Genomic DNA, 230,686 nt, shown 5'->3' with positions numbered 1-230,686 from the left:
TCGCCTACCGGTTCAGCGCCCGTGATCTGCACCTCGTCCTCGGCCCGGACGCGTCGGGAAAGCCCGTCCGCTTCCAGGTGACGATCGACGGCAAGGCGCCGGGCATCGACCACGGCGCGGACACCGACGCCGATGGCAACGGCACGGTCACGTCAACCAGACTCTATCAACTTGTCCGCCAGGCCGGCGACGTCGAGGCGCGCAACTTTCAGATCCGCTTTCTCGATCCCGGCGTCGAAGCCTACGCCTTCACCTTCGGCTGACCTCTACCCAACCTCACCATCAATCCAAAGGAGACACTCCCATGAACCGTCGCATCATCGCCACCCTCGCCCTTGCATTCGCCACCAGTGTCGTCGCCTACGCGGCAGAGGCCGCCGAGGTGAAGAACATCGTCATCGTCCACGGCGCGCTCGCCGATGGTTCCGGATGGCGCAAGGCAACCGAAATCCTGGAGAAGCGCGGCTTCAACGTCACGATCGTGCAGGAGCCGATCACCTCGCTTGCCGATGACGTCGCCGCCACCAACCGCGTGCTCGACCTTCAGGACGGCCCGACCTTGCTCGTCGGCCACAGCTATGGCGGCATGGTCATCACCGAAGCCGGTCGCAACGCACATGTCGCGGGCCTCGTCTATGTGGCGGCCTTCCAGCCGGACAAGGGCGAAAGCCTGCTGTCGCTGGCAAGCTCCAAGCCGGCCGGTGGCATGAACATCCGCGAGACGAAGGACGGACAATATCTCTACCTCGACCCCGCTGCCTTCGCCAACGACTTCGCCGCCGACTTGCCAAAGGACGAAGCTGCCTTTCTCGCCAAGTCTCAGGTCTTCGCGGCAAAGCAGGCCTTCGCCGCCAAGATTGGCGATGATCCCGCCTGGAAATCGAAAAAGAGCTGGGCCGTGGTTGCAACAGACGACCGGTCGATCAACCCCGAGCTCGAGCGCGACATGGCAAAGCGTGCGGGAAGCCCGGTAACGGAGATCAAGGCAAGCCACGCGGTCTTCGCCTCGTAGCCTGACAAGGTCGCGGCCGTGATTGAAGCCGCCGCCCATGAGGCTGGGAAATAGAGACAGGGCCTAGGCTATTATCTGGACACAGAGACAGGAGGGGAGCGCGAGGACAACGCGCTCCACTCGCTCGTTGATATGTCACTCACGACAAGTTCACGGCCAAATGCTCTTGACGCGGCGGCTGCGAGGAATAGTAAGGGCACTACCCAATAACCGTCGACGCTCACTCATCGTCTACGCCGACGTTTGCCTCGAAAGCCTCCTATGACACAAAGAACTTCGCATCGAGGACTGGTCGTTGTCGCGATCATGGCAAGCATGGCGATGATCGCCATCGAAGCGACGATCGTCTCGACGGCAATGCCGCAGATCGCCGCCCAGCTCGGCCAGATCAATCTCTATTCTTGGGTCTTTTCGTCCTTCCTTCTGACGCAGACCGCGACAACCGTGATCTTCGGCAAGCTCGCCGATATCTATGGCCGCAAGCCCATGCTGCTGGTGGGCATCGCGCTGTTTCTGCTGGCCTCGATCCTCGCCGGTTTCGCATGGTCCATGCCTTCCATGATCGCGTTTCGCTTGCTGCAGGGGATCGGCGCCGGCGCCCTTCAACCTGTTGCTATGACCGTGGTCGCCGATCTGTTCCCGGGCAACCAGCGTGGCAAGGTGCAGGGCTACCTCGCAAGCGTATGGGCGCTGTCTGCCGTTGTCGGGCCACTTCTCGGCAGTATCATCATTCACAACCTGCCATGGGCCTGGATCTTCTGGATCAACATACCCGTGGGTCTTCTGGCGGCGCTGTGCTTCATCTTGTTCCTGCATGAGGAAAAGCGCCCTCGTGTCGTCTCCATCGACGTGCTTGGCGCCGCACTCTTCGCGGTCTCGATTTCCGCGCTGATGATCGCGCTCACCGAGGTAGAAAACGGCCTCTCCAGCTACACCATCGCGGCCTTCGTCATCTTCCTCTTCACGCTTGTGGCCTTCATCTGGCAGGAGCGTCGCGCCGAAGCGCCGATGGTCGCGCCCGACCTGTGGCTGAGGCGCCCGATCGCCTTCGCCAACCTGGCAGTCTTCTTCGCCAGCATGTCGATCATGGGCCTCACGACCTTCCTGCCGATGTATGTGCAGACCGTTCTCGATCGCTCGCCGCTTGTCGCCGGCTTCGCCTTGACCATGCTATTGCTCGGCTGGCCCTGTGGCGCGACGATCGCGTCGCGGCAGTTTACCCGCTTCGGGCTGCGCCCGATCATGATCGTCGGGAGCCTCTTCATACCGCTTGGAACCTGCCTGCTCGTGCTGCTGGCGCCATCAAGTTCACCTGTGCTGGCGGCTGCCGGCTCGCTCATAATGGGCTTCGGTATGGGCTTGCTGAATATCGGTGCCCTCATCCTGACCCAGGAGAGCGTGACTGCTTCCGACCGGGGCAGCGCCACCGCCTCCAACGTGTTCTCCCGCAACCTCGGCAGCACGCTGGGCGCCGCGGTGCTGGGTGCCGTTCTGACCTATGGTCTGGCGCATGCCAACAATGGGCAGGCGATCACGCCTGAGCAATTGCGGGCTCTGCTGAACGGTACTGGCGCTGCGCTTGGCGGCGGCGACGAGATCCGTTTGGCGCTGCAACAGGCGCTTCACGCGACCTTCATGGTGATGATGCTGATCGCCGTCCTGATCGTCCCAGCGTGCCTGCTGGTGCCGCAGCAGCAAGCGCCGCAGGCGGCACCGAAAAGCGCCTGATCCGAAACGCGTTTGATACGAGCCGGTTGACCAGGGCTGCGGCAACCGCTGGCGGCACAGCCGTTCAGCCCGCCATCTTGGTCAGCCGGTGAAGCGCGAAATCGGCGAAGTAATCGCCGACGCCGAGCGCTTGGAAGCGCCGCATGGCGGCGCCCTCCATGTGGGCGCGCCATTTGGCTTCGCTTTCCCAGGTCTCCACGAAAATGCGAACGCGACCGTCATCGAGCGACTGGTGCAGTTCGTAGCGGAGGCAACCATCCTCGACCAATGTCTCGGCAACCAGCTTTTCCTGCGCTTCTCCGAGAAGCGTCTCCTTGCCGGCCTTGGCGGTGGTGATGGCGATGATGGTGAGCGGTTCGTTCGACATGGGCGTTCGTCCTCAGGCGATCGTGTTGACGAGGCCGCCCTCGGCGCGCAGTGCCGCACCGTTCGTGGCCGATGAGCGGGGGCTGGCGAGGTACGCGACGAGGTTCGCCACTTCTTCGGCTTCGACCATGCGCTGCAGGATCGAGGCGGAACGCGCCGTGGCGAAGAACTCGCTCTCGATCTGCTTGATCGGCGCGGACGGATCGCTCGCCTGGCTGCGCAGGAAGGTCTCGATCCCCTCCGAGCGGGTCGGCCCGGGAAGCACGGAATTGACCGTTACATTGGTGCCGCGCGTCAGCTGCGCCAGACCGCGCGAAATCGACAGCTGCGCTGTCTTCGTGGTCGCGTAGTGGATCATGTCCTGCGGAATGGCGAGGCCGGATTCGCTGGAAATGAAGATGATGCGGCCCCAGTTGCGGTTCAGCATGCCCTGCAGATAGGTCCGCGACAGGCGGACGCCGCTCATGACGTTGACGTCGAACAGGTGGCTCCAATCGGCGTCGGTGATGTCGCCGAAGGCCTTGCTCTCGTAGATGCCGAGATTGTTGACGAGGATGTCGACGGTGGGTGCTGCTTTGGCGATGATGTCGGCGCCTTCGGCGCTGCTTGCATCGGCAAGCAATCCAACGACATCCGAACCGGTGGATGCCTTGATATCGGCAGCCGCAGCGTCAAGCTTGGCGCGATCGCGCCCAGTGATAACGACACGCGCGCCTTCGGCAGCGAGCGTACGGGCGATTTCGAGGCCGATGCCGGCGGTAGCGCCGGTAACAAGGGCGGTCTTTGCGGTGAGTTGCAGATCCATGACGTGTCTCCATGTTGTTGCTGGAGCTAATCTATGATCTAGCAATCGGCCAGACTATTGCTGAAAAAGAAAATTCACCTGTGAATGAGGGTCATCAATGCCACGTATCCTGATGGAGCGCTCCGGCGAGATGGAGGTGTTTGCGCGGGTGGTTCAGGACGGCGGTTTTTCCGCTGCGGCGCGCAACCTTGACCTGACACCCTCGGCAGTCAGCAAGCTGATCGCGCGCCTGGAAGCACGGCTCGGCACGCGGCTTCTGGTCCGAACGACCCGGGCCCTGACGCTGACCGAAGAAGGCGAGGCCTATTATCACGCCGCGCTGCGGATTTTACAGGAGTTGAACGACGCGGACGAGGAAGCGAGCGGCGGCGCGGTGCGGGGTCGGCTGCGGATCAACACGACGATCCCGTTCGGAACGATGTTCGTGGCGCCCGCCATGCCCGATTTCGTCGCGCGCAACCCGGGCCTGATCGTCGACCTCAGTTTCACCGATGGCATCGTCGATTTGATCGCGGAGCAGACGGATGTGGCGATCCGCATGGGTAATTTGCCCGACAGCGGCCTGATCGCCCGCAAGCTTGGTCAGAGCAGGCGCGTCGTTTGCGCCGCGCCGAGCTATCTGGAGCGTCTCGGCTACCCAATGGTGCCGGCGGATCTCGGGCAGCATGACTGCCTGACATTCAATTTCCGGCGCGCGACCCCGTCCTGGCCGTTTCGTGTCGAGGGTCGGGAGATTGCTCAGCCGGTCAAGGGCAGCATCGTCGTCAACAACGGCGAGACGATGAAGCAGATGGTGCTGGCGGGTGCCGGTGTCGCGCGGATCGGGCTCTTTCATGTGGCCGAGGAGATCGCCGCTGGACGGCTCGTGGCTTTGCTCGAGGAGCACAATGCTGGTGATCTGGAGCTCGTTCACGCCGTCTATGTCGGCGGCGGCCCGCTACCGCACCGCGTGCGCGCATTCATCGAACATATGGCTGTGACGCTGAGCGCCTCGCCGCTTCTTCAAGGGATTTCGCGCGGCGAGTGACGTTGGTCGTGGCAGCGACAGGACACGAGTGTCGAGGGGCCCTCAGGAGCCATGTCACCAGGATGCGGGCACCGCCCAATAATCATCGGGCGGTGGCAAATGCGATCAGAAGTCTTCCCATGCCTTATCGACGGCGGCAGCTGCACCACCAAAGGCGGTGGCGAGGCGACGGCCGAGCGTGCGTGCCGGCGAAGATGCCGCACGGTTGGCGGGAGACACCTCGCGCGGAGCACTCGCGCCGGTGGCGGGCCGCTGAACGTCATCACCGAGATTGAAGCGCGAGAGCAGTTCGTTGAGCGAGGCGGCTTCCCGTGCAAGGCTGTGGCTTGCGGCCGTCGACTGCTCGACCATCGCCGCATTCTGTTGCGTGCCCTGGTCCATGGCATTGACCGCCGTGTTGATCTCCTGCAGCCCGATCGACTGTTCGCGCGCCGATTTCACGATCGCGTCCACATGCCGATTGATCTCCTGCACCTCCGACACGATCACCTCGAGCGCCGTTCCGGTATTGCCGACAAGTTCCACGCCGGAGCGCACGTGATCGCTCGACATGATGATGAGCGCCTTGATCTCCTTGGCGGCCTGCGCGGAGCGCTGCGCGAGTTCCCGCACCTCCTGGGCGACGACGGCAAAGCCCTTGCCCGCCTCGCCAGCGCGCGCGGCCTCGACGCCGGCATTGAGCGCGAGCAGGTTCGTCTGAAAGGCGATCTCGTCGATGACGCTGATGATGTTGGTGATCTCGCCCGACGAGCGCTCGATCTCCTTCATCGCAGTCACCGCGTCACGAACGACCAGGCCGGATCGTTCAGCGCCGGTGCGTGCCTGCGCCACGAGATTGCCCGCGTCCTCGGCGCGCTTGGTGGAATCCTTGACCGTGGTGGTGATTTCCTCAAGTGCGGCTGCGGTCTCCTCGACCGAAGCGGCCTGCTGTTCCGTGCGCTTCGACAGGTCGTCCGCCGCCGAGCGGATCTCGTTTGCGCCGGCATCGATACCGCGCGCATTGCGGCCGACGGCGCGCAGCGCGTCGCTGAGGTTTGAGACGGAATCGTTGTAATTCGACCGCAGGGTATCGAGATGCGGCACGAATGGTGTGTCGATGCGATGCGCTACGTTGCCTTCCGCAAGCCGGCCGAGGGCGTCGCCGAGCTTTTCGACCGCGAAGCGCGTGTCGGCCTCATCTTTTGCCTTTTGTGCGTCGCGTTCGGTCCGCTCCTGCTCGGAAAGGCTGCGGTTTGCCGCTGCCTCGCTTTCGAGCCGATGGCGATCAAGCGCATTGTCGCGGAACACGGACACCGCCTTGGCCATCTGGCCGACCTCGTCGCGGCGGTCCTGGCCGTCCACCGGCTCGGCGGTCTCGCCATTTGCAAGCGAGGTCATCCGTTCGCGCAGCCTGGCGATCGGCATGGTGATGCCGCGCGCGGATACAAGCAGGGCCGCCGCGATGCTCGCCGCGAAGACGATGGTCAGAGCGGCAAGCGATATCAGGATGGTCGACCGTGTCTGCTGTGTCAGTTCGCCCGCGCGCGCATTGATGTTTTTCTTCATCAACGTCGTCAGATCCCTCATGTCCGAGAGAAGCGGCTTGATGAGAATATCGGCGTCGGCCAGGGCGGCCTTCGCCTCTGCCTCGTGGTCGGCTCCCAGTTTGACGGCGGCGTCGGTCTTGGCGATCACATCCTTGGATCTGGCGATGAAGGCATCGATCGCATCGCCATCCTCGGGACGTCCGCCCTTGGACTGCTCGAGCCGGCCGATCAGGCTAGTCGCATTCTCCTTGTAGAAGTCGTTCGCTGCCTTGAAAGCCGGATCCTGCGCATTGTGGGCCAGCGTCTGGTAGGCGGCGTAACCGATGGAAACGAGGCTTCGCGTCGAGGCGACGAGGTCCACCTCCGCCTGATAGTCCTGCGCGATGAACTCCGAATAGGTGGCATCGACCGTCTTGAACTTATCGGACATAAAAAGCGTGGCGCCGATGCCGACGATGCAGATCGGGAGGATGAGGGAGAGAATTTTCGTGCGAATACGTGCGTTTTTCAGAAATGACATGTGACCTCTGCTTGACGGGATCGGACGACCGGCTTCAATCGACTGATGACGTGCGCAGGCGCTACGCGTGGCGGTCAGCCTCGCGCGCTAACGGCGGCCTCTTGTGACGCAGTCGACGATCGATCGGATGGGTATCGACATGGCAGAGATCGGGGCCGTCATGGCTGCTTGAGCAAATTCTACCGACTACATACTCGGCTCAAGGCTGTGGATTTTTGCATGCCACTGGAAAGCAGATCAGACAGCGGCAAGAAGGCGGAGGCACCCGCCCAACCAGAAGCTAACCAATTGCAACCTAGGGCTATTGTTAGCTGCGTGAGAGGCACCGAACAATCATTCTTTCCTGCAATCAGGTTTCATAAAAGTTGAAACAATGTAGAACGATCGTCGCCTAGCAGCGGCACCATCCTTAGGCGCGTATGCACCCTGTCGCCACAAGTGACTGCGCGCCCATTGCGTGACAAAGTCACCGCTGCTGGGAATCGGCATGGCCCTCTCCGGCCACGAAATCTGAACGAGGAATGATCTTGACCCGTACCGTATATCTGAACGGCAGCTGGCTCGCCGAAGCTGACGCCAAAGTCTCCATCTTCGACCGCGGCTTCCTGTTCGCCGATGCGATCTACGAAGTCACCGGTGTTGTCGGCGGCAAGCTGCTCGAATATGTCGGTCACGCGGCCCGCCTTAAACGCTCCACGGCCGAACTTGGGATTGCCTGCCCGCTGACGGACGAGGAGCTGCTTGCCGTTCATCGCGAGATCGTCCGCAGGAACGATCTCGATGAGGGGCTGATCTATCTGCAGATTTCCCGTGGCGCGGCTTACCGCGACTTCGCCTTCCCAACGGACGCAACACCGACGCTGGTTCTGTTCACCCAGGCCAAGGCCGTGCTTGACAATCCGAAGGTCAAGACCGGGATTTCCGTGGCGCTCGTTCCCGATCAGCGTTGGGCTCGCCGCGACATCAAGACGGTTCAGCTGCTCTTTCCCTCTATGGCGAAGATGCAGGCGGCCTCGGTTGGCGCCGATGATGCCTGGCTGGTCGAGGGCGGCTTCGTCACGGAGGCGAGTTCGGCCACATCGCACATCATCAGCAAGGACGGGACACTGATCACACGCGGCCTGTCGAACGCGATCCTGCACGGCATCACCCGCCTCAGCGTTCTCGACATCGCCCGCAGCGCCGGCCTTGCCGTCGAGGAGCGCGCCTTCACGCCTGATGAAGCAAAAAATGCCGCCGAGGCCTTCATCACCTCGGCGACCAGCTTCGTTTTGCCGGTGACCTCGATCGACGGCCAGCCGGTCGGCGACGGCAAGCCGGGCCCTCTGACGTTGAAGCTTCGCGAGCTCTATATCGAAAGCAGGCTGGCGGCTGCGATCTGACGGGATCGCCTCGGCGTTCCGGTCTCAAGCCCGGGCGCCGACGGATAGCTCACGGTTACGAAGTCGGCCCCTGCAGGCGCATCGACCAATCCTCCACCTTCCCGCTTTCCAGCCGTCGCAGCGCGTAGTTGCGCCATGTCGCCGCCAACCGATCGAGATCGGCTATGCCTCGCAACTCCGACTTGTCGAGCGTATCGACGTAGAAGGCGCGCCAGATACGCCGGATCGTCCAATCGGGCGTGGATCGCTCAAGAAGCGTCAGGCGGTCAGTCGGGCCGACAGTGCCAGTCTGAATGACGCGGCAATACCAACCGGTTCGCCCGGTTTCCTGAACCTCGCGCGCCATCGTCTTGCGGCTGAAACGCTCGTTGAGCCGCCAGCAAGGCTGTCGTCCCTGACTGACTTCGACGATCGACGTGCCGAGCTGAAACCTGTCGCCGATGGCGACGCTATCTTCCGTCAGCCCGTCGGTTGCGATGTTCTCTCCAAATGCGCCGGGAGATCTGAGGCGCGGATGCTCGCCGAGGTCGTTCGACCAGGCCGCATAATGCTCGAACGGATAGGGGTGCACCGCCTTTTCCGGGCCGCCATGTTTTGCCGTGTCGCCCTGCATATCGCCGACAAAGCCGCTCTCGCCAAGCCATATGGGTGCGGCGACCTCCAGCTTGTTGATACCGCTCGGAACAGCTCGGGGACCGAGCGGCGCCAGCGATCCTATTCGTAGGCTGAGGACAGGAAGATCGATCATTCCTTCACGTCCAAGCCGCCGAGCCAATCCCGAAGCATCGCTTGAGCGGCCTCGCGAAGTGCTGGACCATACTGTTCGGCAGCGTCGCGTAGCGACGGCACATCGATTCCGGCCGAGGCAAGTTCGGCGGCGTGCCCGACCAGCCATCGCTCGAATCTCTGATCGGGCTCGACCTCCGGATGGAACTGCAGGCCAAGCACGTTGCGGCCGATCGAAAACGCCTGCTGTTCGACGAGTTCCGAAGAGGCGAGGTTCGCAGCATCCTGTGGCAGAGAATAAGTGTCTCCATGCCAGTGCAGCACGGGGAGACCTTCGAGAAACCTCAGCGGGCCTTTGCTGCCGACTGCCGTAAGCGTGAGCTTGGAGAAGCCGATTTCCTTCAAGCCTGTCGGATAGACCCTTTCGCCGAGAGCGGCCGCGATGAGTTGCGCGCCGAGACATATGCCAAGCGTCGGGAGGCCGGCGGCGAGACGCGTGCGGATGAAGACGCGTTCGGCATCGAGAAACGGATAGGCGTCATCGTAAACGCCGATCGGACCGCCGAGAATGACGAGAAGATCGGCCGAACAGGGATCGCCGCCGCAGAAGTCGGGATCACCGACGTCGCTGTAGCGTATCTCGTAGCCCAGTTCTTCCAGTACGCCAGCGAACGATCCGAGATCTTCGAAGTGTACGTGCCGAAGCGCGAGAACGGTTTTTCTCATGATTATCTCCCTGCCGCCATTGTACCCGCCGGTACATCGCATCGGCCATCCGCGCATCCGTCGCCTGTTCCGGACTTTTCCTGCGTCACAGGGGGCGCCGCGTTCAATGCCATCGCAATTCGTGCCCCCAGTACGAGATCATCCTCGACGCCGAAGACGTGACTGAGGATGGCGCCGTCGCGGCCGATCAGGATCGAGGACGGCGTGCCGCGCATGCCGAAGCGTTGCATCGTTACCGGGATGTCCGAGGTCTCGTCAGTCATGTCGACGGCGACAGGTGACGATATCCGATATTCATGCAGAAAGGCGCGCAAGGTCACAGGCGTCATTGCGGCATGGTGTTCGAAGACGGTGTGTATGCCGATCACCTGAAGTTCGGTATTCCCGAATGCACGCTCGATGCGCTTGACCTGCGGCAGAGCCTCGGAGACGCAGCCGGGACACAGGAGCTGGAAGCTGTGGAGGAAGATAGGACGCCCGCGCAGGCCCGATAGCATCAGCGCCGTCGGCGTGTTGAACCATTCGCTGACGGCCAGTTCCGGCGCTAGGATCGGCTTCTGCGCATTGCCGGTTGCTGTTGCGTTTTCCGTATCAAAGGGGCTAATCCTGCCCATGTTCTTTCTCTCTATTAGCCTGGAGGGGAGAATGTGCCGGTTCGCCGATGGCAGTCGACGAACCGGCACCGCTGGTTACTTCGCCGGATCGACTTTGCCCGGCAGGCTGAGATCGCCGGACGCGACCTTGAAGACATCGCTGACGCACAGAAGCGGCGCATGCAGGTTGCCGTTGACCTTCAGGCCGGCGGTGACGCCGTCAAACGACGCGCCCTTGATGCCGTTGATCAAGGACAGTGGGATGGTCACGTCGACGGTGTCGCCTTTGAACGTTGTCGGATAGTCCGGGCTGTCGATCAGAAGGGGTACGCCGGGCCATGTGCTGGGAACCTTCGGCTTGGCATCCTTGGGAATGTCGACAACCTTGAGGCCGGCGCCGCAGGCCTTGTCCTTGGCGAGCACCACCCAATGCGGATGCCATTTCTGGCTATTCTTGCCGCCATTCGCCGCGTCGTCGAAATCCGGGTGGAAAGTGACGGTAAGCGCGACGATGCCCTGTTTTTTCTCGAAGCCGATATCGCCGCTGTCGAGGCTGGTCGGCCAGACATAGGCATAGACGCTGGAGCCTTCGAACTTACCGGTCGCATCCGGCCTGTCTTTGCCCGCTTCGCCGCGCACACGCGTGCTGAAAACGGCGCTGTCGCCCTTGGTCGTGATTGTCGTCTCGACGATATCGAAAGAGGCCTGTACCGCCTTGTCGGGGTGCGCTTTCACGCCGTGGGCGCTGGCGGCGGTGTGGCACAGCAATGCCGTTCCGGCGGCGACGAGCGCGCCGGTTAGAAGTTTGGAGGACATGTGAATGTTCCTTTCTCTATTTGCCTGGAGGGTTGGGGTTATCCCGCTTGAAACCGTGCCCAGGTGGCAGCCCGGGACGTGGGATCGGCTTGTTCGTGATCGCGGCAATCGATGCGGAGCTCCGGCTGGCCGAAGGCTGCGTTCACGAAATGACAGTGATGGGGGCGCTCCGCATCCGAATGGGCGAAAGGCGCGAAATATCGACAGGTTACGCACATGCGCTGAACCGGAATGGCATCCTTTTCCTGCAGGTTGCGGATCATCTTTATGAACATGGCAAGCAGCGCCTGCTGCTCGGAGGCATCAAGGCAATCGATCGCCTGCTCTGTGAGATCGATCGTCGCGTCTTGCCGCAGGACTGCGCTTCCCTCAGGGCTCAGGTACACGCCGACGGATCGTCCATCCACCGCGCTGGCCCGCTTCTCGATATGCCCCTTCTTCTCCAGAGCATTGATGGAATCGGTCGCCGAGGGCTGCGACACGCCGAGATGGGCGGCGATCATTTTGACGGAGAGGCCATCGGGTCTTGCCTCAAGCAGGTCGAGGATCGCCAACTGGGTCGGATTGAGGCCCGCGGCTTTGGCCCTCGTCCACTCATCGGCGCGCAGGACGGTGGCGAGGCGGTTAAGACCCTCGCGAATGCGATAACGGGGGGAGTGCGGGTTCTTTGGCGTTTCCATGAGGTCTGTATATAGGAATCCTATGTACCGTGCAAGGGAGTCGTTGCGTGTCCGGAAACCCCCGCGAAATGCATTGACAGTTTGAACCGAAGTTTACGGATTAACTGTGCTCATATGATTTTCGCAACTCTAAATAGATTTGATGTAGAAGGTCGCACATTATACCAGCGCCTGGGGGAAATTGCGTGCTGATGAAGACCAATACGGCACGCAATGGTGCCGGACACGGTATATCCTACCGTCCCGAGATCGATGGACTGCGAGCGATCGCCATTCTGCCGGTCGTTCTGTTTCACGCAGGCGTGCCGTTCTTCGGCGGCGGCTTCATTGGCGTCGACATTTTCTTCGTGATCAGCGGGTTCCTGATCACCTCGATCATCATCCGCGACATCGACGATAACAGGTTTTCGATCGTCGGATTTTATGAGAGACGCGCCCGGCGCATCCTGCCGCCGCTCTTCCTGATGATCCTTGTATGCCTGCCCTTCGCATGGCTTTGGCTACTTCCGAATGCCTACAAGGATTTCTCGCAAAGTCTTGTCGCGACAGTGACTTATGCGTCGAACATCCTGTTTTACATCGAGACGGGCTATTTCGACGTCACGTCCGCGCAAAAGCCGCTGCTGCACACTTGGAGCCTTTCCGTCGAAGAACAGTTCTATCTCTTCTTCCCCCTCGCCGTGCTGCTCCTGTCGAAACTTCGTCGGCAACTGATCATGCCCGCGCTCGCCTTGATGGCGCTGGCTAGCCTGGGTTGCGCAATCTGGCTGCAATCGGTGAGCCCGGACGCGAATTTCTATCTTATCGTTTCGCGCGCTTGGGAGCTTCTGCTCGGGGCGCTCGGCGCACTCTTCCTGCTCAGCGGTCGCGGCGAGGCGCTGTCCGGCCATGCCGATCGGCTGGCGGCGGTCGGGTTGGCGTTGATCCTCGGATCGCTCGCTTTCTTCCCATCGACCGCGACTACGCCTGGCCTGCTTGTTCTGCCCTGCGTGGTGGGAACCGCGCTGGTGCTGGTGTTCGCCCGCTCGGGCTCGTTCGTCGGCAGACTGCTCAGCCTTAAGCCGGTGGTGGGGTTGGGGCTGATCAGCTACAGCGTCTACATCTGGCACCAGCCGCTGCTTGCGTTTCTGCGTGTGAGAATGTTGGACGAGCCGTCGCTCTGGGTGAGCCTTGCGGTCGCCATGTTGTCGCTTCCCCTGGGATGGCTGAGCTGGCGCTATGTCGAGCGGCCGTTCCGCAATCCGACCAAGGTGAGCAGGCGCACCATTTTCGCGGGCGCGGTCGGCGTGAGCGCGCTCATCTTCGCCATCGGTGCCGCCGGCCAGTTGCGCCAAAACTTCCCCGAGCGGTTGACCGAGCAGGCGAGGAATGTCGCGGGTATATTCAACGACGAGGTTGCGATTTTCCAGCCCTGCCTCAGCACCGAGCAGCGCTACATGCAGGCCGGCGACACCTGCATGCGAAATGAAGGCCTGCCGGAAACCGTCATGCTCTACGGCGACAGCCACGCGGCCGCGATCGCACCTGAAGTGGCGAAGGTATTTGCGGGCCGTGGTGTTGGCATCAGGCAGTTCACCCATTCCGGTTGCATGCCGGTAGCTGGCATCCGCAGTTCGGTGCCGGGAGAAAGCTGCGAGCGCTTCAATGTCGATGCTATGCAGTATCTGGATGCGCACCCCTCGATCGACACCATCGTGCTGGCGTCCCGATGGACAGCCTTGCTCGATGGTACGCTCTTCAACAACCGCGAGGGTGGCAACGAAGGCGATATCATCCGCTATATGGAGCCTGTGGCTGACGCGTCGGCGGGTGATGGATCGCCAGACGGGCGCACGCAGGCGGTATCGGCGCTTGTTCGCGCGCATATTCAGTCGTTGCTCGATCGCGGCAAGAAAGTCGTGCTGATCTATCCTATCCCGGAGGCCGGGTGGGATGTCCCTGCCTATCTCACGAAAGAGATGATGTTCGGCATAGCACGCAACGTCGATCTGACGACCTCGGCCGAGGTGAACGCTGAGCGCAACGCAGCTTCGACCATCATGCTCGATGCCATCGGCGGTGGTCCAAACCTCGTCAGGGTCAGGCCGGCGGCGCTGTTTTGCAACACGCTGCAGGAGGGGCGTTGCCTGCTGCAGCTCAACGGACAGCCGCTCTATATCGATGACGACCATGTGAGCCAGCTGGGCGCGCGCCTGATCGCGGCCAAGCTCCGATAGGCAGCGGGTGAGACGCCTGAGGACAGGGAGAAGCATGCGCGGACGTTGGCGCTCGCCTTCGTTCGCGTGCAGGCTATTCCCTATCGCGCGTTTTGTCCCCGTGCAGCGTTTCGAGTTCCATTATCCGCCGTGCTTGCCGCAGATGCGGCGCATCGATCATCCGGCCGTCGAGCTGAAGAGCGCCCTTTTCTGGCTCTGCCTCAAACGCGGCGATCGTGGCCCTGGCATTGGCGATTTCCGCTTCTGTCGGCGTAAAGGCCGCGTTGATGACGGGAACCTGCAAGGGGTGAATGGCCATCATGCCGGTAAAGCCGTCGCGGCGCCCGCGCTGGGCATAACTTCGCAGCCCTTCCAGGTCGCGGAATTCAGGGTAGACGGTCTCGATCGCCGAGACACCGGCAGCATGGGCGGCGAACAAGGTCAGCGATCGCGCCAGTTCGTAAGGTTGAGTGTAGCTGCCGTCCTCGTTGCGGGCGCTCGTCGCGCCGATCGCCGCCGGCAAATCCTCGGCACCCCAGGTCAGGCCAAGCAGCGATTGGCGAACGGCTGCGTAACTCCCCAGTTGGAAGATTGCCGCCGGTGTTTCGGTGGCGATGGGCAATATCGGAATGTCCGGCGCCATCGCCACCAAGGCTGTCACGCTCGCGCTGCCCGCCGCTTTCGGCAGCACGAGGGCGTCCGGCTTGGCGTCTAGGATGGCGCGGACATCGTCCTCGGCCAGGCCGCTATCCAGTGCGCTGATGCGAACGAACAACCGGGCCTTTCGCTCCGCCGATTGCAGGAATGACGCGACTGCCGTTCTGGCGGCGGGTTTTGCCTGCGGGGCGACGGAATCCTCGAGATCGAGGATCAGGGCGTCTGCGGACGATTCGAGCGCCTTCTGCATGCGGTCCGGTCGATCCCCCGGCACGAAGAGCAGCGAGCGCAGCCTCATGCCGGTCTCCTCTGCACCAATGCATTACGCAGGCACCTGCAAACCACTTCGCCGCGCTGATTGATCAATTCGTGCTGGAAGGTCACGATGCCTGCCGTGGGCCTCGATCGGCTCTCTCTCAGCTCGGCGACCTCGGTTTCGGCACGCATCGTATCGCCGATGAAAACAGGTTTCGGCATCACCAGCTTGTCGTAGCCCAAATTCGCAACCAGCGTGCCCATAGTCGTGTCACCGACCGAGAGCCCGACCATCAGCGCGAAGGTGAAGGTGCCGTTGACGAGTATCTGGCCGAATTCGCTGGCCTTCGCCGCTTCCGCATCGATGTGCAGTGGCTGCGGATTGTGGGTCATGGTGGAAAAGAGGAGATTGTCTGTTTCGGTGACCGTACGGCGGATCTCGTGCGAAATCCTCTGGCCGATGGTCCAGTCTTCGAAATGACGCCCAGCCATCATTGGTCTCCTTCCAGCTGCATGAGAACGCTGCCTTCAACGACCTGCGCCTCGGCAAGCACTTTCATCTCCGAAACGACGCCATCAAACGGTGCGCTCAGCGTCTGCTCCATCTTCATCGCCTCGATGACCACAAGAGGCTGCCCTCGGGTCACCCGATCTCCCTTGGCGACCATCAGCGCGATCACCCTGCCCGGCATCGGCGCGACGATCGCGCCATCGGAATGACCGGCACTCCCTCCCGCATGACCGGCGCGCGGCGGCCCATATGCCCAGGCTTCGCCATCCAGAAAGAGCACGCCGGCATCGGTCACGGCCGGCTCGCCACCATCGCGCAGTTCCACGCGATAGGCTGCACCGCCGACCTCGATGCCGATCTCCCGCGACGGCGGTGCGTTCATACGAAAGCCGCTTCCTGTCGTCCATATGCCGCCGCCCGGCTTCGGCAGGATCGCCCGCGCTGCCGCTTGCAGCACGCGCTCGCTGGGCTCGGTCGGCGGAATCAGATCGGTCGCGTGCCTTTCGATGAAGCCGGTGTCGACCGCACCAGTGCGAAAATCGGGGTGATCGAGCGTGCGTGCGAGGAAGGCGGCGTTGGTGCGCACGGGCCAGACCTCGACATTCGCTGCCGCACGGGCCAATCGCCGCGCCGCGTCCTGGTGCGTTGCGCCGTGGCTGATCAGCTTGGCGATCATCGGATCGTAATAGGCGCTGATCTCATTGCCCTCTTCGACACCGCTATCGACCCTGATGCCATCGGGAAACCTCAGATGGATCAGCCGCCCGACCGACGGCAGAAAACCGGTCGATGGGTTTTCGGCGTAAAGGCGCGCCTCCATTGCCCATCCGTTGATCGATAACTGCTCCTGGCGCATAGGCAGCGGCTCGCCGGATGCGACCAGGATTTGCCATTCGACCAGATCCTGACCGGTGATGGCCTCGGTCACAGGATGTTCGACCTGCAGCCTGGTGTTCATCTCCATGAACCAGATGCGATCGGCGCGAAGCCCGTCTGACGCATCCGCGATGAACTCGATCGTCCCCGCCCCGACATAATCGACCGCGCGCGCTGCCTGAACCGCGGCCTGGCAGACGGCCTCTCGCGTCGATGCATCCATGCCCGGCGCCGGCGCTTCCTCGATGACCTTCTGGTGGCGTCGCTGGAGCGAGCAATCCCGTTCGAACAGGTGAACGACATTTCCGTGTGTGTCGCCGAACACCTGGACCTCGATGTGCCGAGGCGAGAGGATGTATTTCTCGATCAGCACCCGGTCATCGCCGAACGCGGAAGCGGCTTCACGCCGGCAGCTGGCGAGCGCCGCCGGAAATTCCGCGGCGCTATCGACCCGACGCATCCCTTTACCGCCGCCACCGGCGACGGCCTTGATGAGAACAGGGTAGCCGATCGCATCCGCCTCCCGCTGCAACCGCTCGTCCGCCTGGTCCTCGCCGAGATAGCCCGGCGTGACCGGGACGCCCGCCGCGATCATCCGCTTTTTGGCCGCATCCTTGAGGCCCATGGCCCGGATCGAAGCCGCAGGCGCCCCGACCCAGATCAGGCCGGAGGCCGTGACCCGTTCTGCGAACTCGGCATTTTCCGACAGAAAGCCGTAGCCCGGATGGATCGCCTTCGCGCCGGTCCGCATCGCGGCGTCGATGATCCTGTCTGCGTTGAGATAGCTCTCCTTGGCCGATGCCGGCCCGATGCACACCGCCTCGTCCGCCTCGCGAACGAAGGGCATATCGCCATCGATCTCGGAGTGCACGGCGATGGTGCGGATCCCCACCCGCTTTGCCGTTCTTATGATCCTCCTCGCGATCTCGCCGCGATTGGCGATCAGCAGGCTGTCTATCACGGTCTCTCCTCTCCCTGCCCTTACGGCTACATGCGAAACAACCCGAACTGGGCGCGCTCCGGTATCGACGCATTCAGCGTCGCCGCGAAGGCGAGGCCGAGCACGTCGCGTGTCTGAGCGGGGTCGATGATGCCGTCGTCCCATAGCCGCGCCGTGGCATAATAGGGGTTGCCCTCGTCCTCGTATTTCTGCCGGATCGGTGCCTTGAAAGCTTCGGCCTCATCGGCGCTCCAGCTCTCGGCATCGCGATGCACGGTCGCCAGGACGGAGGCGGCCTGCTCGCCGCCCATCACGGAGATGCGCGCATTCGGCCATGTGAACAGAAAGCGCGGCTGGTAGGCGCGGCCGCACATGCCGTAGTTGCCAGCGCCGAAGCTGCCGCCGATCAGCACCGTTATCTTCGGCACCGATGCCGTTGCCACCGCCGTCACCAGCTTCGCGCCGTTCTTGGCGATCCCCTCCGCTTCATATTTCCCGCCGACCATGAAGCCCGAGATGTTCTGCAGGAAGAGCAACGGTATGCGCCGCTGACAGGCAAGCTCGATGAAATGAGCGCCCTTCAGCGCGCTCTCCGAGAAGAGCACGCCATTATTGGCGAGAATAGCTACCGGGATGCCCCAGATCCGCGCAAAGCCGCAGACCAATGTGGTGCCATAGAGCGCCTTGAACTCCTGCAGTTCAGAGCCATCGACGATACGGGCGATAACCTCGCGGACGTCATAAGGCGTACGGACGTCTCGCGGAACGATGCCGTAGAGCTCCTGCGGATCGAGCTTCGGCGGTTGCGCCTCAGCCACCTCGATATCCACCCGCTTCGGCCTATTGAGCGTCGCGACGATGTCGCGGACGATCAGCAGCGCATGTTCGTCGTTTTCGGCGACATGGTCGACGACGCCGGATTTCCGGCCATGAGTCTCCGCTCCGCCGAGTTCTTCGGCGGAGATGATCTCGCCCGTCGCCGCCTTCACCAGCGGCGGGCCGGCGAGGAAGATCGTTCCCTGATTGCGCACGATGACGGTTTCGTCAGACATCGCGGGCACGTAAGCCCCACCCGCGGTGCAGCTGCCCATAACGCAGGCGATCTGGGCGATGCCCGCCGCCGACATCTGCGCCTGGTTGTAGAAGATGCGCCCGAAATGATCGCGATCGGGAAAGACCTCGGCCTGATGTGGCAGGTTGGCGCCGCCTGAGTCGACGAGATAGATGCAGGGCAGCCGGTTTTCCCAGGCGATCTCCTGCGCTCGCAGGTGCTTCTTCACCGTCATCGGAAAATAGGCGCCGCCCTTCACGGTCGGGTCGTGCGCCAGGATCATGCATTCGACGCCCGAGACCCGGCCGATGCCTGTAATCATGCCCGCGCCGGGCGCCTCGTCATCATACATGCCATTGGCGGCAAGCTGTCCGATCTCGAGAAACGGCGAGCCGGGATCAAGCAGGCGCTGGACGCGGTCACGCGGGAGAAGTTTGCCGCGTTCGACATGCCGCTCGCGATGTTTTTCGGAACCGCCCAAAGCTGCCTGCGCCACCTTGGAGCGGAGCATCTCCACGAGAGCTAGATTGTGCGCTTGATTGGCGGCGAAGGTTTGCGAGCTGGGATCGAGCATCGTCTGCAGCTCCGGCATCAGCCCCTCCCCTCAGCGCCGATGACTTCGCGCCCGATCAGCATGCGGCGCACTTCGTTGGTGCCGGCGCCGATGTCGAGCAGCTTGGAATCCCGCCAGTACCGCTCCACCGGCCAGTCTTTGGTATATCCGGCGCCGCCGAGTGCCTGGATCGCCTGCTCGGCCACTTTGACCGCACTCTCAGACGCGTAGAGAATGGCCCCGGCTGCATCATGCCGCGTCGTCTTGCCGGCATCGCAGGCTCTCGCCACCGCATAGACGTAGGCGCGAGCCGAATTCAGCGCCACGACCATGTCCGCCACCTTTGCCTGGATCAGCTGGAAACTGCCGATGGGCGTTCCGAACTGCTTGCGCTCCCTGATATAGGGAAGCACCACATCCAGGCAGGCCTGCATGATACCGAGCTGGATGCCGGAAAGCACCACGCGCTCATAGTCGAGCCCGGACATCAGCACTTTAACGCCGCCATTCAGCGGGCCCATGATGTTCTCTTCCGGAACGAAGCAGTCGTTGAAGACCAGTTCCGCCGTCGGCGAGCCCCTCATGCCGACCTTGTTGATCTTCTGGCCGATCAAAAAACCCTCAAAACCCTTCTCAACCAGAAAGGCGGTAATGCCTTTGGAGCCACCATCGGGAACGGTCTTGGCATAGACGACCAGCGTGTCTGCATAGGGCGCGTTGGTGATCCAGAATTTGGTGCCGTTGAGGCGGTAACCGCCGTCAACCCTATCGGCGCGCAGCCGCATCGAGACGACGTCCGAGCCGGCGCCTGCTTCCGACATGGCAAGGCTGCCGACATGCGCGCCGGATATCAGAGATGGGAGATATCGCTGTTTCTGTTCGTCCGATCCCCAGCGCGAAATCTGGTTGATGCAGAGATTGGAGTGCGCGCCGTAGGACAGGCCGACCGATGCCGAGGCGCGGCTGATCTCCTCGCAGGCAATAACGTGTTCGAGATAGCCGAGCCCAAGGCCGCCATGCTCTTCGGGCACTGTAATGCCGTGAAGGCCAAGTGCGCCCATCTCGGGCCAGATCTCGACCGGGAACCAGTCTTCCTCGTCTATCCTCGCGGCAAGCGGGGCAATACGATTGGTCGCAAACCGATGCGTCGTCTCACGGATTGCCTCCGCCATTTCGGATAACCCGAAATCCAACTCCAGCATGTCGCCAGTCCTCCCAGACTGCGATCATGCTAGCGCGCTTGATCCTATTAGTAAAATCGATGTTTGGCGTGCCGCCCAGAGATCGGCGCATCGGTATGCCCGCGTTAGGATCTGGCGCGCTGCAGGGCGGCGAGGACAGAGCGTTCGGAGCGCAGGAGATAGTCGTCGAGCTGCTTCGTGGCAGTGTCTGTGTCGCCGCGCTCAAGGGACGCAAGCAGGGCTTTGTTCAGCGCGATATAGGGTTCATGAAGGTGAGCCGTATCGTCGAACTGCGCGAAGACCAGCCGCAATTCCGCCAGGACGAGTTCGAAACCGGCGTTCAATCGGGGACTGTCGCAGAGGTCCACCATCGAGCGGTGAAACTCCATGTTGATGGTCCCGACCTTTAGCCAGTCCCCATTCGCCTGCGCCGCGCCCGTTCGCGCCAGCTGGTCTTTCATACGGCTGAGGGCCGGATGCGTGGGGCTCGCAGCCTGCACGGCGCCTTTTTGAATGACGCGCCGGACGCGGTAGATATCCACGACGCTGGCCTCGCCCGGCGTTGCGACGAACACCCCCCTGTTGGGGATATAGGTCAGCAGGTTCTGGCTTGTCAGCAGTCGAAACACCTCGCGCAGTGTGTTGCGCGATATGCTAAAATGCGCTGCCATATGCTGCTCCGAGAGCTTCGCGCCCGGCGACAGTTCGCCCGAGATCAGCATGTCTCGGATGCGGCCTGCGACATGGGCGGTCAGCGGCTGGTCCTCGGCCGGGACATGCGACGCGTCAATCATGAAGAACCCTTATCCTCTCATGCATCAGGTTGGCGGGAGCAGTGTGTGTCACGACCACGACCGGACGTCCGTCACAGCGGCGCATCACATTCTCGAACCAATTTGCACGAATCTATATTGTTGAACAATTTATATTGCGTTATTGAACAATAACCCGTGACACCAGTACGTTCAATGGAGATGGAACATGGCAGCAGTCGATCTGAACAGCGATCTCGGCGAAGGTTTCGGCCCATGGCCGATGGGCGACGACGCCGCCATGCTGGCGACGGTGACCAGCGCCAATATCGCCTGCGGCTTTCACGCCGGCGACCCGGCCGGCATCTTGACGGTTCTCAAGGAAGCGACGCGGCGCGGTGTCGCCGTTGGCGCCCATATCGGCTACCGCGATCTGGTCGGCTTTGGTCGGCGCAACATGGATCCGTCGAGCGCTGAGCTGGTCGGCGACACGATCTACCAGATTGGCGCCTTGCAGGGTCTGGCGCAGGCGGCCGGAACTAGGGTGCGCTACGTGAAGCCGCACGGCGCGCTCTACAACACCATCGCCCAAGACGCGCGCCAGGCCGCCGATGTCATCGAAGGTATCAAAGCCGTCGATCCAAGCCTCGTGCTGATGGCGCTGGCCGGCGCGCCGATCGTAGAGCAAGCCCGTGAGGCCGGGCTGACCGTCGTCTGCGAAGCCTTCGCCGACCGCGCCTATAACGTCGACGGCAGCCTCGTCAGCCGCCGCCTAGCCGGTTCCGTGATCCATGATCCGCAAGCCGTCGCCGAGCGCATGTTGCGCATGGTCACGGAAAGCCGCGTTGTGGCGATCGACGGAACCGAAATCGCGCTCGACGCGCAGTCGATCTGCATTCACGGCGACACGCCGGCTGCCGTCGCGATCGCCCGCACGCTGCGGCAGACGCTGGAAGCACGCGGCGTAGACCTCAAATCCTTCGTCGATATGTCGTCATGAGCGAGCGCCTGCGTTTCCTGCCATCCGGCAGCGACAGTTTCCTCGTCGAGCTCGACGATCTCGCCGCCACCCTGACCCTGCTCGACGCCCTCCTGGCGGCGGGGCTCGAAGGCGTGCGCGAAGTGATCCCAGGCGCGCGCACCGTCATGGTGCGCTTCGATCCGTGGCTGACGAACGCCGCGGGGCTTTACGACAAGATCGCCGCGCTCGACCTTTCCACACGCTCCTCTCGTGGCGGAGAACTCTTCGAGATCCCGGTCTCCTACGATGGCGAAGACCTTGGCGATGTCGCCGAGATGCTCGGCTGTACGATCGAAGAGGTCATCCAGCGCCACACCGAGGCGACATACACCGTCGCCTTCACCGGTTTTGCCCCTGGCTTCGCTTATATGACCTGCGACGATCCACGTTTCGACGTGCCTCGCCGCAAGAGCCCCCGAGTAAAAATCCCCGCCGGCTCGGTCGCCATCGCCGGCAAGTTCGGCGGTATCTACCCATCAGACAGCCCCGGCGGCTGGCAGCTGCTTGGCAAGACGCCGCTCGCGATGTGGGATACGACACGGGAACGGGCGGCGCTGCTGGCCCCCGGCGACCGCGTCCGCTTTCGCGACATCGCCAAGGGCGCTGTCGTCCCGGTCTCCTCACCCAAGCCGTCAGCCAATGAGGCTCCAGAACAGCAAGCCGGATTGCTGGTCACCCGCGCGGACCGTCCCGCGCTGTTCCAGGATCTCGGCCGACCGGGCCTTGCCAGCCAGGGCGTCTCGGAATCCGGCGCGCTCGACCGCATGGCGATGATCGAGGCCAATCGCTGCCTCGGAAACCCGCGCGATGCCGCCGTGATCGAAGTGCTCTTCGGCGGCTTCGCGTTCACGGCCGATCGGCCGGTCACCGTCGCGGTAACCGGCGCCCCCTGCCCGCTGACGATCCGCGCGGCGGCTGGTGGCGAGAGCACCGCCAATTTCGCAAGCCCGATCGCCCTTGATGCCGGCGACGAGCTGGTGCTGGGCATTCCGCCCGAGGGCATGATGAGCTACCTCGCCCTGCGCGGCGGGTTCGAGGTTCAGCCGGTGCTCGGCTCGGCGGCGACCGATACGCTGGCCAAAGTCGGCCCGGCGCCGATCGCGTCCGGCGACATTCTGGTTGCGGCCGAGCGTCGATCACTTGCTGTTTTGCAGACCCACGCCGCGCAGCGGCGCCTGCCGCGCGCCGGCGAAGTCGTGACGCTCGACATTGTGCTCGGCCCGCGTACTGACTGGTTCACCGAGCAGGGCGTCGCGACGCTGACATCGCAGGAATGGGACGTGACGCCTCAATCCAGCCGCGTCGGCATGCGCCTTGACGGCAAGGTGGCGATCGAGCGTTCCGACAATGCGGAACTGCCCTCGGAAGGCACCGCACTCGGCGCGATCCAGGTGCCGCATAGCGGCCAGCCCGTGCTCTTCCTTGCCGATCATCCGCTGACAGGCGGCTATCCGGTCATCGGCGTCGTCGCCAGCCACCATCTTGACCTCGCCGGCCAGATCCCGATCGGCGCCTGTATCCGTTTCAATCCGATCTCCGTCTTCGAGCCGCGCGAGATCATCGCCGGCACCGAGCCGAACAGGACACTGATTTCATGAAAAAGCTGCTTATTGCCAATCGCGGCGAAATCGCCATCCGCATCATCCGCGCCGCCCGCGACTATGGCGTCGCCTCGATCGCGATCTATTCGGATGCCGACGCCAGTTCGCTGCATGCCGAACTTGCAGACGAAGCCTATGGCCTCGGCGCCGGTCGCCCTGTCGACACCTATCTGAACATCGAGAAAATCCTCGAAATCGCCAAGCGCGCCGGCGCCGACGCCGTACACCCCGGCTATGGCTTCCTTTCGGAACGCGCGGAGTTCGCCCAAGCCGTCATCGATGCCGGCCTGATCTGGGTCGGTCCGGCGCCTGATGTCATCACAGCGCTTGGCGACAAGGTCGAAGCGCGGCGGATTGCCGAAAGCGTCGGCGCGCCGCTGGTGAAGGGCTCCGCCGGACCGCTGGCCTCTGCCGCCGAGGCAGTCGCCTTCGCCCGCGAAGCCGGATTGCCTCTGGCGATCAAGGCCGCATTCGGCGGCGGCGGGCGCGGCATGAAAGTGGCGCACCATATCGACGAAGTCGGTGAGCTCTTCGATTCCGCTGTTCGCGAAGCCGTGGAAGCCTTCGGCCGCGGCGAGTGCTACGCCGAGCAATTTCTCGAAAAACCGCGCCACATCGAGGCGCAGGTGATCGCCGACAGCCATGGCAACACCGTCGTTCTTGGCACCCGCGACTGCTCGCTGCAGCGCCGCAACCAGAAACTCGTCGAAGAGGCGCCGGCTCCCTTCATCACCGAGGAGCAGCGCCAGCGCATTCATGACGCCGCCCGCGCGATCTGCGCCAAGGCCGGCTATACCGGCGCCGGCACGGTCGAGTTCCTGCTTTCGCAGAACGGCACAATCTCCTTCCTCGAGGTCAACACGCGCCTGCAGGTCGAGCATCCCGTGACCGAGGAGACCACCGGCATCGATATCGTCATCGAGCAGCTGCGGATTGCCGATGGCGAGCCGCTCTCGGTGACGGAGACACCCAAGCCGCGGGGCCACGCCTTCGAGTTCCGCATCAACGCCGAAGATCCGGGCCGCGGCTTCCTGCCGACGCCGGGCCTCATCACCCGCTTCCGCGCGCCGTCCGGTCCCGGGATTCGCCTCGACACCGGCGTTGAAAGCGGCTCGGAAATCCCCGGCCTCTATGATTCCATGATGGCGAAGCTGATCGTGACAGGCGCAACCCGCGAGGAAGCGCTGGTCCGCGCGCGCCGCGCGCTGGCCGAATTCCGGATTGAAGGCGTGGCATCCGTGCTGCCCTTCCACCGCGCCGTTCTCGAGGAGAAGGACTTTACCGGCGAGGACGGCTTCAAGGTCTTCACCAACTGGATCGAGACAGAATTCCGTGGCGTCGCCTCCTCGCCGAGGATCGAGCCCGCCGACGGCAACCTCATCCGCAGCTTCATCGAGATCGATGGCAAGCGCCACGAGATCGGCTTGCCGGCGGCGCTGTTTTCCGGCCTCGCGGTCGCCCCGCAGACTTCCGCTCCACAAGCATCCCAACAGCGCGAGGGCGCCGTTACCGCTCCCATTCCGGGCACGTTCCGGCAGTGGCTGGTCGAGGACAATGCGACGGTTGCCGAGGGCGAGATCGTTGCCGTGATCGAGGCCATGAAGATGGAGACACGCGTTGCCGCGCCGAAGGCCGGCACGATCAAGTTCAGTGCCAAGGTGGGCGACAGCGTCGCTCTCGGCGCGGAGCTGGCGATCATCGCTTAAGAGGAAGAGTAGAGCTCAGAACAGGAAAGCCGGCGGGTCTTGCTATCCGCCGGCTTTCTTTTGCTCAGATCATAAAAGAGCGGTCAGCTCTGCCGCATGAACTGCTGTATGCGGCTGTCGGCCGGGGAACTCTCCAGCTCGTCAGCGGTCATGTTGACGACGACGTGGCCGTTTTCCATCATCACGACGCGGTCGCTGACGCGGCTGACGAAGCGCATTTCGTGGGTGACGATGACCATGGTCATGCCTTCGCGGGCAAGGCCCTCGATGACCTGCAGCACTTCGCCGACCAACTCCGGATCGAGCGCCGAGGTCGGCTCATCGAACAGCATGATCTCGGGGTCCATGGCAAGCGCGCGGGCAATCGCCACACGCTGCTTCTGGCCGCCCGAGAGCTGGTGCGGATACTTGTTGGCATGCGCCGCCAGGCCGACGCGGGCCAGGTGGTTCATCGCCGCTGCGCGCACCGCCTGCTTGTCGCGATTGCCGTGGTAGCGCGGACCAAACGTCACGTTCTCCAGCGCCGTCATGTGCGGGAAGAGGTTGAACGATTGGAACACCATGCCGAGACAGGTGACCCGGTGATGGAAGTCGGGAACCATGCGGTACCCCTTGGCGTCGGCCGTGATCCACTCGTTTCCGTCGAGCATGATACGGCCGTTGTCGATATCCTGCAGCGCATTGATCGTGCGGATGAGCGTCGTCTTGCCCGAGCCAGAGGGACCGATGATGCTGAGCACCTCGCCCTTGCGCACCTGAAGCGACACGTCAGACAGCGCCCGCTTGTCGCCGAAGCTCTTGCTGATGCCATCGATGCCGACCACGACCTCCTCGCCGACGCGGCGTTCGCTGCCCGCTACGCTTGCCTGCGCGACAGCTGCCGGCACCGCGATCTCGGCGCCGGTCATCCTGGAGATGTCGAGACGGCCCTCGAGGCGCGCCAGGAAGAAGCTGAAGATCGAGACGACGAGCACGTAATAGAACGAAACCGCGACCAGCGTTTCGATGACCATGAAGTTGCGGGTATAGAGCCGCTGGCCGACGAGCAGGATTTCCGCGAGCGAGATGACCGAGACGAGCGAGGTCAGCTTTACAATGGTAATGAACTCGTTGCCGAGCGAAGGCAACGCCACGCGGATCGCCTGCGGCAGAATGATATGCCTGTACTTGCCGACAGGGCGGACGCCGAGCGCGTGGGCCGCTTCATGCTGCCCCGGATCGACGGCGATGAGGCCGGCACGATGGATTTCCGCGAGATAGGCGGTTTCGGATATCACGAGCGCGATCAGCCCGGCCCAAAAGGGTACCGACAGCACCGGCCCGAGCGCCGGCATGAACTGCGGCATATTGTAGACGAAGATCAGCAGCACCAGCAGCGGCAGGCTGCGGAACAGCCAGATATAGGTCTTCGCGAACCAGCGCACCGCGCGCAGGCTGGATTGCCGGGCGAGTGCGAGCAGGAAGCCGAGCACGGTCCCGATGACCCAGGTCAGCACGCCGAGCCAGGCGACGAGCGCCGTCGCGCGCCAAAAGTCCGGGTAGAGCACGAGGCTGAAGAGGTAATTCCAGTCGAAGTTCATGGGCGGGTATCCCCAAAAGAGCAGCGGCGCCGAAGCGCCGCGCATTCCTATGTTGATCAGTCAGGCGAGCGCCTCACCGGCACCCGCCTTGAACGCTTACTGCCCGACAGCGGCCTTGAACTCGGCTTCCGTCGACTTGGCCACGCCATACTTGGCAAACAGCGCCTCGTAGTCGGCATCGCCATCGAGCTTCGCCAGCGTATCGCGCAGGAAGGATGCAACCTCGGTGTTGCCCTTCTTCACGCCGAAGCCGACGATGACGGGATAGAGCTGTTCGGTGGAGGTGACCTTCAGGCGGCCGTTCAGCTTCTTGGCAGCATCGGCGAGCACCGCCGAGTTTTCCAGCTGGGCATCCACGCCGCCGGACATGACAGCCTGGGTGGCCTCAGGCGAGGTTGGGAATTCGCGGGAATCGATCGGGCTGGCCGAGCATACCGACGTGTTCAGCTTCTCAAGCTCGGGGATCCAGGCAGCGCCCTTGATCGAGCCGACGCGCTTGCCGCAAAGCTCTTCCGGCTTGGTGAAATTCTGGCCGCCGGCGGCCGAGACCGCGATCGAGACGCCCGTCTTCATGTAGGGGATGTAGTCGATCTGCTTGGCGCGCGGGGCAGTTACGTAGAGCGTGGAGGCGATGACGTTGAACTGGTCGCTGGAGACGCCGAGGATCAGGTTTTCGAAACGGGTGTCATGAAAGGAGACATCGCTGCCGGTCTTCTTGCCGATCAGCTTCATCAGCTCGACGTCGAAGCCGGCGGGCTGGTTGGCATCGTCGAAGTAGTTGTAGGGCGGATAGGTGAGATCGACACCGATCTTCAGCGTTTCCGCATGGGCCGCCGTCAGGGGCGCCGCCAACATGATGATACCAGCAAGGAGTTTTTTCATGGACTGTTCCTCTCGATTGATGGCTCATTTTTGTTGAACAATTATGAGATTGCAATCCCCCTCAATGCATAAAGTTTCATCAAGGGGCGGATTTCGAGCAGATCGGCCATCCGCATCCCGACGAAGGCGCTTGACGGAATGCTGACAAGCGACTGAAATGACGAGATAAAGCCAGAGTCATCAACGGCGGCATCCCAGTACGCCGAAAAATACGCCGCAACAGCATATCCGGTTCCAAAGCAGGAGGTGCATGGATCTGGCAATCATGGAAAGCGAGACCTCCAGCGCGTGGCGCCTTGGAACGTTCCTCGCCTCATCGCCGACATCCTGACATGCGGACTTCATCTCACTTGACATGCGTAAGTTGTTCAACAAAAATAAATCACCAAGGAGACCCTATTGACCAACCAGAATCCCCCCGACCGACCTCTTGTGCTGACGCAGACCGCCGCCGGGCTGCTGCGCGACAAGATTCTACGTGGCGAGCTTGCGCCCGGCGCGCCGCTGCGTGAGGTCGTGTGGGCGGAAGCGCTGAACGTTTCGCGCAATACGTTGCGCGAGGCACTGCGGGATCTGGTTGCCGAAGGCCTGATCGAGCATCGTGCGCATTACGGCGCGACGGTGCGGGCGCTGAATTCCACCGAGATCAGCGAGATCTACGCGATCCGCATGACGCTCGAACTGCGCGGCGTCACCTGCAGCGCCTATGCCTCGCAGGAAGCCATGTCGGAACTCGTCGCCCGCGTCGAGGCGGTGCAGCGCGCCGCGCTTGCCAAGGACTGGCAACAGTGCGGCACCGCATCGCTGGAGTTCCACCAGCAAATCGTCGATTTCATCGGTAGCCCCCGGCTGAACGACGTGTTCGCAACCGTCGCCGCCCAAGCCCGCCTCGCCTTCTCGATGGCGCCCGATGCCCGCCGGTTCCAGGAGCCGTGGGTGGCGCGCGACGTCGAGATTTGCGGCCTGCTCTGCGACGGCGACCGCACGGCAGCAACCCGCGCACTCGAACTTTATCTGCAGGAATCCGAACGCGTGGTGCTGGAAGCCGCCCGCGCGCAGAGCCTGCCCCGCCCCAAGAAGACATTGGCGACGCCTGCCGATTGACGGCAGTCCGCCCGGCATATCAGGAGAAAATGAGGGATGAAGCCCCAGCCGATTACCAGTTCACCGGAAGACGCAGCAAGCCGCAAGGCAATCAAGCCGGTCATCTGTTATCCCGTCGAGACGCTACCGCGCCCGGACCTCGCGGCATATCGCGCCTTGCGCGACGACCTTGAGTTCGTCGAGCGGGTGGTCGTGCCGCCGCGTGAAGCGGCCTGCTGGACGGTGCCGGCCGGCCATTTTTGCCGCATCCTCTCCAGCGAGGGCTCGCAGGTGGGCGATTTGAACCTCTTCAATGCCAACAACCTCGAGGAACGCCTCTTCACTGGCAAGACCCGGGCGCTGAACGGCACGCATGTCGGTCTCGGCGACCAGCTCTTCTCCAACATGCCCTATCTGCGCCCGATCGCGACGATCACCCACGACACGCTCGACTGGTACCGCTTCGACGAATTCGGCGGCTCGGTACACGACGTCATCGGCACGCGCTGCGATCCCTATACGCACAATCTCTTGAGCAATGGCGGCCAGTATCATCACTGCTGCCATTCCAACCTGACGCGCGCCTTCGCCGCGAAGACCGGCAAGTCGCTGCAGGAAGCCGGCACCTACATTCACGATGTGCTCAACGTCTTCATGTGCACCGGCTTCACGCGCGATACCGGCCAGTATTTCATGAAGGCAAGCCCGGTGCGCCCCGGCGACTATCTTGAGTTCTTCGCCGAGATCGATCTCCTCGGCTGCATGTCGGCCTGCCCCGGCGGCGATTGCTCCTCCGAGCATTCCTCGGACGCGGTTGCCTGCTATCCGCTGGTGGTCGAGATCTACAAGCCGGCCCGCAACCCGGAAGGCTGGAGCGCGCCCGAGGTCAATGGCTACGACGGCACGCACGGGCTCTGAGCCAAGGACATAGTGTTAGACGTTGAGGCTCCCGCGGCATGTTCGCGGGAGCTTTGCTTTTAGCCCTTGCCCCTGTGTTTCAGCGGTAGACTTCTGCGTTGAATCCGGGCAATAGCCGAAACGGGAGGAGGATTGGCAGGCGACGCTTGGTGGCCGCTTTTCCCATTGATTGTCAGGCTGTAGGTGCATAGCCTTGCAGCCATTGATTGTCACGGATTGGGCAAGGGGAGATACTTTAACGTGATATACACCGCCGACGAGATGGCGAATACGCATGGGATTTTGCTTCGGCGCTGCCAGCAGGTGGCGCTTGCGCTCTTTACCGAAGAAGCAACCAAGTTCGACTTCTCGCCGACACAATACAGCGCCTTGTCCTTCATCCATAACGAGCCCGGCATTCAACAGAACGCGCTCGGCGAACGGATAGCGCTCGACCGCTCGTCCGTGACAAAATGCGTCGAGGGTCTTGAACGCCGAGGGCTCATCCGGCGCGAAGTGGACAAAAAGGACAAGCGAGCACGCCGGCTCTTCGTGACCCCAAAAGGGAAGGCAATGCTGGAGAATGTCAGCGAGGCAGCGACGCGGGCGCGGCAGCGCATCAAGCAGGCGCTCGGCGATGCGGGTTTTGCCAGCTTCTTGGAAAGCCTGAAGGCGTTCAGCGGCATTCTCCGCGACGAAAAGCGGTCCCAGTCGGAAACGGATCGCTCTTAAGTTCCAATTGGTTGCCATCGCGACAGCGCGACGCAGGTCGCAAAAAAGGATCGGCCATCCGTCGATGGCCGATCCGGGCGCGAGAATGGGATCAGAAGTCTTCCCAGCCGGCGGGAGCAACCGCGACCGCGGCGTTTCCACCCTTCAGGCTGGACGCCAGACGTTGCGTCAGCGCGCGCGCCTTGGAGGCCACGGGCCGTGACGCTTCGGTGGCGACTGCTATAGGCGCCTGGGCGGACGGCCGGCTGTTCCGGTCGAGCGTGAACTGGCCGAGAAGCGCGTCGAGCGCGCTGGCTTCCTTCGCCAGGCTGTGGCTTGCTGCGTTGGTTTCCTCGACCATGGCCGCGTTCTGCTGCGTGCCCTGATCCATGCTGTTGACCGCCGTGTTGATCTCCTGGATGCCGGTCGACTGCTCGCGAGCGGCCGTGACGATCGCGTTCACATGCGCCGTGATCTCGGTCACCTCCGCCTCGATCTGAACCAGTGCCGCGCCGGTTTCGCCAACAAGGGCGACGCCGGTGTTGACCTGGTTCTCGGAGGTGGTGATCAGGAATTTGATCTCCTTGGCAGCCTGCGCGGATCGCTGCGCAAGCTCGCGCACCTCCTGGGCGACGACGGCGAAACCCTTGCCGGCTTCACCGGCGCGGGCGGCTTCGACGCCGGCGTTCAATGCCAAAAGATTGGTCTGGAAAGCGATATCGTCAATGACGCCGATGATATTGCTGATTTCGCCCGACGATTTGGCGATCTCGTTCATCGCCGAAACCGCATTGCGCACGACGCCGCCCGACTTCTCGGCGCCGGAACGGGTACGCTCGACCAGCATGCTGGCTTCCTCGGCGCGCTTCGTCGAATCGCGCACCGTCATGGTGATCTGCTCCAGGGCCGCCGCTGTCTCCTCGAGCGAGGCTGCCTGCTGCTCTGTGCGGCGTGCGAGATCGTCGGCAGCAGACCGAATTTCGGCCGCGCCGGAGTTGATGACGCCAGCATTTTTGCCGACCGCCAGGAGAGCGGCCTGTAGTTTGTCGAGGGACATGTTGTAGCTGTTGCGGAGTGCGTCGAGATGCGCCACGAACGGCTTGGAAATGCGATGCGAGACGTCTCCGTCGGCCAGGCGGTCGAGGCCAAGTGCAAGCGCCTCGACGGCCTCCCTGGTGTCGGCTGCGTCCTGCTCCTTGGCGAGTTCGCGCGCCCGGCGCTCCTGCTCGAACAGGGAGCGGCCCTCATCGGCCTCGCGCTCCAGACGTGTACGCTCAAGCGCGTTGTCGCGGAATACGGCGACGGCTGCCGCCATTTGGCCCACCTCGTCCTTGCGGTCTAGCCCGGGCGTTTCGCTTGCCGTGTCGCCGGCGGCCAGGGCGCCCATGCGCTGGCGCAGGCGATCGATCGGCGCGGTGATGCCGCGCGAGGCGACGAAGAGGCCAAGCAGGATGATCGCGACGAGCGCAACACCAAGAGCCACAAGGCCGGTGACAATCGTATTGTCGGTGGTGGCCTGGAGATCGGTCGTGCCGTCCTGCATCATCTTGATCAGCTGATCGTTGCCGCCCGCGAACAACGGGAGGATCGCCGTCAGCTCTTTGCCAGCTTGGCGCATCACGACGACGGCCTCGTCGCGCTTGCCTTCCCTTACCAGCGTGATCATCTGCTGTGCGAGCGCATCGAAGCCGTTGACCGCGGTCAGCATCGCCTTCGCCGGCTCGGCTCTCGAGTCGACGAGCTGGCCGACGGTGGCAATCCGCTCCTTCATCAGGGCGAAGTTATCGTTGTAGATCTTGATCGATGCGGCGAACTCGGGAGACGAGGGATCGTTTATCATCATCAGGCCAAGCTGGAAGCCAAGCTGCAGCAGCCCGCCAGTCGCTCTGGCATTGAGGGTCGCCGCCATGCTTTCGTGAGCCAGGAAGCTCGCGTAGCGGCTGTCGGCGCTCTTGAACTGCATGCTCACATAGGCGAGCCCGGCGATCGACGTGATACCCATCAGGGCAATCACGGCGATGATTTTCGTGCGAATTCGAGTGTTTTGGAGAAAACCCATTTTGAGACCTGACGGGTGGTCGGCAGACCGCATGCTGTCGACGCGCACCAACCCACGGCCTTGCGGGGTTATCGCAGCAACATGCAGACATTTGCCGATGTATGAAGGGTCATTGGCAGCAGACTCCCACCCTCATGGCGATCAACTCCTCCCAGAACTGCCGTCGCGATTTGTCATACTATTAACTTACGGAAGCATTAAAATTTTACGCGTTTTCTCGTAACCGACGGATTTGTCTTCGTAAATTGGATTTCTTATGTAGCATAAAAGCACATAGCGAAATTCCTACCTAAGGAAGTGGTCGACAAGTTCGGGGATGCGAGTCGTGTCTGCCTATATTTTGCGCAGTTCAATATTTGCTTGATTTTGCGGCCGATCTCCCGCATTTCAGACATGCAAGATTGACGCCCTCGTGAACGGAATGCTGACTGCCAGTGGCAACGTCTCAACCTGCCAAGTCCAGCCTGAATGTGCTGGTTATCGATGAGAACAGCATTCGGGCCTCCATCATCGAACTGGGGCTGCGCGAAGCCGGATATCAGCGGGTGACCGTCGTCGACGACATGAACGGGCTGGCGCGGCGCATCGAGGAGATCAATCCCGATGTCATTGTCATCGATATCGAAAATCCCAATCGCGACATGCTCGAGAGCATCTTTCAGATTTCGCGCGCCGTTGCGCGGCCGATCGCGATGTTTGTCGACAAATCCGATGAAGACTCGATCATCGCCGCCGTCGATGCCGGCGTATCGGCCTATATCGTCGATGGCCTGAAAAAGGAGCGGGTGAAGCCGATCCTGGAGATGGCCGTCAGCCGGTTCAATGCCTTCAACCGCCTGCAGCGTGAGCTGGCTGACGCCAAGTCCGCGCTGGAAGAGCGCAAGATCATCGATCGCGCCAAGGGCATCCTGATGAAGATGCGCGGGCTCTCGGAAGACGAGGCCTTCGCGCTTCTGCGCCAGACAGCCATGAACGAGAAGAAGAAGATTGCCGATATCGCCCAGAGCGTCATCACGGCCGCGGGGCTATTGATGTGAGTGTCGGCGCCTATCATATGCTTGATGTCCGGAGGAAACCGGGATGGACAAGATCATGACCGACAATGCCAGCGGCAGCCTTGCCGCACCGACAAGCACGGCGACCGAAGGCTCGCGAACGCTGCGCGCCGGCTTCATCCCGCTTGTCGATGCCTCGGTCCTGATCGCAGCCGCGGAATTCGGCTTCGCCGCAAAGGAAGGGCTGACGCTCGACCTCGTCAAGGATGTCTCCTGGGCCAATGTCCGCGACCGCCTGGCGTTTCGCCAGTTCGACATCGCCCATATGCTGTCGCCCATGCCGGTTGCCTCGGCGCTCGCGCTCGGCTCCAACCCGTCGCCGACGATCACGCCCTTTTCGCTTGGGCGCGGCGGCAATGCGATCACCCTGTCGACGGCGCTGTTCGAGCGGATGCAGCAGGCGGCAGAACTTTCCGAAACGCCGACCGCGCTCGAAAGCGCACAGGCGCTGGCTATGGTCGTGCGCGAGATGAAGGCGCGTGGCGAGCCCATGCCAACGCTGGGCATGACCTATCCCTTCTCCTCTCACAACTACGAGTTCCGCTATTGGCTCGCCGCCGGCGGCATTGATCCCGATAATGACGTGCGCCTGGTCGTGGTGCCGCCACCTCTGACTTCGGACGCGCTTGCCGCCGGTGCCATCGATGGCTTCTGCGTCGGTGCGCCATGGAACATGATCGCCTCCGAGCGCGGCGTCGGCCGCATCGTCGCTGCAAAGCAGGATATCTGGCCGTCAGCGCCTGAAAAGGTGATCGGCATGCGGCCGGACTGGGCGGATGCGAACCGTGACACCGTTTCCAGGCTGATCGTTGCGCTTGATGCCGCAGCCCGCTGGTGCGACCGCGTCGAAAACCACGACGCACTCGCCCAAGCGCTCGCCGACCCGCGCTACATAGCCGCCCCGGTCGAGATCATCCGCCATGTGCTGGCGGGCGAGTTCAGCCTCGATGCCAAGGGCAACCGCCGCGTGATCGACGACTACTTCCTCTTCCACGGCCACTTTGCCAACTATCCGCGCCCCAGCCAGGCGCTCTGGATCTACAGCCAGATGGTCCGCTGGGGGCAGGCCGAGATGTCGCTGAACAATGCCAGGGCAGCAGCCTCCGCCTATCGTCCCGATCTTTACCGGGCGGCACTCGGCTCTGATAGCGCCCCTGCGGATGCCGACATTCGCATCGAGGGAGACACGAACGGAGACCGGTTCATGGACGGTCACGTCTTCGATCCGTCGCGGTTCGCGGACTACGTCTCGGGCTTCGCGGTTCGCAGCGTACAATCGCCACAAAAGGCCTCCGACGACCACTGATTGTTTGCTGCTATGCACAAATAGCTTGCACACCGGAATGCCGTCGCGATGGCATTCGCACAAAACATTGCCATCGACAAATCGCGGTGAAAAATTGAGCAGATAAGCATCTGCCGATTTTACGGTTTAATTTCAATCACATAAAATCGCACCCTAGAACTGGCACACCGTTTGCTTCGTTAAAACCGCACCGGTCAACGGCGATCGGGGCAAGATGAGCGCGCGATAAGCGCTCGCAAAAGACATCGACGTCGCAAGGCCTTTGCAGTCCGGGACCCTCCCTCCCGATGACGCATCTGCCGAGCGGCGTTTTTTTATTCCCAAAATTCCGGCCAGCACCAAGCAGAGGGAACCTGCGCAATGAGCAAGATAATCACGACCGGCATCACACGTCGCAGCATGTTGAAGACGACGGCAACCGCAGCACTGATCACGGCGGTGCGCAGCGCCTTCCCGTCAGGCGCCTTCGCCGCCGGCGCCGGCCCTGAGGTGACGGGCGCCAAGCTCGGCTTCATCGCGCTGACAGACGCCGCGCCGCTCGTTGTCGCGCAGGAGAAGGGCCTGTTCGCCAAGCATGGCATGCCCGATGTCGAAGTCGCCAAGCAGGCCTCTTGGGGTGCAACGCGTGACAACCTCGTTCTCGGCGGTGCTGCCAACGGCATCGACGGCGCCCACATCCTCTCGCCGCTCCCCTATCTCATGCACACCGGCAAGGTGACGCAGAACAACCTGCCGGTACCGATGACCATTCTCGCCAGGCTGAACTACGACAGCCAGGGCATCTCTGTCGCCAAGGAATATGCCGATACCGGCGTGCAGCTCGACGCCTCCAAGCTCAAGGCCGCATTCGAGAAGAAGAAGGCAGAGGGCAAGGAGATCAAGGCCGCCATGACCTTCCCCGGCGGCACGCACGACCTCTGGATCCGCTACTGGCTCGCCGCCGGCGGCATCGATCCGGATAAGGATGTCTCCACGATCGTTGTCCCGCCGCCGCAGATGGTGGCGAACATGAAGGTCGGCAACATGGACGTCTTCTGTGTCGGCGAACCCTGGAACGAACAGTTGGTGAACCAGGGCATCGGCTTCACGGCGGCAACGACCGGCGAACTCTGGAAGGGCCATCCCGAGAAGGCGCTCGGCATGCGCTCGGATTGGGTCGAGAAGAACCCGAATGCCGCCAAGGCACTGCTGATGGCCGTGATGGAAGCCCAGCAATGGTGCGACAGCATGGGCAACAAGGAAGAGATGTCGACACTGCTCGGCAAGCGCCAATGGTTTAATGTGCCGCCCAAGGACGTGCTCGGCCGCCTCAAGGGCGACATCAACTACGGCAACGGCCGAGTCACCAAGGGTACCGACCTCTACATGAAGTTCTGGGCCGGCGGCGTCTCCTATCCCTTCAAGAGCCATGACAGCTGGTTCCTCGCCGAGAATATCCGTTGGGGCAAGTTCGCGCCTGATACCGACATCAAGAAGCTGGTCGACGAGGTCAACCGCGAGGACATCTGGCGCGCCGCCGCCAAGGACCTCGGCGTTGCCGCCGCCGACATCCCGGCATCGTCCTCGCGCGGCAAAGAAACCTTCTTCGACGGCAAGGTCTTCGATCCCGAAAACCCCTCCGCCTATCTCGATAGCCTGACGATCAAGGTCGCGTCCTGATCCGTGCCGCCGGCGCCGACCGCGCCGGCTCTCCCATCCCGCAAGAGGAGCGTAGAATGCCCGCTTTGGCCAAGAAACAAACGATCGCGACATCGGCAACCGCAACGAACACCGCCACCATCCTGCCGCTCGCAAGGCGCCCGGCCGCCAAGATCAACATCGCGAAGATCGCGGCAACGCTTGCCCGCAACGTCGTTCCGCCGCTCGTCGTGCTCGCCATCCTGCTTGGCGTCTGGCAGGTGCTCTGTTCGTCGCCGACGGCCTCGCTGCCCTCCCCGCATCAGGTGTGGCAGGAGAGCTTCGACCTCATCGCTTACCCCTTCTTCAACTACGGCTCGCAGGACATCGGGCTCGGCTGGCGCGTGCTGATTTCGCTGCAGCGCGTGGCTTACGGTTTTGGCCTGGCGGCCGTCGTCGGCGTCATCGTCGGCGCCATCATCGGCCAGTCGGTCTGGGCGATGCGCGGCCTCGACCCGATCTTCCAGGTGCTGCGCACGGTGCCGCCGCTTGCCTGGCTGCCGCTCTCGCTTGCCGCCTTCCAGAACGCCAACCCTTCGGCGATCTTCGTGATCTTCATCACCTCGATCTGGCCGGTCATCATCAACACCGCCGTCGGCGTGCGCAACATTCCGCAGGATTACCGCAACGTCGCCCAGGTCCTGCGGCTGAACCAGATCGAGTTCTTCTTCAAGATCATGCTGCCGTCGGCCGCCCCCTACATCTTCACGGGTCTTCGCATCGGCGTCGGCCTCTCCTGGCTGGCGATCGTCGCCGCTGAAATGCTCACGGGCGGCGTCGGCATCGGCTTCTTCATCTGGGATGCGTGGAACTCGTCCCGCCTGCCCGACATCATCGTCGCGCTTGCCTACATCGGCGTCGTCGGCTTCGCGCTCGACAAGCTGGTGGCGGCGGTCGGCAAGCTGATCACCCGCGGCGCTTCGGCCAATTGAAGGGAATGACCATGACCGCCTATCTCAAGCTCGACCATATCGACAAGCATTTCGACCGGGCCGGCGTGCGGGCCGAGGTGTTGAAAGGCATCAACCTGACAATCTCCAAGGGCGAGTTCGTCTCGATCATCGGCCATTCCGGCTGCGGCAAGTCCACCCTGCTGAACCTCATCGCCGGCCTGACACCGGTCTCCTCCGGCGCCGTGCTGCTCGAAAACCGCGAGGTCAACGCCCCCGGCCCGGAGCGGGCCGTCGTCTTCCAGAACCACAGCCTGCTTCCCTGGCTCACCGTCTACGAAAACGTCAATCTCGCCGTCTCCAAGGTGTTCAGCAATTCCAAGAGCAAGGCGGAGCGCCATGACTGGGTGATGGCGAACCTCGATCTCGTGCAGATGGCCCACGCCAAAGACAAGCGCCCCTCCGAGATATCGGGCGGCATGAAGCAGCGCGTCGGCATCGCTCGGGCGCTCTCCATGGAGCCCAAAATCCTGCTGCTCGACGAGCCGTTCGGCGCGCTCGACGCGCTGACGCGCGCCCATCTGCAGGATGCGGTCATGGAAATTCACTCGCGGCTTGGCAACACCATGGTGATGATCACCCATGACGTCGATGAGGCCGTGCTGCTCTCCGACCGCATCGTGATGATGACCAACGGGCCGGCTGCGAAGATCGGCGAAGTCCTCGACGTTCCGATCGCCCGCCCGCGCAACCGCATCGAGCTCGCCTCCGACCGAACCTACCTCAAATGCCGCGAAGCCGTGCTGAAGTTCCTCTACGAACGCCACCGCTTCGTCGAAGCCGCGGAGTAATCCCATGTCAGAAACCCGCATCGAAAAACTCGTGATCATCGGCAACGGCATGGCGCCCGGGCGCATGCTCGAGCACTTGTTCGAGAAGGCTCCGGGCCAGTATCAGGTCACGATCTTCAACGCCGAGCCACGCGTCAATTACGACCGCATCATGCTGTCGCCGGTTCTATCCGGCGAGAAGAGCTACGAGCAGATCGTCATCCATGGCGACGGCTGGTACATCGACCACGGCATCACGCTCTACAAGGGCCACAAGATCGTCGCCATCGATCGCGCTGCCAAGACGGTGACCTCGGACCACGGCGTGACCGAGAGCTACGACAAGCTGGTGATCGCTACCGGCTCCGTGCCCTTCATCATCCCCGTCCCCGGCAAGGACCTGCCAGGAGTTATCACCTATCGCGATCTCGACGACGTGCAGGCCATGCTTCTGGCGGCGCAATCACGCGAGAAAGCGATCGTCATCGGCGGCGGCCTGCTTGGTCTGGAAGCCGCGGCCGGCCTCGCGCAGCGCGGTATGGACGTGACCGTGCTGCATGTCATGCCGACGCTGATGGAGCGCCAGCTCGACCCCGCCGCCGGCTATCTGCTGCAGAAGGCCGTCGAAGAACGCGGCATCAAGGTCATCACCAAGGCCAACACTAAGGCGATTATCGGCAATGGCAAGGTCGAGGGCATCGAGCTCGACGACGGTCGTGTCATTCCGGCAAGCCTGGTCGTCATGGCCGTCGGTATCCGGCCGAATGTCGGCCTGGCGAAGGAGGCCGGCCTTGCGGTCAATCGCGGCATCGTCGTCGATGACGGTATGCGCACCTCGGATGGCGATATCCTCTCGCTCGGCGAATGCGCCGAAGTCGGCGGCATGGTCTATGGCCTCGTTGCGCCACTCTACGAAATGGCCCGCATCGCCGCCTCGCATCTTGCAGGCGACACCTCGCCGGCCTTCGTCCATTCGGACACGCCCACAAAACTGAAAGTAACCGGCATCGATCTCTACTCGCTCGGTGACTTCGCCGATGGCGATGACCGCGAGGAGATCGTGCTGCGCGACGCCACCGCCGGCGTCTACAAGCGCCTGGTGCTGAAGGACAACCGTATCATCGGCACCGTGCTCTACGGCGAGACGGCCGATGGTGCGTGGTTCAACGATCTGAAGAAGAAGCAGACCGACATCACCGAGATGCGCGATACGCTGATCTTCGGACAGGCTTACCAGGGAGGGTCGCCGCTGGACCCTATGGCGGCCGTTGCAGCCTTGCCGGATGATGCGGAAATCTGCGGCTGCAACGGCGTATGCAAGGGCAAGATCACCTCGACGATATCGGCCAAGGGACTGACGTCGCTCGACGACGTCCGCGCCCACACCAAGGCATCCGCCTCCTGCGGCTCCTGCACCGGTCTGGTCGAACAACTGATGTCGCTGACGCTCGGCGACAGCTATAACCCGGCTGCCGTGACCCCGATGTGCACCTGCACCGAACTCGGCCATGACGACGTTCGCCGCCTGATCAAGGCCAAGGGTCTGAAGACGATCCCGGCCGTCATGCAGGAGCTCGAGTGGAAGACCTCTTGCGGCTGTGCCAAGTGTCGGCCGGCGCTTAATTACTACCTCGTCTGCGATTGGCCGGACGAATATGCCGACGACTACCAGTCGCGCTACATCAACGAGCGCGTCCACGCCAATATCCAGAAGGACGGCACTTACTCCGTCGTCCCCCGCATGTGGGGCGGCGTGACGAACGCAAACGAACTGCGCGCCATCGCCGATGTCGTCGACAAGTTCGAGATCCCGATGGTGAAGGTCACCGGCGGCCAGCGCATCGACCTGTTGGGGATCGAGAAGGAAGACTTGCCGGCCGTCTGGGCCGATCTCGGCAAGGCTGGCTTCGTCTCCGGACAGGCCTACGCCAAAGGGCTGCGTACCGTGAAGACTTGCGTCGGATCCGACTGGTGCCGCTTCGGCACGCAGGATTCCACCGGCCTCGGCATCCGCATCGAGAAGTTCATGTGGGGCTCCTGGACGCCGGCCAAGCTGAAGCTCGCCGTCTCTGGCTGCCCGCGCAACTGCGCGGAAGCGACCTGCAAGGATATCGGCGTCATCTGCGTGGATAGTGGTTTCGAAATCCACTTCGCGGGCGCTGCCGGTCTCGACATCAAGGGCACCGAGGTTCTCGGCCTCGTGAAGACCGAGGACGAGGCGCTGGAGCACATCGTGGCGCTGACGCAGATGTACCGCGAGCAGGCCCGCTATCTCGAGCGCATCTACAAATGGGCGAAGCGCGTCGGGCTGGAGGAAATCCGCCGCCAGATCATCGGCGATGCCGACAAGCGCAAGGCCTATTACGACCGCTTCGTCTTCTCGCAGACATTCGCCCAGGTCGACCCCTGGTCGGAGCGCGTCTCCGGCAAGGACAAGCACGAATTCAAGCCGATGGCGACGATCGGCTTTCCCCAGGCAGCGGAGTGAGGAGATGGACATGAACTGGATCTCGATCGGCGACATCTCCGACATCCCGCTGCGCGGCGCGCGTTGCGTGAAAACCCCTCAGGGCAAGATCGCCGTTTTCCGCACGGCGGAGAACGAGGTATTCGCCATCGAAGACCACTGCCCGCACAAGGGCGGGCCGCTGTCGCAGGGGATCGTCCATGCCAAGGCGGTCACCTGCCCGCTGCATAATTGGGTGATCTCGCTGGAAACCGGCAAGGCACTGGGGGCGGATGAGGGCGAGGTCAAGACCATTCCCGTGAGGAACGAGGATGGGGCGCTGTTTATTGCGTTCGAGAGTTTGATGATGGCGGCGGAGTAGTTGAGCTATGGTGGAGCAGATACCCCCCTCTGTCCTGCCGGACATCTCCCCCACAAGGGGGGAGATCGACTCGTTGTGGCGACATCGCCAAACAGTAGATGTTGGAGCGAGCGGGTCCGCCCAGCCAATCTCCCCACCTGTGGGGGAGATGTCCGGCAGGACAGAGGGGGGTGACCACGCTCTCGGTAGCTTGAGAGGGCACCCCCATGCCCACTGAAACCAAGACCACCTGTCCGTATTGCGGCGTCGGCTGTGGTGTGATCGCAACGGTCACCGATGATGGCGCCGTCTCCGTCAAAGGCGATCCCGACCATCCGGCGAACTTCGGCCGCCTGTGCTCCAAGGGCTCCGCGCTCGCCGAAACCATCGATCTCGACGGACGCCTGCTCTATCCCGAAATCGCCGGCCAACGGACGGATTGGGAAGCAGCCCTTGATCTCGTCGCCGACCGCTTCTCGAAGGTGATCGCCGAACACGGCCCGGACTCCGTGGCCTTCTACGTCTCCGGCCAGCTGCTCACCGAGGATTATTACGTCGCCAACAAGCTGATGAAGGGCTTCATCGGCTCAGGCAATATCGATACCAACTCCCGGCTTTGCATGTCGTCCTCCGTCGCCGGCCATCGACGCGCCTTCGGCGCCGACACGGTTCCCGGCGTCTACGAAGACCTCGAACTGGCCGATCTTGTCATCCTCACCGGCTCCAATCTCGCCTGGTGCCATCCGGTCATCTACCAGCGTCTTGCCGCCGCCAAGGCAGCCCGCCCGGGCATGAAGGTCGTGGTCATCGACCCGCGCCGAACGATGACATCTGACATCGCCGACCTGCATCTGGCCATTCGTCCCGACAGCGACGTCGCGCTGTTCATGGGCCTCTTCGCGCATCTCATTTCGGCCGGCGCGATCGATCAGAATTACGTGGCGGGGCACACCAGCGGCTTCAACGAGGCTTTCGCCACGGCCGCGCTGCTTTCCTCCAACGACATCCTTGAGCAAACCGGCCTGCCGGCCATGCAGCTGCGCGAATTCTACCGCCTGTTCACGGCGACCGAGAAAGTCGTCACCTGCTATAGCCAGGGCGTCAACCAATCCTCATCGGGCACCGACAAGGTCAATGCCATCATCAACTGTCACCTTGCCACCGGCCGCATCGGCCGGCCCGGCATGGGGCCCTTCTCGCTCACCGGCCAGCCGAACGCCATGGGCGGCCGCGAGGTCGGCGGCCTCGCCAATATGCTCGCCGCCCATATGGCGATCGAAAATGCAGATGACCGCGATCGGGTTCAGCGCTTCTGGGGCTCTCCGACGATCGCATCGAAGCCGGGCCTGAAGGCGGTCGATATGTTCAAGGCTGTCGCGGACGGCCGCATCAAGGCGCTCTGGATCATGGCGACCAACCCGGTCGTCTCCATGCCCGACGCTGATGCCGTCGAAGCCGCGATCAAGGCGTGTCCCTTCGTCGTCGTCTCCGATGTCTTGCGAGACACCGGCACCACCCGCCATGCCGATGTCTTGTTGCCCTCGCTCGGCTGGGGCGAGAAGAACGGCACGGTCACCAACTCGGAGCGCCGCATCTCGCGCCAGCGTGATTTCCTCGACGTGCCTGGCGACGCCCGCGCCGACTGGTGGCAGCTGGCCGAGGTCGGACGTCGCATGGGCTTTGACGGCTTCGACTACACCTCGCCGGCTGATATCTTTGCCGAACATGCCGCCCTATCCGCCTTCGAGAACGATGGTAGCCGCGACTTCGACATTGGAGCCTGCGGAGCCATCGACGAGGAAAGCTACCGCCTCATGTCGCCATTCCAATGGCCAGCCACACGGGGGCCAGCCCCCATCAGCGATAGCGGCAAGCGCTTCTTCGCTGATGGCCGCTTCTACCATCCGGATGGACGCGCACGCTTCGTCGCCGTCGAGGCCGCCATCTGCGATCGCACTAATTCCGAGTATCCCTTCACGCTCAACACCGGCCGCATTCGCGACCAGTGGCACACGATGACGCGCACGGGCAAAAGCGCCCGCCTCTCCTCGCATATCGCCGAGCCCTTTGCCGAGTTGCATCCGCGTGACGCCATCGAGATCGGCGTCGGCAATGCGACGCTGGTCGAAATCGAAAGCCCGCATGGCAAGGCTGTCGTGCGCGCCTTGATTACCGAGCGGCAGGCGCGCGGCAGCATTTTCGTGCCCATGCACTGGAACGACCAGTTCGCCGCCAGGGCCCGGATCGACGCCGTCGTCGCACCGATCACCGATCCAGTGTCAGGCCAGCCGGCCTCCAAGAACGTCGCGGTGGCGGCAAGGCCGTTCGCCGTTGCGTCCTACGGCTTCGCCGTTTCGGCCATCAGGCCCGACGGACTTGGTACGGCCTATTGGGCGCTGGCCAAGGCCGACGGCGGCTGGCGGTTAGAATTGGCTGTCGATCAACCGGTAGACGATTGGTCACTCTGGTGTCGCCGCACGTTCGCCATTCCCGAGGAGATCGAGCCGCTCGGTTACGTGGATCGGCAATCAGGAGACGTCAGGGTTGCCTTCTTCGAAGGCGACCGGCTTCTCGCCGCCCTCTTCATTGCCCGGCAGCCGGTGGCGGTCGCGCGCAATTGGGCGATCGCGCAGCTTGTCGCGTCGCACGACCAACCGCGCAAGCGCTTCGCTTTGGTCGCCGGGCGCCCTGGCGCCGACATGCCGGATCCTGGTGCCACCGTGTGCTCCTGCCTCGGGGTCGGCGTCAATCAGATCATTGCTGCCGTGCGCGGCGGTTGCCACAGCGTCGAGGCGATCGGCGCGCAAACCAAGGCCGGAACCAATTGCGGCTCCTGCCGCGCGGAAATCAGGGGGATCATCGATGGATGTCTTGCAGCAGCAGCGGAATGACAGCCCGGCCCGGATGGAGCCGCTCTCCAAGCTCCCGGTCTTCTGGGCGCTGGAAGGTAAGCGCGTCGTTATCGCGGGCGGCACGGATGCGGCAGCGTGGAAGGCCGAGTTGCTCGCAGCCTGCGGCGCTCATGTCGAGATATTCGCCGAAGACCTCAGCGAGAGCTGCGCTGCGCTTGTCGCCCGTAAGCCGGAGCATCCGTCCGCAGACATTCGCCACCATCCGCGGGAATGGCGAGCAGCGGACCTCGAACATGCCGCGCTGGCGATCGGCGATTGCGAAAATAGCGACGAAGCCAAGCGCTTCTTTAACGCCGCCCGCGCGGTGGGTGTCTCCGTCAACGTCATCGACAAGCCTGACTATTGCCAGTTTCAGTTCGGTTCGATCGTCAACCGCTCGCCCGTCGTCGTCGCCATTTCGACCGATGGCGCCGCCCCCATCCTCGCCCAGGCGATCCGCCGGCGGATCGAAACCCTCCTGCCGCAGGCGCTGAAGGGGTGGGCGGGATTGGCGCAGGCTTTGCGAGACAAGGTCAACGAACGGTTGGCGCCGGGCCCCTTGCGCCGCGCCTTCTGGGAGACATTCGTCGATCGCGCCCTTTCGAGTTCGGATACGCCGGAGGAGGGCGTTGGCGGGCTGCTTATCGAGGAAGCCGAGAGGCTTCGCGGAGCGCCCGCCCACACATCTCAAGGCCGGGTAACGCTTGTCGGCGCCGGCCCCGGCGACGCGGAGCTGTTGACGCTGAAGGCCGTGCGCGCTTTGCAGGCAGCCGACGTGATCTTGTTCGATGATCTGGTCTCCACTGAGGTGCTCGAGCTTGCCCGCCGGGAAGCCAAGCGGATGCTCGTCGGTAAGCGCGGCGGTCGCACAAGCTGCCGCCAGGAAGATATCAACGACATGATGGTCAAACTCGCCAAGGCGGGTAAGCGCGTCGTTCGGCTGAAATCCGGCGATCCGATGATCTTCGGCCGCGCCGGCGAGGAAATCGCGCATCTGGACCGCAAGGGTATCCCCGTCGATGTCGTCCCCGGCATCACGGCGGCGAGCGCGATGGCGTCCCGTCTCGGCATTTCGCTCACCCATCGCGACCACGCGCAATCGGTGCGCTTCATCACCGGCCACTCCCGCCACGGCGGCCTGCCCGAGGATGTGAACTGGGCAAGCGCCGCCGATCCGCGTACCACCACCGTCTTTTACATGGGCGGCAGGATGGCGGCGCTGATTGCCGAGCAGTTGATCGCCGAAGGGCTTACGCCGTCGACGCCCGTCATCGTCATGAGCGACGTCACCCGGGCCACGCAGCGTGACTGGCGCGGTTCGCTCGATGAGCTCCACGAGGGCATTGCCATCATCGGTTACGATCAGCCGGTGCTGATCGCCGTCGGATCGGCACTCGCCGCGCGCGAGATGGCGGCAACGCATCCCGCCGAACTTGAGCGGGTTGCCGGCTAAATCAGCGATCGCGAGTGCGCCGACGCGAGCCTTCGTCCAAGTGCGTGTATCCGGTCTCTCGTTCGCGCCACCATGAGCCGGGCTACCGGCCGCCTCACCAAGTTCAGGCCACCGTCAGCTTTTCATGGTTCGCATGCCGATGTGCACGGGCGGCATCGGCAATCCGGGAGCATCGACAAATGAGATGCAGCTTGCGGGGGCTCAAGCGCATTTAGCAGGAGCCCGGACCGTTGTACGACATGGATGCAGCTCTGACGCAGGCGATCAACAGCCTGGCAGGCCGAAGCGCGACCCTCGATATGATCATGCTTGCGCTGACCTCTTTCGGCGTGCCGCTGATGGTGGCCGCCGTCGCCCTGCAATGGTGGCGACATAAGGATCGGATGCGAACGCGGCATGTGCTCGTCTCCGCCGGCTGCGCCTTTCTCCTCGGCCTTGGCATCAACCAGATCATCCTGCTTTTCATCCAGCGCGCCCGTCCCTATGAAGCCGGAGTCACGCACCTGCTGATCGCGCCGACCGTCGATTTCTCCTTCCCCTCCGACCACTCCACCGCCGCATTCGCGATCGCCGCGACCTTCCTGCTGCACAAATCACTCCGCTCGGGATTGGCGTTCCTCGTGGTCGCGGTTCTGGTCTGCTTCTCGCGCATCTATGTCGGCACGCATTACTTCAGCGATACGATCGGCGGCGCGGTGGTCGGGATTGCGGCGAGCCTGCTGGTCGCAGCGGTCTACCGCGAGGGCTCGCGCGCCGACCGTCTCATCACCGGCATTCTGTAGACCGGCGGATACAAGATGGCATCGTTTGTCGCATCATTCGTGCAGTTTCTCAGCGCGCAACCGCACCTCGCTTACGGAGCGGTCTTCCTCCTCGCTCTTTCCGAATCCGTCCCGGTCATTGGCGCCGTCATTCCGGGCACGGCGATCATCGTTGCCTTGAGCGCCCTGGTGCCCAGCGGCGTGCTTGCGCTATGGCCACTATTGGCCGCGGCAATAGCCGGCGCGATCGCAGGCGATGGCATCGCCTTCTGGCTTGGCCATCGATATCACCGTCATATCCTTTCGCTGTGGCCGATCAGCCGGTATCCGGCGGTGATCGCGCGTAGCGAGGCGTTCTTCGAACGACATGGCGACAAGAGTGTCTTCATCGCGCGCTTTGCGCCGGGCATCCGCGCCTTCGTTCCGCTGCTCGCCGGCATGCTCGCAATGCCGGTTCGGCGCTTCTATCTCGTGAATATCCTCTCCGCCGTCGTCTGGGCTCCGTCGCATATCCTGCCGGGCGTCCTGGTCGGCGCATCGTTTGGCGCGCTTGGATCGTCCGCCAAGCCGGTGGCGATCGTAGCGGTTCTGCTGATCGTCCTTGGCTGGCTTCTCTTGACGGGCACGCGGTTTTTCGTGCGCTTCGCGGCCCCTCGCCTCGCCGCCCGCATCGAGCGTCTGCGCATGTGGGCGGATAGTGATAACTCGCGCATGGCACGTCTGCTCAGCCGCTTTCTCGACCCCGATCGCCCGCAGCTTCGCATCCGCGCCCTGGTTGCCGCGTTGCTTGTCGGTGCGCTCTGGCTGTTTGCGGGCATCCTGGAAGATGTGGCGACCCAGGACCCAATCGTCGTCATGGACCAGGCGATCTTCCAGGCGTTTCAGGAGCTGAGGACGCCGATCGGCGACGCCATCATGATCGCCGTCACCGAACTCGGCGACACCCGTGTCGTGGTGGCCGTCACGGCTGTCGTCTTCGCGTGGCTCGCCTGGTCACGCGCCTGGCGCGCCGCGGCCTTCTGGTTGCTTGCCGTTGCCGGTGGGTCGGCGCTCAATACCGCGATCAAGGTTGCCCTGCATCGCGCACGTCCAAACGAGCTTCTCTATTCCGGCTGGAGCGCCTTCTCGTTTCCGAGCGGGCACAGCACGGTCAACATGGTGCTCTATGGCTTCTTGGCATTCCTGATCGCGCGCGGACTACAGCCTGCATGGCGCGTCACGGTCGTCGCGGCGGCAGCTTTGTTGGTGTTCGTCATTGCGTTCTCACGCGTCTATCTTGGCGCGCACTGGTTGTCCGACGTCGTCGGCGGCGTGCTTTTCGGGTTCGCGTGGCTGGCGCTGGTCGGCCTGTTTTTCCTCGGGCGCCCCGGCGACAAGATCCGGCCAGCGCCATTGCTGCTGGCCGCCCTTCTGGCGGTCGCCGTGGCCGGCGGCGGAAACATCTATGCAAATCATTCCGTCGATATCGGGCGATATGCACGTCAGATATGAGAGGTGATCATCCACCAGGATGTATCTCATGGAGCGGTCGAATTTCGACCGCTCCATGTCTCGTCATAGAGGTCTTACTGCTTGTTTGCGAACTTGCGGCGCGCCGCGCGCGATACGCTCTCGGCAAGGATCAGCAGGCAGCCGACAAACAGCAGGACAGCGCCCAACGTGCCGCCGATAATGCCAGCCTTCGCGGCGAAGCCCACGGCAATGATCAGAAGCAGCGACAAGAGCGCAAGCGCGCCGTCATCGATGAACATGCCGATCAGTTCATCGAAGGCAATCTTCAGAATTTTCATCGTGCAAGCTCCGCGTGCGAATTGTGATACTGGCGCAGCATCTTGACTGCAATGAAGGAGAAGACGGCCAATACGCCGAAGATCGGCAGCAGCGAGAGGTCAGCGCCGGGCCATTCCGTGCCGATGCCTTCGCCGACCCAGAAGATGCCGAAGGCGCTGAGCAGCAAGCCGACCACGAACTTCAGGCTGTTTTCCGGAACGGTCGACAGCGGCTTGTGAACGAAGAGGCCGATGATCAGCACGAGGATGCAGGCAGCGGCGGCACCGAGGCTTGCATAGCCGATCATGCCCTGGCCCGCGCCAGTGGCGATGACGATAAACACGACTTCCACGCCTTCCAGAAGAACGGCCTTGAAGGCTGCGAGACCAGCGAGCCAATTGGCGCGCTTGTCCATGGCCTGTCGGCGCAGGCTGTCGGTTTCCGCCGCGAACGCCTTTTCCTCGTCGTGAAGCGCGATGAAGCCTGAGGCGCGAAGGATGGCCTTGCGAAGCCAGCGCAGGCCGAAAAGGATGAGCAGCGTGCCGATCACGAACTGCATCACATCGATCGGAATAAGGCCGAGTAGCGGTCCGAACACCAGAACGAGCAGGGCAAGAACGGCGAGCGCAAGGCCGGTGCCGATGAAGGCCGGGCGCCAGCTTTGCGTGACGCCGACGGCGAGAATGATGGTGAAGGCTTCGACGACCTCGACGAAGGAGCCTAGGAAGGCGGCTGTTATCGTCGAGCCGATACTTGTTATTGTTGTCATAGCAGTGATCCGTAGTGTTTCATGGTAGGATTTTCAGTTCGTTTCAGGCCGGAAGCACGGTGCAGCACTCCGGCGGAAGGGAGAAGGCAAGGGCTGAACCGGGGCGTTCGCTCCTTGGCCAGTCGATGCGAATGAGATCGCTGCCGACCCTGACGTGCACGCGCCAGCAGCGTCCGTGGAAGGCGCTGTCCACGACTTCGCCGGTCAGGTTATTGCCGGGATACTCCGATGCCGGCCGGCCGTCCTCTGGCCGGACGACCAGCATCGCCTGGCCGCTCAGGCGGCCGGAGCTGTGGTTGAGGGTTGCACCATTGGCGGCAACGCTGAAGCGGTCATCGCTCGCCGTGCCGCTGATCAGCGAGAAGCCGCCGAGGAAGCGGGCGACGAAGGCGTTGGCCGGGGCCGCGTAGATCGATTGCGGTGCTGCGAACTGGACGATCGATCCATGATCCATCACCGCCAGCCGGTCGGAGACCGCCATGGCCTCGACCTGGTCATGGGTCACGTATACCGCCGTCATGCCCTCAGCGCGGATGAGACGCATCATTTCGGAGCGCAGGTCGTCGCGCAGCGCTGCATCCAGGTTGCTCAAGGGTTCATCCAGCAACAGAAGGCGCGGCCGCATGGCGAGACAGCGGGCGATCGCCACACGCTGCTGCTGGCCGCCCGACAATTCACTTGGGCGGCGGTTTGCCAGGGCACCGAGTTGGGTGATCTCAAGCGCATGGTCGACGCGCTTGCGGATCTCCGCCTTCTGCAGGCCCCGGACTTCCAGGCCGAAGCTGAGGTTCTGGCGCACCGACATGTGCGGCCAGAGCGCATAGTCCTGGAAGACGAGCCCGACATTGCGCTCTTCGGCGGGAACGGTCGCCTTCTTAGACCACACGGTTTCCCCCTGGATGCGGATTTCACCGGCATCCGGCAGGATGAGCCCCGCTATCGAGCGCAGCAGCGTCGACTTGCCGGAGCCGCTGGCGCCGACCAGCGCCACGACCTCGCCGGGCGCGACCGAGACGTCGAGCGTGTTAAGGACGATCTTGCCGCCGAGCGACTTTGTGAGGGATGTGCATTCTAGCGCGGCGTGGGTCATGCTCCGGCCTCCAGGGAAAGGTTGCTGGTTTTCTTGAAGATCACGCCGATGGCGGCGATAATCGCGACAAGGCAAAGCGCGACCAGGGCGAGCGCGCAGGCGACGGCGTCGCGGTCCTGCAGGAAGTCGTTGACGATCAGCGCCGGTAGCGCCGGTCCGGCATTCGGCATGAGGAATTGCGACATCGGCAGCTCGAAGATCGACCGGATCATCGTCACGCCGAAGGCGACGACGATCGCCCGGCGGATCAGCGGAATGACAACGCGACGCAGGTGCTGCATCGGCGACGCGCCCGACAGCCGAGAGGCTTCGCCAAGCGACGGGCCGAGACGATCCAGCGCTGCCCACAGGAAGATCAGGCAATAGGGCAGCGCCGCCGCCACATAGCCGATGACGAGCAGGAAGCGAGAGCCGTAGAGGCCGGTATCGCGAAAGCCCGTCAGGCGGTTGTAGACGAGGATGTAGCCGAATGCGAGGATGATGCCGGGGATGGCCACGGTCGTCATGGCCAGGCCGGAAGAGACGATGCGCGTCGTCGCCGAGGCGATCGAGATGCGATAGGCGAAAAGCGTCGCGAAGACCACCGCGATGACGGCCGCGAGGAAGCCGTAGCCGAAGCTCCAGAGCAGGGCTTGGCCGGCCTCGCTCGACGGATCGAAGACTGCGCGCATCGCATTGAGCGAAAAATTGTCGGGCGACAGCGCTGCGGTGAGCGACACGGTAAACGCCCTGACGACGATGGCAAACAGTGGTAGGCCCGCGGCGCCGATGGACAGGACCAGCATGGCGATCACGGCAAGCGGTTGCCAGGCGCCGAGGCGGTATTTCACGAGTTGACGGTTGCGGCCCGAGACGAAACGGGTATCGCGGTTGCCGCCGGTGAGTGCGGTTGCGGCGACCGAGCCGGAGACCAGCACGACCAGGAGCAGTGCCTGTGCCCCGGCACCGGCGAAGTCGATCGGGAAGCTCGCCGTCGCCGCGTAGATGTTGTAGGCGAGAAGGCCGAAATTCATCGACCGGGCAATGGTATTGGCGATGCCGAAATCGCCGACGATCTCCGCGAAAACTGTAAGCACCGACAGCGCGATGGCAGGTAGGAGCATCGGCACGATCACGCGCCGCACCGTCGGCCACGCACCGGCCGAGGCCATGCGGGCGGCATCGATGAACTCGCCGCCGAGGCCTTGCAGGCGCGAGCGGATGACGAAATAGGGCACCGGGAAAAGCGACAGCGCCAGCACCACGAGCAGTCCGGGCGGGCCGAAGAAGCCGGAGGCGCTTTCGGGTGTCAGGATGCCGAGCTTGACGAGATAGCCGCCGGGCGACATCAGCAAGACCCAGGCCAGCCCTTTGAGATAGCCCGGCGTTGCGAAAACGACCCAGGGCAGAGCCAGCCACAAACGGCGGAACTTGATGTCGGTCAGAGCGAGCAGCAGCGCCAGTGCGGCCCCGGTCGCGGTCGACACTATGGAGCCGACCAGCGCCAGCAGAACCGTGTTGACGATGCCCCGGAACAGGCGGGGAGAGCTGAACAGCCGCGAAATGGCATCAAACGTCAGCTCGAAACTCGGCGCGACGGGATCAAACAGCTTGGGCAGCACGGATTGTGCGAGGACCAGCAGCAGCGGCAGCCCGATCAGCACGAAGGCGACAAACCACAGGAGGGGCGCACCGCCCGTCCAATTGCGTCTGCCTATCTTCAAAGAACCAGTCATGAATAGCGATCTCTTGGGTAAACGAGAGAGGAGACGCGGCGGTAAACCGCGTCCCTTCGAAGGATCGGATCAGGGAACGAACTGATCGCGGAACCACTGCTTCCACTCGGTTTCGCCGGCGGCGGCCTGCTTGTCGTCGAGAATGTGCCAGGACGCGGTGTTGTCGGTACGATTGCCCTTGGCCTGGACGCCATTGATCAGCGGCGCGAAGTAGCTGTCACCACCGGTGTTGGTGTACATGGCCGCAACGGCTTCCTTGGTCAGCAGGAACTGGATGAAGGTCTTGGCCATGTCCTCGTGCTTGGAAACCTTGGCAACGCCGATGCTCGACGGAATGGCAACGACGCCATCGGTCGGATAGACGACCCTGATCGGCTCTTTCTGCTCGATGAGGCCGTAGATGGCGGTATCCTGCTGGATGGCGATAGCCGTATCGCCCGTGATCAGCGACTTGTTGAGCGCGCCGCCGCTTGGAATGCCGGCGATGGCCTTGTTGGTCAGGATCTTCTGCAGTTCGGCCTTGCCTGCCTCGACGCCCTTGTCGGCAAAATAGCCGGACAGCCACTGGAAGGCGGGACCCGACAGGTTCGGGTCCTTGGCGCCAACCTCGCCCGCGAACTTTTCCAGGTCGGTCCAGGTCTTCGGCAGTTCGGCATTGCCGATCTTGTCGGTATTGACGGCGATCGCCGTGGTAGAAACCGTGATCGGGAAATAGGCCTGGTTCTGCGGCAGGAGGCGACGGCCGAGATCGGTGTAATCGACCTTGTCGGCAAGACCCTGCTCGGACTTCAGGATGCCCTGCTCGGCCAGACGGCTCATGACGGCCGAACCCTCGACCCAAAGCACGTCGAATTTCGGATTGTTGCCCTCCGCGGCGACCTTGCCGAGAAGTTCGCCGGTCGACAGGCGAACCAGATCGACTTCGATGCCGGTCTTCTCCGTGAAGGCCTTTGTCGCAGGCACGACTGTGTCGAGCGCCGAATAGACGACCAGGTGTTCGGCGGCCATCGCGGTGCTGGCGACGGTGATCGCTGCGGATGCAAGCAGTGCTGCGGCTATATATTTGCTCATATCTCTATATCCTCGAGACTGATTTGATGGGGGCAAAGAATGCTCGCGCAGGATATCAGATTATTGTTTCAATCATTTGACAAACAATAATAAATCGACATTAAGTCGATCACCTTTTGACGCCCCTTTTTAGCCATGCCTTGTCGATGGCGCCGCGCAATTCGCCGAGTTTTTTCAGCGAGGCGAAGGCGGCGTCGCGATCCTGGGCTGCCAATGCCACGATCATCGCTTCGATCAGGACGATGGTCGCGCCGTGCATGGAGAGATGATCCGCCCGACCGCGCGGCACCGGCAGCACTTCGGCAACGCGCTTGCGGACGAAAGGCGCAAGGCTGTCGCCAATCAGTACGACGGTGAGTTCGTGCTCTTCCGCATAATCGAGAACGACGGAAATTTCCCGGTAGACCGGGGCATAGGCGATCATCACGATGACATCGCCCTTTCGCGCCGTAAGCAGGCCATCGGCCAGCGCGACGCCGCTATCGGACAGAGCCGTTGTCGGCAGGCCCAGCCTGTTGAACTGAAGGCAGACATAGTCGGCGACGCTGCCTGATGGGCCGATGCCGAAGACGAAGCGGCGCGGAGCGGCGAACACCAGCTGAACGGCATGCCGGAAGGCGTCTGCGAACTCGGCGCTCTCCATCACCTGCAGGCTTTCGCGATGCTCCTCCAATACGTGACTGAGGATGCCATCCGGGTTTTCGTTCAGATCTTCCAGCGTCTGCTTGAGGCGCGCTTCGGGGCCGCCCGTAGTGAGATCCGCGAGAATGGCGGCGCGAAGGCTCGACAGACCATCAAAGCCAAGCGAGCGGGCGGTGCGAACGACCGTGGCGTCGCTGGTACCGGCCTGCTGCGCGATATCGGCGGCCGAACCCAAGAGGACGGCGGCTTTCTGGCTGCGGAAGAACGAGGCCATTTTCTGCTCGGCCGGCGACATGGAGGGCAACGCCTCTTCGACCCGCTGATCGAGCGTGATGTCCGCCTCTGGCAATCCGGTATTCATCGAAACACTCGCTTGTCGATTTCACTACATTTCGATCTTATCCGAAATGTTTATTTCATGAACATGACAATCGCGAGGCTTGTGAAAAAGAATCCGCGAGTGTCGTTTCATGCCCGCGACGGAACTCTGCACAGCGCGCGAGATATAACTTGACTATTAAACTCATAAAATAATAGACGGAGGTCAATTCCAAGGGAGTGACCACCAATGCGCCTCACCGGCAAGATCCAAGCACTAGCAGCCGCCCTCTTCCTCTCGACCGCCTTGCCGGCTCTGGCCGATACGGTCACCATCAAGGATGTGACGGGCCGAAGCGTCGAAGTGAATACGCCCGTGAAGCATATGATTCTCGGCGAAGGCCGGCAGATCTACTTCCTCGCCGCTCTCGACAAGGAAAACCCCTTCGAACACGTGGTCGGCTGGCGTGATGATCTCCCCAAGGCGGATCCGGAATCCTATGACGCCTATCTCGCCAAGTATCCCGATATTGCCAAGCTGCCGACATTCGGCGGCATGAAGGACGGCACCTTCGATATCGAGCAGGCGGTGGCGCTGAAGCCCGACGTCATCCTGATGAACATCGACGCCAAGACCGCGACTGAAGAAGCAGGCTATATCGAAAAGCTCGGCAAGGTCGGCATTCCCCTCGTCTACGTGGATTTTCGCGAGAAGCCGATGGAAAACACCGAGCCGAGCATGCGCGTCATGGGCCAGCTGATGGGCAAGGAAGCGGTCGCCGAGGATTTCATCAAGTTCCGCGCCGACAGCATTAAGCGCGTGACCGACGTGCTCGATAAGAACAACCCGAAGAAGCCGGTGGTCTTCGTCGAACGCGCCGGCGGCTATTCGGATGATTGCTGCATGTCTTTCGGCAACGAGAATTTCGGCAAGATGGTCGAAATCGCCGGCGGCATCAACATGGCCAAGGACATCATTCCCGGCACGTTCGGAACGGTCAATCCGGAGCAGGTCATCGCTTCCAACCCGGATCAGATCATCGTGACCGGCGGCAATTGGGACAAGTACGTCCCCGGCGGTGCATGGGTGGGCGTCGGTTACGGCGCGGACCTGAAGGAAGCCCAACGCAAGCTCGAGGCACTGACCAAGCGCCCGGCCTTCACCGGCGTCAAGGCTGTATCGGATGGCAATGTGCACGCCATCTGGCACCAGTTCTACAACAATCCCTACCAGTTCGTCGCGATCCAGGAGATGGCGAAGTGGCTGCATCCGGATCTCTTCGCTGATCTCGATCCTGAAGCGACATTCAAGGAGCTGCACGCCCGCTTCCTGCCGCTGGACTACAAGCAGGGCTATTTCGTCTCTCTGAAGGACATGTGAGCATGGCTGTCAGCGCCATCGAGACTTCGGCAGCGGGGCGCGTGCAATATCGCGCCCTTGCCTTGCGCCGCATCGTGATCCTGCTCGCGCTCACCATCGCGTTGTGCTTCAGCATTGCGCTCGATATGGCGCTCGGACCGGCCAACTATTCGCTATCGGACGTGCTTTCCGCACTTGCCAACCCGAGTGCGGTGGCCGCGCAGCTGCGGGTGATCATCTGGGATATCCGCATGCCGATCGCCCTGATGGCGGTCACGGTCGGCGCGTCGCTGTCGGTTGCCGGCGCGCAGATGCAGACCATCCTTTCCAACCCGCTCGCCAGCCCCTTTACGCTGGGGATCTCGGCGGCGGCGAGTTTCGGCGCAGCACTGGCTTTGGTGGGCGGCGTTTCGCTGTTTCCCGGCGCCATCCAGTACATGGTGCCGCTCAACGCCTTCCTGATGGCGATGGCCGCGGCCCTTTTCATCCATTTCGCCTCGACGATGCGCGGCGTGAGTGTCGAGACCATCGTGCTGCTCGGCATCGCGTTGGTCTTCACCTTCAATGCAGCCCTGTCGCTGCTCGAATATCTGGCCTCCGAGCAGGCGCTTGCAGCCGTGGTGTTCTGGACCATGGGCAGCCTGACCAAGGCGACATGGCCGAAGGTCTGGTTCACGGCCGCCGTTCTCGTCGTGACCGTTCCCCTGTTCATGAAGGATGCCTGGGCGCTGACCGCACTGCGGCTCGGCGACGACAAGGCGGCCAGCATGGGCGTCAACGTGCGTCGCCTGCGGCTGCAGACGATGATGATCGTCAGCCTGCTCGCCGCCATACCGGTCTCCTTCGTGGGCACAATCGGCTTCGTCGGCTTGGTCGGCCCGCATATCGCGCGCATGGTCGTCGGCGAGGATCAGCGCTTCTTCTTGCCGGGAGCCGTCATCTGCGGCGCGCTTCTTTTGTCCGTGACATCGGTGGTGAGCAAGATGCTCATTCCCGGCGCCATCCTGCCGATCGGCGTGATCACGGCGCTGGTGGGCGTGCCGTTCTTCTTCGTCCTCATTTTCAGCAACAGGAGACGCGCATGGTAGCGCTCGCGCTCAAAGACGTTGGCGCGACCTATGGTCGGGTCAAGGTGCTCCAGGATGTCGGGATCGACGATCTTCGCGGCGGCAGCGTCACCGCGATCATCGGGCCCAACGCGGCCGGCAAGTCCACGCTCTTCAAGCGCATCGCCTCGCTGATCAAGGGACCGGGGCTGGTCGAGCTTTCCGATACCGAGGCCGGTCCGCGAACGATCTGTTACATGCCGCAGGACACCGGCGCCAATGCGGTTCTGACAGTCTACGAGTCGGTCTTGCTGTCCGCAAAGCAGGGCAGCGGTTGGAGGGTTGCCGACGAGGAGCTGGCGGCAATCGACCGGCTATTGAAGGCGCTGCGCATCGACGAACTCGCGTTTCGTGGGCTTGGCGAACTTTCCGGCGGCCAGCGCCAGCTGGTCTCGCTTGCGCAGGCGCTCATTCGCAATCCGGAAGTCCTGCTGATGGACGAGCCGACCTCGGCGCTCGATCTGCACCGGCAGGTGGAAGTTCTGGACTTCATCTCCGCCACCGCCAAACGCGACGGCATGATCGTCCTCATCGCGCTTCATGATCTCAATCACGCTCTGCGCTATTGCGAGAACACCGTCGTCATCAGCAACGGCAAGATGGCGGCGAGCGGCAAGACCGGCGACGTGATCACCAAGACCATGCTGCGCGATATCTACAAGATCGACGCGCGTATCGAGCACTGCTCGCGGGGAACGCCGCTCGTCATCGTCGACGGCGCGATCTGATCGCTTAGACTGCAGCTTGCGCTGCGCCAAACACCTTGGCGCGGCGTACCGTGACGAAGCCGCGATCTCCGGCCCGAACAGCACGCTCGGGCTCGACATCGAATTCCAGCTGCACGCCGCTTTCGGTGCTCGCGAGAATACGTCGGCCATCCGGCCTGTCGAGAACACGGTCGACGCTGGCGCCGATGCCGGGGCCGTCGCCAGACCAATCGAGATCGGCCGGGCGGGCGTAGATCTCGCCGGTGCCATCGGCAATACCGGGTGCCGCGACCGTAGCGCCACCGGCATAGGCAACACCGGAGCGAATTTCGGCAGGCAACACGTTGGCATCACCCAGGAACTTCATCACGAAGGCCGATTGCGGATCGCGGCAGACCTGTTCGGGCGTGCCTTCCTGAACGATCTTGCCGTCCTTCAGGATCACGACACGGTCAGCGAGATCCAGCGCCTCTTCCTGGTCGTGGGTCACGAAAATGGTGGTGATGCCGAGCTCGTGGTGAATCTCGCGCAGCCAGCGGCGCAGGTCGTGACGCACATTGGCGTCGAGCGCGCCGAACGGCTCGTCCAGAAGCAGCACCTTCGGATCGACGGAGAGCGCGCGGGCAAGCGCCACACGCTGGCGCTGGCCGCCTGAGATCTGCGCCGGAAACCGGTCGCCCAGTCCCTCCAGCCGCACGAGGCGCAGAAGCTCGGTGACGCGCGCTTCGATCGCGGCCTTGTCGCGCTTGACCTTCGACACCTTCATGCCGAAGGCGATGTTTTCGCCGACCGTCATGTGCGGGAAGAGCGCGTAATGCTGAAATACGAAGCCGACGCCGCGATCGCGAACCGGAATGTCGGTCGCATCCTGATCGCCGAAAAAGATCTGGCCGCCATCCGAATACTCAAGACCGGCGACCATGCGCAGGATGGTGGTCTTGCCGGAACCCGATGGCCCCAGCAGCGCGAGAAGTTCGCCGCTGCGGATATCCAGCGAGACGTCGCGCACGGCGCGAAACGTGTCGAAGGTTTTGACGACGTGGTCGAGGCGGATCTTCATGAGTTTTTCTCTGCTGGCTGGGCAACGAGGACAGGACGCGCCGCGGGCTTGGCGCTGCTGGAGCGGCGGCCGGCTCCCTGGCGCTCGAGCGCCACCTTGGCGATGATGGTGAAGATGGCGATGACCGCCAGGATCGAGGCGGCGGCGAAGGCGCCGGTTGCCTGATAATCGTGATAGAGCAGCTCGATGTGGAGCGGCAGCGTATTCGTCTGGCCACGGATATTGCCCGAGACCACCGAGACCGCGCCGAATTCGCCCATCACGCGCGCATTGCAAAGCACCACGCCGTAGAGCATCGCCCATTTGATATTCGGCAGCGTGACCGAGAAGAAGGTGCGCCAACCGGACGCGCCAAGCGACGTTGCCGCCTCTTCGAGATCGCGCCCTTGCGCCTGCATCAACGGGATAAGTTCGCGCGCGACGAAGGGCGCGGTCACGAACATCGAGGCGAGAACGATACCAGGAATCGCAAACAGGATCTTGATGTCGTAGGCCTCGAGCGTCGGCCCAAAGATGCCCTGGAGCCCGTAGACGAAGAGATAGGCAACGCCGGCGACGATGGGCGATACGGAGAACGGGACCTCGATCAGCACCAGCAGGAAGCGTTTGCCCCAGAAATCGAACTTGGTGATCGACCACGCGGCCGCGACGCCGAAGGCGGTGTTGATGGGCACGGCGATCAGCGCGGTCAGCACCGTCAGCATGATCGCATGCAGCGTATCAGGATGACTGATTGTGGCGCTGTAGACCTGCCAGCCCTTGGCGAAGGCTTCGACGCCGATGATAACGAGCGGCGCCAGAATGAGGAAAGCGCCGATGATCAGCACAAGGCTGATCAAGGTGCGCCTGACGATCGGCTGATCGCCGACGCGCGGCGGTCTGCTGCGGGTGGGAATGCTACTCATGATCAGTTCCTCACCGTGTAGCGGAGCGCCCGCGCCTGCATCCAGTTGGTCAGCGCCAGCATGAGGAAGGCTGTCAGCAGCAGGACGGAGGCGATCGCGGCGGCCGCCTGGTAGTCGTATTCCTCGAGGCGGATGAAGACGAGAAGCGCTGTGATCTCCGTCGACATCGGCTGGTTGCCGGCGATGAAGATGATGGCGCCGAACTCGCCGAGCGAGCGGGCGAAGGACAAGGACACACCGGCAAGCAGCGCCGGCGTCAGCAGCGGCAGCATGACCTTGCGAAAGATCGTCCAGTCCGAGCCACCCAGCGACTGCGCCGCCTCTTCGTAAGCCGGATCGAGATCTTCCAGAACCGGCTGCACGGTGCGGACGATGAAGGGAAGGCTGGTGAAGCACATGGCGACCATGATGCCAACAGGCGTATAGGCGACCTTGATGCCGATACCTTCAAGCACCGAGCCGAACCAGCCATTCGCCGCAAACAGCGTCGTCAGCGCAATACCGGCCACGGCTGTCGGCAGCGCGAATGGCAGATCGACCATCGCATCGACAAGGCGCCAGCCGGGGAAGCGATAGCGCGTCAGCACCCAGGCGAGCGCGAAGCCGAAAAACAGGTTGAAGATCGTGGCGCCGAGCGCGGACAGCACGGTGACCCGATAGCTTGCCAGCGCGCGCGAGGATGACACGATGCGCCAGTAGTCCTCTGGCCCAAGGCTTGCAGCCTTGAACACCAGGGCAGCCAAAGGCAGGACGACGATGAGGCCGACATAGAGAAGGGTCACACCCAGCGACAGGCGTAATCCGGGCAGGACATTGCGTCTCAAACGGTCATTCCCTGTTTCATAAGTCCTGCTCTGCAAGCACGATGACGAAAGCGGCCCGGCAGGCAAATGCCAGCCGGGCCAAGCGATGTGATATCTGGTTAGGGCTTACCGGCTGCCATAAAGCTTGTCGAGAATGCCGCCGGAAGCGAAGTGTTCCTTCTGGATCTTTTCCCAACCGCCGAAGGTATCATCGACATTGACGAGGCGGATCGCCGGAAACTGGTCCTTGAACTCGCCGATCACCTTCTCATCGCGAACGCGATGGCCGAACTGCGCGGCAATCCGCTGGCCTTCCTCGGTATAGAGGAAGTCGAGATAGGACTTGGCGAGCGCTTCGGAGCCATGCTTGGCGGCGACCTTGTCGACCACCGCGACGGGGAATTCGGCAAGCAGGCTGACCGACGGGATCACGCCCTGGACTTTGTCGGAGCCGTACTGCTTCTCGATGCCGCGTGTCTCAGCCTCGAAGGTGATCAGCACATCGCCGGTCTCGCGCTCGACGAAGGTCGTCGTGGACGCGCGGCCACCGGTGTCGAAGACCGGCACGTTGTCGAAGATCTTGGTGATGTAGGCTTCGATCTTGCCTTCGTCGCCCTTATAGGCTTCCTTGGCCCAGGCATAGGCGGCGAGATAGGTGTAGCGCGCATTGCCCGATGTCTTCGGGTTCGGGAAGACCGCATGCACGTCGTCACGCGCGAGATCGCCCCAGTCCTTGATGTTCTTCGGGTTGCCGGCGCGCACCAGGAAGGAGGGGAAGGAGTAGAATGGCGACGCGTTGTTCGGGAAGGCCTTGGCCCAATCCTTGGAGACGAAACCGTTCTTCGCGAGGAAATCGATATCCGTCGACTGGTTGAACGTCACGACGTCGGCTTCCAGCCCCTCGATGATCGAGCGCGCCTGCTTGGAAGTGCCGGCGTGCGACTGGTCGATCGTGACACCCGGATGCTGCTTGATGAAGGCTTCATTCTCCGAGGCGAAAAGCTCGCGCGAAACGTCATAGGATGCGTTGAGAAGCTTCGTCGGCTCTGCGGCATGGGCCTGAACGGAGAAAAGGGCGGCAAGCGCTGTGCCGAGAATCAGAAGGCGGTTCATCTATCGCTCCGGTGTTTTACTGTGCGGTGAAACTAATCGGACCGCCTCCAGATCGCGAGGAACCACCGCCCCTGCTTGCGGACGAGCTTAGAAATTCTGTCCCTTTTTCGCCATATTTCGCGGTGGTTTTGCCTCATGCGACGCGCAGGCGTACCTATGAGGCGTTCCTAAGCCTCTGCCAACAAACAGCTTTCCGCGCGCCGGGAATTTGAAAGCGCTGAATAAAAATCAATGCGAGGTCATGGCTCACCAGCCCAATACATAGCCCTTGCGCTCGTTCAGGCTTTGGCGTATCACCCCGACATCACAGGGGTGCTCCGTAATGCCGGGGCTGAGATACGGTCGCATGATCGTGGACCCTCAAGCTGATCTGGATAATGCCAGCGGAGCGAGGTAGAGCGATGTTTTCCGGCGCGCAGATTTCACTGTATCCCATGACCGACGATTTCGTCGGTGTCATCACCCGTGCGCTTTCCGCGCTCGATCCCCATCGTGACAGGTTGCGGATCGAGACGGATGATATTTCGACGCTGATCATCGGCACGCCCGACGTCGTCTTCGCCGCCATGCGCGACCTGTTCGCGGCCGCCGCCAGCACCGGCAAGCATTGCGTGCTGCACGCGACCATCTCGCGCGGTTGCCCCGGAGAGCCTGACGACCCGATCTGCCAGACGCCCGAACTGACCGGCCCCATGGCGCCGCTCGACGAGCGCAAGGCCCGCGCGCACCAGGCGGTCAAGGACGCGCCTGTCATCGGCCAGGAAACGGCTGCGCAGTTTTCGCTCTACACGCTCGGGATCGACGGCCACATGGACGAGATCTATGGCTGCATCGACTTCCTGAAGAATTCCGGCGTCTTCGAGAAATCGAAGAACTTCTGCACGAAGCTGCGCGGCGACACCGGCGCGGTGTTTTCGACCGTGCACGAGGCGCTGGTGCGCTTCGGCCCGCCGGCAGGCCATGTGACGATCGACCTTACCGTCTCGGCAAACAGCCCGTCCAAGCGCTAAGCGCCGACCCACGCTCGCGTTCAAAACGGTTCTATCTTGTCGACATCACGCCCGCCTTCCCGGCAGGTCGTTCGCGACCTGCACCATCATATCCGTACTGGTCTAAGCCAGGCTCTGCCGGCAATCGCGGCCGTCTACCTTCTGGTGGCGGCTTGGGAGGCCTATGTCCGCCTGTCCGGCATCTCGCCCACGACCCTGCCCTCGCCCTCACGTGTCCTCGCGCAGACTTTCCAGTCCCGGCAGGCCCTGTTCGACAACACGCTCCCGACATTGCGGGCGACGCTTGCCGGTTTCGGCTGCTCGCTTGCGGCAGCCTTCATCCTGTCAGTGCTGATCGATTTCTGCCAGTCCCTGCGTCGCGCTCTGTTTCCGCTCTTCATCATCAGCCAGACGCTGCCGCTGGTCGCCATCGCGCCGTTGATCGTGCTCTGGTTCGGCTTCGGCCTTATGCCGAAGATCTTGCTGGTCGCGCTCGTCACCTTCTTCCCGATGCTGGTGGCACTTTGCCGGGGCTATCAATCGACCGAGGACGAACTGCAGCAACTGGTCGCCTCGATGGGCGCGCCACGCTGGAAGCAATTCCTGCTCGCCCGCCTGCCATCCGCCCTGCCCTTCTTCTTCGCTGGGTTGCGTATATCCATCACCTATGCCGTCGTCGGCGCGATCTTCGCGGAATATGCGGGTGCTGCCAAAGGGCTCGGCATCTACATGCTGAACGCCAAGAATAATTTCCGGCCCGATCTGGTTCTGGCCGCCGTGTTCGTCAGCGCCGTGCTGACCCTCACTTTGTTCGGCCTTACCGTGATCGCCGAACACCTGGCCATGCCATGGATGAGACGCGGAAAGGGAAGCGCCCGATGACCGCGCCACGCTTGCAACTCGACCACATCACCTGCCGCTACGGCGAAACCCCTGTTTTGTCGGACATCTCGCTGACGGTGAAGCCCGGCGAATTCGTCTCCATTCTCGGGCCGTCGGGCTCGGGAAAATCGACGCTCTTCAAGCTGCTGACCGGCGCGCGCAGACCCGAGGGCGGCAGCATGCGCTTTGATGGCCAGACGCTAGACGGAACGATCCGCCCCTTCGCCTTCATGCCACAGCGCGACGCGCTGATGCCGTGGCGGCGCATAATCGACAACACCACGCTCGGCCTCGAGGTGCAAGGCATGCGCCGCGCCGAGGCCCGCCGGCGGGTGCTGCCGCTGTTTTCCGAATTCGGCCTCGACGGCTTCGACCAGCATTATCCGGCGGAATTGTCCGGCGGCATGCGGCAGCGCGCGGCACTGCTGCGCACCGTGGTCCAGGACAAGCCGATGCTCTTGCTCGACGAACCCTTCGGCGCGCTCGACGCATTGACGCGCGCGGGCATGCAGCGCTGGCTGGAAAAGATGTGGTCGCAACACGACTGGACCGCGATGCTCGTCACCCATGATGTGCGCGAAGCGGTCTACCTCTCCGACCGCATCTATATCTTCTCGCCCCGCCCTGCCCGCGTCATCCGCGAGATCACCGTCGATCTCCCACGCCCGCGCATATTGGACGGATCGGCGCGTGCGCGCGCGGCCGAGATCGAGGCCGACATTCTCGACACGCTCTTCAATGCCCCGAACGACGCCACAACGACCAACCTGGAGGAACCACGATGAAAACCCCGATGCTGACCCGCCGCGCAGCCTTGGCTTCGGCCGCAGGGCTTGCTCTGACACTGCCGATGTCGCCGCTTCTGTCGAAGTCGGCCCGCAGCCAGGAGAAGCGCCTCGTCAAGGTCGCGCTGGACTGGACGCCCAATACCAACCACATCGGCCTCTTCGTGGCGCGCGATAAGGGATTTTACCGGGATGCCGGCCTCGACGTGGAAATCCTGCCCTATACGGACACCTCGGCCGGCACGCTCGTCGCCAACCATGTCGCCGACTTTGGAATTGACGGCGCCATCGGCCTCATGACCCAGCGGACAGCCGGCGCCGATCTCGTCGCGACCTACGCCATCGTCCAGACGGAGACCGGCCGTCTGGTCTTCAACGCCAACCGCGATGACATCCGCAGCCCCAGGGATCTCGACGGCAAGACCTATGGCGGCTTCGGCAGCGCCTGGGAAAACGCGCTGATCGGCTCGCTCATCCGTCATGATGGCGGCAAGGGCGAATTCGAGACCGTGACGCTCGGCACGTCTGCCTATCAGGCACTCGCCAACGGCAGCGTCGATTTCACGCTCGAAGTCTACACTTGGGAAGGCGTTCAGGCGGAGCTCGAGGGCGTGAAGCAACGCGCCTTCCGCTACGCCGATTATGGCGTTCCGGACGAGCACACGACGCTGCTCGCCTCCAGCCAGGCATTTCTAAACGAGAAGCCGGACCTCGCCCGCGCCTTCCTGCAGGCGACCCGCAAGGGCTACGACTTCGCCGTCGATCACCCCGAAGACGCCGTCGATCTCATGATCGCGGCCAACAGCGACGCGCTGACCAATCGCGCGCTTGTGGAGGCATCGCTGAAGGCGCTGATCGCGGGGCACTATTTCCGCACGCAGGATGGCATTACCGGTCGCATCGATCCGGCCAAGATGACGGCGATCGGCGACTATCTGTTCCAGTCGAAAATCCTGAAGGACGCCGACGGCAAGACACTGACGGCCGCGCCTGACTTCACGCGCTACTTCAGCAATACGCCACTCGACGCCGCCTGATCGGACGGGATTTGAGCCCGGCATCGACCAAATACACTCCCCGGCTGGCATCCCGCCGCGGGAGTGCATCACGTGATGATCACCAATATTCTGGATGCGTCACCTAGCGCGCAATTTGACTAAAGCTTTACTGAAAATTCATGGTGTGTCGCTGATTATTAGTAAGCGAATTTTTTTCACCATTCTGGCTTTCGCGCCACTTTAATTTTCGGAGCTTTCATTTTGACAAACCTAAGGATTTCGCGGCAATTGTTCTTGCTCGTGGGCCTGCTGCTCGTCATATTCTCGGGCATTGTCTACATGCAGATCAGCACTTTGCGTGAGGCCATTTACACCGAACGTTTCGAGATGATGCGTTCGCAGGTCGAAAGCGCCGTTAGCGTGCTCGACACGTTCTACCAGCAGGAAAAAGCCGGAACGCTGACGCACGAAGCCGCGCAGACGGCGGCCTTCAAGGTTGTTGAGAAGATGAAATACGAGCCTTCGGGCTATTTCGTCGGCTACACCTACGACGTCGTCCAGATCTTCAAGGACGGCTCCAAGAGCATCGGCCAGAATCAGGCGGGACTGCAGGACAAGACCGGAAAGTTCATCTCCAAGGAGCAGGTGGATCGCGGCATCGCCGGCGGCGGGCGCACCATTTTCTACTGGCAGAAGCCCGGACAGCCGGCTGATCAGCTCTTCCTCAAGGGCAATTATTCGAAGGCCTTCGAACCCTGGAAGGTCGTCGTTGCGACCGGCGTCTACATGGATGATGTCGAGGCGCAGATCTGGGATGCCACGATCTCGGTCATCGGTCTCTGTCTCGTCGCGCTGGCGATCGCCGCCGCCATGGCGTTCTACATCATTCGCGGCATTTCGCGGCCGTTGTCGGCGATCCACGACGCGCTGGGCGCCGTCGCCAACGAGGACGTCAGCAAGGTCATTCCGCATACGGACCTGCGCAACGAAGTCGGCATGATGGCAAAGGCCACCAAGTCGCTTCAGGAAAAGGTGCGCGATCGCCAGCAGATGACCGTCCGCCAGGAAGAGCAGCAGCGCGAGCTGAATGCCGAGCGCCAGCGCAGCGTCGATGCGCAGCTGCTGGACGCCGAACAGCAGGCGCATGTGGTTTCGACCATCGGAAACTCGCTTGAGCGGCTGGCGAATGGCGACCTCACTGTCCGTTGCGATGACCTCGGCGCCAAATATGCCGGCCTGCGCGACAACTTCAACGATGCGCTGGCAAGGCTTGAGCAGGCGATGGCCCGCGTAAGCCTGAAGGGCAACGACATTGCCGTCAGCAAGGAAGAAATTCGCCGCGCCTCCAACGAACTGGCGCAGCGCACGGAACGCCAGGCCGCCAACCTCGAGGAAACCTCTGCAGCGCTCGACGAACTGACGGTTGCCGTCCGGCAGACCGCCGATGGCGCCCGCGAAGCGGCGCGCCGCGTCTCAAGCGTCAGCAGCGAAGCGCAGCAGAGCGACGCCGTCGTCAGCGAAGCAATCAACGCGATGAACGGGATCGAACAGTCCTCCGCCGAGATCACCAAGATCATCGGCGTCATCGACGAGATCGCCTTCCAGACGAACCTTCTGGCCCTCAATGCAGGCGTGGAAGCGGCGCGTGCCGGCGAAAGCGGCAAGGGTTTCGCAGTTGTCGCGCAGGAGGTCCGCGAACTCGCGCAGCGGTCGGCCGCGGCGGCGAAGGAAATCAAGAGCCAGATCTCCAGCTCCTCGACGCAGGTCGAGCAGGGTGTGGATCTCGTCGGACGCGCCGGTGAAGCGCTGAAGAGGATTTCAAGCCAGATCGAAAGCGCCAACGAGATCGTCTCGAAGATCTCCCACAGCGCCCAGGAGCAGGACACGACCTTGCGTTCGATCTCGCAGTCAATGAACCAGCTGGATACGGCAACACAGCAGAATGCCGCCATGGCGGAAGAGACGACTGCATCCGCCGAGGTGCTCGCCAACGACACCGGCGATCTGCTCGATCTGATCCGGGGCTTCCGTATCGCTCAATCGGGTGGCGCTACGTCGCTTCACGACATGGGCCAGAAAATGCGGCTCGCGAGCTAAGTCTCCAACAACACGATCGAGTCGGCTCGATTTTTCGGAATGAATGTGGCGGTGCCTCCCGAAGCGCCGCCACATTTCGTTGTGCTCATAACCTTTGCCGAACAGGAAGTCTGCAAGCGTGCCGCGAGGAAAATCGCGCGCACTCTCGAGTCAAACTTGACTCCAATGATCAAGATAAGTAAGCAATGCTGACGTAATCAGAGGTCAGCCATCGGCGGCCGTTACGCGGGTCCATTTCGACGATGACAGCACGCGCCTACAGCAAAGTGACGGTCCTCACGGCAGCGATTGCGCAGCCGGCCGCCACGCGTGCGTCCACGCATACCGCCAATAAAAAACGCCTTTAAATCGCCAGCGGAGGAGCGTGCCAGGTCACCTGCGGCTCCGCCTGCGGGACTGAAACGACACGCGCCAAGGCGCGACCAAGGGAGACGGGCAGATGAGCGCACAAGATCGGGTCACGGGCCTCTACGACATCAGCGAAGACAAGAGCAGCTGTGGTGTCGGCTTCATCACCCGCAAGGACGGCGTTCAGACCCACGACGTGCTGAAGAGGGGGCACGAGGCGCTCTGTGCCGTCCCTCATCGCGGCGGCATGTCGGCGGAGGGCGTCGGCGATGGCGCCGGCATCTCGGTCGATCTCTCCCTCTCCTTCTTCCGCGGCCTCACTAGCAAGCCTGATCTCGCGACCGGTCGCTTCGGCGTCGGCAATTTCTTCCTGCCGAACAACCCAAGTCAGCACCAGCGCGCGGCCGATATCATCGAGGCAGCGCTCGCCGATGAGGGGTTGCCCGTGCTTCTGGTGCGAGACGTGCCTGTCGACAATGACGCGATCCGCCCGATCGCCGTGCGCTACCAGCTGCCGATCCGCCAGTGGGTGTTCGCAGCTCCCGAGGCCGCGAAGACGCCGGCTGAATTCGACTGGCGCATACACAAGGCGCTGCTTGCCATCGAAGCCGTTGCCTATACCGATCCGGCTTTGGCCGGCTTCTATCCGCTGTCGCTCAGCGCCCGCACGCAGGTCTTCAAGGGCCGGCTTAGCTCGAATGAGGTCCTGCCCTACTTCCGCGATCTCGTGGACCCCGCGCACGAAATCCACACCATGTATTTCCACACGCGCTTTTCCACCAACACCGACCCGCACCCGTCCATGGCCCAGCCCTTCCGGCTGATGGCGCACAATGGCGAACTGAACACCGACAAGAAGAACCGGCTCTCCGAGACCGCGATCGCGCTCGCCCGCAACTCCGCGATCATCCGCCCGAAGGGCCAATCCGACAGCTGCCGTCTCGACCAGACGTTGCAGAGCCGGGTGATGGAAGATGGCCTTGACCTCGTCACCGCCGTCGTCTCGATGATGCCGCCGGCCTGGGAGAACGACGAGACGCTGTCCGAGGACGTCAGGGCGATGTTCGAATACTTCTCCCTCTACGAGGAGAAGAACGACGGCCCGGCCGCGTTGATCTTCGGCAACGGCACCATCGTCGGCGCCAGGCTCGACCGGCTCGGCCTGCGGCCGCTGCGCACGGTCGAGACCTCCGACTATCTCTGCGTCATGTCTGAAGCGGGCCAGATTGCCTTTCCGCCCGAGACGGTCCTCCGGCGCGGCCGGATCGAGGCCGGTGGCATGCTCTATTTCGACCACGCGGCCGGCCGATCCTTCTCGACATCGGAAGCGCTTGAGATGCTTGCGGCGCAGCGCGACTACAAGACGCTTCTCACCGACGCCCGCATCCGCCTTGAAGACCTGCCCGAAGTACCAGCCGACCAGCAGGGATCCCCGCTCCGCTATAATGGCGATCTGGAGCGTCATCAGCGCTACGTCGCCTATTCCCACAATCAGGAAAGCTTCAAGTTCCTGATGGATCCGATGCTGGCGACCGGCGCCGAGAAGATCTCGGCAATGGGTTACGGCAACGCCATTAACGCCCTTTCCGACCAGGAGGGCGGCGTTGCAAAGTATTTCTCGCAGCGCTTCGCACAGGTCACCAACCCGCCGCTCGACAGCATCCGCGAAGCCGACGGCATGACTTTGCGCGTGGCGCTTGGCGCCAAGCCGAACATCGGCGCCAAAGCGGCCCGACAGATCGTCGTCCGCTCGCCGATCCTCACCCATCTCGACATGCTGAAGATCCGTGAGCAGAGCGAGACGCCGTTGCGCCGCTTCGAGATGCTATACACGCCCGTTGCTGGCGATCCCAAGGCCAACGAGCAGGCGCTGGAAGCGGCGATCTCCGGGCTTTGCGACGCGGTGGAGGCCTTCGCCGCCGAAGAGGGCGGGATCGCCGTCGTCACCGATCGGCATGTGGCGCGCGACCGCGCGGCCCTGCCGATGATCATCGTCATCTCCGCGCTGAACCAGCGCCTGATCGAGACCGGCCTTCGCCTGCGTGTCTCCATCATCGCCGAGAGCGGCCAGATCTCCTCGTCTCATCACATCGCCGCGGCGCTTGGCTTCGGCGCATCGGCCGTCTATCCGCTCGGCGTCCAGTTCCGGGCCGAGGAGAAGTTCGGCGCCGATGCCGACAAGGCGTTCAAGCGCTTTGCCAAGGCGGCGGAAAAGTCGTTGATGAAGACCATGGGCAAGGTTGGTCTCTGCACCGCCGAAAGCTATATCGCCGGCGAGTTCTTCGAGCCCAACTTCCTCGACACCAACGATCCCGTGCTGCGTCGCTATTTCCCGAATGTGAAGACCCCTGTTGGCGGCGTGAACTTCGCCGTCATCGCCCAGGCGGTGTGCGACTGGCACATGCGGGCGCTGACCGTCGCCAGCGAAACGAGATACCGCTGCTTGGTCTTTTCAAGGAGCGCGCCGAAGGCGCCGGTCACTCATATGGCACGACCGCGGTGCGTGGCTTCGTCGACATGACCGAGGAGAAGATCGATTTCGAGCGGATGTCTGGCGACACCGACCAGTCGGAATTCTTCCGGCTCCTGCCGCTCAACCGGCTGGAAGATGCTTTCGGCCTCAACGACGCCGCCTATTACAGCACCAGCTTCGAAAAGCTGACGCCCGAGGCGATCGACCGCTTCGAGATCACGCCCGGCTACCGCGCCTTCGCCCGCATGATGATGGAAGAGCGTATGCGTCGCCCCGCGGCCTTGCGTGATGTGCTGGACCTGCCCGCCGATGTCAGCTTCTGCGGGAATGCCGAGGATTTCAGGCGCGAGATGGGACGATTTTCCCGCAAGGGGAACAACGCGTTCATGGTGCGCGGCCTTGCCTGCGAACGCGTCGGCGACGACGGGTTCCGGCTGCGACTGACGACCTTGAATGGTAGCCAGCTGACGCTGCTTTCGGCACTTGCGCAGTCGCTCGTGATGCGCTTCGACACCGACATCGTCGGCCACTGGCTGGAAGCAGGCGCTCTTGCCGTGCAGGCGAAGGACGAGGCCCGGGACTATCTCTCGCTGCTGCGCACGGCACCCGCGAGCATCCCACTTTCCGAGGTTCAAAACGCAAGCGAGATCACGCCGCTGCTTGCCTCCGGCGCCATGAGCCACGGCGCGCTTGTGGCCGCCGCCCATGAAGCGGTCGCCCACGGCACCAACATGGCTGGCGGCATGTCGAACTCCGGCGAGGGCGGCGAGCATCTGTCGCGCTACGGCACGATCCGCGCGTCCAAGATCAAGCAGTTCGCCTCGGGGCGCTTCGGCATCTGGGCGGGTTATCTCGCCGATCCGATGCTTGAGGAGATCGAGATCAAGATCGGCCAAGGCGCCAAGCCCGGCGAAGGCGGCCAGCTCCCCTCGCCCAAGGTGACCGTAGAGATCGCGGCTGCGCGTGGCGGCACGCCCGGCGTCGAGCTCGTCTCGCCTCCCCCTCATCACGACACCTATTCGATCGAGGATCTGGCGCAGCTCATCCATGACGCCAAGGCGGCGCGCGTGCGTGTGGTCGTCAAGCTCGTTTCGTCGGAAGGCATCGGCACGATCGCCGTTGGGGTGGCCAAGGCAGGCGCCGACGTGATCAACGTCGCAGGAAATACGGGTGGCACGGGTGCTGCCGCCGTCACCAGCCTGAAATATACAGGACGCGCCGCCGAAATCGGCATCGCCGAGGTTCACCAGGCGCTTTGCGCGAACGGCTTGCGGGAAAAAGTCACGCTGCGTTGCTCGGGCGCACACCAGACGGCGAGCGACGTCATCAAGTCGGCCCTGCTCGGTGGCGACAGCTTCGAATTCGGCACGACCGCGCTGATGATGCTGAAGTGCGTCATGGCGAAGAACTGCAACATCAAGTGCCCGGCCGGGCTGACCACCAACCAGGAGGTCTTCAACGGCGATCCGAGGGCGCTGGCGCAATATCTGCTGAACATCGCCCATGAGACCCGCGAGCTTCTGGCATCGCTCGGCTTGCCGTCGCTGCGCCAGGCGCGCGGGCGTTCCGATCTTCTTCATCTCCTCGCTCACCCCTCGAGCGTCGGGCAGCTTGACCTCCGCGCGATGCTCGCGGTGGTCGAGGAGGTGAAGATTACCGACCCCGTCTATATGGAGAAGGATTACGCCGTCGATGATGGCTTCCTCGACCTCGTGCAGTCGGCACTGATCGAAAACGGCAAGGCGACCGTCGAGCTCGGCGGCAATCGCTTCCTCAACAATTGCAACAAGAGCGTCGGCGGGCAGTTAGCGGTCGATATCGAGCGCATGCTGAACTACGAGATCGACGCCGCCAAAGCAGCCACCCTGCCGGCCGTTCGCCAGGACGAGCGCGGCCGCCGCTTCCTCGAGCCCGGATCGGTCAATATCGCGACCTCGGGTTCGGCCGGACAATCTTACGGCGCGTTCTGCAATGACGGCATGGTGCTCACCCACACCGGCACCTGCAATGACGGCGTCGGCAAGAGCGCCTGCGGCGGCACGATCGTCGTCAAGTCGCCGGGTGGCGGCTCCGACGAGGCGGGCGGCAATGTGCTGATCGGCAACTTCGCTCTCTTCGGTGCCACCGGCGGCCGCACCTTCGTGGAAGGCCAGGCGGGGGACCGTTTTGCCGTCCGCAATTCCGGCGCAACCGCTGTCATCGAGGGCGTGGGCGACTTCTGCTGCGAGTACATGACGAATGGCGCGGTTCTCAATCTCGGAAGCTTCGGCAAGGGCTTCGGAAACGGCATGAGCGGTGGCTTCGTCTATCAGTATGACCCCTATGGCGATCTGCCGAAGAAGGTCAGCCACGACTCGATCCTGCTCGGCTCGATCTCCGACGATGGCGACGAAGCGGCCATCCATAGCCAAGCCGTACACATGCTGCTCACCTGGCATCTGGCTGCGACCGGTTCGTCGAAGGCGCGCTGGCTCCTGGAGAACTGGGAGAGCGAACGGCACAATTTCGTCTACGGCATGCCCCGGGCGCTGCTGCTCTATCAGGATAGCGACGCGATCCTGAAGGCAAAGGCACGCAAGGAGCTGATCGAGGAACTGGCCTCGGCGCTGGCTGCCCATCAGGTCCGCAAATTCAAGCTGGCCTATCGCGACCGCAAGCCGGTGCTCAACGGTCGTGTGCCTGGCTACGGCGAGACCGATACGGACGAGATGTTCGCGCTTCTCAACAATTACACCGTGCTTTCCATGGCGCAGGGGCTGGCGATGGCGCGGGTGCCGAACGCGCTCGGCCCATCCGAGCCAGCCGTAGAGAAGGCTGTGCGAAACCTCATCCTGACGGAGGATTTCGCCCTGATGAGCAAGCTGGTGCGGCACGCGCGCGACGCCATCGATGGCCACAGCGATGAGCAGCTGGCGGTCATGATCGCCTCCAAGCGGCTCGCCGACTACAAGGAAGCACTGTCGCGCCGCAACATCCTGTCGATGGACAGCCCCGGTACCTACGGCTGGATCATCCACCAGCACGCCCGCAACATCGACAGGATCGGCCGCCTGCCGAGCTTCGAGGAGCTGTTCGCCAAGCGCGCCGTCTCCGACCTGACGACATCTGCCAGAACCAGCCGAGTGTGACGATGAAAGTGCCCTATATCCCCGCAGACGCCCCCTTCAATGGCGACCAGCGCGCCTGGCTTTCCGGCTTCCTGGCTGGGCTCCATTCGCGCCTGGCAATCGGTGACGACGGCAGCAACGCCGTAGCGACAGCCCCGCAGCAGCAGGCCTCAAGCCCGCTGCATATCCTCTATGGCACGCAGACCGGCAATGCCGAGGGTGTGGCCATGGATGCGGCGGCGGCGGCGCGCGCTGCCGGGATGCAGCCGGTGGTCGAGGCGCTCGACGATATCGACATGGCTCGCTTCGCGACGATGAAGCGGGTGATCGTGGTTGTCTCCACCTATGGCGAAGGCGAGATGCCGGATAATGCGCAACTCTTCTGGGAGGCGCTTTCTGCGGACAGCGCGCCAAGGCTGGAGGCGATGAACTTCGGTGTGCTTGCGCTCGGCGACACCGGCTATGATGGCTTCTGCCAGGCGGGCAAGCTGATCGATACGCGTCTGGAACAGCTCGGCGCGCAGCGGATGGCGAACCGCCTCGATTGCGACGTGGATTACGAGGATGCCGCATCGGCCTGGGTGGGCGAGACCCTGCCGGTCGCTGCGGTGGTCGAAGGTGGAGCTGCGGAGCCGGCCGCACCAGCCGAAGCGACCGCCCTTCCTGTCCGCGAGAAATCGCAATGGAACCGCAAGTCGCCTTATCCCTCGACCCTTGCCGTCAACCGGGTGCTCTCAGGTACCCGATCCGCCAAGGAAATCCGGCATTTCGAGTTCGATCTCGGCGATAGCGGACTGGCCTATGAGGCGGGCGATGCGCTTGGCGTCATGCCGGTTAACAATACGGCACTTGTTTCGGCCATTCTGGAGCGCCTGGGTGCCCACACGGAAGCAGCCGTTTCCGGCCTCGCCCGGCCGCTGGGCCAGGAATTGACGACTAGCTTCGAGATTTCCACGCCGTCGCGCGAATTCATCGCGGAGATCGAACGGCGCGCCGGCCATGAGGAGCTCAGCCATATCCTGCGCCATGGCGACAAGGAAGCGCTGGAGAACTGGCTATGGGGCAAGGACAGCCTCGACCTCCTGCAATTGCTGCCGGAGCGCGCCATGAACGCCGCCGATTTCGTCGGCCTGCTGAAGCCGCTGCAGCACCGCGCCTATTCGATCTCCTCAAGCCCGCTGGCCGCTGAGGGGCGCGTGCACCTGACCATCGCCAGCGTGCGCTATATCACCAACGGTCGCGAGCATGGCGGCGTGTGCTCGACCTATCTGGCGGACCGGGCCGAGGGTGACATGGCCGGCATCTTCGTGTCGCAGAACAAGGCATTCCGCGTTCCATCGGATGATGATGCGCCCGTCATCATGGTCGGCCCGGGCACAGGCATCGCTCCCTTCCGGGCCTTCCTGCAGGAGCGCCGCGCGCGCGGCGCCACCGGCCGCAACTGGCTGTTCTTCGGCGACCAGCACCGGGCCGACGATTTCATCTACGAAGAGGAACTGGCGGCAATGAGCAGCGCCGGGCTGCTGACGCGGCTCGATCTGGCCTTTTCCCGCGACCAGCAGGAAAAGATCTACGTGCAGACCCGCATGCGCGAGAACGGCAAGGCGCTCTACGCCTGGCTGGAAGAAGGCGGGCATTTCTATGTTTGCGGCGACGCCACACGAATGGCGCGCGACGTGGACCAAGCCTTGCACGACATCATCGCCGTCCACGGCGGCCATTCCGCTGATGCCGCGAGCGCCTACGTCAACGAACTGAAGCGCCAGAAGCGCTACGTTCGCGACGTCTACTAGCGCGGCTTCAGCCTCGACCCTCCACAATCGAACAGCTGTGTCGAGCGGTCGAGACATTTGGCCGCTCGAACGCGTTTATCAACACGGACCATGTGCCGGGTAGGAAAGCCTGCGCGTTCGTGCTCTCTTGGAGCTATCAGGTGTCATTTCGGGACGCCAACGGCTATAGTTTATTGGATATTAAGAACGTTGAACGAGACTCGCCTAGCCGTGACAGCGAAGCATGTAAATCGATGCAAGCAAGAATCGCTTGCATGAATGGCATGGCGGAAAACATGGAACATGAAGGTTTCGATTTACCGTTCCTCCTCAAGGAGATTGATATCCTTGCGGATGAACTCAGCAAGCTGCCCCCGTCGATGGACAGGACAGCGCTGGAACTTAGACTGGCACAGATGCGCCAGATCGTTGAACTGCGGCATACGCGCCGCGGCATGAAAAACCTCGATCCAAACTAACGGTTCGACTGTTATCATGTGGCACACTCGCCTGCCGCGGCTGCGGCAAGCGTCGACCCAGCCATCCACTCATGACCTGAGCGCGTTGTGGCCGTAGCGAGGATTGTGCTTCGATATTCCCGCCAAAGAGGCTAATAAGCGCGCAAGCGAATGAGAGGAATTGGCCATGGAACCGGAAACCATAACGATCGACAACCGCAACGACTTCTCGCTTTGGGCGATCGAACGCGCCAAGCTGATCGTCAGCGAACAGGGCACCGCCCTTGCGCTTGCTGCCCGTGACATGGACGACACGGAGATTGGTCAGGCCGGCAATGCACTCGGCCAGGCGATTGCCGACGCCATGCTCGAAGTATTCGACGGGCTGATGAACGGCGTTGCCGAGGAATAACGGGCCTCCCGTTCCTTCGCTAACCCGACGATCAGCAAGAATTGCGCTCGAAATTCTTTGGGAACCTTTTCGCAGCTGAAGGGTTTTATCTGCGCAACGTATTGAAATCCGCGTTGCTGGATCAGCAAGCCCAATGCAGTCCAACCAAAAGCCCGGTGCAGCCCCTCGCACCGGGTTTTTTCATGCGCGGTACCGAAGCGCCCATGCTTGATGCATAAAGAACATACTATATGTTAACGGCGCGGTGGCAACCTTGCACGGCTGCCGCCAATCAAACGCGCTTCGAGGGGTATGAGCGTTGGACACGAGACCATGGTTGATCCCCGTCTTGATCGCCTGTCGGCGCAGCGGCGCCGTTTATACGGTCACGAGTACCCGCGAAGCGCTGAAACTGCTTTTCACCGCTTGGCCGGTCGCCGAAGGCAAGGCCTATTTTTCCGCTTTGGAAGTGTGTGACGGCGTCGCGATCGGCAAGGCGTCGCCTGAAGATGCGCGCCTCGCCTTTATCGCCGCGGCCGATGAAGCCAAGGTGCCGTATGACGTGGTGCCCGCCGCCCCCGTTTCGCTTTAGGCAGCGTCAGCGCGCTTACTCCTCGACGCCGTCCTCGAACGTATAGGACGCGCACATTTCGTCGGAGCTCTTCGGCGCATGACGACCGGTGAACACCGCGATCGCGGACAAGCCATCGCCAGCGGACCAATTTGCGACATAGGTGACCGGACCGGAGCCGCAGAGACGATTACCGTTCAGCAATTCGGGGTCGGAAGGATCGGCCACGCGATAGACGGAGGCCGGTACACGCTCGCCGTCGACCATGAAGTGATCGGCGACCAGGTTGGAAAACGAAAGCTCGTCACCCGTTTCAAAGGTGATGCTGAAGTCGTCCATCGAGATGTCGCCTGTGACGGACATGGCGGTGTTGCTGACAGCCTTGTACGAGTCGGCCCATGACGGGCTCGCGGCCGACAACGCAGCGAGCGACAGAATAAGACATGATTTGAAGAAGCGCACGGTGACCTCGGGGGCAAAGGCAGGCACGGCAGAGCCGTGCCCGCGAAATATTACTCGGCTGCGGGTTTCAGGGAGCTAATGATCGCCTGGAGTTCAGGCCCATGCGCCTCCTGCGTTCCCTGCGATCCCCAATAGGTGATGACGAGGAGCTTGCCTGGTTTCGGCGAGAGCAGCGAGAGGCCGATGTTGACAGCGCCGTCATTGTCGGTGCCGGTCCAGTCGAAGTTGGTCATGTCCATGCCGTTGATCGGCTCGTCGGACTTCTTCTGTGTCGAGCCGTCGACCTTCACGCCGTTCTTCTGGAGAAAGGCGATGGCGTCGTCGATGACCTTGTCCGTGCTCTTCTCGTCCGCGACGTCGATCGAGAGATAGATGGCCGAGTCATCGGAGGTTGCCTGAATACCGGTTTCGGTTTCCTCGGGTTCCCAGCTGTCGGGAATGGCGATCTGCGCGATGGGCGCGTCGCTCGGGAATGCAAGCGTCTTGGCCTGGCTGATGCCGGGTATGAGGGCGGCAAGAAGCGCCCCGACGATAATCGTCTTCATGTAAAGTCCCTGGGGGTTAGAGAACATGTGTGCGGGCGCATATTAACGTTGCGGCGTTAAGAAGATCCGCACACCCCAGTCGCACGTTCGCTCCACCCCAGAAATGGTTCAGGCCCAGAAACAGTTCGGGCCGGCGTGGACATCATGTCCGCGCCGGCCCGCTGTTCGAAAGACCGCTTTTTACTCGCCGGGAACGATCGCCGGGTTGTTGCCGTGAGCCGCTTGCGGGCTATCCGCAGGCTTCGGCGCCTTCCAGGCGATCAGGCGGTAGAACATCGGGATGAAGAAGGTCGCGATGAACGTCGCCGCGAGCATGCCCCCGATAACGCCGGTACCGATGGCGTGACGGCTGGCCGAGCCCGCACCCGTGCTGATGGCCAGCGGCACGACACCCAGGATGAATGCCAGCGACGTCATCACGATCGGGCGGAAACGCAGGCGGGCGGCTTCGATCGCAGCCTCGCCGGCCGACAGCCCCTCGTGGCGCTTCAGAACGGCAAACTCGACGATGAGAATCGCGTTCTTGGCGGCCAGACCGATCAGCGTGACCATGCCGATCTGGAAGTAGACGTCGTTGGTGAGCCCGCGCAGCATCGTTGCGAGCAACGCCCCGAACAGCGCGAACGGGATGGCGGTGATGACCGCGAGCGGCAGCGTCCACTTCTCGTACTGAGCAGCCAGGATCAGGAACACCATGATGATGCCGAAGAGCATCGCCTGCGTTCCCGCGCCACCCGTTGCCAGTTCCTGGTAGGCCGAGCCTGTCCAGGCGATCTGGTAGCTTGGCGGCAAGGTCTCGCTGGCGACCTCCTGCAGTGCGCGGATGGCGTCGCCCGACGTATAGCCAGGAGCCGGGTTGCCGGTCACCTTGGCCGAGTTGAACGCGTTGAAGCGTTCGACCTGGTCGGGGCCGATGATACGCGTGACCTTCACCAGCGCATCCAGCGGGATCATGCTGCCATTGGTCGAGCGGACAAACACCTGGCGGAGATCGTCAGGCGATTGCCGGAAGGCCGATTCCGACTGCAGATTGACCTGGTAGTTGCGGCCATAGAGCGTGAAGTCGTTGACATAGAGGCTACCGAACGTGGCCTGCATCGCATCGAACACGGTGTCGATCGGCACGTCGAGCGCCTTTGCCTTCTCGCGATCGAGATCCGCATGATATTGCGGAACGCTGGCATCGAAGGTGGTGCGCACGGCGGTCAGTTCAGGGCGCTTCGAGGCCGCGGCCACGAGAGCATTCGCCTGTTCGGCAAGGTTCGCGATGCCGTTGCCGCCACGGTCCTGAACATAGGCTTCGAAGCCACCCGTGGTGCTCAAGCCCTGGATCGGCGGCGGGTTGAAGGCGAGAACCATGCCGTCCTTGATGCCGCTGTTGGCGCCGATGATCGGCCCGGCCATGTTGCGGGCGTCGAGTGCCGGGGTCGTGCGTTCCTTCCAGTCATCGAGGATGATGAAGGACACGCCGGCGCTGCTCTTGATGCCGCCGGCCAGGATATCGAAGCCGGAGACCGCGAAGACGTCGTGAACGCCGTCAAGCTTCGAGGTGTTTTCGACCACCTTGTTCATGACCGCTTCGGTGCGCGGAAGGGCTGCTGCCGGCGGAAGTACGGCGACCTGCAATACCCAACCCTGGTCTTCGTTGGGAACCAGCGACCCCGGGATGGTGTAGAAGAGGTAGCCGGTCGCGCCAAGCATGGCGCCGACGAGCACGAGGCCGATCGCAAAGCGCTTGACGAAGAAGCGGACGCCCGCCGTGTATCCCGATGTCAGCCGCTCGAAAGCACGGTTGAAGACGCGAAACGGCAGCGCTGGTTCGTGGTGTCCGGGCTTCAGGATCAGGCCGCAAAGGGCCGGCGTCAGCGTCAGAGCCACGATACCCGACAGGATGACCGAGATCGCGATCGTGACGGCGAACTGCTTGTACATCTGGCCCGCAAGCCCGCCCACGAACGAGACCGGGATAAAGACCGAGCAGAGCACGAGCACGATCGCGATGACCGGCCCCGTGACTTCGCCCATGGCCTTGATCGCCGCATCTTTGGGCGACAGCTTGTCCACCGTCATCAGGCGTTCGACGTTCTCGAGAACCACGATCGCGTCGTCCACGACGATACCGATCGCAAGCACCAGACCGAACAATGTCAGCAGGTTGATGGAGAAGCCCAGCAGATACATGCCGGCAAAGGTGCCGATGATCGAGATCGGAACCGCGATCACAGGGATGAGCGTTGCCCGCCAGTTCTGCAGGAACAGGAACACCACGATCACGACGAGCGCGATCGCCTCGAAGAAGGTGTGAATGACTTCCTCGATCGAGACCTGGATGAACTTCGTCGTATCGTAGGGGATACGATAGTCGATACCATCAGGGAACGACTTCTTCAGCTCAGCCAAGCGCGTCGAAAGCGCTTCCATGGTGTTCAGCGCGTTGGCGCCCGGCTGCAGGTAGATCGCGATCGGAACGGCCGGAGTGCCATTGAGGCTGCTCTGCACCGCGTAGCTCTTGGTGCCAAGCTCGATGCGCGCGACATCCTTCAGCCGCAGCGTCGCCGCGTTGCTGGTCGAGCGCAGGATGATGTTTCCGAACGCTTCTGGATCCGTCAGACGACCCTGTGTCGAGACGCTGTAGGTGAAGGGCTGGCCGGTTGCGCTCGGCTGATCGCCGAAACGGCCTGCCGCAAACTGGGAGTTCTGCTCCTGGATGGCTGTCGACACGTCGCTCGGCGTCAGGCCGTACTGGGCCATCTTGTCGGGCCGCAGCCAGACACGCATTGAGTAGTCGATATCACCCAACACATTGACGTCGCCGATGCCGGGAAGGCGCTTGAGATCGTCGATGACGTTCAGAAGCGCATAGTTGCCGACATAGGCGCGGTCATACTGCGTGTTGTTGGAGAACATCGCCACGAACGCCAGAATGGAGTTCGAGCGCTTGGCGACAACGACACCCTGACGGGTGACTTCCTGCGGCAGGGTGGAGGTTGCACGCTGAACACGGTTGTTGACGTTGATCGCGGCCTGGTCCGGGTCGGTGCCAAGCGCGAACGTCACCGTGATCTGCATGGTGCCGCTGTTGGAGTTCGTCGATTGCATGTAGAGCATGTTTTCGACGCCGTTGATCTGCTGTTCCAGCGGAGCCGCGACCGTCTGTGCGACCGTCTCGGCGCTGGCGCCGGGATAGCTAGCGGTCACGACGACCTGAGGCGGCACCAGTTCCGGATACTGCGCGATCGGCAGCGCCCGCAGGGCCAAAAGGCCCGCCAGAACGATGACAATGGAAATGACCGCCGCGAAGACCGGACGGTCGATAAAGAACCTGTTACCCATCAGTTGGCCGCCGTCTCTTTCGTGCCCTTGCCGGCATCGGCCGCGGCCGCTTCAGCCGTTGCGTTGACGGCCGAGCCCGGGCGTACCTTGATGACGCCTTCGGTGATCAGCTGGTCGCCAGCCTCGAGGCCCGAATTGACGATCCAGTTGCCGCCGACCTTCTGGCCAAGCGTGACCGCATTGATCTTCGCCTTACCGTCCTTGCCGACGGTGTAGACGAACTGACCCTGCGGCCCCTGCAGCAGTGCCACCTCTGGAATGACGATCGCGTCATCTGCGGTCACACCACTCACCGTCGCGCGCACGAACTGGCCGGGGATGAGCTGACGATCCGGATTGTCGATGATCGCGCGGGCCTGGATGGTGCCCGTGTTGACGTCGACGGTCGCCGAGGTGAAATCGACGACGCCTTCGTGGTCATAGGTCGAACCATCGCCGAAGGTGAGCTTGACGCGCAGCTTCTGCTCCTGGCCCTTCGCTTTCATCAAATCAATCAGATGGCGGACTTCGCGCGCCTCGGAATCCGAGAATGAAAAGTTGACGTAAACGGGGTCCAGCTGGGTGATGTTGGTCAGCAAGCTTGAATCGGTGCTGATCAGGCTGCCTTCGGACATTTGCTCGAGGCTGGTGATGCCGCTGATCGGAGCGGTTACCTTGGTGTAGCCGAGATTGAGCTCGGCGGTCTTGACCTGCGCTTCGGCGGAAGCGACGGCTGCTTCGGCAAGTTCGCGCGCAGAAACCGCATCGTCGCGGCTTTTCTGGCTGCCGACCTTCTGGTCGAAGAGGCTGATGTTGCGCTTTTCTTCGCGGATACCCTGGCTGAGCTGTGCCTGTGCCTGCTTGAGCCCTGCCTGAGCCTGCATCAGCGCGGCTTCATAGGGTGCGGGATCGAGGAGAAACAGCACGTCGCCGGCCTTGACCTGGGCGCCTTCGACGAAATTGCGCTTCAACAGGATGCCGCTGACGCGGGCGCGCACTTCCGTCTGGCGAAACGCCGAGACACGAGCGGCGTATTCATAGCTGAGCGGGACCGAGCTCGCGGAAACATTGACGGTTGTGACGGATGGGGGCGGTGGGGCTGCGGCCTGCTGGGCCATTGCCGCGGAGGACATGAATATCGAAACAGCCGCTACAAGCACGCCGCTACGAACGGTGGAAAAATGCCGCTGATTTTTGTTTTGCACTATATTCGCCTTTACTTGGGCTCGATTTAACCGAGCAGCCTTCGTTTCCTCCTCCCCTGGCCCTCCGCCAGACTGTATTCCATTGTGAAAATCGGCCTTAGAGACTCCACCCGTAAGCGGCCGAAGCGAGGTTCGCTTGCCGCTTGCCTGTCTCGAAGAACCTGCGCACGTCTATGAGGAAACAGCTGCGCATTTCGCCTCTGCTTCCGGTTTTTTGTTTTATATCCCGTGTTTAACACCCGACCGGAGCCTGAGCCCCGTCTTGGCATTTAGGTAACAGTTCGGCCGAACCATGTTAAGATGCCGGAATCCGCATAAGGCCATGAAGGACGTTCATGAATGCCGGTGGATTGACCGCGGCGGCGGATTTCAATGCGGACGCCAGGCTTGGTCGAGGCGAACATTCGGCACCATGAAATTGCTCTAAAGTATTTTTCTGCCTTTATTATTAGGTCTATCTAATTGCGCATCGCCAACAAAGCGGATGCCCGAACAGTATCGCCCGCATGGCGACGTATCGACGCAAGCAACTTTTTGTGTTCACGAAGCCTGCCGCTACCGGCCTGACGATCGGCAAATTAACGATTGGTTAACCATGCCCGTCGTTTACAATGACTTAGCGGCCGTCAGGTCGTTGATTCGAGGGTCCGGTGTCAAAATTGCGCCGGATACATGGAAATACGATTGCGGCGATCGGAAACATGGGTTTGCTAAGATTGATGGCCCTTGCTGGGTTGGCTGGTCTTGCCGCCGGCTGCACATCGACTGGAAATATCAGACAACCGAGCGCCGCTGAAACAATCGCGAGCGAGAAGGCGCTTGTCCTGCCGCCACCCGGTGGGCCGTCGATCGTGAGTGTCGTGGAGCAGAAGCGCGGCAATGGCGTCGATCAATCCATTTCGCTGTTCACATCGTCCTCGGTTCCCGGCCAGAACTTCCTCAAGGTGCAGTTTCTTGGTGGGCGCGGCGAAAACCCAGGCGCCGGCAACTCGTCCTACAAGATGGTCAATGAGAGCGCCATTGCGCGCGAGATGGCTGCGTCTGTCCCCGGTGTGCGGATGGCGCGTTCCGCGACGTTCCTTCAAAACAGCTATGGCCCCTTCGGTTATGCCTCAGGCACCAGCCGCAGCGGCGATACCTGCGTCTACGGATGGCAGCAGATCCGCTCCAGCCGTTCGGACCAGACGCAAGCCCGCAACTTCGGCATGATTCAGGTTCGCCTGCGCCTGTGCGATGCGCGCGCGACCGAGCGGCAATTGCTGGGCGTGATGTACGGCTATACGGTCATCGGCACGTTCAACGGCGAAATCTGGAACCCCTACGGCATGACGCAAGGGGGCGACCCGACCCTTGGACGCCCAGGAAACCCTATTTATCCCGACGAGGGCGGCTATCGCTCGACGCCGATGCCGATCGGCTACGAACCGGCCCCGACGCAAACTTTCTCACGCCCCGCTCCAGTGCGACGCGCAGCCGTTCGCCCGGCCGCCAGTGCGCCTGTGGCGCCGGCCTTGCCGCCAGCCATCGGCCCCCGCGTGCCGGGACCTGACCTTTCCGGAAACGTGCCACAGGCGCCGATGGATGCACCCGCATTGCCAAGTGCTTCCGCGCGCCAGCAAGCCCCGCAACAGACGATGACAGCGAGCGGAGTGAACGTGCCATCGCCCGAATGCATCGGCAATGCGGCGAGTGCCGCCTGCCAGAGATGACGATCAGCTAGGCCGGCACCGGGAACGATGCGCGGCACAATGCCTTTGAAGGAACGCCGATGCATAAGGCCCGCAGCATCTTGATCTGGGCAGTGGTTGCGATCTGTGTGGTCGCGCTGGTGACCCTGCCGGTGAATTTGCAGGCGCAGTTGATCGCCAGCATCACCGTGGTTGCCGTGATGGCGATCATCAAGGGCCTGAAGGGTGAAGGCACATGGCGCCTGATCGCGCTCGCCTTCGGTACCGCGATCGTCATGCGCTATGTCTATTGGCGAACGACGAACACATTGCCGCCGGTCAACCAGCCGGAAAATTTCATTCCCGGCCTGCTGCTCTATCTCGCCGAGATGTACAGCGTCGCCATGCTGGCGCTCAGCCTCTTCATCGTCGCCACCCCCTTGCCGCCACGCCCTTCGCGCGTAGGCAAACTCCAGCGTTTCCCGCATGTCGACGTCTTCGTGCCGACCTATAACGAGGACTCCCACCTTCTCGCCAACACGCTCTCGGCCGCCAAGGCGATGGACTATCCGGCGGACAAGCTGACCGTCTGGCTGCTTGACGACGGCGGGACGGTGCAGAAGCGCAATTCGAACAAGCTGCTTGAGGCGCAGGCCGCCGTCGCGCGCCACAACGAGCTGAAGCAGCTCTGCGAGGAAATCGGCGTCCGCTATCTGACGCGCGAGCGTAACGAGCATGCCAAGGCCGGCAATCTCAACAATGGCATGCAGCACTCGACCGGCGAGCTGATCGCGGTGTTCGATGCCGACCACGCGCCGGCGCGCGACTTCCTGCTCGAAACCGTCGGCTATTTCGACGACGATCCGAAGCTTTTCCTGGTGCAGACGCCGCACTTCTTCATCAATCCCGATCCGCTGGAACGCAATCTGCGCACCTTCGACAGCATGCCGAGCGAGAACGAGATGTTCTACGGCATCATCCAGCGCGGGCTCGACAAGTGGAACGCGGCCTTCTTCTGCGGCTCTGCGGCGGTTCTGAGCCGCAAGGCGCTGGAATCGCAAAACGGTTTCAGCGGCATCAGCATCACCGAGGACTGCGAGACCGCGCTGGCACTTCATGGAAGCGGCTGGAACAGCATCTATGTCGACAAGCCGCTGATTGCCGGCCTGCAGCCTGCAACGTTCGCGAGCTTCATCGGCCAGCGCAGCCGTTGGGCGCAGGGCATGATGCAGATCCTCAGATTCCGCTTCCCCTTGCTCAAGCGCGGCCTGACCATCCCGCAGCGCTTCTGCTACATGTCGTCCACGCTGTTCTGGCTGTTCCCCTTCCCGCGCACGGTCTTCCTGTTCGCGCCGCTGTGCTACCTGTTCTTCGACCTCGAGATCTTCACCGCCTCCGGCGGCGAGTTCCTGGCCTATACGCTCGCCTACATGCTCGTGAACCTCATCATGCAGAACTACCTCTACGGTTCGTTCCGCTGGCCGTGGATTTCCGAGCTCTACGAATATGTGCAGACGGTCCATCTGCTACCGGCGGTAATCTCCGTCATGCTCAACCCGAGGAAGCCCACCTTCAAGGTGACCGCCAAGGACGAGTCGATCGCCGTCAGCCGACTGTCGGAAATCAGCCGCCCCTTCTTCGTCATCTTCGCGGTGCAGATCATCGCGCTGATCGTCACCATCTACCGCATCTACACCGAGCCCTATAAGGCGGACGTCACGCTCGTCGTCGGCGGCTGGAACCTGATCAACCTGATCATGGCCGGCTGTGCGCTCGGCGTCGTGTCGGAACGCGGCGAACGCGCTTCGTCGCGCCGCGTGCGCGTCAACCGTCGCGCGGAGTTCGGCATCAACGGCAAGTGGTACACGGCGTCCATCGAGGACGTGTCGGTGCACGGCGCCCGCCTGCATGTGTTCGACAAGCAGCTGGAGCAGTCTTTGGTCGGCGTCGAAGGCGAAGTTCGCTTCCGTCCGTTCAGCGGCGCCGATCTCGAAACGCTACCGCTCGTGGTGCGCAACATCCAGCCGACGGACGGACTGCTTGCGGTGGGCTGCCAGTATGTCCCGAAGAGCGCGCTGGACCACCGGCTTATCGCCGACCTGATGTTTGCGAACTCGGCACAGTGGACGCAATTCCAGGAAGGTCGTCGCCGCAACCCCGGTCTGATCCGAGGAACGATCTGGTTTGTCGGTCTTGCGTTCTACCAAACGAGCCGCGGCCTGGTCTATTTCTTCCGCAGCATGCGGCCTGAGCGTGAAGAGCAGCGGCAAGTCTCGAAGGTGAATGGCTGATGCGCAAGATCGCCACATCCCTCGGCTTCCTGCTTGCCGCCACGGCGCTGGCCTACGCGCAGACGTCGCCCTTCGACATGACGGGCGAACGTCCGCCGGAGGCGATTCCCGCCGTACCGCGCTTGACGCTTCCGGCGACACCCCCTGCTTCCGCTCCAACAACAACGCCGGCGCCGGCGGTCGCAACACAGCCGCCCGCAACACAACCGCCCGCGACACCCGCACTTGCCGCCCCGCCGGCAGCCGTGACGCCTCTGCAGCCTTTCGCCGTCACTCCCGCGACACCGACCGCGCAACAGCCGGCATCTCCACCAGCGCAGGCGGATGCACCCGCCACGCTGCCAGGGCTAGCATCGCCGCCGACGCCGGCCGCGCAGACTGCAACACCAGCAGCACAGCCACCGCAGAAATCAGCGGCCGCAACAGCGTCTGCTCCGCTGCCTCCCGGCACATCGCGCCGCTACGTCGTGCCTTTCGCAAAGCTTGGGCTGGACGGCGAATATGACCGCAAATCGTGGTCTGTCTACCTGACGCCAGAGCAGGCCGCGGCACAGGCGACCTTCAACTTCACCTACCAGAACGCCATCGTCGTCGCGCCGGAGAGCTCGCAATTCACGATCCTGATCAACAACAGGGTCATCGGAGAGCAGCCCGTCGGCTCGTCGGATGGAGCGTCCACCGTCTCCTTGAGCATCCAGCCGCGCCTGCTGCAGCCGGGCGCTAACCTGCTCACGATCGAAGCAAAGCAACGCCACCGCACCGATTGCACCGTGCAGTCGACCTACGAACTCTGGTCGGATATCGACCCCTCGCAGACCTATCTGACCTTCGTCGGCGAAGAGGCTGCCAAGTTTTCCAGCACCGACGCCATCCGCGCGATCGGCGTCGACGGCGCCGGCCAGACCGCGTTCAATTTCGTCGTTCCCGCGCTCGATCAGCCGGGAACCACGAAGCCGCTCCTGAGGCTGGTGCAAGGTCTCTCGATCCTGAGCGGCATGCCGAACCAGACCATGTCGTTTACAAGCGGCTCCCTGCCCGCTTCGTCTCCGGGGCGGATGACGGTCGTGGTCGGCACGCCCAGCGAGTTGCAGCCGCTGTTTGCCGTACCGGTCGCCGCGCAGACGGCACCGCTCGCGACCTTCGCGACCGATCCGCGCTCCGGCCAGACCGTGCTTCTGATCACCGGACCATCCTGGCCGGCGATCGCGACAGCAATCGAGACGATCGTCTCCACCACCGACCGCGCCGTCACGGTGCGCCGAGACGCGCTCGCCACGCAGCGGTGGACCGCGCCCGATGCGCCGTTGATATTCTCGGACAGGACGATCGCCTTCTCGCAATTGGGTGTCAAATCGACCGAGTTCTCGGGAAGGCGCTTCCGCACGACCTTCAACATCGCCGTACCGGCCGATTTTTACGCCAATGCCTATGGCGAGGCGACGGTGCTGCTCGATGCCGCCTATACGCAGAATGTGCTGCCGGGCAGCCATATCGATGTCTACGTCAACGGCAACATCGCCTCGACGCTACCAATCACCACGAAAGGCGGCGGCATCTATCGTCATCTGCCAATCCGCGTGACGATGCGACACTTCAAGCCCGGTTTGAACTCGGTATCGATCGAGACGATCTTGCAGACGGATGAGGACAATGTGTGCGTGCCGGGAACGGCGGCCGGCGCGGGACCGCGCTTCGCGCTGTTCGACACCAGCGAGTTTCACATGCCCGACTTCGCCCGGGTCGGCCAACGCCCCAATTTGGCGGCACTCGCCGGAACGGGTTACCCCTACAGCCGCGATGCATCTCCAACCCCACTCTTCATCGACCGCGTAGACCCCGACACGCTCTCCGCCACGGCAACCGTGCTCGGCCAGATGGCCTTGATGGCAGGTCGGCCGATCGACGTCGAACCCGCCGCCTCGCCGGGCGCGATCGGCGAACGCGACGCAATCTTCGTAGGCTCCATTTCGCAGATGCCGCAGGCGGTGCTGTCGCAGCTCAACATCGCGACGACCAGCCAGGCGACATGGCGGCCGCTCGCCGCGACACAGACGACTCCCAGCGAGACCAACGTGATGTTCGACGAATGGCGCTCCAAGGTGAGCGGCGGCGTCTGGCAGGGACAGATCACTTCCTTCCAGGAGTGGCTGCGTCGCAACTTCGATATTTCGCTGAGCACGCTACAATTCATACCCGGTGCCGAGCAGGTTTTTGCGCCCTCGAACACGAACAGCTTCATGATCGCACAGGGCGCGAATACAGCCGGCAACGGGACCTGGACGATCGTGACCGCGCCATCCGCCAAAGATCTCAGGGAAGGTGCTGATGCCATGACGTCACAGCTGAACTGGCCCGAGATCGAGGGGCACGTGACGACCTATTCGGCCGCGACCGGCAAGATCGATACTGTCCCGGTCAGCCGTTTCGATTTCATTGCGACGGAGAACTGGACGTTCGCCAATTATCGACTGATTGCAGCGAACTGGCTGTCGACCAACGTCCTGTCCTATGCTGTCCTGCTCGTCGTACTGTCGCTGCTGATCGGCGTTGCCACCGCCGGCATGCTTGGAAGACTGGGCCGCCGCCAATGAGAGGGTGGCTGACGATAATGGTGGCTGTGGCGCTCGCATCGCTGCTTGGCTTGCAGCAGCCCGCATCCGCGCAGACGGCGAAAATCGATGCCGCCTCGTGGAGCGCCTACAAGGCGAAGTTCCTCGACCCGAGCGGTCGCATCATCGACAATGCGAACGGCAACATCAGCCATAGCGAGGGACAGGGCTACGGCATGTGGCTCGCCTATCTCGCAAACGACCAGGCCGATTTCGAGCAGATCTGGTATTTTACCCGGACCGAGTTGCTGCTGCGCGACGACGGACTTGCGGTCTGGAAATGGGACCCATCGGCCAAGCCGCATGTGACCGATGCAAACAACGCATCCGATGGCGACATGCTGATTGCCTATGCGCTGGCGCTGGCAGGCTCTGCCTGGAAAAACACCGACTATCTCGAAGCCGCCGCCAAGATCGCAAACGCGCTTCTGGCCAACGCTGTCGTCAAGTCGGGCGGGCGCACGATCCTGCTTCCCGGTGTCGAGGGTTTCAATGCTCCCGGCCGCAAGGACGGCCCGGTCATCAACCCGTCCTATTGGATTTACGAGGCCATTCCCGTCATGGCCCTGCTCGCCCCCTCCGACGCGTGGGGTGCGCTGACCGAGGACGGATTGGCATTGCTGCGCTCGATGCAATTCGGACCGCGCAAGCTGCCGGCAGATTGGGTGAGCCTTCACCGTCAGCCGCAGCCGGCCGAGGGTTTTGATGCGGAGTTCGGCTACAACGCCATCCGCATCCCGCTTTACCTCGCCCGGGCGGGAGTTTCGGACAAGGAACTGCTCTTACGATTATCGTCGGGAATGACCGCCGGCAATGGCGCGCCGGCAACGATCAACCTGAAGGACGGCCAGCCGAAACAATCACTTGATGACGCTGGTTATCGAATTGTTAACGATGTTGTGGCCTGTGTAGCACAAGGGACGAAGCTACCTGAATCGTCCCGGCAGTTCGCGCCATCGCTTTATTATCCATCGACCCTTCAACTCCTGGGGTTGGCCTTCGTCGCGGAGAAACATCCAGAGTGCCTTTGAAATCCTCGCTTGTCGCAGTGTCGGTCGCAGTGGTGGTGGCAGGTCTTGTCACCGCTCTGAAGGACCGCGCCGCCATTCAGGATATGCTCGGCCTCGGCCATCCGACAGAAGCGCCTCAGCTGATGCTGATGGGCAGGATCAGCGGGCCTGACGGCCCAGCCAAGCAGCCGGCGACCGACATGCAGTCGATCGCCGAGCAGATACAGGCAGCAGCAGGCGGCCAGACCACGCCCAACGCACAGCCGCAAGGTGACGCGGCGACCCCACAGTCAGACGCCGTCGCCCAGGCACAGCAACAGCAGCCACAACAACCGGCAGCGCAGCGACCAGCCGCGACCTCCTCAAGTGCCCAGCCCGCCGCACCGAAGGTCGACGAGAGCGCGCTTCGCTATTTTGCGAGCCGCGGCGACAAGGCGAGACTGCAGGCAGAGATATCACGGCTGCAGGCGCTCTATCCGAACTGGGTGCCGCCGGCTGATCCGCTCGCCATTCCGCAGAGCGGCGACAAGCAGCTCGAGGCCATGTGGCAGCTTTATTCCGAGGGCCGCTATGCCGAGCTTCGCAAGTCGATAGCTGACCGGCAGGGAGCCGAAGCGGGCTGGCAACCGCCGGCCGATCTGCTCGACAGGTTGGACGTGGCGGAAGCACGTGCCCGCCTGGTGAACGCCTCCGACCTGAAGCAATATACGACCGTCGTACAGATTGGCGCGGCGACGCCGAGCCTGCTCACCTGCGCCGATATCGACGTGCTGTGGCGCGTGGCGGAAGCCTTCGCCCGCACCGACCGCACGCAGCGGGCGCAGGATGCCTATACCTACATTTTGAAGGCCTGCACCAATCCGCAGGAGCGTCTGGCGACCATGCAAAAGGCGTCCGGCCTGTTGCCATATGCGCCGATGCAGGTGCTGCTCGGCCTTGAGCGACCGGATGGAAACGGCGGCCGTGAATTCGACAGCATCCGCAACGACCTCGCGCGCAATTTCGTCGCCGCCGGCAATGCCAATCCCGACCTCGCCGTATCGCCCGACTACCTGACGCTGGTGCAGCGACTGGCCGAAACACAGGGGCTCGCCTCCGACAACCTCCTGCTCGGCTGGTATCACCTGCGCCGCGAGAATTACGCCGACGCGGAAAAGTGGTTCCGTGCCGCGCGTACAAAGGAAGATTCCGCCAGCGCTTCGCAAGGCCTCGCCTTGGCGCTGATCGCGGAGAAGAAGGAACAGGAAGCCGAAGACGTCATGTACAAGTGGCGCGGCGATTCCAAGGACGCCACCGCGACCTATCTCGCCGCCACCGCCAACCTCATGGCGCTGCAGCCGCCGGCGAATATTCCCGAGGAAGTGTTGAGCCGTATCGCGACCGAGATCATCGCGCAGAAATACGTGCCGACGGCGCAGCAATTCGGCTGGTACGCACGCTCGCTCAATCAGCCGCAGACCGCCGCGCGCTGGTTTGAAACGGCTTTGCGTTGGAAGCCCGATGACGAACCGTCTGCCTATGGCCTGGTGATCACGCGCGAGCAACTGAACGACCACCGAGGCGTCGCGGAAGTGCAGCGCCTGTGGGCGGGACGCTCGGCGCGCATCGCGCAACTCGGCGAGACCTCGGCCCTGACGCCGCAAGTGCGCGCGCCCCTTCCCGGACCCGGTCAGGCTCCGCAGCTTCAGCAAGTTCAGCCGCAACAGGTCCAGGCGCCGCAGGCGCAGACCTACCAGCCGCAAGTGATCGCCGAGCCCGCTCCCGTTGTGGCTGCGGCTGCGCCGGCCGAACGCCCGATGCCGCGACAGGCGGAGCCAATTCAGCAGGCATCGCGACCCGCCCCTGCCACGCGTGGCGCACGCCAGATCCGTGGATGCTCGACGACGGTCGATGCGCGGCTGCTCGATCCCCAAAGCGCGCTGAACCGCGGCTGGTGCCTGATGGACCTGAACCGCCCGATGGAAGCAGTAGAGGCTTTCGAGGCGGCGCTCGCCAGCCCCACCCGCAAGGTGCGCGAGGACGCGGCCTATGGACAAAGCCTTGCCTATCTGCGCGCCGGGCTCTCCAACAATGCCGCCGTCGCGGCAACCAAAGCGCCGCAGACCCGCCAGCGGGCAGCGGAACTACAGGTTTCCATCCTCGCCGATCGAGCGCTCGCCGCTTTCACGGCGAAGCGCTACCGCGAGGCGCTTGTCTATCTGGACCAGCGCGCGCAGTTGCAGCAGGAACGCATCGATCTGATGGTTCTCAGGGGCTATAGCTACATGAACCTGCAGATGTACGGAGACGCCGAGCGCATCTTCAATGCCGCCGCAGCGGTCGGCAGCAAGGATGGATACCGTGGCCTCGCGGATCTGAAGGATGCGACGCATCCCGAAGGCAAACAATAATCCCTGTAAATCCCGGTGATGCGCATGGCGTGTCTCCGCAGCCAATCCCTAGCAAAGCGCGCTGTAGCTAACTGCTCTTGACGTTCTTCTAAAAATAGAACATAACAAGAACAAATAGCGAGGTAAGCGTATGACAAGAACTGAGGAAGTCATAGCAAACGCATTGGCGGTCGTGGCCGCGTCGCGGGCGGAGCGAGAGCGCGATGCCGAACGCCGCCGCCGCGTCTTCGGCAAGATCGAAATCGGACTGCCGCTCCCCAAGATCAAGGGGCAGCAGCTCAGCCTGGATCTCCACTGATCTGCCTTGCGGTGGCAGGTTTTCTCCTTCTGGGCGGTTTCAATGTCGGGGCGGATCAGGTATCCCCGCTGGCGAGAAAACGAAGACGGGCGAGTACGTTTGTCCGTCACAGATGAGAAAGCTCGTCCATTGTCGGATACCACGCCTTCCTGCTTCGACCGCCCCTACTCCGCCTTCCTTTTCGACATGGACGGCACGATCCTGAGCTCTCTTCTCGCCGCCGAGCGCGTCTGGGGAGCATGGGCCGCACGGCAGGGGCTTGATGTCGAGGCATTCCTTCCGACCATGCACGGCGCGCGTGGTGTCGACACCATCGCCAAGCTGAACCTGCCGGGCGTCGATCCGGTCGCGGAAGCAGCCGCCATCACCGAAGCCGAGATCAACGATGTCGAAGGCGTTTTCGCGCTGCCTGGCGCTGCCGCGTTCCTGGCCGCGCTGCCGGTTGATCGCTGGGCAATCGTGACCTCGTCGCCGCTTCGGCTTGCGCATAAGCGCCTGGAAGCCGCCGGCCTGCCGATACCGAAATTCATCGTGACTGCCGACGATGTCGAGATCGGCAAGCCCAATCCGCAATGCTACATCCTGGGCGCCGAGCGTCTGGGCTTCAGCCCGAGCGAATGCCTAGTGTTCGAAGATGTGCAGGCGGGCATCCTGGCGGGCGAAGCCGCCGGCTCCGATGTTCTGGTCATCACGGCGACGCAGCACCACGACCTCGAGACCTCGCATCCGACACTTCATTCCTACGAGGACGTTAAGGTCCGGATCTACGAGGACGGCAAAATCGGCCTCGGCAAGTAAACAAAAACGAAAATGCCCGCCGCGAGACCTGCGGCGGGCATCTGCTCTTCGGCTCGGGAGAGAGTGAGCCTTAGATGTTGGCAAGCAACTCGTTGATGCGCGACTCCATGTCGGTAAGCGCTGCATCGACATCCTTCTGACCGGTGATTGCGGCGCTCATTTCCTGGCCGATGATGTCCTGGATCGCGAACTGACGCTGGACGGTCGAGGGCAATGCGGTGCCGAGCGTTGCGATCGAGGCGATCGTGTCGCGATGCGGCAGAGCCTTGAACTCCTTGGAGTCGAGAACAGCCTTGACCGCCGGCAGATGACCGGTGCGCGACCAGTCGAAATCATTGTCGTGGAAGAACTTCAGGAACTTGCCAATCGCGGCGTTTTCCTCATCGGAACGGTCCTTGGTAGACACGGCCCAGCTGTGGCCATCCGCGTACTGCGCCTTCTTGCCGGCGAAGAGCTGCGGATACGGGTAGACAGCGTAGCCGCCCTTGTTGAGCGCCGTGCCTGCCGTTTCGGATGAGGCGTTGTAATCGCCGATCACCCAGGTGCCGTTCAGATGCACGCCGCCTTCGCCGGCGAGGAAGGCATTGATGCTGGCGGCGTAGTCGAGATCCTTGACCGTGTCGCCATTGTCGTAGATCGCCTTGTACATCTCGAGCACCTTCTTGGCCTCGGGCGTATTGATCTTCACCTGCTTCGGATCCGCGAAGAAGGCGGAATCCTGCTGGAAGAGATAGGTGTAGAGGTTGCGCGTGTAGAGCGCGACCTCGTTGGCGAGATTCTGAACAAAGTAAGGCTTGCCGGTCTTTTCCTTGAACTGCTTGGCCTGAGCGAGCAACTCTTCCGGGCTGGTCGGCAGCTTCGGCGTGCCGTCGGCGTTGACCAGTTCAGCCTTTTTGAAGAGGTCCATGTTGATGTGGTAGAGCATTGTCCAGTTGTCGATCGGCAGGCCGTAAATCTTGCCGTCCTTGGTCACGCCGCCGAGGCTGGCATCGGTGAAATCGGTCGGTGCGACGCCCACGGACTTCAGCACGTCGTCGAGCGGCATGATCAGGCCCTTGCTCTGGTAATCCGCGAGAACCGACTGGTGGATGGTGACGATATCGGGCGGATCGCCAGCGGCGAACTGCGCGGTCAGCTGGTCATAGCCCGGCCATTCGACCGTGGTCACTGTAACGTGCACATCGGGATTGTCGGCGTTGAACTTATTGATCAGCGAGGTGATGATGCCGCACTCGCCGACCGCCTTGCTGACATCGGTGTTCTTGCCCCAATCGGCATCGCAGGCGCCGAAGAAGCGCTGCACCGTGAGCTCGGTTGCGGCGAATGCCGGCGACGCGCCGACGAGCGCGATCACGGACGCCGCCGCCAGCATGTATTTCCTGAAGTGATGTGTCATGCCCTTCTCCTCCTCTTTGGGGCTTTGCCCCTTTGGCTGGCCTCCTCCCCGGAAGCCGGTTGCGACGTCATCGCTTCAACTCTCAGCGCACAGCGGCGCCGGAGACTGCCGTCACGATGTATTTCTGGAAAAACAGGTAGAGAACGAGAATCGGCGCGCTGGCAAAGACCGCCTGCGACATCAGGAAGCCGAGGCCTTCCGACTGCGCGAAGTTGGTCTGTGTCGAGGCGATGCCGACCGTCAGCGTATACATTTCCTTCTTGGTGCCCGAGATCAGCGGCCAGAAGTAATCGTTCCAGGCGCCGAGGAAGGTGAATATGCCGAGCGTCGCCTGTGCGGGAACCGTCAGCGGCAGAAGCACTTTCCAGAAGATCTTGAAGCGGCTCGCATTGTCGAGCAGTGCCGCCTCGTCGAGCTCCTTGGGGATAGCGCGGAAATACTGCGTCATCAGGAACACGCCGAAGGGCGCCGACAGGCCGGGCAGGATCAGCCCGTGATAGGTGTTGTGGAACTTCAGCCAGCTGAACAGCTGGTGGCGGGCGATCAGCACTGCCTGTTCCGGAACCGCCAACCCCAGGAGCACGATGATGAACAGCGTGTTGCGATAGGGAAAGTTCAGCCGCGCGAAACCGTAGCCTGCGAGCGACGAGAGCACCAGCGTGCCGATGGTAAGCCCGCCAGCGACGACCACGCTGTTCAGCACCCAGCGGAACACAGACGAGGTCGCCAAGATGTTGATATAGTTGTTGATCGTGTAAGGTGCGTTGAAGACGGAGTTCATATCCGCCATCAGTTCCTTGTTTTCCTTCAGCGACAGGCCGATCACCCACAGCACCGGCGCAAGCATCACCAGCGCGCAGAGGATGGCGAGGAAAAGGATCACGCGGTCGCCCAGCGAACGGCCGACCATGTTGCCACCTGTTGCGACACTCATCCTTCTTCTCCCTTCCGACGCGAAATGACGTACTGCGCCATGGCAGCGATGAGGATCAGCATGAAGAGGATTTCAGAGGCAGCAGCACCCAGCCCGAGATCCCATTTGGTGAAGGCCGCCTCGTAGATATAGAAGACGATCGGCTTGGAGACGTTGTTCGGTCCGCCCATGGTCATCAGCTTGGCCTGGCCGAACAGCTGGAACTGCAGGACGATCTGGATGATCACGACCAGCGCGAAGGTGCGGCGGATGGACGGCAGCGTGATGTACCAGAGCGTGCGCCAGCGGCTGGCATTGTCGAGCGCCGCCGCTTCGTAGATATCGCCCGGGATTTGCTGCAAGGCGGAGAGGAACAGCATCATCGGCAGACCGATGCACCACCAGATGGTCGCGATGGCGATGCCGATCATCGCCAGCTTTGGATCGGACAAAAACGCTGGCGGCGTGGCGCCGAACCAGCCGTAGATGGTGGCGAGCAGGCCGAAATTGCCGATGAAGACGATACGCCAGATCAGTGTGACGATGGTGACCGACAAGACCGACGAGGAGAAATAGATCGTGCGCAGTGCTGCTGCCGTCCGCGTCTTGCGGTTCAAGGCGAGCGCCAGCATCAGGCCGATGATGGCGAGCGCAGGCACGGTGAGCAGCACGAAGTAGAAGGTGTTGCCGATCGCCTGGATGAAGATCTTGTCGCGGAACAGCCTGAAGTAGTTGTCGATGCCCACGAAGCGGCCGACGCCGAAGGCATCCGCCTTATGCAGACTGAGCCAGATGCCCCAGAACAGCGGCACGACCAGCAATGTCACGAAGAAGAAGAGATAGGGCAGAACGAAGACCGCATTGCGCCAAAGCGGCGCATTGATGTTCTGCACCTTCAGGCGCGCGGAAGCCTTGGCGGGCGTTCCGGTGCCGGAGAGAGTGGTCTCAGCCATGGCCCGGCTCCTCATTGTGCCAGGCGCGACCCTCGGCATCGAAGAGATGCGTTCTGCTGCCATCGAGCGTCAGCCCCACCTCGTCGCCGATCGCGACACGGCTGTTGCCGATATCCTCGGCGACGATGACGCTTCCGTCCGTGAGCCTGGTGTAGAGCAGCGTACGGTCGCCCAGGCGCTCGAGCACATCGACCTTGCCCGTCGTGGTGGCCGGAACGCCATTTGCGAGCTTCACCGCCTCGGCACGGATGCCAAGTGCATGGGGGCCGCCATTCAGGCCTGCGGCGCGGATGGAGGTCTTGAGCTGCGTGCCGTCAGGCAGCTTGGCGCTGACGAAACCATTTTGTTGGGAGATCCCAACATCAAGGAAGTTCATCGTCGGCGAGCCGACGAAAGTGGCGACGAAGCGGCTGGCCGGGCGGGAGTAGATCTCCATCGGCGAGCCGATCTGCTCGATCTTGCGGTTGTTCATGACGACGATGCGATCGGCGAGCGTCATCGCCTCGATCTGGTCGTGGGTCACGAAGATCATCGTCGACTTCACGCGGTTGCGAAGCTGCGCGAGCTCAACGCGGGTGCGCACGCGCAGCGCCGCATCGAGGTTCGACAGCGGTTCGTCGAACAGGAACGCCTTCGGCTCCTTGACGATGGCGCGACCGATCGCGACGCGCTGACGCTGGCCACCGGACAACTGACCGGGCTTGCGCTCCAGAAGATGGCCGATCTCCAGCATGCGGGCGGCTTCCGCCACGCGTGCCGTGATCACGTCCGAGGGGACCGCGATGTTGCGCAGCCCGAAGGCCATGTTGTCGGCGACCGTCATGTGCGGATAGAGCGCGTAGCTCTGGAACACCATGGCGATGTCGCGTTGGCCGGGTGGGAGTGTGTCGATACGCTCGCCGTTGATCGAGATCGTGCCTTCATCGACACTCTCGAGCCCGGCGATCATTCTCAGAAGCGTGGACTTTCCGCAGCCGGAGGGCCCGAGAAAGACCATGAATTCGTTGGCCTTGATCGACAGCGACAGGCCGTCGAGCACGGTCATCGAACCGTAGCGCTTGCTGACATTGCTGATTTCGATATTCGCCGTCATCCGGCTGCTCCCAAGCTGCAGTCAGAATCCGAAAATCCGATATGAACACATGGCTGGCACGAAACGGCGCGAATGGCGCCTGCTTCTAGAAGCAGGCCGCCTTCCGTCCATGATGGTGCCAAAACAGAAGCGGTTACTCCCATCTTCTCCTCCCAGTGGCACGTCAAATCTGGTGCGCTGACGTTAAATCATACAATTACGATGTCAACATATCTTCGATATGTATCAGCTATCGTGATTTAATGTATCAGGCCTGCAGCCGGATCACGCGATAAGACAAAGGCGCAATCTTCGCCGTCAGCTTTCCATCGGCGAAAGTCGAGCCGTTGGCCTTCACCGGCACCACATTGTCTGGCTTTTCGGCCGTGTTGGTGATGGTGAGATCCGAATGGGCGACGACTTGGTCGTCGATGACCTTGAGGTTGCCGAATTCAAGCAGGCTGGCGTCGAGGTCGAGCGCTTCCGTGCCGTGGCGGTTGACGATGAAGAACGTGACGGTCTTGGCGTCCTTGTCGTGGACGGCCGAGACGTCGAGATAGGGCACGCTGCCGACATCCTCGACCTCGTAAGCCGGGCTGTCGACCATCAGCTTCAGCGCCGTGCCGCGGCCATAGACCGAAGCGAAGTAGTAGGGATAGAAGATCGTCTGGCGCCATGCGGCACCGCCCGGCGTCGTCATGATCGGAGCGATGACGTTGACCAGCTGCGCCAGGCAGGCGATTTTCACGACATCGGCGCGGTTGATGAAGGTGTTCAGAATGCAGCCGACCTGCAGCACATCCTCGAAGTTATAATCGTCCTCGAGCAGCGCCGGGGCGTGCGGCCAGCCATTGGCGCCGGCGAGCGTTGCCTTGTCGCGCTCCTTCGAGTGGTACCAGACGTTCCATTCGTCGAAGGAGATGTAGACGTCCTTGGTCGAACGCTTCTTCGCCTTGATATAGTCGATCACGCCGGCAACCGTGCCGATGTAGTTGTCGAGCTCGATGCTGCGGGCCAGATAATTGGCCGTGTTCTTGGCGCGGTTCTCGAAATACATGTGCAGCGAGATGTAATCGACCTCGTTGTAGGTGTGGTCGAGAACGGTCGCTTCCCATTCGGGATAGGTCGGCATGTGGGCGTTGGACGAGCCGCAGACGACGAGCTCGAGCGAGCTGTCGAAGGCGCGCATGGCCTTGGCGGTTTCATGCGCCAGGCGGCCATATTCGTCGGCCGTCTTGTGGCCGATCTGCCAGGGGCCATCCATCTCGTTGCCGAGGCACCAGAGCTTGACGTCCCATGGCTCGGAGCGGCCGTTGGCGATGCGCTTGTCGCTCCACTCGCTGCCGCCGGGATGGTTGACATATTCGAGGAAGTTGCGGGCTTCATCAAGGCCGCGGGAGCCGAGGTTGACGGCCAGCATCATCTCGGTCTTGGCCGAGACGCACCATTCGGCGAACTCGTGCATGCCGACCTGGTTGCTCTCGGAGGTGTGCCAGGCAAGGTCGAGACGCGTCGGGCGGCTTTCCTTGGGGCCGATGCCGTCCTCCCAGTTATAGGCCGAGACGAAGTTGCCGCCGGGATAGCGCACGATCGGAACGTTGAGTTCCTTGACGAGATCGATCACGTCCTTGCGCATGCCGTTTTCGTCGGCGGTCGCATGGTCGGGTTCGTAGATGCCGGTATAGACGGCGCGGCCCAAGTGCTCGATGAACGAGCCGTACAGGCGCGGGTCGATGTCCGAGATCGTGTATTTGCTGTGCGCGGTGACCGCAGCCTTCATGATATCCTCCACTATATCATTTTTTGTGATCTATATCACAATTTGAGGTGAATAAAGCGGAAGCCTCGGCCGGGGTCAAGGGCAAAATTCAGAAAATCGGGTACAGTCTAGCGTGTTCTGATACGCAGCAGGATGTCCTGGTCGTAATTGCCGAAGCCACGACCGAAAATATTGATCCCGCCAGGGTGCTTGGCGTCGTCGCGCACGCCGATGCGCAGGCGAATCGAGTGATGCTCATCGAGCTTCAGGTCCGAAAGCGCCACGTCGGAGATGCGCAGCCCGTCAACGAAGGCGCCTTCGTCATTGATGCGGAAGCTCTTCAGCTTGCCGTACTGCGAGCCCTTCAATTTCCACCAATCCGGTGTGAAAACCCCGCGTTTGTCGCCGAAATCGCCGGGAGACGTCCAGGTGCCGATGTCGATGCCATTGACCGTCAGCGTGATATCGGAGGGCCAGTCGGCGCTGGTGCCGGGTACTTCCGAGCTCAGTTCCATGACGAACTCGATCTCGCGGATGCGGGTGTTGGTCAGCCTGGCATTGTTGGGAAACTGGTATTCGACATGCCCGCGCGTGAACCAGATCAGCGCCGTCTTCATGCGATCCGGATCAAGGAAAGTGTTGGGCACGTCGAGCAGGCCGATGATACCATCTACCGAGCAGAGACCGCAGGGCGCGGTCACATCGTAGCTGGTGTAGAGACCAAGCGGCATCGCCACCTCGATCGCATCTGGTTCAGTTTCCTTGATTTCATTCTTGAAGACGACGAGGATCTCATCATAGACGCTGTGACAGACCTTCTGGTTGCCCTTGCGCGCCTTCTGCGTCTCGGTGCGGATCAGCCCCGCCTCTTCCAGCATCTGCACGTTGGTCGAGACACTGGACTGCGGTAACTCAAGGATATCAGCGATTTCGTTGACATTCAGCGGCCCCTTTTCATGCAGGAGCTTCAATACGGAAACCCTTGCCGGCGATGCCAGCCCCTTCAGAATGGGCATGCCCTCCTCGGGATCGACGACAAGAAAATTGCGGCTCATGGGTTTCCGATCGCACGTAGGTAAGAGAATGAAGACCTACGTTACATATCAGAATTTTCGATAGATTCAATCGGGGCAGTGGCTCCCAATGCGTTTTCGTTTTGAGCGATCCCGAGATCGGCTTTCCTCTCGCTCGCATGCCGAGAGAGAGGAGTTGGCGGGAATATCTGCGGATGTAGCCTAAGCGTTCGCGGCGGCGTTACGCCGCCTTTACCGGCAGTTGGCCCCGCCTGTAGGCGATCAGGTCCTCGATGGTGATCAAGTGCAGGCAGTGGTGCTCCGCGAAACGTTCAAGCTCCGGCAGACGGGCCATCGTGCCGTCGTCGTTTGCGACCTCGCAGATCACGCCCGAGGCCGACAGACCGGCCAGTTTGGCAAGATCGACCGCTGCTTCCGTATGCCCTGGTCGCGATAGAACGCCATCGGGATGCGCGCGAAGGGGGAAGATATGGCCAGGCCGCGCGAAATCGTCCGGCTTAGCCGCTGCGCCAACCAAGGCGCGAACGGTGGCCGCGCGATCGGCGGCCGAGATGCCGGTGGTCGTCTCGGAGATGTAGTCGACCGAGACGGTGAACGCCGTCTTCAGCATCTCGGTGTTGCGCGGAACCATCAGCGGAATCTCAAGCGCGTCGAGCCGCTCGCCTTCCATCGCCACGCAGATCAATCCGCGGGCGTGGTTCATCATGAATGCGATCGCCTGAGGGGTCACCGCTTCGGAGGCGATCACAAGGTCGCCTTCGTTTTCGCGATCACGGTCATCGACGACCACGACGATTTCGCCGCGCGACATCGCGGCAACCGCATCTTCAATCCTGGAAATAGTCAACGTCATGCCTTTCAAGGGTTAGCTGCTTGCGCAGCGCGCATGGCCGTGAGGCCACAATCATCCCTTGGGCGAACAAACATGGGACATGTCGCAAGGATGCGACGTCCGCTGCATGCTCTCTTTCATCCGGACTATGACCGTCGGCTCCGGCATCTCACCGGATCTGCTGACCCTTCGCTTGTGGGCGAAGGCGCTCGCGGGCTCCGAGTTTCCTCGATACCGCCGGTGGGGAATTGCACCCCGCCCTGAGAACAATGTGACCATAGGCGAACATCGGCGCATTCGGCAAGTGGTATGACGACCCAAACTATGGGCGCCGGGCGAACGCACTGTTCAACCATCCGGCCCAACGCTTCGCGGCCGATAGAGGCCCGAAATCTTTATAGCTTTTTTATTTGCGACGCCGAGCGTCCGTCTCGACCCTTTATGCGGATCGGCAGCATAACAGCGATGCGGACCAGCATCGTCCGCCGGCTGCAGGCACCTCGATAGCCGCGCCGCTTCGAAACATCTGGAAGGAAATGCGACCGATGATGGACATCGTTCTGATCGGCACCGCCGTTATTTTTTTCGCGCTCTGCTTTGCCTACGTCAAGGCATGCGACGCGCTCTGAACCGAGGCCATACGCCATGATTTTTGACTACGTGCTCAGCGGTGCGGTGACGGTGTTCCTCGCCGTCTACCTCACCTACGCCCTCATTCGCCCCGAGCGCTTCTGATCGTCGCCGCTCGTATTGAAAGTTTCGTCTCATGACCCTCATTGGATGGTTACAGATCCTGCTGTTTTGCGGGATCCTTATTGCGCTCGTCAAACCGCTGGGTGGCTATATGACCCGCGTGTTTGGCGGCGAGCGCACCCTGCTCTCCCCCGTCCTCGTTCCGATTGAACGGGGACTTTACCGCATTGCCGGCACCAGCGACCGCGAGGAGCAGCATTGGACGTCCTATGCGTTCTCCATGCTGATGTTCAATCTGCTCGGCGTGCTGGTGCTCTATCTGCTGCTGCGTTTCCAGGGCGTGCTTCCCTATAATCCGGCAGGCATGGCAGCGGTCGGACCGGAGCTCTCCTTCAACACCGCCACCAGCTTCGTCGCCAATACCAATTGGCAGAACTACGGCGGCGAAAGCACCATGTCGTATCTCACGCAGATGATGGGCCTGACGGTCCAGAACTTCGTCTCGGCGGCGACCGGCATGGCGATCGCGGTCGCCTTGATCCGCGCATTCGCACGCGCGTCTGGCAAGGCGATCGGCAATTTCTGGGTCGATATGATCCGCGCCACGCTCTATGTGCTGCTGCCCTTCTGCATCATTCTCACATTGGTATACGTCTATCTCGGTGTCCCGCAGACGCTTGGTCCCTATATCAACGCAACGACGCTCGAGGGCGCGCAGCAGACGATCGCCGTTGGCCCTGTCGCTTCGCAGCTCGCCATCAAGATGCTGGGCACCAACGGTGGCGGCTTCTTCAACGCCAACTCCGCGCACCCGTTCGAAAACCCGGACAACTACTCGAACATGCTGCAGATGCTGTCGATTTTCGTGATCGGCGCGGCCTTCACCAACGTCTTCGGACGCATGGTCGGCAACCAGCGTCAGGGCTGGGCGATCCTCGCCGCCATGGGCCTGCTCTTTATCATCGGCGTCGGCGTGACTTACTGGGCGGAAGCCGCCGGCAATCCGCTGATGCATGCCTTCGGGCTTGGCGGCGGCAACATGGAAGGCAAGGAAGTGCGCTTCGGCATCGTGATGTCATCGCTCTTCGCTGTCATCACCACGGCGGCATCCTGCGGCGCGGTCAATGCCATGCATGGCAGTTTCACGGCGATTGGCGGTCTCATACCCCTCATCAACATGCAGCTCGGCGAAGTGATTGTCGGCGGCGTCGGCGCGGGCTTCTATGGCATCGTTCTCTTCATCATCGTCGCCGTCTTCGTGGCGGGTCTCATGGTCGGCCGTACGCCGGAATATCTCGGCAAGAAGATCGAGGCGAAAGAGATGAAGATGGCCGTGCTCGCCATCCTGTGCCTGCCGCTTGCCATGCTGGTGTTCACCGCAATCGCAAGCGTGCTTCCCTCCGCCGTCGCATCGGTGGGAACAGCGGGACCGCACGGCTTCTCCGAGATCCTCTACGCCTACACGTCGGCCGCCGCCAATAACGGCTCTGCCTTCGGCGGCCTCACCGGCAACACGCCCTGGTACAACATCACACTCGGCCTCGGCATGCTGATGGGACGCTTCCTGGTTATCATCCCGGCACTTGCCATTGCCGGATCACTGATCCGAAAGAAGACCGTGCCGGCATCGGCAGGAACGTTTCCGACAGACGGCCCTCTCTTCGTCGGCATGCTGGTCGGCACCATCGTCATCGTCGGTGGCCTGACCTTCCTCCCGGCACTGGCGCTCGGCCCCGTCGTCGAACACCTGTCCATGATGACAGGGCAAACCTTCTAGGTGGGATGATGATCCTCCGTCACATCAGACGAAAACACACGTCACGCCCCAGGAGATCGGGGCGTGAGCGGCAGCCGCAGGCAAGAGGCACCGACATCATCATCGTCATGATGGCCATCCTCCTCGTGCTGGCCTGTGCCTTCAAAATTCTAATTGGCTGATCGGGCAGGTCCGGTCGCCTCGTTCTCTTTCGAAAGCTGGAGTCTCTTATGAGCCAGGCAAAATCCGCGAGCATCCTGGATGCTCGCATTCTCATTCCCGCCGTGGGTGCTGCCTTCAAAAAGCTGGACCCACGCACGCTTGCCCGCAACCCCGTGATGTTCGTCGTCGCCACGGTTTCCGTTCTGACAACAGTGCTCTTCCTTCGCGATCTGGTCTCGGGCGGTGGCGATCTCGGTTTCTCCTTCCAGGTCAACCTGTGGCTCTGGTTCACCGTGCTCTTCGCCAACTTCGCCGAGGCCGTCGCGGAAGGGCGCGGCAAGGCGCAGGCGGAATCGCTGCGCAAATCGCGTACCGAAACCCAGGCCAAGCTTTTGACCGGCGAGAACAGGACCAGCTACAAGATGGTGCCGGGCACCAGCCTGAAGGTCGGCGATATCGTGCTGGTCGAAGCCGGCGACATCATCCCGTCCGATGGTGAAGTGATCGAGGGCGTTGCTTCCGTCAACGAGGCCGCCATCACCGGCGAATCCGCGCCCGTCATCCGCGAATCCGGCGGCGATCGCTCGGCCGTCACCGGCGGTACGCAGGTGCTCTCCGACGAAATTCGCGTGCGCATCACGGCGGCGGCCGGCTCGACCTTCATCGATCGGATGATTGCGCTGGTGGAAGGTGCGGAACGGCAGAAGACGCCTAACGAGATTGCGCTCAACATTCTGCTTGCGGGCATGACGCTGATCTTCGTGCTGGCCACCGCGACCATTCCGAGCTTTGCGGCCTATGCCGGCGGCTCGATCCCGATCATCGTGCTCGTCGCCTTGTTCGTGACGCTCATTCCGACCACCATCGGCGCACTTCTCTCGGCGATCGGCATTGCCGGCATGGACCGCCTGGTCCGCTTCAACGTGCTCGCCATGTCTGGCCGCGCGGTGGAAGCCGCCGGTGATATCGATACGCTGCTGCTCGACAAGACGGGCACGATCACCCTCGGCAACCGCCAGGCGACCGCGTTCCATCCCGTGCGTGGCGTCAGCGAGCAGGAACTTGCCGATGCCGCACAGCTGGCCTCGCTCGCCGACGAAACCCCGGAAGGCCGGTCGATCGTGGTCCTTGCCAAGGAAAAATACGCAATCCGTGGCCGCGACATGAGCAATCTCAAGGCGAACTTCGTGCCGTTCACCGCGCAGACCCGCATGAGCGGCGTGGATATCGAAGGATCGTCGATCCGCAAGGGCGCCGTCGATTCGATGCTGGCCTATGTGAATGGCTCTCCCGCGATTGCCACCGGCAATGCCGCCGTTGCTCTGCACGTGAACAACGATACCGCGCGCGAGCTACAGTCGATCGCCGACGAAGTGGCCAAGAGCGGCGGCACCCCGCTTGCGGTCGCCCGCGACGGGAAGCTGCTCGGCGTGGTGCAGCTGAAGGACATCGTCAAAGGCGGCATTCGCGAGCGGTTTGCCGAACTGCGGCGCATGGGTATCCGCACCGTGATGATCACCGGCGACAATCCGCTGACCGCCGCGGCCATCGCAGCCGAAGCCGGCGTCGACGACTTCCTGGCGCAGGCAACGCCGGAGATGAAGCTGGCGCTGATGCGCGAGGAGCAGGCCAAGGGCAAGCTTGTCGCCATGTGCGGCGACGGCACCAACGATGCCCCAGCGCTCGCTCAGGCCGATGTCGGCGTCGCCATGAATACCGGTACTGTCGCAGCCCGCGAAGCCGGCAACATGGTCGATCTCGACAGCGACCCGACGAAGCTGATCGAGATCGTGGAGATCGGCAAGCAGCTCCTGATGACGCGCGGCGCGCTCACCACCTTCTCGATCGCCAACGATATCGCGAAGTATTTCGCGATCATCCCGGCCATGTTCCTGACGTTCTATCCGCAGCTTGGCGTCCTGAACATCATGGGCCTGTCGACGCCGCAAAGCGCTATCCTGTCGGCGATCATCTTCAATGCGCTGATCATCATTGCCCTGATCCCGCTGTCTCTGAAGGGCGTGCGCTACCGGCCGATCGGCGCCGGCGCGCTGCTGTCACGCAACCTTTTGATCTACGGCGTCGGCGGCATCATCGTACCGTTCATCGGCATCAAGGCGATCGACATGATCGTTGCCTCGCTCGGCCTCGCATAATTCCACGGCCGGACGCCAGGCGCCCGGCCCAACCCGCTCATTCGAATTCCAGGAGTTCACGACCATGTTGAACCAGCTTCGCCCAGCCATCGTGATGATCGTTGCAACCACCGCAATCACCGGCCTCGTCTATCCCCTTGCCATGACCGGCGCGGCTCAGGCGCTTTTCCCGAAACAGGCCAATGGCAGCCTGATCGAGAGCAACGGTACGGTCGTCGGATCGGCCCTGATCGGCCAGGCCTTTACCAGCGACAAGTATTTCCACGGGCGTCCATCAGCCGCCGGCGACGGCTACAACGCGGCCGCCTCCAGCGGCTCCAACCTCGGCCCGACAAGCCAGAAGCTGATCGATCGCGTCAAAGCCGACTACGAGGCCGCCAAGGCGACCAATCCCAACGCCGACGTGCCAGTCGACCTCGTCACGGCATCCGGCAGTGGCCTTGATCCGCACATCTCGCCGGAAGCAGCCTATTTCCAGGTCGCGCGTGTCGCCAAGGCCCGCAATCTCGATGAGACGAAGGTCAAGGGTCTCGTCGATGCCGCCGTCGAAGGTCGGGAACTTGGGCTGCTTGGGGAGCCGGTGGTCAATGTGCTGGCGCTCAATATGACCCTGGACGCAACCTCGACACAGTAGGTGGCCAGCGCCACGTCCAGTCGAACAGCCTGCGAAAGAAAAGAGCATGTCCATCGGCGACCGCGACCCGACGATCAGACCTTCTCCCGACGCCTTGCTCGAGAGGGTTCGCTCAGAGACGCGCGGTCGCCTGAAGATATTCCTGGGCGCAGCACCCGGGGTCGGCAAGACCTATGAGATGCTGGTCTCAGGACATGCGAAGATCGCCGATGGCGTCGATGTCGTCATCGGCGTGGTGGAGACGCATGGGCGCAAGGAGACGCAGGCGCTCCTGGCCGGATACGAGATCATTCCGCGTGTCGTGATCGACTACAAGGGCCGGTCACTCGATGAGATGGATATCGACGCCATCCTGGCGCGGAAGCCGGATTTGGTGCTGGTCGACGAACTTGCCCATACCAACGCGGAGGGTAGCCGGCATCCGAAGCGATACCTCGACGTCAAGGAACTGCTCGACCGTGGTATCGATGTCTACTCGACCTTGAACATTCAGCACGTCGAAAGCCTGAACGACGTCGTCTCGCAGATCACCCGCGTGCGCGTGCGCGAGACGGTTCCGGATTCCGTCATCGACCTTGCTGACGACATCGAGATCATCGACCTGACGCCTGACGATCTCATCAAGCGCCTGCATGACGGCAAGGTCTACATGCCCGGCACGGCGGCACGCGCGCTGACCAATTATTTTACGCCCGGCAATCTGACGGCGCTGCGCGAACTGGCGCTGCGCAAGACCGCGCAGCGCGTCGACGACCAGCTGCTCACCCATATGCAGGCGAATGCAATCTCCGGCCCCTGGGCGGCAAGCGATCGCGTGCTGGTGTCCATCGACCATCAGCCGCGTTCGACCGCTCTGGTCCGATACGCCTCGCGCATGGCGTCGCGCCTGCGCTCCCCCTGGGCGGCCGTCTATGTCGAGACGAACCATGCCGTTAGGCTGACCGAGGCGCAGGCCGACAGCGTCGCCGCGACGTTGCGTTTGGCCGAGCAACTCGGTGGTGAGGCCGTCACGCTGCCCGGCCGCGAATGCTCCGAGGAGCTGCTTCGCTACGCGGCGGCCAATAACGTCACCCACATCGTCGTCGGCGCGCCCGGAAAAACCTCGTGGTGGAAATGGTGGGAGCGAGCCGAGGCGGACACGCTGATTCGCCAGGCCGGCGAGATCAGCGTCCACGTCATCTCGGGCAGCGAGCGCGACAGCAAAACCGCGCCGTCAGGCGTTCGTAGCGCCCCGCCCGCCCGCTCGCTGGATCTCAGGGCCTATGCTCTGGCGACCGTTTACGTTGCGGTGGCGCTTCTCGTCGGGGTCGTCCTTGATCAGGTTCTCGATGTCAGGAATCTCGCCCTGGTGTTCCTGATGTCGGTCCTGACATCGGCGGTCCTGCATGGCCTGCGCCCCGCGCTCTACTCATCGCTGCTCGGCGCGCTCGCCTTCAACTTCTTCTTCCTGCCGCCGCGATACACACTGACGATCAGCGATCCGGAAAGCGTGCTCGCGCTGTTTTTCTTCCTCGGCGTGGCGATCATCGCCAGCAATCTCACGGCGACCGTGCAGCGCCAGGCCGCTGCGGCGAGGCGCCGTGCCCGCACCACCGAGGATCTCTACCTGTTTTCGAAGAAGCTCGCCGGCACCGGCACGCTCGACGACGTCCTGTGGGCAACGGCGTTTCAGCTTGCCTCGATGCTCAAGGTGCGCGCGGTCCTGCTCTTGCCCGAGCAGGGCACGATCGCTGTCAAGGCGGGCTATCCGCCGGATGACACGCTTGACGATGCCGATATCGCTGCCGCCCGGTGGGCCTGGGAGCACAATCACGCCGCGGGGCGTGGCGCCGATACCCTGCCGGGCGCCAAGCGCCTCTATGTTCCACTGCGCACCGGCCGCGCTGCCGTCGGCGTGATCGGCCTAGACAGCGACCGCCGGGACGGACCGCTGCTGACGCCAGAGCAGCAACGCCTGCTCGATGCGCTGGCCGACCAGGCAGCGCTGGCGATCGAGCGCATCCAGCTGGTTGCCGATGTGGACCGGGCGAAACTCGCGGCGGAAGCGGACCGGCTGCGCTCGGCCCTGCTGACCTCCATCTCACATGATTTGAAGACACCGCTCGCCGCGATACTGGGTGCGGCGGGTACTTTACGCGACTACCTCGATTCGATGACCCCGGACGACCGGCTCGATCTTCTCGCAACCGTCGTCGACGAGTCTGAACGCCTGCATCGCTTCATCGCCAACCTGCTCGACATGACGCGGCTGGAATCCGGCGCCATGGAGCCGAACGCGACGCCGCACTTCGTCGGCGACATCGCCGGCGGCGCGCTTCGGCGTGGGGCAAAAATCCTCGCGCACCACAAGACGGAAATGACGGTCGCGTCCGACCTGCCGATGGTGCGGGTGGATGCCGTCCTGCTTGAACAGGTGCTGTTCAATCTGCTCGACAATGCAGCGAAATACTCGCCCGAGAATTCGACGATCACGATCACCGGCTGGGCAAACGCCTATAACGTGTTCGTTCAGGTCTCCGACGACGGCCAGGGCATTCCGCCAGCCGATCTCGAGCGCATATTCGACAGCTTCTATCGCGTGCGCAAGGGCGACCAGGTGCGGGCGGGAACGGGTCTCGGCCTATCGATCTGCCGCGGCTTCGTCGAAGCCATGGGCGGGACGATCTCCGCCGAAAACCGCAGCGATCGACGCGGCGCGCGCTTCACCGTGCAGCTGCCGATCGCAAACGACATTCCCAAACTGGATGATCTCAAATGACAGGCATGGCCATTACAATTCTTGTCGTCGACGACGAGCCGCCGATCCGTAAGCTTCTGCGGGTGGGCTTGACGGCGCAGGGATACTCGGTCGCCGAAGCAGCCGATGCCTACTCGGCCAAAGAGTATACGCGCCATCAGATGCCCGACCTGATCATCCTCGATCTCGGCCTGCCCGACCAACATGGCTACGACCTGCTGCAGGAATGGCGCCAGGCCGGGATTGTCACGCCCGTGGTTATTCTCTCCAGCCGGACCGACGAGACGGGCATCGTCCGGGCGCTCGAAACAGGTGCTGACGACTACATCACCAAGCCGTTCGGCATGAATGAGCTCGGCGCACGCATCCGCGTGGCGCTGCGCCATCGGCTGCAGCAACAGGGCGAGCGCGGGCTTTTCCAGACCGGCGGCCTGTCGATCGATCTCGTCAAGCGGATCGTGAAAGTGGATGGCAACGAGGTGAAGCTGTCACCCAAGGAATATGAGATCCTGCGGGTTCTGGCGCAGCATGCGGGCAAGGTCCTCACACACCAGTTCGTGCTCCGGCACATATGGGGACCGGCGGCCGACGTACAGTATCTGCGCGTCTATGTCAGGCAGTTGCGCCAGAAGATCGAGCGCATTCCCGACCAGCCCTTCTACATTACGACCGAGACCGGCGTTGGCTACCGGCTGCGCGAACCGGACGAGATCACCGACACGTCGCGCGACCAGGGCAAGGTTTGATCGGACCGAGATGACAATGAACCTTGCGACCATATTCCTTCCCGACGACGTTCTCTTCGACGTGTCCCAGCAAAACAAGTCGAACGTCCTGCGCTTTGCCGCGACAAGGGCATCGCAGACGTTGGGCGTAGACGCGGCCGCGCTGCTTGCCGTGCTCGAAGCGCGCGAATTGCTTGGTTCGACGGGCATCGGCCGCGGCATCGCCGTGCCGCACGCAGCGGTCTCCAATCTCGGACCTCCACGCGGTTTCATCCTGAAACTGGCGCGGCCGCTGGATTTCGACGCGATCGACGAACAGCCGGTCGATCTGGTCTTCCTGCTTGTTTTTGGCGAGCAGTGGCGATCTGAATATCTGAAGGTGCTGGCAACGATCGCCAGGAAGGTGCACCACAGCGCGGTACTGGATGCCATGCGCAGCGCGGCCAGCGCCGACGATCTTTACCGGCGATTTGCCGGCGCAGAGCCATCAGCCGTTGCGCGGTGACGATCGCAAAGACATGACGAGACCAGCGTCATGCCTTCCATCACGGAGCCCGAACTTTCTGCTCTCCTGATCGTTATTTCGGCCATGAGGGAAGTTACGACAAAAAGAGCGCTGCCTGACAACAATGAACCGGATGCCACAGGCAAGTCCGACGCGGGGGCAGCGTCTATCGATTTCGAGGAAGCGCCCCCTGCCCCGGAAGAGCCGGACGAAAAACTGACACCGGAGGAATTCGAGCGCGCCCGGAAGTCTTACCTTCTGAAGCGGTTCTGGATCAGCGCGCGCGGCTTCTGGGGCCGCAATGGCGACCGGTTCGCCTGGCTGTGCTGCCTTGGGCTGCTTGTCCTCATCGGAATGAATGTCGGGTTTCAGTACGGCATCAACGTCTGGAACCGCGAACTTTTCGACGCCATCGAACAGCGTAACGCCCCGACGGTCTATTTCCTCGGCGCCCTCTTCCCGCCGCTGGTTCTCGGAAGCGTCATGCTGGTCACCATTCAGGTCTACGTTCGCATGATGATCCAGCGCCATTGGCGATCGTGGCTGACCTCGGCGCTCATCGCCCGCTGGCTCGACAATGGCCGCTACTATCAGCTGAACCTGATAGACGGCGACCACAAGAACCCCGAGGCTCGTCTATCCGAGGACCTGCGCATCGCTACCGAATCCCCGGTCGATTTCGTTGCCGGCGTGATCGCGGCCTTCGTGTCGGCTTCCACTTTCATCGTCGTTCTGTGGATGATCGGCGGGGCGCTCTCGCTTCCGATCGGCGGCATGGTGATCACCATCCCGGGATTCCTTGTTGTTACCGCCATTCTCTACGCAATCACGACATCCAGCGCGATCGCATTCATCGGCCGGAATTTCGTTCAGGTCTCCGAAGCGAAGAACCAGGTGGAGGCGGAGTTTCGCTATACGCTCACCCGCGTTCGCGAAAACGGCGAGAGCATCGCGCTGCTCGGCGGCGAAGAGGAGGAGCGCAACGATCTTGGCCGGACCTTCGGCAATGTGCTTCACCAATGGGCGCTGCTGGCGCGGCAATATATGCGCACCACGCTCGTGTCGCACGGTTCCATGCTGATCGCGCCCGTCGTGCCGGTGCTGCTCTGCGCGCCAAAATTCCTCGATGGCAGCATGACGCTGGGACAGGTCATGCAGGCGGCGTCCGCTTTCACGATCGTGCAGGGCGCATTCGGATGGCTGGTGGATAACTACCCTCGCCTTGCCGATTGGAACGCCAGTGCGCGGCGTGTCGCATCGCTGATGATGTCGATCGACGGTTTGCAGCGCGCCGAACAGAGCGACACGCTGGGACGTATCGAACACGGCGAAACCAATGGCGACGTGATGCTGAGCCTGCACAATCTGTCCGTCTCGCTCGGCGATGGCACCGCTGTCGTGAAGGAGACCGAAGTGGAGATCGAGCAAGGCGAGCGGGTTCTGGTGGCAGGCGAATCCGGCTCGGGCAAAAGCACGCTCGTGCGGGCGATCGCCGGCCTCTGGCCGTGGGGGACGGGCAGCGTCGATTTTCATGCGGACAAGCGGATGTTCATGCTGCCGCAGCGTCCGTACATCCCGTCAGGAACTCTGCGGCGCGCCGTCGCCTATCCGCGAGCCGCCGACAGCTGGGAGCTCGATGACATTAATGACGCTCTCGACAAGGTCGGTCTCGGGCACCTCAAGGACAAGATCGAGGAAGAGGCGCCATGGGATCAGACGCTATCGGGCGGCGAGCGTCAGAGGCTCGCTTTCGCACGGCTTCTATTGCACGATCCCGATATCATCGTGCTTGACGAGGCGACCTCGGCGCTCGATGAGAAGAGCCAAGACCAGCTCATGGAGTTGCTGGTTCGCGAACTGCCGACGGTCACCATTCTCAGCGTCGGCCATCGGGCGGAACTGGAGGCTTTCCACAGTCGCAAGATCACGCTTGAAAAACGTAATGGCGGCGCCCGGCTCGTCAGCGACGTCGATCTTGTACCGCGCAAGAAAAACCGCAACGTGATCTCGCGCATCCTGAAGCACCGACATCGCCATCGTGCAAAACCGGCAAGCTAGCGGGATGCAATGAGCGGCTCAACGATGTCGCCGATTACAGCCAATGCCTTTTCCCGTTCGGCCGCATCCTCCGGCGCCTCGAATTCGGCAAGCTCGATGCCGGCGATCTGCTCGGCAGATATCGCCTCCAGCACCGCGCGAAGCTGATCGGGTAGCAGGCCATCCGCGATCTGGTAGGCGGCTGGAACGTGATTGGGCTCGAGCACGTCCCAATCGATATGTATCCAAACCGACGCGTTACCGATGAAGGAAAGCAAGGCCTCTAGATCGATCGGTCCCGGCATCAGCGTTACGCCGGCGCCTTCCAGCAGTGTTTGCTCCGCGCTGTCGATATCGCGGATACCGATGATGGCAACATCCGACGCAACGACCTCAGAACCGTGCCCCGTCCGCCAGAGGCCGCAAGCGCCGGCCAAGGCCATTCCTCCGAGATAGCCTGAGCCGGTCGTCTCTGGTGTGTTGAAGTCGCCATGCGCATCGATCCACAGCACCTTGATGCCCGGAATGGAGCGTGCCGCCGCCGGCAGCGTGGCAATCCCAGCCGAGCAGGTGTTGACGCTGAGCAGGGGAATGTCGCCTGCTTCTATTGCTCTGGTGACCTCGCGGGCAAGGCCGCTCAAGGTCTCGTTGGCTGCCGGCAGACTGACGCTCCAGTCGTCCACCTGATGCCCGCTCTCGCTTCCGACAATGTGAGCCTCAATGGACAGCCGATCGGCCAGCATGTCGGAGCAGGCCCGTGCACCAGCGATAGCATGCGGTGTCCGGTCGCCGATGCGGCCTTGCGATGTGATCAAGCGAAACGGGCGGTTGCTCATGGTCATCCAATTTGGTTGGCTGCGGAAACGGCGAAGCGAGTTGCGCTCTGGCTAGGCAAAATTCCGATACTAATCAAGCGGTTCGTGCCGTTGCGGCAATCACCGATGTCAGTGGGGGTGACAGTTATCTGTAAGACGGAGCAATATCTTAGCCGGATGTTTTCGACTATTGTTCAGTTCTTCGCGACAGGCGCTGCCGGCAAGAGCCGGCCACGAGCGATCAGCATGATGGTCCCGATGGCGACGGCGAAGACCACGAGGTTCGCAATAATGAAGAGCACGGGCGCCAATGTCTCGACCGGCCCGGCATCGCCACGCGCCACCATTCTGATCGCCGCGGTGGAGAGTGCCGTAACGCCGAAGGTAAATGCCCAATAGGAAGCTGCGAAGGGCTGCCTTGAGATCCAGGGAAGCATGCGGCAAAGCAGAAGCGCCTGCAGAAGCGCATAGCCAAGCATCAAACGGACAATCATATCCGGTGCGCCCACGGTGACGCTGAGATAGGCCACCGCCCCAACCGCGGGCGGCGCAAGCTGGATGCCCAGCGTCGGTCGAAGCGGATCGGCTAGGCTCGGTCCCGTCAGCAAGCGGTTCAAGAGGACGGACTCGATCGCAAGCCAGGAAAAGAAACCGGCGCCGAACGCATATTGCCCCCAGTCTCCGTAGCCGAGCGCACCCGCGACGATCGCGGTGACGAAGGAGCCTGCCACCGTCGGCAGATAGAGGACCGCCGTCGTGGTTGCCGGGTCGCGTTCGCCGCGCCACAAAATTCCCGTTCGCCAGAGCGCGAAGGCAAGCGTGAAGATGGCACCGCAGGTAAACAGAAGGATCGCGACGGTGCGCGTATAGGGCAGAACAGCCAGGGCGATCAGCATCGTCGACACGCCGGCAAGGCCGATGAAGCAGCACTGCACCGGATTCTCGGCTTCCAAGAGCGCCGCTGGGCGCGCGACGATCCATTTGGCTGCATAGAGCGTGACGAGGATCAACCAGACGATCACCGCAGCCACGTTGATCGCCTCGCCAATGGCGGATGGCAGACCCCATACGGCGGTGGCGGCACGCCAGCTATTTCCGAGGCCGGCGAGGCCCAGGACGATGCCGAAAAACGCGGCGGGAACGGGCGGGAGCCGGCTCACACGTACCATCGCCACCTCACTTTTCGTCACAGGCAGATCCACCGTCATCCCAACCTCCCCACTTTCGCGGCGAACCGCCGGAAGTGGCCGTTGCCGACGCTTTGACGCTCCACTGAAATGGCCCGCGCCATCTCGCTTTTATACGCTCCAGCCGAGATCTGTAAATTCGCCCGTTACCCATAAACGGCAGCGGTGCGGGCTTTCGCCGGAAGGCTTGATCGCGGGCCGAAACGAGCGGCTGCGTGGTGCTGCGACGACATCGTCGCGAACCAAATGACGGCTGAGACGTTGATCTGATAGGATTTTTCGAAAAGGAGCAATCCGATGAAGAGAACTTTCACCGCGGCAATGGCCGCAGTCTTCGTCATCGCGGGCGGTCTCAGCCCGGCCATGGCTCGCGATCACCATCATCATGACAACACCGGACGGGTAATTGCCGGCGGTGTTGCGGCTGGTGTCATCGGCGGATTGGTCGGTGGCGCAATCGCCAATTCGCAGCCGCGCTACGTCGACCCGCCGCCGCCGCGCCCGCGTTGCTGGTATGAAGATCGCGAGGTCCAGAATGCCTATGACGGAGGATCTCATGTCGAGTCGGTGCGTGTCTGCAACTAGCATCCCCAACCATGATCTCTCTATGCGGGGCAACCGCTCCGCATAGATAAACCTCCCGCCCAGGCTCCCGCAAAAGTCTCTCAGGCAGAACTCACCGCAAAGTGTGAGTTGACCGCCTCGTGTGGCAAGGCGACAATCACACATCCGAAAACGCGAGGAGGACGCGATGGAAGAAGCAGACCGCTGGCGCCACATGGAGAGCGCGCCCAAGGACGGAAGCCGTATCCTTGTGACGATCTATCCGTCCGAACAGGGTCCCGGGGAAGTCGATCTTGCCTATTGGTCAAGCGGCGATCGCTACGGCGCCGAAGGATGGCGCGCATCGGATTCTTCGCCCGGGCGTGTGATCGAATATGCGGAGCCAGAGCTGAAGTGTTGGATGCCGATGCCCTCGGCCAATCTCGACCGAGCCTCCATGCCCCTACCCTGGGAAGTCGATGACGCGCTGCAGCTCGACGGTTCAGGCATCTAGCGGCGCTCTTCACATTCGCGGCGGTGGCGGTAATGTGGCACCCGGCAGGGAGGCCGCATGATCGACAAACTGGAATTCTTCATCGCCGTCGCCAACGAAAAGCACTTCGGCCGCGCCGCCCAGGAATGCGGCATATCCCAACCCTCCCTCTCCGCCGCCATTCGCCAGCTGGAAGACCAGCTCGGCGTCATCCTCGTGCAGCGTGGCTCGCGCTTTCAGGGTCTGACGCCTGAAGGACAACGTGTGCTGGAATGGGCGCGCCGGATCGTTGGAGACGCGCGCACCATGCGCCAGGAAATGCGCGCGGCCCGCGCTGGCCTTGCCGGCCATATCAGGATCGCTGCCATCCCGACCGCATTGTCGATGCTGCCGCAGCTGACCGCACCCTTTCAGGAGCGCCATCCCGACGTCACCTTCTCAATTGTCTCGCGCAATTCTCTGCAAGTGCTGAGCATGCTTGAGAATCTCGAAATCGACGCCGGCATCACCTATCTCGAGAACGAGCCGCTCGGGCGCGTGACCAGCGTTCCGCTGTATGCAGAACAGTATAATCTCATCACCGCGGCCGGCAGCCCGCTGTCCGATCGCGAAAGCGTCACCTGGAAGGAGGTCGGCGATATCAGGCTCTGTCTGTTGACGGCCGACATGCAAAATCGGCGTATTATCAATCAGTTGCTTTCGGAAGCTGGAGTGACGGCGCAGCCGACGCTCGAATCCAATTCGATGATCGTGCTGTTCTCGCACGTGCGCACTGGCCGCTGGGCCAGCATCATGCCGCGCAATGTCGCGAAATCATTCGGCTTTCCGGCCGAAATCCGGATGATCCCGATTGTAGAGCCGCAGGCGCATCATGTCGTCGGCTTGGTCGCGACCCACCGTGAGCCCTTCACGCCGCTGGTCTCGGCGCTCCTGCACGAGGCGCGCATCCTCATAGAGAAGCCGGACCTTCAATAGGAAATTCCTATCGACTGACGAGACAGCTTTATTGATCGCTTCGTCCTTCCCTGAGAAAGTTCTATAATGATTTGACGGTCCCGTATCGTCGGCCAACGGCTTCTGGAGGAGGCTTGCCGAACGTCCGTGAGCGTCGCTGCTGGTCTGGGAGGGCCGCTGATGAATATTCGTGTCGCCAACGGCGATATTTCCGACCAGGTGCGTGAGATCGTCGATCGTCTGAAGACGCTCGAAGGGCCGATGTTGCCGATTCTTCACGAAATCCAGGACGTGTTCGGTTACGTCCCGCAGGAGGCGCTTCCCGTCATCGCGCATGGGCTCAACCTGTCGCGTGCGGAAGTGCACGGCGTCGTCACCTTCTATCACGATTATCGCAACCACCCTGCTGGCCGCCATGTGCTGAAGCTCTGTCGCGCCGAATCTTGTCAGTCGATGGGGGGAGACCGTCTGGCCGAGCGGGTGAAAGCGATGCTTGGGATCGATTGGCACGGCACGACGCCGGACGGGGCGATCACGCTGGAGCCGGTCTTCTGTCTCGGGCTCTGTTCGTGCTCTCCATCAGTGATGCTTGATGGAGAGGTTCATGGCCGGGTCGATGTTGCCGATATCGAGGAGATGATCGCGGAGGCACGCCGATGAGTGTCCGCATCTATATTCCGCGCGATGCGGCCGCACTGGCGCTAGACGCCGACAAGGTGGCGGCTGCGATTGCCAGGGAGATCGCCGATCGCGGTATCGATGCCGTGATCGTACGCAACGGTTCGCGCGGCATGCACTGGCTGGAGCCGCTGATCGAGGTCGAGGTGGGCGGCGAGCGGATCGGCTACGGCCCCGTCAAAGCGCGGGATGTCGCGGGATTGTTCGATGCCGGGCTGATCTCGGGCGGCGATCACCGGCTCTGTCTTGGCGCGGTCGAGGAGATCGCGTTTCTCAAGCGACAGACACGACTGACCTTCGCGCGCTGTGGCGTGATCGATCCGCTCTCGCTTGCCGATTACGAGGCGCATGGCGGCCTCGCCGGTCTGCGTCGCGCCGTCGCCATGCAGCCGGCCGATATCGTCAAGGACGTCACCGATTCCGGTCTGCGCGGGCGCGGCGGCGCGGGGTTCCCGACCGGCATCAAGTGGAAGACCGTGCTCGATGCGCCGGGTGCGCGCAAATACATCGTCTGCAATGCCGACGAGGGCGACAGCGGTACATTCGCCGACCGGATGATCATGGAGGGCGATCCCTTCGTGCTGATCGAGGGTATGGCGATCGCGGGGCTGGCGACCGGGGCGACCAAGGGCTTCGTCTACATCCGCTCGGAATATCCGCATGCGATCGCTACAATGACCGAGGCGGTCGAGATCGCGGTACGCGCTGGCGTGCTCGGTCCGTCGGTGCTCGGCTCGGGCAAGGCATTCGAGATCGAGATCCGCACCGGCGCCGGCGCCTATGTCTGCGGCGAGGAAACGGCGTTGTTGAACAGCCTGGAAGGCAAGCGCGGCATCGTGCGCGCCAAGCCGCCGCTGCCGGCGCACAAGGGTCTGTTCGACTGTCCCACTGTCATCAACAACGTGATCTCGCTCGCGTCCGTCCCCGTCATCATGGACAAGGGCGCCGTCCATTATCGCGATTTCGGCATCGGCCGCTCGCGCGGCACGATCCCGCTGCAGATCGCCGGCAATGTGAAGCATCCCGGTCTGCACGAGGTGGCCTTCGGGCTGACGCTGGGCGAGATCGTCGATGAGATCGCTGGCGGTACGGCATCGGGGCGGCCGGTCAAGGCGGTGCAGGTGGGCGGGCCGCTGGGGGCTTATTTTCCGCGTGCGCTGTTCGACACGCCGTTCGATTATGAGGCCTTTGCGGCCAGGGACGGGCTTATCGGCCATGCCGGGATCGTCGTCTTCGACGATAGCGCCGACATGCTGAAGCAGGCGCGGTTTGCGATGGAGTTCTGCGCTGTCGAGAGTTGCGGCAAGTGTACGCCCTGTCGTATCGGTTCGACGCGCGGGTTGGAAACGGCCGACAAGATCGCCAGCGGTATCGAGCCGGAGAAGAACCGGGCGCTGCTTGCCGATCTCTGCAACACCATGAAATTCGGTTCGCTCTGCGCGCTGGGTGGGTTCACGCCTTATCCCGTGTTGAGCGCGATGGCGCATTTTCCTGACGATTTCGCGCCGGGGCCGATGGTGGAGGCTGCGGAATGATCAACGCTGCATCTAACGTCTATTCCCCTCCCCAACCCCTCCCCACAAGGGGGAGGGGCTTAACTGCGGCACGCTCGTCACATCAAGATGACCCTCGCGCATGTGAAAACGTTGAGACGAGAATGGGAAGAGCGCGACATCCGAAGCCCCTCCCCCTTGTGGGGAGGGGTTGGGGAGGGGTCTTCGCGCCATCCACGACAGCAGATCATTCTCTTACGGAGGCACACCATGTCCCTCGTTCATGAAATCGACTACGGCACGCCGGCCTCCGCCTCCGAGACCATGGTGACGCTCACCATCGACGGCAACCAGGTGACCGTGCCCGAGGGCACGTCCATCATGCGCGCGTCGATGGATGCAGGCATCGAGATCCCCAAACTCTGCGCCACCGACATGATCGACGCCTTCGGCTCCTGCCGGCTCTGTCTGGTCGAAATCCAGGGACGCAACGGCCTGCCGGCGTCATGCACCACGCCGGTTGCAGCGGGCATGGTGGTGTCGACGCAGACGAACCGGCTCAAGGACGTCCGCCGCGGCGTGATGGAGCTCTATATCTCCGACCATCCGCTCGACTGTCTCACCTGTGCGGCCAATGGCGATTGCGAGCTGCAGGACATGGCGGGCGCCGTTGGCTTGCGCGATGTGCGCTACGGCTATGAGGGCGACAACCACGTCAAGGCGCGCGACAATGGCGGGCTCAACGCCAAATGGGCGCCGAAGGATGAGAGCAACCCCTATTTCACCTTCGATCCGGCCAAATGCATCGTCTGTTCGCGCTGCGTGCGGGCCTGCGAGGAGGTTCAGGGCACGTTTGCACTGACCATCGAGGGGCGCGGCTTCGATTCCCGGGTTTCGGCCGGCATGCACGAGGATTTCGTCTCGTCGGAGTGCGTCTCCTGCGGCGCCTGCGTACAGGCCTGTCCGACGGCGACGCTGATCGAGAAGTCGGTGATCGAAATCGGCCAGCCGGAGCATTCGGTCGTGACCACTTGCGCCTATTGCGGCGTCGGCTGTTCGTTCAAGGCGGAGATGCGCGGCGAGGAGCTGGTGCGCATGGTGCCGTGGAAGGATGGGCAGGCGAACCGCGGGCATTCCTGCGTCAAGGGCCGCTTCGCCTACGGCTATTCCAGCCACAAGGACCGCATCTTGAACCCGATGGTGCGCGAGAAGATCACCGATCCCTGGCGCGAGGTGACCTGGGACGAGGCCTTTGCGCATGTAGCGTCCGAGTTCCGGCGCATCCAGTATCAGTATGGGCGCGATTCGATCGGCGGCATCACCTCCTCGCGCTGCACCAACGAGGAAACCTATCTGGTGCAGAAGCTGGTGCGCGCCGGTTTCCGCAACAACAATGTCGACACCTGCGCACGTGTCTGCCATTCGCCGACAGGCTATGGCCTAGGCCAGGCCTTCGGCACCTCGGCGGGCACCCAGAATTTCGACAGCGTCGAGAAGAGCGATGTCGTCGTCATCATCGGCGCCAACCCGACGGATGGTCACCCGGTCTTCGGCTCGCGCCTGAAGAAGCGCCTGCGCCAGGGCGCCAAGCTGATCGTCATCGATCCGCGCCGTACCGATATCGTCCGCTCGCCGCATGTCGAGGCGGCCTATCATCTGCCGCTGAAGCCGGGCACCAACGTCGCGGTCATGACCTCGCTGGCGCATGTGATCGTAACCGAGGGCCTGTTCGATGAGCGCTTTATCCGCGAGCGCTGCGATTGGTCGGAGTTCGAGGACTGGGCGGCCTTCGTCGCAGAGCCGCACCATAGCCCGGAGGCGACGGAAGCGCTGACCGGCGTGCCGGCGGAGATGCTGCGGGGTGCGGCCCGTCTCTATGCCACAGGCGGCAATGGCGCGATCTACTACGGGCTTGGCGTGACCGAGCACAGCCAGGGTTCGACGACGGTTATGGCGATCGCCAACCTGGCGATGGTAACCGGCAATATCGGCCGTCCCGGCGTCGGCGTGAACCCGCTGCGCGGCCAGAACAATGTGCAGGGCTCCTGCGACATGGGCTCCTTCCCGCACGAACTTCCGGGCTATCGCCACGTCTCCGACGATGCGACGCGCGATATCTTCGAGAAGCTCTGGGGCGTGAAGATCAGCGACGAGCCGGGCCTACGCATCCCCAACATGCTGGACGCCGCCGTCGATGGCTCCTTCAAGGGGCTCTACGTCCAGGGTGAGGATATCCTGCAGTCCGACCCAGACACCAAGCATGTGGCGGCGGGGCTGGCGGCTATGGAGTGCGTGGTCGTTCACGATCTCTTCCTGAACGAGACGGCGAACTACGCCCACATCTTCCTGCCGGGCTCGAGCTTCCTCGAGAAGGACGGCACCTTCACCAATGCTGAGCGGCGCATCAACCGCGTGCGCAAGGTGATGAGCCCGAAGAACGGCTATGCCGACTGGGAAGTGACGCAAAAGCTGGCGCAGGCCATGGGCCTTGCCTGGAATTACCAGCACCCGTCTCAGATCATGGATGAGATCGCGGTAACGACACCGAGCTTCGCCATGGTCTCCTACGACTATCTGGAAAAGATGGGCTCCGTGCAGTGGCCGTGCAATGAAGCGCATCCTCAGGGATCGCCGATCATGCATGTCGACGGCTTCGTGCGCGGCAAGGGCAAGTTCATCCGCACCGAATATATCGCGACCGACGAACGCACGGGACCACGCTTCCCGCTGCTTTTGACGACGGGGCGCATTCTCAGCCAATATAATGTCGGGGCGCAGACGCGGCGCACGGAGAATGTCGTCTGGCACTCCGAGGACCGGCTGGAGGTCCACCCACATGATGCCGAACAGCGCGGCATCCGCGATGGCGACTGGGTGAAGCTGATGAGCCGATCGGGCGATACGACGCTGCGTGCGCTCATCACCGATCGAGTCTCGCCCGGCGTGGTGTACACGACCTTCCACCATCCGGACACGCAGGCGAACGTCATCACCACCGACTTCTCCGACTGGGCGACCAACTGTCCGGAGTACAAGGTGACTGCTGTCCAGGTCTCGCCGTCCAACGGCCCGACGGATTGGCAGGTCGAGTACGACGAGCAGGCGCGGCAGAGCCGACGGATTTCGGGCAAGCTCGAGGCGGCGGAGTAAGGCGATGTCACACGGCACCCACGACAAGCTTGTCTATATGGCGAACCAGATCGCTGGATTCTTCGCGACCCAGCCGGAAGCCGAGGCCGCGCAAGGCGTGGCCGCGCACATCAACAAGTTCTGGGAGCCGCGCATGCGCAAGCAACTGTTCGAGATCGTCGAGCTCGAGACGGATACGCTCAGTCCGCTGGTGCTGCAGGCTGTGCCGCTGATCAAACGGCCGGCGCCGGTAGCGCCGCCCAATCCCGAGACGATCGGCTGAAGGCACGGTGTGTCCGCGCTCACTGATCGTAGCATTGTGAGCGGTACAGGCCTTTAGGTTCCTTGGTCGTGGCATCGATCCGAGGTCGCTTCATTGCGTCAAGCGGCTGCCATGCCGGACTGCTTCTCTCACTCCCTCCTTCACAGCAAGATCGAGCGGTCTTCACTGCTGCTTGCACGCCGCCGGCGGGCTTGCCGGCGTTGTCTTTCTGCGCATGGCGATATGTTCTCGCATCAAAATTAATTTAACGCATATAGATTTTAAAGTTGACGCGCGCAAAGTTTAATGGTGAATAGGCGGCGTCGGTTGGCTCAGGAGGCGGCCATATCCGACGGTCCCAAGCACAGGCCTCGATACGTTTCCGGGAGGAAAAATTGACCATTTCTCGCATCGCGAAGTCGCTGCTCGTTTCCGCCGCTTTCTCGCTCGCCGCGTTCACCGCGCAGGCCGAAGGCATTGGCGCGTCGCTGCTGACGCAGCAGCATCCTTTCTATAACGAGCTCGCAAAGGCGATCACCGCTGAAGCAAAGGCCAAGAACGTCTCCGTCGAGATCGCGATTGCCAATCAGGACCTGAACAAGCAGCTCGCCGACATCGAAGACTTTATCGTCAAGGGCGTCGACGTCATCATCATGTCGCCTGTTGACAGCAAGGGCGCGCTCGCGGCCGTCGCCCGCGCTGAGGCAGCCGGCATCAAGGTCATCACCGTCGACGTTCCGGTCGAGGGCGCCAAGGTTTCGTCCTACATCGGCACCGATAACTATGCCGGCGGCGTCAAGGCTGGCGAACTTATGGCCGAGCAGCTTGGCGGCAAGGGCAATGTCGCTATCATCGACTATCCGCTGGTCCAGTCGGTCGTGAACCGCGTCAACGGCTTCAAGGAAGCCATTGCCAAGCATCCCGACATCAAGATCGTTTCGATCCAGACCGGCATCACCCGCGCCGAGGCGCTGGCCGTCGCGCAGAACATGCTGCAGGCAAACCCAGATATCAACGGCATCTTCGGCTTCGGTGACGACGCGGCACTGGCCGCAGCCGTTGCGGTCAAGTCTTCCGGCCTGACTGGCAAGGTCAAGGTCATCGGCTTCGACGGCATGCCTGAGGCGATCAAGGCGGTCGACAGCGATCCCGACATGGTTGGCGTGATCCAGCAGTTCCCGGACCAGATGGGCAAGCTCGCCGTCGATACCGCGCTGGACCTCAAGGCCGGCAAGGACGTGCCCGCCGAGCAGCCGATCGTTCCCGGCGTCTACGTCAAGAAGCAGTAAGTCCTCCCAAGGCGCACTGTGCGAAGGTCCCAAGTATCGCACAGTGACCGCTCCTTCCGGCGGCCGGGTTCTTTGAGGGGCTGGCCGCCGGAAAGTAGCGACATCTCCGCGACAAATCAGAGCGCCCCACGCATCCATCCGATGCCTGCGGCTCTTGGTGAAAGGTGACGCCATGGAAACCTCCGGCGACAACGCGATCCTCGAGATCAAGGACATTACGAAAGTCTTCGGCGCGGTGACCGCGTTGAAGAACATGCAGCTGAAGGTTCGGCCCGGCAGGGTTCACACGATCCTCGGTGAAAACGGCGCCGGAAAATCGACGCTGATGAAGATCCTCGCCGGTGTCTACCAGCCGACATCGGGCTCGATCCTTCTCGACGGCAAGCCCTATGCGCCGGCCAACCCGCAGGATGCGGCGGCAGCGGGCCTGACGATCGTCTTCCAGGAACTCAGCCTCTGCAACAATTTGAGCGTCGCCGAGAATATTCTCGCGACCCGCGAGCCGACAAGGGCCGGCTTCATCAACGACAAGGCACTCGTGCGCCAGGCCGCGGCGATCGTCGCCGATCTGAAGCTGCCGATATCCGTCCAGGAGCGCGTCGGCGACCTGTCGATCGCCCAGCGCCAGCTGGTCGAGATCGCCAAGGGCCTCAGCATCGACGCCAAGGTCGTCATCCTCGACGAACCGACATCCTCGCTCAGCGACAGCGAAGCCGAAATCCTGTTCGAGATCATCGCGCAGCTGAAAGCGCGCGGCGTCGCCGTGATCTACATCTCGCACCGCATGGAAGAGATCATGCGGCTCAGCGACGACATCACCGTCGTGCGCGACGGCAGCTACATCATCACGCGCGACAAGTCCGAGGCCACGATCGATGAGCTGATCGCGCTAATGGTCGGCCGCGACATGAACGAGATTTACCCGCCGCGCGACGTGCCGGCTCCAGCGCTTACCGAAAAGCCGGTGCTGGCGGTGAGCGGGCTTTCCAGCCATGACGAGTTCGAGGGCATCTCCTTCGATGTCCGCCCGGGCGAGATCCTCGGCTTCTTCGGCCTGATCGGTTCCGGCCGTTCGGAGGTGATGAAGACCCTCTTCGGCATGACGCAGCCGACTTCGGGCACCATCTCGATCGACGGCAGCGCGGTAACGATCACCTCCCCCGTCGATGCCATTAACCGGCGTATCGGCTTCGTCACCGAGAACCGCAAGGAAGAAGGGCTGGTGCTCAGCCACAGTGTCGAGAGCAACATCTCGATGGTGGCGCTCGACAACTATTCCAGCCCCTTCGGCTTCCTCAGGCGCCGCCGCGAACGCGACGACGCAAAGGTGGAAGTCGGCCGGCTCGCCATCAAGACGGCGTCGCTCGAGACCTCGGCGGGATCGCTGTCCGGCGGCAACCAGCAGAAGATCGTGCTGGCCAAGTGGCTGCTGACCAAGCCGAGGATCCTCATCCTCGACGAGCCGACACGCGGCGTCGATGTCGGCGCCAAGTTTGAAATCTACAAGATCATCCGCCAACTGGCGGCGGAAGGCACGGCAATCCTGCTGGTGTCCTCCGAACTCCCCGAAGTCATCGGCATGAGCGACCGCGCCGTCGTCATGAGCGAAGGGCGGGCCACCGCCATCGTTGCCGGCGATCAGATGACACCGGAGAAGATCATGAGCTTTGCTACGGGATTTGTATCATGAGCGACAGACACGCAGCCAATGCCGCATTCCGGCAGGTAATGAAGCAGTATGGCGGTATTTTCCTATCGCTGATCGTCCTTTGCGTGATCTTCTCGATCACCAACCAGCGGTTCATGTCCGTTGCCAACTTCCTGAACGTACTGCAGCAGGTCTCGGTCATCGCGATCGCCGCCTTCGGCATGACCTGGGTCATCCTGCTCGGTGAGATCGACCTGTCGATCGGCTCGATCATCGCAGTCGCCGGCATGGTCGGAGCACAGTGTTTCGCGTTCGGTATGGGCTTCGTTCCTGCACTCGTCCTAACGCTCGCAGCCGGCGCGCTTTTGGGTCTCGCCAACGGCGTCCTGACCGCGAAGTTTCTGCTGCCCTCCTTCATCGTCACCGTGGCGACGATGGGTATCTATCGCGGCATGGTCAGCCTGCCGACGAACGGCGCGCCTGCCATGATCATGGAGCCGACCTGGACGGCCATCGGCACCCAGAGCTTCATCGGCATCCCGATCGTGATCTGGGTCGTGGCCGTGCTCTTCCTGTTCAACCACATCCTGCTCAGCAAGACCAAGTTCGGCCGCCGCGCCTATCTTACCGGTGGCAACCGCGAGGCTGCGCTCTATTCCGGCATCAAGGTCGATCGCCTGAAGATCATCATCTTCATGATATCAGGCATCATGGCGGCGATCAGCGGCATCCTGCTTTCCTCGCGCCTGTTCTCGGCCCAGACCAACGCCGGCATGAGCTACGAACTCGACGCCATCGCCGCGGCCGTTCTCGGCGGCACGAGCCTTGCCGGTGGGGTCGGCACCATGATCGGCACGCTGATCGGCGCGCTCATCATCGGCGTGCTCAACAACGGCATGAACATGCTGTCGGTGCCTTACTTCTACCAGCTGATCGTCAAGGGCCTCGTCATCCTCGTCGCCGTCTATCTCGACGTGCGCTCGAAGCGCGCCAAGCAGTAAACTTCAAGAGCAAGCAGCCATGTCGAAAATCCTCACCATCGGCGAAATCCTGGTCGAAATCGTCGCCACCAATCGCGGTAATGGTTTTCGGGAAGCCGTGCCGCTGATCGGCCCCTTCCCGTCGGGCGCGCCAGCCATCTTCATCGATCAGGTCGGCAAGCTCGGCCAGGATTGCGCGATCATCTCCCGCGTCGGCGATGACGATTTCGGCTGGGTCAACATCAATCGCCTGACCGAGGACGGTGTCGATGTCTCCGGCATCGAGGTTGTCCCGCAGGGCACGACCGGCAGCGCCTTCGTGCGCTACCGCGAAGATGGCAGCCGCGCCTTCGTCTTCAACATCCGCCACAGCGCCTGCGGTGAGATCGAGCTTTCGGACAAGACGCTGGCGCTGATCGACGGCTGCACACACATGCACGTCATGGGCACCGCCCTCTACGCTCCGAGCGTGGTGAAGAGCATCCTCACCGCCGTCGAACGAATCAAGGCCGCCGGCGGCACCGTGTCCTTCGACCCGAACCTGCGCCCCGAAATCCTCGACAGCCCCGGCATGCGCGAGGCGTTGCAGACCGTTCTCGCCGTTACCGATCTCTTCATGCCGAGCGGCGAGGAGCTGTTCCTGTTCGCCGAGGCAAAAACGGAGAAGGAAGCCGTTGCCGAGCTGCTCGCAAAGGGCATCAAGGCCATCGTCATTAAACGCGGCGAGAAGGGCTCCAGCTATTTCGACAAGGCTAACCAGATCGATCTCGCGGGCTACAAGGTCGAGGAAGTCGACCCGACCGGTGCCGGCGACTGCTTCGGCGCGACCTTCGTCACCTTCTGGCTGAAGGGAATGCACCCGGCCGAAGCGCTGCGCTACGCCAACGCATCCGGTGCCCGCGCCGTCACCAAGGCCGGCCCGATGGAAGGCGCATCCACGCAAGCCGAACTCGACGCCCTCATCAAAGTGCAAGGACAAGCCTGACATGCAGAAGAGCTACCTCACGGAAATCGCACAATGGCGCCACGGCACCGGCGTGAAAGGCATTCCCTCGATCTGCTCGGCCCATCCCCTCGTCATCGAGGCGTCGATGCTGCATGCCCTGAAGCAAGATACCCACCTGCTCGTCGAGGCCACCTGCAACCAGGTGAACCAGGACGGCGGCTATACCGGCATGACGCCGGCCGACTTTCGTGCCTTCGTGGAGAAGATAGCGGCCGAGACCAGCTTTCCGCTTGAAAAGCTGATCCTCGGTGGCGACCATCTCGGACCCAATCCATGGAAGAGCCTGCCCGCCGACGAGGCGATGGCCAAGGCCTGCGTGATGATCGAGGCTTTCGCCAAGGCTGGCTTCACAAAGCTGCATCTCGATACCAGCATGGGCTGCGCCGGCGAGCCGGTCGCCCTGCCCGACGCGATCACCGCTGAGCGCGCCGCAAAGCTCGCCTCAGTGGCCGAGGCCGCGTTGAAGGGCTCGGATGGCATCAAGCCTGTTTATATCGTCGGCACCGAAGTGCCGATCCCCGGCGGCGCCATGGAAGAGATCGAAGAGCTTGAGGTGACCAAGCCGGACGCTGCGCGCGAAACCATTGCCATCCACCGCCAGGCCTTCGAGGCCGCCGGCGTGTCGGACGCGTTCTCCCGTGTGGTCGGCGCCGTGGTCCAGCCGGGTGTTGAGTTCGGCAACGAGAACGTCATCGCCTACGCCCCGGAAAAAGCGGCGGCATTGAGCGCCACGCTTTCGGACATGCCAGGCATGGTCTTCGAAGCTCACTCCACCGACTACCAGACCCGCGACATGCTGCGGCAGCTGGTCATGGACGGCTTCGCCATCCTGAAGGTCGGCCCCGGCCTGACATTCGCGCTGCGCGAAGCCTATTACGGGCTCGACCAGATCGCCGCGTTCCTGTTTCCAGACAAGCGCAAGGAAACGCTGGTTGCCACCATCGAGCGCGTGCTGACTGCCGATCCGAAGAACTGGGACAAGTATTATCACGGAACGGACGCCGATAAGCACATCCAGCGCCACTTCAGCTATAGCGACCGTATCCGCTACTACTGGCCGCAGCCGGAGATCGACGCGGCCGTGAAGACGCTGTTCTCATTGCTGGATGGCGTGCAGATCCCGGAGACCCTGATCAACCAGTACCTGACCGGCGCCTATGTCGGTGTGCGCGACGGCAAGGTCAAACCGGATGCCCGTTCGCTGGCGCTTGCGGCCGTCGACCGCGTGCTGGAAGATTACTTCGAAGCCTGCCGCGCCTAAGGCGCGGCTTGCACCGGCGCAAAAGTTTTGATTGAACTGTATCAACGATTTCAATCGATTAAATAAAAAATGAGTGGGACGCGCGTTTGTCAGACAGGCCGATCAGAACGATGGAGGACTTTTCCGAATATGTCGGCCTGTCGCGGCCGACCGTCTCGAAGTACTTCAACGACCCGAGCTCCGTGCGGCGCAAGACCCGCGATATCATCGAAGCGGCCCTCAAGGAGAGCGGTTTTCGGCCGAACATGTTCGCCGTCAATCTCAACCGCCGGCGCAGCAACATCATCGGGATCATCATTCCCAACTCGACGGACCCGTTCTACATGGCGCTGACGCGCCGCGTCGAACTCATCGCCAACGACGCCGGTCTGCTTGCCTTCGTGCTATCGTCGGACGGCAATGCTTCGATGGAAGCACGCGCGATCGAGACACTCAAATCGATGAATGTCGCCGGGGCGATCATCGCGCCGCTTGGCGTGCAGTCGCACCACGAAACCCTTCTGGCGCTGTCGGCCTCGATCCCGTTGATCTTCGTCGATTCGCCGCTCGATGATGTCTCGCCTTTTGTCGGCACCAACAACCGCCAGAGCTTTCGCCTGATTGTCGATTATCTCTGCCGCTCCGGCGAGCCGCCATGCTATCTCGGCATGCCGCCCGTCAACACGAACGCATCGACACGCGAAATGGCCTATATCGAGGCGATGACGGAGCTGAGGATGGAGCCGATCGTGCTGCCGATCGAAAAGGCCGCCGGCTGGGATTTCGAGAAGTTCGGCTACGATGAAACCAAGCGCATCCTCGAACAGGGCGGCTTCCCGACCTCGACCGTGCTCTGCGCTAATGACCGCGTGGCGTTCGGCGCCATCGCGGCCGCCTATCAGGCGGGCGTGAAAATCGGCCGTGCGCCCGACTGCAGCCTCAGGATCGCCGGCCACGACGACCACCCGCTATCGCGCTACGCCTGCCCACCGATCACGACGGTTGCGCAGAGCTACAACGATATCGGCCGCATCGCCATGCAGCTCCTGCTCCACAAGATGGATCAGGAAAGTGAAGGCGCGTCGTCAGATGTCCCTGAGCAGGTGCTGTTGAATGCCGAGATCATTCTGAGGCAATCGGCCTGATCCGGCCGGTGCTTCCCGCGCCGGCCGCCAGGCAATTTGTATATTCTAGTCGCGGTCCGACAAGACGAAGACGTCTTCGTGCGTCGCGACAAAGAACTTGCCGTCATCCTCGACCCAGCCGCGAAACATGCCGTCGGTATTGTAGGGCGCGCTCACTGATCCGTCCGCGCCAACCGCGACAAGGCCGGCGCCGATATCATGGGGTTTCAGCTCCTCCATGATGACTGATGTGGCCGACTGGTCGACGCTTTCCTTGAGGTATCGCACCCGGCTCGCGACTTCGTGGCCGACAGCGTAGCGGATAAAATATTCGCCCTTGCCCGTCCCCGACACCGCGCAAATCCCGTCGCGCGCATAGGTCCCAGCGCCCGGGATCGGTGTGTCGCCGATGCGGCCTGAAGGCTTGTTGTTGTAGCCGCCGGTCGAGGTTGCCGCGGCAAGGTGTCCGGCCGCATCGAGCGCGACCGCGCCGACCGTGCCGTGTTTTTCCGACTCGCTGGCCTTGGCTGCGGTGCCTGCGGCGGCATGTGCCTTCATCGCAGCCAGAGCCTCCACGCGTCGTTCGGTGGTGAAGTAAGCGGGCGCAACGATATCGAGACCTTCGACCTTGGCGAATTCATCGGCGGCGGCACCGCCCAGCAACACGGCGTCGCCCTTCTCCATGACACGCCGCGCGGCCTTCACCGGATTACGGATGCGTTTGACAAGCGTCACCGCACCAGCCTCAAGCGTGCGTCCATCCATGATCGAAGCATCAAGCTCGTGTTCGCTATCGGTATTCAGCGCGGCGCCATGACCGGCGTTGAAATGCGGGCTGTCTTCCATCACCACGACCGCGGCCTCGACCGCATCCAGCGCTGTTCCGCCAGCATTAAGGATCGCCCAGCCGGCTTGTAGCGATCGGTGAAGATCGACGCGCGCCGCCGCCCATTCCGCTTCGCTCAGATCCTGTTTGGGCATAACGCCACAACCACCGTGGATGGCGAGTGCAATCTTGCTCATGGAGCATCTCCCTTTGTTACGTGGCGGGATCGGTTCGCGTCCCAGGCGCTACCCCGCGGCTACGCGGGGTGCAAAACTTGATCTCACGCGCAATCAGGCGAGTTCGATATCACCGATGACTCGCACGCGCACACGCCGCGCACCGCCCGGCAGATAGGCGATCGGGATATCCTCGACTTCGAGCGTCTTCAGGCTGTCGCGACTTGCGCCGGAAGCAACGGCCGCCGCCTGCGCTTCCGCCTCCGCGGTAGCGAGAGCCTCGTCGCGGCTGATGCCGGAAAACACCTGATCCACTTCGCCCGAGACCTGCGCCATGGCGGCACCAAGTGCATTGGCGACACCGGCATTTTCGACACGCAGCACTTCCGAAGCGCCCAAAACCTTTTCCGGGATCAGGAAAGCGCCGCCGCCAACCGCGATGAGCGGCACATCCTCGGCAGAGGTCTTCATCTGGTCAAAGCTGTCGGTGACCATGTCGCGGATGCGCTCAAGGCTGGCCTTGACGAAGGCCGGATCGAGACCCTTCACTCGATCCTTGTCGCCCATTTCGATCAGGCCGGCCGCAACGGCAACGTCCGATGTCGTCAGCGTATTGCCGCCAAAAACAAGCGCTTCCGAGAGGATGCGGTAACCGACCGAACGTGGGCCGATCTTGCCGGTTTCGGGATCGATGATCGTGCCGCCGCCAAGCGCGATCGGCAGAAGGTCGGGCATCCGGAACAGAGTGCGCACACCGCCGACATGCACGATGTTGTTGGCCTCGCGCGGGAAGCCGCCGATGAGGCAGCCGATATCCGACGTGGTGCCGCCGACATCGACGACCATCGCATCAGTGAGACCGGTGAGGAAAGCCGCGCCGCGCATCGAGTTGGTCGGGCCGGAGGCGAAGCTGTGGACCGGGTTGGCTGCCGCCACATCCGCCAGCGCCACGGTGCCGTCGTTCTGGGTGAGGAAGAACGGGGCGGCAATCGAGGCTTCACGCAATGCGTCGGAAAACGCCTGTACGGTGGTCTTGCCGAGCGATTGCAGGGCGGCGTTCAGCAGCGCCACGTTTTCACGCTCCAGAAGGCCGATGCGGCCCAGCGTATGCGACAGCGTGATACGGGCTTCCGGAATGATCGAACGGACGATCTCGGCCGCAACCGTCTCGCATTCCGTCGTCAGCGGCGAAAAGGTCGCGGAGATCGCGATCGAGGTAATGCCGGCATCACGGATCTTCATTGCCGCTTCGCGGATCTCGTCCGGGATCATCGGTACGATCGGGCTGCCGTCATATTCATGACCGCCATGCACCATGAAGATCAAAGGATCAACGGCAGCACGCAGATCTTCCGGCCAGTCGCACATCGGTGGCAGCGAGGAACCACTCGGCAGCGCGATGCGGATCGCCGCAACACGTTCCAGCCGGGCGCGCTCGACCACGGCATTGGTGAAGTGGGTGGTGCCGATCATCACTGCATCAAGCGGGCGCGGTGTGTTGCCGATCGAGCCGGACACATGCGCGAGCGCCGACTTGACGCCGGACATCACGTCCTGCGTGGTCGGAACCTTGATCGAGGAGAGGATCGTGTCACCGTCGATCAGCACGGCATCCGTATTGGTGCCGCCAACGTCAATACCGATGCGTTTCATGGGAATACCGATGTAAATTCGATGTCATAACCGAAGGCGCGGGGGCCAACGGCGGCGATGCCGGCAGGCGTTGTCAGAAGCTCGGGTGCCGGCAGTGCGACGACCGTGACACGCTGGCCGTAACGCACGGATTCTGTGCCTATGGCGCCGCCCGAGACGGTGTCGAGCAGGCAGAGCAGGTCAGGCGTCATGGCAACGGGCTGGCCATCGCGGAAGGCGACCGCCCATTCGTTCTGGAAGGCCAGTTCCATGCGCGAACCCTTGTCGGCATCAATGCCCTCGATGACGGTCTTGCCGCGCAGGAAGCCGCCGGTGGTTTCGCGCACCACATCGACGATCTTGCCGCGGAACAGCTGTTTGCCGCCTTCATGGTCGAGCACGGCCTTGACCGGATCGTCATGACGCGCGCGCGCCTCGATGACGGCACGGCCGAGTTCGGTCGCCTTGGTGACGGTGTAATGAATGCCCCAGTCCTTGACCTCACGGCCGGTGCGGGGCGCCTTGCAGGTGGCGGCGGTGGAGCCGACTTCGGTGCAGACCTTGCGCGAGATGCGTTCCATCCACTTCCACGACGCGGCGCGGGTGACGATCACCTCGTTGTCGCGGATGTCGACCAACGACAGCGGGAACATCGGCAGGTTGCCGATCGCAAACGAGGTCATCTGCGCTTCGGGATAGGCGCGACCCATCGCGTCGGCATTGACAACAGGGCGGTCGAGCATGGCGCCTGCGAGAAAGGACGAGAGCGCGTTGGAACCGCCGATCTCGACACTCATGATGGCGCGGAACGGACGCCCGAGATAATCCTCCATCACCTCGACGGCGCGGGCGAGATGGACGGGATCGCTGAGGCGTTCCTGGCCGACCAGCGGCGCACCCATCTTGGAGACGACGGCAACCATGTCGTCATCCTCAAGATCCATCGGGTCCATGATCTGCACGCGACGGCCTTCGGCATAAAGCCGGCGCAGGTTGAGCGTGGAGATATAGGGATTGCCACCGCCGCCTGTGCCCAGAATCCAGGCGCCCGTGGCGAGCGGTTCGATATTTTCCTCGGGGAATTCCTGAAGCATTTTGTTATCCATGCAGTCGCTGGCAAAGCCCGGCCCGCATGGCTGCGGACCGGAAATTCGTGTGACGCGGCGAAATCAGTTCGCCTTGCAGTCCCAATAGAAGTTGGAGAAGTTCAGATCCCAGCTCTGCATCGGGATGAAGGCATAGCCCTGCAGGCACTTGCTGGCGCCGTAACGGCGGTTCGGCGCGACGGCCCAGATGTCGGGCTGAAGCTCGGCGATCTTGGTCTGCAGCTCCTTGTAGGTCGCGTTCTGGGCAGCCACGTCGGTTTCGCCGCGCGCCTTGTCGATCAGCGTGTCGACTTCTGGATCCTGCAACCATTCCATCGACCACCAGGTGCCCGATGCCTTGGAGTGATACTGGTTGTAGAACATCGCATCCGGCGAAGGATAGCTCGGCGAAACGTTGACCTGGGTCGAGGCCGGCGTCGTCTCCGGCTTGGCGGAGAGTTCGACGATGCGGTTCCACGGCTCCGGCTTGATGTCGAGCTTGATACCGATCTGTTCGAGGTTTGCTTGCATCAGCAGCGCCACTTCGCCCTCGAAGGCGAGAGACGCGACGTAGCTGTTCACCAGCGTGATCTCCTGGCCGGCATACTTGGACTTCGCCAGTTCTTCCTTGGCCTTCTCAAGATCGAAGACACCAGGCTCGATGCCGTCGTTATGGGCATCCTTGAAGGCATCCGAGAGCGGGCCCTTCATGTCGAAGCCCGGATAGATCACTTCCTGAATGGTCTTGTAGTCGGTCGCGTAAGCAATCGCCCGGCGCACATGCACGTCGTCGGTCGGGTAGACCTTTGTGTTGAGCTTGATGACGAAACCGCCGGCGGTCCGGGTCTGGATCAGCTTGTAGCCGTCCATCTTGCCGATCGCTTCATAGGTGTCGTTGCCGAGGCCATGCGAGGTAAGACCGAGTTCGCCCTTTTCGGCCAGAGCCTTGACGGTGGCGTCGTCGCTCGTCTGCACGAAGCGGACTTCGTCGATCGGCTTGCCCTTGGTCCAGCCGAGGAAATAGTCGGCGTTGCGGGCGATCACCATGTCGGCCGACCGGTTGTAACTAACCAGCTTGTAGGGGCCGGAGCCGGCGGAATGCTCGCCGACATAGGCTTCGCCCCACTTGTCCTCAGGCTTGGTGTTGGCCTCGATCAGCTTCTGGTTCATCGCCATGAAGATCGGCGTCACCGCCATGAACGGCGAGAATTTGCGCTCCAGCTTGAAGACCACCGTCTGCTCGTCCGGCGTCGTGATGTTTTCCGGCTTGATCAGGCCGACGATGAGGTTGGAAGGCCCCTTGTTGATGCCGATCAGGCGCTGCACCGACCATGCGATGTCGGATGCCTTGACAGCGGTGCCATCCTGAAACTTCGCATCGTCGCGCAGATGGAACGTGTAGGTCAGGCCGTCGTCGGACACATCCCAGGACTTTGCCAGATGCGGCACGATTTCGCCTGATGGGCTGACCGTAGTGAGACCGTCATACATGTTCACGATCGCCATGTAGCCGGTGTAATCGGTCACCTTGGCCGGATCTAGCGACGAGAAGATCTGCATTGTGTTGACGGCGATCGACACCTTCTCGTCGGCGGCGGATGCCGAAGCCGAGTGCATCATCAGCGCAAGGCCGGTGCCGAGCGCGAGCGCAGTAATGCGGGACATTCTGGACGTGGTTTTCATGCAAGTTCCTCTCTTAGATGCGGAACATCCGCTTATGGTTAGGCAGCCTGGCGCGAGATCGACGGCAGTGGTGAGAAAGTGAGCTCGGGGTAGCCGAAAGCCTTCGGCCCGACGACCTCGAGCGCCTGGGCGCTGCGCAAAAGGTCGTGGCAGGGAATGGCCAGCACCGCGACACGCTGGCCGTAACGCAGCATTTCGGTGGTGATCGGATAACCGGTATCGACGTCGAGCAGTACGATCAGATCAGGAACCGTGACTTCGACCTTGCCGTTGCGGCGGAAGATCAGGAACTCGTTTTGGATAGCGACGCTGGCCGTCTGGCCGTTGCTGTCGTCGAAGCCGGCAAGCTCCATCTCGCCGACCGCGAAACCACCGCGCAGGTGGCGCTTAAGATCGGTGATCTTGCCGTTGAAAATCCGACGACCACCTTCGAGCGCACACACCGCCGCGATCGGGTCTTCCTGAGCCTTGCGGGCGTCGATGACGGCCTGACCGAGCGCGATCGCCTTGGAGTAGCTCTTCGGAATGCCATAACGATGGACATAATGCGCCTGCATCGGTGCGGTCGCGAGCATCGCGCCGCCGCCCTGCGCCACCACGCAGGCCCGCGCCATGCGTTCATGCCAGACTTCGGAAACCGCGTGGCTGAAGATCACGGCATTGCCATGCAGGTCGCACATGACCGATGGTGTCGAGCTGTGGCCATAGATCGAGAAGGTGGTCATCTGCATTTCCGGGAAGGCGCGGCCCATGCCGTCGCAATCGAGGATCGGCAGACCACCGAGTGCTGCCGTCACCAGCGGGTTGATGGCGTTTGCGCCGCCAATCTCCTCGCAGACGATCGCATCGATCGGCTGGCGGATCAGGTCTTCCATGGCGCGCAGGCAGCGCAGGCCCTCACGGCCCTCACGTAGGCGTTCGGTGCCGACGACCGGCGCGCCGATACCGCCGATCGACATGCACAGCGCATCCGGCTCGATCTGGTCGGTGGCGAGGATCTTCAGCTCGTAGCCGGCCTTCATCGCTTCCAGCGCCAGAAGCTTACCCTGATAAGGGTTTCCACCGCCGCCCGTGCCGAGAATGCCGGCGCCGATTTCCAGCGCGTCGAGATCCTCGACCGTCAGCGTACGCAGATTGGCCTCGTCATATTTCAGCTTGCGCGCATCAGCCATCGTAGCCTCCCATTTCTCCAACGACCTTCACATGAATGCGGGTGGCATTACCCGGCAGATAGGCCAGCGGCGTGTCCTCGCGTTCGATGACTTCGAGTGTTTCGGCAACAGCGCCCGCGGCAATCGCCTTTTCACGGGCTTCGGCTTCCGCTTCCGCCAGCGCGCTTTCGCGTGTGCGGCCATCGATCAGCGAGAAGACGCGATCGGTCTCGCCGCTGATCTGGGCGATTGCAGCACCTACCGCGTTGGCGACGGCGAAGTTATCTGGCCGGATGACGTCGAGATCGCCAATCTTCTCCGGCATCAGGATCGAGCCACCACCGACGGCGATGACGGGAACCGGAGTTGACGAGATTCGGCCGCGCTCGACGCAGGCTTCCAGCATGGCGTCGATCTTTGCCGCCGCTGCTTGCACCAATGCCTTGTCGAGGCCTGCGACCAGCCTCTTGTCGCCAACATCGGCCTTGCCGGATGCAACGGCGATATCGGTTGCGGTTAGGATCGAGCCGCCGAAGCAGAGCGCATCCTGGCGAACGCGATAGCCGACGGATTTCGGACCGATGCTGATCCCCTTCTCTCCTTCGACGACCAGTGAACCGCCGCCAAGGCCGATCGAGAATACATCAGGCATGCGGAAATTGGTGCGCACGCCGCCGATATCGACGGTCGTCGACGCCTGACGGGGGAAACCGTGCGCGAGCGAACCGACATCGGAGGTGGTGCCGCCGACATCGACCACGACGGCATCCTTGATGCCGGTGAGAAAAGCCGCGCCGCGCATGGAATTGGTGGGGCCGGATGCGAAGGTGAGCACCGGGAATGCCCTTACGACATCGGCCGCCATCAGCGTTCCGTCGTTCTGGGTGATATAGAACGGTGCCTTGATCCCCGCGGTCTCCAGCGCCTTGCCGAAGGCCGCGACCGTGCGGTCGGCCAGCGACAGCAGGCTGGCGTTCATGATCGCAGCGCTCTCACGCGCCAGCAGGCCATGACGACCGATATCCTTGGACATGACGACAGGCAGGCCGGGGCAATGCTGCTGCAAAATTTCCTTGGTGCGCAGTTCCATCACATCATTGATGCCGCTGAACACGCAGGTGACGGCTGCGGCCTTCAAGCCCTTGGCCCGGATCTCGCCAGCGATGCGGACGAGCTCGTCCTCGTCGAGCGGCGAGATTTCGCGACCGTCGAATTCATAACCGCCACGTACCTGGTAGCCGTGGTTTCCGACGACATCGCGAATATCATCGGGCCAATCGACCATCGGCGGCAGGCCGGCGCCGGATGGCAGGCCGAGGCGGATCGCCGCCACCTGATCCATGTGACGGCGCTCGATCACCGCATTGGTGAAATGCGTGGTGCCGATCATGACGGCGGCGATGCGTGCTCGGTCAATGCCCGAGGCCTCGATGACCTTCTCGAGCGCTTCGATCACGCCGGAGGTCACGTCCTCCGTGGTCGAGGCTTTCACGCCCGCAAGCACCGTCTTGCCTTCAAGTACGACGGCATCCGTATTGGTGCCACCAACGTCAATTCCAACGCGATACACGTCAGGCTCCTCTCAATCGGTCGTCTTGACGAGAAAGCGCATGCGCTCTTCTTCGGTCACGACAGGTTTCTGGCGCTCCTCCTCATCGCTGACGACCGGGATCGCTGCGATCAAAGCGCGGGTGTAGGGGTGTTTGGGTTCGGCGAACACGGCGGACGTGCCGCCCTCCTCGATGATCTCGCCGCGCAGCATGATGGCGATGCGCGAACAGAAATTGCGCATCAGCGACAGGTCGTGGCTGATCATCAGGTAGGTCAGGCCAAGCTCATCGCGAAGCTGCAGCAGCAGCTCGATCACCGTCTTCTGAACCGACACGTCGAGTGCCGCGGTCGGTTCGTCGAGGATCAGGATTTTCGGCTCGGCCGCGAGCGCGCGGGCGATCGCCACACGTTGCTTCTGGCCACCGGAAAGCTCGTGCGGATACTTGCCGAGATAGGATTGCGGCAGGCGCACCAAGCCCATCAGCTCGTTCATGCGGGCCTCGCGCGCCGCTCCGTCCAGGCCGATCGATTTCAACGGCAAGGTCAGTGTCTGCTTCACCGTGCGCTTCGGATTGAGCGAGGTGCCGGGGTTCTGGTAGACGATCTGGGTCAGGCGCTTGCCTTTGCCGGGCGACGGAGCATCGATCGTCACGCTTCCGCTGGTCGGCCGCGTGAGCTCCATGATGATGCGGGCGACCGTCGTCTTGCCCGAGCCGGATTCACCGGCCAAACCGAAAATCTCGCCCTTGCGCAACGTCAGGCCGACATCACGCACCGCATGATAACCCGGGCGGCGTCCGTAGATCTTGTTGAGCTCCCGGATCGAAACGATCGGCTCTTGGTCGCTGACCGCAAGATCGAGCACGCCGGAGCCATAAAGCGGCGGCACGGCGCTCAGCAGCGATTTCGTATAATCCTCTCGCGGCGCCGAAAGGATCTCGGCGCAGGCGCCCGTCTCAACGATATCGCCGTGATGCATGACGACGACCCGATCGGCGACCTTGCGGACGACGCCGAGATTGTGGGTGATCATCAGCAGTGACATGCCCTCCTCCACAACCAGCTGGTTGATGAGGTTGAGGATCTCGTCTTGCGTCGTGACATCGAGCGCGGTGCCTGGCTCGTCGGCAATGAGCAACTTCGGGCGGTGCAGAAGTGCCAGCCCGATCAGCACGCGCTGGCGCATACCGCCGGAAAGCTCGGACGGATAGGCGTTCATGACGCGCTCGGTATCGGCGAGCTGTACGCGTCGCAGCACCGCGGCGATGCGCTCACGCCGCTCGGCTTTCGAGGAACTGATGCCGTTGCGCTTGTCGGCGAAGCGCATGACGTCGTCGAGATGCGTGCCGATCTTGAAGACCGGATTGAACGAGGACAGAGGGTCCTGCATGATCAGCGAGAACGCGGTGCCCTTCAGCGCCTCGCGGTCGGAGCGCGACATGCTCAGCACATCCTGACCGCCGACGGTGATCGAGCCGGAACGGACGGCTGCGTTCTTGGGCAGCGTGCCGATGATCGCCTTGGCCGTGACCGACTTGCCGGAGCCCGTCTCGCCGATCAGCGCCACGCGCTCGCCGGCGGCAACGGAGAAGCTGACATTGCGCAGAACCTGGCGCGTGCGACCGTATGTGGTGAAGAAGACGTCGAGATTGTCGACCTTCAGGAATGCGTCGGTCATATCTCAGCTCTCCACATCGAACATATCGCGCAAGCCATCGCCCAGGAGGTTGAAGCCGAGCGTGACGTAGAAAACCGCGGCGCCAGGGCAGAGCACTTCCCACCAGAAATCGGGCATGAACTGACGGCCGTCGGCGACCATGGAGCCAAGGTCGGGCGTCGGCGGCTTCACGCCGAAGCCGAGGAAGCTGAGGGTCGCGCCGAAGAGAATGACGAAGGCGGCATCAAGCGTGGTCTTCACCGAAATGACGGGCACGCAGTTCGGCAGAATCTCGCGAAACAGGATATGGATCGGGCCCGCCCCGGCCAGACGCGCGGCCTCGATATAATCCTCCGAGGCGATCTGCTTCGACACCGCGTAGATCAGCCGCGCATGCCACGTCCACCACAGGAGCGTGATGGCGATCATCGCGTTCATCAGCGTCGGTTCGAGCAGGTTTGAGACCGCGAGCGCCATGACGAGGGGCGGCATGGCAAGCATGACATTGGTCAGGCCGCTGATCAGCTTTTCGACCCATCCGCCGAAATAGCCGGCCATCAGGCCGAGCACAGCGCCGACAGGCACAGAGATGCCGAGCACTCCGATCACCAGAAGAAGCGAGATGCGCAGACCGAAGATGGTGCGCGAGAAAATATCGCGACCGGCCTTGTCGGTGCCGAACCAGTGCGCCGCATCCGGAGGCAGATGGCGAGCGCGGAAATCGACGACTGCGCCGATGTGCTTCGGATAGGGCGTCAGCCACGGCGCAAAAGTGGCCAGAAAGAGAACCGAAAGGATGATCAGCGTACCGATGACGGCAGCCGGGTTGCGGCTGAAGCGGTACCACATCATGTAGCCACTGCTGAGGCCGCGATCGGACGTGTTGAGCATATTCAGATCGGCCATCAGCGTGCCTCCTTGCGGCGCAGGCGCGGGTCGATGATCGTGATCAGGACATCGACGATCAGGTTCGCGACAATGAAGAAGAGACCCGCCACGAGAACGACGGCGGTGACGGCGTTGAGATCCTTCTGGAGGATCGAGGTCAGGCCGTAGGAAGCAAAGCCGCCCCAGGCAAAGACCATTTCGATGACGAAGGCATTGCCGATCAACGAGGCGAATTCGAGCCCCATTATCGTCAACGGAGCGATCGAGGACAGCTTCAGCAGATACTTGAAGATGATCACCCGCTCCGGCACGCCGAAGCTCTTCAGCGTCAGGACGTGATCCTTGCGCTGGTTTTCGATCATCGCCGATCGGGTGATGCGGGTGATCTGGCCGATGCCGGCCATGGAGAGCGCGAAGGCCGGCAGCGCCAGATGCTGTAGCGCGTTGAGGCTGATATCGGGCCGCCCCATGAGCAGTCCATCCACGATCAGAAGGCCGGTCGGGCCGCCGCTCCAGTCAAGGCCATGATCGAGACGGCCGATGATCGGCCAACCATTCAACAGACGTGCTGCAAGCAGCTGCAGGGTGATCGCGAAGAGGAAGCTCGGGATTGTCACGCCGGTCAGCGATAGAATGCGGCCGATATGGTCGATCGATCGATCGCGGTAATGCGCCATCACGACGCCAAGCGGAATGGCCACGGCGAACATGAAGATGACCGAGACCAGCACGAGCTCGAGTGTCGCCGGAACGGTCTCGGCAAGATCGGTCGTGACAGGCCGTTGCGAGACCAGCGACATGCCGAGATCGCCGCGCAATGCCTTGCCCATATAGTCGACATATTGAACGACGAGCGGCTTATCGAGCCCCATCTGCGTGCGCAGCGCCTCGACCTGCTCGGGCGCTGCGGCTGGACCGAGCGCCATGCGCGCCGGATCGCCGGGCACCACCCGTGCCAGCACGAAGATCATGATCGACAGGGCAACCATCACCAGAACAAACGTTCCCAGCCTGGTGAGAATTGTGATCGACGGATGTTGCTGCATCGGCGGATTTGCCCTCGCACGTCACTGAACTGGGACGCAACATTTCGGATCGAGGCAAAGCGGGCAAGCGCTAACTGGTATAGTTTTTTTCCGTCATGGTATAGGTTTTGGCCGTGACCTGCGATATCAGTTCGCCATGACGCCCATGCTTCCGCGCCCCGACATTGTCGGCCGCATCACCGATGAACCCGCTGAAATCATCTATCTGCGAGCGCCTGCTGGCGCGGGAAAATCGGTGCTGCTTGGCATGGTGGCCGATCATGTCGGATGCCGGCGGATCTCTGCGCATCAGCCACGAATGGAAGACGTGCAGAACGGCTGGCTCATCTGGGACGTGCCGATCACCGCGCGCTCTGCGCGCATACCGAATCGGGTCTTGGATACGGCACGAAAAGTGCTGATCGCCTGTCGCCCAGAACAGCGCATCAGCGGCCTGGCAAGGCGGATCATGCACGACGGCGCCGCAACATTCTCATCGGCCGACCTGACGTTCACCCGAAATGAACTCGCCCCCCTGCCTGCGGAGCACCGGCAGCAACTGCTGGAGGGATATGGCGGTTGGCCGTCACTCCTGCCCGTCGCCGCGCAGCAGGATGATGCCGTATGCATCGACTACATCAGGGAAAGTCTTCTGAGCTCGCTCTCGCCAAGCCAGACCGCCGATCTTTCGATCTGGCTCGAGACACCGTCGGCCGGCACCATCGGCGACTGGCGCGCCTATCTGCCGCCCGCCATCAGCGAAGCGCCTGAGAAACACCAAGCGCTGCTGAGGCTTATCAAGATCGCGGTCCAGGAGCGCCTGTCACTGCTTCTGAGCGCGGGCGCCGTCATCGATGTCGCCTCGGCGCTTGAACGCGCGGGGCGACCGCTGGCCGCGATCGATTTGCTTCTGGACCATGGTCACGAGGAGCATGCCGCGCAGAGCCTCGAGCGGGCGCATGGTCGCGAACTGATCTATCGCAGCAGCGTCGAGGAGTTCCAACGGATCGTGATGCGTTTTTCGCAGCCGATGATGGCGGCGAACGAGACCGTTCTTTTCGCGGTGGGGCGCACGCTGCTCAAGCAGGGAGAGCTGTCGCGCGTCCGGCACTTAGTCTCGCGCCATCTCGGGCATGATTACCTCGATCCGTTGAAGGTGCTTGTGCAGAATTCCCGCTTCTCCTTCGCGGCGCGCACATTCAGGCTCAACCTGATGATCAGTGAAGACCTGACGCCGAGCGACGCGATGATCACGCGCCTTGGCGAGTTCATGGCCGACTACCCGCTCGGCGACTACGCGAAATGGTCGGGCTACTACAACGCCATCCTGGAATTCGAGATAAGGCGGCGCAATTTTCGCGAGGCGGAGGCCGCCGCGACGCGCGCGCTGATCTATCTGCGCAAGCGAGGCGGCCAGCCGCTGCTGGAATTCTTCATCCATCTCCACCAGACCGTGCTGCGCCTGATGAGCGGCGATACGCTGCTGGCGCGCCGCGCCGCCGTCGACGCCCGTGAGCGGCTGGAGCAGGTGCCGCACGAGGCAACGCAGGAGTTCCGCATGCTCCGGCTCGCGGAAGCCTGCCTCGCATACGAAGCCGGCCGCCCTCGTGACCTGCTTGATTTCGTCCATAATGATTTCGAGGCATTCGCCGCGGCAGAGATCTGGCCGAGCCTGATGCAATTCGCGCTTCACTATGCCTCGCAGGTGCTGGGGGATCATTTCGCGATGACGATCCGGCCGGGCTTCCTAGATGGCCTGTGGATCCATCTTTCCGAGGGTTTGCAGTTCCATGCGATGATGGAGATCCGCACGGCAATCGCCTACCAGAACGCAAATCGCTGGGCCGATGCGGCCACCACGCTGACGGCGGTGCGAATGCCGATCGGCCAGAACTGGGTTGGTAGCGCCACCGAGGAGCTGACCCGCCTGACACGGCGCGACGAGATCGCCTATGCGATGGCCTGGCTGAGGGATGCCGTGCGCATCGCGACACCCCGCCCCTATCTGCACCGGCAGATCGAGGCCATGATCGCAAATCCCAAGGTCACGAACCGCGAGAAGGTCGCGCTGCAGCTGTGGCAGAGCTACGTCTCGCATCAGCGCCGCGACAATGCGGCTGCGCGAACGCAGCTTCTGTCGGCGCTGGAGACCGCAACGAGGCTGGGGTGCAACGGCGTGCTCTCCGAGGAGCGCCTCTTTCTCGCACCGCTGCTGAACAACCAGCGCATCCGCGCCTATATCGACACATCCTCCGACGTACGCATGGCGCTCTCCATCTTCGCGTCTTCCGTGAACTCACCCCACGCACGGGCGCTGAACGGTGGCCTCTCCCAACGCGAAGCACAGATGCTGCAATTGATCGCCGCCGGCATGCCCAACAAGAAAGTCGCCCATACGCTCAACATCTCCGAGGTGACGGTGAAATTCCATGTCGGCAACCTCTTGCGGAAACTTGGCTGCGCACGCCGGGCCGAGGCGATCCGAGCCGCCAAGGCGCTTGGATGGATTTAAACGGGAAGCTGCCCGCTGGCGGCATTGCGCGTCAAATGTTCGGTCCGCCCGCGTCGCTGATGCGTTGTGCGACGGCGCGAGCCTGCGCACGGATATCCGGCACCGCCGTGATCTCCCAGAACTGCCCGGCCGTCAAAGCCCCGACTGCGTAGAGCGAAACGGCGCCCGGGTTGTCGCTGCGGACAACCGAGTTGCTGTCCACGCCGATACCGAGCCTCAGCGGATCGGCTTTAATCAGGCCCTGGCGCATCATCTGCTGCAGCAAGGGCGAATGCGCGATGCCGGCGCGCTCGACGCCTGTGCAATTGACCAGCCAGTCGCATCGCAGTTCCACCTCGTCCCTGGCGCCCCGCTTGCGGTAGTGCAGCATCAGCCGATCATCCGCGGTCGAGATATCGTGAAGATGGCCCGCGTGGATGACGACCTGACCCGAGGCCACCATCTCGCGAAAACGATCATAAACGTCAGGCGCCACACGATGGCGGTGAATGTTCCACCAGGGTAGCGCGTGGCGCAGGAAACGCTTGCGTTCGGCAGGCGCCAGGCGTTGCCACAGCGCCTGCGTCTTCGGGCGCAAGGTGTCCATGACGCTACGCCAATCGCCGGCGCGTCGACTCTCGCGGCGCAGTTGTCGCAGGATGCCGCTGATCGTTTCGGGAAGATCGGCGGGATCGAAATCCGCTGGCGGTTTCGGCACTCTTGCGTGGCCGTGTGGGACAAGGCCCCTGCGCGACAAGACATCGATCCTGCCGCGAAACCCTTGCGCGAAGAGCGCAAGCACTTGGTCGATCATCGTCAGTCCCGAGCCCAGGATGCAGACGCTGTCGTTTGCTTCGACGCGGCGGAGCCACGACAGGCGCCAGGGGTTGTCGATCGTCCTATCGCGCGCATCGGACGGAAGAGCCGACAAATCGACCGGAAGCGGCGCGTTGCCGACGCCTAGGCAAAGCACAACATGGCGCCCGACAATCTCGTCGCCGTTATCGAGGAGAAAACCAAGGGTCGCGTTATAGCGCTCCACGCAGCCCGTCGCCTTCGCACGGATGAAATCGACCCGGCAGCGCGGCCGCTTGTCGCGCAACAGTGCCGCCAGCGTGTCGCGAACATAGAGGCCATAATCCTGGCGCGAAGCAAAGTCGCCGTCCCTCAGGGGACGCTTGCGCTCCTTCAGCCACACCACGAATGCATCTGGCCTGTCTGGAAACAGGCTCATCCTGCCGGCGGGCACATTCAATCTGTGCAGATAGAGTTCCGACCGATAAGCCGTGCCGCGACCAAAGCCGGGATCGTCGCCAACGACTGCGACCTTCGCGGAAGCGGGAAGCAGCTCGATCAGGTTGCAGACCGTGGCAATCGCCGAGAAGCCCGCACCCACTACCACCACGTCATAGCTCATTCGCGCACCCCTTGCCTGCAAGGAAGACGTGGTTCGCGCTGCGGGAGTGTCAAGGCTGCGACCGGACGATACTCTGCGCGCATATGCCTTAGGAGGCGCGTGTCAGGCGTTCACCGGTGGCGCTTTCGTCGGCCCTGGCGTCGGAGTGTGTCCCTCCGTCCGGTGCGGAATGACAAGGGTCCGAACGCGGGCAGCACTTTGCAAAAGCTGGGCGAAGGACCGCTCGCTAATACCATCGGCCTTGTTCAATTGGGCGATCATCAGATCGTCGAGCACTTCCGAAACCGTAAAATCCAGATCCACTGTTTGATCCTCCGAACGGGAGACAGATCACTATCAACGGAAAGCGGCGGACACGTGTACGCGAAAGTCACATCTCGGTTACCTCGACACCGATATCGGCAGAGCCATGCTTGCTTCGGAAGGATGGCTGCTTTAGCTCATTAATGAAATGGAGCAGGCAAATGATATTCCTGGTAATTGCGGTCCCGATCGTCGTCGTGTGCTTTTTTCTGGCTCCCCGACCGACGCTGATCGCCGTGGCCTGCATGCTCGTGGTGGCAGCTGGCGTTGGCGCGTATGTCTATTCCCAGCAGACCGACCGCAACAGCCTGGCAAGCCTGGTATCGGGCACCAGCACCGGCAGCCAGACCTGCCCGGATCCGGCCAAGAGCGTTTTCGTCACACTGTCAAACGGCACCGACAGGCAGGTGAACGTCGTCCGGTTCCGGCTGATCGCCAAACGAACCGGCCATAGCAGCGAAGTCTATTCGGACTATTTCTCGACCGACAAGATCATCGCGCCGCACGGCGAGTTCGGCACGTGCTGGACGCTCAACCCCTATCGCGGCCTCGACACGCTGCCGGGCAAGCCCTCTCCCGCAGACTTCGACTGGTCCGTCGAGATCTCCTCTGTCGACTTCGCGGCGCGGACTTAATGCTCCCCGCGCTCCATACCGATTTGTAAAATCCCGGACAGGAACATCCAAACTCGCTGTTGCAGTCTCTCCCGGTCCCAATGACGGGCACCAAAAGGAGAAGAAGATGAAGCGTTACCGCTCTCTCACGACCGCCATGGCCGCCATGCTTGCCGCCGGCGCCATCGGACTGGCCGCGCCGACACTCAGCCAAGCGGCGGACCAGCAGAACGGCAAGGACGACGCCGCCGAATATTCGCGCCTCGCCGGAGCAAAGATCAGCCTTTCCCAGGCGATCGACGCCGCGGAAAAGAAGTTCGGCGGCAAGGCCGTCAATGCCGCGCTCGACAACGAGCAGGCGAGCGCCGCCTTCGAAGTCGAGTTGATGTCGGACAAGGGATCGCAGACGGTCGCCGTCGACGGCCTCAGCGGCGAAGCGACGATCACGCCGGACCAGCAGGATAACGGCGGCAGCGACGTCGAGTAAAAACCTAGCGGCCGATCGCGCTGTCGATGGCAACGCGGTCGGCCGTAGCTACGCCTATCCTAGTTTTTAGGAAACATGGATGCTTTCATCATATTGGCGGACCATGCCACGACGTCGCCCGCGTGCAATCTGGATTGACTGACACTTAAACACGTCCCTAAGAGACATGAGCCAATGTTACGAATTTTATCGGTGTTTGCAGTCATGACATTTCTAGCTGGTGCGGCTGCAGCCGCGGAATCCGCCTCCGTCAAGGTCAGCGACGACCTCACCATCCATTACCTCGAGTCCGGCAAGGGCCCGACGACAGTTCTGTTCGTGCCGGGCTGGACCATGCCTGCAGACGTTTTCGAGCGTCAGCTCGCGCATTTCGCCGATTCCGATCGCTACCGGTTCATCGCCATCGATCCACGGAGCCAGGGCAAGTCCACCCACACGGTAGAAGGCAACTTCTACACCCAGCACGGCCGCGACCTGAATGCGTTCATCTCGACCTTGAAGCTGGACAACGTCGTTCTCGCCGGCTGGTCATACGCCTCGCTCGATGTCCTCTCTTATGTCAACCAGTTCGGCGCTTCCAAGCTGAAGGCTCTCGTACTTATCGATGGCTCGCCCAAGACATCGGGCGCTGATAACACCAAGGAATGGGTCTGGATGCGCAAGGACGACGCCGATGGCGGCCGTCAGTATTTCACCATGTCGTTCCTGGAAAACCGCCCACAGGCGACCACCGATTTCGTCAACTGGATGCTGGAAAAGCCGCAACAGAAGGATGTCGACTGGCTGGTGTCGCTGTCGCTGCAGACGTCGAACGCCGCCGCCGCCCTGCTCAACGAAACCGGCGCCTACTGCGATTACGAAGCCGACCTTCGCGCGCTCGATGGCAAGGTCCCGCTTCTCTATATCGGCCGCGACGAAGTCAAGGATGTCATGACGACCTGGGCATCGACGAACACGCCCAGCGCGAAGGTTGTGACCTTCGGCAAGCACATGATGTTCTGGGAACGCCCCGAAGAGTTCAATCGCACCTTCGACGAGTTCCTTGCCTCGCTGAAATAGGAGTAACCGACACTGTCGCGCCTGCAGCGGTGCAGGCGCTTGACAGCGCCGGGATCTGGATGCTTAAAATAGTTTAAGCTTCAAATTGTTGCGCAACGGGCGACGCTCCGCCCGGCGCTCATGATGACAAGAAGTAAGCTCAGGGGGAATGAGAATGTCCGATCAGAAGACCGCGCTCGTCGTTGGCGCATCGCGCGGACTGGGGCTGGGACTGACAAAAGCGCTGCTTGCGGCAGGCTGGAACGTGATTGCCACCGTGCGGCCCGGATCGTCGCTCAAGGAGACCGTCGAGAGCGGCGGCAAGCTGTCCGTCGAACATCTCGATGTGAACGACCCGGCAACGATATCATCTCTCAAGCAGCGCATCGGAACCGGAAAGCTCGACCTGCTGTTCGTCAACGCCGGCGTGAGCCTGCCTGACGGCGACCAGATCGCCACCATATCCGACAGCGACTTCGACTACGTCATGCGCAGCAATGTGCTCGGCCCCATGAGGGTCGTCCATCAGCTGCTTGCTGCGGTAAAGTCCGACGCCGCTGTGGGCGTGATGTCCAGTGATTGGGCAAGCTCGGATGTCGCGCCCAACGATTGGGATGCCTACACGGCCAGCAAGGTCGCGTTGAATTACCTGATGCGCAGCGTTGCCGCGAACAACGCGGATACGGCGGTTACTTTCATGTGCCTGGTGCCCGGCTGGGTGAAGACAGACATGGGCGGCTCCGATGCCAGCCTAGACGTGAAAACGGCTGCCGGCGGCCTTGTGAAGACGATCGAAGCGCGCCGGGGCACGGGTGGCATTCTGTTCGTGGACTACAAGAATGACGAGTTGCGCTGGTAGTGCCGAGATCGTTAGCGCCGCCTGGGTTGGCGCAAGCGAGGTTCAAAGACGGATATGTCGAGAAAAGGAATAGCGATGACGCCGACCGAACTGGTTCGTGAACTGATTGACCGATACGCCCGCGGCGACATGGACGGCGCCTTCGAGCTTTATGGAGACGAGCTCGTTTTCTCCGATGAATTCGGCGTGCCGAACCGATACGAAATTGTCGGAAAGGCAGCTTTCGGCCGCAGCATGGAAGAATGGCGTCGTGTCGGCGGCACGCAGACACGCATGTATCAGGATATCAGCATCGAGGATCTCGTCATACACGAGACCAAGGATCCGAACCTGGTGATCGCCGAATGGACCTATGTCAGCCGCATCGGCGAGGAGACGGTCGAGAACCGCAATATCATCGTCATCGGCTGCAAGGACGGGAAGATCGTCCTTTCGCGCGACTACCACAATTACATCACCCGCGCGATCGCCGACGGAAAGGCCGCCGCTCTCGCGCAGAAGGTCGCCTCGTTGGCGCTGCCCGTGGATAGGGCGTAAGACCTTCCACGACTTGACCGATGACATGCAGCTCCGCACTGGATCAATTGCATGTGTGTCGGTCGCAACATACTGATTTAAAACAGCTTATGCTTCATCATGCCTTGTCTTTATGCATGCTGAAAAATTAGCATGCTTAGCGCAGTTAGATCTTGTATCGCGAATTTGATTTGCGCTAAGCTTTACGCACCGAAAATCGGGCCGGTTGGTAATCCGGCCACTGCAGCATTGCAGCTTTTGGCCATTGGCCGCCACGGTACTGACTTGATCACAGCGATCGAGAGGTACGTGGTTTATTGCCCCCTCTCATCGCTCCAAACCGCAGGAGCCTGAGCGAACGAAACCTCCAAGAACGCAACATCACCGAGGCCACGAATTGTGTGCCGGCAAGACGACCGACTGTATCAGCCAGCATCCGTATGGCGCAGACGAGCCGCCAGCGATTGCCGGCTGACATCTCGCTGGCGACCGACCGGATTACGGGCTCGGCCAAGCAGCAATTTTCGCCTCGCAAGAGTGCCGACCCGTTGCTGCAAAGAGTAAACCCTGGGAGCTCTGACGGCCTGGCCATCAGAGATAGGTATCTGTTTTTGCGTCATTATTTCCAAGAGCACAGTCCGACGACAAAATTATTATAAGCTTCAAATTTTTCTTGCCATGCAGTTATTAGCGGCGCAATCTTTGGGGAATTCTTGAAGTAGCGAGCGGTGTCGTTCATCCGGTCGTTGCAGCGACAACAAACAAAAGAGTGGGAATAGATGACAATGCTCGGACCAACGGGTCACACCGACACCTTTGTGCGCTCGAACCTTCCGCCGGCCGACCTCTGGCCGGAAATTAAGTTGGGCGATTTCCAGTATCCGGAATGGATGAACGCGGCCGTCGAGCTCACCGACAAGATGGTCGAGAAGGGCTTTGGAGACCGCATCGCTCTGATCGGCCAGGGTCGCAGGCGAACTTACAAGGAATTGTCCGACTGGACGAACCGTATCGCGCGGACGCTCGTCGAAGACTATGGCGTGGAGCCGGGCAACCGTATCCTCATTCGGTCCGCCAACAACCCGGCCATGGTCGCCTGCTGGCTCGCCGCGACGAAGGCCGGCGCCGTCGTCGTCAACACCATGCCGATGCTGCGCGCCGGCGAGCTGTCGAAGATCATCGACAAGGCGGAGATCACGCTCGCGCTTTGCGACACCCGCCTCCTGGACGAGTTGGTCGCGGCCGCTGAAGCGAGCCCCGTGCTCAAGAAGATCGTCGGCTTCGACGGCACCGCCAGCCACGATGCCGAACTCGATCGCAGCGCGCTCGACAAGCCCGTGCAGTTCAAGGCCGTCGAGACGGGGCGAGATGATGTCGCATTGCTTGGCTTTACGTCCGGCTCGACAGGCGTCGCCAAGGCCACGATGCATTTCCACCGGGACCTACTTCTGATCGCGGACGCCTTCGCGCGCGAAGTCCTGCAGGTTACGCCCGATGATGTCTTTGTCGGCTCGCCGCCGCTTGCATTCACCTTCGGCCTCGGCGGCCTGGCGATCTTCCCTCTCCGCTTCGGCGCGGCCGCCACGCTTCTGGAAAACGCGTCGCCACCGAACATGATCGATATCATTCAGACCAACAAGGCGACGATCAGCTTCACGGCGCCGACCGCCTACAAGGCGATGATGGCGGCCATGGATCAGGGTGCCGACCTGTCGTCGCTTCGCGTTGCCGTATCGGCGGGCGAGACCCTGCCCGGCCCGGTCTTCGAGGAGTGGGTAAACAAGACCGGAAAGCCGATCATCGATGGCATCGGCTCGACGGAAATGCTCCATATCTTTATCTCGAACCGGCTCCACGACTTTCGTCCGTCCACCACGGGCCGCCCGCTTTCCGGCTACGAAGCCATGGTCGTCGACGAAAACATGAATGAAGTGCCACGCGGAACGCCCGGCCATCTTGTGGTCAAGGGCCCCATCGGTTGCCGATACCTCGACGATCCCCGGCAGCAGGAATATGTGCGCTCGGGCTGGAACGTCACCGGCGACACCTTCGTCCAGGATGACGACGGCTATTTCCATTTCGTTGCGCGATCGGACGATATGATCGTCTCGTCCGGCTACAACATCGCCGGCCCCGAGGTCGAAGCTGCCCTTCTCAAGCATGAAGCCGTTCGCGAATGCGGTGTCATCGGCGCGCCTGATGCGGCGCGCGGCACCATCGTGCAGGCGCATGTCGTCTTGAAGGATCCAGCTCTGGCCAGCGACGCGCTGGCCAAGGCGCTTCAAGACCACGTGAAGAGCGTGATCGCACCCTACAAGTATCCGCGATCGGTCGTCTTCGTTGCCGAGTTGCCCAAGACCGAATCCGGGAAGGTGCAGCGCTTCAAGTTGCGAGCGCCCGCAGCCTAGCAGGCAATTCCATAATTGAATCAATCTCGGAAGGCGATCCGCATTGGCGCGACGCCTGACGCTGACGGCATGGCAGCCGGAGGGTTGGCCATGCCATTTTTAGAGGCATAGTTATGACAAGACAGCAGAGAACGCAGGTCCTGATTGTCGGCTCCGGCGGCAACGCGATGTCCGTCGCCGTAGGGCTGCAGGAAGCAGGCATCACCGATTATCGCATCATCACCAAGCACGGCGATTTCGGCGGCGCCTGGTATCAGAACACCTATCCGGGATGCGCGGTCGATGGACCGATTTCGGTCTACCAGTTCAGCTTTGCGATGAGCCCCGAATGGCCCCGTCTTTATGCTACCCAGGCCGAACTACTTGATTACATGAAGGACGTGGCGTCCCGCTTCGATCTCTATAGCCACACCCAGTTTGAAACGGAGATGCTTTCCGCCGAATGGCTGGAGGATGAGCTTTGCTGGTCCGTCGATACGACCGAGGGCGTCGTCCTCGCCGAGGCGCTCGTGTTGGCCACCGGTTTCCTGGAAGAAATGGTCTATCCGGACATCCCAGGCATGCACTCGTTTGCCGGTAAAATCTTCCATTCGTCGCTCTGGCCGGAAGGCTACACCGCCGAGGGCGACCGCGTGGCGGTCGTCGGCACCGGATCGTCATCCCTGCAGATCGTGCCCGCCATGCAGAAAGTCGCGTCCGAATTGAAGGTCTTCCAGCGCACACCTGCCTGGATATTCCCGAAGAAGGAACAGGTCTTCACGGAAGAGGACAAGGCCCGGTTCCGCGAGCAACCCGAACTCCTGGCGCAGATGCGCAAGCAAGTGTTCGACGAGTCGGAAGAAGACTGGAGAACGGTCTATCTTCTTGAGGATCTCGCTGCTTCCGATACCGCTCAGGCCGCCGCCCAGCGCTATCTGGAAGAACAGGTCCCCGACCCGGCGCTGCGCGCGCTGCTCACCCCTTCGCACCGCATCGGCTGTAAGCGCCCCGGCGTCAGCGACGACTATTATCGGTCGCTACAGCAGCCGAATGTCGAGCTGGTCGCAGAAGCCGCTTCCGAGATCACCGCGAACCAGATCGTTTCGCGCAGTGGCCGCCGGTTCGACGTCGACACCATCGTTCTCGCAACCGGCTTCTACTTCGGCGGCCATATTCTGCATCACGTCAAGCGTCGCGACGGCGTTTCCGTCGGCGAGTATCAGGCCGGCCATCCGCGCGCCTACAAGGCGGTCTCCGTCTCGGGCTGCCCGAACCTGTTCCTCATCGGCGGCGCTGCCCCGAACGGACAGAACTGGAACGGCCTGGCTGTCGGCGAGATCGGCGGCGGCTATGTGGTCAAAGCTTTGACCTACATGAGGAAACATTCGATCCGAGCGATCGAGGTTCGCGAAGATGCCGAGCTCGCGTGGAAGCGTGATGCCGATGTGATCCTGGATCGCAGCCCGCAGGTCTCGGCTGGATGCCTCAACTACTCGCTCGACGAGCGCGGCCACAACAAGGCCGCATGGCCGGGCACCGAAACCGACATGCGCGAGCAGCTCGGACATTTCGATCCGGGCGCATACCAGGTCGTGGAGAAAAAGCTCACGCCGGTGCCGGCGCCGGCCCTGTGACATCAAAGAATACAATTGCAATTCGAAGGAGCATGAAATGAACTTTCTGATGGACCGCCCGTCGGCGACCGCGGAGCAACGCGCACAGCGCCTCGAGCTCATGGAGCGCGCACGCGCTCTGGTGCCGCTGCTGGCGAAAAACGCAAAGACCACAGAGGACAATCGTCGCGTGGTCGAGGAGAACATCCAGGCGCTGGAAAAGGCCGGCCTCTACGCGATCCTCCGCCCGGCGCGCTTCGGCGGGCTGGAGACCGATGTCAGAACATCGATCGACGTGCAAAAGGAATTGGCGCTCGGCTGTGCCTCGACGTCCTGGGTTTTTGGCCTGGGCATCGCGACCAACTTCATCGTCGCCATGTTCTCGCAGCAGGCGCAGGAAGACGTCTGGGGCGACAACAACGAAAACCGGATTTGCGCGGTTACCTCGCCTGATGAGGCGACTGCAGTCAGGGTTGCCGGCGGCTGGAAAGTCAGCGGCAACTTTCGCTATGCCAGCGGCTCCGCGCACGCGCAGTGGGCGATTATCGGCATTCCCTTCACCGATGAGGCCGGAAACTTCACCGGAACGGGCATGGGCCTCGCGCCGATGTCGGAACTGACGGTCGAAGACACCTGGTTCGTCTCAGGCATGCGCGGCACGGCGTCCAATACGCTTGTGGCAAAGGATGTCTTCATTCCCGATCATCGCATCCAGTCCTACGAGCAGGCCTTCAGCAACACCGAGAGCTCTCCGCACAAGAACGCCCCGCTCTACCGTTCCTCGTTCGGCGCTCTCTTCAATCTCTGCCTAGCCGTGCCCACCATCGGCGGCGCGGAGGCGGCACTCAGCCTGGTCATCGAGAAAGCCAAGGTTCGCAAGATGCCGCAGATGACGATTAAGCAGTCCCAGGCAACGACGAACCAGTTGCTGATTTCAAAGGCCGCGATGCTGATCGATTCCGCCAACCTGCATCTCTACAACACAACGGCGATCACGGACGAAGCCGCCGCCACCGGCGAAGCCTTGACCGAGCGGCAGCGCGCACGCAATGGCGCGGAACTGACGGCCGCCGTTCATTATGCGCGGGATGCCGTTCGCCTTCTCGTACAGGCGCACGGCTCGGCGACGTTCGCGGAATCGAACGTCCTTCAGCGCCACTGGCGCGATTGCGAGACGGCATCGACCCACTTCGCCTTCAACGAAGTCTGCGTCGAACAGTACGGCAAGGTGCTTCTCGACATCGAGCTCGGATACGCCATGCAGAACTAACCGCGTTTAACCAAACGCCCATTGCTTGCAACCAACTCAGAGCAAGCGCGTCAAGCGCTGCTCTGAGTGTCTATTCTGCCTGTGAATATAGATTCCTTCCCACCACGGAGAACGCGATGACATCCACATCAGTTGAGGCATTTTCGGAAAACGTCGTCGAGCGATCGCTGACGACAAGCAAGGTCATCAGTCTCATTCTGGCGATCCTGACGCCACTCTCGTGTCTCATCGCGCTTGTGCCCTTGGGCCTCGCGTTCGGCGGGCCGTCGATGCCGCTGACATATCTGTTCGTCGCGGTCATCTTGGGCATCTTCTGTGTCGGTTATGTCGAGATGGCCAGGCGCATTACGCGGCCGGGCGCCGCGTATAGTTACATTGCCCGTGGTTTGGGACGGCCCGTCGGCGCCGGTATTGCCTTCGTCACCGTCGCCGGCGCCGTGCTCGGCGCCGTTGCGGCTTTCGTGACGGTCGCCTCCGTGGTTTCCTCGATCCTGCAGATCTATGGCGTGCTGGTGCCCTGGACCTGGGTATTCTGCTTCGAGATCGTGCTCGGCCTCGTCCTCACCTGGTTCAACATCGATTTCAACGCACGCATCATGCGCGTTGTGATCGCAATCGAGTTGCTGACCTTTGCCGTTCTCGCGGGCGCCATCGTTGCGGCCAAGGGATTGGACGCCTTCCCGATGTCCGTCCTGTCGTTCAACATCCTGTCGAGCGGACACTGGCAGGTGGCCTTCATCTTCGCGATCCTCTGCTTCCAGGGCTTCGAAAGCGGCGCGCTCTATGGTCCCGAGGCGATCAAGCCGGAAAAGACCATACCCCGTGCGCTGATCGGCGTCGTTGCGATCCTGACGATCGCATTCTTCTTCGAGACCTGGGCGTTTCTCGCAGTCACGGGTACCGAGGATCCGATGACAGTCATCCTTTCCAACGATCCCCGCATGTTCGTCTTCAACATCGCCAGCGAATATCTCGGCCTCGCCGGCTCGGTGCTGTTTTCCATTATCGTGATGTTTGGCGCGCTCGCCGCAAGCGTCGCCGCCGCCAACTATGCGACCCGCTACCTGAGCAGCGTCGCCCAGGACTCGCTTCTGCCGAGCTTCCTCGCGCTCGAAAACCGGAACCGGAGCCCGATCGGCGCCTACTGCGCGGTGCTTGTTCTGACGATCTTCACCGGCATCATCACCGCCGCATACAATCTGGATGCCTACACCCAGGTTGGATCATTGCTGTTCGGTCTGTCCGCGCTGGCGATCACGATCACCCAGTTTTTCGCGTCGTTCGCGGTGATCGGATATTTCCGTCGCAACGGCGAAGCCGACGTCAGCCAAGTCAAGACGCAACTCGCGCCGGCGATCGCGGCAGTCCTCCTGGCTGGCGCGCTGGCGATCGAGTTGACCAGCCTTGAATGGGTGACCGGCTCGTCGGAAAGCTGGGCGGTCTACCTGCCTTTGGCTTTCGTCGCACTATTCATCGCCGGTTGCGGCTTCACGCTATGGCTGAAGGCCAATCGGGCCGATGTCTATCAGGGGCTCGCCGCCGGCGACACTGCCGAGGAAGCCGCTGCTATCAGGGAACGCCGGTTGAACATGGCGCTCACCACCTAAAAACTCCCCGGCAAGCTTGCCGCATCATCAAGAAGACAATTCCATGAAACCAGTCGTCATTGCATATTTCACCCTCGCCTTCGCCGTCATGTTCGAGGTGATAGCAACGGCAAGCCTTGCGAAATCCGCGCAGTTCACCAAAGTCCTGCCCGTGATTTTCATGATCGTCTGCTACGCCGCATCGTTCTTTTTGATGTCGCAGGCGCTGCGCGCGATACCACTCGGCATCGCCTATGCCGTGTGGGCCGGGTTCGGCATCATTCTGACGGCGATGGTGAGCGTGGTGCTCTTCCGGCAGACCTTGGATACCGGCGCGATCGTCGGCATCACGATGATCGTCGCCGGCGTGGTCGTGGCCAACGTCTTTTCGAAATCACTGACCCACTGAAATCGAGGTCGTGGCGGCAGAGCCGCCACATCTCACCTTCCGCGCGCGGTGGGAGCCGAGATCGCCCCATCGGCCGTCACGCTTCGTCCGGCGTACCGTCATCGGATGTGTGTCTCTGCGCGGAATGGATCACCTTATCGACGTGAGCAAGGAGCCCGGAAACGATGATGGGGTCAACGTCCGACATCATATCTTTCAGCCAGGTCTCATGCGCATCCGCCATGCGCTGGAATATCGCGCGCCCTTCGTCCGTCAGCCGCGTTATCGTCACGCGCCGATCCGACGGCAAGGCCTGTCGGACCACGAGGCCTTCGGTTTCAAGCCGTTCGACCAATCCCGTGACATTGCCGTTCGTGACCATGGTGCGCTTTGATAGCTCGCCAAGACGCAAGCCATCGGGTTCCCTGAACAGCTGCGAGAGAACGTCGAACTGCGGGAGCGTGGCGCCGAACTCACGGCGTAAGCGGCGCCGGATTTCCTGCGATATCACCTTCGTCGTTGTCAGCAGGCGCAACCAAAGCCGCAGCTCACGTTTCTCATCCTCGCGTGCGTCTACTGCTCCGTTCTGCATCATGGTCCTCTCAAATAATGCGTCAGAGCCTGAGCTAACATATTTCAAGTTAAAAGGATTGTATCGGTGATTACGCAATCCACAGAGTTTCTTGGTGCGATTTTAACCGGAAACGTTTTCTCGGCTGACGAGAATCCCGAATTTCCCGCGCGTTCGCTTGCAGAATGCGCGATCGATAGAGATTGCGGAGACCTTGGAATTCAGTTGACAGCTGCCGAATACGATTTTATTTTAAGCTTCAAATATTTTCAAGCTTTATCCTGTTTCCTACCCTCATGGAGTGTTACATGCGCATAGTCTGCGTTGGCGGAGGCCCAGCAGGGCTCTACTTCGCGCTTCTGATGAAGAAGTTTCATCCCGATCATTCCGTGACGGTCGTCGAGCGCAATCGACCTTATGACACGTTCGGTTGGGGCGTGGTTTTCTCGGACGCTACGATGGTGTCCATGCGCGCATGGGATCCGGAAAGCGCCGCCGAGATCGAGGACGCATTCAATCACTGGGACGACATCGAGCTTCTGTTCAAGGGCACCCGCCAGCGTACATCGGGCCACGGCTTTGTCGGCATTGGCCGCAAGAAGCTCTTGAACATCCTGCAGCGCCGTTGCGAGGCGCTCGGCGTGGAACTCGTCTTCGAGACGGATTCGGCCGGCGATCTTGATTATCCCGATGCCGACCTGATCATCGCCTCGGACGGTTTCAACTCGAAAATCCGCAACAACTACACGGATGTCTTCCAGCCCGATCTGGTTGTTCGGCCCAATCGCTACATCTGGCTCGGTACCCACAAGCAGTTCGACGCCTTCACCTTCGATTTCCGCAAGACGGATCACGGCTGGTTCCAGGCCCATATCTACAAGTTCGACGACAGCACCTCGACCTTCATCGTCGAGACCACAGAAGAGGCCTACGAAAAGCATGGCCTCGGCGAGCTGGACCAGCAGGGATCGATCGATTTCTGCCAGGACCTGTTCTCCGAGGTGCTCGACGGCGCCGAACTGATGACCAACGCGCGCCACCTGCGCGGCTCGGCATGGCTCAACTTCAACCGACTGATCTGCGGCAAGTGGAGCCATTTCAACGGGAACTCGCATGTCGTTTTGATGGGCGATGCCGCTCATACCGCCCACTTCGCCATCGGCTCGGGCACCAAGCTCGCGATCGACGATGCGATCGAGCTCACCAACCAGTTCAACAAGCTCGGCCACACCAAGGAAGCAATCCCGCAGGTTCTGGAAACCTACGAGGAAATCCGCCGTGTCGATGTCGCGCGTATCCAGAACGCCGCGCGCAACGCGATGGAATGGTTCGAGGTCGTCGGGCAGCGCTACGCCGATACGCTGGAGCCGCCACAGTTCATGTATTCGATGCTGACTCGCTCGCAGCGCATCAGCCACGAGAACCTGCGACTGCGAGATCCTGTTTGGCTCGAAGGTTACGAGCGTTGGTTCGCGGAGAAGAACGGCATCGAGGCGAAGTCGAACGGCCGCGTCCTGCCGCCGATGTTCACGCCCTATTCGTTGCGCGACACACATCTGACCAATCGTATCGTCATGTCGCCGATGGCTATGTATTCCGCCAAGGACGGCATGCTGAGCGATTTTCATATGGTGCATCTCGGCTCGCGCGCTCTTGGCGGTGCCGGTCTGGTGTTCGCCGAGATGACCTGCACGTCCCCTGACGCTCGTATCACGCCCGGTTGCCTCGGCCTGTGGAATGACGAGCAGGCCGCCGGCTGGCGGCGCTTTGTCGAGTTCGTCCATGCCAATTCGGCAGCCAAGGTCGGGATCCAGATCGGCCATGCCGGCCGAAAGGGCTCCACCAAGGTCGCCTGGGAGGGGATCGACCAACCGGTCGAGGAGGGTGGCTGGCCGCTGCTCTCTGCATCCGCCCTGCCATATCTCAAGAACAGCCAGGTCCCGAAGGCAATGGATCGCGCCGACATGGACCGCGTTCTGGCGGATCATGTGCGCACGGCCAAGTATGCGGCGGACGTCGGCGCTGATTGGCTGGAACTGCACTGCGCGCACGGCTATCTGCTGTCGAGCTTCCTGTCGCCGCTGACCAACAAGCGGACAGACGAATATGGCGGCGACCACGAAAGCCGCGCGCGTTATCCGCTGGAGGTATTCAAGGCGGTCCGCGCGGTCTGGCCGGCCGACAAGCCGATCTCCGTGCGCCTGTCCTGCCATGACTGGTTCGAAGGCGGCAATACGCCGGATGACGCCGCGATCTTCGCGCAGATGTTCAAAGATGCCGGTGCCGATCTGATCGATTGCTCGTCCGGTCAGGTGTGGAAAGAGGAAAAGCCTGTTTATGGCCGCCTCTTCCAGACCCCATTCTCAGACAAGATCCGCAATGAAGTCGGCATTCCGACCATTGCGGTCGGCGCGATTGCCGAAGCGGATCAGGCCAATTCCATCATCGCCGCCGGCCGCGCCGACCTCTGCGCTGTCGCGCGTCCGCATCTGGCCGACCCTGCCTGGGTTCTGCACGAGGCGGCAAAGATTGGGCTGACGAACATTCCCTGGCCGAAGCCGTACTACTCCGGCAAGTCGCAATACGAGACCAACCTCGCCCGCGCCCAGGCGACCCCGCCTGCGGTCGGACCGCGGCTGGCATCGAGCTGAGGTTTCCCATGAGTGAACCCTTAGTGCCAACGCCTCGCCAGCATCATGCCCTCGTCACCGGGGCGGGCTCGGGCATCGGCGCGGCCATCGTCGCGGCACTGGTGACAGCCGGCGTCCGCGTGACACTCGCCGGCCGGCGCGCCGCTCCGCTTGAGGCGCTTGTCGATCAGTTTGGGGACGAGCAGACTTTCAGTGTCGGCGGTTTCGACGTCACCGATCCGAATGCTATCGCCGCCGGTCTTGAGGCCGCGCGGGCGAAGTTCGGGCCGGTCTCCATTCTCGTCAACAACGCCGGCGAAGGGCCGAGCGCTTCGTTCGAGAAGACGTCGCTCGCCATGTGGAACCAGGTGATGTCGGTCGATCTGACGGGCGTCTTTCAGGTTACGCAGGCAGCGCTTGGCGACCTCAAGGCCTATGGCGCCGGCGCCAGAATCATCAACATCGCCTCGACCGCCGGCCTGACGGGCTACGCTTACGTATCGGCCTACGTCGCCGCCAAGCACGGCGTCGTCGGTCTCACCCGGGCATTGGCGCTGGAACTGGCGAAAACTGGCATCACGGTCAATGCCGTTTGCCCTGGTTTCACCGACACGCCGCTGATTGCACGCTCGATCGAGACGATCGTTGCAAAAACGGGGAGATCGCCCGAGGAAGCGCTGCAGGAGTTCACCAAGAGCAATCCGCAGGGACGGTTGGTGAAACCCGAAGAGGTTGCTGCGACGGTCGCGTGGCTCGCCTCGCCGGGCGCCGCCTCGATCAATGGCCAGGCAATCGCCGTTGCCGGCGGTGAAGTTTTTACCGGATAAGCATCAGGGAGTTCTGTAATGCCCTTCGCCATATCGAAGCCGTTGCGCTTCGGCGACTGCGATCTCACCGGGATCGCCTACCACCCGGCCTATCTCTCCATGCTCGTGGACGTCAACGAGGCGATGTTCGCCTCCTTTGGCGTCACCTGGAAGGAGATGATGTTTGAGCGCAAACTCGGACTGCCGACTGTTACGCTGAACGTCGCTTTTCAAAAGGTCGCGGTTTACGGTGACGTGCTGGACTTCGCCGTCCATGTGCGCGCCATCGGCCGCTCGTCGGCCGATCTCGAGACCATCGTCACCGTGCGCGGCGACGTCATCTGGACGGTGCGCCAAAAGCTCGTCCTCACCTCGCTTGCCGACCACAAATCCACCCCCTGGCACGATGACATTCGCGCCGGACTGACACGCTATCTGGAGCCAAGTAATGATGCATGAAATTATCCAGCCGGAAGGCTGGGCAAAGCCGATCGGCTATTCCAACGGTATCAGTGCCCGCGGGCGCGTGGTCCAGGTCGGAGGCCAGGTCGGCTGGGACGAGAACTGCCAGTTCAATTCAGACGACTTCGTCGACCAGGTCCGCCAAACCCTGCTGAACATCGTCAGCGTGCTTAAGGCCGCAGACGCCAAGCCGGAGCATCTCATTCAGATGACCTGGTACTTCACCGATCGCGTTGCCTACAAATCGCGGATGAAGGAGATCGGATCGATCTACCGCGAAATCATCGGACGCCACTTCCCGCCAATGGCGGCGGTTCAGGTCGTGGCGCTGATGGAAGACCGAGCCAAGATCGAGATCCAGGCTCTGGCAGTCGTTCCAGACTAAACATCCCATCCAGGAGGAGATGACATGAGTAACGAAATCAAAGCGGTAGTCACACGCAAGGGAGCGGAGAACACTCAGACCGGACAATCGGGTGGTTGCATTCGCGTCAGCGGCGTCGGCCCACAGCATACGCCGGCGACCAAGATCTGGTTCGGCAAGGTCTCCAACGAGCCGGGCTACCGATCCCTGCCGCACCACCATGGCGATGCGGAGACCGGCGGCTATGTGCTCAAGGGCAAGGGCCGGATCTATTTCGGCGAGAACTGGTCGGAATTTCTCGATATGGACGAGGGCGACTTCATATTCGTGCCGCCGAACTGGCCGCATATCGAGGTCAACATGTCGACCACCGAAGAACTCGTCTGGCTGACCACCCGAACCCCCGACAACATCGTCGTCAACCTGGACGATGTCGATGACAGCATTCTCACCGGATTTAGGCGCGCCTGATGAAGCTCCTCCGATACGGTCCGGCAGGTGCCGAAAAACCTGCCATGCTTGACGTCAATGGTGACGTTCGCGATCTCTCCGGCCATATTTCCGATATCGCCGGCGACAGTCTCAGCGATGCAGCGCTTGATCGCTTGCGGGTGATCGACGCATCGACGCTTCCGTTGGTCTCACCGGATCGCATCGGTCCTTGCGTAGGCAACACCGGCAAGTTCATCTGCGTTGGACTGAACTATGCAGACCATGCCCGCGAAACCGGCAAGGCGCCGCCGGACGAGCCGATCCTTTTCATGAAGGCGACCAGCGCGATCGTTGGCCCGAATGACGAGGTCGAGATTCCACGCGGATCGACCAAGGCCGACTGGGAAGTCGAGCTTGGGGTGATCATCGGCAAGCGGGCGAAATATGTCAGCGAAGCCGACGCGTTGAACCATGTCGCCGGCTATTGCGTCGTAAACGACGTCTCCGAGCGGGCCTTCCAATCCGAACGCGGCGGCCAGTGGACGAAGGGCAAGAGCCACGACACCTTCGGCCCGACCGGCCCTTGGCTGGTGACGCGGGACGAAGTCAGCGATCCGCGGAACCTGTCGCTGTGGCTCGACGTGGACGGCGTCAGGCGCCAAACCGGCTCGACATCGACGATGATCTTCAACGTCGCCTTCCTTGTAAGCTACATCAGCCAGTTCATGACGCTCGAGCCCGGCGATATCATCGCGACCGGAACACCACCCGGCGTGGGAATGGGCATCCGTCCCGACCCCGTCTTCCTGAAGCCGGGCCAGGTCATCTCTCTTGGGATCGAAGGTCTCGGAGAACAGCGGCAGCGCACGATAGCGGCGAGGGATTGACGATGACGCTCGAAAGAAAAGTGGCGATCGTCACGGGCGGCGCGCGGGGCCAGGGCGAAGCGGAAGCGACGCTGCTGGCCCGCAAGGGCGCCTGCGTCCTCATTGCCGATGTCCTCACCGACGAAGGCCGGCTTTTGGCAGAGAAGCTACGCAACGCCGGCATGCATGCCCGCTTCGTGGAACTTGATGTCTCCGATCCCGACAGCTGGCGCGCCGCGGTTGCCGTTGCCCAGGAATGGAAGGGCCGGATCGATATTCTGGTCAACAATGCCGGCATCATCAACCGCAGCATCGTCGCCAACACCAGTCTGGCGGCTTGGGAACGCGTGCTGAAGGTCAACCTCACCGGCGCCTTCCTCGGCATTCAAGCCGTTGCGCCATATATGGCGGAGCATGGCGATGGCTCGATCATCAACATTTCGTCGAATAGCGGGTTCTCGGGCCATTACGACCCCGCCTACACGGCGAGCAAATGGGGGCTGCGCGGCCTGACGCGCAGCGCGGCGATGGAATACGCCTCGAAGGGCATTCGCGTGAATTCGGTGTGCCCTGGCCTCGTGGTGACGGAGCTCAACGCCAAGAGCCCACATCTGCAGCCGATGATCGATATGACGCCGATGAAACGGAGTGCTGCGCCCGAAGAGATCGCCGAGCTGGTCTGCTTCCTCGCTTCGTCCGCTTCGAGCTTCATTACCGGCGAGGATTTTGTCATCGACGGCGGCTTCACGGCCGGCGCCGCCTATCGTCGCGTGGCGACCGAAACGGGTATCCTGTCTTAAGGATAGTCGAGGGCCAGTCCGACGCACCCCGGCGTCCGACTGGCCCGCCTTTTGGAACCGAGCACGTGCTCGGTTCCCTCATCGCCCACTTACATCTCCCGTACATCAAGCGCGCCATAGACGCGCGAGATCAGGCTTGCGCTCCATATGTTCCCGTCATGCCGACGGGAACATATGGATCTCATCGATCGGCAACTGCATCAGCACGTCGCTGCCCGGATCGAACCGGCTCATGTCGGAACCATGATGGGCGGCCGCCAGCCGTGCCGATACTTTCCCGGATGCCGTTTGAATGTCGTAATGCAGGATATCGCCGAGATAGCTGCGGTCCACGACCCGACCGGCAATAACGTTCTCACCTTGCTGGCCATCCTGCGCCGAAAGCAACCGGATGGCTTCCGGCCTTACCATGAGCTTGATGCGGCCATCCTGCGCCGCCTCATCGGCATTCTGGGCAACGTCGATGAGCGCACCACCGCCGAGATCGACCCTCACGCGGCCCTGCTGCGCCGAAACCACCTTGCCATCGAGGAAGTTCGACCCGCCGATAAAGCTGGCGACGAATTCCGATGCCGGGCGCTTGTAGAGGTCCTCGCCGGTACCGACCTGCACGATCCGGCCCTGATTGAAGATCGCGATACGATCAGACAAGCGCAGCGCCTCTTCCTGGTCATGTGTGACGTAGATGATGGTGACCGCGAGCTCGCTGTGAAGCCTGCGCAGTTCCGTCTGGATCTCCTCACGGAGCTTCTTGTCGAGCGCGCTCAACGGCTCGTCCATGAGCAGAATCCGCGGCTTGTAGACCAATGCGCGCGCCAGCGCCACACGCTGCTGCTGGCCGCCGGACAGCTGCGCCGGACGCCGCGACGCCAGGTTTTCGAGCCGAACCATTTTTAGGGCGTCATCGACGGCGGTCTTGATGGCTTGCCTGTCGACGCCGCGCACCGAAAGCGGAAACGCCACATTGTCGAACACGCTCATGTGGGGAAACAGCGTATAGCGCTGGAACACCATGCCGATGTTGCGCTTGTGCGGCGGCACCTTGGTCAGCGGATAGCCGTCGACATAGATTTCGCCCGCCGTCTGTTCCGTGAAGCCGGCCATGATCGACAGCGTCGTCGTCTTGCCCGACCCGCTCGGTCCGAGGAAGGAAATAAACTCGCCATCGGCGATATCGAGCGAGACATTGTCGACGGCCATCGATGCGCCGTATTGCTTCGAAAGCGCGTCGATACGAACGAGTGGGCTGTTAGTCTTCATTGCGGTCATTCCTTTGAAACAGCTGGAAGGCGACAACGACAACCAGTGTAATGCAGATCAAGATTGTGGAGACGGCGGCGATCACCGGGCTCAGGTCCTGATGCACCGACGTCCACATCAGGATCGGCAGGGTCCGCAGGGACGCGCTGGACATGAACGTGCTGATGACGACTTCATCCCACGAAATGAGGAAAGAGAAGATCGCGGCCGTAGCCAATCCGCCGGAGATCGCGGGGATCGTGACGCGACGAAACGCGGTGGTCGGCGACGCGCCGCAGATGATGGCCGCTTTCTCGATCGAGACATCGAAGGCCGACAGGGCGTTGACGAGGCTGATGACGGAGAACGGTAGCGCGAGGATCAAGTGACCGGCGACGTAGCCGGCGAATGTTCCATTCAGTCCGACGCGCAGCGACACGATGTAAAGCGCGACCGCCGATATGACGACCGGCACCATCATCGGGCTGACGAACAAGCCGTTGATCAGGTTCTTGCCGCGAAACTGCCCGCGAACAAGGGCAAGCGCAGCACCTAGCCCGAAGGTTACCGAGAGAATGGTCACCACGGCAGCGATCTGGGCGCTGGTCGCAAAGGCATCCAGCCATCGCGGGTCAGCCGCCACTTCATTATACCAGCGCATGGTCCAGCCGGGCGGCGGGAACTGCATCCATCGCGAGGAGCCGAAGGACAGGACGACGATCGCAACGATCGGCAGAAGGAAGAAAAGCGCGGTCAGGATGCCGATCGTATAGAGGACATAGCGGCCTGCCCGCATTCTGTTCAATGTGAGCAACATGGCTTATCCCACCGCCTTCAGGCCAAAGAATTTCACGAAAACGGCATATAGAGCGAGCGCGATAGCGAGCAGCAGGAACGCAGCCGCGCTTCCCAGCCCCCAATCCAGAAGCGTCAGCATCTGTTGTGCCACCATTTCGCCGAGCATGATGTTCGACGCACCGCCGAGCAGCGACGGCGTCACGTAGTATCCAAGCGTCATGACGAAGACCATCAGGGCCGCCGCGCCGATACCGGGCATGGAAAGCGGCAGGAGAACCCGGAAAAAGACCTGGTAGGGACGCGCGCCGCAAAGCGAGGCGGCCTTCATCATCGAAGGGTCGATCGACATCATGGTGGTGCGGATCGGCAGGATGACGAAGGGGAGCATGATGTAGGTCATGCCGACCACGACAGCGAAGAGATTGTTGATCAGCGGCAGAGGCCGATCGATCAAGCCGATATTGATCAAGGCCCGGTTGATCGCGCCGGTATTTTGCAGCAGCACCATCCACGCATAGGTGCGGGCGATCAGGTTGGTCCACATCGAGATGAGGATGATCGACAGAAGGATACGCGCGCCTCGGCTCGGCATGATCGCCAGCAACCAGGCCACCGGATAGCCGATTAGCAAGGCAACGATCGTCACAGTCGCGGAGACGGTGAAGGTGTTGCCCAGGACACGGAAATAGGTGCTATCCCCCAAGAGCTTCTGATAGTTCTGCAAACCGAAAACCGGCGTTGTCAGGCTGATGGCGAACAACACGCAGAGCGGCAGCACGAAAAAGAGAGCGAGAAACAGAAGCGGAGGCGCGGCAAGCGCTGTGGAGCGAAGGTCTCGCTTCCGTACGACCGCCGTGCCCGCAGGATGCAGGCTGCTATTTTTGATTTTCAACGACATATCTGTACTTCGTCGGCAATGCCGAGATCGTGGATTTCGGGACTTGAAAGGATCCGATGCCGTTCGCACCGGATCCATTTTACGCATATGCCAACATCGAGCGCGGCATGTCGTGCGGTTGCAGGATCAGGCAGTCTGCCAGGAGAACCAGCGGCCGTCGATCGCGGTCACGTTTTCGGCCCAGAAGTCGAGACCGGCGGCCACTTCCTCGCTGCGATGCGAGTATGGCATCGCTTCGGCCATCTCCGGCTTGATCAGGGGGATCGCCTTGTCATTGACAGGCGCATAGGACGTCGCATTGCAGAAATCCGCCTGACCCTGCGCGCTCACCGCGACTGCCAGGAACTTCATCGCAGCGTCCTTGTTCTTGGCACCTTTCGGGATGACCAGCATATCCGGGCCCGGAATGTGTTGTTTCCAGACAATCTTCGCGGAGGTCATGCCCTCCTGCTGCATGGCGCTGATGCGGCCATTCCAGAACATGCCGATCGGCGTTTCGCCGGAGGCGAGCAACTGCTGGGAGCGCGCGCCCGAATCCCACCAGACGATCTCGTTCTTGATCGTGTCGAGCTTGGCGAATGCGCGGTCGACGTCGAGCGGATAGAGCGCATCGGGAGCGACGCCATCGGCCAGAAGTGCCATCTGCAGGGCTCCCATGCCGGACCACTTGAACAGCGCACGCTTGCCTGGAAACTTCTTCAGATCGAACAGATCGGCCCAGGAAGTCGGCTCGGCCGGAAGGAAGTCCGTATTATAGCCGAGAACCCACGACGACTTGAAGCTGCCGACACCGAAGTCGGTATTCAGCACCGGATCGAGCCCGTCGCGGCTGACCACGGAATAGTCGATGCTTTCGAGTAGGCCCATCTTCGCGAACTGGTAGGCGGTCTGCGCCTCCATATCGACGACGTCCCAGCTGACATTGCCGCTGTCGATCATGGCCTTCAGCTTGCCGTAGTCCGTCGGCCCATCGTTCAGGATCGAGTAGCCCGTGTCCTTTGTGAAGGGCACGCCCCACGCCGCGTTCTGTGCATCCTGGGTCGATCCACCCCAACTGCAGAAAGAAAGTGCCTTGGCTTGCGCAAAAGCCGGACGGCCCAATCCCATGCCCGCCACAGCGAGCCCGGCGGCCGATAATTTCAGAAATTCTCTACGATCCATGCTTATGTTCCCCTTTTTTGTTAAACAGACATGTCTCAAGGTATCGAGGCATTTTCTCCTGGTTCGATCTTATCTTTCGTCAATGCGCGCCTGTATTGAGGCGCGCGCTCGCCGCCAAACTCTCCCCCGGTGATGCAAGCCATCGTAAATAAATGTGTTCCGCCGTCCTCCAATGTTTTGTGGAATTGTCCCGTGATTCCCCCTCTTTTCGGAGAACATTATTGGCCTGCGCCTTTCGATTTTTCTGAGATTTTTGATGCACATCAACGCGTTGCTATTCTCAGCCCTGAGATCGGGGTCGCGCGCGATGAGTGCGATTCAAGTAATTGGGGCATATCGTCCGATTGATCCTACTTATCTAGGTAGCTTTGCCGCCATAGCTCTAATTTTCTACGGCTATTGAAAACGGCAAATACAGAGGGATCTCGATGATCGTCGACTGGCACACCAACCTTAGCCCGCCAAAAGAAAATGAACATGCAATAGAATATGCTAAAAAGATTTCGCCGACTTATGTCGCCGATCCTATCACGTTCGATCAGAAAGTTGCCTCGGAAGCCGACGAGTTCGTGATTATCACCATGAATTTTCCGCGACTCGGCGAAATGGTGCAGAACGAATTCGTGGCCGAACATGTCCAGCGCCATAAGGGCCGAGCGATCGGTCTCGCTTGCGTCGATCCCTATGAGCCCCAAGCGCCCAAAAAGCTGGAACACGCCATCAAAGAATACGGACTGCGCGGGCTAAAATGCTCCCCCGTCTACGGCGGTTTCGACCCATGGTGCGAGGAAGCCTGGGCGCTTTACGAAGTCTGCGATCGGCTGAACGTTCCTATTCTCTGGCACCAGTCCGCCGCCTACGCCCAGTTCGCCAAACATGAGTATGGCAGCCCGACCTACCTCGACAAGATCGCCCGCACCTTCCCGAAGATGAAGATGATCGTCGCCCATCTCGGCCAGCCATGGATGGAAGAATGCGTCGTCTTGATGCGCAAGCATCCGCAGATCTACGCAGATCTGTCGGCTCGCTTCCATCGCAAGTGGCAGCTCTATCACGGCCTGATGGTTGCGCTCGAATACAAGGTGACTGACCGCCTGCTTTTCGGTTCTGATTTCCCGCTGCGCTCGCCGAAGGAAGCGATCGACGAGTTTCGCCAGCTGAACGACTGGGGCCCGGACGTTAAGATGCCGCGCTTCCCCGACGAGGTGATCGAAGACATCATCTATAATCGGCCGCTGTCGCTTATTTGGGAAAATGGGGCGCAGGGCTGATCATGAAGATCACGAGATGCGGTTCGCAGCCTTCCGCTGTGGGGCCGGAAGAGTGGTTCATGGGGCGGGTCCGTATGGACCCGCTCTTCGCCGTCACGCCGCCAAGCCGGGTTGCCGGCAATGTCGCGACATTCGAACCCGGGGCGCGCACGGCGTGGCATACACACCCCTTGGGACAGATATTGATTGTTACATCAGGGGTCGGTCGCATTCAGCGGCGCGGTGATCTGATCGAGGAAATCCGTGCAGGTGATGTCGTGTGGATCGGGCCGGACGAAATCCATTGGCATGGCGCTTCGCCGACCGTCGCGATGAGCCATATCGGGCTGCAGGAGTGGCAGAACGGCACCGCCGCCTACTGGCTCGAGCAGGTCAGCGACGAGGACTATGACGGCCCTGTCAAGCAGGACTAGCAGCGCAGACATACATGCGCGACCCGGCTCCCCAGGGGTCGGGTCGCGCACACCTCCTCGTCAAACGAGATCGGCTTCGCGCTTGGTGTCGTCAAGGATCAGCCCGACACGCTTGACCATGTCGTCGACCTGGTCTTCCGTGATGATCAGCGGCGGGCAGAGCGCGATCGTGTCGCCGATGGCGCGAACGATGAGCCCATGCTTGTGCCCCGCCGCGAAAGCCATGGCGCCGACCCGACCCGGCTGCGGATAGGATGCGCGGGTCGTCTTGTCTGCGACCAGCTCCAATCCCGCGATCAGGCCCACGCCGCGAACCTCGCCGACGAGCGGATGATCCGAAAAGCCACGCAGCCCTTCCTGCATCCGTTTGCCCATCCGCGCGGCATTGCCGATGAGATCGCGTTCCTCGATGATCTTCAGATTTTCCAATCCAACGGCCGTGGCAACCGGATGGCCCGATGCCGTGAAACCATGCCCGAACGTGCCGATCTTGTGCGTGTTGTCAGCGATCGCGTTGTAGATCTCCTCAGAGAAGACAATGGCGGCGAGCGGCATGTAGGACGAGGTGATCTGCTTCGAGGTCACCATGATATCCGGCGTGAAGCCATAGTGAACGGCACCGAAGGACGAACCGAGCCTGCCGAAGCCGTTGATGACTTCATCGGCCACCAGCAGAATGTCGTACTTGCGGCAAACCGCTTCGATGCCCTGCCAGTATCCGGCCGGAGGCTCCATGACGCCACCGGCGGCCATCAGAGGCTCGCCGATGAATGCAGCGATGGTGTCAGGCCCCTCTTCGAGGATGGCGGCTTCCGCTTCCGCGATCAGGCGCTGGGTGAACTCGGCTTCCGTCTCGCCCGGCATGCCAAAACGATAGAAATGCGGGCAGGTCAGGTGCCGCACCGGGATCGCAGGCAGGTCGAAGTCGCGATGATTGTTGGGCAGGCCAGTCAGCGAGCCAGAGGCAATCGTGATACCGTGATAGCCCTTATTGCGCGCGAGAAACTTCTTCTTGTTCGGCCTCCCGAGCGCATTGTTCATGTACCAGATCATCTTCACGACCGTGTCGTTCGCTTCCGATCCGGAGGAGGTGTAGAAGACGCGCGTCAGGTTGTCGGGGGTCATCTCCACGAGCTTTTCAGCGAGCCGGATCGACGGCTCGTGCGCCTTGTGGCTGAACGTGTGGTAATAGGGAAGCTTGGCCATCTGCTGGGCGGCGGCGTCCACGAGCCGAGGCTCATTGAAGCCGACAGCCACCGACCACAGACCGGCAAGGCCCTCGATATAGCGATTGCCGTCCGCGTCGTAGACATAGATCCCCTCCCCCTTTTCGATGACCATGGGGCCGATCTCTTCGTGTCGGCGCGCATCGGTGTAGGGGTGGAGTGTCGATGTCACGTCGATCTGTGGCAGCGAATTGGAGCGGGTGGTGCTCATGCAAACATCGTCCTTCAAGCAGCTAGGGTTGGCGAAATGAGAATATACTTTTGCTCGAGGAATTCATCGATCCCATATTTCGAGCCCTCGCGACCCAAGCCGCTCTCCTTGATGCCGCCGAAGGGCGCGACTTCATTGGAGATGAGGCCCTCGTTGACACCGACCATGCCCGTCTCGATGGCATCGGTTACGCGCCATACGCGATCGATGTTCGACGTGAAGATATAGGACGCAAGGCCATACGACGTGTCGTTGGCAAGCGAAATCGCCTCTTCTTCCGTGTCGAAGACGAACAGAGGCGCGACCGGGCCGAAGGTCTCGTCCATCGCGAGCTCCATGGCGGCGTTCGCGCCGGTCAGGACCGTGGGCGTGAAATACTGGCCGCCCAGCGGGTGCCGGCTACCACCCTCGATGATCGTGGCGCCCTTTGCGACCGCGTCGGCGAGATGGCGTTCGACCTTGGCAACAGCGGCGGCATTGATGAGGGGACCGATGGTCACGCCTTCTCCGACACCAGGACCGACGACAAGCTTCTTAACCGCGTCCACCAGGGCCGCGGTGAACTTGTCGAATATACCGCGCTGCACGTAGATGCGATTGGCGCAGACGCAGGTCTGGCCGGCGTTGCGGAACTTGGAATTCATGCAAGCCGCGACCGCCGTTGGGATATCGGCGTCGTCGAAGACGATCAGCGGTGCATTGCCGCCAAGCTCCATCGAGGTGCGCTTCACGGTTCGCGATGCCTGCTCGAGCAGGAGCTTGCCGATCTTGGTCGATCCGGTGAACGAGATCTTGCGCACCACGGAACTTGATGTCAGCGCCTCGCCGATCGGCGCCGGATCACCGGTGACGACATTGATGACGCCGGCGGGCACACCGGCCTCTTCGGCCAGCCATGCCAGCGCAAGCGCGCTGTAGGGCGTCAGCTCCGACGGCTTGACGACGACGGTGCAGCCGGCCGCGAGAGCCGGCGCGACTTTACGGTTGAAGAGCGCGGACGGGAAGTTCCATGGAATGATCGCGCCCGTTACACCGACTGCCTGCTTCTGCACGATGATACGGCTGCCGGCCTTGGGAGCGGGGATCGTATCGCCATAGACGCGCTTGGCCTCCTCGGCGAACCATTCGACAAAGGATGCCCCGTAGGCGATTTCGCCACGCGCCTCGGCAAGCGGCTTGCCCTGCTCGGCCGTAAGCAGTTGGGCGAGCGCTTCAAGATTTTCGAGGATAAGTCCATGCCAGCGCTTGAGGATCCTGGCGCGGTCGCCAGCCGATCGGCTGCGCCAGGGGCCGAGTGCAGCTTGCGCCGAGGCGATTGCCTGCTCCGTTTCCTGGCCGCTCATGTTGGGCACGCTGCCGAGACGCTGTCCGGTTGCGGGGTTGAGCACGTCGATCGCCTTGCCGGAGCCGGCCTTTTGCCAGCTTCCGCCTATCAGGGCCTCCTCCTTGAGGAGATGGCTGGCGACAGTGGTGTCACTGAGCGTCATGACGAGGGATTCCTTATGAGATATGTCGTTGTGATGTGAGCGATGCTTGCCGCGCGCCGATAGTCGGCGCGCGGTGAGGATCAGCGCATGATGAAAGGATCGGGGAAGCTGCCGTCGCTGGTGCGAAGCCAGACTGTCTTTGTCTTGGTAAAGGCCAGCACGGACGCCATGCCGCCTTCGCGGCCGTGGCCGGACATGCCGTGACCGCCGAAAGGCGCCAGGGGTGAGACCGCCCGATAGGTGTTCAGCCAGACCGTCCCTGCATCGAGCGCTCTGGTCAGACGATGAGCGCGGGTCAGGTTCTGCGTGAAGACGCCGGCCGAGAGGCCGAAGGCGGTATCGTTGGCGATCGCCACGGCCTCGTCCTCGGTCTCGAAACCGACGACCGAAAGCACGGGGCCGAAAAGTTCGGTCTCGAGCGACGGCGCCCTCACCTTGGAGCAATCCAGGATGGTCGGCTCGAAGAAATAACCGGGGCGATCGAGTGCCTTGCCGCCGTAGATGACATCCGCGCCGCTTGCGGCCGAAGCCTCGACGACGGAGGAGATATGCCGCCGCTGGCGCTCCGTGCAAAGCGGGCCGACTTCGGTTCCGAAATCCGATGGCGCTCCGATGCGGATGGCCTTGGCTTTCGCGGCGAGAATCTCGACGAACCGATCCTTGACCGAGGCTTCGACGACCAGCCGGGATGCCGCGACACAGCTCTGACCGGTTGCAGCGAAGATGCCAGCGACCTGGGCATTGGCCGCACTTTCGAGATCCGCATCCGCGAACACGATCAGCGGAGATTTGCCGCCAAGCTCGAGCGATGTGCTCGCAAAGTTCTCCGAGGCATTTTGCACCACCTTTCGCGCAGCGGCCGGTCCGCCGGTAAACGCGATATGTGCGACCTTCGGATGCCGAGTCAAAGCCGCGCCGCAGGTTTCGCCGTATCCGGTGATGATGTTGACGCAGCCGGCCGGGAAACCGGCCTCATGGATCAGGCGGGCGAGCTCCAGAAGCGGCGTCGGACCATCCTCGGAGGCCTTGAGCACGATCGTGCAGCCTGCGGCAAGCGCCGGACCGATCTTGACGGCGGAAAGGAAGAGCTGGCTGTTCCACGGAACGACGGCGGCAACGACGCCGATCGGCTCGCGGCGCACCCACGTTTCCATATCCGCCTTGTCGATCGGCAGATACATGCCCTCGATCTTGTCGGCGAGGCCAGCATAGTAGCGATAGAACTCCGCCACATATTGGATCTGCGCCGTGGTCTCGCGGATGATCTTTCCGGTATCCTGGGTTTCGAGTTGCGCCAGTTTCGAGGCGTTTTCGCTGACCAGATCGGCGAGCCGATAAAGAAGCTTGCCACGCGCGGTGGCGGTCGTCTTCGGCCAGGCGCCTTGCTTCAACGCACGATGGGCGGCCTGCACGGCGCGGTCGACATCACTCTCGCGCGCCTCGGGCAGGACCGCCCAAGGCGCGCCGGTGGCCGGATCGATGGACAGGAACGTGAAATCGCCATCCTCGAACTGGCCATCGATATACTGCTGGAACCGCGGCAGCTCTGATGTCACGCCCATGCGGTTACCATTGCGCTGGATGGCAGCACCACCCCGCCCTTCTCGTCGCCGAGATAGGTGTTGAAGCTATTGACCGCGGCTTCAGCTGCGAAACGCGAGAGCAGATCGCGCGTCGACACGTCGATAAGTGCGTCAAGCGGCAGGTCATCGATCGGGAAGAAGTGGCCGCGAGCAGGCTTACCTTCGCCAAGCTCACAGCGGTAGACGATATTCAGCGCGTCACCGACGCCGTCACGATAGACGGAGAAGATGAAACCCAGCCGAACATCGACGCCGAGCATGCTGGACACTGCAGCGGCAGGGGCCGCCGCGCACCCGCCGGCGCCAGCCGTTGCGCTGACCGGGCAGGACGGAAGCCTGTATTTTCCGTCGCTCGATCGATCCAGCAGAACATGACTATCCCTGACGGCAACGACACCGGCGGTATATTCAGGAGCGGCAGCTGCCGCCTGTATCGCCTTGTTCTCAAGCGCCGCGGTGAAATACGCGCCGCGCGCGTAGCCCAGCCCCTGGCCGGCATTGTCCTTGAACGCCTCGATACGGCCGATCAGGATGGCGTGGTCGCCAGCATCGATCGTCTGCTCGCGTGAGCAGTCAAACCATGCAGCCACGCCTGACAGAACCGGTGCACCATTTGGCCCGGCCTCCCAATTCGTCGCCGTGAACCGTTCGGGATCGCGCCGGGCAAACCGATCGGAAACATCGCGCTGATCGGCGGCAAGGATGTTGATTGCAAAGCCGTCGGCCTTGATGATCGTCTCGTAGCTTCGCGACGTCTTGGCAACGCAAACCGACAGGAGCGGCGGATCAAGAGAGACACTGGCAAAGGAGTTTGCCGTGAAGCCGATCGGCTGATCGTCGTCGGCAAGGGTGGTGACGATCGTCACGCCGGTCATGAAGGAGCCGAAAGCGTTGCGCAACGCCTTCTTCTTGTCCTCTGCGCTTGTATCACTCATTTGGTCGAGGCCTCCACCCCAGCAGGGTTCTCCGCCGAGTTGCCCAGGATCTTGAGATCCTCGTAACGGTCACCGATACGGTGGTGTGGCCGACCGCCGGTCGATGCGCCGAGCGCGACGACGATTTCGTCATGCGCCGGCGCATCCGGCAGCGCGGTCTGGATTGTGAGGTAGTGCGAGCGCTTGCCGGATTCTTTCGTATGAACCATCGGGATCACGATCGGGCTGTTTGCGCCGCCGCGCGTGTTGGTGAATGTCAGATAGGTCGTCGCACCGACCGCGCTGCGGAAGACATTGCCGAACTGCAGCGTGTGGATCAGAGCCGATGCATGCTCGACCTCGCCCGACATGCCGACCACGGCGGCCTTGCCGTAGCTTTCGACCAGCTTGCCGTTGCCGACGGCGTCGATGATCAGGTCGGTGAGGATGCGGCCGAGCTGCGGCGCGATCTCGGTGATCTCAGGCGAGAGATCCTCGACGAAACCGCGGCCGGCCCATGGGTTCTTCAGCACAGCAATGGCGGAGTAGAGCGAAAGAGGGCTGCCGACGGCGCGATCGCCCTCGATATACGTCGTCTCGACCTGCAACAAAGTCTTCCGTAGGATAAGCGGCATGGTTTACCTCGATATGTTGGAGTGGTTTCGTGCGTGAGCCAGCCGGTTAGCCGGCTGCTTTCTTGAGCGAAGACTTTTCCGCGAAGACCGGAACCACTTCCTTCGCAAACAGCGTGAGAGAACGCTTTTCGTCGGCTGGCGAGAGCCCGTAGCCGGTGAAATAGCAGAAGTTGTCGACGCCGGCTTCTTCGTACTGGCGCAGCTTGCCGATCACTTCATCGGGCGTGCCCAATATCAGGTTTTCGCGAAGCATTTCCGGGCTGTATTCGTTCGAATGCTGCAGCGCGTTCAGATCGATGTTGTCCGGGAAGCCATTGGTAACCCCGCCGCGATTGAGGAAAAGGTTCTCGAACTGACCGTTTTTGCGGATCAGCGCGTCAGTCGCCTTCCGCCAGCCGTCCGACGTTTCGTTGACATAGGTGTGGCGCATCGTCATGAAGCGCGGACGCGGGCCTGCCCACTGGCTTTCGGCGAGCGCATCGTCGAAACGCTGGCGATAGGTGAGAACCTCGGAGAAGGGTCTCGTGATTGCCCAGGAATGCACGCCGTATCCGCGCTCCAGCGCCCAACGGTAGGTATCGGCATCGCGCGCCGCGATCCAGATCGGCACCTGCGACTGCAGCGGCTTCGGCACGGAGGTCGCAACCGGGAACGACCAGTGCTTGCCCTCGTGCGCGTAGTCGCCCGCCCACAGCGCTTCGAGAACCGGCACGATCTCGCGCAGATGCTCGCCGCCGACCTTCTGCGGAATGCCCTGGGCCATTCTGTCGAACTCGTACTGATAGGCGCCGCGACCGATACCAAGCTCGAGCCTGCCATTGCTGATCAGATCGAAGAAGGCCGCCTCGCCCGCCAGCCGGATCGGGTTCCAGTAAGGCGCGACGATGCATGCCGTGCCGAGGCGCACGTGCGATGTGTTTTTCGCAATTTCGGAAAGAATGAGAAACGGCGCCGAGCCGATATTGGCTTCGATCGTGTGGTGTTCGCCCACCCAGACGATTTCAAACCCACCCTCTTCGGCGATCTGAGCCATGTCAATTGTGTGAGCGATGACATCAGCCATTGATGTCGAAGCGTTTGGTCGTTCTAGTGTCAGTGTGATGGAAAATTTCATGTCGCTGTCCTTCGCGTTCTGACTGTTACGCTAAGGTGATGGCGGCATCGCTCCATCCATCGACTTTATGAATTTTCCTTGCTTCCCTCCTATTATGCGAGCATGAATTGTTGCAGTTGCACTGGTGTCTTGACGTCCATGAGTGATACGAACGTTTATCTGAAAAGCTTGGGAGATATCTCCCGCATTGTGCACGATGGCAAGGACGCGCAAGACGTTCTTGAGCGTCTGGCCTACGCTATCTGCTTCCAGTCCGCCTGGCAGTCGAGCTCGATCATCGCCGTCGATGAAGCCGAACAGTCGGCGGTGCAGATCGCACATTTCAGCCGGGCGATCAGCGACCGGTCCAGACCTGGGACCTGGACCCTCGATGTCAGCCCGACAGCCGAAGTGGTGCGCAGCGGAAAGCCGCTTGTCATCGCCGATGCCCTAACGGACAAGCGCTACCTCTCTTATTGGACGGAAGCGCAGATCCAGCGGTTTCGCACCGTCGTCCTGTTGCCATTGCGGGTTCTCGACAGCCAGGGTCGGCCGATCGTCATCTCGATCCAGTCCTCCGATCCGCTGGCGATTAGCGATGAAATGATGGCCTATCTCGAGACATTCGCCAACCTTGCCGGCATGGCCGTGGAAAAAGGGCAGCGGCTGTCGGCCGAAAAGGCTGTCGCAGCACGCTTCGAATCGCTGCTGACCATCCAGCAGCGCCTCGTGACCGACGTCGTCAACGGCGCGTCGATCGACATGATCGTAGAACTCTGCCAGCGGCACTTGAACACCGGCTTCATCATCGCGGACTTTGTCTCGGGCAGAGCCCATGCCGGCAATTTCGAGAGCAGCAAGACCATCGCCGGCTTTCTGAACTCGGCGGAGGGCTGGCGCCAGGTGGACAAGCTCTTCCAGGGTCTCCCGCCCGGCCGCTTCCGCCAGCGCTCAGAACTGGAACTGACGGAAGCCGGGCGCCGCCGCAAATTCCCTGTTTTCGCCGAAGCTGTCTTCGCCGGCGGCGAGACCGTTGGTGGCATAGCATTGGACGGTGACGGCCTGCTCGACGACGACGTAATCCGCGCCGCGGAATCGATCTGGATCGCGCTTTCGGTCGGGCTGCTTCGCGGCCATGTCGGCAGGGAGGCCCGCGCCTACTCCGCATCGCTCTACATCCGCAATCTCTTGGAAGGAAACATCGCCGCATCGATGCGCGATGGCGAAGATTGGCCGCACCTACGCCAGTCACACAAGGTTTTCGCGCTGAAGTTCGGAGATAAACAGCCGTCTTCGAGCAGCATCGTCACCTGGGCGCTGGAGCGCGTGTTGAAAGACACGGAAATCCGTATTGCCCATGGTATCGTCGACGATTTTTTGGTCCTGCTCGTGCCTTCGACAGGCAACCAGACCGTCGGCGTCGACTTCGGCGAACGGCTGCTGTCGGAGCTACGGCGCAGCACAGGCCTGCAACCGATCCTGATCGAATCCGCGCAGTGTAACGAATTGCAGGATTATCCCTCGGCGTGGCGCAAGACCATCCGCCTTGCGCAATGGGCCACCAAGCATGGCAAGCACGGCCGCCTGCTCAATGTCGATGCGGGCGTATTCGGTATATTGGCTGATATCGTAGATTATTCGCTTGCCGAAGAGTTCTGCAACAATGCCTTGAATCATATCAGGGACCATGACGCGGCCCACGGAACACCCTTCTTCGAGACCCTAGTCGCCGTCGTGCGAAACAGCTCGAGACTTCAGGCTACCGCCGACGAGCTCAACCTCCATATCACCACGATACGCTATCGCATCGAGCGCATTCTCGAATTGTTCGATCTCGATCTGCGCGACAGCGAGATTCGCTTCACGATCGACATGGCCCTTCGCCTGGATGGGATGCTCAAATCCTCGCAAGGCTCCGTCTCCGACCGCATCTAAGGGAGAATAATCCCAGATTGCGCCGCGTGCCTGACCGCACGCGGCGTTTTCGCGCGCCCGCCTGCTACCCCTTCCAACTTATTGCGGAAAAACGCCTGCCAATTCCATCGTTTTAAGCTTGAAACATGTTGCCGAATACATGGAAGCTGCTCGACGCCGGTTGTTTTCGATCGGCCACAGAGGGGTGTAAAAAGGAGCAGTTTATTGCTTAAAAAAACTATCTTACTCGCCAGTACGGTTACGGTTTTCGGGGCGCCACTGGCATATGCGGCTGATGCGATTGTGGCAAGCAGCCCAGAGCCGGTCGAATACGTCCGCGTTTGCGACATGTATGGCGCAGGCTTTTTCTATCTTCCCGGTACCGAAACCTGCCTGCGGGTAGGCGGAAAAGTACGTGCTGAGATCGCGACGAGCAGCCCATACGATCGCAGCGTCAACAGCTACAGCCCGGATTTCTTCACACGTGCGGAAGTCGAATTCGAAGCAGCAAGCGAAACCGAATGGGGAACGCTGAAGGCCAAGATCACGCCGCGCTATGACAATTACGGCGCCTTTACGCTGATCAGCATGCCGTCGGCCTATATCCAGCTCGGTGGACTGCTGGTTGGCCGTTCGGACTCGCAGTTCAACGCCTTTACCTACTACTCTGGCGATGTCGTTCGCGACGACGTGATCTATTACGGCCCCTACGAAGTCAATCAGCTGACCTACACGTTCCAGAGCGAAACTGGCTTCTCGGGCGTGGTCTCGCTTGAAGATTCCAACTCCGGAACGGAGGACAGCTATAGCTACGATGGCGCCTGGCGCACCGGATCGGCCACGACCCGCGGCCCCGACGTCGTCGCCGGCATTGGATATCAGGTGGGCAACTGGGCATTCAAGGTCATCGGCGGCTACGACGCCGTCGCGCAGGAAGGCGCTGTAAAGGCGCGTATCGATGCGCAGATCAACGACATCTCCGCAATGCTGATGGTCGCCTGGAATTCCGATGGCCATTCGCTGAACAGGTATGCCGGTACCTTCCAGGCAGAAGGCAATTGCCCTCCGGGCCAGGGCTATCTGTGCGGCTGGGGTGACTGGGCTGTCTGGGGCGCGCTCGGTGGCTCGCTGAGCGAGAAGGTCAAGGCGAACATTCAGGTCGCCTATACGGATTCGGATATCTTCTCGGCAACCGCCAACCTGAAGTTCCTTCCCGTCAACGACCTCTTCATTCAGCCGGAAATCACCTACATGCGCTGGGGTTCGGTCCATGACGACGCATGGTCGGGTGTCGTTCGCATCGAACGTCGCTTCTAATATGCAATAAGCTCTATCTGTCGGGCGACGATGATGCGCCCGACAGTTTCGTTGCCGGTGAGCCGGGAAGAACCCGGCGTCATGGCCTATTTGTAGGACATTTGCAGCAAGGCTTGCGGCAAGCGCGCGCCTTCGATCGCAATGCCCGCCGCCGCCTTTTCGATCTCGGCCAAGTCTTCGGCCGTCAGCACAACGTCGCTGGCGCCGATATTCTCCTCGACACGCTTCAGGTTGCGCGTACCCGGGATGGGCACGATCCAGGGCTTGCGGGTGAGAAGCCATGCGATGGCGATCTGAGCCGGCGTTGCCTTCTTGGCGACGGCCAATTCCTGCAGGAGATCGACGATTGCCTTGTTGGCCTCCATCGCCTCAGGCGTGAACCGCGGGAAAAGCTTGCGCATATCCGTGGCGTCGAACGCAGTTGTGGTGTCGATCTTGCCGGTCAGAAAGCCCTGGCCAAGCGGGCTCCAGGGAACGAAGCCGATGCCGAGCTCCTCGCACAATTGCAGGATCTCGGGCTCTGGATCGCGGGTCCAAAGCGAATATTCGCTCTGAATGGCTGTAATCGGCTGAACCGCATGCGCGCGGCGCACGGTCCCGGCCGCAGCCTCCGAAAGGCCGAAATGCCTGAGCTTGCCCTCGCCGATGAGATCCTTGACCGCGCCGGCGACATCCTCGATCGGCACGCCCGGGTCGACGCGGTGCTGATAGAATAGGTCGATGACATCCGTACGCAAGCGCTTAAGCGAGGCCTCGGCCACCGCCTTGATCTGTTCGGGACGGCTGTCCAATCCGACGATGCCCTGTCCCGGCACAAACTTGAAGCCGAACTTCGTCGCGATGAGCACCTTGTCGCGGACAGGCGCCAAGGCCTCGCCGACCAACTCTTCATTCGTCCAGGGGCCATAGGCCTCGGCCGTATCGAAAAACGTGACGCCGAGTTCGTGGGCGCCGCGAATAACGCGGATCGCTTCGCCTGCATCCGGCGCCTGGCCGTAACTGGGCGCGAAGCTCATCGTGCCATAGCCGATTTCCGATACTTCGAGAGTACCGAGTTTGCGTGTCTTCATGAGATTCCGTCCTTCATTGAGAGCAAGGGTTGGATCGTTCAAGCAAGTGGTCAGCCTGGCGTCGGAAGCTTGCCGGCGCGCATGGCTGCAATCACGCCGCCGTCTATCAAGAGATCGCTACCGGTGACGAAGCCGGCGTCCGGGCCGAGCAGATAGGCCGCGGCCAACGCGACTTCCTCCGGCGGCGCCATGCGCTTGACGGGCGAAGCTTCGACCATGGCGCGGTAGATATCACCGATCTCCGATTCCAGCTCATGGCGTGCAAGCGGCGTGACGATGATGCCGGGGCTGATCGAATTGACACGCGCGCCTTTCTCGCCCCAGCTCATGGCGGTGGCCTGCACGCGCAGGTGGTTCGCCCGCTTGGCGATCATGTAGGCGACCAGCGTGTTGGGAACCGCGTCCGCCTGCAGGAACGGCAGAGCAAGCAGCTCTTCCGTCGGGGTGAAGGCAAGCGCATGGTCCTGCTCCGGCGGGAGCGTCGGCATCATGTGCCCGGCCATGCTGGAGATGACGAGACCGGCCCCGCCCGGCGCTATCACACGCTCGAACTCGTCGAAGACGACGGCAGCGCCGTAGAGGTCCACCTCCAGCACCTTGTCGACGGGCGCCATGTTCGGCGAGAGCCCGGCCGTATTGACCACCTGCATCACAGCACCGAGCGTCGCGGCGTAATCGGCGAGCGCGGCAACGCTTTCACGCGACGAAACGTCCACTGCACGGGTTTCCACTGTGTAGCTCGCGCCACGCAGCTCTTCAGCGGCCTGCTGCACGGTCTTTTCGTTGACATCGGCCAGCAGCACCGTCTTGCCGATACCCTGCCGGCGGGCGATGGCCATGCCAATGCCACCCGCACCGATGATGACGACAACATCCTTTTTCATGCTAATTCCTTTTTGCGTTTCGGGCGCGCGGAGCGGAAGCGACATGCCATTCCATGTCTGGCTCGCGGTCCATGTTCCGCCCGACCCCGTGTCTTCTCACAGGCAAGCTACGGCATTCCGCTTTTGTCGATAATCCGCTAAATGGTAATTTCGTCTATACCGGGAGCTTATAAGTGAGACACGACGAAATCGGTGATCTGATCGCATTCATGACCGTCGCGGACGAGCGCAGCTTCACGCGGGCGGCTGCGAGACTGGCGACGTCACAATCGGCGCTGAGCCAGACCGTGCGGCGCCTCGAGGAGCGTCTCGGCATCCGTCTCCTGATCCGCAGTACACGCAATGTCGCGCCGACAGAGGCGGGAGAAGAGCTGCTATCGACGCTTCGCCCAGCCATTGCCGATATCGACGCGCGACTTCTGGCGCTTGGCCGCTTCCGAGACAAGCCGGCCGGCCTCGTCAGGATCACCACGGGGCAGCACGCAGCCGATACATTGATCTGGCCCGCCGTGGAGCAGGTCCTGCGCCGCTATCCCGACGTCAAGGTCGAGTTGTCTATCGATTCCGCCCTGACCGATATCGTCGAGCAACGGTTCGACGCCGGCGTGCGCCTCGGCGAGCAGGTCGGCAAGGACATGATCGCGGTGCGCATCGGGCCCGAGATGCGGATGGCAGTCGTTGCGACGCCGTCCTATCTCGCCACGCATGGCACGCCACGGACGCCGAACGACCTGACACGGCATTCCTGCATCAACATCCGCATGCCGAGCGCCGGGGGTCTTTATGTCTGGGAGTTTGCCAAGGATGGGCGAGATCTACATGTCCGCGTCGAGGGGCAGCTGCTCGTCAACAACATGGCCAGCAACGTGCGCGCCGCCGAGGCTGGCATCGGCATCGCGATCACCATGGAGGACCAGGTGCTGCCGCAGATCAAAGATGGCCGTCTCGTGCGTGTTCTCGATGATTGGTGCCCGCCCTTCGCGGGCTACCACATTTATTACCCCAGCCGCCGGCAGCTCTCCCCGGCATTCGACGTGCTCCTGAAGGCGTTGCGACATCGGCGATGACTGAGCTGGTTCGTGGGAACGAGTGCGACCTATGGTCGGCGCACATCTGTCACGCCGAAGCGGCGACCGGTTTCGATCCGCGCGTCAGCACCAACACTACAATCGCCAGCGACGCGATCATCATCGCGGATGCGGCGACCATGGCGAGATGCGTTCTCTCCGCAAGAAATGGCGCGGCGGAAAGTGAAGGATCGGCGCCCGCAGCGTAGGCGGTCACAATGCCGATACCGAGCGACGCGCCCAGTTGGTGCGCGACATTGATGATACCGGATACCGCGCCAGCGTCCTCTCGCGCGACATTGGACAAGGCTGCATTCGTCAGTGGCGCAATCGTGCCCCCCTGGCCGATACCGACAAGGATCGTCGGGATAAGCAGGCCGCCGAGATAACTCGATGTCGGCGACAGGAGCGCCAGCAAGATCATGCCTGTCAGGCCGCAGGACACCGTCACGATCGCCACGGGACCGTTGCCGAAGCGATTGATGAAGCGTGCGACGATCATTGCGGTGGCAAAGTTGACGAGCGTGGACGGCAGGAAGGCCGCGCCGGCGGAAGCCGCGTTCATTCCCTGTACGCCTTGCATGAACTGGCTGATGTAGAAGTAGAAGCTCATATTCGCACCGAGAAACAGCGCGCGCGCGGCATAGGCGCCTGCCCGCTCGGGTGCCGCGAACAGACGGAGCGGCATCAAGGGCGTGGAAACGCGCGCTTCGATCACAACGAAGATGGCAATCAGCACCAAACCGGTGCCGATGCAAAGTAGCGTTCCGGCATCCGTCCAGCCGAGCGTCGCCGTTCGCTCGATCGCGAAGAGGAGAAGGCCGATCGCAACCGTCGAGACAATCCCGCCGCCGAAATCGATGCGCCCGGCCTGCCCTTTGCCCTCATTCGTGAACCGGTTCAGGGTCCAGATAAGGGCAAGGCCGATCGGCACGTTGATGAAAAACCCGACGCGCCACGAAAGCCAGCCGGCAAACAGCCCGCCGACCACCAGGCCCACGCTCGCCGAAACGCCCCCGGCGGCGGCGTAATAGGAAATGGCGCGCGTGCGCGTGGCGCCCGGTGGAAATTCCGCCTGCAGCAGTGCGAGTGTCGCGGGCGCGATGATCGCGGCGCCAATGCCTTGCACCGCCCGCGATATGACCAGCACGAGCGGGTTAGGCGCAAAGCATATGGCAAGCGATGCAGCGGAGAACAGCACCAGGCCCGCCTTGAAGACGCGACGGCGACCAAAGAGATCACCGGCGCGGGCCCCTAGCAGCAGAAAGCCGCCGAAGAACAGCGCATATATGCTGGAGATCCATGACAGGCCCTCATCTGTGAAACCTAGTTCGGACTGGATCTTGTTGAGGCCGGTGAAGACGATCGAGTTGTCGATGACGATCATCGAGAAGCTGATCAGAATGATCCAGAGTGCGGGCATGCTTTTCGCTGGAATGGTCGCGGATGTCGTTTGCATGATTGTCGGTGTTCCGGGGGATGATGAATGCCCGCGTATCGTCGCCTATACGTCGGACGTGGCGGCGGGCTGCCAGTTTCCCGACGGAGTATAACCGGTCGCGATAAATTAATTAGACGCCGAATGCTGATCAGCCTTATGACTAACAGTCATGAAAAGAGATCAGGGAATGGACAGTTGAAAAGGGAAGATATCTCCGACCTCGCGGTGTTCCTGGTCGTGGCGCAGCAATCGAGCTTTACCGCAGCTGCGGCACAGCTCGGTCTGTCGCAATCGGGCATAAGCCACAGCATCCGCCGGCTCGAGGCGCGTCTCGGGATACGGCTTCTAGCGCGCACCACCCGCAGCATCGCGCCCACCGCCGCCGGAGAAAAGCTTCTCGAGGTCCTGGCGCCCGCCTTCGAAAGCGTCGATGACAGGATGACCGAGTTGTTGGAACTCAAGGACAAGCCGGCGGGCACGATCCGCATCTCGCTGACGGAACACGCGGCGGAAACAATCGTTTGGCCAGCGGTCTCCCGGCTGACGGCGGCCTATCCTGACATCAACGTCGAACTGAATATCAGCAACGGTTTGGTTGACATCGTCGCCGAACGTTTCGATGCAGGCGTGCGCTTGGGCGAGCGGGTAGAGAAGGATATGATCGCCGTCAGGATCGGACCAAAATTGCGGATGATCGCCTTTGCCTCGCCCGACTACCTCGCGCGGTATGGCGTGCCCGAGACGCCGGCTGACCTCACTCGACACCGGTGCATCAACATGCGCTTTGTCGCGTCGGGTGGCGTCTACGCCTGGGAGTTCGAAAAGGACGGTCGCGAGATCAAGACACGGGTCGAGGGCCAACTGACGGTGAATAATTCATCCTTGGCGCTGAAGGCGGCTTTGGCCGGCCATGGCATTGGATTTCTCGTCGAAAGCGCCGTCTCGTCCTATCTGGAGGCCGGATCGCTGGTCCAGGTGCTTGACGACTGGTGCCAACCCTTCGACGGATATCACCTCTACTTTCCAGCGCATCGCGCCGCATCCCCGGCAATGCGGCTCTTGATTGACGCTCTGAAGTATCGCTCGCCTTCCGCTTGATCATCAAGACGGGACGTTTTTCCTACACATGCCGGTCTGCGTGGGCTAAGAGACTGTAAGCAAAGCACTCTTGGGAGCCAGGGATGAGTCAGAATGCCAAAACCATCACCACTTGGTATGTGGACCCCGATGCCGAGGATCGCATGTCCGATGGTCATGCTCCGATCTGGCGGCATCTGATCGACCTCATCGTCGAGCGCGATCTTTCCGAGAAGAGCGTCCTCGATTACGGCTGCAATCAAGGCGGCCTGCTGCGTCACCTCTATGCGATCCGCCCGTTCCGCAAGGCGCTCGGCATCGATATAGCCGAGCACTCGATCGCAAAGGCGGAAGCTTTCAAGGGCAACATCCCCGTTCAGCACGCGGTCGGCGGCTCGCTGGAAGGATGGGTCGAGGAATTCGATCTCGCGATCAGCCACGAGGTCATTTACCTGGTGGAGGACATTGATGCCCACGCGGACGACATCTTCAAGGCGCTGAAGCCTGGCGGCGTCTACTACGCCGTCACCGGTTGCCACACCGACAATCCGCTGTGGCCGAAATGGCGCGAGCTGGTGGCCAAGAAAACCAACACCGTCGTGCAGGACCGTTCAATTTCAGACTACGGGCGAGCCTTCGCCAAGGCGGGCTTCGAAGTTTCCGGCCGCAAGCTCGAATATGACGGTTTCATCCCCTTCATCGCCGATGGCTGGACGCCGGATTTCGCGGACGCGCTCGATTACTATACCCAGACGAAGATCGTCTTCCGCCTGGTCAAGGGTCGGAACGCTGGAGCCGCGTAAGCTCGACATCGAAATGCGGCGGCTTGCCGGCGCCCACCTCGACGAACTGCCCGCGAACCCGGAAAGTGCTTTCGATTAAACCACTTTCCGCCAGCGCCCTCGGCTCGCCGTCGAAGCGCAATTCGCCGCGCTCAAGCAGCGTGATCCGGTCGCTGACGGCGATCGCCTGATTGATGTCATGGATCGCCATGACGATCGTCACCCCTCGCTCCCGGCTGAGGCGATGAACGAGATCAAGCACTTCGACCTGGTAGCCGATATCGAGGAAAGATGTCGGCTCGTCGAGCAAGAGGATACCGGCTTCCTGCGCCAACGCGGCCGAAATCCAGGCGCGCTGCCGCTCGCCGCCGGACAGTTCCTGTAGCGCCCGGTCGGCAAGTCTTGCGAGGCCGGTGCTTTCGATCGCCCATTCGATCGCGCGCTCGTCCTCGGCCTTATAGGAACGAAACAGCCCGACGTGCGGAAACCGGCCCTGTCGAACAAGCTGGGCGACTGTCATTTCGTCGGGAGCCGTCGGCTGCTGCGGCAGGAATGCGAGCCTTTTGGCGATCGCGCGGCGTGACATCTTCGAGACCACCGTGCCGTCGATCCTCGCTTCGCCCTGCGAAGGGGCAAGTAATCCCGCGAGCGCTTGGAGCGCCGTGCTCTTTCCCGAGCCATTGGGGCCAATAAGCGCGCGGATCTCGCCTTTTTCCAGAGAGAGGTCGAACTCGCTCAGCGCCGTCCGCCGACCGTATTGGACCGATAGTTGGGTGCAAGAAAGGGGCATGCCGGGCCTCACGGAAGCTTACGAAGGAGGGCGATCAACACGGGGACGCCGAGGATGGCGGTGACGACGCCGATCGGCACTTCCTCCGCCCCGCCAGCCAAGCGCCCGACAAGATCGCCGAGCGTAACGATAACCGCGCCCAGCACGATGGTGAGCGACAGCACAAGCGAGAAATGGCGTCCGCCGAGGAACCGCGCCAGATGCGGCACCACCAGCCCGACGAAAACGATCGGCCCGACCGCGCCGACAGCACTTGCGGCCAACGCGCAGGAGATCAGCAGCACAAGCGAGAACTGCTTGCGATAGGAAAGGCCGAACGATCGGGCGACCGTGGGATCGAATTGCAGGATCGATAGTGGCCGGTAGATGACCGGCAGGACGGCCAGTCCGGCAACTGTGAAGGGCAAGAGGAACAAGGCGTGATCCCATGTCCGCGCATACAGGCTGCCGGATAGCCATTCGAGGATGATCTCGATGCGTGCCGATCCCCACCCCGCGATGAGGCCAATCGCAAGGGCGTGCAGAACCGCGCCGATCGCGATGCCGCACAGCGTGATGCGCAACGGGCTGAGTTCAAGCCGGAAGGCCATGAGATAGATGAGACCACCGGCCGCCATGCCGCCCACCGTGCCCGCTACCGGAAGCCACGCGATCGGCAGTTCTGCCAGCGTATTCGAGCCCGGATTGAAGATGTAGACGGTGAACAGCAGGAAGATGGTGACCGTCAGCGTGGCCCCTTGGGAGACGCCCATGAGGGATGGATCGGCCAGAGGGTTGCGGGTAATCGTCTGCAAGAGATACCCCGCCAGCGCGAACTGAATGCCGGCAAGGATGCCCGTCGCGATCCGCGGCAGGCGAAGATCGAGAATGATCGATTTCGCTTCCGGCGAACCGTTTCCACTGAACACGGCTATGACGTCGCGCGCCGGGATATCCACTACCCCGAGAAGCACTGCCGCGAGGAAAGATGCGACGACGAGTGATATCGAGACCGGTAATATCCACGGCCTTGCCTGCGTTGTGCTCGTCACGCCCGCCGTCATGTCGTGTCACCTTGGAAATCCAGGCGGCCGCGCTGGATGAGATAGACGAAGATCGGGCCGCCCAACAGCGCGGTCATGATGCCGACAGGCAATTCCTTTGGAATGGCTACCGTGCGCGCAATGAGGTCGGCGGTCGAGACGATCAGCGCCCCGATCGCCGCCGTGATGCCGATCTCCCAAATGGTACTTGCCGGGCGCAACAGCCGGGCGATGTGCGGCGCCGCGAGACCGACAAACGCGACCGGACCGGCGACCGGCGCGACGCCGGCCACGGGACAGATCCCGAGGATCAGCAGCACCGGCTTCCACAGGCGCAATTGAACGCCCATGCCCGCAGCGGCATGGTCGCTCAGCGAAAACATCGAGATTACGCGGTGAAGAGCCAGCGCCCCTGCTACGCCGGTGATGACCCATGGCAGCATCAGCACCAGGTGAGACCATGTCCGGCCGGAGAAGCCGCCGGATATCCAAAACAGCAATGCCGTCGATTGGGGACCGGCGCGCAACAGAACATAGATCGTGATCGCACCGAGAAAGAGCGAGACACTGAGGCCGCCAAGCGCCAGATGCAGCGGGCGTCCGTTTCCGCCGCGCGCAACCCAGAACGTTACCAGAGCAGCAGCGGTCCCGCCCAATAGGCCAACCAGAGGGTAGTAGGCCGACGAGAGAGACGGCACGAACACGAAGAAAACCACGATCGGCGCGATGGCCCCGGCCGTCACCCCCGTGATGCCGGGATCGGCGAGCGGGTTCCTGGTCAGCGTTTGCAGCAGGTAGCCGGAGACGGCCAGCCCCGCTCCTGCCACCGCGGCGTCAAGGCTTCGGGGTAGCCTCAATGTCCAGACGAGAATGGAATCGATCTTTCCATCGGGCTCCAGCAATACGCGGAGCACCGCCCCGACCGACAGCATTTTAGCGCCGGGCAGAAGCCCGAGGCAAATGACCATCGCCGTCGCGATTGCGATGAGTGTCATCGCAATCAGGGATCTCCTGGCGTCCATGGCTGTCACGATCGGCTTGTCAGTTCTGAATCGTGGCCGGGATCAGCTTTGCGGCTTCCGTCTTCACATCGACCGCCGGGAAGGCGTCGGGGTAGAGATAGTGAGCAGCTTCGCGCAAGACGATTTCGCGGGCGATCGGGCCATTGGTCTCCACCCATAGATCGCCGACATAGTAGACGCGCTTGTTCTTGACGGCGGTAAGCTGGCTCCAGATCGGATTGTTCTCATGCGGACGATCCGGACCGTAATCATAAATGAAGAGAACCTCTGGGTCCTTCTCGAGCATGGTTTCAAGGCTGAGATCGATACCGAACTCGCCGCCAGCAGACATCGGCCCGGCGATGTTCTGGCCGCCAATGGCATTAAGGATCGACGCGGAAGTGTTCTCGTCGTGGAACGCGAACGGCACCTCGCCGCCCCACATGATCGCGTATCTCGGATGCACGTCCTTTGGCGCCTTTTCGGCGGTCTCGGCGAGGTGGGCGCGGAACGACTTGTTCAGCTCAATGCCACGTTCGGGCTGGCCAAGGATTTTCGACAGCTCGGCGATCTCCTTGTCGCTGCCGTCGAGCAGTTCCATGTTGTAGGCGACATAGGGCGCGATCTTTTCAAGCTGCGGCGCGTTGCCGACCGTGTATCGCTTGATTGCTACAATGAGGTCGGGCTTTGCTTCGGATAGAAGCTCCAGATTGGGCTTGGCACGCTGGCCGATCTGCTTTGCATCCTTGGTCAGTCCCAGGAGAAAGTCGGGTGCGCGATCGGCAACCATATAGGTGCTCGCAACGGGCTTGATGCCAAGCGCAAGCGCGACATCGTCGGCGAAATAGGAAATCGATGCAATCCGCTTCGGCTGAGCCGGCACCTGGACCTCGACGCCACGGTCATCCTTGACAGTCACGGTCTTGGCGTCCTCGGCATAGCTCGCGCCTGCGAGCAGAAATGCAATCATTCCAAACAGGGTTGCGAAGTTACGTGTGCTCGCCATGCCGACCTCCTCCAGCTAATCGTCACTACCCGTTTAGTATCGAAAGCGGAGTTTCGCAATCAACTTTTTGAGCCGTCAGCTGCGAGCGGCATATTCGCCTGTTGCCGGCGCGGTTATATGAATGCAGAGCATAAGTTCATCCCGGAGCCAGTATCTAATCAACTGGAATGATTGCCGCTAAATTCAGCCCTATCGTGATCCCAGACTCCGCACCGTCGCGACAGTGCGATCCGGGATGCCGAACAAGACGAACGGGCATTGAAGCTTACCATGTCATCCGAAACAGAAACCGTGTCCTTCGGCGACGCGAGCGAAATCGTCGTTCAGCGTTCAAGCCCTTGGTACATCCTTGCGATCCTCAGCGCGCTGATGGGCTTCGCCTCGATCTCGACCGACTTCTATCTTCCTGCCATGCCGGAAATGGCGCGAACGCTAGGCGCGAGTACGGGAGGTGTTGAATTCACCATTTCCGGCTTCCTGATTGGCTTCAGCCTTGGGCAGTTGATCTGGGGCGCCATCAGCGACAAATACGGACGCCGGTTGCCGGTCGCGGCTGGCCTCGTGCTGTTCATCATCGGCTCAGCCGGCTGCGCCATGTCGCAAAGCGTTGAAGCCATCATAATCTGGCGGATCGTCCAGGCGGTCGGCGCATGCGCCGGCGTCGTTCTGTCACGCGCCATGGTCCGGGATCTCTTCACGGGCGCGCGCGCCGCGCAGATGCTGTCGACGCTTATCGCAGTCATGGCCATTGCACCGCTTCTCGGTCCGATCCTCGGTGGCCAGATCGCAGCGGTCGCTGGCTGGCGGGCGATCTTCTGGACACTTGTCATTCTCGGTGCCGCGACCCTTCTGGCACTCTTCAGCCTCCCAGAAACCCTGCCGGTCGAGAAGCGCCGCAACGATCCGCTTCTCGGCGCGTTCGGCCGATATGGCAAACTGCTGACCCACCGCCGGATCCTCGGCTATGCCGGCGCGGGTGCGTTCTTTTATTCGGGCATGTACGCCTACATCGCCGGAACGCCCTTCGCTTTCATCACCTATTACCACGTTCCGTCGGAATATTACGGCCTGCTCTTTGGATCGGGGATCGTCGGCATCGTCATCACCAATCTGCTGAATACCCGTCTGGTTCACCGGCTGGGAATGGACACGATCCTGATCCGTGGCGCGATCATTGCGATGCTCGCGGGCGTCGCTCTCGCACTTGCCTCCTACTTTGGCTTCGGCGGGCTATGGGGACTGTTCATCCCTCTTCTGGTGTTCGTCTCGATGACGGGCTTCATCGTCGCCAATTCGATCGCCGGCGCTCTCTCCGATTTTCCGGAGCAGGCGGGCTCCGTTTCTGCCCTGGTCGGCGCAATTCAATATGGGAGCGGCATCGCCGGCTCCGGCCTCGTCGGCCTGTTTTCGGATGGAACGCCCTGGCCGATGGGCTGGGTCATTGGTGTGATGGGTCTTGGTTGCATATTATGCGCGATCTTGGTGACCCGGAGAGAAACAGAAAGGACCTGATATGAGCGACAAGATGCGCAAGGTACTGGTTGTTGGCGCGACGGGCAGCATCGGTCGCCTCGTCGTGGCAGAGGCTCAGCGAAAAGGATTTGACGTGCGCGCGTTGGTGCGTGACGCCGGCCGCGGCCGGCAGTTTGGCCACAAGGTCGAACTGGCCATCGGCGACTTGACCAATACAGACAGCTTGAAAGCTGCTGTCGAAGACATTGATGCCGTGATCTTCACGCATGGTTCGGACGGCGGTGGAAAAATTGGCGCCGAGACCGTCGATTACGGCGGCGTCCGCAATATCCTGGCCCTGATCAATCGCAACGACGTCCGCATCGCCCTGATGACCGCCATCGGCGTGACTAACCGGACGGGAAGTTACAATCTGGCGACGGAATCGCATGATTGGAAGCGGCGAGCCGAGCGGCTGGTCCGCGCGAGCGGCCTCTCCTACACCATCGTCCGCCCCGGCTGGTTTGACTACAACGACGCCAACCAGCACAAGCTCGTCTTCCTGCAGGGTGACAAGCGCCAGTCGGGCACACCGAGCGACGGCGTGATCGCCCGCCAACAGATCGCCGAGGTGTTGGTCGCGAGCCTCACCTCGGAGCCCGCCGCGCGCAAGACGTTCGAGCTGGTGGCCGAATCCGGACCGGCTCAACCCGATCTCGACGTGCTCTTCGCGGAACTACAGGCCGATATCGGCGGTGCCCTCGACGCCGTTAGCGACACCGCGAACATGCCGGCCAACGAAGAGCCGTCGCGGGTGACAGCCGACATGGCCGAAATCCGCACCAAGGCCACATCCCGGCATTAAAGCTCGCCGAGACGACCGGTCACGAGAATACAAGTCGACTTCCATCATCTCCGACAACGGCGAGGCGCCCTTCTCCACGATGGGCGCGCTTTCTTTTCGCTTAATGGAACAAGCCTCGTGTCCGGTCATTAACGTGCGAGAGCCGCGAAAGGAGACTGGAACAATGGCCAAGGACGTTACGAACCGCCGCGCGAAGGAACACGTCGACGAGGACCAGAATGGTGTCATCGTTGCCGGCCCGGAAGCGCATGCGCGCGAGCACGCCGGGAAAGATCCCGCGCACAAGGCAGCACCGCAAAACGACAAGCGCCCCGGAAGTGCTTCCAAGAAAACTAAATAGACGTAGCCCGCGCCGAGGCAGCGCGATCGCCCATACGTCAAATAACAAACCTCCCGTGCGCTGGGCACACGGGAGGTCATTGTCGAGACCTGCTTTAAACCGTTTCGCCGTTAGGCGGTCAGATCGAAACGGTCGGCGTTCATCACCTTCGTCCACGCGGCAACGAAGTCCTTCACGAACTTCTCCTTGCTGTCGTCCTGGGCGTAGACTTCGGCATAGGCGCGCAGCACCGAATTCGAACCGAAGACGAGGTCGGCACGGGTCGCGGTGAAGCGGACGGCGCCGGTCTTGCGATCGCGGATCTCGTACGAGTTGCGGCCGGTCGGGACCCAGGAATAGGCCATGTCGGTCAGCGTGACGAAGAAATCCGTGCTCAGCGCACCAACCTTGGACGTGAAGACGCCGTGGCTGCTGCCGCCATGGTTGGCGCCGATGACGCGCAGGCCACCGACGAGAGCCGTCATCTCAGGCGCGGTCAGGCCCATCAGCTGGGCGCGGTCGAGGAGGAGTTCCTCGGCGCTAACAACATAGTGCTCCTTCTGCCAGTTGCGGAAGCCGTCAGCGAGCGGCTCCAGCGGCGCGAAGCTCTCGGCATCGGTCTGTTCGGCAGTGGCGTCGCCACGACCGGCCGCGAACGGCACCTGGATATCGAAGCCGGCAGCCTTGGCTGCCTGTTCGACACCGTAGTTACCGGCAAGAACGATGACATCGGCGACCGACGCACCGCTTGCGGCAGCGATCGGTTCGAGCACGGCCAGAACACGGGCAAGGCGTTCAGGCTCGTTACCGGCCCAATCCTTCTGCGGCGCCAGCCGAATGCGGGCACCGTTGGCGCCGCCGCGATTGTCCGAACCACGGAAGGTGCGGGCGCTGTCCCATGCCGTGCTGACGAGGTCGGCAACGGAGAGGCCCGAGGCAGCGATCTTCGCCTTGACGGCCGAAACATCGTAGCTCGTGCTGCCTGCCGGGATCGGGTCCTGCCAGAGCAGGTCTTCAGCCGGAACGTCCGGGCCGATGTAGCGCGCCTTCGGGCCCATGTCGCGGTGGGTCAGCTTGAACCAGGCGCGAGCAAAGGTATCCGAGAAGGCAGAGAAATCGTCGCGGAAGCGCAGCGAGATTTCGCGGTAGATCGGGTCTACCCGAAGCGCCATGTCGGCGTCCGTCATCATCGGGTTGAGGCGGATGCTCGGGTCTTCCACGTCGACAGGCTTGTCGGCGTCGGCGATCGAGATCGGCTCCCACTGGGTGGCACCTGCCGGGCTCTTCACCAGATGCCATTCATGTTTGAACAGCATTTCAAAGAAGCCGTTGTCCCACTTGGTCGGCTCGGTCGTCCAGGCGCCCTCGATACCCGACACCACGGTATTCCGGCCGATGCCGCGTCCCTTGGTGTTCAGCCATCCGAGGCCCTGGGCTTCCGGACCGGCCGCTTCAGGATCAGCACTGAGATCTGCGGGGTTGCCGTTGCCATGGCTCTTGCCGATCGTGTGGCCGCCGGCGGTCAGTGCCACGGTTTCCTCGTCATCCATACCCATACGGGCAAAGGTTTCGCGCATCTGCGCGGCGGTTGCGAGCGGATCGGACTTGCCGTTGACGCCCTCGGGGTTGACATAGATCAGACCCATCTGGACAGCCGCGAGCGGATTCGAAAGCGTCGCGGGTTTGGCGACATCGCCGTAGCGACCGTCGCTCGGCGCGAGCCATTCCTGCTCGTCACCCCAATAGACGTCCTTTTCCGGCTGCCAGATATCCTCGCGGCCGAAGCCGAAACCGAAGGTCTTCAAGCCGGCGACGTCATAGGCGATCGTGCCGGCGAGCGCGATCAAGTCGGCCCAGGAAATCCGGTTGCCGTACTTCTTCTTGATCGGCCACAGCAGACGGCGGCCCTTGTCGGTGTTGACGTTATCCGGCCACGAATTCAGTGGTGCAAAACGCTGGTTGCCGGTGTTGGCGCCGCCACGGCCATCGGCCGCGCGATAAGAACCGGCTGCGTGCCAAGTAACGCGGGCCATCATGCCGACATAGCTGCCCCAGTCGGCCGGCCACCATTCCTGGCTTTCGGTCATCAGGGCGCGCAGATCGCTCTTCAGCGCCTCCACGTCAAGCTTCTTCAGTTCCTCGCGATAGTTGAAATCCTTGCCGAGCGGATTGGTCTTGGTGTCGTGCTGGCTCAGGATGTCTAGGTTCAGCGCGTTGGGCCACCACTGCGTGACCGATTTGCCCAGCGCCGTGTTGCCGCCGTGCATGACCGGACACTTGCCGGTCGATGGTGTCTTCGTGTCCACGTTCACTCTCCCTAAATTCGAACTCGGGTTGACGTCGCGTGCCAAGTATTTTTGAGCGGGCCGTTGAACCTCGTGTCGGCTTCAAGTCCCGAGATAGGGAATAAGCAAGTCGCCCGATAAATTCCAATTGTATATTCTAAAGGGTCTGATAGGTTTTGGTTATGATCGGCCTATCGATGAAGCACTTGCGTTATTTCGAAGCCCTGGCGCGGTTGGGGCATTTCGGCCGCGCAGCCGAAGCCTGCTCGATTTCCCAGCCGGCGCTATCCGTGCAGATCCGCGAACTTGAAGAATTGATCGGCGCGCCGCTGGTGGAGCGAGGCGGCAGGCAGATCAGGCTGACCAGCCTCGGCGAGGAGTTCGCCGAACGCGTGCGCGGCATTCTGCGCTCCGTAGACGATCTGGCCGAACTGGCGCGCGCCACCCAGACAACGCTTGCGGGCCGACTTCGTATCGGCGTCATTCCGACGATTGCCCCCTATCTGCTGCCCGATGTCATCAAGACGCTGACACAGCGCTACCCCGGGCTGGACCCACGCCCACGCGAGGCGGTGACCCAGCGACTGATCGAAGACCTGCACGAGGCAAGGCTCGATGCCGCGATCGTCGCCCTGCCCGTCTCGGAACCGACGCTCGAGGAAATTCCGCTCTTCGATGAGGAGTTCGTTCTGGTGCGTCCGCTGGAGGATGCCGGCAAGCCGGTTCCGAGCTCGGAAATGCTGCATGAGATGCGGCTGCTGCTGCTTGAAGAAGGGCATTGCTTCCGCGAACAGGCGCTGTCCTTCTGCAACATCGCCGCAGCCCCACCCCGCGAACTGATGGAGGGAAGCTCGCTCACCACGTTGGTGCAGATGGTGGGCGCCGGCATCGGCGTAACGCTGCTGCCGCAGATGGCGGTGCGCACCGAGACGCGCTCGGCCGATGTCAGCGTCTTCCGCCTGCTGGAACCCCGCCCCTTCCGCACGATCGGCATGGTCTGGCGCAAGACCAATCCCCTGGTCTCGCAATTCGGGCCCATCGCCGACATCGTCCGCGAGGCCGGCGCTCGAAAGACGAGCGAGTTTGCAGACCTTGCTGGCGTCGGCAGACGGGAACCTCAACGTTTGATCGCAGGTTAAAGGAGGCACGGACTTGCCTTCGCTGTCCGCGCCTTACGCCTAAGCGTTAGAAGTCCCAGTCTTCGTCCTCGGTAGCGACTGCCTTGCCAATGACATAGGATGAGCCGGAACCTGAGAAGAAGTCGTGGTTCTCGTCGGCGTTGGGCGATAGCGCCGATAGGATAGCCGGATTGACCTTGCACGCTTCCGCCGGGAACAGTGCCTCGTAGCCGAGGTTCATCAGCGCCTTGTTGGCGTTGTAGTGCAGGAACTTCTTTACGTCCTCGGTGAGGCCGACGCCGTCATAGAGTGCCTCGGTGTATTTCGCCTCGTTGTCGTAGAGTTCCAGCAGCAGATCGAAGGCGAAGTCCTTGATCTCCTGGCGGCGGGCTTCCGGCAAACGCTCGACTGCCCGCTGGAACTTGTAGCCGATATAGTAGCCATGAACGGCTTCGTCGCGGATGATGAGGCGGATCATGTCGGCGGTGTTGGTGAGCTTGGCACGGCTCGACCAATACATCGGCAGATAGAAGCCGGAATAAAACAGGAAGCTCTCGAGGAAGACCGAGGCGACCTTCTTCTTCAGCGGATCATCGGACGCGTACTGCTCCATGATCAGCGCCGACTTCCGCTGCAGGAACTCGTTCTCCTCCGACCAGCGATAGGCATCGTCGACATCGGGTGTCGAGCACAGCGTCGAGAAGATCGACGAATAGGAGCGTGCGTGCACCGCCTCCATGAAGGAGATGTTGGAGAGGACCGCCTCCTCATGCGGCGTGGCTGCGTCAGCCATGAGTTTCACCGAGCCGACGCCGTTCTGGATCGTGTCGAGCAGCGTCAATCCGGTGAAGACGCGAATTGTCAGTTGCTGCTCTTCCGGCTTCAGCGTGGCCCAGGATGGGATGTCGTTCGACAGCGGCACTTTCTCCGGCAGCCAGAAATTGCCGGTGAGGCGGTTCCAGACCTCGAGATCCTTGTCATCGTCGATGCGGTTCCAGTTGACGGCGCGCACGGCAGCGGCGACCTTCGGGGTTCTGGTCTTCACTTGAATGTTCATCTTGGTCACCTGAGATCAAAGGGCGCAGGAGACGCAGCCCTGCACTTCCGTGCCGGTCAGCGCCATCTGGCGAAGGCGGATGTAGTAGATGGTCTTGATGCCCTTCTTCCACGCGTAGATCTGCGCCTTGTTGATATCGCGCGTCGTCGCGGTATCGCGGAAGAACAGCGTCAGCGACAGGCCCTGGTCGACATGCTGGGTGGCCGCCGCATAGGTGTCGATGATCTTCTCCGGCCCGATCTCGTAGGCGTCCTGGTAGTAGTCGAGATTGTCGTTGGTCATGAAGGCGGCCGGGTAATAGACGCGGCCGATCTTGCCCTCCTTGCGGATCTCGATCTTGGAGACGATCGGGTGGATCGATGAGGTGGAGTGGTTGATGTAGGAGATCGAGCCCGTCGGCGGCACGGCCTGCAGGTTCTGGTTATAAAGCCCGCCTTCCATGACCGCCTGCTTCAGCTCGCGCCAGTCGTCCTGCGTCGGGATGTGGATGCCTGCCGTCTCGAACAGTTCGGCGACGCGCGCGGTCGCCGGCGCCCATTCGGCCTCGGTGTATTTGTCGAAATAGTCGCCCGAGGCGTACTTCGAGTTCTCGAAGCCCTTGAAGCTCTGGCCGCGCTCGACCGCGAGCCGGTTAGAAGCGCGGATCGCATGATAGGTCACGGTGTAGAAGTAGATGTTGGTGAAATCGACGCCTTCGTCGGAGCCGTAATAGATGCGTTCGCGGGCGAGATAGCCGTGCAGGTTCATCTGGCCGAGACCGATCGCGTGGCTGTCTGCATTGCCCTTGGCGACCGATGGAACCGAGGTGATGTTGCTCATGTCGGAAACAGCCGTCAGCGCCCGGATCGAGGTCTCGATCGTCTTGCCGAAATCAGCCGAGTCCATGGTCGCGGCGATATTCAGCGAGCCGAGATTGCAGGAGATATCCTTGCCCATGTGATCGTAGGAGAGATCGGCATCATAGGTGCTGGCATCGCTGACCTGCAGGATTTCCGAGCACAGGTTGCTCATGGTGATGCGGCCGGCAATCGGGTTCGCCTTGTTCACCGTGTCTTCGAACATGATGTAGGGATAGCCGCTCTCGAACTGGATCTCGGCGATCACCTGGAAGAAATCGCGCGCCTTGATCTTTTTCTTCTTGATGCGGCTGTCCGCTACCATCTCGCGGTATTTCTCGGTAACCGAGATCTCGCTGAAGGCGACGCCATAGACGCGTTCGACGTCGTAGGGCGAGAACAGGTACATGTCCTCGTTGTTCTTGGCGAGTTCGAAGGTGATATCGGGCACGACGACGCCAAGCGACAGCGTCTTGATGCGGATCTTCTCGTCGGCATTCTCGCGCTTGGTGTCGAGGAAGCGCATGATGTCGGGGTGGTGGGCATTGAGATAGACGGCACCAGCGCCCTGGCGCGCGCCAAGCTGGTTGGCGTAGGAGAAACTATCCTCCAGCAGCTTCATGACCGGGATCACGCCCGACGACTGGTTTTCGATCTGCTTGATCGGCGCGCCGGCCTCGCGCAGGTTCGTCAGCGACAGGGCGACCCCGCCGCCGCGCTTGGAGAGCTGCAAGGCGGAATTGATGCCGCGAGCGATGCTCTCCATGTTGTCCTCGATACGCAGCAGGAAGCACGAGACGAGTTCGCCGCGCTGCTTCTTGCCCGCATTGAGAAAAGTCGGCGTCGCCGGCTGGAAACGGCCGGAAATGATCTCGTCGACCATATCGCGGGCGAGCCCCTCATTGCCGCGTGCCAGCGCCAGTGCCACCATGCAGATCCGGTCTTCGTAGCGCTCGAGGTAGCGCTTTCCATCGAAGGTCTTCAGCGTATAGCTGGTGTAGTATTTGAAGGCGCCGAGGAAGGTCGGGAAGCGGAACTTCTTGTCGTAGGCGTGGTCGAACAGGTCGCGGACGAAATTGAATGAATACTGGTCCAGCACCTCCTGCTCGTAGTAGCCCTCCGTCACGAGGTAATCGAGCTTCTCCCGGAGATTGTGGAAGAACACCGTGTTCTGGTTCACGTGCTGCAGGAAATACTGCTTCGCCGCCTGCCGATCCTTGTCGAGCTGAATCCTGCCGTCCTCGTCATAGAGGTTCAGCATGGCATTCAGCGCGTGATAGTCGAGCGTCGCGTCGACTATCTTGGTGTCTGTCGCCTTCAAGGGGCGTTCGAGAACTGCCGTGTCCAAAATCGTTCCAATCCGTGTGTGACATTGGCGACATCCTCATCCGTGCCGAGAAGCTCGAACCTGTAGAGGTAAGGCACCTGGCATTTCCTGGATATGATGTCGCCGGCAAGCCCGAAGGTCTCGCCGAAGTTGCTGTTGCCCGCGGCGATCACGCCCCGGAGGTTCGAACGGTTGTCCGCATCGTTGAGAAAGCGGATGACCTGTTTGGGCACGGCGCCCTTGCCGCCGTCGCCGCAATAGGTCGGGACAACAAGCACAAAGGGACGTTCGGCGGTAAGCGTATGCTCGGCACTGATGGGGATGCGCGATGCCGGCAGTCCGAGTTTTTCGACGAAGCGGTGGGTGTTCTCGGATCTGCTGGAGAAATAGACGAGCTCACCCATCGGCCGATCCTCAGGCCAGCGCGCTGATCATGTCCGGACGGAAGCCCGCCCAGTGCTGATCGCCGGCAACGACGACGGGAACCTGGCGATAGCCGAGCCCCTGCACGAGTTCGTAGGCCGCCATGTCGGTCGAGACGTCGATCACGTCATAGTTAATCCCCTGGCGATCAAGCGCGCGGGTAGTCGCCGTGCATTGGACGCAGGCGGGCTTGCTGTAGACGGTAATGGTCATGGTAATCCTCGTGTCGGATAGGCGTGCGATAGCGATCGGACATCCGCCGATGTCCGGGCAAAAATGATGAATGATGAAGGCAGCCGCTTGCGGTCGCCGGACGCTCAGGCGCCCGTCACTCGCGCGGACGGAATTCGAAACTCAAGATCATAAGACTTCACCCCGAAGTGGCTCATGCGGCGGTCAGGGGAAGCGGTACGCACGGCAACATCCCGCACGCAATCGCGACCTTCCGGACACCCCGCCCGTGGACGTTTTCGTTGCAAGGCAGGTCTCCTGGCTTGCGGGTCGTTACATTCAACCTGCCTTCCCAATGCCCTCAAGGCACCAGTGGACGTATCGATCGAATGCTCACCGCTTACAGTTGCGGGGGCAGCTCCGGCATTGTTTGGCCCGTCATGGGCCTCACGCACCGTATTCCCGTCTTAGCTCCCGACGCGAATCGGAAGAACCTCGAACACTAGATATAGTATATGAAGCGAAATTGGCGTCAACGGGTGCTGTGAGGCCGGTCTATGAAAGCTGGGGACAATGTGGCGCGGCGCGCTAATACTGCAAACGCAGTGCGGCCGGCTACCGCCTGCTGCCGCCGACCAGCCGCAGGCGCGTTGCGGGCTCATCCTCGTGGGCGGCCGTCACCCTGAAGACGGAGACGAGATCGCGCAGGCGGCTTGCCTCCCCGGCGAGCACCGCGGAGGCCGCATTGCTCTCCTCGACCATCGCAGCGTTCTGCTGGGTATCCTGATCCATGCCGTTCATCGCCGTATTGATCTCGACCAGGCCGATGCTCTGCTCGCGAGAGGCGAGAGCGATCGCCTCCATATGCTGGTTGATGGCGACGATGTGGCTGCCGATGCCGTGAAGCGCGGCGCCGGTATCTCTCACCGCGCGCACGCCCTCTTCGACCTCGATCGCAGAGCCTTCTATCAAGCTCTTGATCTCCTTGGCGGCGTTGGCCGAACGCTGCGCTAGCTCGCGAACCTCGTGGGCTACAACCGCGAAGCCGCGGCCGGCCTCGCCGGCGCGGGCCGCCTCGACGCCTGCGTTCAAGGCCAGCAGGTTGGTCTGGAAGGCGATCTGGTCAATCGTTGCGATGATGCTTGCGATACGCTTCGAGGAACCTTCGATCCGCTCCATGACGGAGACCGCCTCGTCGACAAGCACCGCGCCCCTGGATGCACTGTCGTTAGCCTCGCGCGCAACTTGCTGGGCGTCCTCCACGCGCTTGGTCGCATTCGACACATTGGCCGTAATTTCGTCAAGCGCGGCCGCGGTCTGCTCGAGCGAGGCTGCCTGGCGTTCGGTTCGTTGCGCCAACTGGCCCGCGCCGCTGCTGATCTCCTGGGTGCCGTTGTCGATCGAGTGGCTAGACTGCATGATCTCGCCCATAACCTCGGCCAACTGGCGCAGCGTCGTATTCAGATCGCCGCGCAGGCTCTCGAAATCAGGCGCGAAGGGTTCAACGAGCTGGAAGGAAAGATCGCCAGCCGCCAACCGCTTCAGGCCGGCGCCAAGATCGCCGGTTGCCTGCAGTAGCCGCTCGCGCGCCATCGCCTCGGCCTGCTCCTGCATCTGGGCCCGATTCGCCTCGGCATCCCGGCGCGCCGCCGCCGCTTCGGCCTCGAGGGCGGCCGCGGCAATTGCTTGCTGGCGAAACACCTCGAGCGCCTTCGCCATGGCGCCCACTTCGTCGCGCCTTGTCGCACCCGGTGCCGTCTGAGCGGTATCGCCTCCGGCCAACCGGCGCATGGCCGCCGTGATCGTCAAGATAGGACCGCTGATCGACCGGCCGATCAGCCACACACTGAGCAGGAGAATACCGATCGCGGCAGCGATCAGCGCGATCACGACGGTGATATTGCGCTGGCCGACGCGATCGTTTTCCTCAAGTGTCGCGGTCTCGGCTGCGGCGTAGCTATTAATGATATCGACAAGCACCGGCTGCACCGCGGAATAAGCGGAACTGACGGCATCACGGGCTGCTGCTTCCTCAAGCGTTGCCTTGCCGTAAAGCCGGAACGCATTCTGGTAGACCGAAAGCGCTTCGGCGGCCCGCATACGCTGGGCACCCGGACGGAACGCCTTCTTCATCAGCTCCGTAAATGTCTCGACTTCAGCCGTGTGCTTGGCGAGATAATCAGGATTTCGGCGAAGGATGAAATCTTTCTCATGCCGCCGCATCATCAACATGCTGGCCTTAAGCTCTGCATCCGCAACGCCTTCGAGTTGGCCTTCGATAGAATGCACCGCCTCGCGCATGGCGCCTTCGAGACCCTGGGACTGATCAAGCCCCAATTCCTTGTCCTTCGCAACGAGCGCCGAGAACGTCCCGGCGTAGGCCTGCAGCGCGCCGCTCAAAGCCTCCAGCTTCCCCGCCTGCTCGGACCCCGCATCGCCTTTCAAGCGATCAATCACCGCAGTCGCCCTCTGGAGCGCCTTGTCGAAATCGTCAACCGCGCCGAGCTGCCGCGTGAGCAGGAACTCCTTCTCCCACAGCAGGGTGTCGCGAATATCGTCGCGTGCACTTGCAACATCTCGCTGCTGCTTCGCCAGGCCATCAGCGGTCTGCCGATAGCCGGCCTCGACCTGTCGCTGACCGATGAAAATCGCGGAAATCGCGACAATTCCGACCAATGCCACCAAGGCAAGCAACATCACGCGATGGGCAATTTTCAGATTCGAGAGGAAGGACACGGTAAACCCCAGGCAATTTCGTCTCGCGCTTACAGCATTCATGACGTTAAGCATTCCCAAATCGCGGATGAAACTTTGATGATTTTGCAAAGAAAATAGTCTGGGCGCGCCTTGCAGCCGAGCCACTCAACCCTTCCTGTCTGGCAAGCACGGGATGCCCCCGCCCGCCTTGCCCTGCCGGAGTGCTCGGCGGTAGTCTCCGCCATACCGTCGCAGCGCTCACTTCCGCGGCGTGCTCACGAAAACTGCGCGCAGGGATAGTGGTTTTGAGGATATGCCATGGATACGCCTCCTGTCGTCATCGACTACGCCGCCGTCATTCAGACCTCGCTGGCGCCGGTCTTTCTGCTGGCGGGCACCGCGGCTTTCGTCGGCATCTACGCAACCCGCCTCGGGCGCGTGTCTGATCGTTTGAACGAGGTGGTCGAGAAAGACGCGTCCGACGAGATGAGGCAGCGGCAGCTCATCTATCTGCGTCGGCGCACGCTGGTGCTCGAGATCGCCGTCATCCTTGGGGTTATCGCGGGCATCTGCACCTGTTGCGCGATCCTCAATCTTCTCTCCGGCGCGCTTTCCATCCGCATCCGGCCCCTCAATCTCTTCTGGTTTTTTGGCAGCGCCATCGTTTCGCTCATGCTGTCGCTGCTAGCCTTTCTGCTGGAACTGCTCGCCGCCGGCCGCAGCATTCTGCTACAGATTCGCGACAACCGCCGACCTGAGGCTGATGTTTGAGGCCGCGTAGGAGACATATGGCGAAACGTCTCTCGGCACAGGGACTGCGCCGGGAGACGAAGATCATGACAGAATGTCAGAACAGCTTGGTGCTGATGCGGATCGTCGGACCACCGCCCAGTTTGAGAGCATGGTTTTCGCCATAGACGCTGAACAGCCATTTGCCGGTGATGTTGAAGGCATGGTCGTTCACCATGAAGTCGTAAGACAGCAGCGGCCCCAGATTGACCTGGGCGGCGTGGGTCCCGCGGCTGTCGAGAGCGACGCCATTGACCTTGTCGTCACCCAGCTGGACGAAGCTGCTGCCGGCGAGACCAAACTGCCAGTTGCCGGCACGTTGCGTCAGCGCATAGTCCATGCTCAACACCGATCCGGTCTGGTACTGCGTCGCGTCGTTCTCCGTAAAGTAGCTGTAGAAAAGCCGGGCGCTGAATTCAGTCGCCTCCCCGAAGGCCGGCCCCAGAATGCTCTGCATCGTGTGAGTGATACCGATGTTCGGGGAGATAGCGAAGAAGTTGGTGCCGGTGTTGAGCCCGCCGGCGTTCTTGTAGGTTCCGATAGGCAGCGTGGTGCCAAGGCCGACAAGCAATGCAGTACCGTAAGGGATGGGGCCGCCTTCCCTGGCGGGCTGGGTCGCGAAATCCTCATCAGCGAAGAAACGGCTCCAGGCGAAGATGTCGGAATAGACATCGACAAAGCCCTTGGCGCATTGTTCGGGCAGTCCCTGAAGCCCGAAACACACCCGCGTATATCCGCCGAAGAGCGATGAAGCCACCGAGCCGCCGAATATCTGCGTATCCCAGACATGCAGCAATCCGCCGCCGCCAAGGCTCATCGTGCCGTCGCCCGGCATGAAGCCGTCAGGTGCGTAAAGTCCGTCCAACTGGGCCGGACCCACGCCGACGAAGCCGCCGTAGGTCCCCGGAGGCGGCAGCAATGCCGAGCGGATGTCGGTACCACCGACCGGCCCGGCGGGCGTGATGGCCTCCGCGCCGAATGCCTGCGTAGAAAGGCCGGTGATCGTCGATAGTGCAAAAGTTCCTGCAATAAGCGCTTTAGTAAGCCGTAACATTGTCTTCCTTTCGTGGTGATGACCACGCCCCTCTCCGCTATTTTTAGCGTGTTCTAAGCTTGGTTCTGTTTGGCGGCGGCCTAAGCTGCTGGCGTTGGGCCGCGAGCGCTATCCCGAAATGGCAATCATCAATTGCAGATGTCCGTTTCGCGCATTTTTCGCGATGCGCTATAGCAAACCCTAAAATGGCCGCTATTCGGCGCCCACCCGCCCTGTCCCGATTGCTGCGCAAAAGGGATACTGCAACGCATTTGGGCGCTAATCGGATTGACGCTCGACGCGCCCCGGACCTACTCAAATAGCAACACCCGATCGCACCGACCGACACAGGCCGGAACCGTAAGTACTTGTGAATGATAGGAAAACTCAGGATGACCCCGTCGGAAATCGTGAAAGACCTCGTTGATCACTTCTCGAAATCCAACTTCGAAGCAGCGCTCGCTCTCTACGCCGACGATGCAACAATCTCGATCGAATTCGGGGTCCCCGCGCCGTTCCAGATCTCGAAGGTTGAGATGGAGAAGCTCATCCGTTCCGCCGTCGAGGCGCGCGGCGGCAAGCCTTCGCCGATGTACCGCGACCTAAGCGTGCAGGACCTGGCAGTCCTCGAGACCAAGGATCCGGCCATTGTCGTGGGTCAGTGGACCTACCTGAGCAAGGTTGAGGGTGTGACCTACGAGAACCGCAACATCATCGTCGTCGAGGTTCGCGACGGCAAGATCGTCCACTCCCGTGACTATCACAACCATATCGCCCGCGCGTTCGCCGATGGCACCGTCGATCATCTCCTCGGCGCGATCCAGAAGATGCAGACGTCGCAAGCAACCGCCTGAGCTCATTCAAACCCGAAAACCCAGCGCACCATAAAGGAGCAAGCCTTGAACGCCCTTTCCGACATTGCCGCCATGAAGATCGACCAGGAAAACGTGCGAGCCGATCTGGTGAAGAAGGCCCTTTCCGTTGTCCCGCTACTGGCGAAAAACGCGCCGGAAGTCGACAAGACCGGCATCATTCCCGAGGAAAACCTCAAGGCAATTCGCGACCTTGGCCTGCATCTTCTGCTGCAGCCGAAGAAGTACGGCGGCCTCGAGGTCGACATCCGCACGTCGTTGGAGGTGCAAGTCGCCCTGGCACAGGGCTGCGGCTCGACATCCTGGGTCACTGGCCTCGGCAACGTCTCCTCCTTCCTCGTTGCGCTCTTTTCGGCGCAGGCACAGGCGGATGTCTGGGGATCCGATATCGATGCGAGAATGTGCTGTGTCACCTCGTCGGCCGGAACGACCCGCACGGATGTCGAAGGCGGCTGGCGGATTTCCGGTCGTTGGCGCTACGCATCCGGCTCCAACTACGCCAAGTGGGCGATCGTCGGCGTCGACACGGTCGATGCATCCGGCGCCCCGGATATCGGGCTTGCTCTTGTCCCGCTGAGCGAGATGAAAATCGAGCAGTCCTGGGACGTTATCGGCATGCGCGGCACCGCTTCGAATACTGTGGTCGCCGAGGATGTCTTCGTCCCGAGCCATCGCCAGCTTTCGTTTAACGCCGCCTGCACCGGCACCGCGCCGACGCCCTATGACGTCAACGAACATCCGCTTTACCGTTCGCCCTTCATGCCGGTCTTCGGATTGTGCCTGGCCGCCTCTTCTGTCGGCCTCGGCAAGGCGGCGATGGACCTTGCGCTTGAACAGGCACCGACGCGCATCGTCCCGGTCGTGCGCATTCGCCAGTCGGACGCCCCGAGCATCCAGACGATGCTGGGTCGCGCGAAATACACGGTGGACTCGGCGGAGATGCATCTTCTGCGCGCGGGTGATCAGACCGACAACGCCGCGCGAAGCGGCCAGTGGCTGAGCGGCGCGGAGTTCTACCGCAGTGCCGCCGACGGCATCGCCGCCGTGCAGTACGCAACGGACGCCATCCGGCTGATCACCAAGTCGCAGATGTCGTCCGCTTTCGCGGGCGCCAATCCCATGCAGCGGATCTGGCGCGATTGCGAGATGGCCAATTCGCACCTGGCCTTCGCGGAAATGCATCTTGAGGGATACGGCAAAGCTCTGCTCGGCGTTCAGAATGCGGCCGAAATCATCGGCCGCGGCAACACCTGAGATTGCCTCGACATTCCGGCGCGGCGACCCCGCGCCGGAATTAACACCCGGCCTTTGCGGCACAACCGACCCATGACGTGCGATCGAGCGCCCAACACGATCGCGCGAAAGAGAACCCGTGCTTCATTGGCTTTCATTCTCGTCACTCACGCTCCCGCCGGCCCTCTAGCCCGGCAGGACGTCGGATTTTCAAGAAAGGCCTAACAATGGAAGTGATCAAGCGAACAAGGGTCCTTATCGTCGGTTCGGGCGGAAACGGCATTTCATGCGCCGTCCTGCTGCAGAACGGCGGTATCGACGACATCACGATCATCACGAAGCACAGTGATTTCGGCGGGTGCTGGCTTCAGAATCGCTATCCCGGTTGCGCGCTCGACGGCGGGATCATGGGATATCAGTTCGGCTATGCGCTTTCGCCGCACTGGGGCGCGACGCACGCCTCCTGGGACGAAGTCACTGCCTACATGCAGAAGACGGCTGCCGATCACGGCCTCTACGAAAAGACGGATTTCGAGACGGAACTTCTGGAAGCCGAATGGCTGGATGACGAGAACGCCTGGAAGGTGACGACCGATCGCGGTATCTACCTCGCCGAGTTCCTGGTTCCCGTCACCGGCTTCCTGGAAGAGCCGGTCATTCCGACATTCCCCGGACAGGACGACTTCAAGGGCAGGATCTTCCATTCGTCCATGTGGCCGGAAGGCTATACCGGAGAGGGTGATCGCATAGCCGTCGTCGGCGCCGGTTCGTCGGCCCTGCAGATCGTGCCGGCCCTGCAGCCGCTGGCCAAGCAGATCTACATGTTCCAGCGGACGCCGAACCATGTCATCCCACTGAACAAGCGCGATTATACCGCCGAGGAACGCGAACAGTTCCACGCGGATCCGAGCACCATGGTAAAGCTGCGCACGGATATGATCGCCTTTGGCGACGATATATGGACCCAGGTCCTGCTCGGCCAGGACGGCGCCAAGAACGCCGAGGTTCAGGCACGATCGCTCCAATATCTCGACGAGAGGGTAAAAGACCCCGCGCTGAAGGATATGCTGCGCCCTGATCACACCTTCGGCTGCAAGCGGATGGGTGCGAGCGACGACTTCTACGAAAGCCTGCAGAACGACAATGTCGAGCTGATCCCCGAAGCCGCCGCGTCGGTCGGGCCGAACACCATTATCTCGAAAAGCGGCAAGAGCGTCGAGGTCGATGCGATCGTACTGGCAACAGGTTTCGTCTTCGGCGGAAGCATCCTCCATCACATCAAGCGTCGAGACGGCGTGACTGTGGGCGAGTATCAGGATGGACATCCACGCGCATACAAGTCCGTTTCCGTCGCGCAATGCCCGAACATGTTCCTCATCGGCGGAGCAGGCCCGAACGGACAGATCTGGCTCGGCCTCGGCCCGGGCGAAATCGTCCCGAACTATATCGTGCACGCGATCCGGTACATGGATGCGAACGGCATCCGGTCGATGGAAGTGAAGGAAACCGCCGAGCTTAAATGGAAGTCGGAATGCGACGCGGTGCTGTCCGTCGGCCCGACCGTCATCGGTGGATGCGTGAACTACTCGCAGGACAGCAAAGGCTACAACAAGGCGGCTTGGCCGGGGACCTTGGGAAGCATGTCCGATGCGATGAACAACCTCATCGTTGAAGACTACGATCAGGTGAAGCGCGGTGTCTCGACGGAAGCGCTCGAAACCATCGCCTGAATGAGCTTGGGGTCTGCGGTGGGACGACGACCTCGTCCCACGCCACGAGAACGGACCAAATCGCCGCCGCCTGGCCAAAGCTGGGCGGCGTTTTTTTTGTTGCGCGTCGCGCGCAAGGCGCCGGTAGGAAGCGGGCCTAACGCTTTAAAATCAGCAAGACGTCACAGAGCCACCGGATCGCGATGTGGCCCTGCAAAAATTGTCGATGCCTATACTCCGGCCACAACCTTCTTGTGCCGAAACGTTCGCGCGCCGTGGGCACCTGCCGCCGAAGACGGAAACAGCGTCAATTCCTTGGCGGACGCCGGCGAAGCAGCAGGCTTCCCGCGTGCGCGCGCGTTTTGCCTCGTTTCAGACGGCGCCTCGCCGAACTGGGTGCGATAGTCGTGCGCGAACCGGCCGAGATGGGTGAACCCGACGGCAAGCGCGAGGTTCGAGATGCTATCATGCGGGTTGCCGAGGAGAGCCTCCCTGATCCGCTCCAGACGGTAATCGCGCAGGTAGCGCATCGGGCTGACCTTTCGGAACTGCCGAAACGACTGCAGCAACGTGCGGACCGGAACATTCGCGGCAAGCGCGATATCCTGCAGCTTCAGCTGGTCCGTGTAGTTCCTTTGAATAAAGGCCTCCGCCCGCCTCACCACACCCGGGGCAGCGCCCGCGCGTCTGGTCATCTGATCGACACCCTGGCCCTTTACCAGGAGGTTGATGCAGAGACGCTCGTAAGCGGCCGCGACCTGTTGCGTGCTGCGGATGAGATCGAGCGTCGCCCGATCGCTCAGCATCGCATTCACGAAGTTGACCCAAGGGCGAATGCCGATGCGCTCAAGATCGAATATCGGAATGATCCGGCTGTTGGCGCGGCCGATCTCGGCGTTCATAAGCGCGGTGTCGATCTTGAAGATCAGCTGGGTGCAATCCTCACTGAACTCGCCGCTGAACGTCTCGTTCGGCGCGATGCAGACACCTGTCGCGCCTCGTATCGTCACATCGATACCATCGACACTGACGCGTCCCTCGCCGCTCAGACAAAATAAAAGAAGGTGGTGACCATCGACTTTTCGCGAATTCACCATGAAATGGCCGAGACGCATCGCGGCGATCCCGATCCGGCCGATGTGCAAATAATCCATGTAGCAGAGGCGGCGCCGGTCACCGACCGGTGCGATTCGCTTCGGCATGATAAATCGATTTATTTGATTTCGGGCTTCTTCGAAGTCGTAGGACTCGAAGACCCGATGATATTTTATGGCCATCTGGTCTTCCGTCCTGGCCATCTCGAAATTCCTAATCATCAGCTATTCCCCAATATTTTTTATGCACGATAGCTAACTTTGTCGGGCCGATAGGCCCATGCAGGCTTCAAAGCGTGTTTGCTTCCTTTCAAATCTGGGGTGACTGATTTTTGCGTGCGGCGAAGGCTTTTATCGCCAGACGTTATCAGTCAGCAGCCCCTCTCGATTGCACCAATTCCCGCGATTTTCGCTCGACCAAGGCCGAACTCTCGCGCTTGTATCGATTTAGTTTAAACATAAAATATTTTTCGGCAAGGCCGATCACCGCTTGGAATAATCAACCTTGCGTGCGCCGCAGGCGCATGAATTTCGACCGGAAAGCACGAGTGATTTGTGTGATCTTTGAACTCAGCACACCCTGAAAGCTGGTTGAAAGCTTGGACCGGATAGCTACAAGTCTGCATCGTGGAGGAGGCACAATGTTCGTGACGAAGTGCGATGCGCCAAAATTGTATTCGGAGGAGACTTTCATGCGTTTGACACGCAACCTTTTCAACGGAATCGCACTTTCTGCAATCGTCGCCGCAGCAGCCTTCGGCGCACCCGCCGCGCACGCAGCCGACAAGATCACCATCATGGTCGGTGGTTACGAAAAGCAGATCTACCTGCCCGCAAAGCTCGCCGAGAGCCTTGGCTACTTCAAGGATGAAGGCCTCGATGTTGAGCTTCTGAACGAGGCCGCCGGCGTCGATGCCGAGAACCAGCTGCTCGCGGGCGCCGTTCAGGGCGTCGTCGGATTCTACGACCACTGTGTCGACTTGCAGGCGAAGGGTAAATTCGTCGAATCCATCGTCCAGTTCAGCCAGGCGCCGGGTGAAGTCGAGCTCGTTTCGACCAAGCATCCCGAAATCAAGTCGCCGGCCGATTTCAAGGGCAAGACGCTCGGCGTCACCGGCCTCGGCTCCTCGACCAACTTCCTCACGCTCTACATGGCATCCAAGGCCGGCCTGCAGCCGGGTGATGTCGTCACGGTTCCCGTCGGCGCCGGCGGCACCTTCATCGCCGCCATGCAGCAGGACCAGATCCAGGCCGGCATGACAACCGAGCCGACCATCTCGCGCATGCTGAAGACCGGCGAAGCCAAGGTTCTCGTCGATATGCGTACGCCTGAGGCGACGCGCCAGGCTCTCGGCGGCACCTACCCCGCGGCCTCGCTCTATCTTGAGATCTCGTGGGTCGACGAACACAAGGAAGAAACCCAGAAGCTCGCCAACGCCTTCGTGAAGACGCTGAAGTTCATCAACACGCATTCGGCGGCCGAAATCGCCGACAAGATGCCGAAGGACTTCTACGTCGGCGACAAGGACGGATACATCAAGGCCCTCGGCGAAGGTAAGGGCATGTTCACGCCCGATGGCGTGATGCCCGAGGATGGTCCGAAGACGGTTCTGGCCGTGCTCTCCGAGTTCTCTAAGAACGTGAAGGGCAAGCAGATCGATCTCTCCAAGACCTACACGACCGAGTTCGTCAAGAACGCGAAGTAACTTCCGTCGCGACGGGTGGCCCGCCGATCGGCGGGACCGCCAGCGCGCTATGGGCACTGCGTGCACGCCCGCAGAGGCACGCATAGGTATTCGCCATGCAACAGGAAAACACTAAGACGCCCGCCGTCGAGCTGATCAATGTCAGCCGCCGCTTTGTCTCGCCGACCGGAAAATCGCTGACCGCGCTCCGCGACTTCAACATGACCGTTGAACGCGGCGAGTTCGTCGCCGTCGTCGGTCCGACCGGATGCGGCAAATCGACGACGCTCAACCTCGTGACCGGCCTTGCCCGCCCGAGCGCCGGCGAAGTTCGCCTGATGGGCGGCCCGATCACCGGCATCGACCGCCGGGTCGGCTTCGCCTTCCAGACCGATGCGCTCTTCCCCTGGAAGAACGTGATCGACAACGTCATGGCCGGACCGCTCTTTCGCGGGAAGTCGAAGGCGGAAGCAGAAAGGAGCGCCAAGGACTGGCTCGCTCGCGTCGGCCTCTCGAAGTTCCAGAATCACTATCCGCACCAGCTTTCCGGCGGCATGCGCAAGCGCGTCTCTCTGGCGCAGACCTTCATCAACGAACCTGAGATCCTGCTGATGGACGAGCCCTTCTCGGCGCTCGACGTGCAGACGCGCACCGTCATGCACGAAGAGCTCCTGAAGCTCTGGGCCGAGCGCAAGGCATCGGTCATCTTCGTCACTCACGACCTTGAGGAAGCCGTGGCACTGGCCGACAAGGTTTACGTGCTGACGGCAGGGCCCGCGACCGTGAAATCCGTCTACACGATCAATCTTCCGCGCCCGCGCGTCGTATCGGAAATCCGCTACGAGCAGAGCTTCATCAACTATTGCAAGACGATCTGGGATGACCTGCGCGAAGAGGTGGAAACCAGCTACCGCCGCGCAAGCGAAGCCGCCTGAGGAGGAAACAATGGCTGATACAACTCTTAGCGTCGGCTCCGCCGCACTCTTCCGTCCGGGAACATCGGATGCGGAAATCGAAGCATCCGCAATGAAGGCGATGAAGCGTCGCAACGCGCTCGTTCGCTTCTGGCAGATCGCCATCCTCGTTTTCGTCATCGGCATGTGGGAGCTTTCCTCCAACATGCAGTGGATCGATCCCTTCTTCTACTCGAGCCCCAGCGGCGTCGTTCAGCGCCTCTACGAATGGGCGACGGAAGGCACGACCGAAGGTTCGCTCTGGTACAATCTCTGGGTCACGATGGAAGAGGCGCTGATCGGCTTCTTCGCGGGCTCGATCACAGGCGTCTTCGTCGGCATCGGCCTTGGCCGCAATCGCTTCCTGTCGGACATCTTCTCGGTCTACATCAAGGCGATCAATTCGATCCCGCGTGTCGTTCTTGCCCCAATCTTCATCATGATCATGGGTCTCGGGCTTCCGTCCAAGGTGGCGCTCGCCTTCATCATGGTGTTCTTCGTGGTTTTCGCAAACGCCTTCCAGGGCGTGCGTGAAGCAGACCGCAACATGATCGCCAATGCCCGCATCCTCGGCGCTTCCGACTGGCAGGTCACGCGCACGGTGGTGATCCCCTCGGCCATGAGCTGGATCTTCGCCAGCCTGCACGTGTCGTTCGGCTTCGCCATCATCGGCGCGATCGTCGGCGAGTTCGTCGGCGCCCGCTTCGGCATCGGTCAGCTGATTTCGATCGCCAAGGGCACCTTCGACGCCGCCGGCATGTTCGCCGCGATCCTGCTGGTCATGGTGGTGACGCTTGTCGCCGAATACATCATGACCATCATCGAAAACCGCCTCGCCAAATGGCGTCCGCAGCAGCACATGGACTCCCAGTAAGAGCGCCCATCCTCCCAGGCTCTCTGAAGGTCGGATCGAAAGATCCGACCTTTTTTTCATGCCTGCTTGTCCCTGCCCTGTTTCGCAGCCGCGATCGGAAGCCGCACGCTCACCACTAGGCCGCCACCACCAGCCTCGGCGAGAACAACCTCGCCGCCGGCGCCGTCGACCACTTCGCGAACGATCGCCAGCCCCAAGCCGCTGCCCTCACCCTCGGTGCCGAGCACCCGATAGAACCGCTCGAAGACCTGTTCGCGCTCGGCCGCTGGAATACCCGGCCCATTGTCCTCGACATCGAGCACGGCGACGTCACCCGTGCGGACAACGGAAACCGTCACCGTGCCGCCAGGGCGGGTATAGCGAACGGCATTGTCGACGAGATTGACGAGCATTTCGCGCAGCATCGTCCCATCGCCCTCGACGGGAACGGGATCTGAAACCTCAAGGCCAAGATCGATATCGCGCTGCAGCGCCTGCTCCGCATGCGCGGCGACGATGTCCCTGGCCGTGGTTGCGAGATCGATGGTCTCGCTCCGCGGCCGCCTGCTGCCAGGCTCGGCGCGCGACAAGGTGAGCAACTGGCTGGCGAGACGGGAAACATGGCGAATGCTGCTGCGCAAGGCTTGCAGTGCCTCCTCGCGCCTCGCGTCGTCCGTCTCACGTGCTGCGACGCCTGCTTGCGTCGACATCAGCGCTAGCGGCGTTCGCAGCTGATGAGCGGCATTCGAAACAAATCGCCGCTGCGCGGCCATCTGGTTCTGAACGCGCTCCATATGGTCGTTCAAGGCGTGAACCAGCGGCTGAAATTCGGTCTGCACCATCTTCGGCGAAAGCGGATCCAAGCGCTCGCGCCCACGGGCACGCACTGCATCGCGCAGCCGCAACGCGGGCGCCAGCCCTCGCTGCAGCCCGACGATCGTGACCGCTCCCGCGAGCAGCACGAGCACGAACTGTTTGGAAAAGTCATCCAGCCACAAGCGCCTTCGCAGAGCATACTGGCTGTTATGGGTGCTCGCCACGGTGACGGAGATCGCGCCGTTATCGGGAAGCCCGACGACAGGATGATTGAGCGTCAGCGCGCGAACGGTCGAATTGCGGAACGGCAGATCCTGCCCGGTGCGTTCCACCGTCGGCAGCGGCAGATCAGGGAAGCCGCCGACGAGGTTCCCCCAGGCGGTGATGATCTGGTAGAAAACTTGATCCCCGTAGCCGGTATCGAACATCTCGAGTGCCGCCGGCGGAATGTCCGCCTCAACATTGCCGCCCTCATCCACCCGCACCGCTTCCGCGATCACCCGGGCGGAGCTCAGCAGTGTACGGTCGGTGACGAGCTTCGCCGTCTGGTCGGCCGTCTGGTAGCTTTCGTAGAGATTGAAGCAGATGGCGCCGATAAGGGTAAGGACGACCCAGGCAAGAAGCTGGGCGCGCAAACTCTGCCGCAACGCCCAGACAGCGATCAGCATGCCTCGCAGACGACTCATCCTAGGACGCATCCCGCAACAGATATCCGAGACCACGCAACGTCGCGATCTGGGCCGAGCTGGGCTCAAGCTTCTTGCGCAATCGGTGAACATAGATCTCGATCGCGCTCGGGTCGGCCTCGTCGTCGAAACCGAAGACGCTTTCCGAGAGGACGGCCTTCGACACCGTTGTTCCGACGCGGGTGATCAGATGCTCGAGAACTGCGTGCTCCCTGGGTGTGAGCGCCAGCGGCTCACCCTTGATCGAGAACTGGCGCGTGGCCCCGGCAAAGACCAGATCGCCGACCACCACCTCAGGGGCGGCGCGATCCTGCCCGCGCCGGACAATGGCTCTTATGCGAGCCTCGAGCTCAGCGATCTCGAAAGGCTTAGCAAGATAATCGTCGGCGCCGCTATCCAGACCCGCGACACGACCGTCGAGGCTGGCATTTGCCGTCAAGATGATGACGGGAACCCTTTCTCCGCTTTGCCGGAGCCGCTTCAGCAGCGTCATGCCGTCGATCTTCGGGATGGAGAGATCAAGGATGACAGCCGAATAGCGCGCCACCCTCAGCATCAATTCCGCATCCTCGCCATCGAAGGCTATGTCGACTGCATATTGTGCCTGGCGCAGAGCCTTTGCGAGCCAATCGGCGAGCTCTTTATTGTCTTCGACGATGAGGATTTTCATATGCGAGCTATACCATTTCGCTCGACCGCAATGGAAGACAATTGCCGTCCGGCAGCCCTGTTTTCATTCTCAATCGATACCGGCTAGATGGCGCGACCGGGCCGCGACCCACTCCGCACCCGCCGCAGTCGGCAGAAACCTTTGCGGGCGCGCATCATTGCGAACAACAAGCCCCTTGAGCTCTAGAACCCGCAATGTCGAGCGGTCGGACCCCTTCGCGGCTGAGGACCCTTGCTCAACGCAGCTGATGATCACCCGCGTTTGTGCTCTCGTGAGTTTTGTCAACGTCTGCAACTCCCTTGCCCCTCCCCGGTCTGCACGCTGAAAGTGATGCCGCTTCAGCGCTCCAAGACGGCCTCCTCAAACGCCAAAAGCCCGACGAAGACCGTGATCGAGACCAGCATTCCGAGCGTCGCATCGGATGCATAATGGGCGCCGACAGCCACGCGAAGGGCGGCTGTCGCAACCGAAGCAAGGATGACAGGTGGCGCTACCCAGAGGCGATAGCGGGGCGGCAACAGAAAAGGCAGGCAGATCAGCCAACCGGCTCCCGAGGCCTCTCCAGAAACAAACGAGCAATTGCGCTCACATGCGCCATGGAACGATCCGGCCGCCATGAATGGCAGCTTGCCGCCGAACAGATCGGTCTGGATCGGGCGCGGACGGCTCGAGTACTCCTTGAGAAACAGGTTGGCGATCAAACCTGTGCTGATGCCGAGACCAGCCAGCGACAGCCAAAGCCGGTGCACCGGCATTTGATGACGCAGCCGGGGCGAAAAGGCGGCGACCACCAAGGCAATCAGGACCATGGCAGCGGCGGCGTAGGGCAATGTGTAGAGGATCCAGCGCAACGTCGTGATCAACCGATCCTCGCCGAGCGGGAAGGATCCGCACGCATTCAGCGATGATGGATCCAGGCAAAGCGGGCCGCTGAAGAACATCTCCGAAATCCGGATGTCGATCATCGGCCACGCGTGAAAGATCGACAGCAGCAAGAACCAGAACGCCGTTAGCACGAGAAAGGCGTCAGCGTATGTCCGCCGGCGGGCAACCGTATGAAACGTGGTCATTATGGCTTCTCTTCGGAAATCAGATATGACCGCCATATTCCGCCCGTGCCTGACGGAGACCTGAAGAACCGCCGCCGATTCTTTACGGATTTGTAAAGAATCCCGAAAGCTTGCTGAAAGCTTCGTCGCGATACCCACGTTATTACATCGTGGAGGAGACACGATCGACGTGAGCGGAAGCGATGTAATTCACCTATCAGGAGGAGACGACTATGCGTATTTCACGCGGACTTTTTCATACACTTGCGTTCTCAATACTTCTCGCCGGGACGTCGCTTGGCGCCGGCGCCGGCGCCGCCAACGCGGCCGACAAGATCACCCTTATGGTTGGCGGCTATGAAAAGCAGATCTATCTGCCAGCCAAGCTCGCGGAAGCGCTCGGCTATTTCAAGGACGAAGGTCTCGACGTCGAACTCCTCAACGAGCCGGCCGGCGTCGACGCGGAAAACCAGCTTCTGGCGGGCGCCGTCCAGGGCGTCGTCGGCTTCTACGACCACTGCATCGACCTGCAGGGTAAAGGCAAATTCGTCGAATCCATCGTGCAGTTCAGCCAGGCGCCCGGCGAAGTGGAACTCGTTTCCACCAAGCATCCCGAGATCAAGTCCGTCGCTGACTTCAAGGGAAAGAGCCTCGGCGTAACCGGGCTCGGCTCATCCACCAACTTCCTGACGCAGTATCTGGCGGTGAAGAACGGCCTCGATCTGTCCGACATCACCTCCGTCCCTGTCGGTGCAGGTGCGACCTTCATCGCGGCGATGCAGCAGGACAAGATCCAGGCCGGCATGACGACCGAACCGACAATCACGCGCCTGCTGAAGACTGGCGAGGCCAGCATCCTGGTTGACATGCGCACGATGGAAAACACCCGCGCAGCCCTCGGCGGCACCTATCCAGCGGCGTCCCTCTACATGGAGACCGCCTGGGTCGAGCAGCATAAGGACGAGACGCAGAAGCTCACCAACGCCTTCGTCAAGACGTTGAAGTTTATCAACACCCATTCGGCCGCCGAGATTACCGAGAAGATGCCGAAGGACTTCTACGTCAACGACAAGGAGGGGTACATCAAGGCTCTGGATGGCGGAAAGGGCATGTTCACCGCCGACGGCGTGATGCCGAAAGATGGACCGCAGACCGTTCTCGCCGTGCTCAAGGGCTTTTCCAAGTCATTGAAGGACAAGCAGATCGATCTGTCGAAGACCTGCACGACTGACTTCGTCAAGAACGTGACCGTGAACTAAAACCGACCGCCGCTCCTGCATGAAAGCGGGAGCGGCGGCATCCAAATCTGTTTCGGTTACATCCACCACCCGCGACACCGGCTCTCCACGAGACAGCACGTGCGCGCCAGGAACCGCGACGTCTCGTAAAATGCTCGCCAGGGCAGGACACTCACGTAGCGAGAGCGCGGGAGCCTGAAGCCCGCAAGGTGGTTCTGGATCAAAGACGTTCGTTCGGCGCTCTGGCGGATAGGTTGCGGGTCAACGAACAGGCCACGCAATCCGCCAAGGTGCTCCAGGTCGAAGGCGAGATCATATGGCAGCCGCATCGGCATCAGGCGCTCGACGATCCAACGTGCCGCCTTGCGGTTGATGACATAGGCACCCGACCCCTTCTCGCGCGTTAGCGAGATCGACAGGTTTCGAACGGAGGTGAGCGATCTCAGCTTGTATTTGCGCCCCCGGTTGACGGTCGACAGCCGCAAAATGTCCCAGCTTCCACCCTCATCCAGCGCCGCGTTCAACGTCGCCACCAGATCTTCTTCGAATATCAGATCATCTTCAAGAATGAGCGCGTGCTCGGCCTTGGAAGCCAACAGGCGCCGCGCGCATTCCACGTGACTGAGGTAGCAGCCGATCTCGAAAGGGTTTGCGCTGCGCCCATGCCGCCGCCGATATCCGGCATCATCGAACCCGGCCACCGGCAGCAAAATCTCCCGCCCATCCACCGCAGCAACACGCTGGAAACTCAGCCCCTTCTCCAAGATCCGCGCCTCCATCCGCATGCCACGCTCGGGCGAACGATCGAGATTGATCAGATAGATGGACAGCTTGGCATTAAGGGAGGCACTCAGGTCGTCGCGGCGGACCTGTGTAGCGGCGTGCATGTTCATTGAAGCCCCAAGAACGCAATGATAGGGCCTCGCTTCTGCGCCTTTAACTTCACGGGCTTCTGTCGGGGACTATACGGATTTGTAAGGTTGGCAGCGCCGGCCTATCAGACGCCGAAACGGCCAGCCCCGCCCCCAGCCGAACGCGGCAAAACCGTCTCCTATCTCGCCCGCTCGACCCCAGGCGCTTCGTCCATGTCGATCGAAACGCTCAGCAATGCCCAACGCTCCAACTCATCCATCTGGCCGGTCAGTTCGTTGCGAATGATCTCGATTGCGTCGCTCCCGAGAAGAAGACGGAAGGGTGCGTTTTCGGCGGCGACCGCCGAGATGATAGCCTCTGCTGCCTTTCGAGGATCTCCCCGTTCACTGCCCGACGATTTGTCGGCGCCGACGCGGCGGTGGCCGACGACGCGCTCGTAATCGGCGATCGGCTTCGAGGAACCGTGAAGCGAACGGCCGGCGAAATCGGTGCGCAGGGCGCCCGGTTCGACGAGCACGACTTTGCAGCCGAACGCACCGAGCTCCTTTCGGAGCGCGTCGGACAGGCCTTCCATGGCGAATTTCGTCGCGGAATAATATCCGCTCGCCGGGCCGGAAAAGCGGCCGCCGATCGAACTGACATTAACGATGCATCCATGCCGTCTCGACCGCATTGCCGGAAGCACCGCCTTGATCATCGAGACGGCGCCGAAGAAATTGGTCGCAAACAGGTCCGTGACTTCACGCTCGTCACCTTCCTCGACCGCCGATCGATAGGCATAGCCGGCGTTGTTGACGAGAACATCGATGCTGCCGAATGTTTCAATTCCGGCAGAAACGACAGAAAGAACCTGATCGCGATCCGTGACATCCAGCGACAGTGCGCGCGCGGTTCCCGGATAGTCCGCGACGATATCCGCGAGCGTGTCGGAATTGCGTGCGGTCACGATCGCATTGGCGCCCGATGCAAGGACTGCTCGCGCCAGCTCGCGGCCGAGACCGCTCGAACACCCTGTGATCAGCCAGGTCGATTTTGTCATAAGGGTATTCTCCTATTCGATCTCATTCACTCGTATTGGGCGGGGTCATCCGGGCCGCCCCTCGTACGGCTCAGCCCGAAGACGCAGCCGGACCGAGGCCGGCTGCGTCCGTGATCAGGCGCTCAATTGCTGCACAACCTCGTCGACCGACGTCTTCAGAATGGCGACCATCTCGTCGATATCGGCCTCCGAAACGATGACGGGGGGGCTGAGCGAGATCACATCATTGCCGAGCGATCTCAGGATCAGTCCATTGGCGAAGCAGGCGTCCTGAAGCTTGGGGCCGAACTTGGCGGAGGCGGGATAGAATGTTTTGGCGCCCTTATCCGCGACGAATTCGACAGCGGCGAGCAATCCGACGCAGCGGATATTGCCGACATTCGGGTGTTCGCTAAGCGCCTCGAACAGCCGTTTGCGAAGGTAGCTGCCTCTGCTGCGCACATGTGGGACGATATCCATCTCGTCGTAGATTTTGAGGGCTTCAAGAGCGACCGCTGCCGACACCGGATGACCCGAGTAGGTGAAGTTGTGGCTGAAGCCTCCCGCCTTTTCGGCCTGCGCCAACACGACATCAGCGACCTTCTTGCTGATCATGATCGCACTGATCGGCAGCGCGCCGGCCGACAGCCCCTTGGCGGTCGTAATGATGTCGGGAACCACACCAATTGTCTGGTGACCCCAGTAATGTCCCGTCCGTCCAAAACCGCACACGACCTCGTCCGCGATCAGCAGGATATCGTAGCGATTGAGCACCTCCTGCATCTTCGGGCCATAGCTTTCAGGCGGCACGATGATGCCTCCGCCGCCCATGATCGGCTCCATGAACATGGCGGCGATCGTTTCCGGGCCCTCAGCAAGGATCAGGTCCTCCAATTCCCGGGCGCAGCGTGTCGCGAACGCATCGGCGTCCTCGCCCGGCAGGCCATTGCGGAAATGATGGGGCGCGGACAGATGGTGGAATGGTGCGAGCGGCGCATCGAAGCCGTTGTGATGATACTGAAAACCGGTCGCCGAAAGCGTGGCCACGGTTATTCCGTGGTAAGCGGTCTTTCTGGAGAGGATCTTCTTCTTCTCGGGCTTGCCCCGACCATTATTGTAGTACCAGGCGATCTTGATGGCGGTATCGTTCGCCTCCGAACCCGAATTCGCGAAGAACACCTTGTCGATATTGTCGAACGTGTGCTCCTTCAGTTTCTCCGCGAGGTCGACCACCAGTTCATGGGTCTTGCCGGCGGACATCGGATAGAAGTTGAGGCGCAGCATCTGGTCATAGGCCGCTTTCGCCAGACGCTCATTGCTGAAGCCGAGCGTCGAGCACCAGAGGCCGGCAACGCCTTCGATATAGGACCTGCCGGTATCGTCCCAGACACGGATTCCCTCGCCTTTGGTGATCATCACCAGATCCTGCGGATCGCGCGAGGTGAAATGAGGAAACAGGACATTGTCGATGCCGCGCTTGGCTGAGGAATTGGGGGAATAATTGTCCATTGTGCACTCTCCAGATGATGTTTCGGGATCTTGGACGGCTCTCGCGAACCGGTCTGTCCGCTCGCGGCGGATGGTCGAAACGGGCGCTTCAACCCCGCTGTTGTCGAAAGAAAATCACGTCCGAGGGCAGCGCATTTGGCACCTGATGCCAATAACTTTGCTTTATGCGCCAAGTGCGATGCATATGGCCGGCCTCTTCCGCGCTCGCGAAGAGCGCGGAAACGCAAAGCGCCAGAGCTCGCTAAAGCCCTGGCGCGATTACAAGATTTGGAAGAAATTATCGGACGTTCAGAACGTCCCGACGCGCATCAGTTGGTACCGGCCCAGGCTGTGAAGCGCGCGGTGAGCGCTTCCATGTTGTTCATCCAGAACTCGTTGTCGACGGGTGTCAGGTATTTCTTGTTTTCCGGCGCGCTGGCGAGATCGGCAAGCAAGGACTTGTCGACCAGGTCATAGGATTTCACGTTCGGTCCTCCGTAGGGCATGATCTTGTAGAATTCGGCTTCCGGTTCCGGCATCGCCATGTAATGGAGAAGCTTGTAGGCGGCATCGAGATTCTGTGTGCCTTTCACAATGCCGTATCCGTCGTTCTCGAAAACCCCTCCAGCCTGCCAGACGACACGCAGATCACGCTTGTCGGTCTTGTTGACCAGGGCCGGACGGGCGTTCCAGACCGAGGTCATCGCGACCTCACCGGAGGCAAGACGCTGGATGGCCTCGTTGCCGCTCCGCCACCAGATGATATCCGGTTTCAACACCTCGAGCTTATCGAAAGCACGCTTGACGCCCGCTTCCGTCGACAGAACCTTGTAGACATCCTGCGAAGGCACGCCATCGGCGAGCAGCGCCACTTCCAAAGTCTCATAGGCCGAGTATCTGAGCCCTCGCTTGCCGGGGTACTTCGTCGTGTCCCAGAAATCGGCCCAGCTTTTCGGGCCGTCGTTGAGCCGCGCGCCGTCATAGGAAAGGACGACGGCATTGGCCAAGCCGAGCAAGCCGCATTCGGTCATCGAATCCGGCGCCAGATCTGCCACGTTGGAGAACCGCGACCAATCGATCTTCTCGAACAGCCCCTCCTCGCATCCCGTCATGAAGTCGGTGGCCTGGGCGGTCAGCACGTCCCATGTGACCGTGCCGGAATCGATCTGCGCGCGAACCCGCGCCATCTCGCCGGTCCAGGCGTCCATATGGTAAGCGGTTCCCTCCTTCGCGGAGAACGGTTTGACATAGACGTCTTCGACGGCCTGTCCCGATGCACCGCCGAAGGTCACGACAGTCAGGTCCCGTGCATGAAGATTTGTGGCGAAAAGGCTGACGGCTGCCAGCGCCACACCGAGGCACATTCTCATTATTTGTCTCTCCTTTTGGCTATACGACTGTCTTTTCAAAAATGCCTATTGTGATCGGCGCGCGCGAAGGGCCTCTACAACGAGCAGAAGGAATGCCGACACGCAGACGAGGACCGTTGCGACCGCCGCGATCGACGGATCGATCTTGAACTGGATATTGTCGAACAACATGCGCGGAATGGTCTTCTGATCGGGGGACGCGAGAAAGACCGCGATGATCAGTTCGTCAAACGATGTCGAGAATGCGAAGAGTGCACCGGAGATAACGCCGGGCGCGATCAACGGCAAAACGACCGAGGAGAAGGCGTAAAGCGGAGAAGCACCCAAGCTTGCCGCCGCCCTCGTCAGGCTGCGATCATAACTCTTGAGCGCGCTGACAACAGGTATAACGACAACCGGCAGCGCGATCGCTGTATGGGCGACGACAATCCCGAGCTCCGACTGCGCCAAGCCGATCTTCGAATAGAAGAACAGGATACCCACTGCCGCGACGACCGTCGGTATCGCCAGAGGCGATGCAATGCAGGCCACGAACACCAGCTTGACCGGCGACGTCCACTCGCTCAAGGCCAGCGCTGCCATCGTCCCGAGAATTGTCGACAGAGCGGTCGCGTAAAGCGCGATCGTCAGTGAGTTCTTCGCCGCCTCGAGCCAATCCGGATTGGACAGGAGGCTTTCGTACCAACGCAGCGAAAGACCCGGCAGCGGGTAGGTCAGCATCGAACCGCTGCTGACGGACAAGGGCATGATGATCAAAAGCGGCAACATCAGATACACGATGACCAGGATCACGAATGCCCGCTGAATGTGGGGAAGCGATTTATAGAAAGTGTCCATGGGTGCCCGATTCAACGTGATGGGGATGTGGATGCCGGCGACCTGGCCTTGCCGAACGCAAGCGCCAGTATGGCGAAAAGCAGAAAGGTCATGACCAGCAAGATCACGCTGAGCGCGGCGGCAAGGCCCCAGTTGAGCGTTACGTTCGTGAAATAGGCAATCGATGTCCCGATCATCTGATCGGCCGGCCCGCCCACGAGGCTCGGCGTGACGTAGTATCCAAGCACAAGGACCAGAACCATGGTTCCGCTCGCTGCGATGGCGGGATAGGTCTGCGGCACGTAGATTTCGAAGAATGCGCGGACCGGATTTGCTCCGAGCGACGTTGCGGCGCGCAGATACATCGGCGATATCCGCCGCATGGCGGCGTAAAGCGGAAGGATCGCGAAGGGCAGCATCACATGGACCATGGTGATGTAGACACCGAGCGCATTGAAGATCATCGGTAGCGGCGCATCGATCAGGCCGAGCGAACTCAGGACGTTGTTCAGCAATCCCTGCCGCTGCAACAACAGGATCCAGGCCGATGTCCTCACCAGCAGCGAAGTCCAGAACGGCAACAGGATGCAGAACATCATCAGCGATGCACGGCGCGGCGTCGCCTTCGCCAGTGCGTTGGCGACCGGATAGGCGATCAGCAGGCAGATCAGGGTGATGAAGACGCTCTGGGTGAAGGTGCGGGTGATGACCTGCCGGAACTGGCGCTGCTCCGCGGGCATGTTGGTGATCGACCCGTCGGCGTCCTTCTTCAAGTCCAGCGCCGTAAGATAGTAAAAACTGGTGAACCGGCCCGAAGAGTTCCGCAGGATCTGCCAATATCGCTTGTCTTGCCACTGCGGGACGGCGGCCAGCAACCCTGCCTTCGCATCCTCCTTGGACATTGACGCCATCGCGGTGCGCGTGCGCATGATCAGCCGTCGAAATTCCGGCAACTCGTAGTTCAGGCGACGTGCCAGCGCGCTGACCTGCACATCCTCGGCAGCCGACAATTCATCGACCAGCAGACCGTAGATCTCGTTGGGCAAGTCCTCTGATGGCTGCCACTGATGGCTCAGAAACTGCGTCGTGCGGGGAAGTACGGTGTTGATCTCGGAGTTGTCGATCGACTTGTATAGAAAACCCATGATCGGAACAACGAACAGGATCAGGACGAACAGGAAGGCGGGCGTCGCCAGCAGAACGGGCTTGTAGGCCGAAACCGAAAAGGCGGGCCGCTCGATCCTGGCAACGGCCATATCGTGAACGACGTCGGTCATGACTGGAACGCCCTCGTCGATGCGATATCCCAGACAGCCTTGACCTTGTCGCCGAGGGCGATGTTAGCGGCAGCCGGCATCTTGAGCAGCAGCTCCAGATCCTCGCCGATGGCCAACGATATGCGGGCGTGGTCGCCGAGGAAGAAGGCTTCCTTCACGGTCGCCTGGATTGCGTTTTGCTGTTGATCGGCACCGTCCAGCGGTGCGAGTGACACGTCTTCGGGACGAACCGAAACCTTGATTCGGCTTCCGACATCGGTCACGGGGGCCGCCGGAACCCTGATATGTCTGTTTTCGCCGATATCGACCGTGGCGACACCGTCGTCCGCCTTAACCACGGTCGCCTGGAAAATATTGTTCTCGCCGATGAACGACGCCACGAAATCGGTGGCTGGATTTCGATAGATCTCTGCAGGCGAAGCCAGTTGCTCCACCCGTCCGTTTGCAAAGACCGCGATCCGGTCGGACATGACCATGGCTTCGCTCTGGTCGTGAGTGACATAGATCGTCGTACAGCCGACCCGGTCGTGGATTCGCTTGATTTCATACTGCATGTGCTCGCGAAGCTGCTTGTCGAGAGCGCCGAGCGGCTCATCCATCAGCACCAGCTTCGGGCCGAACACGAGCGCGCGGGCAAGGGCGATGCGTTGCTGCTGACCGCCGGAGAGGCTACCCGGCTTTCGATCCGCGAACTGGGACATCTGCACCATGTCGAGCGCGGACCGCACCAACCGGTCACGCTCCACCCGGTCGACGCGGCGAACCTTGAGGGGATAGGCTATGTTCTCCGCGACCGTCAGATGCGGGAATAGCGCATAATTTTGGAAGACCATGCCGATGTCGCGCTTATAGGCCGGCAAGCTGTCGATGCGCCGGCCGGCGACCTCGATCGAGCCGGCGGATTGCTGCTCGAACCCCGCGAGCATCATCAGCGTGGTCGACTTTCCGGAGCCGGAAGGACCGAGAAACGTAAGGAACTCGCCGTCGAAGACATCGAGATTGAGGTCTTTGACGATCATTGTCCGGTTGTCGTAAGACTTCCTGACGCCACGAAAACTGACGAGGTATTTGCCGGCGCTGCCGAGATTCCCGGTTGCGAAATGTTGCATATCTACTCCTGGACGATACGCACCGGGAGGCGGCTCCCCGTGCAATCTCCCTGGCTGTATTTCGCTACCCATACTGTTTTATGCCGCCGATTTTGACCGACGATTGGCCGATAAATACCGGCAAGACATTTCTACCAGTCCACGATCGCATAAGTTTGCATTTCGCGCCAAAATTCCTGCGAAGCGTGCCAAATCAAGTGCGGAGCCAATCTGAATTCTGGACATGCCTGGTCTTGATCCTGGCGTTATTTGGCGGTGTTGCAGCGATTGACAGCCTCCCTCAAGCGGCATAAGCTCATTTTTTAGCCACACGCCCCATGCGCTCATCAATGCGGCACAACTCAGGGCATATGTTCCCATCGGCGTTGGATTTTGACGTTATGACGGCAGAATATCCGGGCTTGCTTCGAGCTCAAATCATCCACCCCTATCTCGAGGCACTGCGTTCGAAGAACATGCGCCTCAAACCGCTTCTCAAGGATCTGTCGCTCTATGAAGACACGATCGAAAGCCCTATGGAGCGCGTTCCGATCGCGGATTTCCTTCAGTTCACGCACCGGGTCTCTGAAGCAACGAAGGAACCCTTGCTCGGTTTCAAGCTGGGTGCACGTCGCTACGACAGCCGCGGGCCGTTGTCGACAATGGTGTTTTTCTATGCGCGATCCCTGCACCAGGCGCTTGAGCTGTTTTGCGAGTTCGCCGATGCGTTTCAGGAACGCACGCTTTTCAAGCTGACCCGAAATCACAAGACCAGTCAGGTCGCCTACCGCATCGTGGAAGCAAGTCCCGAATTGGCCCGGCATGATGTAGAGTTCACCATGACCGCGCTGTACTGCATGATACGACAATTCCTCGGACCATTCTGGAGCGCGCTTCATATCAATTTCGAGCACGGCGCTCCCCCTGCATCGAAGGCCGCCTACGAGCGCTTTTACCGCGCGCCGGTTTCCTTCAATCAGCCGATCAACGAGATCGTGTTGAAGGAAAGCGACCTCGTCGCCGTGAACCCACTCAGCGACGAAACGGCGATCGAGCTGCTGCGTGACCACATAAGGACGGTTCGCTCCGAGATGGCGCGGAGCAGCGACCTGACACATCGCGTGAGCCTTGCCGTAACCAAATTGATCGGCACTGAGAATTGCGACCTCCCGACCGTCGCCGGCTATCTCAACATGTCGACACGCAGCCTGCAGAGACGCCTCTCCGAAGAGAAAACGAGTTTCGTGACGATCCTGCAGAAGCAGCGTTTTCGCATCGCCCAGTCCCTTATGCGGGACAGATCGCGTCGATCGATGGCGACGATCGCCGAGATGGTCGGATATGCGGATGAGGCAAGCCTTTCGAGGGCCTTCAAGTCCTGGGCCGGGCAGTCTCCGAGAAGCTACAAGCGCCAGATCCATCGAGAGGCGCTCGATCCTGATGAGTTGAGTTCGAACTAATAGGCTTCCCGGTTGGATCTCGGGCGTCTTCTGGCCCGCACCCAATCCAAGAGGCTTTCGACAAAGGCGCCCGGCCTCGGTGATCGATGCGACTGTTCCCCGGCCGCGCGCTTCGCAAGTTCGAAATCAAGGATCATGGCTGCACTCCGCAAGGACATTAGCGTTCGTCTATTGCGAAGCAAGCGCCATGCCAGGATGCTCGCATCCCGGCATGGCGGATGATTTACCTGTTAGCCAACCAACTCGAAGCGGATATCTTGAGCGCCCTGCCAAAGCGTAAGGCGGCCGAGTTCGGGCAGTTTGTCGAGATTGGAGGTCACCGTAATGAAGTGATTTCCCGCGAGTTGGCCCATCTTCGACGAAAAGTCGACGCCGCCATAGGCGAGCAGAATCTCGGTTTCGCTGATGCCACCCGGATAGAGGATGACGTGGCCGGGCGCCGGATGGCTGGTATGGTTTTCGTAGCCGACGCCGAAATCCTGATCGCCGAGCGGGATCCAGACGCCCTCGCCCGACCACCGCACATGAACGATCTGCCCCTGATAAGGCATTTGCTTCAAAAACGCCTCGCTGGTCTTCGGCGCCTTTTCGGTTTCGAGGACCGCATCGAACTCGAAGGGACCCGCGGTAATCTTGAGCTTCATCATCTGTCTCCTTGACGTGTATTAGAGGCCGACCGGCCGGGCTGCGGCGGGTCGATATGTTCCCTGGCCCTTTTCGCCGACCAGCACGCCTTCCTCGACCATGACCGTTCCGGCCACGATGGTGGTGACGGGCCAACCGGTGATTTCCATTCCCTCGTAGGGCGAATAGTCGGCGCCGTCGTGCAGGTCGGCATGGCGGATGGTCCGCTTTAGCGCCGGATCCCAGATCGCGATGTCGGCGTCGGCGCCGATGGCGATCGTGCCCTTTTGCGGATAGAGACCATAGGTCTTGGCGTGATTGGTCGCGGTGATGGCGACGAAGCGCGGCAGGTCGATGCGCCCAGCCATGACGCCCTGCGAGAAGAGGATCGGCAGCCGGGTTTCAACGCCGGGAATACCATTGGGGATGTGCCGGAAGTTGGTCTTGCCCTTCGGATTGAGCTTGCCCTGCTCGTCTTCGTAGCGGAACGGGCAATGATCGGACGAGAAGAGTTCGAACACGCCGGTCTCGATGCCTCGCCAGCATTCGGCCTGCGCCGCCTCGTCGCGCGGCGGCGGCGAGCAGACGAACTTGGCGCCTTCCCAGTCCATGCCGTCAAGATCCTTGGCAGTCAGCACGAGATATTGCGGGCAGGTCTCGCCGACCACCTTGATGCCCCGTGCCCTGGCGCGCATGATTTCCTCCATCGCCTCGCCGTTCGAGACATGGACGATGACGACGGGCACATCGGCGATCTCGGCCAGCGACAGCGCCCGGTGCGTGGCCTCGCGCTCGACGGCAACGGGCCGTGTCGAGGCATGAGCACGCGGCGCGACATCGCCGTTGCGCTCGTGTTTGTCGATCAGGAAGCGGATCGCATCCTCGTTTTCGCAATGGACCATGACGGTCGCGCCGGTGCCGCGCGCCACGTCCAGCGTCTTCAGGATCTCGCCATCGCTCAAGCGCAGATCCTCATAGGTCATGAAGACCTTCAGCGAGGCATAGCCATCGGCCACCAGGGCCGGCAATTCCTGCCCGAGTACGGCGTCCGTCGGGTCGGAAATGATCAGATGGAAGCTGACATCCGTGTAGCACTCGCCCTCGGCGAGCCTGTGGTAATCGTTCAGCGACGAACGCAGCGGCACGCCCTTTTCCTGCAGGCAGAACGGCATGACGGTCGTGTTGCCGCCGAACACAGCCGACAGCGTACCGCTCGCGAAATCATCCGCCATGACGATCCCATCTCCCGACGGTTGGGAGATATGGACGTGGCTGTCGATGCCGCCAGGCAGGACATACTTGCCGGCGGCATCGATCACGCGCTTTGCCCCGGTCAGCTGTTCGCCGATCTGGACGATCCTGCCGTCCTTGATCGCGATAGACGCCTTGAAAACGTCGGACGCGGTTGCGATGGTGCCGTTTTCGATGATGATATCGTATTCGCTCATGACGAGGCCTCAGTGCTGCAGGATCTTGCCGAGGAAGGCCTCGGTGCGCGGATTGTGTTTTCCGGCGAAGAAGTCGTCGCTCGGCCGGTCCTCGACGATTTCGCCCTGATCGATAAAGATCACGCGGGTGGCCACGCGGCGGGCAAAGCCCATTTCATGGGTGACGACCATCATCGTCATGCCGTCCTTGGCGAGACCGGTCATCACATCCAGCACCTCCGAGATCATTTCCGGATCCAGCGCCGAAGTCGGCTCGTCGAAGAGCATGGCCAGCGGATCCATCGCCAATGCGCGGGCGATCGCCACGCGCTGCTGCTGCCCGCCGGAAAGCTGGCTTGGGAACTTGGCCGAATGATCGGCGAGGCCGACGCGATCAAGCAGCTGCATTGCCTTGTTGCGCGCCACGCTATTAGAGCGCCCGAGCACAATGCGCTGCGAGAGCATGATGTTGTCGATGATCGTCAGATGCGGGAACAGTTCGAAGTTCTGGAACACCATGCCGACGCGCGTGCGCAGGTTTGGCAGATCGGTCTTGGGGTCCCCGACCTCGATGCCGTGTACCCGGATCGACCCTTGCTGGAAGGGTTCGAGGCCGTTCACGCATTTGATCAGCGTGGATTTCCCGGAACCAGAGGGACCGCAGACGACCACGACCTCACCACGATCGACCTTCACGTTGCAGTTCTTCAGAACCTCGAACGTGCCATAGAATTTGCTGACGCCAGTGATTTCGATCATGCGCGGCCTTTCTCAAAGCGGGATATGGAAAATGGATTGAGCGCCCTGCCCGTTTCGCGGCCGAGGACAAGCTGCGCCGTAAGCTGTCCGACGAGCGGACCGAGGGTGTAGCCGTTGGATGTCACGGCATTGAAGAAGCCTGGTTGCCGAGGATCCTCGCCAAGAATCGGGGCACCGTCGATATTGATGTTCATCGCGGCCCAGCTTCTGATGACGTGCAGTTTGCGCAGCGCCGGCACGACGTGTTGCGCCACCCAGAGATTGCCCTCGATGCTCGAAAGTAGCGGACGCGGATGCTGGTGGATCGGGTCTAGCCCGGCGGTCCAGCCGCCGCCGATAATGAAATTGCCGTTGGCCGCCTGCTTGAGCGTCAAATGACGATCGGCATGGGCAACGAGACAGGAAATCGTCGGCGCGGCCGCTTCCGTCACGACCATCTGCAACGGCGCACCGAAGACGGGGACATCAAGCCCGAGCAGCCCACCGACCCGCGACGAGAAGGCGCCAGCAGCGTTGACGATGCGCCGGGCATGGACGGTGCCGCGCGAAGTGACGACTTCGAAGCCCTCGGCGACCACCGTGATGGCCATGACCCCACATTGATCGAAAACCCTGGCGCCGGCAGCCTTCGCGGCATCTAGGATGCCCTGCGTCGCAACCAGCGGATTAATCTTGCCTTCCTGCGAACAGAAGGCGGCACCCACGAACTGAGGCGAGAGCGCGGGTTCCATCTGCCGCAACTCGTCCCGCCCGATCAGACTACAGTCGATGCCGGCCTTCTGCTCGACGCTAACCTTCTCCCGGAGGAAGCGCATATGCGCGTCGGTTTCCGCGACCATCAGGCCGCCGGTGACCTTCATCTCGAAATCGCGGCCGAGTTCGCGCTGCAGTTCGCCCCAGAGCGTGATCGAATCCCGCTGCAGCGGCAAGGTCTGCGCGGCAGCACCACCCCCGCCTTCAGCCCGCGCGCCGTGGTCAAAGGAGAGAAGCTGCGCGTGCAGGCTTCCGGCATTGCCGCCCGATGCGAGCGAATTGGGGAAGCTGCGCTCGAGCACGGCCACATCCTCACCTGCCCGAGCGAGAAACAGCGCTGTGGAGAGACCGGCGATGCCGGCGCCGATGACCAGCGTCGAAACCCGCTGCAGCAGAAGCGGTTCGCTGCTTTCCAGCGGGGGCTTTTCCGGTAGAAGCGCCCGCTTGTGGCCGCCCCATTCCGGCTTTTCGACCGCAAGAGCCGCAAGGGGAACCGGTCGCAGCGGCATTTGCGGCGCAAGAAAACCCCGCCTCTCGCTCTTGTCGCGTCGCACACCGGCAATCGCCGCAACCGCGTCGCCGCAGTAGCGTCCCTGGCAGCGGCCCATGCCGGCGCGGGAAAGTCGCTTCAGAGTCGCGATATCGTCGGCGCTGTCGGTCGCGAGCGCTTTCAAGGTTTTGGCCGTTACGCCTTCGCAGCGGCAGATAATGGCGTTGTCGTCCTGGCCCGCAATGGCGTTCGCTGAAGGCCGGGCGGCGAAGACCGCCCAGAGGGCCTTCTGGAACGCGCGGTGCCTTTCGAGCCGGCGTTCCGTCTTATCGTCGCGTGGCACGGAGCGCCCGAGCTTGCGCGCCACCGCCAAACCGGCCAGCCGGCCGGCCGCCATGGCGATATGCGCACCGCCAAAGCGGGCTGCCTCACCGACTACATGAACATGCGGCAAGGTGGTCTCGCCATCCGCCTTGCAGATCGCCGACAGCCTGCCGTCGACAAGTTCGTGGCCGCAACCGAGCAATCGCGAGAGTTCATTGGAGGGCGCGAAGTCGCCACCGATGAGGACGGTATCGGCCTGCAGCGTGAGGGCGCCGCTCGGCCCCTTGATCGCCACCGTCTCGACGCCGGCCTGCCCGTCGATCGAGGTGACCGCGCTCTCCCAATGAATCGGCACGCCGGCAGCGCGCAGCGCGATGACCTGGCGCATGCCGTTTGCCGCGAGCATCTTGTCGGCCGCGAGAAGTTGCAGAGCTGCGGCCGGCTGCTTCCAGGGTGCCTGCGCCTTCTCCACCAGCGCGACGACGTGGCCGCCAGCCTTGATCGTTTCGATCGCCACCTGGATGTTCAAGGGGCCGTTGCCGGCAATGACGATCCGCTTGCCGGCGACGGTACCATAGCTACGGAGCAAGGTTTGCGCCGCGCCCGCTGTCATGACGCCCGGCCGTGTCCAGCCTGCAACCGCCGGCGGGCGCTCATGCGCGCCGGTAGCGATCACGATCGTCTTCGGCATGTAGTAGGAGGCGCCCGCAGGACCGTAGCAGGAGACGACGGTCGTGCCGTCAGCGCGACTTTCGGCTCCCCAAACAGTGGTGCCAGCGACCATCGTCACGCCGGCTCTGCGAACCCGATCGACAAGATTGGCTCCGGAGCGGGCCTGTTCGTCGGCGCCGAGGCGCTGTGCCGCCAGCGCGGTCAGCGGTTGCTTGAAATACTGACCGCCGGCGGCGGAGCGTTCGTCGACGACGGTCACCCGCGCGCCCGCAAGTGCCGCGGCCTCAGCGGCGGATAGGCCAGCCGGACCAGCGCCGATGACCAAGAGATCGGTCTGAACGGTTTCGATGGCCCCAGGAACGGCGGCGAGGTCGGAGATGGCGTCATCGACGATGACGGGGCGCGAGCCGGGTCGCTCGATCGTCATCCCGGGCCGGACGGTCGTCATGCAGGCACGCTGACTGAGGCGGCCATCGACGGTGACGAGGCAATCCTGGCAGACGCCCATGCCGCAGAAGATGCCACGCGGCTCGTCCTTCAAGCCGCGCGAGAAATCATGCCGGCCGCCCGCCTCGATCGCAGCCGCGATCGTCATGCCGCGCTCGGCCGCGACGGCGACGCCGTCTACGACGATATCGACACGCTGATCGGGTTGAGATTGGATCGGGGCGGAGACGGCCGGCATCGACATGTCCTAGAGGCTGAAGGTCAGACCGAAGTCCGAGACCAGTTTCTTCATGGCCGCATCCTGCTGCTCGGGAAGCGGCAGACGTGGAGGACGCGGCGTGCCGGCGGCAAAGCCCATATGCGTCAGCAGGGACTTCGAACCGGCGACATAGGCCTGTCCACCGACAGCCTGGATGACTGGAAGCCACTTGAGATAGAGCGCGCGGGCTTCATCGAACTTCTTCTCGTCGGCGACGAGCTCGAAGATACGCGCCATCGGACCCGGAGCGACGTTCG

Annotated in this window: 193 protein-coding genes, 1 pseudogene and 3 riboswitches (2 of these 197 only partly in view); of the genes and pseudogenes, 102 read left to right on the top strand and 92 right to left on the bottom strand. The window is 61.8% G+C overall.

The annotated features are described in order from the left end of the window. The 3 genes from D460_RS0108500 to D460_RS0108490 form a co-directional block, all read left to right on the top strand. Window positions 1-263 carry the final stretch of a cytochrome c biogenesis protein DipZ gene (locus tag D460_RS0108500; RefSeq protein ID WP_026282929.1) on the top strand. The gene continues 1,504 nt to the left of window position 1, outside the view, so only the last 263 of its 1,767 coding nucleotides appear in the window; its start codon lies beyond the left edge, outside the window; the stop codon is at window positions 261-263. Window positions 264-304: 41 nt separating this feature from the next. After that, on the top strand, window positions 305-1,012 hold the full coding sequence (locus D460_RS32835) for an alpha/beta hydrolase (RefSeq protein WP_018898114.1): 708 nt from the start codon (window positions 305-307) through the stop codon (window positions 1,010-1,012). A gap of 261 nt (window positions 1,013-1,273) precedes the next feature. Continuing rightward, entirely contained in the window at window positions 1,274-2,740 is a 1,467-nt protein-coding gene (locus tag D460_RS0108490) for an MDR family MFS transporter (protein ID WP_037110946.1), read from the top strand. 64 nt (window positions 2,741-2,804) lie between these two features. Here the strand turns inward: D460_RS0108490 and D460_RS0108485 are convergent, their stop codons facing one another. Further along, window positions 2,805-3,107 carry a putative quinol monooxygenase gene (locus tag D460_RS0108485; protein WP_018898112.1) on the bottom strand — a complete coding sequence of 101 codons (303 nt, stop codon included), beginning with the start codon at window positions 3,105-3,107 and terminating at the stop codon, window positions 2,805-2,807. Between the two features lie 12 nt (window positions 3,108-3,119). Beyond that, entirely contained in the window at window positions 3,120-3,911 is a 792-nt protein-coding gene (locus D460_RS0108480; RefSeq protein WP_018898111.1) for an SDR family oxidoreductase, read from the bottom strand. A 97-nt stretch (window positions 3,912-4,008) separates the two neighbouring features. Between D460_RS0108480 and D460_RS0108475 the strand changes: the two genes are divergently transcribed. Next, the gene (locus D460_RS0108475) at window positions 4,009-4,938 is read left to right on the top strand and encodes a LysR family transcriptional regulator (RefSeq protein ID WP_018898110.1); all 930 of its coding nucleotides are present in this window, start codon (window positions 4,009-4,011) and stop codon (window positions 4,936-4,938) included. 105 nt (window positions 4,939-5,043) lie between these two features. Here the strand turns inward: D460_RS0108475 and D460_RS0108470 are convergent, their stop codons facing one another. Further along, entirely contained in the window at window positions 5,044-6,984 is a 1,941-nt protein-coding gene (locus D460_RS0108470) for a methyl-accepting chemotaxis protein (RefSeq protein WP_018898109.1), read from the bottom strand. Between the two features lie 521 nt (window positions 6,985-7,505). Here D460_RS0108470 and D460_RS0108465 point away from each other — a divergent pair. After that, window positions 7,506-8,366: a D-amino-acid transaminase gene (locus D460_RS0108465; RefSeq protein ID WP_018898108.1), complete on the top strand. Its 861-nt coding sequence runs from the start codon at window positions 7,506-7,508 to the stop codon at window positions 8,364-8,366. 55 nt (window positions 8,367-8,421) lie between these two features. Here the strand turns inward: D460_RS0108465 and D460_RS0108460 are convergent, their stop codons facing one another. The 5 genes from D460_RS0108460 to D460_RS0108440 all read right to left on the bottom strand — a co-directional run bounded on the left by D460_RS0108460 (window position 8,422) and on the right by D460_RS0108440 (window position 11,907). Next, a complete protein-coding gene (locus D460_RS0108460) occupies window positions 8,422-9,111 on the bottom strand; it encodes an MOSC domain-containing protein (protein ID WP_196809326.1) in 690 nt (229 codons plus the stop codon). After that, window positions 9,111-9,818: a glutamine amidotransferase gene (locus tag D460_RS0108455; RefSeq protein WP_018898106.1), complete on the bottom strand. Its 708-nt coding sequence runs from the start codon at window positions 9,816-9,818 to the stop codon at window positions 9,111-9,113. The genes D460_RS0108460 and D460_RS0108455 overlap by 1 nt, the downstream gene beginning before the upstream one ends. Before the next feature lie 2 nt (window positions 9,819-9,820). Then, window positions 9,821-10,432 carry a hypothetical protein gene (locus D460_RS37160; protein WP_018898105.1) on the bottom strand — a complete coding sequence of 204 codons (612 nt, stop codon included), beginning with the start codon at window positions 10,430-10,432 and terminating at the stop codon, window positions 9,821-9,823. Between the two features lie 75 nt (window positions 10,433-10,507). Continuing rightward, window positions 10,508-11,227, bottom strand: coding sequence for a hypothetical protein (locus D460_RS0108445; RefSeq protein WP_018898104.1), 720 nt, complete (start codon window positions 11,225-11,227; stop codon window positions 10,508-10,510). 38 nt (window positions 11,228-11,265) lie between these two features. After that, the gene (locus tag D460_RS0108440; RefSeq protein ID WP_018898103.1) at window positions 11,266-11,907 is read right to left on the bottom strand and encodes a MarR family transcriptional regulator; all 642 of its coding nucleotides are present in this window, start codon (window positions 11,905-11,907) and stop codon (window positions 11,266-11,268) included. Window positions 11,908-12,098: 191 nt separating this feature from the next. On the opposite strand from D460_RS0108440, the gene D460_RS34985 reads away from it, so the two are divergent. Continuing rightward, entirely contained in the window at window positions 12,099-14,123 is a 2,025-nt protein-coding gene (locus D460_RS34985; RefSeq protein WP_018898102.1) for an acyltransferase family protein, read from the top strand. A 73-nt stretch (window positions 14,124-14,196) separates the two neighbouring features. Here D460_RS34985 and D460_RS0108430 read toward each other — a convergent pair whose 3' ends face one another. The 6 genes from D460_RS0108430 to D460_RS0108405 all read right to left on the bottom strand — a co-directional run bounded on the left by D460_RS0108430 (window position 14,197) and on the right by D460_RS0108405 (window position 20,920). Further along, window positions 14,197-15,057 carry a CoA ester lyase gene (locus D460_RS0108430; RefSeq protein ID WP_018898101.1) on the bottom strand — a complete coding sequence of 287 codons (861 nt, stop codon included), beginning with the start codon at window positions 15,055-15,057 and terminating at the stop codon, window positions 14,197-14,199. Next, window positions 15,054-15,506 (bottom strand): MaoC family dehydratase, encoded by a 453-nt coding sequence (locus D460_RS0108425; protein WP_018898100.1) that lies wholly within the window; start codon window positions 15,504-15,506, stop codon window positions 15,054-15,056. Before D460_RS0108425 ends, D460_RS0108430 begins: the two co-directional genes overlap by 4 nt. Then, complete coding sequence (locus D460_RS0108420; protein ID WP_018898099.1) at window positions 15,506-17,362, bottom strand: biotin carboxylase N-terminal domain-containing protein; 1,857 nt, start codon at window positions 17,360-17,362, stop codon at window positions 15,506-15,508. Before D460_RS0108420 ends, D460_RS0108425 begins: the two co-directional genes overlap by 1 nt. Before the next feature lie 26 nt (window positions 17,363-17,388). After that, on the bottom strand, window positions 17,389-18,984 hold the full coding sequence (locus tag D460_RS0108415; protein ID WP_018898098.1) for a carboxyl transferase domain-containing protein: 1,596 nt from the start codon (window positions 18,982-18,984) through the stop codon (window positions 17,389-17,391). Continuing rightward, entirely contained in the window at window positions 18,984-20,147 is a 1,164-nt protein-coding gene (locus tag D460_RS0108410) for an isovaleryl-CoA dehydrogenase (protein WP_018898097.1), read from the bottom strand. The genes D460_RS0108415 and D460_RS0108410 overlap by 1 nt, the downstream gene beginning before the upstream one ends. A 104-nt stretch (window positions 20,148-20,251) precedes the next feature. Continuing rightward, on the bottom strand, window positions 20,252-20,920 hold the full coding sequence (locus tag D460_RS0108405; RefSeq protein WP_018898096.1) for a GntR family transcriptional regulator: 669 nt from the start codon (window positions 20,918-20,920) through the stop codon (window positions 20,252-20,254). 187 nt (window positions 20,921-21,107) lie between these two features. Here D460_RS0108405 and D460_RS0108400 point away from each other — a divergent pair, with 187 nt between their 5' ends. From D460_RS0108400 to D460_RS0108390, 3 genes are read left to right on the top strand one after another with little or no spacing between them, the layout of a single operon-like run. Beyond that, window positions 21,108-21,878, top strand: coding sequence for a 5-oxoprolinase subunit PxpA (locus tag D460_RS0108400; RefSeq protein ID WP_018898095.1), 771 nt, complete (start codon window positions 21,108-21,110; stop codon window positions 21,876-21,878). Further along, window positions 21,875-23,497, top strand: a complete 1,623-nt coding sequence (locus D460_RS0108395; RefSeq protein WP_018898094.1) for an urea amidolyase family protein — start codon at window positions 21,875-21,877, stop codon at window positions 23,495-23,497. Before D460_RS0108400 ends, D460_RS0108395 begins: the two co-directional genes overlap by 4 nt. Then, window positions 23,494-25,206: a biotin carboxylase N-terminal domain-containing protein gene (locus D460_RS0108390; protein WP_018898093.1), complete on the top strand. Its 1,713-nt coding sequence runs from the start codon at window positions 23,494-23,496 to the stop codon at window positions 25,204-25,206. Before D460_RS0108395 ends, D460_RS0108390 begins: the two co-directional genes overlap by 4 nt. A gap of 83 nt (window positions 25,207-25,289) precedes the next feature. Here the strand turns inward: D460_RS0108390 and D460_RS0108385 are convergent, their stop codons facing one another. Both D460_RS0108385 and D460_RS0108380 read right to left on the bottom strand, forming a co-directional pair. Further along, on the bottom strand, window positions 25,290-26,786 hold the full coding sequence (locus tag D460_RS0108385) for an amino acid ABC transporter permease/ATP-binding protein (RefSeq protein ID WP_026282926.1): 1,497 nt from the start codon (window positions 26,784-26,786) through the stop codon (window positions 25,290-25,292). A 96-nt stretch (window positions 26,787-26,882) separates the two neighbouring features. Next, on the bottom strand, window positions 26,883-27,668 hold the full coding sequence (locus tag D460_RS0108380; protein ID WP_018898091.1) for a transporter substrate-binding domain-containing protein: 786 nt from the start codon (window positions 27,666-27,668) through the stop codon (window positions 26,883-26,885). A gap of 399 nt (window positions 27,669-28,067) precedes the next feature. Between D460_RS0108380 and D460_RS0108375 the strand changes: the two genes are divergently transcribed. The 3 genes from D460_RS0108375 to D460_RS32820 all read left to right on the top strand — a co-directional run bounded on the left by D460_RS0108375 (window position 28,068) and on the right by D460_RS32820 (window position 30,380). After that, window positions 28,068-28,772, top strand: a complete 705-nt coding sequence (locus tag D460_RS0108375; RefSeq protein ID WP_018898090.1) for a GntR family transcriptional regulator — start codon at window positions 28,068-28,070, stop codon at window positions 28,770-28,772. A gap of 36 nt (window positions 28,773-28,808) precedes the next feature. Further along, window positions 28,809-29,669, top strand: coding sequence for a DUF1989 domain-containing protein (locus D460_RS0108370; RefSeq protein WP_018898089.1), 861 nt, complete (start codon window positions 28,809-28,811; stop codon window positions 29,667-29,669). A 216-nt stretch (window positions 29,670-29,885) separates the two neighbouring features. Beyond that, entirely contained in the window at window positions 29,886-30,380 is a 495-nt protein-coding gene (locus tag D460_RS32820; RefSeq protein WP_155947702.1) for a MarR family transcriptional regulator, read from the top strand. Between the two features lie 91 nt (window positions 30,381-30,471). On the opposite strand, the gene D460_RS0108360 is transcribed toward D460_RS32820, so the two are convergent. Then, window positions 30,472-32,418 (bottom strand): methyl-accepting chemotaxis protein, encoded by a 1,947-nt coding sequence (locus D460_RS0108360; RefSeq protein WP_026282924.1) that lies wholly within the window; start codon window positions 32,416-32,418, stop codon window positions 30,472-30,474. A gap of 434 nt (window positions 32,419-32,852) precedes the next feature. Between D460_RS0108360 and D460_RS0108355 the strand changes: the two genes are divergently transcribed. The 11 genes from D460_RS0108355 to D460_RS32815 all read left to right on the top strand — a co-directional run bounded on the left by D460_RS0108355 (window position 32,853) and on the right by D460_RS32815 (window position 47,579). Next, window positions 32,853-33,455, top strand: a complete 603-nt coding sequence (locus tag D460_RS0108355; protein ID WP_026282923.1) for an ANTAR domain-containing response regulator — start codon at window positions 32,853-32,855, stop codon at window positions 33,453-33,455. Between the two features lie 43 nt (window positions 33,456-33,498). Continuing rightward, the gene (locus D460_RS0108350) at window positions 33,499-34,779 is read left to right on the top strand and encodes a CmpA/NrtA family ABC transporter substrate-binding protein (protein ID WP_018898085.1); all 1,281 of its coding nucleotides are present in this window, start codon (window positions 33,499-33,501) and stop codon (window positions 34,777-34,779) included. 360 nt (window positions 34,780-35,139) lie between these two features. Continuing rightward, a complete protein-coding gene (locus D460_RS0108345; protein WP_018898084.1) occupies window positions 35,140-36,438 on the top strand; it encodes a CmpA/NrtA family ABC transporter substrate-binding protein in 1,299 nt (432 codons plus the stop codon). A gap of 56 nt (window positions 36,439-36,494) precedes the next feature. Then, the gene (ntrB, locus tag D460_RS0108340) at window positions 36,495-37,388 is read left to right on the top strand and encodes a nitrate ABC transporter permease (protein ID WP_018898083.1); all 894 of its coding nucleotides are present in this window, start codon (window positions 36,495-36,497) and stop codon (window positions 37,386-37,388) included. Between the two features lie 11 nt (window positions 37,389-37,399). Beyond that, entirely contained in the window at window positions 37,400-38,197 is a 798-nt protein-coding gene (locus D460_RS0108335; protein WP_026282922.1) for an ABC transporter ATP-binding protein, read from the top strand. Between the two features lie 4 nt (window positions 38,198-38,201). Next, window positions 38,202-40,664, top strand: a complete 2,463-nt coding sequence (nirB, locus tag D460_RS0108330; protein WP_018898081.1) for a nitrite reductase large subunit NirB — start codon at window positions 38,202-38,204, stop codon at window positions 40,662-40,664. A 4-nt stretch (window positions 40,665-40,668) separates the two neighbouring features. Further along, window positions 40,669-41,004 (top strand): nitrite reductase small subunit NirD, encoded by a 336-nt coding sequence (gene nirD, locus D460_RS0108325; RefSeq protein WP_026282921.1) that lies wholly within the window; start codon window positions 40,669-40,671, stop codon window positions 41,002-41,004. 206 nt (window positions 41,005-41,210) lie between these two features. Then, entirely contained in the window at window positions 41,211-43,874 is a 2,664-nt protein-coding gene (locus tag D460_RS0108320; protein ID WP_018898079.1) for a molybdopterin-dependent oxidoreductase, read from the top strand. Continuing rightward, a complete protein-coding gene (gene cysG, locus D460_RS0108315; RefSeq protein ID WP_018898078.1) occupies window positions 43,846-45,327 on the top strand; it encodes a siroheme synthase CysG in 1,482 nt (493 codons plus the stop codon). Before D460_RS0108320 ends, cysG begins: the two co-directional genes overlap by 29 nt. Window positions 45,328-45,566: 239 nt before the next feature. Then, window positions 45,567-46,109 (top strand): phosphatase PAP2 family protein, encoded by a 543-nt coding sequence (locus D460_RS0108310; RefSeq protein WP_018898077.1) that lies wholly within the window; start codon window positions 45,567-45,569, stop codon window positions 46,107-46,109. A 15-nt stretch (window positions 46,110-46,124) separates the two neighbouring features. Then, a complete protein-coding gene (locus D460_RS32815; protein WP_018898076.1) occupies window positions 46,125-47,579 on the top strand; it encodes a bifunctional DedA family/phosphatase PAP2 family protein in 1,455 nt (484 codons plus the stop codon). A 74-nt stretch (window positions 47,580-47,653) separates the two neighbouring features. On the opposite strand, the gene D460_RS0108300 is transcribed toward D460_RS32815, so the two are convergent. The 6 genes from D460_RS0108300 to D460_RS0108275 form a co-directional block, all read right to left on the bottom strand. Then, window positions 47,654-47,878 carry a hypothetical protein gene (locus tag D460_RS0108300; protein ID WP_018898075.1) on the bottom strand — a complete coding sequence of 75 codons (225 nt, stop codon included), beginning with the start codon at window positions 47,876-47,878 and terminating at the stop codon, window positions 47,654-47,656. Next, the gene (locus D460_RS0108295) at window positions 47,875-48,627 is read right to left on the bottom strand and encodes a COG4280 domain-containing protein (protein ID WP_018898074.1); all 753 of its coding nucleotides are present in this window, start codon (window positions 48,625-48,627) and stop codon (window positions 47,875-47,877) included. The genes D460_RS0108300 and D460_RS0108295 overlap by 4 nt, the downstream gene beginning before the upstream one ends. A gap of 43 nt (window positions 48,628-48,670) precedes the next feature. Next, window positions 48,671-49,717: an ABC transporter ATP-binding protein gene (locus D460_RS32810; protein ID WP_018898073.1), complete on the bottom strand. Its 1,047-nt coding sequence runs from the start codon at window positions 49,715-49,717 to the stop codon at window positions 48,671-48,673. After that, window positions 49,714-51,432, bottom strand: coding sequence for an ABC transporter permease subunit (locus tag D460_RS0108285; protein ID WP_018898072.1), 1,719 nt, complete (start codon window positions 51,430-51,432; stop codon window positions 49,714-49,716). Before D460_RS0108285 ends, D460_RS32810 begins: the two co-directional genes overlap by 4 nt. A 69-nt stretch (window positions 51,433-51,501) precedes the next feature. After that, entirely contained in the window at window positions 51,502-52,503 is a 1,002-nt protein-coding gene (locus tag D460_RS0108280; RefSeq protein ID WP_018898071.1) for an extracellular solute-binding protein, read from the bottom strand. Window positions 52,504-52,612: 109 nt separating this feature from the next. Then, window positions 52,613-53,506 (bottom strand): MurR/RpiR family transcriptional regulator, encoded by an 894-nt coding sequence (locus D460_RS0108275; RefSeq protein ID WP_018898070.1) that lies wholly within the window; start codon window positions 53,504-53,506, stop codon window positions 52,613-52,615. Window positions 53,507-53,713: 207 nt separating this feature from the next. On the opposite strand from D460_RS0108275, the gene D460_RS0108270 reads away from it, so the two are divergent. From D460_RS0108270 to D460_RS0108260, 3 genes are read left to right on the top strand one after another with little or no spacing between them, the layout of a single operon-like run. Then, window positions 53,714-54,844, top strand: coding sequence for an ABC transporter substrate-binding protein (locus D460_RS0108270; RefSeq protein ID WP_018898069.1), 1,131 nt, complete (start codon window positions 53,714-53,716; stop codon window positions 54,842-54,844). A gap of 2 nt (window positions 54,845-54,846) precedes the next feature. Continuing rightward, on the top strand, window positions 54,847-55,911 hold the full coding sequence (locus tag D460_RS0108265; protein ID WP_018898068.1) for an iron ABC transporter permease: 1,065 nt from the start codon (window positions 54,847-54,849) through the stop codon (window positions 55,909-55,911). Then, window positions 55,905-56,657 (top strand): ABC transporter ATP-binding protein, encoded by a 753-nt coding sequence (locus D460_RS0108260; RefSeq protein WP_018898067.1) that lies wholly within the window; start codon window positions 55,905-55,907, stop codon window positions 56,655-56,657. Before D460_RS0108265 ends, D460_RS0108260 begins: the two co-directional genes overlap by 7 nt. Before the next feature lie 4 nt (window positions 56,658-56,661). On the opposite strand, the gene D460_RS0108255 is transcribed toward D460_RS0108260, so the two are convergent. The 4 genes from D460_RS0108255 to cysP form a co-directional block, all read right to left on the bottom strand. Further along, complete coding sequence (locus tag D460_RS0108255; RefSeq protein WP_018898066.1) at window positions 56,662-57,696, bottom strand: sulfate/molybdate ABC transporter ATP-binding protein; 1,035 nt, start codon at window positions 57,694-57,696, stop codon at window positions 56,662-56,664. After that, window positions 57,693-58,601 carry a sulfate ABC transporter permease subunit CysW gene (cysW, locus tag D460_RS0108250; RefSeq protein WP_018898065.1) on the bottom strand — a complete coding sequence of 303 codons (909 nt, stop codon included), beginning with the start codon at window positions 58,599-58,601 and terminating at the stop codon, window positions 57,693-57,695. The genes D460_RS0108255 and cysW overlap by 4 nt, the downstream gene beginning before the upstream one ends. Window positions 58,602-58,603: 2 nt before the next feature. Next, complete coding sequence (gene cysT / locus D460_RS0108245; protein WP_018898064.1) at window positions 58,604-59,425, bottom strand: sulfate ABC transporter permease subunit CysT; 822 nt, start codon at window positions 59,423-59,425, stop codon at window positions 58,604-58,606. A 105-nt stretch (window positions 59,426-59,530) separates the two neighbouring features. Continuing rightward, window positions 59,531-60,517: a thiosulfate ABC transporter substrate-binding protein CysP gene (gene cysP, locus D460_RS0108240; protein WP_018898063.1), complete on the bottom strand. Its 987-nt coding sequence runs from the start codon at window positions 60,515-60,517 to the stop codon at window positions 59,531-59,533. A 298-nt stretch (window positions 60,518-60,815) separates the two neighbouring features. Beyond that, window positions 60,816-60,926: riboswitch (TPP riboswitch) on the top strand. Here cysP and D460_RS0108235 point away from each other — a divergent pair. From D460_RS0108235 to D460_RS0108190, 10 genes and pseudogenes are all read left to right on the top strand, one after another. Next, entirely contained in the window at window positions 60,919-61,527 is a 609-nt protein-coding gene (locus D460_RS0108235) for a YkoF family thiamine/hydroxymethylpyrimidine-binding protein (protein ID WP_018898062.1), read from the top strand. Its footprint overlaps the riboswitch before it by 8 nt. A 90-nt stretch (window positions 61,528-61,617) precedes the next feature. Beyond that, window positions 61,618-62,388 (top strand): ABC transporter permease, encoded by a 771-nt coding sequence (locus D460_RS0108230; protein WP_051110781.1) that lies wholly within the window; start codon window positions 61,618-61,620, stop codon window positions 62,386-62,388. Next, window positions 62,385-63,173, top strand: a complete 789-nt coding sequence (locus D460_RS0108225; RefSeq protein ID WP_018898060.1) for an ABC transporter ATP-binding protein — start codon at window positions 62,385-62,387, stop codon at window positions 63,171-63,173. The genes D460_RS0108230 and D460_RS0108225 overlap by 4 nt, the downstream gene beginning before the upstream one ends. Beyond that, window positions 63,170-64,210, top strand: coding sequence for an ABC transporter substrate-binding protein (locus tag D460_RS0108220; RefSeq protein ID WP_018898059.1), 1,041 nt, complete (start codon window positions 63,170-63,172; stop codon window positions 64,208-64,210). Before D460_RS0108225 ends, D460_RS0108220 begins: the two co-directional genes overlap by 4 nt. 222 nt (window positions 64,211-64,432) lie before the next feature. Continuing rightward, on the top strand, window positions 64,433-66,268 hold the full coding sequence (locus D460_RS0108215; protein ID WP_026282918.1) for a methyl-accepting chemotaxis protein: 1,836 nt from the start codon (window positions 64,433-64,435) through the stop codon (window positions 66,266-66,268). 439 nt (window positions 66,269-66,707) lie between these two features. Further along, window positions 66,708-72,217: pseudogene (locus tag D460_RS37155) on the top strand (glutamate synthase-related protein). A 2-nt stretch (window positions 72,218-72,219) separates the two neighbouring features. After that, window positions 72,220-73,989 (top strand): sulfite reductase subunit alpha, encoded by a 1,770-nt coding sequence (locus D460_RS0108205; RefSeq protein WP_018898057.1) that lies wholly within the window; start codon window positions 72,220-72,222, stop codon window positions 73,987-73,989. 140 nt (window positions 73,990-74,129) lie between these two features. Next, entirely contained in the window at window positions 74,130-74,447 is a 318-nt protein-coding gene (locus D460_RS35870; RefSeq protein ID WP_155947701.1) for a hypothetical protein, read from the top strand. A gap of 166 nt (window positions 74,448-74,613) precedes the next feature. Continuing rightward, complete coding sequence (locus D460_RS0108195) at window positions 74,614-74,838, top strand: hypothetical protein (RefSeq protein ID WP_018898055.1); 225 nt, start codon at window positions 74,614-74,616, stop codon at window positions 74,836-74,838. Between the two features lie 328 nt (window positions 74,839-75,166). Further along, on the top strand, window positions 75,167-75,409 hold the full coding sequence (locus tag D460_RS0108190; RefSeq protein WP_245267726.1) for a DUF982 domain-containing protein: 243 nt from the start codon (window positions 75,167-75,169) through the stop codon (window positions 75,407-75,409). A gap of 15 nt (window positions 75,410-75,424) precedes the next feature. Here D460_RS0108190 and D460_RS0108185 read toward each other — a convergent pair whose 3' ends face one another. The 4 genes from D460_RS0108185 to D460_RS0108170 all read right to left on the bottom strand — a co-directional run bounded on the left by D460_RS0108185 (window position 75,425) and on the right by D460_RS0108170 (window position 80,912). Beyond that, window positions 75,425-75,877 (bottom strand): hypothetical protein, encoded by a 453-nt coding sequence (locus D460_RS0108185; protein ID WP_018898053.1) that lies wholly within the window; start codon window positions 75,875-75,877, stop codon window positions 75,425-75,427. 23 nt (window positions 75,878-75,900) lie between these two features. Continuing rightward, window positions 75,901-76,395, bottom strand: a complete 495-nt coding sequence (locus D460_RS0108180) for a hypothetical protein (protein ID WP_018898052.1) — start codon at window positions 76,393-76,395, stop codon at window positions 75,901-75,903. A gap of 180 nt (window positions 76,396-76,575) precedes the next feature. After that, window positions 76,576-79,728: an efflux RND transporter permease subunit gene (locus D460_RS32795; RefSeq protein WP_018898051.1), complete on the bottom strand. Its 3,153-nt coding sequence runs from the start codon at window positions 79,726-79,728 to the stop codon at window positions 76,576-76,578. Continuing rightward, complete coding sequence (locus D460_RS0108170) at window positions 79,728-80,912, bottom strand: efflux RND transporter periplasmic adaptor subunit (RefSeq protein ID WP_037110936.1); 1,185 nt, start codon at window positions 80,910-80,912, stop codon at window positions 79,728-79,730. Before D460_RS0108170 ends, D460_RS32795 begins: the two co-directional genes overlap by 1 nt. Before the next feature lie 701 nt (window positions 80,913-81,613). Here D460_RS0108170 and bcsN point away from each other — a divergent pair. From bcsN to D460_RS0108135, 7 genes are all read left to right on the top strand, one after another. Next, a complete protein-coding gene (gene bcsN, locus D460_RS0108165; protein WP_026282915.1) occupies window positions 81,614-82,621 on the top strand; it encodes a cellulose biosynthesis protein BcsN in 1,008 nt (335 codons plus the stop codon). Window positions 82,622-82,680: 59 nt separating this feature from the next. After that, window positions 82,681-84,870, top strand: coding sequence for a UDP-forming cellulose synthase catalytic subunit (gene bcsA / locus D460_RS0108160; RefSeq protein WP_018898048.1), 2,190 nt, complete (start codon window positions 82,681-82,683; stop codon window positions 84,868-84,870). After that, a complete protein-coding gene (locus D460_RS0108155; protein ID WP_018898047.1) occupies window positions 84,870-87,461 on the top strand; it encodes a cellulose synthase BcsB subunit in 2,592 nt (863 codons plus the stop codon). The genes bcsA and D460_RS0108155 overlap by 1 nt, the downstream gene beginning before the upstream one ends. Next, complete coding sequence (locus D460_RS0108150) at window positions 87,458-88,510, top strand: glycosyl hydrolase family 8 (RefSeq protein ID WP_026282914.1); 1,053 nt, start codon at window positions 87,458-87,460, stop codon at window positions 88,508-88,510. The genes D460_RS0108155 and D460_RS0108150 overlap by 4 nt, the downstream gene beginning before the upstream one ends. Beyond that, window positions 88,507-90,879, top strand: coding sequence for a hypothetical protein (locus tag D460_RS0108145; protein ID WP_018898045.1), 2,373 nt, complete (start codon window positions 88,507-88,509; stop codon window positions 90,877-90,879). Before D460_RS0108150 ends, D460_RS0108145 begins: the two co-directional genes overlap by 4 nt. A gap of 130 nt (window positions 90,880-91,009) precedes the next feature. Then, entirely contained in the window at window positions 91,010-91,177 is a 168-nt protein-coding gene (locus tag D460_RS36355; RefSeq protein ID WP_165936891.1) for a hypothetical protein, read from the top strand. Window positions 91,178-91,306: 129 nt separating this feature from the next. After that, window positions 91,307-91,975 (top strand): HAD-IA family hydrolase, encoded by a 669-nt coding sequence (locus D460_RS0108135; RefSeq protein WP_018898043.1) that lies wholly within the window; start codon window positions 91,307-91,309, stop codon window positions 91,973-91,975. Between the two features lie 70 nt (window positions 91,976-92,045). Here D460_RS0108135 and D460_RS0108130 read toward each other — a convergent pair whose 3' ends face one another. From D460_RS0108130 to ribB, 7 genes are all read right to left on the bottom strand, one after another. Beyond that, window positions 92,046-93,371 carry an extracellular solute-binding protein gene (locus D460_RS0108130; RefSeq protein ID WP_026282913.1) on the bottom strand — a complete coding sequence of 442 codons (1,326 nt, stop codon included), beginning with the start codon at window positions 93,369-93,371 and terminating at the stop codon, window positions 92,046-92,048. A gap of 82 nt (window positions 93,372-93,453) precedes the next feature. Next, on the bottom strand, window positions 93,454-94,305 hold the full coding sequence (locus D460_RS0108125; protein WP_018898041.1) for a carbohydrate ABC transporter permease: 852 nt from the start codon (window positions 94,303-94,305) through the stop codon (window positions 93,454-93,456). Further along, window positions 94,302-95,237 carry a sugar ABC transporter permease gene (locus D460_RS0108120; protein ID WP_018898040.1) on the bottom strand — a complete coding sequence of 312 codons (936 nt, stop codon included), beginning with the start codon at window positions 95,235-95,237 and terminating at the stop codon, window positions 94,302-94,304. The genes D460_RS0108125 and D460_RS0108120 overlap by 4 nt, the downstream gene beginning before the upstream one ends. Then, window positions 95,230-96,330 (bottom strand): sn-glycerol-3-phosphate ABC transporter ATP-binding protein UgpC, encoded by a 1,101-nt coding sequence (ugpC, locus tag D460_RS0108115; RefSeq protein ID WP_018898039.1) that lies wholly within the window; start codon window positions 96,328-96,330, stop codon window positions 95,230-95,232. The genes D460_RS0108120 and ugpC overlap by 8 nt, the downstream gene beginning before the upstream one ends. 247 nt (window positions 96,331-96,577) lie before the next feature. Further along, window positions 96,578-98,089, bottom strand: a complete 1,512-nt coding sequence (locus D460_RS0108110) for an alpha-N-arabinofuranosidase (RefSeq protein ID WP_018898038.1) — start codon at window positions 98,087-98,089, stop codon at window positions 96,578-96,580. Between the two features lie 107 nt (window positions 98,090-98,196). Then, complete coding sequence (locus D460_RS0108105; RefSeq protein WP_018898037.1) at window positions 98,197-99,123, bottom strand: helix-turn-helix domain-containing protein; 927 nt, start codon at window positions 99,121-99,123, stop codon at window positions 98,197-98,199. Between the two features lie 199 nt (window positions 99,124-99,322). Continuing rightward, complete coding sequence (ribB, locus tag D460_RS32790; RefSeq protein WP_037111044.1) at window positions 99,323-99,949, bottom strand: 3,4-dihydroxy-2-butanone-4-phosphate synthase; 627 nt, start codon at window positions 99,947-99,949, stop codon at window positions 99,323-99,325. A 110-nt stretch (window positions 99,950-100,059) separates the two neighbouring features. Then, window positions 100,060-100,206, bottom strand: a riboswitch (FMN riboswitch). Between the two features lie 373 nt (window positions 100,207-100,579). Here ribB and D460_RS32785 point away from each other — a divergent pair. From D460_RS32785 to D460_RS32780, 8 genes are all read left to right on the top strand, one after another. Next, window positions 100,580-100,669, top strand: a complete 90-nt coding sequence (locus tag D460_RS32785) for a K(+)-transporting ATPase subunit F (RefSeq protein WP_018898034.1) — start codon at window positions 100,580-100,582, stop codon at window positions 100,667-100,669. A 31-nt stretch (window positions 100,670-100,700) separates the two neighbouring features. After that, entirely contained in the window at window positions 100,701-102,404 is a 1,704-nt protein-coding gene (gene kdpA, locus D460_RS0108085; protein WP_018898033.1) for a potassium-transporting ATPase subunit KdpA, read from the top strand. Between the two features lie 209 nt (window positions 102,405-102,613). Next, window positions 102,614-104,701: a potassium-transporting ATPase subunit KdpB gene (gene kdpB, locus D460_RS0108075; protein ID WP_018898031.1), complete on the top strand. Its 2,088-nt coding sequence runs from the start codon at window positions 102,614-102,616 to the stop codon at window positions 104,699-104,701. A 64-nt stretch (window positions 104,702-104,765) separates the two neighbouring features. Then, the gene (kdpC, locus tag D460_RS0108070; protein ID WP_018898030.1) at window positions 104,766-105,335 is read left to right on the top strand and encodes a potassium-transporting ATPase subunit KdpC; all 570 of its coding nucleotides are present in this window, start codon (window positions 104,766-104,768) and stop codon (window positions 105,333-105,335) included. A 46-nt stretch (window positions 105,336-105,381) separates the two neighbouring features. Then, window positions 105,382-108,093: a sensor histidine kinase KdpD gene (locus tag D460_RS0108065; protein ID WP_018898029.1), complete on the top strand. Its 2,712-nt coding sequence runs from the start codon at window positions 105,382-105,384 to the stop codon at window positions 108,091-108,093. Continuing rightward, a complete protein-coding gene (locus tag D460_RS0108060) occupies window positions 108,090-108,818 on the top strand; it encodes a response regulator transcription factor (protein WP_018898028.1) in 729 nt (242 codons plus the stop codon). The genes D460_RS0108065 and D460_RS0108060 overlap by 4 nt, the downstream gene beginning before the upstream one ends. Window positions 108,819-108,834: 16 nt before the next feature. Next, the gene (locus tag D460_RS0108055) at window positions 108,835-109,302 is read left to right on the top strand and encodes a PTS sugar transporter subunit IIA (protein ID WP_018898027.1); all 468 of its coding nucleotides are present in this window, start codon (window positions 108,835-108,837) and stop codon (window positions 109,300-109,302) included. Window positions 109,303-109,332: 30 nt separating this feature from the next. Then, window positions 109,333-111,360 (top strand): ABC transporter ATP-binding protein/permease, encoded by a 2,028-nt coding sequence (locus tag D460_RS32780; protein ID WP_018898026.1) that lies wholly within the window; start codon window positions 109,333-109,335, stop codon window positions 111,358-111,360. Here the strand turns inward: D460_RS32780 and D460_RS0108045 are convergent. Both D460_RS0108045 and tehA read right to left on the bottom strand, forming a co-directional pair. Further along, window positions 111,357-112,175: an arginase family protein gene (locus D460_RS0108045; protein WP_018898025.1), complete on the bottom strand. Its 819-nt coding sequence runs from the start codon at window positions 112,173-112,175 to the stop codon at window positions 111,357-111,359. The two genes, D460_RS32780 and D460_RS0108045, sit on opposite strands and share 4 nt — an antisense overlap. Before the next feature lie 173 nt (window positions 112,176-112,348). Beyond that, window positions 112,349-113,362, bottom strand: a complete 1,014-nt coding sequence (gene tehA / locus D460_RS0108040) for a dicarboxylate transporter/tellurite-resistance protein TehA (RefSeq protein ID WP_018898024.1) — start codon at window positions 113,360-113,362, stop codon at window positions 112,349-112,351. 276 nt (window positions 113,363-113,638) lie between these two features. Between tehA and D460_RS0108030 the strand changes: the two genes are divergently transcribed. The 13 genes from D460_RS0108030 (at window position 113,639) to D460_RS0107970 (ending at window position 128,201) form a co-directional block, all read left to right on the top strand. After that, window positions 113,639-113,926 (top strand): hypothetical protein, encoded by a 288-nt coding sequence (locus D460_RS0108030; RefSeq protein ID WP_026282911.1) that lies wholly within the window; start codon window positions 113,639-113,641, stop codon window positions 113,924-113,926. A 166-nt stretch (window positions 113,927-114,092) separates the two neighbouring features. After that, window positions 114,093-114,398: a hypothetical protein gene (locus tag D460_RS0108025; RefSeq protein ID WP_018898021.1), complete on the top strand. Its 306-nt coding sequence runs from the start codon at window positions 114,093-114,095 to the stop codon at window positions 114,396-114,398. A gap of 57 nt (window positions 114,399-114,455) precedes the next feature. Beyond that, window positions 114,456-115,352 carry a LysR family transcriptional regulator gene (locus D460_RS0108020; RefSeq protein ID WP_018898020.1) on the top strand — a complete coding sequence of 299 codons (897 nt, stop codon included), beginning with the start codon at window positions 114,456-114,458 and terminating at the stop codon, window positions 115,350-115,352. 159 nt (window positions 115,353-115,511) lie between these two features. Continuing rightward, window positions 115,512-115,991, top strand: coding sequence for a formate dehydrogenase subunit gamma (locus tag D460_RS0108015; RefSeq protein ID WP_018898019.1), 480 nt, complete (start codon window positions 115,512-115,514; stop codon window positions 115,989-115,991). Further along, entirely contained in the window at window positions 115,988-117,544 is a 1,557-nt protein-coding gene (locus D460_RS0108010; protein WP_018898018.1) for an NADH-quinone oxidoreductase subunit NuoF, read from the top strand. The genes D460_RS0108015 and D460_RS0108010 overlap by 4 nt, the downstream gene beginning before the upstream one ends. A 228-nt stretch (window positions 117,545-117,772) precedes the next feature. Then, window positions 117,773-120,652, top strand: a complete 2,880-nt coding sequence (gene fdhF / locus D460_RS0108005) for a formate dehydrogenase subunit alpha (RefSeq protein ID WP_018898017.1) — start codon at window positions 117,773-117,775, stop codon at window positions 120,650-120,652. 4 nt (window positions 120,653-120,656) lie between these two features. After that, window positions 120,657-120,914, top strand: coding sequence for a formate dehydrogenase subunit delta (locus D460_RS0108000; protein ID WP_018898016.1), 258 nt, complete (start codon window positions 120,657-120,659; stop codon window positions 120,912-120,914). Window positions 120,915-121,288: 374 nt separating this feature from the next. After that, window positions 121,289-122,182 (top strand): substrate-binding domain-containing protein, encoded by an 894-nt coding sequence (locus D460_RS0107995; RefSeq protein ID WP_018898015.1) that lies wholly within the window; start codon window positions 121,289-121,291, stop codon window positions 122,180-122,182. Window positions 122,183-122,354: 172 nt separating this feature from the next. Further along, the gene (locus D460_RS0107990) at window positions 122,355-123,872 is read left to right on the top strand and encodes a sugar ABC transporter ATP-binding protein (protein WP_018898014.1); all 1,518 of its coding nucleotides are present in this window, start codon (window positions 122,355-122,357) and stop codon (window positions 123,870-123,872) included. Then, complete coding sequence (locus D460_RS0107985; protein WP_018898013.1) at window positions 123,869-124,831, top strand: ABC transporter permease; 963 nt, start codon at window positions 123,869-123,871, stop codon at window positions 124,829-124,831. The genes D460_RS0107990 and D460_RS0107985 overlap by 4 nt, the downstream gene beginning before the upstream one ends. 19 nt (window positions 124,832-124,850) lie before the next feature. Beyond that, window positions 124,851-125,795, top strand: a complete 945-nt coding sequence (locus D460_RS0107980; protein WP_018898012.1) for a sugar kinase — start codon at window positions 124,851-124,853, stop codon at window positions 125,793-125,795. Window position 125,796: 1 nt separating this feature from the next. After that, window positions 125,797-127,077 carry a D-tagatose-bisphosphate aldolase, class II, non-catalytic subunit gene (locus D460_RS0107975; RefSeq protein ID WP_018898011.1) on the top strand — a complete coding sequence of 427 codons (1,281 nt, stop codon included), beginning with the start codon at window positions 125,797-125,799 and terminating at the stop codon, window positions 127,075-127,077. Between the two features lie 110 nt (window positions 127,078-127,187). After that, on the top strand, window positions 127,188-128,201 hold the full coding sequence (locus tag D460_RS0107970) for a LacI family DNA-binding transcriptional regulator (protein WP_018898010.1): 1,014 nt from the start codon (window positions 127,188-127,190) through the stop codon (window positions 128,199-128,201). A gap of 45 nt (window positions 128,202-128,246) precedes the next feature. Here the strand turns inward: D460_RS0107970 and D460_RS0107965 are convergent, their stop codons facing one another. The 9 genes from D460_RS0107965 to D460_RS0107925 form a co-directional block, all read right to left on the bottom strand. Next, the gene (locus D460_RS0107965; protein WP_018898009.1) at window positions 128,247-129,203 is read right to left on the bottom strand and encodes an isoaspartyl peptidase/L-asparaginase; all 957 of its coding nucleotides are present in this window, start codon (window positions 129,201-129,203) and stop codon (window positions 128,247-128,249) included. A gap of 93 nt (window positions 129,204-129,296) precedes the next feature. After that, entirely contained in the window at window positions 129,297-130,835 is a 1,539-nt protein-coding gene (locus tag D460_RS0107960; protein WP_018898008.1) for a hydantoinase/oxoprolinase family protein, read from the bottom strand. Continuing rightward, a complete protein-coding gene (locus D460_RS0107955) occupies window positions 130,832-131,908 on the bottom strand; it encodes a DUF917 domain-containing protein (RefSeq protein WP_018898007.1) in 1,077 nt (358 codons plus the stop codon). The genes D460_RS0107960 and D460_RS0107955 overlap by 4 nt, the downstream gene beginning before the upstream one ends. A gap of 75 nt (window positions 131,909-131,983) precedes the next feature. Continuing rightward, window positions 131,984-133,582 (bottom strand): ABC transporter substrate-binding protein, encoded by a 1,599-nt coding sequence (locus D460_RS0107950; RefSeq protein WP_026282910.1) that lies wholly within the window; start codon window positions 133,580-133,582, stop codon window positions 131,984-131,986. 38 nt (window positions 133,583-133,620) lie between these two features. Continuing rightward, window positions 133,621-134,754, bottom strand: coding sequence for a DUF917 domain-containing protein (locus D460_RS0107945; RefSeq protein WP_018898005.1), 1,134 nt, complete (start codon window positions 134,752-134,754; stop codon window positions 133,621-133,623). Continuing rightward, window positions 134,747-136,303: a hydantoinase/oxoprolinase family protein gene (locus tag D460_RS0107940; protein WP_018898004.1), complete on the bottom strand. Its 1,557-nt coding sequence runs from the start codon at window positions 136,301-136,303 to the stop codon at window positions 134,747-134,749. The genes D460_RS0107945 and D460_RS0107940 overlap by 8 nt, the downstream gene beginning before the upstream one ends. A gap of 12 nt (window positions 136,304-136,315) precedes the next feature. Next, complete coding sequence (locus tag D460_RS0107935) at window positions 136,316-137,962, bottom strand: ABC transporter ATP-binding protein (protein ID WP_018898003.1); 1,647 nt, start codon at window positions 137,960-137,962, stop codon at window positions 136,316-136,318. Between the two features lie 3 nt (window positions 137,963-137,965). Then, window positions 137,966-138,847, bottom strand: coding sequence for an ABC transporter permease (locus tag D460_RS0107930; RefSeq protein ID WP_018898002.1), 882 nt, complete (start codon window positions 138,845-138,847; stop codon window positions 137,966-137,968). Next, window positions 138,847-139,875: an ABC transporter permease gene (locus tag D460_RS0107925; protein WP_018898001.1), complete on the bottom strand. Its 1,029-nt coding sequence runs from the start codon at window positions 139,873-139,875 to the stop codon at window positions 138,847-138,849. The genes D460_RS0107930 and D460_RS0107925 overlap by 1 nt, the downstream gene beginning before the upstream one ends. A 136-nt stretch (window positions 139,876-140,011) precedes the next feature. On the opposite strand from D460_RS0107925, the gene D460_RS0107920 reads away from it, so the two are divergent. Further along, complete coding sequence (locus D460_RS0107920) at window positions 140,012-142,366, top strand: LuxR C-terminal-related transcriptional regulator (protein WP_026282909.1); 2,355 nt, start codon at window positions 140,012-140,014, stop codon at window positions 142,364-142,366. A 31-nt stretch (window positions 142,367-142,397) separates the two neighbouring features. Here D460_RS0107920 and D460_RS0107915 read toward each other — a convergent pair whose 3' ends face one another. Beyond that, window positions 142,398-143,762 carry an FAD/NAD(P)-binding protein gene (locus D460_RS0107915; RefSeq protein ID WP_018897998.1) on the bottom strand — a complete coding sequence of 455 codons (1,365 nt, stop codon included), beginning with the start codon at window positions 143,760-143,762 and terminating at the stop codon, window positions 142,398-142,400. A gap of 102 nt (window positions 143,763-143,864) precedes the next feature. Next, window positions 143,865-144,065, bottom strand: a complete 201-nt coding sequence (locus D460_RS32775) for a hypothetical protein (protein WP_018897997.1) — start codon at window positions 144,063-144,065, stop codon at window positions 143,865-143,867. A gap of 161 nt (window positions 144,066-144,226) precedes the next feature. Here D460_RS32775 and D460_RS0107910 point away from each other — a divergent pair, with 161 nt between their 5' ends. The 10 genes from D460_RS0107910 (at window position 144,227) to D460_RS0107865 (ending at window position 154,844) form a co-directional block, all read left to right on the top strand. Continuing rightward, window positions 144,227-144,700 (top strand): hypothetical protein, encoded by a 474-nt coding sequence (locus D460_RS0107910; RefSeq protein ID WP_018897996.1) that lies wholly within the window; start codon window positions 144,227-144,229, stop codon window positions 144,698-144,700. A 106-nt stretch (window positions 144,701-144,806) separates the two neighbouring features. Next, window positions 144,807-145,166 (top strand): PepSY domain-containing protein, encoded by a 360-nt coding sequence (locus tag D460_RS0107905; RefSeq protein WP_018897995.1) that lies wholly within the window; start codon window positions 144,807-144,809, stop codon window positions 145,164-145,166. A 204-nt stretch (window positions 145,167-145,370) separates the two neighbouring features. Continuing rightward, window positions 145,371-146,225 carry an alpha/beta hydrolase gene (locus D460_RS0107900; RefSeq protein WP_018897994.1) on the top strand — a complete coding sequence of 285 codons (855 nt, stop codon included), beginning with the start codon at window positions 145,371-145,373 and terminating at the stop codon, window positions 146,223-146,225. A gap of 154 nt (window positions 146,226-146,379) precedes the next feature. Beyond that, window positions 146,380-147,063, top strand: a complete 684-nt coding sequence (locus tag D460_RS0107895) for an SDR family NAD(P)-dependent oxidoreductase (protein ID WP_018897993.1) — start codon at window positions 146,380-146,382, stop codon at window positions 147,061-147,063. A gap of 75 nt (window positions 147,064-147,138) precedes the next feature. Then, entirely contained in the window at window positions 147,139-147,600 is a 462-nt protein-coding gene (locus D460_RS32770) for a nuclear transport factor 2 family protein (protein WP_018897992.1), read from the top strand. Window positions 147,601-148,364: 764 nt separating this feature from the next. Continuing rightward, a complete protein-coding gene (locus D460_RS0107885; RefSeq protein WP_018897991.1) occupies window positions 148,365-149,987 on the top strand; it encodes an AMP-binding protein in 1,623 nt (540 codons plus the stop codon). 113 nt (window positions 149,988-150,100) lie between these two features. Next, complete coding sequence (locus D460_RS32765) at window positions 150,101-151,600, top strand: NAD(P)/FAD-dependent oxidoreductase (RefSeq protein WP_018897990.1); 1,500 nt, start codon at window positions 150,101-150,103, stop codon at window positions 151,598-151,600. A gap of 37 nt (window positions 151,601-151,637) precedes the next feature. Next, the gene (locus tag D460_RS0107875) at window positions 151,638-152,849 is read left to right on the top strand and encodes an acyl-CoA dehydrogenase family protein (RefSeq protein WP_018897989.1); all 1,212 of its coding nucleotides are present in this window, start codon (window positions 151,638-151,640) and stop codon (window positions 152,847-152,849) included. A 116-nt stretch (window positions 152,850-152,965) separates the two neighbouring features. Next, window positions 152,966-154,456 carry an APC family permease gene (locus D460_RS0107870; protein WP_018897988.1) on the top strand — a complete coding sequence of 497 codons (1,491 nt, stop codon included), beginning with the start codon at window positions 152,966-152,968 and terminating at the stop codon, window positions 154,454-154,456. Window positions 154,457-154,499: 43 nt separating this feature from the next. Next, window positions 154,500-154,844: a multidrug efflux SMR transporter gene (locus tag D460_RS0107865; RefSeq protein WP_018897987.1), complete on the top strand. Its 345-nt coding sequence runs from the start codon at window positions 154,500-154,502 to the stop codon at window positions 154,842-154,844. 76 nt (window positions 154,845-154,920) lie between these two features. Here the strand turns inward: D460_RS0107865 and D460_RS0107860 are convergent, their stop codons facing one another. Beyond that, a complete protein-coding gene (locus tag D460_RS0107860) occupies window positions 154,921-155,418 on the bottom strand; it encodes a MarR family transcriptional regulator (RefSeq protein WP_018897986.1) in 498 nt (165 codons plus the stop codon). Between the two features lie 284 nt (window positions 155,419-155,702). On the opposite strand from D460_RS0107860, the gene D460_RS0107855 reads away from it, so the two are divergent. From D460_RS0107855 to D460_RS0107825, 7 genes are read left to right on the top strand one after another with little or no spacing between them, the layout of a single operon-like run. Then, complete coding sequence (locus D460_RS0107855; RefSeq protein ID WP_018897985.1) at window positions 155,703-158,045, top strand: bifunctional salicylyl-CoA 5-hydroxylase/oxidoreductase; 2,343 nt, start codon at window positions 155,703-155,705, stop codon at window positions 158,043-158,045. 8 nt (window positions 158,046-158,053) lie between these two features. After that, window positions 158,054-158,851, top strand: coding sequence for an SDR family NAD(P)-dependent oxidoreductase (locus D460_RS0107850; RefSeq protein ID WP_051110773.1), 798 nt, complete (start codon window positions 158,054-158,056; stop codon window positions 158,849-158,851). An 18-nt stretch (window positions 158,852-158,869) separates the two neighbouring features. Beyond that, window positions 158,870-159,289, top strand: coding sequence for a thioesterase family protein (locus tag D460_RS0107845; RefSeq protein WP_018897983.1), 420 nt, complete (start codon window positions 158,870-158,872; stop codon window positions 159,287-159,289). Further along, window positions 159,282-159,677 (top strand): RidA family protein, encoded by a 396-nt coding sequence (locus D460_RS0107840; RefSeq protein ID WP_026282908.1) that lies wholly within the window; start codon window positions 159,282-159,284, stop codon window positions 159,675-159,677. Before D460_RS0107845 ends, D460_RS0107840 begins: the two co-directional genes overlap by 8 nt. Before the next feature lie 24 nt (window positions 159,678-159,701). Continuing rightward, window positions 159,702-160,127: a cupin domain-containing protein gene (locus D460_RS0107835; RefSeq protein ID WP_018897981.1), complete on the top strand. Its 426-nt coding sequence runs from the start codon at window positions 159,702-159,704 to the stop codon at window positions 160,125-160,127. Next, window positions 160,127-160,975, top strand: a complete 849-nt coding sequence (locus tag D460_RS0107830) for a fumarylacetoacetate hydrolase family protein (RefSeq protein ID WP_018897980.1) — start codon at window positions 160,127-160,129, stop codon at window positions 160,973-160,975. The genes D460_RS0107835 and D460_RS0107830 overlap by 1 nt, the downstream gene beginning before the upstream one ends. A 2-nt stretch (window positions 160,976-160,977) precedes the next feature. Then, complete coding sequence (locus D460_RS0107825) at window positions 160,978-161,754, top strand: glucose 1-dehydrogenase (RefSeq protein ID WP_051110772.1); 777 nt, start codon at window positions 160,978-160,980, stop codon at window positions 161,752-161,754. Window positions 161,755-161,910: 156 nt separating this feature from the next. Here D460_RS0107825 and D460_RS0107820 read toward each other — a convergent pair whose 3' ends face one another. The 4 genes from D460_RS0107820 to D460_RS0107805 all read right to left on the bottom strand — a co-directional run bounded on the left by D460_RS0107820 (window position 161,911) and on the right by D460_RS0107805 (window position 165,850). Beyond that, a complete protein-coding gene (locus tag D460_RS0107820) occupies window positions 161,911-163,014 on the bottom strand; it encodes an ABC transporter ATP-binding protein (RefSeq protein ID WP_018897978.1) in 1,104 nt (367 codons plus the stop codon). Then, window positions 163,004-163,810 carry an ABC transporter permease gene (locus D460_RS0107815; protein ID WP_026282907.1) on the bottom strand — a complete coding sequence of 269 codons (807 nt, stop codon included), beginning with the start codon at window positions 163,808-163,810 and terminating at the stop codon, window positions 163,004-163,006. Before D460_RS0107815 ends, D460_RS0107820 begins: the two co-directional genes overlap by 11 nt. Window positions 163,811-163,813: 3 nt before the next feature. Beyond that, entirely contained in the window at window positions 163,814-164,689 is an 876-nt protein-coding gene (locus tag D460_RS0107810; protein ID WP_018897976.1) for an ABC transporter permease, read from the bottom strand. Between the two features lie 126 nt (window positions 164,690-164,815). Then, window positions 164,816-165,850 carry an ABC transporter substrate-binding protein gene (locus D460_RS0107805; protein ID WP_081619881.1) on the bottom strand — a complete coding sequence of 345 codons (1,035 nt, stop codon included), beginning with the start codon at window positions 165,848-165,850 and terminating at the stop codon, window positions 164,816-164,818. 428 nt (window positions 165,851-166,278) lie between these two features. On the opposite strand from D460_RS0107805, the gene D460_RS32760 reads away from it, so the two are divergent. Together D460_RS32760 and D460_RS0107795 are read left to right on the top strand one after the other, a co-directional pair. Further along, a complete protein-coding gene (locus tag D460_RS32760) occupies window positions 166,279-167,121 on the top strand; it encodes an amidohydrolase family protein (RefSeq protein ID WP_018897974.1) in 843 nt (280 codons plus the stop codon). A gap of 2 nt (window positions 167,122-167,123) precedes the next feature. Next, a complete protein-coding gene (locus D460_RS0107795; RefSeq protein ID WP_026282905.1) occupies window positions 167,124-167,534 on the top strand; it encodes a cupin domain-containing protein in 411 nt (136 codons plus the stop codon). 60 nt (window positions 167,535-167,594) lie between these two features. Here the strand turns inward: D460_RS0107795 and D460_RS0107790 are convergent, their stop codons facing one another. The 6 genes from D460_RS0107790 to D460_RS0107765 all read right to left on the bottom strand — a co-directional run bounded on the left by D460_RS0107790 (window position 167,595) and on the right by D460_RS0107765 (window position 174,704). Continuing rightward, window positions 167,595-168,971: an aspartate aminotransferase family protein gene (locus D460_RS0107790; protein ID WP_018897972.1), complete on the bottom strand. Its 1,377-nt coding sequence runs from the start codon at window positions 168,969-168,971 to the stop codon at window positions 167,595-167,597. Window positions 168,972-168,985: 14 nt separating this feature from the next. Then, window positions 168,986-170,458, bottom strand: coding sequence for an NAD-dependent succinate-semialdehyde dehydrogenase (locus D460_RS0107785; protein WP_018897971.1), 1,473 nt, complete (start codon window positions 170,456-170,458; stop codon window positions 168,986-168,988). A gap of 80 nt (window positions 170,459-170,538) precedes the next feature. Next, window positions 170,539-172,002, bottom strand: a complete 1,464-nt coding sequence (locus D460_RS0107780) for an aldehyde dehydrogenase (protein ID WP_026282904.1) — start codon at window positions 172,000-172,002, stop codon at window positions 170,539-170,541. 8 nt (window positions 172,003-172,010) lie between these two features. Continuing rightward, a complete protein-coding gene (locus tag D460_RS0107775; protein WP_018897969.1) occupies window positions 172,011-172,976 on the bottom strand; it encodes a flavin reductase family protein in 966 nt (321 codons plus the stop codon). Continuing rightward, entirely contained in the window at window positions 172,973-173,590 is a 618-nt protein-coding gene (locus D460_RS0107770; RefSeq protein WP_026282903.1) for an amino acid synthesis family protein, read from the bottom strand. The genes D460_RS0107775 and D460_RS0107770 overlap by 4 nt, the downstream gene beginning before the upstream one ends. Window positions 173,591-173,636: 46 nt before the next feature. Continuing rightward, window positions 173,637-174,704 carry an LLM class flavin-dependent oxidoreductase gene (locus D460_RS0107765; RefSeq protein WP_026282902.1) on the bottom strand — a complete coding sequence of 356 codons (1,068 nt, stop codon included), beginning with the start codon at window positions 174,702-174,704 and terminating at the stop codon, window positions 173,637-173,639. 138 nt (window positions 174,705-174,842) lie between these two features. On the opposite strand from D460_RS0107765, the gene D460_RS0107760 reads away from it, so the two are divergent. Continuing rightward, window positions 174,843-176,618 (top strand): helix-turn-helix domain-containing protein, encoded by a 1,776-nt coding sequence (locus D460_RS0107760; RefSeq protein ID WP_018897966.1) that lies wholly within the window; start codon window positions 174,843-174,845, stop codon window positions 176,616-176,618. Window positions 176,619-176,900: 282 nt separating this feature from the next. After that, window positions 176,901-177,914: a porin gene (locus D460_RS0107755; protein WP_245267725.1), complete on the top strand. Its 1,014-nt coding sequence runs from the start codon at window positions 176,901-176,903 to the stop codon at window positions 177,912-177,914. An 86-nt stretch (window positions 177,915-178,000) separates the two neighbouring features. Here the strand turns inward: D460_RS0107755 and D460_RS0107750 are convergent, their stop codons facing one another. Together D460_RS0107750 and D460_RS0107745 are read right to left on the bottom strand one after the other, a co-directional pair. Beyond that, entirely contained in the window at window positions 178,001-178,984 is a 984-nt protein-coding gene (locus D460_RS0107750; protein ID WP_018897964.1) for an aldo/keto reductase, read from the bottom strand. Window positions 178,985-179,034: 50 nt separating this feature from the next. Then, entirely contained in the window at window positions 179,035-179,868 is an 834-nt protein-coding gene (locus D460_RS0107745) for an SDR family oxidoreductase (protein ID WP_026282900.1), read from the bottom strand. 173 nt (window positions 179,869-180,041) lie between these two features. On the opposite strand from D460_RS0107745, the gene D460_RS0107740 reads away from it, so the two are divergent. After that, window positions 180,042-180,935: a LysR family transcriptional regulator gene (locus D460_RS0107740; RefSeq protein WP_018897962.1), complete on the top strand. Its 894-nt coding sequence runs from the start codon at window positions 180,042-180,044 to the stop codon at window positions 180,933-180,935. A 49-nt stretch (window positions 180,936-180,984) separates the two neighbouring features. Here the strand turns inward: D460_RS0107740 and D460_RS0107735 are convergent, their stop codons facing one another. Further along, window positions 180,985-182,394: an MFS transporter gene (locus D460_RS0107735; RefSeq protein ID WP_018897961.1), complete on the bottom strand. Its 1,410-nt coding sequence runs from the start codon at window positions 182,392-182,394 to the stop codon at window positions 180,985-180,987. 177 nt (window positions 182,395-182,571) lie between these two features. Here D460_RS0107735 and D460_RS0107730 point away from each other — a divergent pair, with 177 nt between their 5' ends. After that, the gene (locus tag D460_RS0107730) at window positions 182,572-183,474 is read left to right on the top strand and encodes a LysR family transcriptional regulator (protein WP_018897960.1); all 903 of its coding nucleotides are present in this window, start codon (window positions 182,572-182,574) and stop codon (window positions 183,472-183,474) included. A gap of 83 nt (window positions 183,475-183,557) precedes the next feature. Beyond that, window positions 183,558-184,256, top strand: coding sequence for a class I SAM-dependent methyltransferase (locus D460_RS0107725; protein ID WP_018897959.1), 699 nt, complete (start codon window positions 183,558-183,560; stop codon window positions 184,254-184,256). Here the strand turns inward: D460_RS0107725 and D460_RS0107720 are convergent. From D460_RS0107720 to D460_RS0107705, 4 genes are read right to left on the bottom strand one after another with little or no spacing between them, the layout of a single operon-like run. Beyond that, window positions 184,228-185,025 (bottom strand): ABC transporter ATP-binding protein, encoded by a 798-nt coding sequence (locus D460_RS0107720; protein ID WP_018897958.1) that lies wholly within the window; start codon window positions 185,023-185,025, stop codon window positions 184,228-184,230. The genes D460_RS0107725 and D460_RS0107720 overlap by 29 nt on opposite strands. An 8-nt stretch (window positions 185,026-185,033) precedes the next feature. After that, window positions 185,034-186,068, bottom strand: a complete 1,035-nt coding sequence (locus D460_RS0107715; protein ID WP_026282898.1) for an iron ABC transporter permease — start codon at window positions 186,066-186,068, stop codon at window positions 185,034-185,036. Then, window positions 186,065-187,069 (bottom strand): iron ABC transporter permease, encoded by a 1,005-nt coding sequence (locus D460_RS0107710; RefSeq protein WP_026282897.1) that lies wholly within the window; start codon window positions 187,067-187,069, stop codon window positions 186,065-186,067. The genes D460_RS0107715 and D460_RS0107710 overlap by 4 nt, the downstream gene beginning before the upstream one ends. 19 nt (window positions 187,070-187,088) lie before the next feature. Then, complete coding sequence (locus tag D460_RS0107705) at window positions 187,089-188,054, bottom strand: ABC transporter substrate-binding protein (RefSeq protein WP_018897955.1); 966 nt, start codon at window positions 188,052-188,054, stop codon at window positions 187,089-187,091. Window positions 188,055-188,324: 270 nt separating this feature from the next. Between D460_RS0107705 and D460_RS0107700 the strand changes: the two genes are divergently transcribed. The 3 genes from D460_RS0107700 (at window position 188,325) to D460_RS35865 (ending at window position 190,711) form a co-directional block, all read left to right on the top strand. Beyond that, complete coding sequence (locus D460_RS0107700; RefSeq protein WP_018897954.1) at window positions 188,325-189,566, top strand: multidrug effflux MFS transporter; 1,242 nt, start codon at window positions 188,325-188,327, stop codon at window positions 189,564-189,566. 1 nt (window position 189,567) lies between these two features. Further along, window positions 189,568-190,371, top strand: a complete 804-nt coding sequence (locus D460_RS0107695) for an SDR family oxidoreductase (RefSeq protein WP_018897953.1) — start codon at window positions 189,568-189,570, stop codon at window positions 190,369-190,371. Window positions 190,372-190,534: 163 nt separating this feature from the next. Then, on the top strand, window positions 190,535-190,711 hold the full coding sequence (locus tag D460_RS35865) for a hypothetical protein (protein WP_018897952.1): 177 nt from the start codon (window positions 190,535-190,537) through the stop codon (window positions 190,709-190,711). Between the two features lie 110 nt (window positions 190,712-190,821). Here D460_RS35865 and katG read toward each other — a convergent pair whose 3' ends face one another. Further along, window positions 190,822-192,996 (bottom strand): catalase/peroxidase HPI, encoded by a 2,175-nt coding sequence (gene katG / locus D460_RS0107685; protein WP_018897951.1) that lies wholly within the window; start codon window positions 192,994-192,996, stop codon window positions 190,822-190,824. A 161-nt stretch (window positions 192,997-193,157) separates the two neighbouring features. Between katG and D460_RS0107680 the strand changes: the two genes are divergently transcribed. Further along, window positions 193,158-194,114 (top strand): hydrogen peroxide-inducible genes activator, encoded by a 957-nt coding sequence (locus tag D460_RS0107680; protein ID WP_018897950.1) that lies wholly within the window; start codon window positions 193,158-193,160, stop codon window positions 194,112-194,114. Between the two features lie 46 nt (window positions 194,115-194,160). On the opposite strand, the gene nrdF is transcribed toward D460_RS0107680, so the two are convergent. From nrdF to D460_RS32755, 5 genes are all read right to left on the bottom strand, one after another. Further along, window positions 194,161-195,150 carry a class 1b ribonucleoside-diphosphate reductase subunit beta gene (gene nrdF / locus D460_RS0107675; RefSeq protein WP_026282895.1) on the bottom strand — a complete coding sequence of 330 codons (990 nt, stop codon included), beginning with the start codon at window positions 195,148-195,150 and terminating at the stop codon, window positions 194,161-194,163. Window positions 195,151-195,165: 15 nt separating this feature from the next. Next, window positions 195,166-197,334 (bottom strand): class 1b ribonucleoside-diphosphate reductase subunit alpha, encoded by a 2,169-nt coding sequence (nrdE, locus tag D460_RS0107670; protein ID WP_026282894.1) that lies wholly within the window; start codon window positions 197,332-197,334, stop codon window positions 195,166-195,168. Next, a complete protein-coding gene (nrdI, locus tag D460_RS0107665; RefSeq protein WP_018897947.1) occupies window positions 197,304-197,717 on the bottom strand; it encodes a class Ib ribonucleoside-diphosphate reductase assembly flavoprotein NrdI in 414 nt (137 codons plus the stop codon). The genes nrdE and nrdI overlap by 31 nt, the downstream gene beginning before the upstream one ends. A 10-nt stretch (window positions 197,718-197,727) precedes the next feature. Then, the gene (nrdH, locus tag D460_RS0107660; protein ID WP_018897946.1) at window positions 197,728-197,949 is read right to left on the bottom strand and encodes a glutaredoxin-like protein NrdH; all 222 of its coding nucleotides are present in this window, start codon (window positions 197,947-197,949) and stop codon (window positions 197,728-197,730) included. A gap of 248 nt (window positions 197,950-198,197) precedes the next feature. Then, a riboswitch (cobalamin riboswitch) is annotated at window positions 198,198-198,420 on the bottom strand. Window positions 198,421-198,522: 102 nt separating this feature from the next. Then, window positions 198,523-200,604, bottom strand: coding sequence for a methyl-accepting chemotaxis protein (locus tag D460_RS32755; RefSeq protein ID WP_018897945.1), 2,082 nt, complete (start codon window positions 200,602-200,604; stop codon window positions 198,523-198,525). Between the two features lie 318 nt (window positions 200,605-200,922). Between D460_RS32755 and D460_RS0107650 the strand changes: the two genes are divergently transcribed. Continuing rightward, on the top strand, window positions 200,923-201,375 hold the full coding sequence (locus D460_RS0107650; RefSeq protein WP_018897944.1) for a DUF2721 domain-containing protein: 453 nt from the start codon (window positions 200,923-200,925) through the stop codon (window positions 201,373-201,375). A gap of 76 nt (window positions 201,376-201,451) precedes the next feature. Here the strand turns inward: D460_RS0107650 and D460_RS0107645 are convergent, their stop codons facing one another. Next, window positions 201,452-202,447, bottom strand: coding sequence for a transporter (locus tag D460_RS0107645; RefSeq protein WP_018897943.1), 996 nt, complete (start codon window positions 202,445-202,447; stop codon window positions 201,452-201,454). A gap of 371 nt (window positions 202,448-202,818) precedes the next feature. Here D460_RS0107645 and D460_RS0107640 point away from each other — a divergent pair, with 371 nt between their 5' ends. The 3 genes from D460_RS0107640 to D460_RS32750 all read left to right on the top strand — a co-directional run bounded on the left by D460_RS0107640 (window position 202,819) and on the right by D460_RS32750 (window position 206,261). Next, window positions 202,819-203,280: a nuclear transport factor 2 family protein gene (locus D460_RS0107640; protein ID WP_018897942.1), complete on the top strand. Its 462-nt coding sequence runs from the start codon at window positions 202,819-202,821 to the stop codon at window positions 203,278-203,280. Window positions 203,281-203,325: 45 nt separating this feature from the next. Next, on the top strand, window positions 203,326-204,552 hold the full coding sequence (locus D460_RS0107635) for an acyl-CoA dehydrogenase family protein (RefSeq protein WP_018897941.1): 1,227 nt from the start codon (window positions 203,326-203,328) through the stop codon (window positions 204,550-204,552). 206 nt (window positions 204,553-204,758) lie between these two features. Beyond that, window positions 204,759-206,261 (top strand): NAD(P)/FAD-dependent oxidoreductase, encoded by a 1,503-nt coding sequence (locus tag D460_RS32750; protein WP_018897940.1) that lies wholly within the window; start codon window positions 204,759-204,761, stop codon window positions 206,259-206,261. Between the two features lie 209 nt (window positions 206,262-206,470). On the opposite strand, the gene D460_RS32745 is transcribed toward D460_RS32750, so the two are convergent. Next, on the bottom strand, window positions 206,471-207,430 hold the full coding sequence (locus tag D460_RS32745; RefSeq protein WP_245267729.1) for an AraC family transcriptional regulator: 960 nt from the start codon (window positions 207,428-207,430) through the stop codon (window positions 206,471-206,473). Between the two features lie 596 nt (window positions 207,431-208,026). On the opposite strand from D460_RS32745, the gene D460_RS0107620 reads away from it, so the two are divergent. From D460_RS0107620 to D460_RS0107610, 3 genes are all read left to right on the top strand, one after another. Beyond that, complete coding sequence (locus D460_RS0107620; protein ID WP_026282891.1) at window positions 208,027-209,040, top strand: ABC transporter substrate-binding protein; 1,014 nt, start codon at window positions 208,027-208,029, stop codon at window positions 209,038-209,040. A 95-nt stretch (window positions 209,041-209,135) separates the two neighbouring features. Then, on the top strand, window positions 209,136-209,954 hold the full coding sequence (locus D460_RS0107615) for an ABC transporter ATP-binding protein (protein WP_018897937.1): 819 nt from the start codon (window positions 209,136-209,138) through the stop codon (window positions 209,952-209,954). 10 nt (window positions 209,955-209,964) lie between these two features. Continuing rightward, entirely contained in the window at window positions 209,965-210,846 is an 882-nt protein-coding gene (locus D460_RS0107610; RefSeq protein WP_018897936.1) for an ABC transporter permease, read from the top strand. A gap of 56 nt (window positions 210,847-210,902) precedes the next feature. Here D460_RS0107610 and D460_RS0107605 read toward each other — a convergent pair whose 3' ends face one another. From D460_RS0107605 to D460_RS0107595, 3 genes are all read right to left on the bottom strand, one after another. Next, window positions 210,903-212,327, bottom strand: a complete 1,425-nt coding sequence (locus D460_RS0107605; RefSeq protein WP_245267724.1) for a sensor histidine kinase — start codon at window positions 212,325-212,327, stop codon at window positions 210,903-210,905. Between the two features lies 1 nt (window position 212,328). Further along, on the bottom strand, window positions 212,329-212,997 hold the full coding sequence (locus D460_RS0107600) for a response regulator (RefSeq protein ID WP_018897934.1): 669 nt from the start codon (window positions 212,995-212,997) through the stop codon (window positions 212,329-212,331). A 338-nt stretch (window positions 212,998-213,335) separates the two neighbouring features. Continuing rightward, on the bottom strand, window positions 213,336-214,205 hold the full coding sequence (locus D460_RS0107595; RefSeq protein ID WP_155947699.1) for a phosphatase PAP2 family protein: 870 nt from the start codon (window positions 214,203-214,205) through the stop codon (window positions 213,336-213,338). A gap of 74 nt (window positions 214,206-214,279) precedes the next feature. Between D460_RS0107595 and D460_RS0107590 the strand changes: the two genes are divergently transcribed. Further along, window positions 214,280-215,305 (top strand): ABC transporter substrate-binding protein, encoded by a 1,026-nt coding sequence (locus tag D460_RS0107590; RefSeq protein WP_018897932.1) that lies wholly within the window; start codon window positions 214,280-214,282, stop codon window positions 215,303-215,305. A gap of 56 nt (window positions 215,306-215,361) precedes the next feature. Here the strand turns inward: D460_RS0107590 and D460_RS0107585 are convergent, their stop codons facing one another. The 7 genes from D460_RS0107585 to D460_RS0107555 form a co-directional block, all read right to left on the bottom strand. Continuing rightward, a complete protein-coding gene (locus D460_RS0107585; protein WP_155947717.1) occupies window positions 215,362-216,171 on the bottom strand; it encodes a glycosyltransferase family 25 protein in 810 nt (269 codons plus the stop codon). A gap of 164 nt (window positions 216,172-216,335) precedes the next feature. Continuing rightward, the gene (locus D460_RS0107580; protein WP_018897930.1) at window positions 216,336-217,196 is read right to left on the bottom strand and encodes an oxidoreductase; all 861 of its coding nucleotides are present in this window, start codon (window positions 217,194-217,196) and stop codon (window positions 216,336-216,338) included. 114 nt (window positions 217,197-217,310) lie between these two features. Next, window positions 217,311-218,684 (bottom strand): aminotransferase, encoded by a 1,374-nt coding sequence (locus D460_RS0107575; RefSeq protein WP_018897929.1) that lies wholly within the window; start codon window positions 218,682-218,684, stop codon window positions 217,311-217,313. 308 nt (window positions 218,685-218,992) lie between these two features. Beyond that, the gene (locus tag D460_RS0107570) at window positions 218,993-220,033 is read right to left on the bottom strand and encodes an ABC transporter substrate-binding protein (RefSeq protein WP_037110923.1); all 1,041 of its coding nucleotides are present in this window, start codon (window positions 220,031-220,033) and stop codon (window positions 218,993-218,995) included. Between the two features lie 45 nt (window positions 220,034-220,078). Beyond that, window positions 220,079-220,870 (bottom strand): ABC transporter permease, encoded by a 792-nt coding sequence (locus tag D460_RS0107565; protein ID WP_018897927.1) that lies wholly within the window; start codon window positions 220,868-220,870, stop codon window positions 220,079-220,081. Between the two features lie 11 nt (window positions 220,871-220,881). Then, window positions 220,882-222,126: an ABC transporter permease gene (locus D460_RS0107560; RefSeq protein ID WP_018897926.1), complete on the bottom strand. Its 1,245-nt coding sequence runs from the start codon at window positions 222,124-222,126 to the stop codon at window positions 220,882-220,884. Beyond that, window positions 222,123-223,235 (bottom strand): ABC transporter ATP-binding protein, encoded by a 1,113-nt coding sequence (locus tag D460_RS0107555; RefSeq protein ID WP_018897925.1) that lies wholly within the window; start codon window positions 223,233-223,235, stop codon window positions 222,123-222,125. Before D460_RS0107555 ends, D460_RS0107560 begins: the two co-directional genes overlap by 4 nt. A gap of 401 nt (window positions 223,236-223,636) precedes the next feature. On the opposite strand from D460_RS0107555, the gene D460_RS0107550 reads away from it, so the two are divergent. Then, complete coding sequence (locus tag D460_RS0107550) at window positions 223,637-224,674, top strand: AraC family transcriptional regulator (protein ID WP_196809321.1); 1,038 nt, start codon at window positions 223,637-223,639, stop codon at window positions 224,672-224,674. A 230-nt stretch (window positions 224,675-224,904) separates the two neighbouring features. Here the strand turns inward: D460_RS0107550 and D460_RS0107545 are convergent, their stop codons facing one another. The 5 genes in view from D460_RS0107545 to dapA are tightly spaced (at most 21 nt apart) and all read right to left on the bottom strand, a layout consistent with a single transcriptional unit that may run on beyond the window. Then, a complete protein-coding gene (locus D460_RS0107545; protein WP_026282890.1) occupies window positions 224,905-225,318 on the bottom strand; it encodes a DUF3830 family protein in 414 nt (137 codons plus the stop codon). Window positions 225,319-225,339: 21 nt separating this feature from the next. Further along, window positions 225,340-226,746: a dihydropyrimidinase gene (gene hydA / locus D460_RS0107540; RefSeq protein ID WP_018897922.1), complete on the bottom strand. Its 1,407-nt coding sequence runs from the start codon at window positions 226,744-226,746 to the stop codon at window positions 225,340-225,342. A 9-nt stretch (window positions 226,747-226,755) separates the two neighbouring features. Continuing rightward, window positions 226,756-227,484, bottom strand: coding sequence for an amino acid ABC transporter ATP-binding protein (locus D460_RS0107535; RefSeq protein WP_018897921.1), 729 nt, complete (start codon window positions 227,482-227,484; stop codon window positions 226,756-226,758). After that, window positions 227,481-230,408 carry an FAD-dependent oxidoreductase gene (locus D460_RS0107530; protein ID WP_018897920.1) on the bottom strand — a complete coding sequence of 976 codons (2,928 nt, stop codon included), beginning with the start codon at window positions 230,406-230,408 and terminating at the stop codon, window positions 227,481-227,483. The genes D460_RS0107535 and D460_RS0107530 overlap by 4 nt, the downstream gene beginning before the upstream one ends. Window positions 230,409-230,417: 9 nt before the next feature. After that, window positions 230,418-230,686: the final stretch of a 4-hydroxy-tetrahydrodipicolinate synthase gene (gene dapA / locus D460_RS0107525; RefSeq protein WP_018897919.1), read on the bottom strand. 622 nt of this gene lie beyond the right edge of the window; only the last 269 of its 891 coding nucleotides appear in the window; the start codon falls outside the window, past its right edge; it ends in the stop codon at window positions 230,418-230,420.

Source organism: Rhizobium sp. 2MFCol3.1 (genome assembly GCF_000377565.1).
In the GTDB taxonomy this organism is placed as follows: Bacteria; Pseudomonadota; Alphaproteobacteria; order Rhizobiales; family Rhizobiaceae; genus Rhizobium.
This window is presented reverse-complemented; position numbering and strand designations above follow the sequence as displayed.

Excerpts from the sequence above, each read along its gene's own strand:
- D460_RS0107870 (WP_018897988.1), top strand. The coding sequence starts at position 152,966 with ATGACATCCACATCAGTTGAGGCATTTTCGGAAAACGTCGTCGAGCGA.
- D460_RS0108110 (WP_018898038.1), bottom strand. The coding sequence starts at position 98,089 with ATGAAGGCTGCGGTCACCGCGCACAGCAAATACACGATCTCGGACATC.
- D460_RS0108350 (WP_018898085.1), top strand. The coding sequence starts at position 33,499 with ATGGACAAGATCATGACCGACAATGCCAGCGGCAGCCTTGCCGCACCG.
- bcsA (WP_018898048.1), top strand. The coding sequence starts at position 82,681 with ATGCATAAGGCCCGCAGCATCTTGATCTGGGCAGTGGTTGCGATCTGT.
- D460_RS0107985 (WP_018898013.1), top strand. The coding sequence starts at position 123,869 with ATGAGCGACAGACACGCAGCCAATGCCGCATTCCGGCAGGTAATGAAG.
- D460_RS0107920 (WP_026282909.1), top strand. The coding sequence starts at position 140,012 with ATGACGCCCATGCTTCCGCGCCCCGACATTGTCGGCCGCATCACCGAT.
- kdpC (WP_018898030.1), top strand. The coding sequence starts at position 104,766 with ATGTTGAACCAGCTTCGCCCAGCCATCGTGATGATCGTTGCAACCACC.
- D460_RS0108060 (WP_018898028.1), top strand. The coding sequence starts at position 108,090 with ATGACAGGCATGGCCATTACAATTCTTGTCGTCGACGACGAGCCGCCG.
- D460_RS0107875 (WP_018897989.1), top strand. The coding sequence starts at position 151,638 with ATGAACTTTCTGATGGACCGCCCGTCGGCGACCGCGGAGCAACGCGCA.
- D460_RS0108475 (WP_018898110.1), top strand. The coding sequence starts at position 4,009 with ATGCCACGTATCCTGATGGAGCGCTCCGGCGAGATGGAGGTGTTTGCG.
- D460_RS0107680 (WP_018897950.1), top strand. The coding sequence starts at position 193,158 with ATGATCGGCCTATCGATGAAGCACTTGCGTTATTTCGAAGCCCTGGCG.
- D460_RS0107775 (WP_018897969.1), bottom strand. The coding sequence starts at position 172,976 with ATGAGTGATACAAGCGCAGAGGACAAGAAGAAGGCGTTGCGCAACGCT.
- D460_RS0107720 (WP_018897958.1), bottom strand. The coding sequence starts at position 185,025 with ATGCCCCTTTCTTGCACCCAACTATCGGTCCAATACGGTCGGCGGACG.
- D460_RS0107835 (WP_018897981.1), top strand. The coding sequence starts at position 159,702 with ATGAGTAACGAAATCAAAGCGGTAGTCACACGCAAGGGAGCGGAGAAC.
- D460_RS0108490 (WP_037110946.1), top strand. The coding sequence starts at position 1,274 with ATGACACAAAGAACTTCGCATCGAGGACTGGTCGTTGTCGCGATCATG.
- D460_RS0107850 (WP_051110773.1), top strand. The coding sequence starts at position 158,054 with ATGAGTGAACCCTTAGTGCCAACGCCTCGCCAGCATCATGCCCTCGTC.
- D460_RS0107975 (WP_018898011.1), top strand. The coding sequence starts at position 125,797 with ATGCAGAAGAGCTACCTCACGGAAATCGCACAATGGCGCCACGGCACC.
- D460_RS34985 (WP_018898102.1), top strand. The coding sequence starts at position 12,099 with ATGAAGACCAATACGGCACGCAATGGTGCCGGACACGGTATATCCTAC.
- D460_RS0108055 (WP_018898027.1), top strand. The coding sequence starts at position 108,835 with ATGAACCTTGCGACCATATTCCTTCCCGACGACGTTCTCTTCGACGTG.
- D460_RS0107930 (WP_018898002.1), bottom strand. The coding sequence starts at position 138,847 with ATGGCCGATCTGAATATGCTCAACACGTCCGATCGCGGCCTCAGCAGT.
- D460_RS0108260 (WP_018898067.1), top strand. The coding sequence starts at position 55,905 with ATGGTAGCGCTCGCGCTCAAAGACGTTGGCGCGACCTATGGTCGGGTC.
- D460_RS0108405 (WP_018898096.1), bottom strand. The coding sequence starts at position 20,920 with ATGATTGACGCGTCGCATGTCCCGGCCGAGGACCAGCCGCTGACCGCC.
- D460_RS0107980 (WP_018898012.1), top strand. The coding sequence starts at position 124,851 with ATGTCGAAAATCCTCACCATCGGCGAAATCCTGGTCGAAATCGTCGCC.
- D460_RS32795 (WP_018898051.1), bottom strand. The coding sequence starts at position 79,728 with ATGGGTAACAGGTTCTTTATCGACCGTCCGGTCTTCGCGGCGGTCATT.
- D460_RS0108000 (WP_018898016.1), top strand. The coding sequence starts at position 120,657 with ATGTCACACGGCACCCACGACAAGCTTGTCTATATGGCGAACCAGATC.
- cysP (WP_018898063.1), bottom strand. The coding sequence starts at position 60,517 with ATGAACCGCCTTCTGATTCTCGGCACAGCGCTTGCCGCCCTTTTCTCC.
- D460_RS0107735 (WP_018897961.1), bottom strand. The coding sequence starts at position 182,394 with ATGCAAACGACATCCGCGACCATTCCAGCGAAAAGCATGCCCGCACTC.
- D460_RS0108455 (WP_018898106.1), bottom strand. The coding sequence starts at position 9,818 with ATGAGAAAAACCGTTCTCGCGCTTCGGCACGTACACTTCGAAGATCTC.
- D460_RS32750 (WP_018897940.1), top strand. The coding sequence starts at position 204,759 with ATGGAAGTGATCAAGCGAACAAGGGTCCTTATCGTCGGTTCGGGCGGA.
- D460_RS32785 (WP_018898034.1), top strand. The coding sequence starts at position 100,580 with ATGATTTTTGACTACGTGCTCAGCGGTGCGGTGACGGTGTTCCTCGCC.
- ugpC (WP_018898039.1), bottom strand. The coding sequence starts at position 96,330 with ATGACGGCGAATATCGAAATCAGCAATGTCAGCAAGCGCTACGGTTCG.
- D460_RS0108320 (WP_018898079.1), top strand. The coding sequence starts at position 41,211 with ATGCCCACTGAAACCAAGACCACCTGTCCGTATTGCGGCGTCGGCTGT.
- D460_RS0107710 (WP_026282897.1), bottom strand. The coding sequence starts at position 187,069 with ATGGACGCCAGGAGATCCCTGATTGCGATGACACTCATCGCAATCGCG.
- nrdH (WP_018897946.1), bottom strand. The coding sequence starts at position 197,949 with ATGACCATTACCGTCTACAGCAAGCCCGCCTGCGTCCAATGCACGGCG.
- D460_RS0108180 (WP_018898052.1), bottom strand. The coding sequence starts at position 76,395 with ATGAAGACGATTATCGTCGGGGCGCTTCTTGCCGCCCTCATACCCGGC.
- ntrB (WP_018898083.1), top strand. The coding sequence starts at position 36,495 with ATGCCCGCTTTGGCCAAGAAACAAACGATCGCGACATCGGCAACCGCA.
- D460_RS0108130 (WP_026282913.1), bottom strand. The coding sequence starts at position 93,371 with ATGACACATCACTTCAGGAAATACATGCTGGCGGCGGCGTCCGTGATC.
- D460_RS0107585 (WP_155947717.1), bottom strand. The coding sequence starts at position 216,171 with ATGCACGCCGCTACACAGGTCCGCCGCGACGACCTGAGTGCCTCCCTT.
- cysW (WP_018898065.1), bottom strand. The coding sequence starts at position 58,601 with ATGAGTAGCATTCCCACCCGCAGCAGACCGCCGCGCGTCGGCGATCAG.
- D460_RS0108020 (WP_018898020.1), top strand. The coding sequence starts at position 114,456 with ATGATCGACAAACTGGAATTCTTCATCGCCGTCGCCAACGAAAAGCAC.
- D460_RS0107745 (WP_026282900.1), bottom strand. The coding sequence starts at position 179,868 with ATGAAAAAGGATGTTGTCGTCATCATCGGTGCGGGTGGCATTGGCATG.
- D460_RS32835 (WP_018898114.1), top strand. The coding sequence starts at position 305 with ATGAACCGTCGCATCATCGCCACCCTCGCCCTTGCATTCGCCACCAGT.
- D460_RS0107645 (WP_018897943.1), bottom strand. The coding sequence starts at position 202,447 with ATGTTACGGCTTACTAAAGCGCTTATTGCAGGAACTTTTGCACTATCG.
- D460_RS0107600 (WP_018897934.1), bottom strand. The coding sequence starts at position 212,997 with ATGAAAATCCTCATCGTCGAAGACAATAAAGAGCTCGCCGATTGGCTC.
- D460_RS0108195 (WP_018898055.1), top strand. The coding sequence starts at position 74,614 with ATGGAACCGGAAACCATAACGATCGACAACCGCAACGACTTCTCGCTT.
- D460_RS0108465 (WP_018898108.1), top strand. The coding sequence starts at position 7,506 with ATGATCTTGACCCGTACCGTATATCTGAACGGCAGCTGGCTCGCCGAA.
- D460_RS0107615 (WP_018897937.1), top strand. The coding sequence starts at position 209,136 with ATGCAACAGGAAAACACTAAGACGCCCGCCGTCGAGCTGATCAATGTC.
- D460_RS0107610 (WP_018897936.1), top strand. The coding sequence starts at position 209,965 with ATGGCTGATACAACTCTTAGCGTCGGCTCCGCCGCACTCTTCCGTCCG.
- D460_RS36355 (WP_165936891.1), top strand. The coding sequence starts at position 91,010 with ATGACAAGAACTGAGGAAGTCATAGCAAACGCATTGGCGGTCGTGGCC.
- D460_RS0107640 (WP_018897942.1), top strand. The coding sequence starts at position 202,819 with ATGACCCCGTCGGAAATCGTGAAAGACCTCGTTGATCACTTCTCGAAA.
- D460_RS0108220 (WP_018898059.1), top strand. The coding sequence starts at position 63,170 with ATGAAAACCCCGATGCTGACCCGCCGCGCAGCCTTGGCTTCGGCCGCA.
- D460_RS0107535 (WP_018897921.1), bottom strand. The coding sequence starts at position 227,484 with ATGATCGAAATCACTGGCGTCAGCAAATTCTATGGCACGTTCGAGGTT.
- D460_RS0108125 (WP_018898041.1), bottom strand. The coding sequence starts at position 94,305 with ATGAGTGTCGCAACAGGTGGCAACATGGTCGGCCGTTCGCTGGGCGAC.
- D460_RS0108285 (WP_018898072.1), bottom strand. The coding sequence starts at position 51,432 with ATGACTGGTTCTTTGAAGATAGGCAGACGCAATTGGACGGGCGGTGCG.
- D460_RS0108045 (WP_018898025.1), bottom strand. The coding sequence starts at position 112,175 with ATGAGCAACCGCCCGTTTCGCTTGATCACATCGCAAGGCCGCATCGGC.
- D460_RS0107575 (WP_018897929.1), bottom strand. The coding sequence starts at position 218,684 with ATGGACAATTATTCCCCCAATTCCTCAGCCAAGCGCGGCATCGACAAT.
- D460_RS37160 (WP_018898105.1), bottom strand. The coding sequence starts at position 10,432 with ATGGGCAGGATTAGCCCCTTTGATACGGAAAACGCAACAGCAACCGGC.
- D460_RS0108390 (WP_018898093.1), top strand. The coding sequence starts at position 23,494 with ATGAAAAAGCTGCTTATTGCCAATCGCGGCGAAATCGCCATCCGCATC.
- D460_RS0108025 (WP_018898021.1), top strand. The coding sequence starts at position 114,093 with ATGGAAGAAGCAGACCGCTGGCGCCACATGGAGAGCGCGCCCAAGGAC.
- nrdI (WP_018897947.1), bottom strand. The coding sequence starts at position 197,717 with ATGGGTGAGCTCGTCTATTTCTCCAGCAGATCCGAGAACACCCACCGC.
- D460_RS0108470 (WP_018898109.1), bottom strand. The coding sequence starts at position 6,984 with ATGTCATTTCTGAAAAACGCACGTATTCGCACGAAAATTCTCTCCCTC.
- bcsN (WP_026282915.1), top strand. The coding sequence starts at position 81,614 with ATGGGTTTGCTAAGATTGATGGCCCTTGCTGGGTTGGCTGGTCTTGCC.
- D460_RS0107650 (WP_018897944.1), top strand. The coding sequence starts at position 200,923 with ATGGATACGCCTCCTGTCGTCATCGACTACGCCGCCGTCATTCAGACC.
- D460_RS0107845 (WP_018897983.1), top strand. The coding sequence starts at position 158,870 with ATGCCCTTCGCCATATCGAAGCCGTTGCGCTTCGGCGACTGCGATCTC.
- D460_RS0108300 (WP_018898075.1), bottom strand. The coding sequence starts at position 47,878 with ATGAAAATTCTGAAGATTGCCTTCGATGAACTGATCGGCATGTTCATC.
- D460_RS0107865 (WP_018897987.1), top strand. The coding sequence starts at position 154,500 with ATGAAACCAGTCGTCATTGCATATTTCACCCTCGCCTTCGCCGTCATG.
- D460_RS0107815 (WP_026282907.1), bottom strand. The coding sequence starts at position 163,810 with ATGTTGCTCACATTGAACAGAATGCGGGCAGGCCGCTATGTCCTCTAT.
- D460_RS0107830 (WP_018897980.1), top strand. The coding sequence starts at position 160,127 with ATGAAGCTCCTCCGATACGGTCCGGCAGGTGCCGAAAAACCTGCCATG.
- D460_RS32815 (WP_018898076.1), top strand. The coding sequence starts at position 46,125 with ATGGCATCGTTTGTCGCATCATTCGTGCAGTTTCTCAGCGCGCAACCG.
- tehA (WP_018898024.1), bottom strand. The coding sequence starts at position 113,362 with ATGACGGTGGATCTGCCTGTGACGAAAAGTGAGGTGGCGATGGTACGT.
- D460_RS0107760 (WP_018897966.1), top strand. The coding sequence starts at position 174,843 with ATGAGTGATACGAACGTTTATCTGAAAAGCTTGGGAGATATCTCCCGC.
- D460_RS0108395 (WP_018898094.1), top strand. The coding sequence starts at position 21,875 with ATGAGCGAGCGCCTGCGTTTCCTGCCATCCGGCAGCGACAGTTTCCTC.
- cysG (WP_018898078.1), top strand. The coding sequence starts at position 43,846 with ATGGATGTCTTGCAGCAGCAGCGGAATGACAGCCCGGCCCGGATGGAG.
- D460_RS0107770 (WP_026282903.1), bottom strand. The coding sequence starts at position 173,590 with ATGCCGCTTATCCTACGGAAGACTTTGTTGCAGGTCGAGACGACGTAT.
- D460_RS32760 (WP_018897974.1), top strand. The coding sequence starts at position 166,279 with ATGATCGTCGACTGGCACACCAACCTTAGCCCGCCAAAAGAAAATGAA.
- D460_RS0107765 (WP_026282902.1), bottom strand. The coding sequence starts at position 174,704 with ATGAAATTTTCCATCACACTGACACTAGAACGACCAAACGCTTCGACA.
- D460_RS0107785 (WP_018897971.1), bottom strand. The coding sequence starts at position 170,458 with ATGACGCTCAGTGACACCACTGTCGCCAGCCATCTCCTCAAGGAGGAG.
- D460_RS0108030 (WP_026282911.1), top strand. The coding sequence starts at position 113,639 with ATGAAGAGAACTTTCACCGCGGCAATGGCCGCAGTCTTCGTCATCGCG.
- D460_RS0108295 (WP_018898074.1), bottom strand. The coding sequence starts at position 48,627 with ATGACAACAATAACAAGTATCGGCTCGACGATAACAGCCGCCTTCCTA.
- D460_RS0107695 (WP_018897953.1), top strand. The coding sequence starts at position 189,568 with ATGAGCGACAAGATGCGCAAGGTACTGGTTGTTGGCGCGACGGGCAGC.
- D460_RS0108335 (WP_026282922.1), top strand. The coding sequence starts at position 37,400 with ATGACCGCCTATCTCAAGCTCGACCATATCGACAAGCATTTCGACCGG.
- nirB (WP_018898081.1), top strand. The coding sequence starts at position 38,202 with ATGTCAGAAACCCGCATCGAAAAACTCGTGATCATCGGCAACGGCATG.
- D460_RS0107935 (WP_018898003.1), bottom strand. The coding sequence starts at position 137,962 with ATGACCGACGCATTCCTGAAGGTCGACAATCTCGACGTCTTCTTCACC.
- D460_RS0107960 (WP_018898008.1), bottom strand. The coding sequence starts at position 130,835 with ATGAAACGCATCGGTATTGACGTTGGCGGCACCAATACGGATGCCGTG.
- D460_RS0108415 (WP_018898098.1), bottom strand. The coding sequence starts at position 18,984 with ATGCCGGAGCTGCAGACGATGCTCGATCCCAGCTCGCAAACCTTCGCC.
- D460_RS0107945 (WP_018898005.1), bottom strand. The coding sequence starts at position 134,754 with ATGGCTGATGCGCGCAAGCTGAAATATGACGAGGCCAATCTGCGTACG.
- D460_RS0108410 (WP_018898097.1), bottom strand. The coding sequence starts at position 20,147 with ATGCTGGAGTTGGATTTCGGGTTATCCGAAATGGCGGAGGCAATCCGT.
- D460_RS0107565 (WP_018897927.1), bottom strand. The coding sequence starts at position 220,870 with ATGGACACTTTCTATAAATCGCTTCCCCACATTCAGCGGGCATTCGTG.
- D460_RS0107545 (WP_026282890.1), bottom strand. The coding sequence starts at position 225,318 with ATGAAGCTCAAGATTACCGCGGGTCCCTTCGAGTTCGATGCGGTCCTC.
- D460_RS0108010 (WP_018898018.1), top strand. The coding sequence starts at position 115,988 with ATGAGTGTCCGCATCTATATTCCGCGCGATGCGGCCGCACTGGCGCTA.
- D460_RS0107805 (WP_081619881.1), bottom strand. The coding sequence starts at position 165,850 with ATGGATCGTAGAGAATTTCTGAAATTATCGGCCGCCGGGCTCGCTGTG.
- D460_RS0108400 (WP_018898095.1), top strand. The coding sequence starts at position 21,108 with ATGGCAGCAGTCGATCTGAACAGCGATCTCGGCGAAGGTTTCGGCCCA.
- fdhF (WP_018898017.1), top strand. The coding sequence starts at position 117,773 with ATGTCCCTCGTTCATGAAATCGACTACGGCACGCCGGCCTCCGCCTCC.
- D460_RS0107810 (WP_018897976.1), bottom strand. The coding sequence starts at position 164,689 with ATGTCGTTGAAAATCAAAAATAGCAGCCTGCATCCTGCGGGCACGGCG.
- nirD (WP_026282921.1), top strand. The coding sequence starts at position 40,669 with ATGGACATGAACTGGATCTCGATCGGCGACATCTCCGACATCCCGCTG.
- D460_RS32810 (WP_018898073.1), bottom strand. The coding sequence starts at position 49,717 with ATGACCCACGCCGCGCTAGAATGCACATCCCTCACAAAGTCGCTCGGC.
- D460_RS32765 (WP_018897990.1), top strand. The coding sequence starts at position 150,101 with ATGACAAGACAGCAGAGAACGCAGGTCCTGATTGTCGGCTCCGGCGGC.
- D460_RS0108440 (WP_018898103.1), bottom strand. The coding sequence starts at position 11,907 with ATGGAAACGCCAAAGAACCCGCACTCCCCCCGTTATCGCATTCGCGAG.
- D460_RS0107915 (WP_018897998.1), bottom strand. The coding sequence starts at position 143,762 with ATGAGCTATGACGTGGTGGTAGTGGGTGCGGGCTTCTCGGCGATTGCC.
- nrdF (WP_026282895.1), bottom strand. The coding sequence starts at position 195,150 with ATGAACATTCAAGTGAAGACCAGAACCCCGAAGGTCGCCGCTGCCGTG.
- D460_RS0108270 (WP_018898069.1), top strand. The coding sequence starts at position 53,714 with ATGCGCCTCACCGGCAAGATCCAAGCACTAGCAGCCGCCCTCTTCCTC.
- D460_RS0108370 (WP_018898089.1), top strand. The coding sequence starts at position 28,809 with ATGAAGCCCCAGCCGATTACCAGTTCACCGGAAGACGCAGCAAGCCGC.
- D460_RS0108345 (WP_018898084.1), top strand. The coding sequence starts at position 35,140 with ATGAGCAAGATAATCACGACCGGCATCACACGTCGCAGCATGTTGAAG.
- D460_RS0108205 (WP_018898057.1), top strand. The coding sequence starts at position 72,220 with ATGAAAGTGCCCTATATCCCCGCAGACGCCCCCTTCAATGGCGACCAG.
- D460_RS35865 (WP_018897952.1), top strand. The coding sequence starts at position 190,535 with ATGGCCAAGGACGTTACGAACCGCCGCGCGAAGGAACACGTCGACGAG.
- D460_RS0108430 (WP_018898101.1), bottom strand. The coding sequence starts at position 15,057 with ATGAGGCTGCGCTCGCTGCTCTTCGTGCCGGGGGATCGACCGGACCGC.
- D460_RS32755 (WP_018897945.1), bottom strand. The coding sequence starts at position 200,604 with ATGTTGCTTGCCTTGGTGGCATTGGTCGGAATTGTCGCGATTTCCGCG.
- D460_RS0108310 (WP_018898077.1), top strand. The coding sequence starts at position 45,567 with ATGGATGCAGCTCTGACGCAGGCGATCAACAGCCTGGCAGGCCGAAGC.
- D460_RS0107705 (WP_018897955.1), bottom strand. The coding sequence starts at position 188,054 with ATGGCGAGCACACGTAACTTCGCAACCCTGTTTGGAATGATTGCATTT.
- D460_RS0107905 (WP_018897995.1), top strand. The coding sequence starts at position 144,807 with ATGAAGCGTTACCGCTCTCTCACGACCGCCATGGCCGCCATGCTTGCC.
- D460_RS0107955 (WP_018898007.1), bottom strand. The coding sequence starts at position 131,908 with ATGCTTCAGGAATTCCCCGAGGAAAATATCGAACCGCTCGCCACGGGC.
- D460_RS0108065 (WP_018898029.1), top strand. The coding sequence starts at position 105,382 with ATGTCCATCGGCGACCGCGACCCGACGATCAGACCTTCTCCCGACGCC.
- D460_RS0107605 (WP_245267724.1), bottom strand. The coding sequence starts at position 212,327 with ATGAGTCGTCTGCGAGGCATGCTGATCGCTGTCTGGGCGTTGCGGCAG.
- D460_RS0107900 (WP_018897994.1), top strand. The coding sequence starts at position 145,371 with ATGACATTTCTAGCTGGTGCGGCTGCAGCCGCGGAATCCGCCTCCGTC.
- D460_RS0107910 (WP_018897996.1), top strand. The coding sequence starts at position 144,227 with ATGATATTCCTGGTAATTGCGGTCCCGATCGTCGTCGTGTGCTTTTTT.
- D460_RS0107555 (WP_018897925.1), bottom strand. The coding sequence starts at position 223,235 with ATGCAACATTTCGCAACCGGGAATCTCGGCAGCGCCGGCAAATACCTC.
- D460_RS0108155 (WP_018898047.1), top strand. The coding sequence starts at position 84,870 with ATGCGCAAGATCGCCACATCCCTCGGCTTCCTGCTTGCCGCCACGGCG.
- kdpA (WP_018898033.1), top strand. The coding sequence starts at position 100,701 with ATGACCCTCATTGGATGGTTACAGATCCTGCTGTTTTGCGGGATCCTT.
- D460_RS0107820 (WP_018897978.1), bottom strand. The coding sequence starts at position 163,014 with ATGAAGACTAACAGCCCACTCGTTCGTATCGACGCGCTTTCGAAGCAA.
- D460_RS0108105 (WP_018898037.1), bottom strand. The coding sequence starts at position 99,123 with ATGAGCCGCAATTTTCTTGTCGTCGATCCCGAGGAGGGCATGCCCATT.
- kdpB (WP_018898031.1), top strand. The coding sequence starts at position 102,614 with ATGAGCCAGGCAAAATCCGCGAGCATCCTGGATGCTCGCATTCTCATT.
- D460_RS0108235 (WP_018898062.1), top strand. The coding sequence starts at position 60,919 with ATGTTTTCCGGCGCGCAGATTTCACTGTATCCCATGACCGACGATTTC.
- D460_RS0108265 (WP_018898068.1), top strand. The coding sequence starts at position 54,847 with ATGGCTGTCAGCGCCATCGAGACTTCGGCAGCGGGGCGCGTGCAATAT.
- D460_RS0107885 (WP_018897991.1), top strand. The coding sequence starts at position 148,365 with ATGCTCGGACCAACGGGTCACACCGACACCTTTGTGCGCTCGAACCTT.
- D460_RS0107825 (WP_051110772.1), top strand. The coding sequence starts at position 160,978 with ATGACGCTCGAAAGAAAAGTGGCGATCGTCACGGGCGGCGCGCGGGGC.
- D460_RS0107855 (WP_018897985.1), top strand. The coding sequence starts at position 155,703 with ATGCGCATAGTCTGCGTTGGCGGAGGCCCAGCAGGGCTCTACTTCGCG.
- D460_RS0107860 (WP_018897986.1), bottom strand. The coding sequence starts at position 155,418 with ATGATGCAGAACGGAGCAGTAGACGCACGCGAGGATGAGAAACGTGAG.
- D460_RS0107925 (WP_018898001.1), bottom strand. The coding sequence starts at position 139,875 with ATGCAGCAACATCCGTCGATCACAATTCTCACCAGGCTGGGAACGTTT.
- D460_RS0108485 (WP_018898112.1), bottom strand. The coding sequence starts at position 3,107 with ATGTCGAACGAACCGCTCACCATCATCGCCATCACCACCGCCAAGGCC.
- D460_RS0107895 (WP_018897993.1), top strand. The coding sequence starts at position 146,380 with ATGTCCGATCAGAAGACCGCGCTCGTCGTTGGCGCATCGCGCGGACTG.
- D460_RS0107965 (WP_018898009.1), bottom strand. The coding sequence starts at position 129,203 with ATGAGCAAGATTGCACTCGCCATCCACGGTGGTTGTGGCGTTATGCCC.
- D460_RS0107750 (WP_018897964.1), bottom strand. The coding sequence starts at position 178,984 with ATGAAGACACGCAAACTCGGTACTCTCGAAGTATCGGAAATCGGCTAT.
- D460_RS0108445 (WP_018898104.1), bottom strand. The coding sequence starts at position 11,227 with ATGTCCTCCAAACTTCTAACCGGCGCGCTCGTCGCCGCCGGAACGGCA.
- D460_RS0107620 (WP_026282891.1), top strand. The coding sequence starts at position 208,027 with ATGCGTTTGACACGCAACCTTTTCAACGGAATCGCACTTTCTGCAATC.
- D460_RS0107725 (WP_018897959.1), top strand. The coding sequence starts at position 183,558 with ATGAGTCAGAATGCCAAAACCATCACCACTTGGTATGTGGACCCCGAT.
- D460_RS0108480 (WP_018898111.1), bottom strand. The coding sequence starts at position 3,911 with ATGGATCTGCAACTCACCGCAAAGACCGCCCTTGTTACCGGCGCTACC.
- D460_RS0107715 (WP_026282898.1), bottom strand. The coding sequence starts at position 186,068 with ATGACGGCGGGCGTGACGAGCACAACGCAGGCAAGGCCGTGGATATTA.
- D460_RS0108255 (WP_018898066.1), bottom strand. The coding sequence starts at position 57,696 with ATGAAGATCCGCCTCGACCACGTCGTCAAAACCTTCGACACGTTTCGC.
- D460_RS0108280 (WP_018898071.1), bottom strand. The coding sequence starts at position 52,503 with ATGAGCAAATATATAGCCGCAGCACTGCTTGCATCCGCAGCGATCACC.
- D460_RS0107840 (WP_026282908.1), top strand. The coding sequence starts at position 159,282 with ATGCATGAAATTATCCAGCCGGAAGGCTGGGCAAAGCCGATCGGCTAT.
- D460_RS0107530 (WP_018897920.1), bottom strand. The coding sequence starts at position 230,408 with ATGCCGGCCGTCTCCGCCCCGATCCAATCTCAACCCGATCAGCGTGTC.
- D460_RS0107700 (WP_018897954.1), top strand. The coding sequence starts at position 188,325 with ATGTCATCCGAAACAGAAACCGTGTCCTTCGGCGACGCGAGCGAAATC.
- D460_RS32780 (WP_018898026.1), top strand. The coding sequence starts at position 109,333 with ATGCCTTCCATCACGGAGCCCGAACTTTCTGCTCTCCTGATCGTTATT.
- D460_RS0107950 (WP_026282910.1), bottom strand. The coding sequence starts at position 133,582 with ATGAAAACCACGTCCAGAATGTCCCGCATTACTGCGCTCGCGCTCGGC.
- D460_RS0108385 (WP_026282926.1), bottom strand. The coding sequence starts at position 26,786 with ATGAACTTCGACTGGAATTACCTCTTCAGCCTCGTGCTCTACCCGGAC.
- D460_RS0107790 (WP_018897972.1), bottom strand. The coding sequence starts at position 168,971 with ATGAGCACCACCCGCTCCAATTCGCTGCCACAGATCGACGTGACATCG.
- D460_RS0108015 (WP_018898019.1), top strand. The coding sequence starts at position 115,512 with ATGAATATTCGTGTCGCCAACGGCGATATTTCCGACCAGGTGCGTGAG.
- D460_RS0107795 (WP_026282905.1), top strand. The coding sequence starts at position 167,124 with ATGAAGATCACGAGATGCGGTTCGCAGCCTTCCGCTGTGGGGCCGGAA.
- D460_RS0108150 (WP_026282914.1), top strand. The coding sequence starts at position 87,458 with ATGAGAGGGTGGCTGACGATAATGGTGGCTGTGGCGCTCGCATCGCTG.
- D460_RS0108120 (WP_018898040.1), bottom strand. The coding sequence starts at position 95,237 with ATGGCTGAGACCACTCTCTCCGGCACCGGAACGCCCGCCAAGGCTTCC.
- D460_RS0107580 (WP_018897930.1), bottom strand. The coding sequence starts at position 217,196 with ATGACAAAATCGACCTGGCTGATCACAGGGTGTTCGAGCGGTCTCGGC.
- D460_RS0108425 (WP_018898100.1), bottom strand. The coding sequence starts at position 15,506 with ATGGCTGGGCGTCATTTCGAAGACTGGACCATCGGCCAGAGGATTTCG.
- hydA (WP_018897922.1), bottom strand. The coding sequence starts at position 226,746 with ATGAGCGAATACGATATCATCATCGAAAACGGCACCATCGCAACCGCG.
- D460_RS0108275 (WP_018898070.1), bottom strand. The coding sequence starts at position 53,506 with ATGAATACCGGATTGCCAGAGGCGGACATCACGCTCGATCAGCGGGTC.
- D460_RS0108380 (WP_018898091.1), bottom strand. The coding sequence starts at position 27,668 with ATGAAAAAACTCCTTGCTGGTATCATCATGTTGGCGGCGCCCCTGACG.
- D460_RS0107560 (WP_018897926.1), bottom strand. The coding sequence starts at position 222,126 with ATGACCGACGTCGTTCACGATATGGCCGTTGCCAGGATCGAGCGGCCC.
- D460_RS0107970 (WP_018898010.1), top strand. The coding sequence starts at position 127,188 with ATGGAGGACTTTTCCGAATATGTCGGCCTGTCGCGGCCGACCGTCTCG.
- D460_RS0107590 (WP_018897932.1), top strand. The coding sequence starts at position 214,280 with ATGCGTATTTCACGCGGACTTTTTCATACACTTGCGTTCTCAATACTT.
- D460_RS0108225 (WP_018898060.1), top strand. The coding sequence starts at position 62,385 with ATGACCGCGCCACGCTTGCAACTCGACCACATCACCTGCCGCTACGGC.
- D460_RS0107990 (WP_018898014.1), top strand. The coding sequence starts at position 122,355 with ATGGAAACCTCCGGCGACAACGCGATCCTCGAGATCAAGGACATTACG.
- D460_RS32770 (WP_018897992.1), top strand. The coding sequence starts at position 147,139 with ATGACGCCGACCGAACTGGTTCGTGAACTGATTGACCGATACGCCCGC.
- D460_RS0108360 (WP_026282924.1), bottom strand. The coding sequence starts at position 32,418 with ATGGGTTTTCTCCAAAACACTCGAATTCGCACGAAAATCATCGCCGTG.
- D460_RS0107570 (WP_037110923.1), bottom strand. The coding sequence starts at position 220,033 with ATGAGAATGTGCCTCGGTGTGGCGCTGGCAGCCGTCAGCCTTTTCGCC.